172 protein-coding genes, 2 tRNA genes, 1 rRNA gene, 1 other RNA gene, 5 pseudogenes and 1 riboswitch (1 of these 182 only partly in view) are annotated in these 207,873 nt (G+C 71.1%); of the genes and pseudogenes, 99 read left to right on the top strand and 82 right to left on the bottom strand.

All coding sequences use genetic code 11. The features are described 5' to 3' along the window. Positions 1-162 precede the first annotated feature (162 nt). Positions 163-279, top strand: a 5S ribosomal RNA gene (gene rrf / locus ACYVMZ_RS06280). A gap of 91 nt (positions 280-370) precedes the next feature. Here rrf and ACYVMZ_RS06275 read toward each other — a convergent pair. Genes ACYVMZ_RS06275 through ACYVMZ_RS06255 form a run of 5 tightly spaced genes read right to left on the bottom strand, consistent with a single transcriptional unit; the run spans position 371 to position 5,999 of the window. Continuing rightward, positions 371-1,681: a DUF58 domain-containing protein gene (locus ACYVMZ_RS06275; RefSeq protein ID WP_461076239.1), complete on the bottom strand. Its 1,311-nt coding sequence runs from the start codon at positions 1,679-1,681 to the stop codon at positions 371-373. After that, positions 1,681-2,670 (bottom strand): AAA family ATPase, encoded by a 990-nt coding sequence (locus ACYVMZ_RS06270; protein WP_461076376.1) that lies wholly within the window; start codon positions 2,668-2,670, stop codon positions 1,681-1,683. Before ACYVMZ_RS06270 ends, ACYVMZ_RS06275 begins: the two co-directional genes overlap by 1 nt. Then, positions 2,670-3,863 carry a DUF4350 domain-containing protein gene (locus ACYVMZ_RS06265; protein WP_461076237.1) on the bottom strand — a complete coding sequence of 398 codons (1,194 nt, stop codon included), beginning with the start codon at positions 3,861-3,863 and terminating at the stop codon, positions 2,670-2,672. Before ACYVMZ_RS06265 ends, ACYVMZ_RS06270 begins: the two co-directional genes overlap by 1 nt. Beyond that, positions 3,860-4,642, bottom strand: a complete 783-nt coding sequence (locus ACYVMZ_RS06260) for a DUF4129 domain-containing protein (protein ID WP_461076235.1) — start codon at positions 4,640-4,642, stop codon at positions 3,860-3,862. The genes ACYVMZ_RS06265 and ACYVMZ_RS06260 overlap by 4 nt, the downstream gene beginning before the upstream one ends. 4 nt (positions 4,643-4,646) lie before the next feature. Next, positions 4,647-5,999 carry a DUF7544 domain-containing protein gene (locus ACYVMZ_RS06255; RefSeq protein WP_461076233.1) on the bottom strand — a complete coding sequence of 451 codons (1,353 nt, stop codon included), beginning with the start codon at positions 5,997-5,999 and terminating at the stop codon, positions 4,647-4,649. A 140-nt stretch (positions 6,000-6,139) separates the two neighbouring features. Between ACYVMZ_RS06255 and mtnA the strand changes: the two genes are divergently transcribed. From mtnA to ACYVMZ_RS06220, 7 genes are all read left to right on the top strand, one after another. After that, positions 6,140-7,288, top strand: a complete 1,149-nt coding sequence (gene mtnA, locus ACYVMZ_RS06250) for an S-methyl-5-thioribose-1-phosphate isomerase (RefSeq protein WP_461076231.1) — start codon at positions 6,140-6,142, stop codon at positions 7,286-7,288. A 142-nt stretch (positions 7,289-7,430) separates the two neighbouring features. Continuing rightward, entirely contained in the window at positions 7,431-8,120 is a 690-nt protein-coding gene (mtrA, locus tag ACYVMZ_RS06245; protein WP_003975799.1) for a two-component system response regulator MtrA, read from the top strand. Between the two features lies 1 nt (position 8,121). Next, a complete protein-coding gene (gene mtrB, locus ACYVMZ_RS06240) occupies positions 8,122-10,227 on the top strand; it encodes an MtrAB system histidine kinase MtrB (protein WP_461076228.1) in 2,106 nt (701 codons plus the stop codon). Continuing rightward, positions 10,217-12,049, top strand: coding sequence for an LpqB family beta-propeller domain-containing protein (locus ACYVMZ_RS06235; protein WP_461076226.1), 1,833 nt, complete (start codon positions 10,217-10,219; stop codon positions 12,047-12,049). The genes mtrB and ACYVMZ_RS06235 overlap by 11 nt, the downstream gene beginning before the upstream one ends. 264 nt (positions 12,050-12,313) lie before the next feature. Then, the gene (locus ACYVMZ_RS06230) at positions 12,314-13,330 is read left to right on the top strand and encodes a ComF family protein (protein ID WP_461076224.1); all 1,017 of its coding nucleotides are present in this window, start codon (positions 12,314-12,316) and stop codon (positions 13,328-13,330) included. A gap of 312 nt (positions 13,331-13,642) precedes the next feature. Continuing rightward, positions 13,643-14,335, top strand: a complete 693-nt coding sequence (gene hpf / locus ACYVMZ_RS06225) for a ribosome hibernation-promoting factor, HPF/YfiA family (RefSeq protein WP_461076222.1) — start codon at positions 13,643-13,645, stop codon at positions 14,333-14,335. Positions 14,336-14,541: 206 nt separating this feature from the next. Further along, positions 14,542-15,288 carry a response regulator gene (locus tag ACYVMZ_RS06220; RefSeq protein ID WP_461076220.1) on the top strand — a complete coding sequence of 249 codons (747 nt, stop codon included), beginning with the start codon at positions 14,542-14,544 and terminating at the stop codon, positions 15,286-15,288. A gap of 6 nt (positions 15,289-15,294) precedes the next feature. Here ACYVMZ_RS06220 and ACYVMZ_RS06215 read toward each other — a convergent pair whose 3' ends face one another. After that, positions 15,295-16,467 carry a winged helix-turn-helix domain-containing protein gene (locus ACYVMZ_RS06215; protein WP_461076218.1) on the bottom strand — a complete coding sequence of 391 codons (1,173 nt, stop codon included), beginning with the start codon at positions 16,465-16,467 and terminating at the stop codon, positions 15,295-15,297. 168 nt (positions 16,468-16,635) lie between these two features. After that, positions 16,636-17,129 (bottom strand): annotated as a pseudogene (locus ACYVMZ_RS06210) (GNAT family N-acetyltransferase). 289 nt (positions 17,130-17,418) lie between these two features. Here ACYVMZ_RS06210 and secA point away from each other — a divergent pair. Then, complete coding sequence (gene secA, locus ACYVMZ_RS06205; RefSeq protein ID WP_461076216.1) at positions 17,419-20,277, top strand: preprotein translocase subunit SecA; 2,859 nt, start codon at positions 17,419-17,421, stop codon at positions 20,275-20,277. Between the two features lie 81 nt (positions 20,278-20,358). Here secA and ACYVMZ_RS06200 read toward each other — a convergent pair whose 3' ends face one another. Then, positions 20,359-21,054, bottom strand: a complete 696-nt coding sequence (locus ACYVMZ_RS06200) for an Rv3235 family protein (RefSeq protein WP_461076214.1) — start codon at positions 21,052-21,054, stop codon at positions 20,359-20,361. 333 nt (positions 21,055-21,387) lie between these two features. Between ACYVMZ_RS06200 and ACYVMZ_RS06195 the strand changes: the two genes are divergently transcribed. Then, on the top strand, positions 21,388-21,903 hold the full coding sequence (locus ACYVMZ_RS06195) for a DUF6912 family protein (protein ID WP_461076212.1): 516 nt from the start codon (positions 21,388-21,390) through the stop codon (positions 21,901-21,903). A 77-nt stretch (positions 21,904-21,980) separates the two neighbouring features. After that, positions 21,981-22,649 (top strand): HAD family hydrolase, encoded by a 669-nt coding sequence (locus ACYVMZ_RS06190; protein ID WP_461076210.1) that lies wholly within the window; start codon positions 21,981-21,983, stop codon positions 22,647-22,649. 46 nt (positions 22,650-22,695) lie between these two features. On the opposite strand, the gene ACYVMZ_RS06185 is transcribed toward ACYVMZ_RS06190, so the two are convergent. Further along, positions 22,696-23,262 (bottom strand): DJ-1/PfpI family protein, encoded by a 567-nt coding sequence (locus tag ACYVMZ_RS06185; RefSeq protein WP_461076208.1) that lies wholly within the window; start codon positions 23,260-23,262, stop codon positions 22,696-22,698. 664 nt (positions 23,263-23,926) lie between these two features. Between ACYVMZ_RS06185 and ACYVMZ_RS06180 the strand changes: the two genes are divergently transcribed. The 3 genes from ACYVMZ_RS06180 to ACYVMZ_RS06170 all read left to right on the top strand — a co-directional run bounded on the left by ACYVMZ_RS06180 (position 23,927) and on the right by ACYVMZ_RS06170 (position 30,749). After that, positions 23,927-28,864: an NAD-glutamate dehydrogenase gene (locus ACYVMZ_RS06180; RefSeq protein WP_461076206.1), complete on the top strand. Its 4,938-nt coding sequence runs from the start codon at positions 23,927-23,929 to the stop codon at positions 28,862-28,864. 129 nt (positions 28,865-28,993) lie between these two features. Continuing rightward, a complete protein-coding gene (locus ACYVMZ_RS06175; protein WP_461076204.1) occupies positions 28,994-29,446 on the top strand; it encodes a GtrA family protein in 453 nt (150 codons plus the stop codon). Further along, the gene (locus ACYVMZ_RS06170) at positions 29,433-30,749 is read left to right on the top strand and encodes a hypothetical protein (protein ID WP_461076202.1); all 1,317 of its coding nucleotides are present in this window, start codon (positions 29,433-29,435) and stop codon (positions 30,747-30,749) included. The genes ACYVMZ_RS06175 and ACYVMZ_RS06170 overlap by 14 nt, the downstream gene beginning before the upstream one ends. On the opposite strand, the gene ACYVMZ_RS06165 is transcribed toward ACYVMZ_RS06170, so the two are convergent. From ACYVMZ_RS06165 to ACYVMZ_RS06150, 4 genes are all read right to left on the bottom strand, one after another. After that, positions 30,746-32,422: a glycosyltransferase family 2 protein gene (locus ACYVMZ_RS06165; RefSeq protein WP_461076200.1), complete on the bottom strand. Its 1,677-nt coding sequence runs from the start codon at positions 32,420-32,422 to the stop codon at positions 30,746-30,748. The two genes, ACYVMZ_RS06170 and ACYVMZ_RS06165, sit on opposite strands and share 4 nt — an antisense overlap. Next, positions 32,419-34,614, bottom strand: coding sequence for a CDP-glycerol glycerophosphotransferase family protein (locus ACYVMZ_RS06160; protein ID WP_461076198.1), 2,196 nt, complete (start codon positions 34,612-34,614; stop codon positions 32,419-32,421). The genes ACYVMZ_RS06165 and ACYVMZ_RS06160 overlap by 4 nt, the downstream gene beginning before the upstream one ends. 88 nt (positions 34,615-34,702) lie before the next feature. Then, the gene (locus tag ACYVMZ_RS06155; protein ID WP_461076374.1) at positions 34,703-35,599 is read right to left on the bottom strand and encodes an ABC transporter ATP-binding protein; all 897 of its coding nucleotides are present in this window, start codon (positions 35,597-35,599) and stop codon (positions 34,703-34,705) included. Between the two features lie 31 nt (positions 35,600-35,630). Further along, entirely contained in the window at positions 35,631-36,554 is a 924-nt protein-coding gene (locus ACYVMZ_RS06150; protein ID WP_461076196.1) for an ABC transporter permease, read from the bottom strand. A 182-nt stretch (positions 36,555-36,736) separates the two neighbouring features. On the opposite strand from ACYVMZ_RS06150, the gene ACYVMZ_RS06145 reads away from it, so the two are divergent. Next, positions 36,737-37,363, top strand: a complete 627-nt coding sequence (locus ACYVMZ_RS06145) for a TetR/AcrR family transcriptional regulator (RefSeq protein WP_461076194.1) — start codon at positions 36,737-36,739, stop codon at positions 37,361-37,363. 222 nt (positions 37,364-37,585) lie between these two features. Here the strand turns inward: ACYVMZ_RS06145 and ACYVMZ_RS06140 are convergent, their stop codons facing one another. The 4 genes from ACYVMZ_RS06140 to ACYVMZ_RS06125 form a co-directional block, all read right to left on the bottom strand. Further along, on the bottom strand, positions 37,586-38,014 hold the full coding sequence (locus ACYVMZ_RS06140) for a nuclear transport factor 2 family protein (RefSeq protein ID WP_461076192.1): 429 nt from the start codon (positions 38,012-38,014) through the stop codon (positions 37,586-37,588). 142 nt (positions 38,015-38,156) lie between these two features. Continuing rightward, positions 38,157-39,140, bottom strand: coding sequence for a UDP-glucose 4-epimerase GalE (galE, locus tag ACYVMZ_RS06135; RefSeq protein ID WP_461076190.1), 984 nt, complete (start codon positions 39,138-39,140; stop codon positions 38,157-38,159). 69 nt (positions 39,141-39,209) lie between these two features. Beyond that, entirely contained in the window at positions 39,210-40,814 is a 1,605-nt protein-coding gene (locus tag ACYVMZ_RS06130) for a glycosyltransferase family 2 protein (RefSeq protein WP_461076188.1), read from the bottom strand. A 56-nt stretch (positions 40,815-40,870) separates the two neighbouring features. Continuing rightward, positions 40,871-42,124, bottom strand: a complete 1,254-nt coding sequence (locus ACYVMZ_RS06125; protein ID WP_461076186.1) for a glycosyltransferase 87 family protein — start codon at positions 42,122-42,124, stop codon at positions 40,871-40,873. Positions 42,125-42,288: 164 nt separating this feature from the next. Here ACYVMZ_RS06125 and ACYVMZ_RS06120 point away from each other — a divergent pair, with 164 nt between their 5' ends. Then, on the top strand, positions 42,289-43,815 hold the full coding sequence (locus tag ACYVMZ_RS06120) for a glycosyltransferase family 39 protein (RefSeq protein ID WP_461076372.1): 1,527 nt from the start codon (positions 42,289-42,291) through the stop codon (positions 43,813-43,815). Here ACYVMZ_RS06120 and ACYVMZ_RS06115 read toward each other — a convergent pair. Continuing rightward, positions 43,763-44,263 carry a MarR family winged helix-turn-helix transcriptional regulator gene (locus tag ACYVMZ_RS06115; protein WP_461076184.1) on the bottom strand — a complete coding sequence of 167 codons (501 nt, stop codon included), beginning with the start codon at positions 44,261-44,263 and terminating at the stop codon, positions 43,763-43,765. The genes ACYVMZ_RS06120 and ACYVMZ_RS06115 overlap by 53 nt on opposite strands. Before the next feature lie 119 nt (positions 44,264-44,382). On the opposite strand from ACYVMZ_RS06115, the gene ACYVMZ_RS06110 reads away from it, so the two are divergent. Then, positions 44,383-44,796: an organic hydroperoxide resistance protein gene (locus ACYVMZ_RS06110; protein WP_461076182.1), complete on the top strand. Its 414-nt coding sequence runs from the start codon at positions 44,383-44,385 to the stop codon at positions 44,794-44,796. 9 nt (positions 44,797-44,805) lie between these two features. Here the strand turns inward: ACYVMZ_RS06110 and ACYVMZ_RS06105 are convergent, their stop codons facing one another. From ACYVMZ_RS06105 to ACYVMZ_RS06065, 9 genes are all read right to left on the bottom strand, one after another. After that, positions 44,806-46,398, bottom strand: a complete 1,593-nt coding sequence (locus ACYVMZ_RS06105) for a hypothetical protein (RefSeq protein WP_461076180.1) — start codon at positions 46,396-46,398, stop codon at positions 44,806-44,808. A gap of 175 nt (positions 46,399-46,573) precedes the next feature. Beyond that, entirely contained in the window at positions 46,574-48,367 is a 1,794-nt protein-coding gene (locus tag ACYVMZ_RS06100; RefSeq protein WP_461076178.1) for a hypothetical protein, read from the bottom strand. Next, positions 48,364-50,607: a bifunctional glycosyltransferase/CDP-glycerol:glycerophosphate glycerophosphotransferase gene (locus ACYVMZ_RS06095; protein WP_461076176.1), complete on the bottom strand. Its 2,244-nt coding sequence runs from the start codon at positions 50,605-50,607 to the stop codon at positions 48,364-48,366. Before ACYVMZ_RS06095 ends, ACYVMZ_RS06100 begins: the two co-directional genes overlap by 4 nt. A 6-nt stretch (positions 50,608-50,613) precedes the next feature. Beyond that, positions 50,614-52,812 carry a bifunctional glycosyltransferase/CDP-glycerol:glycerophosphate glycerophosphotransferase gene (locus tag ACYVMZ_RS06090; protein WP_461076174.1) on the bottom strand — a complete coding sequence of 733 codons (2,199 nt, stop codon included), beginning with the start codon at positions 52,810-52,812 and terminating at the stop codon, positions 50,614-50,616. A gap of 143 nt (positions 52,813-52,955) precedes the next feature. Next, positions 52,956-55,220: a bifunctional glycosyltransferase/CDP-glycerol:glycerophosphate glycerophosphotransferase gene (locus ACYVMZ_RS06085; RefSeq protein WP_461076172.1), complete on the bottom strand. Its 2,265-nt coding sequence runs from the start codon at positions 55,218-55,220 to the stop codon at positions 52,956-52,958. A 142-nt stretch (positions 55,221-55,362) separates the two neighbouring features. After that, positions 55,363-56,277, bottom strand: a complete 915-nt coding sequence (locus ACYVMZ_RS06080) for a carbohydrate ABC transporter permease (protein WP_461076170.1) — start codon at positions 56,275-56,277, stop codon at positions 55,363-55,365. Next, positions 56,274-57,620, bottom strand: coding sequence for a carbohydrate ABC transporter permease (locus ACYVMZ_RS06075; RefSeq protein ID WP_461076168.1), 1,347 nt, complete (start codon positions 57,618-57,620; stop codon positions 56,274-56,276). Before ACYVMZ_RS06075 ends, ACYVMZ_RS06080 begins: the two co-directional genes overlap by 4 nt. Positions 57,621-57,624: 4 nt before the next feature. Beyond that, on the bottom strand, positions 57,625-59,022 hold the full coding sequence (locus ACYVMZ_RS06070; protein ID WP_461076166.1) for an ABC transporter substrate-binding protein: 1,398 nt from the start codon (positions 59,020-59,022) through the stop codon (positions 57,625-57,627). Between the two features lie 182 nt (positions 59,023-59,204). Beyond that, positions 59,205-63,083 carry an FHA domain-containing protein gene (locus ACYVMZ_RS06065; protein ID WP_461076164.1) on the bottom strand — a complete coding sequence of 1,293 codons (3,879 nt, stop codon included), beginning with the start codon at positions 63,081-63,083 and terminating at the stop codon, positions 59,205-59,207. A gap of 376 nt (positions 63,084-63,459) precedes the next feature. Between ACYVMZ_RS06065 and ACYVMZ_RS06060 the strand changes: the two genes are divergently transcribed. From ACYVMZ_RS06060 to ACYVMZ_RS06045, 4 genes are all read left to right on the top strand, one after another. Further along, positions 63,460-65,142 (top strand): serine/threonine-protein kinase, encoded by a 1,683-nt coding sequence (locus ACYVMZ_RS06060; RefSeq protein ID WP_461076162.1) that lies wholly within the window; start codon positions 63,460-63,462, stop codon positions 65,140-65,142. 136 nt (positions 65,143-65,278) lie between these two features. Continuing rightward, positions 65,279-66,529 (top strand): serine/threonine-protein kinase, encoded by a 1,251-nt coding sequence (locus ACYVMZ_RS06055; RefSeq protein WP_461076160.1) that lies wholly within the window; start codon positions 65,279-65,281, stop codon positions 66,527-66,529. Positions 66,530-66,730: 201 nt separating this feature from the next. Beyond that, entirely contained in the window at positions 66,731-67,837 is a 1,107-nt protein-coding gene (prfB, locus tag ACYVMZ_RS06050; protein ID WP_461076158.1) for a peptide chain release factor 2, read from the top strand. 328 nt (positions 67,838-68,165) lie between these two features. Beyond that, positions 68,166-68,765: an LPXTG cell wall anchor domain-containing protein gene (locus ACYVMZ_RS06045; protein WP_461076156.1), complete on the top strand. Its 600-nt coding sequence runs from the start codon at positions 68,166-68,168 to the stop codon at positions 68,763-68,765. A gap of 93 nt (positions 68,766-68,858) precedes the next feature. Here ACYVMZ_RS06045 and ACYVMZ_RS06040 read toward each other — a convergent pair whose 3' ends face one another. Then, the gene (locus ACYVMZ_RS06040) at positions 68,859-69,050 is read right to left on the bottom strand and encodes a hypothetical protein (RefSeq protein ID WP_461076154.1); all 192 of its coding nucleotides are present in this window, start codon (positions 69,048-69,050) and stop codon (positions 68,859-68,861) included. 289 nt (positions 69,051-69,339) lie between these two features. Between ACYVMZ_RS06040 and ftsE the strand changes: the two genes are divergently transcribed. The 5 genes from ftsE to ssrA all read left to right on the top strand — a co-directional run bounded on the left by ftsE (position 69,340) and on the right by ssrA (position 73,361). Continuing rightward, entirely contained in the window at positions 69,340-70,029 is a 690-nt protein-coding gene (ftsE, locus tag ACYVMZ_RS06035; RefSeq protein WP_190202671.1) for a cell division ATP-binding protein FtsE, read from the top strand. Between the two features lie 36 nt (positions 70,030-70,065). Continuing rightward, complete coding sequence (gene ftsX / locus ACYVMZ_RS06030) at positions 70,066-70,983, top strand: permease-like cell division protein FtsX (protein ID WP_461076151.1); 918 nt, start codon at positions 70,066-70,068, stop codon at positions 70,981-70,983. 68 nt (positions 70,984-71,051) lie between these two features. Further along, a complete protein-coding gene (locus tag ACYVMZ_RS06025) occupies positions 71,052-72,221 on the top strand; it encodes a S41 family peptidase (RefSeq protein WP_461076149.1) in 1,170 nt (389 codons plus the stop codon). A gap of 68 nt (positions 72,222-72,289) precedes the next feature. Then, positions 72,290-72,769, top strand: coding sequence for an SsrA-binding protein SmpB (gene smpB / locus ACYVMZ_RS06020; RefSeq protein ID WP_461076147.1), 480 nt, complete (start codon positions 72,290-72,292; stop codon positions 72,767-72,769). A gap of 190 nt (positions 72,770-72,959) precedes the next feature. Then, positions 72,960-73,361, top strand: a transfer-messenger RNA (tmRNA) gene (gene ssrA / locus ACYVMZ_RS06015). A 52-nt stretch (positions 73,362-73,413) separates the two neighbouring features. Here ssrA and ACYVMZ_RS06010 read toward each other — a convergent pair. The 7 genes from ACYVMZ_RS06010 to ACYVMZ_RS05980 form a co-directional block, all read right to left on the bottom strand. Then, a complete protein-coding gene (locus ACYVMZ_RS06010; protein ID WP_461076145.1) occupies positions 73,414-76,335 on the bottom strand; it encodes a glycoside hydrolase family 3 protein in 2,922 nt (973 codons plus the stop codon). Positions 76,336-76,379: 44 nt separating this feature from the next. Beyond that, complete coding sequence (locus ACYVMZ_RS06005; protein WP_461076143.1) at positions 76,380-77,387, bottom strand: LacI family DNA-binding transcriptional regulator; 1,008 nt, start codon at positions 77,385-77,387, stop codon at positions 76,380-76,382. Then, the gene (gene yicI / locus ACYVMZ_RS06000; RefSeq protein ID WP_461076141.1) at positions 77,387-79,636 is read right to left on the bottom strand and encodes an alpha-xylosidase; all 2,250 of its coding nucleotides are present in this window, start codon (positions 79,634-79,636) and stop codon (positions 77,387-77,389) included. The genes ACYVMZ_RS06005 and yicI overlap by 1 nt, the downstream gene beginning before the upstream one ends. Before the next feature lie 12 nt (positions 79,637-79,648). Beyond that, positions 79,649-80,470, bottom strand: coding sequence for a carbohydrate ABC transporter permease (locus ACYVMZ_RS05995; RefSeq protein ID WP_461076139.1), 822 nt, complete (start codon positions 80,468-80,470; stop codon positions 79,649-79,651). After that, the gene (locus tag ACYVMZ_RS05990; protein WP_461076137.1) at positions 80,467-81,438 is read right to left on the bottom strand and encodes a carbohydrate ABC transporter permease; all 972 of its coding nucleotides are present in this window, start codon (positions 81,436-81,438) and stop codon (positions 80,467-80,469) included. The genes ACYVMZ_RS05995 and ACYVMZ_RS05990 overlap by 4 nt, the downstream gene beginning before the upstream one ends. Further along, positions 81,435-82,727 carry an ABC transporter substrate-binding protein gene (locus tag ACYVMZ_RS05985; protein ID WP_461076135.1) on the bottom strand — a complete coding sequence of 431 codons (1,293 nt, stop codon included), beginning with the start codon at positions 82,725-82,727 and terminating at the stop codon, positions 81,435-81,437. Before ACYVMZ_RS05985 ends, ACYVMZ_RS05990 begins: the two co-directional genes overlap by 4 nt. A gap of 151 nt (positions 82,728-82,878) precedes the next feature. Continuing rightward, positions 82,879-84,231 (bottom strand): MFS transporter, encoded by a 1,353-nt coding sequence (locus ACYVMZ_RS05980; protein WP_461076133.1) that lies wholly within the window; start codon positions 84,229-84,231, stop codon positions 82,879-82,881. Positions 84,232-84,314: 83 nt separating this feature from the next. On the opposite strand from ACYVMZ_RS05980, the gene ACYVMZ_RS05975 reads away from it, so the two are divergent. The 12 genes and pseudogenes from ACYVMZ_RS05975 (at position 84,315) to ACYVMZ_RS05920 (ending at position 100,532) form a co-directional block, all read left to right on the top strand. Then, the gene (locus ACYVMZ_RS05975) at positions 84,315-85,292 is read left to right on the top strand and encodes a LysR family transcriptional regulator (RefSeq protein WP_461076131.1); all 978 of its coding nucleotides are present in this window, start codon (positions 84,315-84,317) and stop codon (positions 85,290-85,292) included. Positions 85,293-85,507: 215 nt separating this feature from the next. Continuing rightward, positions 85,508-86,482, top strand: coding sequence for a hypothetical protein (locus ACYVMZ_RS05970; RefSeq protein ID WP_461076129.1), 975 nt, complete (start codon positions 85,508-85,510; stop codon positions 86,480-86,482). A gap of 53 nt (positions 86,483-86,535) precedes the next feature. Next, positions 86,536-88,736, top strand: a pseudogene (locus ACYVMZ_RS05965) (glycosyltransferase). Then, complete coding sequence (locus tag ACYVMZ_RS05960; RefSeq protein ID WP_461076127.1) at positions 88,733-90,028, top strand: acyltransferase family protein; 1,296 nt, start codon at positions 88,733-88,735, stop codon at positions 90,026-90,028. Before ACYVMZ_RS05965 ends, ACYVMZ_RS05960 begins: the two are co-directional and overlap by 4 nt. Positions 90,029-90,583: 555 nt before the next feature. After that, entirely contained in the window at positions 90,584-91,966 is a 1,383-nt protein-coding gene (locus ACYVMZ_RS05955; RefSeq protein ID WP_461076125.1) for a nitrate/nitrite transporter, read from the top strand. 152 nt (positions 91,967-92,118) lie between these two features. Continuing rightward, the gene (locus ACYVMZ_RS05950) at positions 92,119-93,270 is read left to right on the top strand and encodes a uroporphyrinogen-III synthase (RefSeq protein ID WP_461076123.1); all 1,152 of its coding nucleotides are present in this window, start codon (positions 92,119-92,121) and stop codon (positions 93,268-93,270) included. Between the two features lie 238 nt (positions 93,271-93,508). After that, complete coding sequence (locus ACYVMZ_RS05945; RefSeq protein ID WP_461076121.1) at positions 93,509-94,045, top strand: CGNR zinc finger domain-containing protein; 537 nt, start codon at positions 93,509-93,511, stop codon at positions 94,043-94,045. 267 nt (positions 94,046-94,312) lie between these two features. Beyond that, positions 94,313-94,834: a sigma-70 family RNA polymerase sigma factor gene (locus ACYVMZ_RS05940; RefSeq protein ID WP_010039908.1), complete on the top strand. Its 522-nt coding sequence runs from the start codon at positions 94,313-94,315 to the stop codon at positions 94,832-94,834. Further along, complete coding sequence (locus ACYVMZ_RS05935) at positions 94,834-95,661, top strand: anti-sigma factor family protein (protein WP_461076119.1); 828 nt, start codon at positions 94,834-94,836, stop codon at positions 95,659-95,661. The genes ACYVMZ_RS05940 and ACYVMZ_RS05935 overlap by 1 nt, the downstream gene beginning before the upstream one ends. Before the next feature lie 64 nt (positions 95,662-95,725). Next, on the top strand, positions 95,726-98,131 hold the full coding sequence (locus ACYVMZ_RS05930; RefSeq protein WP_461076117.1) for a HelD family protein: 2,406 nt from the start codon (positions 95,726-95,728) through the stop codon (positions 98,129-98,131). Positions 98,132-98,525: 394 nt separating this feature from the next. Continuing rightward, positions 98,526-99,950, top strand: a complete 1,425-nt coding sequence (locus ACYVMZ_RS05925; protein ID WP_461076115.1) for a malic enzyme-like NAD(P)-binding protein — start codon at positions 98,526-98,528, stop codon at positions 99,948-99,950. A gap of 300 nt (positions 99,951-100,250) precedes the next feature. Next, complete coding sequence (locus ACYVMZ_RS05920; RefSeq protein WP_003990598.1) at positions 100,251-100,532, top strand: HU family DNA-binding protein; 282 nt, start codon at positions 100,251-100,253, stop codon at positions 100,530-100,532. Positions 100,533-100,686: 154 nt separating this feature from the next. Here ACYVMZ_RS05920 and murA read toward each other — a convergent pair whose 3' ends face one another. Further along, positions 100,687-102,033 (bottom strand): UDP-N-acetylglucosamine 1-carboxyvinyltransferase, encoded by a 1,347-nt coding sequence (gene murA / locus ACYVMZ_RS05915; RefSeq protein WP_461076113.1) that lies wholly within the window; start codon positions 102,031-102,033, stop codon positions 100,687-100,689. Between the two features lie 253 nt (positions 102,034-102,286). On the opposite strand from murA, the gene ACYVMZ_RS05910 reads away from it, so the two are divergent. The 9 genes and pseudogenes from ACYVMZ_RS05910 to ACYVMZ_RS05870 all read left to right on the top strand — a co-directional run bounded on the left by ACYVMZ_RS05910 (position 102,287) and on the right by ACYVMZ_RS05870 (position 112,821). Further along, positions 102,287-102,859 (top strand): YqgE/AlgH family protein, encoded by a 573-nt coding sequence (locus ACYVMZ_RS05910; protein ID WP_461076111.1) that lies wholly within the window; start codon positions 102,287-102,289, stop codon positions 102,857-102,859. Positions 102,860-102,889: 30 nt separating this feature from the next. Beyond that, positions 102,890-103,171: a DUF3039 domain-containing protein gene (locus ACYVMZ_RS05905; RefSeq protein ID WP_461076109.1), complete on the top strand. Its 282-nt coding sequence runs from the start codon at positions 102,890-102,892 to the stop codon at positions 103,169-103,171. Between the two features lie 73 nt (positions 103,172-103,244). After that, positions 103,245-103,635 (top strand): annotated as a pseudogene (locus tag ACYVMZ_RS05900) (ABC transporter permease family protein); the annotation flags it as partial. 10 nt (positions 103,636-103,645) lie between these two features. Then, the gene (locus ACYVMZ_RS05895; protein WP_461076370.1) at positions 103,646-105,292 is read left to right on the top strand and encodes a beta-N-acetylhexosaminidase; all 1,647 of its coding nucleotides are present in this window, start codon (positions 103,646-103,648) and stop codon (positions 105,290-105,292) included. A 256-nt stretch (positions 105,293-105,548) separates the two neighbouring features. After that, complete coding sequence (locus ACYVMZ_RS05890; RefSeq protein ID WP_461076107.1) at positions 105,549-106,442, top strand: FAD binding domain-containing protein; 894 nt, start codon at positions 105,549-105,551, stop codon at positions 106,440-106,442. After that, positions 106,439-108,559 carry a (2Fe-2S)-binding protein gene (locus tag ACYVMZ_RS05885; protein ID WP_461076105.1) on the top strand — a complete coding sequence of 707 codons (2,121 nt, stop codon included), beginning with the start codon at positions 106,439-106,441 and terminating at the stop codon, positions 108,557-108,559. The genes ACYVMZ_RS05890 and ACYVMZ_RS05885 overlap by 4 nt, the downstream gene beginning before the upstream one ends. Continuing rightward, positions 108,556-110,877 (top strand): xanthine dehydrogenase family protein molybdopterin-binding subunit, encoded by a 2,322-nt coding sequence (locus ACYVMZ_RS05880; RefSeq protein WP_461076103.1) that lies wholly within the window; start codon positions 108,556-108,558, stop codon positions 110,875-110,877. Before ACYVMZ_RS05885 ends, ACYVMZ_RS05880 begins: the two co-directional genes overlap by 4 nt. A gap of 41 nt (positions 110,878-110,918) precedes the next feature. Further along, positions 110,919-111,446, top strand: coding sequence for an AAA family ATPase (locus ACYVMZ_RS05875; RefSeq protein ID WP_461076368.1), 528 nt, complete (start codon positions 110,919-110,921; stop codon positions 111,444-111,446). A 199-nt stretch (positions 111,447-111,645) separates the two neighbouring features. After that, a complete protein-coding gene (locus ACYVMZ_RS05870) occupies positions 111,646-112,821 on the top strand; it encodes an SUKH-4 family immunity protein (RefSeq protein WP_461076101.1) in 1,176 nt (391 codons plus the stop codon). 84 nt (positions 112,822-112,905) lie between these two features. Here the strand turns inward: ACYVMZ_RS05870 and ACYVMZ_RS05865 are convergent, their stop codons facing one another. Beyond that, a complete protein-coding gene (locus ACYVMZ_RS05865) occupies positions 112,906-114,156 on the bottom strand; it encodes a COG1361 family protein (protein WP_461076099.1) in 1,251 nt (416 codons plus the stop codon). Positions 114,157-114,286: 130 nt separating this feature from the next. Then, a tRNA-Cys gene (locus ACYVMZ_RS05860) sits at positions 114,287-114,361 on the bottom strand. Positions 114,362-114,555: 194 nt separating this feature from the next. Here ACYVMZ_RS05860 and ACYVMZ_RS05855 point away from each other — a divergent pair. From ACYVMZ_RS05855 to ACYVMZ_RS05840, 4 genes are all read left to right on the top strand, one after another. After that, positions 114,556-116,034 carry an MFS transporter gene (locus ACYVMZ_RS05855; RefSeq protein WP_461076097.1) on the top strand — a complete coding sequence of 493 codons (1,479 nt, stop codon included), beginning with the start codon at positions 114,556-114,558 and terminating at the stop codon, positions 116,032-116,034. Positions 116,035-116,259: 225 nt separating this feature from the next. Then, positions 116,260-118,056 (top strand): DEAD/DEAH box helicase, encoded by a 1,797-nt coding sequence (locus tag ACYVMZ_RS05850; protein ID WP_461076095.1) that lies wholly within the window; start codon positions 116,260-116,262, stop codon positions 118,054-118,056. Between the two features lie 327 nt (positions 118,057-118,383). Next, positions 118,384-119,025: an IclR family transcriptional regulator gene (locus ACYVMZ_RS05845; protein ID WP_461076093.1), complete on the top strand. Its 642-nt coding sequence runs from the start codon at positions 118,384-118,386 to the stop codon at positions 119,023-119,025. A gap of 76 nt (positions 119,026-119,101) precedes the next feature. Then, a complete protein-coding gene (locus ACYVMZ_RS05840) occupies positions 119,102-119,893 on the top strand; it encodes a S16 family serine protease (protein WP_461076091.1) in 792 nt (263 codons plus the stop codon). 75 nt (positions 119,894-119,968) lie between these two features. Here the strand turns inward: ACYVMZ_RS05840 and ACYVMZ_RS05835 are convergent, their stop codons facing one another. The 6 genes from ACYVMZ_RS05835 to ACYVMZ_RS05810 form a co-directional block, all read right to left on the bottom strand. Then, on the bottom strand, positions 119,969-120,094 hold the full coding sequence (locus ACYVMZ_RS05835) for a hypothetical protein (protein WP_461076089.1): 126 nt from the start codon (positions 120,092-120,094) through the stop codon (positions 119,969-119,971). Between the two features lie 13 nt (positions 120,095-120,107). Then, a complete protein-coding gene (locus ACYVMZ_RS05830; RefSeq protein ID WP_461076087.1) occupies positions 120,108-120,680 on the bottom strand; it encodes an ArsR/SmtB family transcription factor in 573 nt (190 codons plus the stop codon). A gap of 86 nt (positions 120,681-120,766) precedes the next feature. After that, on the bottom strand, positions 120,767-121,618 hold the full coding sequence (locus ACYVMZ_RS05825) for an ABC transporter permease (RefSeq protein ID WP_461076085.1): 852 nt from the start codon (positions 121,616-121,618) through the stop codon (positions 120,767-120,769). After that, positions 121,615-122,853, bottom strand: a complete 1,239-nt coding sequence (locus ACYVMZ_RS05820) for a betaine/proline/choline family ABC transporter ATP-binding protein (RefSeq protein ID WP_461076083.1) — start codon at positions 122,851-122,853, stop codon at positions 121,615-121,617. The genes ACYVMZ_RS05825 and ACYVMZ_RS05820 overlap by 4 nt, the downstream gene beginning before the upstream one ends. After that, the gene (locus tag ACYVMZ_RS05815; protein ID WP_461076366.1) at positions 122,846-123,493 is read right to left on the bottom strand and encodes an ABC transporter permease; all 648 of its coding nucleotides are present in this window, start codon (positions 123,491-123,493) and stop codon (positions 122,846-122,848) included. Before ACYVMZ_RS05815 ends, ACYVMZ_RS05820 begins: the two co-directional genes overlap by 8 nt. Positions 123,494-123,528: 35 nt before the next feature. Then, complete coding sequence (locus ACYVMZ_RS05810) at positions 123,529-124,005, bottom strand: Lrp/AsnC family transcriptional regulator (protein WP_461076081.1); 477 nt, start codon at positions 124,003-124,005, stop codon at positions 123,529-123,531. Between the two features lie 122 nt (positions 124,006-124,127). Here ACYVMZ_RS05810 and hppD point away from each other — a divergent pair, with 122 nt between their 5' ends. After that, positions 124,128-125,276, top strand: coding sequence for a 4-hydroxyphenylpyruvate dioxygenase (gene hppD, locus ACYVMZ_RS05805; RefSeq protein WP_461076079.1), 1,149 nt, complete (start codon positions 124,128-124,130; stop codon positions 125,274-125,276). A gap of 103 nt (positions 125,277-125,379) precedes the next feature. Here hppD and ACYVMZ_RS05800 read toward each other — a convergent pair whose 3' ends face one another. Continuing rightward, the gene (locus tag ACYVMZ_RS05800) at positions 125,380-126,876 is read right to left on the bottom strand and encodes a tetratricopeptide repeat protein (RefSeq protein WP_461076077.1); all 1,497 of its coding nucleotides are present in this window, start codon (positions 126,874-126,876) and stop codon (positions 125,380-125,382) included. A gap of 92 nt (positions 126,877-126,968) precedes the next feature. Here ACYVMZ_RS05800 and ACYVMZ_RS05795 point away from each other — a divergent pair, with 92 nt between their 5' ends. The 3 genes from ACYVMZ_RS05795 (at position 126,969) to ACYVMZ_RS05785 (ending at position 131,326) form a co-directional block, all read left to right on the top strand. Further along, on the top strand, positions 126,969-128,384 hold the full coding sequence (locus tag ACYVMZ_RS05795) for an FAD-binding oxidoreductase (protein WP_461076075.1): 1,416 nt from the start codon (positions 126,969-126,971) through the stop codon (positions 128,382-128,384). Between the two features lie 221 nt (positions 128,385-128,605). Continuing rightward, positions 128,606-130,561: an RDD family protein gene (locus ACYVMZ_RS05790; RefSeq protein WP_461076073.1), complete on the top strand. Its 1,956-nt coding sequence runs from the start codon at positions 128,606-128,608 to the stop codon at positions 130,559-130,561. Between the two features lie 102 nt (positions 130,562-130,663). Further along, on the top strand, positions 130,664-131,326 hold the full coding sequence (locus tag ACYVMZ_RS05785; protein WP_461076071.1) for an RDD family protein: 663 nt from the start codon (positions 130,664-130,666) through the stop codon (positions 131,324-131,326). A 95-nt stretch (positions 131,327-131,421) separates the two neighbouring features. Here ACYVMZ_RS05785 and ACYVMZ_RS05780 read toward each other — a convergent pair whose 3' ends face one another. Continuing rightward, a complete protein-coding gene (locus ACYVMZ_RS05780) occupies positions 131,422-131,697 on the bottom strand; it encodes a hypothetical protein (protein WP_461076069.1) in 276 nt (91 codons plus the stop codon). Between the two features lie 395 nt (positions 131,698-132,092). On the opposite strand from ACYVMZ_RS05780, the gene ACYVMZ_RS05775 reads away from it, so the two are divergent. Together ACYVMZ_RS05775 and ACYVMZ_RS05770 are read left to right on the top strand one after the other, a co-directional pair. Beyond that, the gene (locus ACYVMZ_RS05775; RefSeq protein WP_461076067.1) at positions 132,093-134,447 is read left to right on the top strand and encodes an immune inhibitor A domain-containing protein; all 2,355 of its coding nucleotides are present in this window, start codon (positions 132,093-132,095) and stop codon (positions 134,445-134,447) included. A 123-nt stretch (positions 134,448-134,570) separates the two neighbouring features. Then, on the top strand, positions 134,571-134,915 hold the full coding sequence (locus ACYVMZ_RS05770; protein ID WP_461076065.1) for a hypothetical protein: 345 nt from the start codon (positions 134,571-134,573) through the stop codon (positions 134,913-134,915). Between the two features lie 28 nt (positions 134,916-134,943). On the opposite strand, the gene ACYVMZ_RS05765 is transcribed toward ACYVMZ_RS05770, so the two are convergent. Together ACYVMZ_RS05765 and ACYVMZ_RS05760 are read right to left on the bottom strand one after the other, a co-directional pair. After that, the gene (locus ACYVMZ_RS05765; RefSeq protein ID WP_461076063.1) at positions 134,944-135,537 is read right to left on the bottom strand and encodes a nicotinamidase; all 594 of its coding nucleotides are present in this window, start codon (positions 135,535-135,537) and stop codon (positions 134,944-134,946) included. A gap of 127 nt (positions 135,538-135,664) precedes the next feature. After that, a complete protein-coding gene (locus ACYVMZ_RS05760; protein WP_461076060.1) occupies positions 135,665-137,011 on the bottom strand; it encodes a nicotinate phosphoribosyltransferase in 1,347 nt (448 codons plus the stop codon). A 179-nt stretch (positions 137,012-137,190) separates the two neighbouring features. Here ACYVMZ_RS05760 and clpS point away from each other — a divergent pair, with 179 nt between their 5' ends. The 7 genes from clpS to ACYVMZ_RS05725 all read left to right on the top strand — a co-directional run bounded on the left by clpS (position 137,191) and on the right by ACYVMZ_RS05725 (position 142,176). Next, a complete protein-coding gene (gene clpS, locus ACYVMZ_RS05755) occupies positions 137,191-137,508 on the top strand; it encodes an ATP-dependent Clp protease adapter ClpS (RefSeq protein ID WP_461076058.1) in 318 nt (105 codons plus the stop codon). A 12-nt stretch (positions 137,509-137,520) separates the two neighbouring features. Further along, positions 137,521-138,126 carry a DUF2017 domain-containing protein gene (locus tag ACYVMZ_RS05750; RefSeq protein ID WP_461076056.1) on the top strand — a complete coding sequence of 202 codons (606 nt, stop codon included), beginning with the start codon at positions 137,521-137,523 and terminating at the stop codon, positions 138,124-138,126. Positions 138,127-138,454: 328 nt separating this feature from the next. After that, positions 138,455-139,888, top strand: coding sequence for an amino acid permease (locus ACYVMZ_RS05745; RefSeq protein ID WP_461076054.1), 1,434 nt, complete (start codon positions 138,455-138,457; stop codon positions 139,886-139,888). A 175-nt stretch (positions 139,889-140,063) separates the two neighbouring features. Continuing rightward, complete coding sequence (locus ACYVMZ_RS05740) at positions 140,064-140,486, top strand: M67 family metallopeptidase (protein ID WP_461076052.1); 423 nt, start codon at positions 140,064-140,066, stop codon at positions 140,484-140,486. Positions 140,487-140,710: 224 nt separating this feature from the next. Then, positions 140,711-140,806, top strand: a complete 96-nt coding sequence (locus tag ACYVMZ_RS05735) for a putative leader peptide (RefSeq protein ID WP_316959376.1) — start codon at positions 140,711-140,713, stop codon at positions 140,804-140,806. A gap of 123 nt (positions 140,807-140,929) precedes the next feature. Beyond that, on the top strand, positions 140,930-141,208 hold the full coding sequence (locus ACYVMZ_RS05730) for a MoaD/ThiS family protein (RefSeq protein WP_365666880.1): 279 nt from the start codon (positions 140,930-140,932) through the stop codon (positions 141,206-141,208). Positions 141,209-141,225: 17 nt separating this feature from the next. Further along, positions 141,226-142,176 (top strand): PLP-dependent cysteine synthase family protein, encoded by a 951-nt coding sequence (locus ACYVMZ_RS05725; RefSeq protein ID WP_461076049.1) that lies wholly within the window; start codon positions 141,226-141,228, stop codon positions 142,174-142,176. Between the two features lie 144 nt (positions 142,177-142,320). Here the strand turns inward: ACYVMZ_RS05725 and ACYVMZ_RS05720 are convergent, their stop codons facing one another. Beyond that, entirely contained in the window at positions 142,321-142,776 is a 456-nt protein-coding gene (locus ACYVMZ_RS05720; protein ID WP_461076047.1) for a type II toxin-antitoxin system PemK/MazF family toxin, read from the bottom strand. Positions 142,777-142,990: 214 nt separating this feature from the next. Here ACYVMZ_RS05720 and ACYVMZ_RS05715 point away from each other — a divergent pair, with 214 nt between their 5' ends. Then, positions 142,991-143,743 (top strand): MBL fold metallo-hydrolase, encoded by a 753-nt coding sequence (locus tag ACYVMZ_RS05715; RefSeq protein WP_461076045.1) that lies wholly within the window; start codon positions 142,991-142,993, stop codon positions 143,741-143,743. Positions 143,744-143,807: 64 nt separating this feature from the next. Here the strand turns inward: ACYVMZ_RS05715 and ACYVMZ_RS05710 are convergent, their stop codons facing one another. Both ACYVMZ_RS05710 and ACYVMZ_RS05705 read right to left on the bottom strand, forming a co-directional pair. After that, positions 143,808-145,070 (bottom strand): PTS transporter subunit EIIC, encoded by a 1,263-nt coding sequence (locus ACYVMZ_RS05710; RefSeq protein WP_461076043.1) that lies wholly within the window; start codon positions 145,068-145,070, stop codon positions 143,808-143,810. A gap of 214 nt (positions 145,071-145,284) precedes the next feature. Beyond that, positions 145,285-145,480: pseudogene (locus ACYVMZ_RS05705) on the bottom strand (PTS transporter subunit EIIC); the annotation flags it as partial. Positions 145,481-145,667: 187 nt separating this feature from the next. Between ACYVMZ_RS05705 and ACYVMZ_RS05700 the strand changes: the two are divergent. The 4 genes from ACYVMZ_RS05700 (at position 145,668) to rdgB (ending at position 147,932) form a co-directional block, all read left to right on the top strand. After that, positions 145,668-145,901, top strand: coding sequence for a PTS glucose/sucrose transporter subunit IIB (locus tag ACYVMZ_RS05700; RefSeq protein ID WP_365825347.1), 234 nt, complete (start codon positions 145,668-145,670; stop codon positions 145,899-145,901). Between the two features lie 98 nt (positions 145,902-145,999). Further along, positions 146,000-146,737, top strand: coding sequence for a ribonuclease PH (gene rph, locus ACYVMZ_RS05695; RefSeq protein ID WP_461076040.1), 738 nt, complete (start codon positions 146,000-146,002; stop codon positions 146,735-146,737). A 159-nt stretch (positions 146,738-146,896) separates the two neighbouring features. Continuing rightward, on the top strand, positions 146,897-147,295 hold the full coding sequence (locus ACYVMZ_RS05690; protein WP_461076038.1) for a hypothetical protein: 399 nt from the start codon (positions 146,897-146,899) through the stop codon (positions 147,293-147,295). Between the two features lie 34 nt (positions 147,296-147,329). Next, positions 147,330-147,932, top strand: a complete 603-nt coding sequence (rdgB, locus tag ACYVMZ_RS05685; protein ID WP_461076036.1) for an RdgB/HAM1 family non-canonical purine NTP pyrophosphatase — start codon at positions 147,330-147,332, stop codon at positions 147,930-147,932. Positions 147,933-147,944: 12 nt separating this feature from the next. Here rdgB and ACYVMZ_RS05680 read toward each other — a convergent pair. Then, positions 147,945-148,031, bottom strand: a tRNA-Leu gene (locus tag ACYVMZ_RS05680). 39 nt (positions 148,032-148,070) lie between these two features. Beyond that, entirely contained in the window at positions 148,071-148,538 is a 468-nt protein-coding gene (gene bcp, locus ACYVMZ_RS05675; protein ID WP_461076034.1) for a thioredoxin-dependent thiol peroxidase, read from the bottom strand. Positions 148,539-148,632: 94 nt separating this feature from the next. On the opposite strand from bcp, the gene ACYVMZ_RS05670 reads away from it, so the two are divergent. The 3 genes from ACYVMZ_RS05670 to ACYVMZ_RS05660 all read left to right on the top strand — a co-directional run bounded on the left by ACYVMZ_RS05670 (position 148,633) and on the right by ACYVMZ_RS05660 (position 149,828). Beyond that, a complete protein-coding gene (locus tag ACYVMZ_RS05670) occupies positions 148,633-148,962 on the top strand; it encodes a DUF3618 domain-containing protein (protein WP_461076032.1) in 330 nt (109 codons plus the stop codon). A gap of 92 nt (positions 148,963-149,054) precedes the next feature. After that, entirely contained in the window at positions 149,055-149,357 is a 303-nt protein-coding gene (locus tag ACYVMZ_RS05665) for a GroES family chaperonin (protein ID WP_189941586.1), read from the top strand. Between the two features lie 56 nt (positions 149,358-149,413). Further along, a riboswitch (guanidine-III (ykkC-III) riboswitch) is annotated at positions 149,414-149,476 on the top strand. A 31-nt stretch (positions 149,477-149,507) separates the two neighbouring features. After that, on the top strand, positions 149,508-149,828 hold the full coding sequence (locus ACYVMZ_RS05660; protein WP_461076030.1) for a DMT family transporter: 321 nt from the start codon (positions 149,508-149,510) through the stop codon (positions 149,826-149,828). Between the two features lie 27 nt (positions 149,829-149,855). Here ACYVMZ_RS05660 and ACYVMZ_RS05655 read toward each other — a convergent pair whose 3' ends face one another. Continuing rightward, positions 149,856-152,243 (bottom strand): transglycosylase domain-containing protein, encoded by a 2,388-nt coding sequence (locus tag ACYVMZ_RS05655; protein ID WP_461076028.1) that lies wholly within the window; start codon positions 152,241-152,243, stop codon positions 149,856-149,858. Between the two features lie 203 nt (positions 152,244-152,446). On the opposite strand from ACYVMZ_RS05655, the gene ACYVMZ_RS05650 reads away from it, so the two are divergent. The 4 genes from ACYVMZ_RS05650 to ACYVMZ_RS05635 all read left to right on the top strand — a co-directional run bounded on the left by ACYVMZ_RS05650 (position 152,447) and on the right by ACYVMZ_RS05635 (position 155,969). Beyond that, a complete protein-coding gene (locus tag ACYVMZ_RS05650; protein ID WP_461076026.1) occupies positions 152,447-153,247 on the top strand; it encodes an ABC transporter permease in 801 nt (266 codons plus the stop codon). 100 nt (positions 153,248-153,347) lie between these two features. Beyond that, complete coding sequence (locus tag ACYVMZ_RS05645; protein ID WP_461076024.1) at positions 153,348-154,187, top strand: ABC transporter permease; 840 nt, start codon at positions 153,348-153,350, stop codon at positions 154,185-154,187. A 19-nt stretch (positions 154,188-154,206) separates the two neighbouring features. Further along, the gene (locus tag ACYVMZ_RS05640; protein WP_461076022.1) at positions 154,207-155,184 is read left to right on the top strand and encodes an ABC transporter ATP-binding protein; all 978 of its coding nucleotides are present in this window, start codon (positions 154,207-154,209) and stop codon (positions 155,182-155,184) included. 50 nt (positions 155,185-155,234) lie between these two features. Further along, on the top strand, positions 155,235-155,969 hold the full coding sequence (locus ACYVMZ_RS05635) for a DUF1707 SHOCT-like domain-containing protein (protein WP_461076020.1): 735 nt from the start codon (positions 155,235-155,237) through the stop codon (positions 155,967-155,969). Positions 155,970-156,199: 230 nt separating this feature from the next. Here ACYVMZ_RS05635 and ACYVMZ_RS05630 read toward each other — a convergent pair whose 3' ends face one another. After that, positions 156,200-157,534: an SGNH/GDSL hydrolase family protein gene (locus ACYVMZ_RS05630; RefSeq protein ID WP_461076018.1), complete on the bottom strand. Its 1,335-nt coding sequence runs from the start codon at positions 157,532-157,534 to the stop codon at positions 156,200-156,202. Positions 157,535-157,699: 165 nt separating this feature from the next. Here ACYVMZ_RS05630 and ACYVMZ_RS05625 point away from each other — a divergent pair, with 165 nt between their 5' ends. Further along, positions 157,700-159,076 (top strand): DUF445 domain-containing protein, encoded by a 1,377-nt coding sequence (locus tag ACYVMZ_RS05625; RefSeq protein ID WP_461076016.1) that lies wholly within the window; start codon positions 157,700-157,702, stop codon positions 159,074-159,076. A gap of 52 nt (positions 159,077-159,128) precedes the next feature. Next, on the top strand, positions 159,129-160,643 hold the full coding sequence (locus ACYVMZ_RS05620; protein ID WP_461076014.1) for an MFS transporter: 1,515 nt from the start codon (positions 159,129-159,131) through the stop codon (positions 160,641-160,643). Positions 160,644-160,732: 89 nt separating this feature from the next. On the opposite strand, the gene ACYVMZ_RS05615 is transcribed toward ACYVMZ_RS05620, so the two are convergent. Continuing rightward, the gene (locus tag ACYVMZ_RS05615; protein WP_461076363.1) at positions 160,733-162,136 is read right to left on the bottom strand and encodes an alginate lyase family protein; all 1,404 of its coding nucleotides are present in this window, start codon (positions 162,134-162,136) and stop codon (positions 160,733-160,735) included. Positions 162,137-162,477: 341 nt separating this feature from the next. Beyond that, entirely contained in the window at positions 162,478-162,810 is a 333-nt protein-coding gene (locus ACYVMZ_RS05610; RefSeq protein ID WP_461076012.1) for a hypothetical protein, read from the bottom strand. Between the two features lie 186 nt (positions 162,811-162,996). Here ACYVMZ_RS05610 and ACYVMZ_RS05605 point away from each other — a divergent pair, with 186 nt between their 5' ends. Beyond that, positions 162,997-163,416 carry an Hsp20/alpha crystallin family protein gene (locus ACYVMZ_RS05605; protein WP_461076010.1) on the top strand — a complete coding sequence of 140 codons (420 nt, stop codon included), beginning with the start codon at positions 162,997-162,999 and terminating at the stop codon, positions 163,414-163,416. 159 nt (positions 163,417-163,575) lie between these two features. Beyond that, entirely contained in the window at positions 163,576-164,127 is a 552-nt protein-coding gene (locus ACYVMZ_RS05600) for a DUF2267 domain-containing protein (protein ID WP_461076008.1), read from the top strand. A 786-nt stretch (positions 164,128-164,913) separates the two neighbouring features. On the opposite strand, the pseudogene ACYVMZ_RS05595 reads toward ACYVMZ_RS05600, so the two are convergent. The 8 genes and pseudogenes from ACYVMZ_RS05595 to ACYVMZ_RS05560 all read right to left on the bottom strand — a co-directional run. Further along, positions 164,914-165,461: pseudogene (locus tag ACYVMZ_RS05595) on the bottom strand (serine hydrolase domain-containing protein); the annotation flags it as partial. 366 nt (positions 165,462-165,827) lie between these two features. Beyond that, positions 165,828-166,610, bottom strand: a complete 783-nt coding sequence (locus ACYVMZ_RS05590) for a LuxR C-terminal-related transcriptional regulator (protein WP_461076006.1) — start codon at positions 166,608-166,610, stop codon at positions 165,828-165,830. Further along, positions 166,607-167,368, bottom strand: a complete 762-nt coding sequence (locus ACYVMZ_RS05585) for a class I SAM-dependent methyltransferase (protein ID WP_461076004.1) — start codon at positions 167,366-167,368, stop codon at positions 166,607-166,609. The genes ACYVMZ_RS05590 and ACYVMZ_RS05585 overlap by 4 nt, the downstream gene beginning before the upstream one ends. 680 nt (positions 167,369-168,048) lie before the next feature. Further along, a complete protein-coding gene (locus tag ACYVMZ_RS05580) occupies positions 168,049-168,798 on the bottom strand; it encodes a CPBP family glutamic-type intramembrane protease (RefSeq protein ID WP_461076002.1) in 750 nt (249 codons plus the stop codon). Then, positions 168,795-169,640 (bottom strand): SagB/ThcOx family dehydrogenase, encoded by an 846-nt coding sequence (locus ACYVMZ_RS05575; RefSeq protein ID WP_461076000.1) that lies wholly within the window; start codon positions 169,638-169,640, stop codon positions 168,795-168,797. Before ACYVMZ_RS05575 ends, ACYVMZ_RS05580 begins: the two co-directional genes overlap by 4 nt. Positions 169,641-169,653: 13 nt before the next feature. Further along, on the bottom strand, positions 169,654-171,057 hold the full coding sequence (locus ACYVMZ_RS05570) for a YcaO-like family protein (protein ID WP_461075998.1): 1,404 nt from the start codon (positions 171,055-171,057) through the stop codon (positions 169,654-169,656). Continuing rightward, a complete protein-coding gene (locus ACYVMZ_RS05565) occupies positions 171,054-172,103 on the bottom strand; it encodes a TOMM precursor leader peptide-binding protein (protein ID WP_461075996.1) in 1,050 nt (349 codons plus the stop codon). Before ACYVMZ_RS05565 ends, ACYVMZ_RS05570 begins: the two co-directional genes overlap by 4 nt. Beyond that, positions 172,100-172,933 (bottom strand): hypothetical protein, encoded by an 834-nt coding sequence (locus ACYVMZ_RS05560; RefSeq protein WP_461075994.1) that lies wholly within the window; start codon positions 172,931-172,933, stop codon positions 172,100-172,102. Before ACYVMZ_RS05560 ends, ACYVMZ_RS05565 begins: the two co-directional genes overlap by 4 nt. 313 nt (positions 172,934-173,246) lie before the next feature. On the opposite strand from ACYVMZ_RS05560, the gene ACYVMZ_RS05555 reads away from it, so the two are divergent. Both ACYVMZ_RS05555 and ACYVMZ_RS05550 read left to right on the top strand, forming a co-directional pair. Continuing rightward, positions 173,247-173,384: a hypothetical protein gene (locus ACYVMZ_RS05555; protein ID WP_461075992.1), complete on the top strand. Its 138-nt coding sequence runs from the start codon at positions 173,247-173,249 to the stop codon at positions 173,382-173,384. Positions 173,385-173,558: 174 nt separating this feature from the next. Further along, positions 173,559-174,401: an O-methyltransferase gene (locus ACYVMZ_RS05550; RefSeq protein ID WP_461075990.1), complete on the top strand. Its 843-nt coding sequence runs from the start codon at positions 173,559-173,561 to the stop codon at positions 174,399-174,401. 93 nt (positions 174,402-174,494) lie between these two features. Here ACYVMZ_RS05550 and ACYVMZ_RS05545 read toward each other — a convergent pair whose 3' ends face one another. After that, on the bottom strand, positions 174,495-175,109 hold the full coding sequence (locus ACYVMZ_RS05545) for a response regulator (protein ID WP_461075988.1): 615 nt from the start codon (positions 175,107-175,109) through the stop codon (positions 174,495-174,497). Positions 175,110-175,111: 2 nt separating this feature from the next. Continuing rightward, positions 175,112-176,161 (bottom strand): sensor histidine kinase, encoded by a 1,050-nt coding sequence (locus tag ACYVMZ_RS05540; RefSeq protein ID WP_461075986.1) that lies wholly within the window; start codon positions 176,159-176,161, stop codon positions 175,112-175,114. 333 nt (positions 176,162-176,494) lie between these two features. Here ACYVMZ_RS05540 and ACYVMZ_RS05535 point away from each other — a divergent pair, with 333 nt between their 5' ends. The 3 genes from ACYVMZ_RS05535 to ACYVMZ_RS05525 all read left to right on the top strand — a co-directional run bounded on the left by ACYVMZ_RS05535 (position 176,495) and on the right by ACYVMZ_RS05525 (position 178,535). Further along, a complete protein-coding gene (locus ACYVMZ_RS05535; RefSeq protein WP_461075984.1) occupies positions 176,495-177,436 on the top strand; it encodes an ABC transporter ATP-binding protein in 942 nt (313 codons plus the stop codon). A 53-nt stretch (positions 177,437-177,489) separates the two neighbouring features. Beyond that, positions 177,490-178,239, top strand: a complete 750-nt coding sequence (locus ACYVMZ_RS05530) for an ABC transporter permease (protein WP_461075982.1) — start codon at positions 177,490-177,492, stop codon at positions 178,237-178,239. A gap of 92 nt (positions 178,240-178,331) precedes the next feature. Beyond that, positions 178,332-178,535 (top strand): hypothetical protein, encoded by a 204-nt coding sequence (locus ACYVMZ_RS05525; RefSeq protein ID WP_461075980.1) that lies wholly within the window; start codon positions 178,332-178,334, stop codon positions 178,533-178,535. Between the two features lie 624 nt (positions 178,536-179,159). On the opposite strand, the gene ACYVMZ_RS05520 is transcribed toward ACYVMZ_RS05525, so the two are convergent. The 5 genes from ACYVMZ_RS05520 to ACYVMZ_RS05500 all read right to left on the bottom strand — a co-directional run bounded on the left by ACYVMZ_RS05520 (position 179,160) and on the right by ACYVMZ_RS05500 (position 182,908). Beyond that, on the bottom strand, positions 179,160-179,510 hold the full coding sequence (locus ACYVMZ_RS05520; protein ID WP_461075978.1) for a Scr1 family TA system antitoxin-like transcriptional regulator: 351 nt from the start codon (positions 179,508-179,510) through the stop codon (positions 179,160-179,162). Positions 179,511-179,919: 409 nt separating this feature from the next. Further along, entirely contained in the window at positions 179,920-181,119 is a 1,200-nt protein-coding gene (gene tgmC, locus ACYVMZ_RS05515; protein ID WP_461075976.1) for an ATP-grasp peptide maturase system methyltransferase, read from the bottom strand. Continuing rightward, positions 181,073-181,906 carry an ATP-grasp ribosomal peptide maturase gene (locus ACYVMZ_RS05510; protein WP_461075974.1) on the bottom strand — a complete coding sequence of 278 codons (834 nt, stop codon included), beginning with the start codon at positions 181,904-181,906 and terminating at the stop codon, positions 181,073-181,075. Before ACYVMZ_RS05510 ends, tgmC begins: the two co-directional genes overlap by 47 nt. Before the next feature lie 210 nt (positions 181,907-182,116). Then, the gene (locus ACYVMZ_RS05505; RefSeq protein ID WP_461076361.1) at positions 182,117-182,350 is read right to left on the bottom strand and encodes a putative ATP-grasp-modified RiPP; all 234 of its coding nucleotides are present in this window, start codon (positions 182,348-182,350) and stop codon (positions 182,117-182,119) included. Between the two features lie 39 nt (positions 182,351-182,389). Continuing rightward, positions 182,390-182,908: a hypothetical protein gene (locus ACYVMZ_RS05500; protein ID WP_461075972.1), complete on the bottom strand. Its 519-nt coding sequence runs from the start codon at positions 182,906-182,908 to the stop codon at positions 182,390-182,392. A gap of 200 nt (positions 182,909-183,108) precedes the next feature. On the opposite strand from ACYVMZ_RS05500, the gene ACYVMZ_RS05495 reads away from it, so the two are divergent. After that, positions 183,109-184,383 carry a transcriptional regulator gene (locus tag ACYVMZ_RS05495; protein WP_461075970.1) on the top strand — a complete coding sequence of 425 codons (1,275 nt, stop codon included), beginning with the start codon at positions 183,109-183,111 and terminating at the stop codon, positions 184,381-184,383. On the opposite strand, the gene ACYVMZ_RS05490 is transcribed toward ACYVMZ_RS05495, so the two are convergent. Together ACYVMZ_RS05490 and ACYVMZ_RS05485 are read right to left on the bottom strand one after the other, a co-directional pair. Further along, positions 184,364-185,026 carry an HAD family hydrolase gene (locus tag ACYVMZ_RS05490; RefSeq protein ID WP_461075968.1) on the bottom strand — a complete coding sequence of 221 codons (663 nt, stop codon included), beginning with the start codon at positions 185,024-185,026 and terminating at the stop codon, positions 184,364-184,366. The genes ACYVMZ_RS05495 and ACYVMZ_RS05490 overlap by 20 nt on opposite strands. 450 nt (positions 185,027-185,476) lie before the next feature. Continuing rightward, entirely contained in the window at positions 185,477-185,779 is a 303-nt protein-coding gene (locus tag ACYVMZ_RS05485; RefSeq protein ID WP_461075966.1) for a hypothetical protein, read from the bottom strand. A gap of 838 nt (positions 185,780-186,617) precedes the next feature. On the opposite strand from ACYVMZ_RS05485, the gene ACYVMZ_RS05480 reads away from it, so the two are divergent. The 4 genes from ACYVMZ_RS05480 to ACYVMZ_RS05465 all read left to right on the top strand — a co-directional run bounded on the left by ACYVMZ_RS05480 (position 186,618) and on the right by ACYVMZ_RS05465 (position 192,102). Then, complete coding sequence (locus ACYVMZ_RS05480) at positions 186,618-187,328, top strand: hypothetical protein (RefSeq protein WP_461075964.1); 711 nt, start codon at positions 186,618-186,620, stop codon at positions 187,326-187,328. Positions 187,329-187,353: 25 nt separating this feature from the next. After that, a complete protein-coding gene (locus ACYVMZ_RS05475) occupies positions 187,354-188,790 on the top strand; it encodes a ParB N-terminal domain-containing protein (protein ID WP_461075962.1) in 1,437 nt (478 codons plus the stop codon). Further along, complete coding sequence (locus tag ACYVMZ_RS05470) at positions 188,787-190,604, top strand: DEAD/DEAH box helicase (protein WP_461075960.1); 1,818 nt, start codon at positions 188,787-188,789, stop codon at positions 190,602-190,604. Before ACYVMZ_RS05475 ends, ACYVMZ_RS05470 begins: the two co-directional genes overlap by 4 nt. A gap of 148 nt (positions 190,605-190,752) precedes the next feature. After that, positions 190,753-192,102: a DNA cytosine methyltransferase gene (locus ACYVMZ_RS05465; RefSeq protein ID WP_461075957.1), complete on the top strand. Its 1,350-nt coding sequence runs from the start codon at positions 190,753-190,755 to the stop codon at positions 192,100-192,102. On the opposite strand, the gene ACYVMZ_RS05460 is transcribed toward ACYVMZ_RS05465, so the two are convergent. From ACYVMZ_RS05460 to ACYVMZ_RS05445, 4 genes are all read right to left on the bottom strand, one after another. After that, positions 192,034-192,495 (bottom strand): very short patch repair endonuclease, encoded by a 462-nt coding sequence (locus tag ACYVMZ_RS05460; protein ID WP_461075955.1) that lies wholly within the window; start codon positions 192,493-192,495, stop codon positions 192,034-192,036. The two genes, ACYVMZ_RS05465 and ACYVMZ_RS05460, sit on opposite strands and share 69 nt — an antisense overlap. Positions 192,496-192,891: 396 nt before the next feature. Then, the gene (locus ACYVMZ_RS05455) at positions 192,892-193,092 is read right to left on the bottom strand and encodes a DUF5988 family protein (RefSeq protein ID WP_461075953.1); all 201 of its coding nucleotides are present in this window, start codon (positions 193,090-193,092) and stop codon (positions 192,892-192,894) included. A 61-nt stretch (positions 193,093-193,153) separates the two neighbouring features. Continuing rightward, positions 193,154-194,170: an SEC-C domain-containing protein gene (locus ACYVMZ_RS05450; protein ID WP_461075951.1), complete on the bottom strand. Its 1,017-nt coding sequence runs from the start codon at positions 194,168-194,170 to the stop codon at positions 193,154-193,156. A gap of 123 nt (positions 194,171-194,293) precedes the next feature. Further along, a complete protein-coding gene (locus ACYVMZ_RS05445) occupies positions 194,294-195,769 on the bottom strand; it encodes a glycoside hydrolase (RefSeq protein ID WP_461075949.1) in 1,476 nt (491 codons plus the stop codon). Positions 195,770-196,024: 255 nt separating this feature from the next. On the opposite strand from ACYVMZ_RS05445, the gene ACYVMZ_RS05440 reads away from it, so the two are divergent. The 3 genes from ACYVMZ_RS05440 to ACYVMZ_RS05430 all read left to right on the top strand — a co-directional run bounded on the left by ACYVMZ_RS05440 (position 196,025) and on the right by ACYVMZ_RS05430 (position 198,156). Next, a complete protein-coding gene (locus ACYVMZ_RS05440; RefSeq protein ID WP_461075947.1) occupies positions 196,025-196,336 on the top strand; it encodes a DUF6412 domain-containing protein in 312 nt (103 codons plus the stop codon). Positions 196,337-196,425: 89 nt separating this feature from the next. Further along, a complete protein-coding gene (locus ACYVMZ_RS05435; protein WP_461076359.1) occupies positions 196,426-197,139 on the top strand; it encodes a YidC/Oxa1 family membrane protein insertase in 714 nt (237 codons plus the stop codon). Positions 197,140-197,298: 159 nt separating this feature from the next. Next, positions 197,299-198,156, top strand: coding sequence for a fumarylacetoacetate hydrolase family protein (locus tag ACYVMZ_RS05430; RefSeq protein ID WP_461075945.1), 858 nt, complete (start codon positions 197,299-197,301; stop codon positions 198,154-198,156). A gap of 91 nt (positions 198,157-198,247) precedes the next feature. Here the strand turns inward: ACYVMZ_RS05430 and ACYVMZ_RS05425 are convergent, their stop codons facing one another. The 3 genes from ACYVMZ_RS05425 to ACYVMZ_RS05415 form a co-directional block, all read right to left on the bottom strand. After that, the gene (locus ACYVMZ_RS05425; protein WP_461075943.1) at positions 198,248-199,114 is read right to left on the bottom strand and encodes an LLM class F420-dependent oxidoreductase; all 867 of its coding nucleotides are present in this window, start codon (positions 199,112-199,114) and stop codon (positions 198,248-198,250) included. Between the two features lie 117 nt (positions 199,115-199,231). Beyond that, positions 199,232-199,741, bottom strand: coding sequence for a heme-degrading domain-containing protein (locus ACYVMZ_RS05420; RefSeq protein ID WP_461075941.1), 510 nt, complete (start codon positions 199,739-199,741; stop codon positions 199,232-199,234). Then, positions 199,738-200,811, bottom strand: coding sequence for a Gfo/Idh/MocA family oxidoreductase (locus ACYVMZ_RS05415; protein WP_461075939.1), 1,074 nt, complete (start codon positions 200,809-200,811; stop codon positions 199,738-199,740). Before ACYVMZ_RS05415 ends, ACYVMZ_RS05420 begins: the two co-directional genes overlap by 4 nt. A gap of 95 nt (positions 200,812-200,906) precedes the next feature. On the opposite strand from ACYVMZ_RS05415, the gene ACYVMZ_RS05410 reads away from it, so the two are divergent. The 6 genes from ACYVMZ_RS05410 (at position 200,907) to ACYVMZ_RS05385 (ending at position 206,910) form a co-directional block, all read left to right on the top strand. Further along, positions 200,907-202,028: an ROK family transcriptional regulator gene (locus tag ACYVMZ_RS05410; RefSeq protein ID WP_461076357.1), complete on the top strand. Its 1,122-nt coding sequence runs from the start codon at positions 200,907-200,909 to the stop codon at positions 202,026-202,028. 358 nt (positions 202,029-202,386) lie between these two features. Then, positions 202,387-203,232 (top strand): LPXTG cell wall anchor domain-containing protein, encoded by an 846-nt coding sequence (locus tag ACYVMZ_RS05405; protein WP_461075937.1) that lies wholly within the window; start codon positions 202,387-202,389, stop codon positions 203,230-203,232. 106 nt (positions 203,233-203,338) lie between these two features. Beyond that, on the top strand, positions 203,339-204,118 hold the full coding sequence (locus ACYVMZ_RS05400; protein WP_461075935.1) for an HAD-IIA family hydrolase: 780 nt from the start codon (positions 203,339-203,341) through the stop codon (positions 204,116-204,118). A gap of 141 nt (positions 204,119-204,259) precedes the next feature. Beyond that, positions 204,260-204,781 carry a hypothetical protein gene (locus ACYVMZ_RS05395; RefSeq protein ID WP_461075933.1) on the top strand — a complete coding sequence of 174 codons (522 nt, stop codon included), beginning with the start codon at positions 204,260-204,262 and terminating at the stop codon, positions 204,779-204,781. 2 nt (positions 204,782-204,783) lie between these two features. Further along, the gene (locus ACYVMZ_RS05390; protein ID WP_461075931.1) at positions 204,784-205,449 is read left to right on the top strand and encodes a class F sortase; all 666 of its coding nucleotides are present in this window, start codon (positions 204,784-204,786) and stop codon (positions 205,447-205,449) included. A gap of 417 nt (positions 205,450-205,866) precedes the next feature. Next, entirely contained in the window at positions 205,867-206,910 is a 1,044-nt protein-coding gene (locus ACYVMZ_RS05385; RefSeq protein WP_461075929.1) for a glycoside hydrolase family 6 protein, read from the top strand. A 70-nt stretch (positions 206,911-206,980) separates the two neighbouring features. On the opposite strand, the gene glxA is transcribed toward ACYVMZ_RS05385, so the two are convergent. Then, a protein-coding gene (glxA, locus tag ACYVMZ_RS05380; protein WP_461075927.1) for a radical copper oxidase GlxA crosses the window boundary here: on the bottom strand, positions 206,981-207,873 show its 3' portion. It continues 1,048 nt past the right edge of the window; the window shows 893 of its 1,941 coding nt (coding positions 1,049-1,941); its start codon lies off the right edge, out of view; its stop codon occupies positions 206,981-206,983.

Below are 207,873 nucleotides of genomic sequence, written 5' to 3'. Positions count from 1 at the left end.
TGGGTTGATAGGCCGGATATGGAAGCATCGTAAGGTGTGGAGTTGACCGGTACTAATAGGCCGAGGGCTTGTCCATAGATGCTCGCGTCCACTGTGTTGGTTCTGAAACCACGAACAACCCCATGCCTGGTGGCGTGGTGCTGGTTGTCAGTTTCATAGTGTTTCGGTGGTCATAGCGTGAGGGAAACGCCCGGTTACATTCCGAACCCGGAAGCTAAGCCTTACAGCGCCGATGGTACTGCAGGGGGGACCCTGTGGGAGAGTAGGACGCCGCCGAACAATTCTTGAGAAAACCCCCGGCCGGGGATACCGGTTCGGGGGTTTTCTGCGTTTGTGGTATTCGGAAGGCCGTATGGCCCTCGCCGTTGAGTTACAGACGTCCCGCCGTCTTCAGAGCGAGGTATGCGTCGGCCAGTGCCGGTGCCAGTTCCTCCGGGGTCGCGTCCACGACCGTGACTCCGTGGCGGCGGAGTTGTTCCGCTGTGCGGTGGCGTTCGGTTTGGGCTTGTGCGGCGGCTGCGGCCTCGTACACGGCGTCGGTGTTGCCGCGTGCCTTCGCCATCTGTGAGACGTGGGGGTCTGCCACCGAGGCCAGCAGGACTGTGTGGCGCTGGGTGAGTTGAGTGAGGACGGGGAGGAGGCCCTCCTCGATGGGGGCCGTGTCGAGGGTCGTGAGCAGCACGATCAGGGAGCGGCGGGGGGCCGTACGGAGTGCTGTGGATGTGAGGCCGCGGGCGTCCGTTTCGACGAGTTCCGGTTCGAGCGTGGCCATGGCGTTGACCAGCGACGGGAGGACGTCGCCTGCCGCACGGCCCTGGACGAGGGCGCGGATGCGGCGGTCGTAGGCGAGGAGGTCGACGCGGTCGCCGGCGCGGGATGCGAGGGCCGCGAGGAGCAGGGCCGCGTCCATGGAGGCGTCGAGGCGGGGGGCATCGCCGACGCGGCCTGCGGAGGTGCGGCCGGTGTCGAGGACCAGGAGGATGTGGCGGTCGCGCTCGGGGCGCCAGGTGCGTACGGCGACGGACGACTGGCGGGCCGTGGCGCGCCAGTCGATCGATCGGGTGTCGTCGCCGGGAACGTACTCGCGCAGGCTGTCGAATTCCGTGCCCTCGCCGCGTGTGAGCAGGCTGGTGCGGCCGTCCAGTTCGCGCAGGCGGGCCAGCTTGGAGGGCAGGTGCTTGCGGCTGGTGAACGGGGGCAGGACGCGTACCGTCCAGGGGACCTTGTGAGTGCCCTGGCGCGAGAACAGGCCGAGCGGGCCGTACGAGCGGATGGTGACCCGGTCGGCCTGGTGGTCGCCTCGGCGGGTGGGGCGTAGGCGGGTCGTGACGCGTCGGCGTTCGCCGGGCGGGACGGTCACGCGGTGGCGGGAGGCCGTCGTTTCCGTGCCTTTTTGCCAGCTGCTGGGGGGCCAGGCGTCGCGCAGGTGGGCGCGGAGCGGGCGGCGGGACGGGTTGATGATCGTGAGGGTGACGTCCGCCGTGTCGCCGAGGCGTACGGAGGTGTCGCCGGAGCGGGTCAGGCCCAGGCGGCGTACGGGAGCCGCCAGGGCGAAGTCGCAGGCGCAGGCCACGGCCAGAGGGCCGTTGACCGCCAGCATGCCCGTCCAGCTGGGTTCCCAGATGCCGACGGGGAGGGAGCCTAGGGCCGCGAGGAGTGCGGCGCGTCCGGTGAGTGCCATCAGCGGGGGACGGGGACGTGGGTGAGGATCGCGTTGATGACGGAGTCGGCCGTCACGCCTTCCATTTCCGCTTCCGGGCGTAGCTGGACGCGGTGGCGGAGAGTGGGGAGGGCCAGGGCTTTGACGTCGTCGGGGATGACGTAGTCGCGGCCTGTCAGCCATGCCCATGCGCGGGAGGTGGCCAGGAGGGCCGTAGCGCCTCGCGGGGAGACGCCGAGGGTGAGGGAGGGCGACTCGCGGGTGGCTCGGCAGATGTCGACCACGTAGGCGGTGATCTCGGGGGAGATCGTCGTCTTGGCGACCGCGGTGCGGGCGGCCTCCAGGTCGGCCGCGTTCGCGACGGGGCGTACGCCGGCGGCGCGCAGGTCGCGCGGGTTGAAGCCCTCGGCATGGCGGGTGAGGACGTTGATCTCGTCTTCGCGGGAGGGGAGGGGGACGGTGAGTTTGAGGAGGAAGCGGTCCAGCTGGGCTTCGGGGAGGGGGTAGGTGCCCTCGTACTCGACCGGGTTCTGGGTCGCGACGACCAGGAACGGGTCGGGGAGCATGCGCGGGGTGCCGTCGACCGTGACCTGGCGTTCCTCCATGGCTTCCAGGAGGGACGACTGGGTCTTCGGGGGCGTGCGGTTGATCTCGTCGGCGAGGAGGAGGTTGGTGAAGACCGGGCCGGGCTGGAAGGAGAACTCGGCGGTGCGGGCGTCGTAGACCAGGGAGCCCGTCACGTCGCTCGGCATCAGGTCGGGGGTGAACTGGACGCGCTTGGTGTCGAGTTCCAGGGCGGCGGCCAGCGCGCGGACGAGGAGTGTCTTGGCGACGCCGGGGACGCCTTCGAGGAGGACGTGGCCGCGGCAGAGCAGGGCGACGACGAGGCCGGTCACGGCGGGATCCTGGCCGACCACGGCCTTGGCGATCTCGGCGCGCAGGGCCTCCAGGGCCGCTCGGGCGTTGCCCGGGTCCCCGGTCTGCCCGGCGTTGTCAGTGGTCGGGTCCATCATGGACGGCGTACCTCTCTTTCGAGGGCGTCGAGTCGGTCGGCGAGTGCGATGAGTGCTGCGTCGTCGCTGGGTGGCGGGCCGAAGAGGAGGGGGTGCAGGGACTGTCCGTCGCCGTGCAGGTGGGCGGACAGCGCGGGGAGCAGGGCCTCGGGCGCGTGCGCCTGGGCCACGGGGACGCCTACCAGGGGGGCGAGGCGGGTGCGAGCGGTGGAGCGAAGAGCGGCGGCGGCGCGGTCGCGGGCGTTCGCCTTGCGGTAGAGGCGGGCGCGGCCTTCGACGGTTTCGGAGGCGCGGATCGCGACGGGGAGTTTTTCGGGCACGAGGGGGCCGAGCCGGCGTGCCCGCCACAGGGCGGCCAGGGCTGCCGCGATGAACAGTTGCAGCGTGCCCCAGAGCCAGCCCGAGGGGATCAGGTCGAAGAAGCTGCGCTCGTCCTCTTCGAGGGCCGAGTCGTCGGAGAGCGAGGGGAGGTACCAGACCAGATGGGGGCGGGAGCCGAGGAGTTGGAGGGCGAGCGAGGCGTTGCCCTGCTCGTCGAGGCGGTCGTTGAGGAGGATGTCGGGCGCGCCGAGGACGACGGTGTCGCCGTCTCCGGAGGGGGCCGGGACGCGCAGCAGGGTGGCCAGGCGCTCGCTGGGGTAGCACTGGTCGGCGTCGAGGTGGGTGGTGGTGTAGCGGACGCCGCCGGTGTCGGCGGTGCCCGCGCGCCGGGCGGCGGGCAGGTCGCAGTCGGGGGAGAGCGTCGAGTCGAGGCTGGTGGCCGGGTCGGCGGTGACGCCGGGGGCGAGCCGTTCTACGGAGGCGCTGCCGGCGGCGACCAGGACGGTCCGGCCGCCGGAGTCGGCGAAACCGGCCTGGAGGCGGGTCTGTTGACTGGGGGTCAGGAGGTCGGGGACGGCGACCAGGAGGGTCGTGTCCGGGCCGGTCGCGGCGGCGGCCTCGTCCAGGGTGGTGACCACGCGCGTGTCCACGCCCCGGTCGGCGAGGAGTTCGGCGACGGCGCGGCTGCCGTAGGGGTCGGCCGAGCGCGGGTCGAGCTCGCCGTGCCGGGCGTCGGAGCGGATCACGGCGATCGCGACGGCCGCCGCGAGGAGCAGGACGACGGCGAGGGCGATGCCTCGGGCGCGGGTCCACACCTGGCGTGCGGTGGGCGAGGCCGAGGTGTTCGGGAGCGTGGCCTCGGTCGTCATCCGGCGGCTCCCTGGCGGGTGTTGGGGGCCGTGCTGGGGGTGCCGGCGCTGCTGCTCGCGAGCTGGGGCCTGGTGCGTTCCAGGTCGCTGTCCAGTTCGGCGATGCGGTGGTACGCCTGCTCGGTCGCCGCCCGGCCGCCGTACGTGACGTCGTCGAACTCCCGGGCCGCGGCGCGCAGTCGGTCGGTGTGGGCGGGCAGGGCCCGGCCGGCTTCCGCGGCTGCCTCGTCCGCGGTGCGGCCGGGGCGGATGTCGAGGAGGGCGCGTTCCTCCAGGGCACGGACGATGGCCCGTATGCGTTCCTGGACGGCCTGGTTCCAGTGGCCCTGGGCGGCGTGTGCCTCGGCGGCCGCGCGGTGTTCGGCGGCGCTGCGGGGGCGGTCGTCGAACAGGGCGGGTGCGGAGGTGGGCTGGCGGCGTGGGGTGCCCAGGCGCCACCACAGGGCACCGAGGACCGCGAGCACGGCGAGGATGATGACGACCAGGCCGAGCGTTCCGCCGGGGGCCGCCGTCGAGGCGGCGCTGAACAGCTTGCCGATCCAGTCCCAGAAGGCGTCCAGGGCACGCTGGAACAGGCTGGGGTCGCTCTCGTGGTACATCCGCTTGGACAGCTCGCGCTCTGCCGCCTCGCGCGCGGGGTCGCGCGGGATGGTGACGGGCGGTTCGTCGGCGGAGCGCGCTTGCGAGAGCACGGAGGTGTCGCCGGCGTGTTGCCATGCCCGTACGGCGGTGCCCGGCAGTCCGGACACCGCTGTGAGAACTCCCCCCAGCGTGCTCACCGCATCAGCTCCCCGGAGTGGCGCCGGGGGTGCCGGAGCCGTGGCCCTGGACACCGGCGGCGCGGGCCAGTTCGAGGTCGAGGGCCTCGCGGCGGATGCGCTGGTCGATGTAGAGGAGCACGGCGACGCCCGCCGTGATCGGGAAGGTGATCATGGAGCCGATCACCGAGCCGATCCCGCTGACGATGAGGAACGTCCAGCCGATGTCGGCGGCGCCGCTGAGGAAACCGGAGACGCCGTCGCCGCTGAGGGCGGCGGCGAGGAAGGTGAACGGGATGACGATGATCGACGCGACGACGTTGGCGATGATCGTGGCGAGCAGCTGAATGCCGAAGACCCGCCACCAGGAGCCGCGGACCAGCTTCGCGGAGCGGCTCATCGCCTTCACGATGCCCTGCTTCTCCAGCATCAGCGCGGGCGAGGACAGCGAGAAGCGGATCATCAGCCACAGCGCGACGACGCCGGCGCCGAGGATGCCCAGGACGGTGAGTGCGACACCGGCGCCGCCCCCGCCCGCGACGGTCACGAGGATGCCGGGCAGGGAGCCCGCGGCGACGATGCCGGCGGTGATGAGCAGCAGCAGGCAGATCAGCCCGAACAGCTTTACGACCTGCGGCCGGGCGTCGCGCCAGGCCTCGCCGAGGGTCACCGACCTGCCGAGCACCGCGCGGCTGGTGACGGTCGTGAGCAGGGCCGTCGCCATGACCGTGCCGACCAGGGAGATCAGGAAGACGACACCGGAGTTAAGCAGCGCGTCGCCCATGGCGCGGCTCAGCTCGTCGAGGGTGGCGCTCGGGTCGTCGACGGCTTCGGAGCTGGTGTTGTCCAGGACCAGGCCCTGGAACAGGACGACGACGATCTCGGTGAGGACGGCGACGGTCAGCGAGATGCCGAGGACCGTGCGCCAGTAGGTGCGCATGGTGGACACGGCGCCGTCGAGTATTTCGCCGACGCCGAGCGGGCGGAGGGGGATCACGCCGGGCTTGGCCGCGGGCGGGGGGCCGCCCCAGCCGCTTCCCCAGGCGCCGTAGCCGCCGGGGCCGCCAGGGCCGCCGTAGCCGCCGGGGCCGGCAGGGGGCTGTGTGCCCCAGCCCGGGCCGGGCGGTGGGGGCGGGGGAGCCTGGCCCGGGCCGGTCGGGCCGGCGGGGCCGGTGGGCGCCGACCACTGGCCGGGTGGCGGCTGCTCCTTGGACCACTTCGGGCCGGGGCCCTGCGGGGGTTGGCCCGGCTGGTCCGGCTGGTCCGCGGGCTGTGCGGGGCCCGGGCGGTCGGCGGGCTCTGCAGGGCCGGACGCGCCCGGCTCCTGCCCTTCGGACGGGGCGGATCCGGGCGAGGCCCAGCCCGGAGTGTCGTTCATCGTCGCTCCTTCACGGTGCCCGTCCGCGGTCGCGGCGGCAGCTTGGCAGCCATCGTGCCATGGGGTGGTCATCGAGGGACCTGGCACGGTAGGGGCTGCATACCTTCAATTGTCCGCGGAAAAAGGGGCAGACTGACCGCATGGCTGATCAGTACGCGCACAGTGGCGAGGACATGCGGCCGACCGAGACCCCGGCGATCCGCTGGGAAGAGCCACCCGAAGGCCCCGTCCTGGTTCTCCTCGACCAGACGAGGCTGCCGGCCGAGGAGGTTGAACTCGTCTGTACGGATGCGCCCGCGCTGGTGGAGGCGATCCGGTCGCTCGCCGTGCGCGGGGCGCCCCTGCTCGGCATTGCGGGGGCGTACGGCGTCGCGCTCGCCGCCGCGCGCGGCTTCGACGTGGACGAGGCCGCGAACGCGCTGGCGAGTGCCCGGCCGACCGCGGTGAACCTCGCCGTCGGGGTGCGCCGCGCCCACTCCGCCTACCATGCCGCGCTCGCCAAGAGCGGCACTCCCCGGCAGGCGGCGGGGGCCGCGCTGGCGGCGGCGCGGCAGCTGCACCGTGAGGACGCCGAGGCCAGTGCCCGGATGGCCGAGCACGGGCTGGCGCTGCTGGACGAGCTGCTGCCCGGTGGCGGGCACCGAATCCTCACACACTGCAACACCGGGGCGCTGGTGTCGGGTGGGGAGGGCACGGCGTTCGCCGTGGCGCTCGCCGCGCACCGGGCCGGGCGGCTGCGCCGGCTGTGGGTGGACGAGACGCGTCCACTGCTGCAGGGCGCTCGTCTCACGGCGTACGAGGCGGCCCGCAGAGGCATGGCGTACACGCTGCTCACCGACAACGCGGCGGGGTCGCTGTTCGCGGCCGGTGAGGTGGACGCGGTGCTGATCGGGGCGGACCGGATCGCGGCCGACGGCTCGGTGGCGAACAAGGTGGGGAGCTATCCGCTCGCGGTGCTCGCGCGCTACCACCATGTGCCGTTCATCGTGGTGGCGCCGGTGACGACGGTGGATCCGGACACGCCGGACGGGGCGTCCATCGAGGTGGAACAGCGGCCCGGTCACGAGGTGACCGAGGTGACGGCGCCTCAGGTGCCCGTGGCCGGTGCGGAGGCGGGCGGCGGGATTCCGGTCGCGCCGCTGGGGACCCAGGCGTACAACCCCGCGTTCGACGTGACCCCGCCCGAACTGGTCACGGCGATCGTCACCGAGGAGGGCGCCGTGTCGCCGGTGACCGCCGAGGCGCTGGCCGAGCTGTGTGCCCGGTCACGTCATGTGACGACCGGTTGACGGGGCGGCGTCGGCCGGGACCGACGAGGACGGACCTTCCCGACGGCCACGGGCGAGGGCAGACAGTAGCGACGTCGTACGACTATCGTCACTGGCCGGTGACGTACCTCACCACTGCCTTCGCCACCGTTATGAGAATGGGATGATGTCGTTTATGAAGGGACGAGTCCTTGTCGTCGACGACGACACCGCACTGGCCGAGATGCTCGGCATCGTGCTGCGTGGTGAAGGTTTCGAGCCGTCTTTCGTAGCCGACGGCGACAAGGCGCTGGCCGCTTTCCGTGAGACCAAGCCCGACCTGGTGCTGCTCGATCTGATGCTGCCGGGCCGGGACGGTATCGAGGTGTGCCGCCTGATCAGGGCGGAGTCCGGGGTGCCGATCGTGATGCTCACGGCCAAGAGCGACACCGTCGATGTCGTCGTGGGCCTCGAGTCGGGGGCCGACGACTACATCGTCAAGCCGTTCAAGCCGAAGGAGCTGGTCGCGCGTATCCGGGCGCGGCTGCGCAGGTCGGAGGAGCCGGCGCCGGAGCAGCTCGCCATCGGCGACCTCGTCATCGACGTGGCCGGTCACTCCGTGAAGCGGGACGGGCAGTCGATCGCGCTGACGCCGCTGGAGTTCGACCTGCTGGTCGCGCTCGCGCGCAAGCCGTGGCAGGTGTTCACGCGTGAGGTATTGCTGGAGCAGGTGTGGGGCTACCGCCACGCGGCGGACACCCGCCTGGTCAACGTGCATGTGCAGCGGCTGCGTTCCAAGGTCGAGAAGGACCCGGAGAAGCCCGAGATCGTGGTGACCGTCCGTGGTGTCGGTTACAAGGCAGGACCGAGCTGACGTGTCCGGGGACAGTGCCGCTTCGGCGCCCGGCCGGTCCGGGGCCCGCGAGGAGCGGCCTGTCGGCCGGAAGACGCCGGGTTCCCGTTGGAAACGCCTCCTGGAGAGCGGGCTGCTCCAGGGCGGCGTCCAGGGCAGCCCGGTCATCCGCCTGTTCGTCCGCTGGGTGCGCCGGCCGCTGCTGCCCGTCATGCGGCTGTGGCGGCGCAACATCCAGCTCAAGGTCGTCGTCACGACGCTGCTGATGTCGCTGGGCGTGGTCCTGCTGCTCGGCTTCGTCGTCATCGGGCAGATGCGCAACGGCCTGCTGGAGGCCAAGGTGAAGGCGTCCCAGAGTCAGGCCACCGGCGGGTTCGCGGCGGCCAAGCAGCAGGCCGAGGAGGCGGCGAGCGGGACCGGCGACGACGGCACCACGGTGGACGGCCGGTCCGCCCAGAACGTCATCCAGTGGATGAGCGATCTCGTGGAGTCGCTCTCCAGCGGCGGTCAGGGCGCCTTCGACGTGGTGACCCTGCCCCCGGGCGACGACAGCGGCGGCGGGCGCGGACCGCGTGCCTCCGGATACGTCGATCCGTCGGCCAGCGTGCCCGAGGACCTGCGCGCGCAGGTGAACCACAGCACCACGGCGGCCCAGAGCTACACGCGCATCGTCTACAGCAACGGCAAGGACTCCCAGCCGGGCCTGGTCATCGGCAAGCAGGTCAACGACCCGAACGGCGACCCGTACGAGCTGTACTACCTCTTCCCGCTCACCCAGGAGGAGAAGTCGCTGAGCCTGGTCAAGGGCACGCTCGCGACCGCCGGGCTCTTCGTCGTCGTGCTTCTCGGGGCGATCGCGTGGCTGGTCGTGCGGCAGGTCGTCACGCCGGTGCGGATGGCGGCCGGGATCGCCGAGCGGCTGTCCGCCGGCAAGCTGCAGGAACGTATGAAGGTCACCGGTGAGGACGACATCGCGCGGCTCGGCGAGGCCTTCAACAAGATGGCGCAGAACCTCCAGCAGAAGATCAGCCAGCTGGAGGACCTGTCGCGGATGCAGCGGCGGTTCGTGTCGGACGTGTCGCACGAGCTGCGTACGCCGCTGACGACCGTACGGATGGCCGCAGACGTCATCCACGAGGCGCGCGAGGACTTCGACCCGGTGACCGCGCGGTCGGCGGAGCTGCTCGCCGACCAGCTCGACCGGTTCGAGTCGCTGCTCGCGGACCTGCTGGAGATCAGCCGTTTCGACGCCGGCGCGGCAGCCCTGGAGGCGGAGCCGATCGACCTCAGGGACGTCGTACGGCGGGTGGTCAGCGGGGCGGAGCCGCTCGCCGAGCGGAAGGGCACGCAGATCAAGATCGTGGGCGACCAGCAGCCGATCGTCGCGGAGGCCGACGCCCGGCGCGTGGAGCGGATCCTGCGGAACCTGGTCGTCAACGCCGTCGAGCACGGCGAGGGCAAGGACGTCGTCGTCAAGCTCGCCGCGGCCGGCGGCGCGGTCGCCGTCGCGGTGCGCGACTACGGCGTCGGGCTCAAGCCCGGCGAGGCGACCCGTGTCTTCAGCCGCTTCTGGCGGGCCGACCCGGCACGCGCGCGTACCACCGGTGGTACGGGACTCGGGCTGTCCATCGCCCTGGAGGACGCGCGGCTGCACGGCGGCTGGCTCCAGGCGTGGGGCGAGCCGGGCGGCGGCTCGCAGTTCCGGCTGACGCTGCCCAGGACCGCGGACGAGCCGCTGCGGGGCTCCCCGATACCGCTGGAGCCCAAGGACTCGCGGCGCAACCGCGGCCTCGAGGACGCCGGTCTGCCGCGCGGCGGCCGGGAGAAGACCGCCACGGTGCCGGCGCAGCAGACGGCGGGGAACGTGTCCGCGATACCGGCCCGGGATCCGATGGCCCCGCGGCTGGCGTCCCCGGCTCCCACGGCCGACCCGACGGCACTGCCCGGCAACGGAGCGCGCGTGGTGCCGCGGCCCGCATCCGGCCCGCGACGGCAGGACGATCCGCCTGCCGAGCAGGCCCGGGACGAGGCCGCGAGCGGCTCGGAGGCCGCCGCCCCGCAGGGGGCGCGGGGGGAGACCGAGCAGGGGGACGTGAACAGGCAAGGGGAGGCAACGCGTGGGCGCTGACCGCGAGGGGGCGCGTCGACGGACACCGGCGCGCGCGGTGGCGTACGGCGCCTGTGGTGTCGTACTGCTGGCCGGGTGCGCCTCGATGCCCGACAGCGGGGATCTGCGGGGCGTCGAGTCCACGCCCAGGCAGGACACGCAGGTGCGGGTGTTCGCCATGCCGCCGGGGGACGACGCCCGGCCCCAGGCGATCGTCCAGGGCTTCCTGGAGGCACTGACCAGCGACGATCCGCAGTACAAGACGGCGCGCCAGTATCTGACGGACGCCGCTGCCAGGACCTGGCGGCCGGAGCTGTCCACCACGGTGCTGATGGACGGGCCGGACGCGAAGGCGGACAGTCCGGTGACCCGTGAGGACGCCCGCGAGTTCTCGTTCACGCTGGAGGGCACCAAGGTCGCCACGGTGGACGCGCAGCAGTCGTACCAGCCCGCCACAGGTGATTACAGCAGCACCGTGCACCTCACGAAGGACCAGAAGAGCGGGCAGTGGCGGATCGACACGCTGCCGCAGGGTGTCGTCATGGGCCGGACGGACTTCCAGCGCAACTACATGTCCGTCAACAAGTACTACTTCGCCTCGAACACCGCGGCGGGCGGGGGGATCGCGCAGCCCACGGCGGTCGCCGATCCCGTCTACGTGCGCCAGCGCGTCGACCCCATGACGCAGGTGGTGCGCTCCCTGCTGAGCGGGCCCACGAGGCGGCTCGGGCCCGTGGTCAGGTCGAGCTTCCCCACCGGTACGGCGCTGCAGAAGGACGTCACCTCGCTGACGCCCGACGACCGGAGCAAGCTGACCGTGCCGCTCAACGACAAGGCCGCCGAGGTCGGCACCGACCGGTGCGAGGAGATGGCGGCGCAGCTGCTGTTCACGCTGCGGAATCTCACGCCCGCGGTGGAGGAGGTAGAGCTGCGGGCGGGCGGAGCGCAGCTGTGCACGCTCCACGAGGCCCGGGCCGACACGGTGGCCTCCCGCGGTTCGCTGCAGTACCCCGACTACCTGTACTGGATCGACGCCAAGCACCGGCTCGTGCGGATCCCGGCGGGCAGCAACGTCACGCGGCCGGACCCGGTGCCGGGGGCGCTGGGTGAGGGCCAGACGCAGCTGCGGTCGGTGGCCGTCTCGCGCGACGAGCACACCGCGGCCGCGGTGACCCTCGACGGCAAGACGCTGTACGTCGGCTCGTTGGTGTCGGGCGCTTCGATCGGGGAGCCCCTGCTCAGCAGCCGGGGCAAGACCGAGGCCGACCGGCTGTCGGCGCCGAGCTGGGACGCGCACGGCGACCTGTGGGTGGCCGACCGCAATCCCGACGACCCTCGGCTGCTTCTGCTGGAGCAGGGCAGGAAAGAGCCGCTGGAGGTGCGGACACCGGGTCTGCAGGGGCGGGTCCAGGCCGTGCGGGTGGCCGCCGACGGGGTGCGGATCGCGCTCGTCGTGGAGAAGGACGGCCAAAGCTCCCTGGTCGTCGGACTGATCGAGCGGGCGAAGGAGCCGGACGGGCGGCCAGCGGTCTCCGTGGTCGAACCGCGCTCCGCCACGCCGGAGTTGGAGCAGGTCACCGCCATGTCGTGGGCCGGTGACAGCCGGCTCGTGGTGGTCGGGCGCGAGCACGGGGGCGTGGAGCAGATGCGGTATGTCCAGGTCGACGGCTCCACCCCGGACGTGCCGGCGCCGGCGGCCCTGACCGGCGTGAAGGAGGTCACCGCCTCCGGTGACGACCGGCTGCCGCTGGTGGCGTACTCGGTGGACGGGATCGTACGGCTGCCGTCCGGGGCGCAGTGGCAGAAGGTCACGGAGGGGACGGCGCCGGTCTATCCGGAGTAGGGGCGCCTTCGGTGCTCGCAGATGCGGAGATGAAAAGCGCCTTGGGTGCTCGGGGACGAGGAGCGCCTTCGGTGGTCGGGAAGCGGCTGCTTTCGTCGGGGTAAGGCTCCGGCGGGAGTGGCCGCTTGTGTGGGGTGGCTTCCTGTGTTCGCGGGCCGGGGCTCACTCGTGTGGGGGGCGGGTGGGTGGCTGGTGGGGGGAGTTGTCCACAGGCGGTTGTCCACGGGGGTGGTCGGGCGGGCCCGACGTGGGCACAGTGGAGACATGCGGGGGTGGTGGCAGGACCTCACCGACCTGGTGCTGCCGGCCGAGTGCGGAGGCTGCGGCAGGCCTCGTACGGTGCTCTGCCCGGAGTGCCGTGCCGTCCTGAGCGGAGCCGCACCGCGCCGGGTGCGACCGGTGCCGGAGCCGTGCGGGCTGCCGGCGGTGTACGCGGCGGCTCGGTACGCGGACGAGACGCGTGCGGCGCTGCTGGCCCACAAGGAACGGGGCGCGCTGGCCCTGTCCGGGCCCCTCGGGGCGGCACTGGCGGGAGCGGTGCGGGCGGGGCTTCGGGGGGAGGGCGGTGAAGAGCGCGTGGCGGCCCGAGGAGCTCGCGTGCGGGCCGGAGGGCCTGTTCCCGGGCACGGAGGGGTTGGTTTCTCGAGCGGTGGGGCGCCCGTGCTGCTCGTTCCCGTGCCGTCCGCGCGGCGGGTCGTACGGGCGCGCGGGCACGATCCGGCGCGGCGGATCGCCCTCGCGGCGGCGGGTGATCTGCGGCGGAGCGGGACGCCCGCGCGGGTCCTCGCCGTGCTGCGGCAGCGGCGGGCCGTGGCCGACCAGTCGGGGCTCAACTCCCGTCAGCGGCTGGCCAATCTCGCGGGCGCGCTTGCCGTGGCTCCCGGCGGGGCCCGGCTGCTGCTCGGCGGCCGGGTGGTGCTCGTGGACGACCTGATGACCACGGGAGCCTCCCTGGCGGAGGCGGCGCGCGCCGTACGGGCGGCGCTGCGGCAGGAGGCGCAGGTGGGCGCACACCGGCGGGCGGCGGGGCGGCCTGCGGCGGTGTCCGGCGCGGGCGGGGCGGGGCCGGTTTCGAACGGTTCGGCGGCTGATCCCGTGTACCTGGGTGAGACATGGGAAGGGAGAGAGGAACGAAGGATCGGATCAACGCGAGAGAGGGCGGCCCGACGGCCCGGCCGGCCGGGAATGGCGGGCGCGTACGGCGCCGACGGCGTCCGTGACGTGATCTGCGCGGCTGTGGTCGCGGCATCACCGGACGCTTTCGAAATAAACCGGAACTGACTGAGAACTTGCGTCGTTGCAGGTTATGAGAGGGCCAATTCACCGGAACGGAGGTACGCCGCAGTAGAGGGTGACGACATCCGTCCGGGCGAGATATGTTCGGTTGTGAGGGAAAGCCGCAGGCCACACCTCTCATATCGGAATGCCGTGCTGCGGGTTTTTCGTAATCACCCGCGCCGGTGGAGTGGAGATCTCGCCCACGGGGGAGGAGGTGGAAGTCACCGAGTCCGAGGTTCCGGGACTCACCGGAACCTGGTGCAAAAGGGAGATGCTCCGCCACCGATGCGGAGTGATCCGGGAACGGAGTTCTGCGTGGACATCGTCGTCAAGGGCCGCAAGACCGAGGTGCCCGAGCGGTTCCGGAAGCACGTGGCCGAGAAGCTGAAGCTGGAGAAGATCCAGAAGCTCGATGGCAAGGTGATCAGCCTCGACGTCGAGGTGTCCAAGGAGCCCAACCCCCGACAGGCCGACCGCTCAGACCGGGTGGAGATCACGCTCCGCTCTCGCGGTCCGGTGATCCGGGCGGAGGCAGCGGCGAGCGATCCGTACGCGGCGCTCGACCTGGCGGCGGAAAAGCTGGAAGCACGGCTGCGCAGGCAACACGACAAGCGGTTCTCGCGCCGAGGCGCGCGCCGGATTTCGGCTGCGGAGGTCCCCGACCACGTTCCGGGCGCCGCGACGCTCAACGGGACCGGTGCCGCCGTCCAGCCGGAGGAGCCAGAGCCCGTGCCCACCAAGAAGATCGGCTCGCTGGAGATCCAGGGTGACGGACCCATCGTCGTCCGCGAGAAGACCCACGTCGCCGCCCCCATGACCCTCGACCAGGCGCTCTACGAGATGGAGCTGGTCGGGCACGACTTCTATCTGTTCGTCGACTCCGAGACCAAGGAACCGAGCGTCGTCTACCGACGCCACGCCTACGACTACGGCGTGATCCACCTCAGGACGGACACGATGGTCACCCATGCGCACTCTCCCGAGGCGGGCGGTGCGCTCGGCGGCTGACCGTGCCGGGTGACAGCTGAGCCAGTGCCCCTGGAGCGCTCGTGTGCGCCCCCAGGGGCACCGGTGTGCGACCACTTCGCGCCCCACACTGTCGCCACGGTGCCGTCCGGGCATGAAATCATGGCCGCAACGGCTCAACCGGTGGGTCGTTGCCTTGGGTTGGCGATGGCTCGGGACCACAGGCCACAGCCTCAGGGGGAGGAACGATGGCGGACAGCTTCGGACCGATGCGTGACGGGGATGCCGACGACGGCGTCGTCGGCATGGGCCCGGAGGCGGGCACTCCACGCAAGGAGCCGATCAGAGTCCTTGTCGTGGACGACCACGCCCTCTTCCGCCGTGGCCTGGAGATCGTGCTCGCGGCCGAGGAGGACATCCAGGTCGTCGGTGAGGCGGGCGACGGTGCCGAGGCCGTGGAGAAGGCCGCCGACCTGCTGCCCGACATCGTCCTGATGGACGTACGGATGCCCAAGCGGGGCGGGATCGAGGCGTGCACCTCCATCAAGGAGGTGGCACCCAGCGCGAAGATCATCATGCTGACGATCAGCGACGAGGAAGCCGACCTGTACGACGCGATCAAGGCGGGGGCCACCGGATATCTCCTGAAGGAAATCTCCACCGACGAGGTGGCCACCGCCATTCGTGCGGTGGCCGACGGGCAGTCGCAGATCAGTCCGTCCATGGCGTCGAAACTGCTCACCGAGTTCAAGTCGATGATCCAGAAGACCGACGAGCGCCGTCTGGTGCCCGCGCCGCGGCTGACGGACCGTGAGCTGGAGGTCCTCAAACTGGTCGCCACGGGGATGAACAACCGGGATATCGCCAAGGAGTTGTTCATCTCCGAGAACACCGTGAAGAACCACGTGCGCAACATCCTGGAGAAGCTGCAGCTGCACTCCAGGATGGAGGCGGTGGTCTACGCGATGCGGGAGAAGATCCTCGAGATCCGGTGACCTGGCTCAGGCCAGTGCGCGGGCGAGCTCCCGCGTGAGGGGCTCGCGGAGTCCGGGCACGTCGACGCGCTCCACGCGTACGTCCGTGCAGTCCACCCAGCTCGCCGCCTCGATGAGGGCCTGGGCCACCGCCGGGACCGCCTTCGGGCCGTCCAGCGTGACCTGCTTGGCCACCAGCGTGCGGCCCTCGCGGGCCGGGTCGACGCGCCCGACGAGGTGGCCGCCGGCGAGGACCGGCATCGCGAAGTAGCCGTGGACCCGCTTCTGTTTGGGGACGTAGGCCTCCAGGCGGTGGGTGAAGCCGAAGATCCGCTCCGTGCGCGCGCGTTCCCAGATCAGGGAGTCGAAGGGGGACAGCAGCGTCGTACGGTGACGGCCGCGCGGGGGTGTTTCCAGGGCGGCCGGGTCGGCCCAGGCCGGCTTGCCCCAGCCCTCGACCGTGACCGGGACCAGGCCCGAGTCGGCGATCACCGCGTCGACCTGTTCGCCCCTGAGGCGGTGGTAGTCGGCGATGTCCGCGCGCGTGCCGACGCCCAGGGCCTCGCCCGCCAGGCGGACCAGGCGGCGCAGGCACTCGGTGTCGTCCAGCTCGTCGTGCAACAGCGCCTGGGGGACCGCGCGTTCGGCCAGGTCGTACACCCGCTTCCAGCCGCGTCGTTCGACGCACACCACCTCGCCGTACATCAGGGCGCGTTCGACGGCGACCTTCGTGCCCGACCAGTCCCACCAGTCGTTCGTCTTCTTCGCGCCGCCCAGCTCCGTGGCCGTGAGCGGGCCTTCGGTGCGGAGCTGCTTGATGACCTGGTCGTAGGCGCCGTCCGGGAGCTCGTGGTTCCAGTGCGGGCGGTTGCGGTAGGCGCGGCGGCGGAAGGCGAAGTGGGGCCACTCCTCGATGGGGAGGATGCAGGCGGCGTGCGACCAGTACTCGAAGGCGTGCGTGTCCTTCCAGTAGGCGTTCTCCACTGTTGTGCGGCCTACCGCGCCGAGGCGGGCGTACGGGACGAGTTCGTGGGAGCGGGCGAGGACGGAGATCGTGTCGAGCTGTATCGCGCCCAGGTGGCGGAGGACTCCTCGGACGCCCGAGCGGCGGTCGGGGGCGCCGAGGAAACCTTGGGCCCGCAGGGCGATGCGGCGGGCCTCGTTTGCGGAGAGCTCTGCGGTGGGGCGCGGGGTCGTCATGGGTCCGCACGATAGGGGGTGGGACTGACAGTGGGTGGGTGAGCTGGGGTTGGTGCGTGGTGCGTGGTGCGTGCTGCGTGGTCTGGTGCTGGGTGTGAGGGCTGGTGCGGGGTGGGGCGTGCAGCCCGGCGTAGCCAGGTCGGCACGAACCCCCGCGGGTTGCGGGGGTCAGCGTGCGGGAGTCGGCAGGTACGGTGCCGTCGACGGCAGGCCCAAGTCCGACGGCAGCAGGGAACCCACCCAGCAGTCCCTCAGTACTCCCTTGTTGTTGATCGCGGAGCGCAACGTGCCCTCGATGGTGAAGTTAAGGCCCAGCGGCAGGCCGTGAGCGCCGCCTCGGTGAGGTAGCCGTTGCCGCGGTGTTCCTTCGCGGCCCAGAAGCCGATCTCCGCGACGCCCAGGGAGCGCATCGTCAGGCCGAGCATGCCCGCCAGGTCGCCGGAGGGGAGGAAGACGCCGAAGGTGAACATCGAGTCGTCCGCCCAGCCGTCGGGGACCAGCTGTGCCGTGAAGCTCTGCGCGTGCTCGAGGAGGTAGGGCGAGGGGATCGTGGTCCAGCGCTGGATGTCGGGGTCCTGGCAGGCTGCGTAGACGGTCTCGGTGTCCTGCGGGCCGACCGTGCGCAGCACGAGGCGGTCCGTGGTGAGTGTGACGGGGTCCATCGGCCGATTGTGCTGGGGGCCGCGGAAAGGGCGCCATTCATTTGCCGCGCGTGCCGTGCGTGAGCGGGTGATCACGGATCGCGCAATTCGCCGAGGGGATGCGGCACCATCCGAGGGGGCCGGACGTTGTCCCCTTTGAAGCAGATGTGAAACAGAAAAAGGCGGCGGACGGTCGCCGTGACGGCAGGCCCTCCCGGCATGGCGGGGTCCTCGCATACGATGGCCGTTGCTCAGTGAGTCAAGTGGTAACCGACCGTCCCAGGCCCGACCGGCAAGGAGACCAACCCCCGTGTCCGTCCTCTCGAAGATCATGCGTGCAGGCGAAGGCAAGATCCTGCGCAAGCTGCACCGCATCGCGGACCAGGTCAACTCCATCGAAGAGGACTTTGTCGACCTCTCCGACGCCGAGCTGCGGGCCCTCACCGATGAGTACAAGGAGCGGATCGCCGACGCCCTGGCCGCGGAGCCCGACGAGTCCAAGCACGACGAGGTCATCGACAAGGCCCTCGACGACCTGCTGCCCGAGGCGTTCGCGACCGTCCGCGAGGCCGCCAAGCGCGTCCTCGGCCAGCGGCACTACGACGTCCAGCTGATGGGCGGCGCCGCCCTGCACATGGGCTACGTCGCCGAGATGAAGACCGGTGAGGGCAAGACCCTGGTCGGCACCCTGCCCGCCTATCTCAACGCGCTGTCCGGCAGAGGCGTCCACATCATCACGGTCAACGACTACCTGGCCGAGCGCGACTCCGAGATGATGGGCCGCGTCCACCGGTTCCTGGGGCTGAGCGTCGGCTGCATCCTCGCCAACATGACGCCGGCCCAGCGCCGCGAGATGTACGCGTGCGACATCACGTACGGCACGAACAACGAGTTCGGCTTCGACTACCTGCGCGACAACATGGCGTGGTCCAAGGACGAACTCGTCCAGCGCGGCCACAACTTCGCCATCGTCGACGAGGTCGACTCCATCCTCATCGACGAGGCCCGTACGCCGCTGATCATCTCCGGCCCGGCCGACCAGGCCACCAAGTGGTACGGCGACTTCGCCAAGCTGGTCCAGCGGCTGAAGCGGGGCGAGCCCGGCAACCCGCTCAAGGGCATCGAGGAGACCGGCGACTACGACGTCGACGAGAAGAAGCGCACGGTCGCCATCCACGAGTCCGGTGTCCAGAAGGTCGAGGACTGGCTGGGCATCGACAACCTCTACGAGTCGGTGAACACCCCGCTCGTGGGCTACCTGAACAACGCCATCAAGGCCAAGGAGCTCTTCAAGAAGGACAAGGACTACGTCGTCATCGACGGCGAGGTCATGATCGTCGACGAGCACACCGGCCGTATCCTCGCCGGCCGCCGCTACAACGAGGGCATGCATCAGGCGATCGAGGCGAAGGAAGGGGTGGAGATCAAGGACGAGAACCAGACGCTCGCCACGATCACCCTCCAGAACTTCTTCCGCCTCTACAAGAAGCTCTCCGGCATGACCGGTACGGCGATGACCGAGGCCGCCGAGTTCCACCAGATCTACAAGCTCGGCGTGGTCCCGATCCCGACGAACAAGCCGATGATCCGCCAGGACCAGTCGGACCTGATCTACCGCACCGAGGTCGCCAAGTTCGAGGCGGTCGTCGACGACATCGAGGAGAAGCACCGCAAGGGGCAGCCGATCCTCGTCGGCACGACGTCCGTCGAGAAGTCGGAGTACCTCTCGCAGCAGCTGAGCAAGCGCGGTATCCAGCACGAGGTGCTGAACGCGAAGCAGCACGACCGTGAGGCGCAGATCGTCGCCCAGGCCGGCCGCAAGGGCGCCGTGACGGTGGCCACGAACATGGCCGGTCGTGGTACGGACATCAAGCTCGGCGGCAACCCCGAGGACCTGGCCGAGGCGGAGCTGCGCCAGCGCGGCCTCGACCCCGAGGAGCACATCGAGGAGTGGGCGCACGCCCTGCCCGAGGCGCTCAAGCGGGCCGAGAAGGCGGTGCAGGCCGAGAAGGAGGAGGTCGAGAAGCTCGGCGGCCTCTACGTGCTCGGTACCGAGCGGCACGAGTCGCGGCGCATCGACAACCAGCTGCGTGGTCGTTCCGGCCGTCAGGGCGACCCGGGTGAGTCCCGCTTCTACCTCTCGCTCGGTGACGACCTGATGCGGCTGTTCAAGGCGCAGATGGTCGAGCGCGTGATGTCGATGGCGAACGTCCCGGACGACGTGCCGATCGAGAACAAGATGGTCACGCGCGCGATCGCCTCCGCCCAGTCGCAGGTCGAGCAGCAGAACTTCGAGACCCGCAAGAACGTCCTGAAGTACGACGAGGTCCTCAACCGCCAGCGCGAGGTCATCTACGGCGAGCGGCGCCGCGTCCTGGAGGGCGAGGACCTGCACGAGCAGATCCAGCACTTCATGGACGACACCATCGACGCCTACGTCCAGGCCGAGACCGCCGAGGGCTTCCCCGAGGACTGGGACCTCGACCGGCTGTGGGGCGCCTTCAAGCAGCTCTACCCGTGCAAGGTCACCATCGAGGAGCTGGAGGAGGCGGCCGGCGACCGGGCCGGTCTGACCGCCGAGTTCATCGCCGACTCCATCAAGGACGACATCCACGAGCAGTACGCGGCGCGCGAGGCGCAGCTCGGCTCCGAGATCATGCGTGAGCTGGAGCGCCGGGTCGTGCTGTCGGTCCTGGACCGCAAGTGGCGCGAGCACCTCTACGAGATGGACTACCTCCAGGAGGGCATCGGCCTGCGCGCCATGGCGCAGAAGGACCCGCTGGTCGAGTATCAGCGCGAGGGCTTCGACATGTTCCAGGCCATGATGGAGGGCATCAAGGAGGAGTCCGTCGGCTACCTGTTCAACCTGGAGGTCCAGGTCGAGCAGCAGGTCGAGGAGGTCCCGGTCGAGGATGCCAAGCCGGAGCTGACCAAGCAGGACGCGGTGCCCGCGCAGGCGAGCGGGTCACGTCCGGAGATCCGTGCCAAGGGGCTCGACGCCCCGCAGCGGCGGAACCTGCACCTGACCGCGCCGACCGTGGACGGCGAGGGCGGCGTCATCGAGCGCGAGTTCTCCACCGACGAGGAGCCCGTGCGCTCCCCGGCCGACGGCCTCACGCGCGCGGAGCGCCGCAAGCAGCAGAAGGGCGGGCGGCGCCGCAAGAAGTGACGGTGTCCGCGACGCCGTAGCGGTGTGAAGGGCCGGGGCACTGCGACGTGCCCCGGCCCTTCGGCATGCCTGGACCCCGCCTCAGTCGCCTGCTGCGCGCCGCATGCGAGGGCCGCCCAGTTCCACCGCCGTGCAGCGCCAGCGCAGGTCCCGGCCCTGTTCCAGGCGGAAGGCCATGGCACGCAGCTGGTCACCGGCGCCGATCCGGGCGAAGGCCTCGATGGCACCGGGGCGGGGCTCGAAGTAGCCGATGTCGCGGACGACGGGACGGGTGCCGCGGGCGCGCAGGGGGCTGCGCTCGGCGAGCCAGGCGAGTTCGTCGTAGGCGCGGGCCGCGGTGTGCCGGAGCATCGCGTGGACGGGGCGCTGGCCGCTCAGGACGGCGAGGAGGAGCTCCGCGAAGACGTCGGTGGGGAGGGGGTGGGGGATCGACCTGCGCGGGGGCTGAGCGGGGGATGCCGGGGTGGTTCGGTCAGGGCCGCCCGGGGCGGTCCCGCTGGGACCGATCGGCGCGGTCCGGTCGGGAGCGGCTGGGGACGGGGAGATGGCCGGGCGGGCGGTCGTGCGTGTCGGGGCCGTCGGTGGGCGGGTGTCGGTGGGCCTCGTGCGCGGGGCGGTGCCGCGTGGGGCACCGGGCGGGCGGCCGTCGCCCGACGTCGTGCGGGCCGCTCCGGCGCCCGGCGTGCGCGGTGGGGTGCCGCCGGGGCGGCGGAGGTCGCGGCGGCTCGGCGGGTGGGTGCCCGCAAGACGCTGAGCCCTGGTCATGACCTTGTGCATGTGGGGGTCCCCGTTCGACGAGCCCAGGTGATACCGGGCAGTAACTTCGCGGTTGGGGATCTTGTACGGGGTTGTGGAGGGCGGTGGCAAGGAAGGCGCGATCCGGGCAGGGGCCTGGCGGAGTTCACCTATCCGGGTGACCGAAGGGTCGCGGGAGCCCTGGCTGACAGGGGTGTACCGGGTGAGTTCCGGGGCCGGAGGTGGACGCGTACGGACGTCCGGGCAGGGGCCCGAAAGGGGACGCCCGCACGTATCCTGAAGGCCCTCGGGCGGGGCGGGAGCCGCCCCCACCGGGTCTTCAGCCGGAGCCTCCGACGACGAAAGCGGCCGACCATGCGCGTCTACGTCCCCCTGACCCTCTCCGGTCTCGCCGAGGCGTACAAGACGGGTGAGCTGGGGGCCGGGCAGCTCGTCGCGTACGCGGTGACGCCCGCGCTGCGCGAGTGGTACCTCTCCGACGACATCGAGGAGCTGGAGTACGCCGCGCTGGGCCGGGCCGCGCTGGCCTCGCTGCGGCTGCTGGCGGCGGACCCCGCGGCGCCGCGGCGCCGGGTCGTGGTCGCCGTCGACGTACCCGACCGCGCGGCGAGCGCGGACCCGGACCGGGGGCTGGATCCGGCCAAGCTCGGCGAGGTGCGGGTCGCCGGGACCGTACCGCTGGCCAAGGCGGCGTCGGTGCACGTGGACGCGGCGGACGCGGAGGCGGACGTGACGGCGGCCGCGGAGGCGTTGGAGGCGGCGGACGGCGGGGACGACGACGCGCAGTTCGTCGTGGACGGGGCCGAGGACCACGAGCTGCTGTGGTACGCCACGCAGGAGATCCCGAACCTGGTGGGGCTCGGGCAGTGAGCCCGGCGGCCCGGCTCCGCGTGCGCGCTGAGCTGCGGGCCTCTTGATTGTCAGTGGTGGTGGGTACGGTCTTGGGCATGGGGAAGCTGACTGGGGCGCACATCGTCTGGGACTGGAACGGGACGCTCTTCCACGACATCGACGCGATCATCGGGGCGACGAACGCGGCGTTCGCCGAGCTCGGCCTGCGGCCGCTCACGCTGGAGCAGTACCGGGAGCTGTACTGCGTGCCGGTGCCGAAGTTCTACGAGCGGCTGATGGGGCGGCTGCCGACCGATGCCGAGTGGGAGCTCATGGACGACATCTTCCACCGGTACTACGCCGAGCACCGGGTGACCTGCGGGCTCACCGAGGGCGCGACGGAGCTGCTCACGGAGTGGCGGTCGGCGGGGCGCAGCCAGTCGATCCTCAGCATGTACGTGCATGACGAGCTCGTCCCGCTGGTACGGGGCTTCGGGATCGAGGCGCACTTCATACGCGTCGACGGGCGGACCGGGCCGTCCGGGGGCAGCAAGGCCGAGCACATGGTGCGGCACTTCGGGGCGCTCACCGGCGTGGACCCGGAGCGCACGGTGGTGATCGGGGACGCCGCCGACGACGCGGTGGCCGCGCGGTACGTCGGGGCGCGGGCCGTGCTGTACACCGGCGGGTCGCACAGCCGGGCCAGTCTCGAAGCGGTGGGGGTGCCGGTGGTGGACACGTTGGAGGACGCGGTCGCGGAGGCGGAGCGGCTGGCGGCGGCCTGAGCGGTGCGGCGCCCCCGCACGGGGAGCGCCGCGTCCGGGTTGAGCGTCAGGTCACCGGCGCCTTCGCGCGCAGCACCGTCAGGAACTCGCGCATCCAGCTCGGGTGGTCCGGCCAGGCGCGGGAGGAGACCAGGGTGCCGTCGACCACCGCCTCGGCGTCCTGGAAGTCCGCGCCGGCGGCCTGCATGTCGATTTCCAGGGCGGGGTACGCCGTGACGCGGCGGCCGCGGAGACCGTCGACGGCGGCGGTGAGCAGGGGGCCGTGGCAGATCTGGGCGACCGGTTTGTCGGCGTCGAAGAAGGACTTGAGGATCTTGCGGAGTTCGGGGTCGTTGCGGAGGTACTCGGGTGCGCGGCCGCCGGGGATCACCACGGCGGCGTAGTCGCCGGGGTCGACCTCGGAGAAGGCGAGGTCGGCGGGCCAGGTGTAGCCGGGCTTCTCGGTGTAGGTGTCGAAACCTGGTTCGAAGTCGTGGACGACGAACTGGAGCTTCTTGCGGGTGGGGGCGGCGATGTGGACGTCGTAGCCCTCTTCGCGGAGGCGTTGGTAGGGGTACAGGACTTCGAGGGATTCTGCCGCGTCGCCGGTGAGGATGAGGATTTTTGCGGTCATGTCGGCACCGTGCCTCGGGATGGCCGTCGTGCCAAGGGGGCGGACAGGGCGTGTCCGCGGGGGTCGGCAGGCCTCCCGCGGACCGAGGGCTGGGACGCTCTCAGCGAACCGCGGACTCGGACGCCTCCAGCGGACCGCCGGACTCGGACGCCCCCAGCGGACCGCCCGGCAGCCGGAGCGCCCCGCAGTCGGATCGCCCCCGGCAACGGCACCGCAACCCTCGGCAACCCCACCGCACTGTGCAGAACGTCAAACTTCCACCCTCGGTTTTGTACACATACGGCTCATGACGAGCCCCCTGTAAGGAGCGATAGCCTGGGTGGCGTGATCAGCGCGATAGCTCGCGGGGACTTCACTGTCCCTGCCCCGCGCCCGGAGAGCACGGACGACATCCGTGACCGGGCGGCGGTCGCTGGTCTTCGCGGGCGGGACGGGGCATTGAGGGTTCCCGGTACGCCGAGCACTCCTCGGGGTGAGGCGTCGCAGAGAGCAGCCTCACACCCGACGGGCAGCTCGAAAATGGCTCAGACACCCCCGCTCTTCTCACCTTGCGGCATAGCGTCGGAACAGACCGGACACCCCGCGTCACGGCGTGACGTCGTAAGCGCAGAGACCGTACTTCCTTCTACGTCACGCAACGGCGCGCGACAGGAGCCAGAGGACAATGCAGACCAAGCTGGACGAAGCCAAGGCCGAGCTGCTCGAGAGGGCCGCCCGGGTAGCTGAGAACAGCCCGGTCGGGGGGCACCTACCGACCGGGACGACGAGCGAGGGCACTCCGGAGACCCCGGACAGCGAGTCCGTCCTCGCGTTCCTCCAGCGCTACTACCTGCACACCGCCCCGGAGGACCTCACCGACCGTGACCCGGTCGATGTCTTCGGAGCCGCTGTCTCGCACTACCGGCTGGCCGAGAACCGCCCCCAGGGCACGGCCAACGTGCGGGTCCACACACCCACGGTGGAAGAGAACGGGTGGACCTGCAGCCACTCCGTGGTCGAGGTCGTCACCGACGACATGCCCTTCCTCGTCGACTCCGTGACGAACGAGCTGACGCGGCAGGGGCGCGGGATCCACGTCGTCATCCACCCGCAGTTCGTCGTGCGGCGCGACGTCACCGGCCGGCTGATCGAGGTGCTGCCCACCCGGCCCACCGGTGAGCTCCCGCACGACGCGCACGTCGAGTCCTGGATCCACGTGGAGATCGACCGCGAGACCGACCGCGGCGACCTCAAGCAGATCACCGCCGACCTGCTGCGCGTGCTGTCCGACGTCCGCGAGGCCGTCGAGGACTGGGGCAAGATGCGGGACACGGCCATCCGGCTGGCGGAGGGGCTGCCGGACGAGCCCACCCCCGCCGACCTGCCCGGACCGCAGGTCGAGGAGGCCCGCGAGCTGCTGCGCTGGCTCGCCGACGACCACTTCACCTTCCTCGGCTACCGCGAGTACCAGCTGCGCGACGACGACTCGCTGGCCGCCGTCCCCGGCACCGGCCTCGGCATACTGCGCTCCGACCCGCACCACGCCGAGGACGAGAAGCACCCCGTCAGCCCGTCCTTCGAGCGGCTGCCCGCCGACGCCCGCGCCAAGGCGCGCGAGCACAAGCTGCTCGTGCTGACCAAGGCCAACAGCCGGGCGACCGTGCACCGGCCGTCGTACCTGGACTACATCGGCGTCAAGAAGTTCGACGCGGACGGCAATGTCGTCGGCGAGCGGCGCTTCCTGGGACTGTTCTCGTCCGCCGCCTACACCGAGTCCGTGCGGCGGGTTCCGGTCATCCGGCGCAAGGTCGAGGAGGTCCTGGAGCGCGCCGGGTTCTCGCCCAACAGCCACGACGGGCGCGACCTGCTGCAGATCCTGGAGACGTACCCGCGCGACGAGCTGTTCCAGACGCCCGCCGACGAACTCCAGTCCATCGTCACGTCCGTGCTGTACCTGCAGGAGCGGCGCCGACTGCGCCTCTACCTGCGCCAGGACGAGTACGGGCGCTACTACTCGGCCCTCGTCTACCTCCCGCGCGACCGCTACACCACCGGCGTACGCCTGCGGATCATCGACATCCTCAAGGAGGAACTCGGCGGCACCAGCGTCGACTTCACGGCCTGGAACACCGAGTCGATCCTCTCCCGGCTGCACTTCGTGGTCCGCGTCCCGCAGGGCACCGAGCTGCCGCACCTGACCGACCTCGACAAGGAGCGCATCGAGGCCCGCCTGGTGGAGGCGGCCCGCTCCTGGGCGGACGGCTTCGCCGAGGCGCTCAACGCCGAGCTCGGCGAGGAGCGCACGGCCGAGCTGCTGCGCCGGTACGGCAACGCCTTCCCCGAGGGCTACAAGGCCGACCACTCCCCGCGCGCCGCGGTCGCCGACCTCGTCCACCTCGAACAGCTCGACGAGGAGCGGAACTTCGCGCTCAGCCTGTACGAGCCGGTGGGCGCCACGCCCGAGGAGCGCCGGTTCAAGATCTACCGCCGGGGCGACGCCATCTCCCTGTCGGCCGTGCTGCCGGTCCTCAACCGGCTCGGCGTCGAGGTCGTCGACGAGCGGCCCTACGAGCTGCGCTGCGCGGACCGCAGGGTCGCGTGGATCTACGACTTCGGTCTGCGCATGCCGGCCCCCAAGGGCGGCGCGGCCTCCTTCGGCGACGACGCCCGCGAGCGGTTCCAGGACGCCTTCGCCGCCACCTGGACCGGCAAGGCGGAGAACGACGGCTTCAACGCGCTCGTGCTGAGCGCCGGGCTGACCTGGCGGCAGGCGATGGTACTGCGCGCGTACGCCAAGTACCTGCGCCAGGCGGGGTCGACCTTCAGCCAGGACTACATGGAGGACACCCTCCGCAACAACGTCCACACCACCCGCCTGCTCGTCTCCCTGTTCGAGGCGCGGATGTCGCCGGACCGGCAGCGCGCCGGGTACGAGATCGTCGACGCCCTGCTGGAGGAGGTCGACGCGGCCCTCGACCAGGTGGCCTCGCTCGACGAGGACCGGATCCTCCGGTCCTTCCTCACCGTCATCAAGGCGACGCTGCGCACGAACTTCTTCCAGGAGGCCGCGGGCGGCAAGCCGCACGACTACGTCTCCATGAAGTTCGACCCGCAGGCCATCCCGGACCTGCCGGCACCGCGCCCGGCGTTCGAGATCTGGGTGTACTCGCCGCGCGTCGAGGGCGTGCACCTGCGCTTCGGCAAGGTCGCCCGAGGGGGCTTGCGCTGGTCGGACCGCCGTGAGGACTTCCGCACCGAGATCCTCGGCCTGGTCAAGGCGCAGATGGTGAAGAACACCGTCATCGTGCCGGTCGGCGCGAAGGGCGGCTTCGTCGCAAAGCAGCTGCCGGACCCGAGCGTCGACCGGGACGCGTGGATGGCCGAGGGCATCGCCTGCTACAAGACCTTCATCTCGGCGCTGCTCGACATCACCGACAACATGGTGGCCGGGGAGGTCGTCCCGCCCGCCGACGTCGTACGGCACGACGAGGACGACACCTACCTGGTCGTCGCCGCCGACAAGGGCACCGCGACCTTCTCCGACATCGCCAACGAGGTCGCCGAGAAGTACAACTTCTGGCTCGGTGATGCCTTCGCCTCCGGCGGCTCGGCCGGCTACGACCACAAGGGCATGGGCATCACCGCCCGCGGCGCCTGGGAGTCCGTCAAGCGGCACTTCCGGGAGCTGGGCGTGGACACGCAGAGCGAGGACTTCACGGTCGTCGGCATCGGCGACATGTCCGGTGACGTGTTCGGCAACGGCATGCTGCTCAGTGAGCACATCCGCCTGGTCGCCGCCTTCGACCACCGGCACATCTTCGTCGACCCGAACCCGGACGCGGCCGTCTCCTACGCCGAGCGCCGCCGCCTGTTCGAGCTGCCGCGCTCGTCCTGGGAGGACTACAACAAGGAGCTGCTGTCGCCGGGCGGCGGCGTGTTCCCGCGGACCGCGAAGTCGATCCCGGTCAACGCGCACATCCGCGAGGCCCTCGGCATCGAGGGCAAGGTCACCAAGATGACCCCGGCCGACCTGATGAAGGCCATCCTCAAGGCGCCGGTGGACCTGCTGTGGAACGGCGGCATCGGTACATACGTCAAGGCCTCCACCGAGTCCCACGCGGACGTCGGCGACAAGGCCAACGACGCCATCCGCGTCGACGGCGGGGACCTGCGCGTCAAGGTCGTCGGCGAGGGCGGCAACCTGGGCCTGACCCAGCTCGGCCGGATCGAGTTCGCCCTGCACGGCGGCCGGATCAACACCGACGCCATCGACAACAGCGCGGGCGTGGACACCTCCGACCACGAGGTGAACATCAAGATCCTGCTCAACGGCCTGGTCGCGGACGGCGACATGACCGTCAAGCAGCGCAACAAGCTGCTCGCCGAGATGACCGACGAGGTCGGCCGCCTGGTGCTGCGCAACAACTACGCGCAGAACACGGCGATCGCCAACGCGCTCGCCCAGTCCAAGGACATGCTCCACGCCCAGCAGCGCTACATGAAGCACCTGGTGCGCGAGGGCCACCTCGACCGGGCGCTGGAGTTCCTGCCCACCGACCGCCAGATCCGCGAGCGGCTCGCCTCCGGCCAGGGCCTGACCGGCCCGGAGACGGCGGTCCTGCTGGCCTACACCAAGATCACGGTCGCCGAGGAGCTGCTGCACACCTCGCTGCCCGACGACCCGTACCTCAAGGGCCTGCTGCACACGTATTTCCCCACCGCGCTGCGCGAGCAGTTCCCCGACCGCATCGACACCCACCCGCTGCGCCGCGAGATCACCACGACCGTCCTGGTCAACGACACGGTCAACACGGGCGGTACGACGTACCTGCACCGGCTGCGCGAGGAGACCGGTGCCTCGCTGGAGGAGATCGTCCGGGCGCAGACCGTGGCCCGCGCGATCTTCCGCTCGGCCGTCGTGTGGGACGGGGTCGAGGCCCTCGACAACAAGGTCGAGGCCGCCGTGCAGACCCGTATCCGGCTGCACTCCCGCCGCCTGGTGGAGCGCGGCACGCGCTGGCTGCTCAACAACCGGCCGCAGCCGCTCCAGCTCGCCGAGACGGTGGACTTCTTCTCCGACCGTGTCGAGCAGGTCTGGGCCCAGCTGCCGAAGCTGCTGCGCGGCGCGGACCTGGAGTGGTACCAGAAGATCTTCGACGAGCTGACCGGCGTCGGCGTCCCGGACGAACTGGCCACCCGCGTGGCCGGGTTCTCCTCCGCCTTCCCGACGCTCGACATCGTCTCGGTGGCCGACCGCATGGGCAGGGAGCCGCTGGACGTCGCCGAGGTCTACTACGACCTCGCCGACCGGCTGCGCATCACCCAGCTCATGGACCGCATCATCGAGCTGCCCCGCGCCGACCGCTGGCAGTCCATGGCCCGCGCGGCGATCCGCGAGGACCTGTACGCGGCCCACGCGGCGCTCACGGCCGACGTCCTGGCGGTGGGCAACGGCTCGTCGACGCCGGAGCAGCGCTACGAGGCGTGGGAGCAGAAGAACGCGGCGATCCTCGGCCGGGCGCGCACCACGCTGGAGGAGATCCAGAGCTCGGACTCGTTCGACCTGGCCAACCTGTCGGTGGCGATGCGCACGATGCGCACGCTGCTGCGGACGCACTCGTAAGGGCGGTACGAGCATGAAGGCGCCCCGGGCCGTGATCGCCCGGGGCGCCTTCGTGTCGTGCGGGCCTTCTTGGCGTGCCTTAGGGGGTTTCGAGTGGAGGACTTACCGATTCCGGCTAAGGCTTACTAGGTGACTGTCAACCTGTCCGAGCAGCCGGTGGCCGCTCCTGCCCGGCCCGTGAAGCGTGTCGTCCTGGAAGTCGTGAACTTCGGGATCGTCGGCGGCAGCGGCGTCGCGGTCAATTTCCTGGTCTTCAACGTGCTGCTGCACGGCCTGGCCTGGCCCGCCATGGTGGCGACGGTGCTGGCCAGCGTCGTGGCGATGGGCACGAACTACCTGGGCTTCCGCTATTACACCTACCGCGACCGGGCCGCGCGCACCCGGCGCCAGGTCCTGCTGTTCTTCGTCTTCAGCGGACTCGGCGTCGTCATGGAGAGCGGCCTGTTCTACCTCGGATATCACGGCCTCGGACTGCACGGACCCGTCGAGTCGAACGCCGTGAAGGCCCTGTCGATCGTCCTCGCCTCCGTCTTCCGTTTCCTCGTCTACCGCACGTGGGTGTTCCGGCATGCCGAGCGCTGAGACGCGTGGCCGGCTGCCGCGGGCGCTCCCGGCGTTCGTCGCGGTGGCCTTCGTACTGCTGCACGTCTTCGGTTACCCGGCCACCCGCTTCTCCAACGACTCCTACCGCTACGCCCGCGAGGCGTACGAGTTCCTCGGCGACTCCCCGCGCGAGGCGACACGCAAGGCCGTCGCCGCCTACTGCGCGGACACGGCCAGGCTGGTCCACCGCAACCGCATGCTCGACCAGCTGGAGTTCCGCGCGCCGGGCCGCGAGGCGGAGTACGCGGCGCGGTGCGAGAAGAAGTACGCGGACGGGCTCACGCCCACCGACCCGCGCTACGAGAGGATCTTCGACACCCGGCCCGGATACCCGCTGATCGCCGCCCCGTTCGTGGCGCTGCTCGGCGCCAAGCCCGGACTCACGCTGGTCGCGCTCGCCTTCACCACCCTCGCCGGCTACCTCGTGTACGTGCTGCTGCGGGCACTGCGCGCGCCGCCTCCCGCCGCCGTACTCGGCCAGATCCTCTGCTACGTGACGCCCCTCGCCGCCTGGGGCGGTCGGCCCCTCACCGAGGGCCCGGCCCTCGCGCTGATGACCGCGCTGCTGCTGGCCTCCGTGTGGCTGCTGCGGCGCCGGGTGCTGCCCGGGGCGCTGCTGTTCACCACGGCCCTGGCATACGGACTTGCCGTCAAGTACGCGAGCTTCCTGATGGCGGCCCCCCTCCTGGCGGCCGCCGCGTGCGCCTCGCTGCTCTTCGTCCGCCGCACCCGGCACCGCGGCACGTGGTGGCTGGCCGGGCTCTCGGCGGGCGGCACACTCACCGCGCTGGTCCTGAGCAAGGCGCTGGGCCTGCCCGGCATGACCGACTCCCTGCAGGACACCTTCACCCTGCACTGGACCCGGCCCGAGATCGCCGACCCGTGGCCTGCCCTCGTCCGCCTGAACCACCAGTACTGGTGGCAGTGGCTCCAGAAGGAGGCCTTGGCGCCTGCGCTGCTCTTTCTGCTGGTGGTGGGCGTGTGGGGCGTGTGGAAGCGTTCGGTGCCGGTGGCGATGTGCGTGATCGCCGTGGGGCTCGTCGGTTTCGCGACGACGGTGGCGCATCCGGTCGCGAGGGAGCAGGACCGGTTGTACGTCCTGGTGTGGCTGATCCCCGTGATCGGTGTGCCGCTGGCGCTGGAGCGGGTGTGGCGTGGGGCCCCTGGGTTGCGGGATGACGTGGCTGAGGCGGGGGTGGCTGCGCAACCCGGCGCCGCGGCCCGACTTCCCTCGAGCAGGGAGGACCCCCATCACCCCGGCGGCACGACTGCCCGCAGCTAGGCCCGCAACGCGCTCGCCACCAACCGTGCCGCCCGCTTCACCTTCGGACGAGCCACCTGTCGTACCAGCGGTCGTACGAGCCTCGCCGTCACCCCCACCGGTTCCCACCGGATCTGGAGGCGGCCCGGGCCGTGGCCCTCCGGTTCGACGGTCAGGCGGTGGGGGGACATGCCGCCGTGGTAGGCGACGTGGGCGCTCAGGGACGGGAAGGCGAGGGGGGCGAGCAGCAGGCCCGTGTTGACCTGACCCCGGTGTTCCAGCCGCAGCAGGGGGTGGCGTACGCCGGCGAAGCCGTGGACCGGTACCGGAGCCGTCGCCAGGTCGAGGTGGACCTGGCCCTCGAACACGCCCGGGCGGATGGGGGAGAGGCGGAAGGGGATCCTCAGGCGGCGTCGGCCGGGGGTCAGCAGCAGCGTTGCGCGCTGGCAGCCGACGGGGAGGCGCAGGCCGGGGTCGTACGTGCGGACGGTCAGGTCGACCGAGGCGCCCGGCCCCCGCGTGAGCTCCGTGATCTCGTGCCGGAACTGGGCGCTGAAGAACGGGCGGGTGTCCAGCTCCAGGTCGGAGAGGTCCAGTTCGCGGCGGGCCTCGGCCGACTCCGGGATCCGGTCGCCCCAGTAGATCCGGCCCTCCGCGTCGGTGGTGACCTCCCGCGGCGCGACGCCGTGGCCGAGGCCGCGGGCCGCCAGCCGGGCGTCCGGCAGGCGGCGGTCGCGGACCAGTTGGAGGACGACGCGTTCGGCGCGCGGGAGGCGGGCGTAGGCGCCGGGGGCCAGGGTCGCCAGGTAGGGGTTGACCAGGTCCGCGAAGGACGCCAGCCACTCCTCGTCCCGGAACGGCAGGTCCCCGGCGTACATGCGGAAGTCGTGCTTGAGGAACTTGTGGTCCTTGTCCTCGCGCAGCGACTCGTGCCCGCTGTCGGCCAGGAAGGCGTCGATGAGGTGCTGGACGTGGATGCGGTCGCGGACGTTGGTGAGTTTGTGCCGCTGGTTGGATATCGAGGCCGCGTCGGAGGAGGCGTACGGGGCCACGTACCAGCGGTACACCGGCTCAGGGATGATCGTGAACGTCTTGGCCAGGCAGTACGCCTGCGCCGAGAACAGCTGGTCCTCGTAGTGGATGCCCTCGGGGAAGCGCAGCTCGTGCCGGTCGAGGAAGGCGCGGGCGTACATCTTGCTGGTCGCCAGGTGCTCGAAGAACAGGCGGGGATCGGCCTGGATGCCGTCGAGTGTGCGGCGCTCGGCCACCAGGTGCGGCATCCACGTCGAGCGGCGCCCGCTGTCCACCCGGATCCGCTCCACCGCGCCCATCGCGAAGTCGATCTCGCGCTCGCGGTGGGCGGCCAGCAGCAACGCGACGGCGTCGTCGGGGAGTTCGTCGTCGCTGTCGAGGAACATCAGGTACGGGGCCCGGGCGGTTTCCAGACCGCGGTTGCGCGGTGCGCTGCATCCGCCGCTGTTTTGCTCCAGGCGGACCACGCGGATACGGGGGTCCTGTGCCGCCAACCGCCGTGCCACCGCCGGGGTGTCGTCCGTGGAGTGGTCGTCGCTGATGATGATTTCTAGGTTGGCGTGGGTCTGGCGGCGGACCGACTCGACGGCCCGCGGGAGGCGCTCGGCGTCGTTGTGGACGATCACCGTCACCGTGACATCGGGCGCTTCGGGGCTGCTCATGCGGTCGCCTCCTGCGGGCTCGGGGCCGGGGCGCGTTCCTCGATCGGCAGGACCGGCGGCAGTTGCTCCTCGTCCTGGCCGAGGAAGACCCGGCGTACGACGCGTTCGGCGGCGCGTCCGTCGTCGTACTCGCAGAACCGCCGCCGGAAGGCGGCCCGCGCCTTCGCCGCGCCCTCGTCGCGCCAGGCGTCGGTGGTGAGGATCTCCGTCAGCTCCTCCTGGGTGCGGGCCACCGCGCCCGGAGGCTCCGCCATCAGGTCAAAGTAGACGCCGCGGGTGGTGCGGTACGTCTCCCAGTCGTCGGCGTGGACGACGATCGGGCGGTCGAGGTTGGCGTAGTCGAACATGATCGAGGAGTAGTCCGTGACCAGGGCGTCCGCCGCCAGGCACAGGTCCTCGACCGGGTCGTAGGGGGAGACGTCGATGATGCGGCCGGTGCGGCGCAGGCCTGTGAGCGGGGAGACCGTGCGGTCGTAGAAGTAGTGGCCGCGGACCAGGAGCACCGTGTCCTCGCCGAGGCGGTCGGCGAGGGCGGCGAGGTCCAGGCGCGGGGTCCAGCCGGCCTCGTAGTCGCGGTGCGTGGGCGCGTAGAGGATCGCCCGGCGGCCCGGGGCGATGCCGAGGCGGTCGCGCACGGCGCGGATGTGCTCGGCGCTGGCCGTGTAGTAGACGTCGTTGCGCGGATAGCCGTGGTCGAGGGAGACGTAGCGGGACGGGTACGCCCGCTCCCACATGCGGGTGGTGTGGCTGTTGGAGGAGACGCTGTAGTCCCATTTGTCGATGCGCTCCAGCAGAGCCCGGAAGTCCAGGCCCTGAGCGGCGGCCGGGAACTGCATCTGGTCCAGGCCCATGCGCTTGAGGGGGGTGCCGTGGTGGGTCTGGACGTGGATCGCGTCGGGGCGTTTGATCACCTCGTTGGGGAAGTTGACGTTGTTGACCAGGTACTTGGCGGTCGCCAGCACCTCCCAGTAGCGGCGGCTGCCGGGCACGACGTGGTCCGTGCCGGGCGGGAGGAGGGCCGCGTTGTTCGCCGTCACGACCCACACCGGGTGGATCTGCGGGGCGAGTTCGGCGAGCTTGGCGGCGATCGCGGCCGGGTTGCAGGCCACGCCCCGGTTCCAGTAGGCGGCGAAGACGGCCAGGTGGGGGTTGACCGGGCGGCCGAGCGCCCTGCGGTACTGGTGGTCGCGGAGTTTCGCCCCGACCTGGCGTTTACGGGTCCGCAGCGCCGACTTGGCGGCCCGGCGGGTGCGGTTGGCGGCCTGGAAGGCGCGGTATTTGGTGTAGGCGCCCTCTTCGAGGAGGGAGCGGCGGACGCCTTCGAGGCCGACGGGGCGGAGGTGGCCCTCGGGGCGGCGGCGCAGGGCCGCCAGGGAGGCCCGGCGGAAGAACTCGCGCGCGACCTCCTCCGGCATGTCGCCGCGCGCGAAGGTGCGCAGACAGTCGCGGACCATGACGTCGTAGAGCACGGCGTGCGCGGCCGGGCGGTCCCGGGTGAGGTCCAGGAGTGTCTCGTAGCGGTCGACGAGGGCGTAGCGCTGCTCGGCGGTGACCGGCGGGAGGCTCGCGCGGCGCAGTCGGCGGTCCTCGTAGGCGACGTGGGGCAGGCAGGCGACCCGGTCGGCGAGCAGCAGGGCGGCGTACGCGGCGAACGGCTCGTCGTCCGTGGTCAGCCGCTCCTGGTGCGCCCGCCAGAAGCCGGTGCGTATCGCGCGGGTGCCGAGCAGCGGGGTCAGGCGCAGCAGGCGCGCGCAGTCGTCGAGGGCGAGGTCGGCGCGGCCCGCGCGGGCGAGGAGGGGGCCGTCGGGGGAGGGCAGGCCGGAGGTGTGCCAGGTGCTGCGGACGTGGTCCAGCAGCAGGACGTCCACCGTATCGGGGAGTTCGGCGGTGCGCTCGGCGATGGTGCGCGGGGCGCCGGCGGGCAGCCCGTCCTTGGCGTGCACGAAGTGCAGCCACCGTCCGTCGGCTCGCGCGGCCCCCGCCGCCCGGGCCGCCGCGTCGCCCGTGCCGTCCGGCAGGGGCAGCACCTGGAAGTCGGGAGCGTGCCGCTCGGCGGTCTCCCGAGCCCAGTCGCCGACCGCCGCCACGATCACCTCGGCGTCCGGGAGCGGGCGGGCGGCGAGGGAGTCGAGGAGTTCCGTCAGGTGGTCCTGCGTGTTCGGCCCGTGGACGATGACGCTGAGCTCGGGCATCGCGGGGACTCCTTCATCTCGTCACTCCAGACCCGCCTATCCGGTCATAGTGACACCAATGCGATGAACGGGCCGACCGGAGTGCGCCTCACGAGGGAAGAGGCACCTTGCTCCCGTCGGGTTCCCTGTGCGCCGGTTTGGGAGCCGGAGGCTTCGGCCTGGATTTCGGCTTGGCGGACTTGTCCCCGGTGAACGCCTCGTACTCCTTGAGGACCTCCTCCGTCGGCCCGTCCATGCGCAGCTCGCCGCGCTCCAGCCACAGCACCCGGTCGCAGGTGTCGCGGATCGACTTGTTGTTGTGGCTGACCAGGAAGACCGTGCCCGCGTGCTTGCGCAGCTCGCGGATGCGGTCCTCGGAGCGCTTCTGGAAGGAGCGGTCGCCGGTGGCGAGGGCCTCGTCGATGAGCAGGACGTCGTGGTCCTTGGCGGCGGCGATGGAGAAGCGCAGCCGGGCGGCCATGCCGGAGGAGTACGTGCGCATCGGCAGCGTGATGAAGTCGCCCTTCTCGTTGATGCCGGAGAAGTCGACGATCTCCTGGTAGCGCTCCCTGATCTGCTCCCGGGACATGCCCATCGCGAGACCGCCGAGGTGGACGTTGCGCTCGCCGGTCAGGTCGCTCATCAGGGCCGCGTTCACGCCGAGCAGGGACGGCTGGCCGCCCGTGTAGATACGGCCGTTCTCGACGGGGAGCAGTCCGGCGACGGCCTTCAGCAGGGTCGACTTGCCGGAGCCGTTGGTGCCGATCAGCCCGATGGCCTCGCCCCTGTACGCGACGAAGGACACGTTCCTCACGGCGTGCACCCGCCGCACACCGGCCGCCTGCTCGGTCTGCCTGCGGCGCAGGATGCGGTTGAGGGCGGCGGTCGCGGAGCCGCGTCCGGCGCCGGTGCCGTTGACCCGGTAGACGATGTCGACGCCGTCGGCGATGACGGTGGGGACCCTGCCGTTGTTTTCCGTGGTCGCAGTGTTCTCAGGGGTCCGGATGTTTTCGCCGGTCTCGGCGTTCTCAGCGTTCTCAGCCACGGCCGTAGGTCTCCTCAGCCTTCCAGAAGTAGATGAACCCGCCGACGCCGGCGAGCAGCGCCCAGCCGGTGGCGATCGCCCACACGTGGGCCGGGAGCTGGCTCGCGTGGAAGCTGTCGATCAGGGCGAAGCGCATCAGGTCGATGTAGACCGCGGCCGGGTTGGCCTGCAGCGCGGGGCCGACCCAGGACGGCAGACCGTCGTGCCGGCTGAGCAGGTGGTCGATGCTCCACATCACGCCCGAGACGTACATCCAGGTGCGCAGCAGGAAGGGCATCAGCTGGGCGATGTCCGGGGTCTTCGCGCCCAGCCGGGCCATGACCATCGAGACGCCCGCGTTGAAGGTGAACTGCAGCACCAGCGCCGGGATCGCCAGCACCCAGGACGCCGCCGGCGGCACGCCGAACGCGAGCAGGATGACGACCAGGGCGGCCATCGAGAACAGCAGCTGCTGGAGCTGCTGGAGGCAGAACGACAGCGGCAGCGCGGCGCGCGGGAAGTGCAGGGCCCTGACCAGGCCGAGGTTGCCGGAGATGGCGCGGGTGCCCGCCATGATCGAGCTCTGCGTGAACGTCCACACGAAGACGCCCGTGACCAGGAAGGGGACGTAATCCGGCACGCCCTTCTTGGTCTGCAGCAGCACGCCGAAGATGAAGTAGTACACCGCCGCGTTCAGCAACGGCGTCATCACCTGCCAGACCTGGCCGAGCTTCGCCTGGCTGTACTGGGCGGTGAGCTTGGCGGTGGCGAACGCGGTGATGAAGTGGCGGCGCGCCCACAGCTGGCGGACGTACGCGGGCAGTGAGGGGCGGGCGCCGCTGACCGTCAGGCCGTGGCGGGCGGCGAGGGCCGCGAGGTCGTCGTCGGCCGGGACCGGTACCGGCGTCGGGGGCGGTGTGTGGAGGACCTGGCTCACATCCGCTGCTTTCGTTCGGGGGAGGGGGGTGCGCGGCTTTCCGCGTCCGTCGCCCGGCGTTTCCTTACGTGACTCTTCACGTCCTCTTACGTCGGGACGGGACCGTATCGTCGCAACGCGAGCGTAGGCCGATCGGACGTCGGAACGCAACCGTTTCGTCGCTACGCCCTATGCTGGTCGGCATGACGACGAACGCCGACGAGCCCCAGCCGCGTCCGCGCCGCCGGGCCCCCGCGGGGGCGGCCGTGCTGCGGGAGGATGTGACGGAGGCCATCCGGGCGGCCGTCTTCGAGGAGCTCGCGGCCGTCGGCTACGCGCGGATGTCGATCGAAGGGATCGCGCGCCGGGCGGGCGTCGGCAAGACCGCGGTGTACCGGCGCTGGCGTTCCAAGCTGCACCTGGTCCTGGACATCGTCTCGGCGCTCGCCGTGCAGGGCCTGCCGGCGCCGGACACCGGCTCCCTGGAGGGCGACCTGCGGCTGCTGTACGAGGTGACCTCCCGCGCCCTGCGCCACCCCGTGGCCTCGCAGATCATCCCGGACCTCCAGGCGGAGGCGGCCCGCAACCCCGAGATCGCCGAGGCGCTGCAGAAGGCCCTCAGGGAAGGGCAGGACGGGGTCGCGAGCGGCATCGTGACGGCGGCGGAGCGACGCGGTGAGGTTCGTGCGGGCCTCGACCACGACCTGGCCCTCGACCTGATCTCGGGGCCCCTGTACTGGCGCTCGGTGGTGATCCGCAGCCCGAAGCTGCCGAAGGGGTATCTGGCGGCGCTGGCCCGGGCCACGGCGGGGGCGCTGAAGGCGTTGTGAGGCGGGGTGGGTGCGCGGCCCGGTGCGGCGGGGTGCCTCCCCCGCTCCCGCCTTCACGAGAGCGGAGGTCCTGAGCAAGCGGTCGGCACACGGAGGGGCGGCCCTGACGAGACCGGCGGCCACCGGCGCCGGAGCCCGGCGCGCCGGGCCGGAGGGCGGCCCCTGGCGAGACCGGCGGTCACCGACGCCGGAGCCCGGCGCACCGGTGGCCGCCGGCCGGAGTTACAGGTTGTCTCCCCAGCCGCCCTGGATCATGGTCTGGAAAGCCCACTTCCCGTCCCGCTTGAGCAGGATGTCGGCGTACCGGAGCTGCTGGGAGTGGCCGTCCACGGTCATGGTCGAGTCCGTGAAGACCACGGCCATCGAGGCGGACAGGAATACCGGGGTCCGGGTGGACTCGAAGGTGATGTCCTGGCTTCCCTCGCCCATCACCTGGGTCATGGTCGCGACGAACTGGTCCCGGCCCCACTGCGCCGATCGACCGTCGCCCGCGGAGTCGTCGCTCACGAGGTTGAGCGGGAACACCGCCATGTCCGCCATGCGCTCGACATCGCGCTTGGCGCTCGCCGCGTCGTAGTCCGCGAACCAGGCGTCCAGGCTCGCGCGGTCTTCGGCGGTCGGGGTGTAGCCGGTGTCGGGCAGGAAGGTCATGCGGGCTCCTTCGGGACGGTGCGGGAGGCGGATCCGCCAACTAGTCAAGTTTGCCTAGTTGGCTGCCGAGGGAGCAATACCTCTCCCTGTCGCTGGTCAAACTTGATCAGTGTGGATCCTGGCTGTGATGCGGGTCACGCGGCTACTGGCCGCGGGCCGCCTCCGGATGCAGGCGCACCCAGCCCTCCCACGCCGAGGTGATCATGTCCTGGACGTCGTGGCGAGCCTTCCAGCCCAGTTCGGCGGCGGCGCGGTCGGCTGAGGCGACGACGCGGGGCGGGTCGCCGGGACGGCGTGGGGTGACCGTGGGCGGGCGGTCGTAGCCGGTGATCGCGTTGATGTGGTCGATCATCTCGCGGACGGAGACGCCCTCGCCCCGGCCGATGTTGAGGGTCAGGTCGCGGCCGGGGGACACCCGCAGCGCGCGGGCCGCCGCGACGTGGGCCTCCGCCAGGTCCACGACGTGGATGTAGTCGCGGACGCAGGTGCCGTCGGGGGTCGGGTAGTCGTCGCCGAAGATCCGCGGAGCGGCGTTCTCCGTCAGCTTCTCGAAGACCATCGGGATGAGGTTGAAGACGCCGACGTCCGCCAGCTCGGGGCGTGCGGCGCCCGCCACGTTGAAGTAGCGCAGGGACGCCGTGGACAGGCCGGCCGCCCGGCCCGTCGCCCGCACCAGCCACTCGCCGGCCAGTTTCGTCTCCCCGTACGGCGACATCGGCGCGCACGGCGTCTCCTCGGTCACCAGGTCCACGTCCGGCATGCCGTACACCGCCGCCGAGGAGGAGAAGACGAAGGACGGCACGTTCGCCGCCGTCACCGCCTCCAGCAGGACGCGCAGGCCCTCGACGTTCTCCCGGTAGTAGTGCAGCGGCAGGTCCACCGACTCGCCCACCTGCTTCTTCGCCGCCAGGTGGACGACTCCGGTGACGCCGTGGTCGGCGAGGGCGCGCGCGACCCGGTCGCCGTCCAGGGTCGAGCCCACCACCAGCGGCACTCCGTCGGGCACGCGCTCGGCGATGCCGGTGGACAGGTCGTCGTACACCACCGCCCGTTCCCCCGCCTCCGTCATCGCCCGGACGACGTGCGCCCCGATGTAGCCGGCGCCGCCGGTGATCAACCAGGTCATGTGCGGCCGTCCCCTCGTCAGTTGGCCCGGTGGGTGGTGCGTGTACGTGGTGCCGGTGTGGCCCGGCTATCAGTGAAGCAGGCGCCGCAGTCTTCCGCGTACGACCGACATCACGCCGCGTACGCCGGGCGCCACGCGCAGTGCCAGCGCGCCGGAGTGCGTGGCGTAGGGCTGTACGAGGACCACTCCGTGCCGGGCGCTGGGGACGGCGTGGCGGCGCAGCAGACCGGCGCCCGTCAGCGCGTGCGCCGTGAGCTCGCGGCTCGTGCCGTCGCGGAAGCGGACGCGCAGGCGCAGATCCCAGGTGCCCGCGCCGTACCGGGCCAGGTCCGCGAGGTCCACGGTCGTCTCGGCCGACCAGGTGCCGGCCGTCCGCGTGAGCGCGGTCGTACGGCGTGTCCCCGTCCGGCCGTCCTCCCGTCGCCGCCACTCCACCTCCAGCGCCTCCGGGCCCGCCGCCTCCAGCCGGCCGTACAGCTCGTGCAGGCGCAGCCGCAGGCGGGTGCCACGCGCGCGTGGGCGCAGTTCCGCGTCGACGGCGAGGGGGAGCAGGTGGACGGGGCGGGTCAGCAGGGGGTCCAGGGCGATCTGGGGCAGGTCGCCCGACCAGACGGGTGTGCCGTCCGCGGTGCGCGTGTAGGGCGGCAGCAGGCGGGCCGGGCGGGCCGCCAGCTCCCGCAGGCGGGGCAGGTCGCGCGGCTCGGGGGAGGCCAGGACGACCCGCCCGATCAGGCGGCCGGGCGCGGTCGGGTTGCGCGCCCAGTCGGCCGCGTCGTACTCCGCGAGGTGCGTCCGCGTGAGCTCCCACCATGCGCGCCGGTAGTGCGCGTCGCGCAGGCCCAGCTCGCGCACGTACATGCGCAGGTCGTGGTCGAGGAACTTGGCGCGGGCCGCCCGCGCGAGCTCCTTGTGCCCGGCACCCAGCAGGATCTCGTACGCCAGCCGGCACGCGTACGTGCGCGCCCGCCAGTTCCCGACGCCCGCGCGGTCCAGTGAGATCGACAGCCGCTCGGCGGACCGGCGTACGTGCCACACGTACACCCGGTCGGGGACGAGCGCGATGCGCGGGCCGGCGGCCAGCACGCGCGCGGTGAAGACGACGTCCTCGTAGCGGAAGCGGCCCTCGGGGAAGCGGATGCCGTGCTCGCGCAGGAAGCCGGTGCGGTAGAGCTTGTTGACGCAGAGCGTGTCGTGCACCAGGCGCGGGCGCAGAGCCGGGTGGGCGATGACGGCGTGCTCCGCGTACAGGCGCTCCTCCCACGGCACTTCGCGTCCCGAGGGCAGCTCCCGGCGCACACACAGTCCGCCCGCCACCTCCGCCCCCTCCCGCTCGGCCGCCGCGAGCAGCGCGTCCACCGCGCCGGGCGGGAGCACGTCGTCGCTGTCGAGGAACATCACGTACGGCGAGGTCACCGCGTCGAGTCCGGTGTTGCGCGGGCTGCCGCAGCCGCCGCTGTTGATCCGGCGCCGGACCACCTTCAGGCGCGGCTCGGTCGCGGCGAGGCGGGTGAGCAGTTCGGCGCTGCCGTCGGTCGAGCAGTCGTCGACGGCGACGACCTCGCGCACGGCGGGACCCTGCGCGAGCGCCGAGCGCACGGCGTCCGTCACATGGGTGGCGTCGTCGTAGCCGATGACGACGACGGCGACGGCGACCTGGGGAGGGGGAGCGTTCATGGGCGTCCCTGTGCCGGATGCGCGGAAGTGGTCACGAGCGTGCGTGATTGAACCCGTTACGTGGTGCTTGGTACCCCTTGGTGAAGACGGTCCACACCGGACCCCGGTTCACTTTCGGCTGCCGCTTTTCCCCGCCGGGGTCTGCTCGACCGCCACAGGCGGACGAAGGACAGCACGGCGGCCGTGGCCAGCAGCCCGTTGCGGACGAGCATCAGCGCGCAGCCCGTCCAGGTGGAATTCCGGACCTCGTCGTACAGCACGGGGTACGCCACGGCGGTGACCGCCGTCGCCGCCACGATCAGCACCGCCACCGGGCGCTGCACGGTGTGCCGGGAGGCCAGGCACACCGCGGCCAGGCCCAGCAGCCAGATCATGTACTGCGGACTGATCACCCGGCTGGTGACGGTGAACAGCAGCACCGCGCTCAGCGCCGCGTCGTACGGCGTCGCCGGCGTCCAGCGCCGCGCCCGGAGCCGCCACAGCGCCAGCAGCGCGAAGGCGGCCACGGTGAGCCCGAGAGAGAAGTCCGCGACGGTCCGTACGTGAGGTCCGGTGAACTCCAGCGCCCCGTACTGGTAGCGGACCGTCCCGGGCCAGCCGGCGCGCGTGGCGAAGGAGAGCACCGTTCCGCCGAGCGACTCGATCTGCACGCCCCGGTCGCCCTGCTGCCGCAGGAAGGCGAGCGGGTTCCTGAACGCGGTCGCGAGCAGCAGGAAGGACAGGGCCCCGGTCGCGGCCGCCCACGTCCACGCCGAACGCGTCGCCCGCCCCCTCGGCGTGCCCAGCAGCACCAGTGCGGGCCACACCTTGACGAGCGCGCCCAGCGCCGCGAAGACGCCACCCGCGCGCGGGGAACGCGACAACGTCAACAGGGAGATGACGGCCAGCGCGGTGACCTGCGTGTCGTACCGGACGAGCGGGATGTGCAGCAGCAGCGGGAGGCCGCCCGTCCACAGGGCGGCGCCGCGCAGGCTGTGCCCGGGGCGGGTGCCCGCGCGGGCGAGCGCCGCGGTGATCGCCGCGTCGGCGACGAGCGCGAGCACCACGAACGCCTGGAAGTACGTCAGCCACGGCAGCAGCGCGGGCGACAGCAGCACCGAGCCGGCGCCCGGCGGGTACTGCCAGCGCGGGTCGTGCGCCGGGAAGGCGCTGTGCATCAGGACGCCGTACCAGTGGTGGTAGAGGTGCCACACCTCGCGCGCGGCGGCGCCCCCGCCCAGCAGGGGCAGCCCGCTGTACGCGAGCAGGACCAGCATCGCGGCGCGGGTGGCGAGCCAGGCGGCGGTGAGGGTGAGGAAGCGACGTCTCATCACCGCGGATCGTAAGCCGGGCGAATGGCATGAAAGTGCTAACACACCATCAATCATCGATAAAGGCTCGCAGGCGGCGCAGAATCGCGCTCGTGGTGAGCGGAGAGGCGAGGAGGGCCGACCGGGTCCACGGCGCGGTGGCCGTGGCGGTGCCCGTGACCGGGATGCTCGCGATCGGGCTGTGGGGCCTGGACCGCGGCGGCATGTGGGGCGACGAGAGCGTCACGTTCCAGGTCGCGCGACGGACGGTGCCGCAGATCTGGCGGCTGGTGCAGAGCGTGGACGCCGTGCACGGCCTGTACTACCTGCTCATGCACGCCGTCCTCGCCGTCCATCCCGGCGAGGTCGTCCTGCGCCTGCCCTCGGTGTGCGCGGCGGCGGCGACGGCCGGCCTGGTCGCGGCCCTCGGCGTACGCCTGGCGGGGCCACGGGTGGGCCTGTGGGCCGGTCTGCTCTACGCGGTCACGCCGATGACCGGCCACTACGCGCAGGAGGGCCGCTCGTACGCGCTCGTCGCGGCGGGGGTGGCGGGGGCGACGCTGCTGCTGGTGAGGGCGGTGGACGGGCGGGCGGGGCGGTGGTGGCCGTACGGGCTGGTCCTCGCCGTGACCTGTCTGCTGCACGAACTGGCCGTGCTGGTGGTCTGCGCGCACGCGGTGACGCTGGGGCTGGCGCGGGTGCGCAGGGACGTGTGGTGGGGGTGGGGGCGCGCGGTCGGCGCGGTGGCCGTCGTCCTGCTGCCCCTGGTGTGGGTGTCCATGGGGCAGTCGGGGCAGGTGGGGTGGCTGGTGGCGCCAGGGTGGGAGCGGGTCGAGGGACTGGCGCGGAACGTCGCCGTCGGCCCGCGGGGCGCGGTGTTCTGGGCGTCCGTCCTGCTGCTGGTGGCGGGACTGGGGGCGCGGCGGCCGGCGATGGTCGCGTTCCCGCTCTTGGTGGTGCCGCCGGGGATCTTGATGGTGGTCTCACAGGTCCGGCCGCTGTACCACGACCGGTACGTGCTGTACGCGCTGGCGGGGGCGCCGCTGCTGGTGGCTGCCGGGGCGGACCGGTTGGCGGGGGCCGTGGGGCGGCTGCGGTTCGGCGGGCGGCGGGCGCACGGCCGCGTGTACCGGGTCGTCGTCGGTCTCGGCGGCGTCCTGGCCGTCACGCTCGCCTTCCTCAAGCACGTCCCCCTGCACCGCCACGACCGGTCCCCGGACCACCGCCCCGACAACCTCGCCGTCGTCGCCTCGCTCGCCGCGCGCCAGATCCGCCCCGGCGATCCGGTGCTGTTCCTGCCGTCGGTCGGGCGGCTCGCGGCGCTGGCGTATCCGAAGGGGTTCCGGCGGACCTGGGACATCGCGCTCGGCGAGCCCGGTCCCCGCTCCGGGACGCTGTGGGGCCGCGAGGCCACGCCCCAGGAGCTTCGGCACCGGCTCGCCTCGGTGGACCGCGTCTGGGTCGTCGCCGAGCCGTACGCGCTGCGCCCCGGCTGGCAGCCCCGCGACCCGACCGAGCGCGCCAAACTCACGGTCCTCGAGGAGCAGTTCACCCCCCGTGAGGAGCACGTCCGTCACGGCGTGGTCCTCCGCCTCTACGTCCGCCGCACGGCTCCGGGCAACCCGCTGTCGCCGGCCACGAGCAACCCCGTGTCCCCGCCTACGAGCAGCCCGGCGTCTCCGACAGCGCGGCCGCGTCCAGTGCGGTGGTGAGTTCGTCGAGGCGGGTGCGCAGGGCGCGGATCTCGTCGGTGTCGAACCCGGTCGCGGCGGCGATCCGGCGCGGCACCTCGAGCGCCCGCTCGCGCAGCGCGGCGCCCTCCTCGGTCGGCCCCACCTCCACCGAGCGCTCGTCGCGGGCGCTGCGCTCCCGCCGCACCAGGCCGGCCGACTCCAGCCGCTTGAGCAGCGGGGAGAGCGTGCCGGAGTCGAGGCGCAGGTGCTCGCCGAGCTTCTTCACGGGCATGGCGCCGTGCTCCCAGAGCACCAGCATCACCAGGTACTGCGGGTAGGTGAGCCCGAGGTCCTTCAGGAGCACGCGGTAGACGCCGTTGAAGGCGCGCGACGCCGCGTGCAGGGAGAAACAGATCTGCTGGTCGAGGTGGAGCCAGTCCTCGGCCGGCCGGTTCCGGTCGGGGGCGGGGGTCCGCGGCGTGTTCATGCCTCCAGGATAGCTCTTGCCCGCCATTTGATTGCGCACAATTTGATTGTGTGCTCTACTTAGGGTGTCGGCGGCCGGAGCAGGCCGCCGGAACGTGACTCGAGAGGGATGGTCTCCACATGGACGCGCTCTACACCGCTGTCGCCACCGCCACCCACGGCCGTGACGGCCGTGCCTACACCTCGGACGGAAAGCTGGACGTGCAGCTCGCCCCTCCGGTGGAGCTCGGCGGCAACGGCCAGGGCACCAACCCGGAGCAGCTCTTCGCCGCCGGTTACGCCGCCTGCTTCGCCAGCGCCCTCGCGCTGGTCGGCCGCCAGGCCAAGGTGGACGTCAGCGACGCCGCCGTCACCGGCGAGGTCGGCATAGGCAAGCAGGGCGAGGGCTTCGGCCTCGCCGTCACCCTCCGCATCGAGCTGCCGGAGTCCGTGGACGAGGCGACCGGCCGCAAGCTGGTCGAGCAGGCCCACCAGGTCTGCCCGTACTCCAACGCCACTCGCGGCAACATCGACGTCGACCTCGTCATCGAGTAAGAGCCGGCATCACCCGCCGACCCGCGCCAGCACCTCCCCCGTCCGCCTGCTCCACGCCACCACCACGGCCTCCTCGGGCACCGGGGTCCAGCGCGTCAGCAGCAGCCAGCGCACGTGGTAGCGGCGGACGATCGCGGCACGCTCGGCGCGGGTCGAGCCGGGGGCCAGATAGGCGCGGACGTCGGCGGCCCGGCGTTTGCGCGCCCGCTCGTCCAGGGCGGGGTCGGGCCAGATGGGCGCGGCGAGGTTCGGCCCGTACCCGGCGATGACGTGACTGGCGAAGTACCCGTCGGTGATCACCACCTCGCCCGGCCCGATGTGCCGCGCCGCCCACTCGTACGTCGGCCAGCGCGTCGGCTGCGTGAACCCCACCGGATCCACCGAGCGCGGTACGACCGCCCCGGCGTGCACGGTGAAGAACCCGATGCCCGCCCCGACAACCGCCACCGTGCCCAGCATCCGCCTCGGCCACCTCCACGGCCGGGGCGCCGCCAGCTCCACCGCCAGGGCGAACTGCAGCGGCACCAGCGCCGCCCACAGGGCCCTGCCGTACGTGTAGTGCCCGCTCACCCAGCCGTACGCCAGCACCAGGCACTCCAGCACGAACATCAGCACCAGCGGGTCACGCGCCGAGCGCCGGGCGCGCAGCCACAGCGCGGGGGCGCCGGCGAGCAGGGCCAGCCAGGAGTTCTGGAGCATCGCCTCGTACAGCCGGCGGTGCATCGCGTCCATGCCGGTGTCGCCCACCAGCGACAGCACGTCGTAGTACGGCCACGTGAGGGCGACCGCCGCGGTCGCCGCCCCCGCGAGCGCCCAGCGGCCGACGACCGGCCGGCGCCACCCGCGCTGCACCGCCGCCACGATCGCCACCGCCCCGATCAGCGCCGGAGCGGCCGTCACCGGATGGGTGAGCAGGATCAGGCCGTACAGCGCGCCGAGCCCGGCGTACCCCCACCGGCTCCCGAGCCCGCTGGGACCGACGAACCGGACGGCCCGCCCACCGGCACGCGCGCGCGTGCGGACCGGGTTGCCGCCACGCGCGCGCGTGTACGTCAGCGCCCACGCCCAGAACGTCAGCCCGATCGCGAACGCGGACGGATAGCCCAGGTTCGACGTCATCGCCATCAGCCCGAGGTAGCCGCTCCACTTGATCCGCGCGGTGCCCCACAACACCGTCATGAACAGCAGCGCCAGGACCGGCGCCCACCGGCGGCTGGTGAGGACCCGCACGAAACGGCCGATCCCCGTCAGCAGCACGACCAGGTGCACCGGCCCGGCCAGCCTGACGACCTCCCAGCCGGACAGCCCCGTCAGCCGCGCGAGGACGCCCTGGGCGACGGCGTACGGCCCGTAGTACGGGCTGCCCGCGCCCGGCAGGTCGGCCATGGTGTGGGCCGGGTGGAGCAGGTCGGCCTTGAGGCGTTCGACGACCGCCGCGTGCTGCCCGGCGTCGCAGCACAGCGGGATCCGCCAGTACGCCAGCGTCATCACCACCCAGAACAGGCCACCGAAGACCTGGTAGGGCGTGGGGCGCCACGTACGGCCGCCGCGCAGCGCCGTCGCGCCGTGAAGGGTCCGCCGGATGAGGAGTCCGGCTCTCATCGGAGTGCGGGACGGGGAAGGATCGGAAGGGTCTGGGCCATGGGCCGAATGTTCCCGAGGGCGGCAACGGCATGACGCCCGTCACTTCATCGAGTGACATCGCGGGTGGACGAGTGTCGCGGGTGGACGAGTCCCATCGAGGGTGGACGAGTGACATCGCGGGAGGACGACCGCGTCACTTCCCGCAGAGCTCGCGCTCCGCGGCCACCGGTGGGCGGGGGAAGCGGAACTGGGTGCGTTCGACGGCACCCGTCAGGTTCCGCCAGAACCGCTCGGGGGTGAGCGGTGCGCGCACCGACTCCCTCAACTCGGCCAGCCGACCGCACTGCAGCGCCGCGCGGGCCGCCGAGATCGCCTCGTGCGAGGTCTGGGCCCTGGCCAGGTCGGCATCGGACGGGCGCCGCACCGCCCATTCCGCGAAGACCCAGTGGTTGCGCAGGAACTTCTCGTGACCGGGCCAGCTCCACCGCTCCAGCTCCAGATGCGCGCCGATGGGGCTGGCCAGCCCCCAGGCGTCGTTGACGTAGGCGTCGAGCGGCGCCGCCGCCCCGGTGACACCGAGATGACGTCCGACCATCACCACGTGGTAGGGCGAGTCGGCACGCATCGGCGCGGCGTGCAGCCGGCGCTTGGCGTCGAAGTACAGCAGCGTGGGCCGGGGCCCGTGCACGGCCTCGTCCAGCATGCCGCGCGCCTCGGGCAGGGCCGGCCAGTTGTCCACCCAGGTCGCGGTGCGCACCGGGTTGTGGTCGCCGAGCCCTTCCACGTCGGAGCTGCGCACGTTGAACGACATCGGTGTGCTGCGCACGTCGAACGGTGCCCTCAGCGGGCTCACCGTCGCACACAGCCACACCGCCAGCAGGGCGCTCGCGACCGCGGTCGCCCGGGTCGCCGGGACGACCAGCACCGGCAGGAGCAGCAGCAGGAGGGCGGGCAGGATCATGCGCGCGTGCATGTAGTCACCGCCGACGCGCACCACGTAACCCGCCAGCAGCAGGCCCGCGGCGAACGGCGCCAGCAGCACCGCCAGCGGGGCTCGCTCCGGATCCCCGGCCTGCCGCTGCCCCCGGGTGCGCCGCACCACGAGGGCGGCCACCGCGCCGAGCACGACGAGCGCGGGCCACATCCAGTACGGGCCGAGCGTCTCCTGCACGTACGCGGCGCCCCGGCGCCAGTTGCTCGCGCCCGCCTCCTTCGCGATGCCCGGCAGCGGCACCAGGACCCCGTAGTAGCCCGCGCGGAAGATCTCGTACGCGAGGGGGAGTGCCCCCGCCGCGCCCAGCATCCCCGCACCGCCCCGCAGGGAGGGGCGCAGCAGCCACCACTGGGCGGCCAGGAAGCAGACCGTGACGACCGTCAGGTCCGGGCGCACCAGCGGACCCAGCCCGCACACGAAGGCGGCTCCGTACGCCGCGCGCGCCCGCTGCCCGCGCCGGGTGCGCGCGAGCAGCCACCACGACAGGCCCGTCCAGAAGGTGCCCAGGCCGCTCTCCAGGCCCGAGGTCATGTACGACCAGAACGGCGGCACGGCCAGCAGCACGAACACGCCCGCCGGGAGAAGCAGCCGGGCACCGCGGTACAGGCGGCAGGCGGCGTGCAGGGCGAGCGCGAAACCGGCGGTGCTCAGCAACAGCCCGAGCCCGACCGCGAGGAACGCGGGATCCTCACCGGTGACCCAGGTGACCAGCGCCAGCAGCCACTGCCACAGCGTGCCCGTCGAACTCTCCGCCCGCTCCCCGACGTTGAACACCGGCCCGTTGCCCGCCAGGATCTGCCGCACCGGACGCAGATAGATCAGCCCGTCGTCGCAGATCCAGCGCCGCCGGTAGCCCAGCGCGAACAGCGCCGCGGTGGGCACGGCGACCAGCGCCGTGCTCCACAGCCGCGCGGGCCGTCGCACGGCAAGCGGCGCCGGCAGCCGCGTCCGGGGCGTGCGCCGGCCGGGCAGGGAGGTGGTGGGTGTGGTCATCGCTCGATCAGCGCCTCGGGCCGGGTGGGGACGGCGGGGGCCGGGCGGGCCGCGGGCAGCAGCGCGCCGTCTGCGTCCCGTTCCCCGAGCATCAGGAGGCGTACGACCCGCTCGGCCGCCCGCCCGTCGTCGAACTCGCAGAACCGGTCCCGGAAGCCGGACCTGAGCCCCGCCGCCTCCTCGTCCCGCCACGCCCCCGAGGCGAACAGCCACGCCAGCTCCCGGTAGGAGCGCGAGACATGGCCCGGCGGCTCGGCGGTGATGTCGAAGTAGGCGCCCCGGCTGGCCGCGTACGCGCCCCAGTCGTCGGCGTGCACGACGATCGGCCGGTCCAGGTTGGCGTAGTCGAACATCAGGGCCGAGTAGTCGGTGACCAGCACATCGGAGGCGAGCATCACGTCCTCCACGTGTGGCTCGTCGGTCGCGTCGATCAGCACGCCCCGGGCGTGCAGGTCCGCCAGGCCCAGGCCGCGTGCCGTGCCGGCCGCGAGCGACGGGTGCAGCCGGACCACGAGGGTGTGGTCCTCGCCCAGGTCCGCGGCGAACCGGGCCAGGTCGAGGCGGTCGACGTGGCCGCCGCGCCGGTAGTCGCGCAGGGTCGGCGCGTACAGCACGACCGTGCGGCCGTCGGGGATGCCGAGCCGGGCGCGGACCTCCGCACCGGCGCCCGGGCCCGCGTTGACCAGGACGTCGTTGCGGGGGCTGCCGGTGCGCAGGGACGTGAAGTGGCACGGATAGGCGCGGTCCCAGACCAGCTCGGAGTGGCGGTTGGCGACCAGGCTGTAGTCCCAGCGGTCGGCGCGGCGCAGCATCTGCGGCACGTCGAAGCCGTGCCGGGCGCCCGGCTTGGTCAGCAGGTCGGCGCCCATGTACTTCAGCGGGGTGCCCCGGTGGGTGTGGACGTGGACGCTGCCGGGGCGTTTGACCAGGGTGCCGGGCCAGTTGACGTTGTTCACCCAGTACGTGGCCCGCGCCATCACCGCGTAGTAGCGCCGTGAACCCGGCGTCACGTGGTCGATGCCGGGCGGCAGCGCGTCCACCGCGTCCTCCCGGACCACCCACACCCCGTGGATGTGCGGGGCGAGTTCGCGGGCCTTGGCGTGGATCGCGGCCGGGTCACCGGACACGCCCTGGTGGTGGGTCGCCGAGTACACGGCCAGGTTCGGGTCGAGCGGGCGCTTGAGCTGGGCCGCGTAACAGGCCCGCCGGGCCTGTTGCCCCGCCACCCGCGTCGCCCGCCGCTTACCGCCCGCGGCCACCCTGCGCACCCCGCGCAGACCGCGCAGCACCGCGTACGAGGCATAGGGCGCCGACGCCAGCAGCCGCATCTCGGTGCCGCGCTCGTCGTCCGGCGGGGTGAAGCCCGCCGGGAGGTGACGGCGGTGGAAGGCGCGGATCTCCCGGTAGAAGGCGGGGCGGTCCGCGGGGGCCACGCGGTCCTCACGGGCCAGCACGAACAGCATGTGGTCCAGCGCCCGCTCGAACAGCAGAGGCCGCGCCCACGCCAGGTCCGGCCGCCCTTCGAGGAACGAGAACAGGCCCTCGTACTGCGGGAAGATGTCGAAGTGCCGCCGCCCCGGCGTCTTGGTGATCGCGCCCTGCCGGCGCTGCCGGTACTCCACCCCGATCCGCGGCAGACAGGCGATGCGGTCCGCCAGCACCATCGACCGGTAGGTGACGGGCGCGTCCTCGTACAGGCCGGGGGCGTACCTCAGGCCGTGCTCCAGGAAGAAGGACCGCCGGTACGCCTTGTTCCACGCCACCAGGAACAGCTGCAGGTACTGCGGGCTCTCGCGGATGCTGAACGTGTCCGTGCCCGCGGCGGCCAGCAGGTCGGCCGTCACACTGCGCCCGCCCCGCCCCCACCAGTGGGTGCGCACATGGTCGAAGACCACGATGTCCGGCTCACCGGTCGTCTTCAGACGCTCCGCGACGGCGGCCAGCAGGCCCGGCGTGTAGTGGTCGTCGCTGTCGAGGAACAGGACGTAGTCGCCGCTCGCCTCCTCCAGGCCCGCGTTGCGGGCCCGTCCGAGGCCGACGTTCTCCGGCAGGTGCAGCACCCGCACCCGCGCATCGCGCGCGGCGTACTGGTCGAGGATCGCACCGCAGCCGTCCGGGGAGCAGTCGTCGACGGCGATCACCTCGAAGTCGCCGTACGACTGCCCGAGCACCGAGTCGAGGCACTCGCGCAGATAGCCCTGCACCTTGAAGACGGGGACGATGACGCTGAAGCGGGGCACGGGGGTTCAGCTCCTCACGAGGGCGGGTGCCGGGGCCGGGGTGCGTTCGGCGAGCGGGATCACGGGCGGAATCGACTGGGGCGGCTCGCCCAGCAGCACCCGGCGTACGACGCGTTCGGCGGCCCGCCCGTCGTCGAACTGGCAGAACCGCTCCCGGAAGGCGGCGCGCAGGGCGGTCGCGGAGCCGTCCGCGTACGAGCCGTCGCGGAAGACGGCCGCCAGTTCCCCGGGCGTACGGGCCACCCGGCCCGGCGGGGCCGCCATCAGGTCGAAGTAGACGCCCCGGGTCTCCCGGTACACGTCCCAGTCGTCCGCGTACACGACGATCGGCCGGTCCAGGTTGGCGTAGTCGAACATGATGGACGAGTAGTCGGTGATCAGCGCGTCGGCGGCCAGGCACACGTCCTCGGAGGAGCGGTGCCGGGTGACGTCGATGATCCGGCCGCCGCTGCGCGCGGAGCCCTGGTCGTAGAAGTAGTGGGCGCGCAGCAGCACGACGTACTCGTCACCGATCGCCTCGCACAGCTCCTCCAGATCCAGGCGGGAGTCGAAGCCGGTGGCGTAGTCCCGGTGCGTGGGCGCGTACAGAAGGGCTTTCCTGCCCTCGGGCACGCCCAGTTCACGGCGGATGCGGGCCACGTCCTCGGCGGTCGCCGTGTAGTAGACGTCGTTGCGCGGATAGCCGTACTCGAGGGCCTCGTGCGAGCTGGGGAACGCCCGCTCCCACATCTGCGTGGAGTGCCGGTTGGAGGAGAGGTTGTAGTCCCAGCGGTCCACCCGGGACAGCAGCTTGGCGAAGCTGCCGGTCGCGGCGGCCACCACCGGGTACGTCGCCTGGTCGACGCCCATCGTCTTCAGCGGGGTGCCGTGCTGGGTCTGCAGGTGCACGCTGCCGGGGCGTTTGACGACGGCGTTCGCGAAGTTGGCGTTGTTGACGAGGTACTTGGCGCGGGCGAGAACGTCCCAGTACTTGCGGCTGCCGATGACCGCGTACTCGACGTCCTTCGGCATGCTGTCCACCGCGTCCGCCTCCACCAGGAACACCGAGCGCAGGTGCGGGGCGAGTTCGCGGGCCTTGGCGTGGATCGCGGCCGGGTTGCAGGCGTAGCCGCGGCCCCAGTACGCGCAGTAGACGGCGAGCCGCGAGTCGAGGGGGCGGCGCAGGCAGAGGCGGTAGCGCAGGCGGGTGCGCAGCGCCCGGAGGCGGGGTGCCCGGTCCATGGCCTTCGCCGCCGCCTGATTGGCGGCGCGCAGCGCCCGGAACGTCGTGTACGCCCCGGCCGCCAGCAGCCGGTGCTGCACGCCGAGGCGGCCAGCCGGGGCCTGGAAGCCGGCCGGGCGGTGGCGGCGGTACAGCGCGCCCGCCCGGCGGAAGAAGGCGCGGTGCCCGCCCGGCAGCCGCCGGGGGTGCGCGGCCGTCTTCAGGACCACGGCGAAGAGCTGCTCGAACAGGGGCGCCGACCGCTCGGCCGGCAGCCCCTGCTCGGCGGCGTGCGTCAGAACCAGGTCGGCCTGGCGCAGCAGGTCCATGTGGTGCTCTCCCGGCAGGTTGAGCCGGTTGCCCTGCCGCCGCAGCAGATGCCGTACGACGACCGAGCACAGCACCGCCACCCGCTCCGCCCGCAGGGCGGCCAGGGCGCCCCAGCCGATGTCCGTGTAGTGGCCGTCGGGGAAGGTCAGCTGCCGCTGGACGACGAAGGCACGGCGGTAGGCGGCGCTCCACGCCGGCAGGTGCACGCCGGTGAGATGCGGGGCCTCACCGGGGGTGAAGGCCCCGGTGGGCGCCTTCGCCAGCAGGGGGGCGGCCGGATTCGTCGGCTCGCCCTCCCACCAGGGAGTGCGCTCGTGCTCGAAGTACACCAGGTCGACGTCGCCCGTCTCCGCCAGCCGGGCGGCCAGCGCCGCCAGGGCCCCAGGGACGAGGGCGTCGTCACCGTCCAGGAACAGCACATACCCGCCCGTGGCCGCCCTCAGCCCGGCGTTGCGCGCCCCGGCCAGACCGGCCGACGGCGGCGAGTGCACGGGCGCCACCCGGGAGTCCCGCTCGGCGTACCCGGCGGCGACGTCCGCCCCCGGGGAGCCGGGCGCGTCGCACACCGGGATCAGCTCGAAGTCGCCGAAGGACTGGGCGAGGACCGAGTCCAGCGCCTGGGGCAGCCGGCCGGCGACCCCATGGGACGGGACGATGATGCTGAAGCGGGGCATTCTGCTCTCTCTGTTGTCGTCCTGGTGCTCTCAAGCCGTGGGGCGGCGGCCGGGCCGCCCCGTCGGCCGCCAGGTGGGCGGCCGGGTCGGGGTGGGCCGCGACGAGCTGGGGCGCATACGAACTCCCGGAGTGCGAACGGCGGTCAGAGGGGGTCGGTGACGCCGAGGGGACCGGCGGACTGCTGCGGCACGGTGGCGAGCGGGGAGTGCTCCGCCGAGGCGCGGGGCGACGGCACCGGGCGGCGCTCCTCGAGCGGCACGACCGGCGGGACGTCCCGCTCCCCGAGCACGACATGGCGGACGACGCGCTCGGCGGCGTGCCCGTCGTCGTACGGGCAGAACCGCTCGCGGAACTGCGAGCGCAGCTGGGTGGAGCGCGAGCCGCGCCAGTGGCCGGTGGCGAAGATGTCGATCAGCTCGTCCTCGCTGCGGGCGACCGCGCCCGGCGGGAAGGCCCGCAGGTCGAAGTAGGTGCCGCGGGCCGCCTCGAACGCCTCCCAGTCGTCGGCGTGGAGCACGATCGGCCGGTCGAGGTTGGCGTAGTCGAACATCAGCGACGAGTAGTCGGTGACCAAGGCGTCCGAGACCAGGCACAGCGACTCCACGCTCGGATGGTCGCTGACGTCGACGACCCGGCCCGAGGTGGTGGCGAGCGGGCCGCCGTGCCGGTGGTGGGCGCGGGCCAGGACCACGAAGCGTGGGCCCAGGCGGCGCACCACGCGCTCCAGGTCCAGGGCGTGGCGCTGGGTGCGGCGGTAGTCGCGGTGGGTCGGCGCGTACAGGATCACCACCGCGCCCTCCGGGATGTCGAGCGACTCCCGCAGCAGGGCCACGTCCTCGCGGGTCGCCGTCTGGAACACGTCGTTGCGGGGACAGCCGTACTCCAGCGTGGTGTAGCGGCCCGGGTAGACCCGCTCCCAGGTCAGGGTGGAGTGGCGGTTGGCGGACAGGACGTAGTCCCAGGTGTCGACGGTGCGCAGGAGCTTCGCGAAGTCCGTGTCCCGGGCCGCCGCCGGGCGCTCCTGAAGGTCGAGGCCCATGTGCTTGAGCGGGGTGCCGTGCTGGGTCTGGACGAGGATCTGGCCGGGGCGTTTGACCAGGCGGGGGTCGAAGTCGGTGTTGTTCACCAGGTACTTGGAGCGGGCGAGCGCCGTCCAGTAGGCGGCCGTGCCGGGGACCAGGCGGCGGGGCCCCGGCGGGATGGTGTGGTGGTGCTCGGCGTGCGCGACCCACGCCGTGCGGATGTGCGGGACGAAGGTGCGGAACGCCTTCTCCAGCGCGCCCGGGTTGCAGCCGTGGCCCCGGCCCCCGTACGCGGCGAAGACGGCACGGTCGGCGCGCAGGGGCAGGCACCTCTGGAGGCGGTAGTGCAGCTTCAGCAGGGCGCAGCGGGCGCCCCGGAGGAGCCGTCGGGCGGATCTGGCCGTCCTGCGGTGCAGGGCCGACGCCAGCCGGAGGGCCGCGTAGGTGCGGCGCAGGCCGCAGCGGATCAGGGCGTGGTGGATCCGGGCGCGCAGGGGGGCGGGGACGCCCGGGGCGCGGTAGCGGCGGCAGTGGGCGCGGGCCCGGCGCAGGAACTCCGCCCGCAGGCCGCGCGGCAGCCGCTCCCGGCGGGCGTACACCGCCGCCAGGTGATCGACCATGCGGCGGAACAACACCGGCCGCCAACGGGCCAGTTCGGGCTTCCCCTCCAGGAACGCGAAGACCCGGTCGTACTGGTCGAAGACGTCGAAGTGCCGCTCGCTGGTGGTGCGCAGGATGCTGCCCTGCCGGCGCTGCCGGTAGTGCACGCACACCCGGTCGAGGGTCGCGATCGACTCCGCCGTCATCAGCACCGGGTACGTCCACGGCGTGTCCTCGTAGTAGCCGGGCGGGAAGGTGAAGCCCTTCTCCTCGACGAACTCCCGCCGGTACGCCTTGTTCCAGGCGACCATGAGCAGCCGCAGCAGCCCCGGCCGGTCCTCCAGGCGGAACGGAGCCGGGCCCCGCTCGGTGAGCTGCGCGGCGGCCTGGTTGCGGACCGCCTCACCCGACCAGAAGGTGCGCGCGTAGTCGTAGACCAGGACGTCCGGCTCGCCGGTCTCCTTCAGTCGGTCGGCGATGGAGCGCAGCGCGTCCGGTGTGAGCGTGTCGTCGCTGTCGAGGAAGAGCAGGTAGTCGCCCGTGGCCCGCTCCATGCCGACGTTGCGGGCGGGACCGAGCCCGACGTTCTGAGGCAGGTGGACCGCCCGCACACGCGCGTCGCGGGCGGCGAACTCGTCGATGATCGCGCCGCAGGCGTCCGGCGAGCGGTCGTCGACGGCGATCAGTTCGAGATCGGGATACGACTGGTTGAGCACCGATTCCAAACACTCGTGCAGGTACGCCTGAACCTGATACGCGGGGACAATGACACTGAACCTGGGCAAGGGGCATCCATCGGTCGGCGCGGGCGTTCGGCCCGGGAACGGCCGATGGGCCGTCTCGGTTACGGCGGCTGCTGCATACGGGGGAACGTCAAGGGGGCGGGCTCCTCCTGGGCCCGCCCCCTCAATCCGCTTGCCGTACGGGCTACTTCACCGCGCCCGCCATCACACCGGACACGAACTGCCGCTGGAACGCGAAGAACACGGCCAGCGGGATCACCATCGAGATGAACGCGCCGGGCGCCAGCACGTCGATGTTGTTGCCGAACTGCCGTACCTGCGTCTGCAGCGCGACCGTGATCGGCTGGCTCCCGGAGTCCGTGAAGATCAGCGCGACCAGCATGTCGTTCCACACCCACAGGAACTGGAAGATGCCGAGCGAGGCGATCGCCGGCCCGCCCAGCGGCATCACGACCCGCAGGAACAGGCGCAGTTCACCGGCCCCGTCCAGGCGTGCCGCCTCCAGCAGCTCCTTCGGGATCTCCGCGAAGAAGTTCCGCAGCAGGAACACCGCGAAGGGCAGACCGAAGCCGACGTGGAAGAGGATCACGCCGATCAGGGAGCCGAAGATGCCGATCTTGCCGAAGAGTTCGGCGATCGGAATCAGCGCCACCTGCACCGGCACCACCAGCAGGCCGACCACACCCAGGAACCACCAGTCCCGGCCCGGGAACTCCATCCACGCGAAGGCGTAGCCCGCCAGCGAGCCGATCACCACGACCAGGACCGTCGCCGGGACGGTGATGTACACCGTGTTCAGCAGGGAGCCGGTGATGTCGTCGTTCTCCAGCAGCGTCTGGTACGCGTTGAAGGTGAGTTGGGAGGGCTCGGTGAGGACGTTCCACCAGCCGTCGGCCGCCATGTCCTCCGGCGTGCGCAGACTGGCCAGCAGCAGGCCGATCGTCGGGACCAGCCAGAACAGGCCGACGACGATGAGGAACACCCGCACCAGACCGCCGCTGACCCCCTCGGCGAGCCGGGAGCCCAGCGACCGCCTGGGCTTGACGGTGGTGACGGGCGGCGGGGCCGCCTTCGTGAGACCTGCGGCGTCCGCGGTCATCGCCGCACCTCCCGCCTGAGCCGACGCACGTTGAACCACATCACCGGGATCACGAGCAGCAGCAGGAACACCGCGATCGCGCTCGCGATGCCCGGCTGGTCCTCGGAGAAGCCCTTGCGGTACAGCTCCAGGGCGAGGACGTTCGCGTCGTCCTGGGAGGAGCCCGGGGCGATGATGAAGACCAGGTCGAAGATCTTCAGCACGTTGATCATCAGGGTGACGGTGACGACCGCGAGGACGGGCGCCAGCAGCGGCACCGTGACCCGTCTGAACACCTGCCACTCGGTCGCACCGTCGACCCGGGCGGCCTCCAGCAGCTCCCGGGGCACGCCCGCGAGCCCGGCCGCGATCAGCACCATCGCGAAGCCCGCCCACATCCAGATGTACGCGCCGATGATCGCGGGCGTGACCAGGGACGGGCCGAGCCAGTCCAGGCCGTTGTACGCCTCCTTGAAGTTGCTTGCCGGCAGCCTGAGTTGGGCGCCGTCGGCCTTCGAGGACAGGGTGAACGTGCCGTCGTCGCCGGCCGTGGCCGTCTCCACGACCCTGCCGTCCTTGACGGCCTCGATCTTCATGCCGGCGTAGCCCAGTTCGGACGCGTCGACGCGGTTGAGCGCGCCGACGCCCTTGCCGCGCGTGAAGTCCTGCCACGCCGTGCCGGTGATCTTGTCCGGCTCGGGCTTCGCCGCGACGGCGTTCTTCGCGTCGCCGGGCATCTGGTCGGGGGCCACGCCGACCATGGGCAGGGCCACGACCTGCCCGGTGCGGACCGGCTCCTTGGTGATGAAGGCGCCCCCGCCGGCCCCCTGGAGCGGCGACTCCCGGCCCGGGTGGGCCTTCGGGAACGCCGACGCCTGGGCGAAGGTGTCGTGGACGCCCACCCACACCGCGTTCGCGACGCCCTTCTCCGGGTCCTGGTCGTACACCAGGCGGAAGATGATGCCCGCCGCGAGCATCGAGATCGCCATCGGCATGAAGACGACCAGCTTGAACGCCGTTCCCCAGCGCACCCGTTCGGTCAGCACCGCGAAGATCAGACCGAGCGCGGTCGCGACCGTCGGCGCGAACACCACCCAGATCACGTTGTTCTTCAGGGCGGTGCGGATGCCCTCGTCGGTGAAGAGGGCCTGGTAGTTGTCGAATCCGGCGAGGCCGTCGCCGGACTGGTCGTAGAAGCTGCGGACGACCGAGTACCCGATCGGGTACACCACGAGCGCGCCGAGCAGCACGAGAGCGGGCAGCAGGAACAGCGCCGCCACGGTCTTGCGGGTGCCCGTCACACTCCTGCGCGACTTGGGAACGGCAGGGGGCGTGGGGCCCCCTGCCGCTGCGGCCGACGTCATCCCGTCAGCCTCCGTACGCGGCGGCCGCGTCGGCCTCCAGCTTCCGCTGCGTGCCCGCGACGTCCTGCGGGTTCTTCAGGAAGTCCTGCAGCGCCTTCCACTCGCCCTTGCCGGGCGTGCCGCCGAAGGCCTGCGGGGCCTGGTCGGACATGTCGAAGCGGAAGTCGTCACCGGCGTCGATCAGGGCCTTGGCGATTCTGCGCTGCACGTCGTTCGGGTACGCGGAGTTCTCCACGTTCTTGTTGGGCGAGAGGTAGCCGCCCAGCTTGGCCTGGATGGTCGCCGCGTCCGGGGAGGCGAGGAACGTGACCAGCGCCTGCGCCGCCTTGGAGTCCTTGAGGATCACCGCCGCGTCACCACCGGTGACCACGGGCGCGGTGTCGCCGACCGCCGGGAACGGGAACACCTTCGCGTCCGTGCCGACCTTCGCCTCGGTCTCACCGATGTTGACCTGCACGAAGTCGCCCTCGAACACCATGCCCGCCTTGGGCTGGTCGCCGCCGGTGAAGGTCTGCGTCACGGAGGCCGGGAACTCGGTCTGCAGCGCTCCATTCGCGCCGCCCGCGATGTAGTCCTTCTTGCCCCAGATCTCGGCCAGCGTGGTCAGCGCGTCCTTCACGGACGGGTCCGTCCACTTGATCTCGTGCTTGGCCAGCTGGTCGTACTTCTCCGGGCCCGCCTGGGAGAGGTAGACGTTCTCGAACCAGTCGGTCAGCGTCCAGCCGTCGGCGCCGCCGACGGAGAACGGGGTGACACCGGAGTCGTAGACCGTCTGCGCGGTGGTGAGCAGCTCGTCCCAGGTCTTGGGCTCGTTCGCGCCGGCGTTCTCGAAGACCTGAGCGTTGTACCAGATCAGCGACTTGTTGGCGGCCTTGTAGTAGACGCCGTACTGCTTGCCGTCGACCTTGCCGATGTCCTGCCAGCCCTGCGAGTAGTTCTGGGCGAGCTGCTGCTGGGCCTCGGCGCCCAGCGGCTTGGCCCAGTTCCTGTCCACGGCCTGCTTGATCGCGCCCGGCTGCGGGAGCAGCGCGACGTCCGGCGGCTGGCCGCCCGCGATCTTCGAACCGAGGAAGTTGATGATCGGGTCCTGGGCGGGGACGAAGGTCACCTTCGCGCCCGTCCGCTTCTCGAACTCGGCGAGGACCTTCTTGAAGTTGGCCTGCTCGGCGCCGGTCCACACGGCGGCGACCTCGAGGCTCTGACCGTTCAGCTTGGGAAGGGTGACGGTGGTGCCGGTCTCCTGGGTGCCGCCGCCCGTGTCATTGCCGCCGCCCTCGTCATCGCCTCCACAGGCGGTGAGCGAGAACGCGAGCGCGCCCGCCACGAGGGCGGCTGCGGCTCTGCCCGCCGTGGAGCGCTTGGGAGACCTGCGTGTCCGGATGGTGCTGCTCGTGCTGCGCATCACTGCCCCGTTCTTCGTTCCTCGTCGAACGTCGAGCGCTGTCCCGTGCGGTCTGGTCTACGCCCGGGGGGTCGGGGGCGGCAAGAGCGCGTCGCCTGTCAAGGCACGGATCGTGACCGCGTCGTGACTCGTCAGGCCGGGGGAGGCCGTGGCCGAGCCACCCCCGGCCCCAGTTTCCGGCACTACAGCAACGACGGCACCCTGACCGCCGCGACCTCACGCGCCGCCCGCTCCAGCGCACTGGCGAGCAGCGCCAGGTCCGTCGGCCCGTTGCCGAGCTCCCGCACCGGGCGCCGGGTCGGCGGGTCACCCATGCGGTGCCACTCCAACGGCACCACCGTGGGGCGCAGGGTCGCCGTCCGGGGGATACGGCCGGTGACCCGACCGCCCTGGAACGCGGTGGCCCGCCCGTCCGCGCAGGTCAGACGCCCGCGCCCCGGCGCCGGTTCGTCCGGGCCCGGCGTCGGCGCGTCCAGGGCGACGCGCAGGGCGGCCCGCCGCGCCGGTTCGGTCTGCGCCGTACGGGCGCACGGCCCGGTGGCGGCCACCAGGTGCACGCCCAGCCGCTCACCCTCCCGGGCCACGGCCTCCAGCGCCCGCATCACCGAACCGGCCGCGGGCCGTCCGGGTGAGCCGAGCGCGGGGGAGACCAGCGCGTCCAGGTCGTCCACGACCACGACGAGCCGGGGCAGCGGGGGTGCCGCCTCGGTCCGCCGACGGGCCGCGCCCGGCCGCAGCCGGATCGTCGAACTGGGCGGAGTGTCCAGGTCGCCGGTGGATTCGGTCGCCGCGGTGGCGCCGCGTGCCGCCGCCGTGCGCTGGGCGACCATCCGGCCCGACAGCTCACGGCCGGTGTGCCACTCGGCGAAGTCCGACCGGCCCAGCAGCTCGGCGCGCCGCTTCAGCTCGGCGCTCAGCGACTGGGCGAACTCCCGCATGCGAACCGGGTCGTTGGCGGTGAGGTGGGTGGTGACGTGCGGCACGTCCGTGCACACGCGCAGGCCCTCGCCGTGCCCGCCGCCCGCGCCGGTGCCGCCGCGGCCGTCCACCAGCACGATGCCGAGCCGGTCCGGACGCTCGGCCGCCGCCAGCGACGCGACGATCGCCCGCAGCAGCTCCGTGCGGCCGCTGCCCGCCGGTCCCTCGACCAGCAGGTGCGGTCCGTCGGCCGCGAGGTCCACGCCGACCGGCCCGCGCGGCCCGGCACCCAGCACGGCGCACACCCGCCCGCCGAGCGCCTCCGGGTCGTCGGCCGCGTCCGCCCAGCGCGCCATCAGCGACGCCGGGGTGGCCCGGGCCAGCCCCAGCTCGTCCAGCAGCCGGGCCGCCTGGGGCAGCGGCGCGGACACGCGCGGGTGCCGCTCACCGGCGGTGCCGTCCGGGCGCAACGGGGCCAGTGCCCGGGCGAACCGCTCCGCCCAGGGCAGCGAGACGGCGTCGACGGTGGCGATGGTGCCGTGGTTGATGGGGCCGGGCGCGGTGTCCACGGGGGTGGTGGCGGAGGGCGCCGGGCCGGTGCGGGCCACGCGCATCAGCCGTACGGCTGTCGCCACGTCGCCGCTGAGCAGGGCGACGGCACCGCACTCCCGGAACGCCGGTGACACCGCGCAGGCCGCCTCGTACGTCTCCGTCACCGGTGACACCGGGGAGGCGGCGGCCGTCTCGGCGAGGCACACCACGTGGATCCCCGCCCGCGGCCCCTCCAGGGCCAGCCGGGCCAACGCCTCGCGTACGGCGGCGCCGCCGGGGTCCCCGTCCACGACGACCACGGTGTACGGCCCCGCGAAACCGCCCGCCTCGTCGGCACCGTCGTCGTCCCGGGCCCAGGAGGGGCGCCGGGCGGCGGGGGCCGGCCGGGCTCCCGTACCGGCCGCCGCCGAGAGGTCCTCCAGGCGGCGCAGGAGCTCGTCCGTGCGGGCCGTGGCCTGTTCGCGGTCGTAGGCGAGGAGGAGACGACAGTCCTGGCCGTGCCCCGGGCGGACGTGCGGCAGCCAGCCCAGCCAGGACCACTCGGCGGTGCGCTCCTCCAGGGGCCGGGAGCGGTCCGCGCTGAGCAGGACGATCTCCAGGGTGTCGGGGGAGTGCAGCGCGGCGAGCTGCGCCAGCACCGCCCGGGCCAGCCCGGCGAGCCGGGCGCGCGGACCGGCCAGGCCCAGCGCTCCGACCTCGCGCAGCCCGGCGGTCACCGGCACCGCGGGCAGCAGGCCCGAGCCGTCCGGCGCCGCCCGGTCCGCCGTACCGAGCCGCACCGCGAGGGCCTCCGGATGCCCCGGCCCGCGCTCCCACAGCCGCGGCCCCGGGCCCAGCGCCGTCAGCAGCAGCGTGGCCGGATCCGGCCAGGTCTCCCGCACCGGCGTCGCGACGGCCGGGGGCCGTACCGCCGCACCTGCCGACTCCGCGTCGTAGGCCGCCCCGCGCTCGGCCGCCGCGCCCTGTTCCCCGCGCCCCCCGGCCAGCCGCCGCGCCCACGCGGTGATCCCGCCACGCCGACGGACGCCCTGAGGCGGGTCGGTGCCGCGCAGGGGGGTGCCTTTGCGGCCGCTGTCGCGGTCGGACGGGCTGTCCGGGACTGCCGCCGAGGAGACCGCGCCGCCGACGGGGAAGCCGTCGCCGGTGGGGGTGCGGGGCGCCGGAATGTCCGGGTGGTGTGTGGGACCGCCGGTTGCCGGCCCGGGGGGAGTGCCGCCGGGGGCCGGCGTGCCCAGGGGCGAGCTGCCGGGGGCCGCCTGGGCGGCCGGGGGCCCGGAGACCGTCGCACCCGGGCGGGTGCTGCCGGGGGCCGCCGTACGAGAACCCGTCCCGTTCGCCGCACCGGCGTGCGGAGCCTGGCCGCGGTGCGCGGCCGGGCCGTCCGCCGTGCCCCTGCCGTCGACGGTGCCGCCGGGGCCGGCCACCCCGGACCGCCCCGCGTGCGTGTCCGCGTCACCGGCCCTCGCCCGCGACGCACCGCTCCCCAGCGGGTCCGGAGCCATGGGCCCGGCGCCGGCCGTATACGCCGTGTCCCCGGGGAAACCGGTGCGCGAAGGGGCGCCCTCGGCCCCCGTACGCGCCCCGGCCTCGGCAGAACCCGTACGCGCCCCGGCCTCGGCAGAACCCGTACGCGCCCCGGCCTCGGCAGAACCCGTACGCGCCCCGCCCTCGGCAGAACCCGTACGCGAGCCACCCGGGGCGGACGCCGTACGCGACGCCCCGGCGCTCTCGCTCGTACCCCGGCCCCGGCTCTCGAGCCGCGGTGCCCGGCCCTGCTCCGGCACCGAGCAAGGCTCCCCCGCACCGTGTCCCTGGGCGCCCGGGGCGCTGCCGGGGGTGGCCCGGCCTGCCGAGCCGTGGGCGTGGTGCGTGGCGGCGAGGGGGCCGGTGGGGGCGGGGGCCGGGTCGCCTCCGGCGGGCCCCGGCACACGTACGTGCCCCTCTCCGTCCGGGGCCGTCTCCACCCGGGCCCCCGGGCCCCCGGCCGGGGCCAGCCGCAGCGCGGACTCGCCGATGCGCAGCAGCGCGCCCGGTGGGAAGCGGACCGGGCGGGGTCCTATGCGCCGGCCGTCCAGCGTCGTGCCGTTGGTGGAGTCGAGGTCGGCGACCGAGACGCGGCCGTCGGCGGCGACGGTCACCGCGCAGTGCAGCCGGGAGACGTCCGGGTCGTCGAGCGGGACGTCGGCGTCGGCGGAGCGGCCGATACGGATCTCGCCGCCGTGCAGCAGATGCACCCCGCCCGCGTCGGGACCGGCGACGACCTGCAGCTGGGCCGGGGCGTCGTCGAGCTCGGGATGCGGCTCCGGCTCGCCCGGGGCGCCCACGGACAGCACGGCACCGTCGGTCAGCGGGGGCTCGCCGAGCGTGCAGCGCTGGGCGTCGAGGCGCTGGTCCCCGGCGTACAGCACGACCGCGCCCGAGCCGGTCTCGCGGCCGGTGCCCCCCTCGCCGGCGACCGCCGAGGCCAGCGCGGACGCCACCGCTGCCAGGGCCGTGCCGGCGGGCGCCGTGACCAGCACGTCGCAGCTCGCGGCGCCCCGTTCGGAGGAAGGCGGGCCCAGCGGGTCTACGACGGTCAGCCGGATCTGCATCGCCGTCAGCGGTCCCTTCTGCGCGGGCGCGGCGTCCCCCCACCCCGCACAAGCACGTCGGCCAGTACTGCAGGCATCCTCGCACCTGCCACTGACAACACGCCCGTCACTCGGTGACAAGTGATCTTGATTGGTCGGCTCTGCCCGCAAAAGTGCCTGACAGATGACACAGCGGCGACCGCTTGAGATCGGTCACGTCTCGGTCCCGTCGGCTTTCGGCAACCTGGAGACCGAGGCGAGCGTCTTTCCTTCGAACGTATGCGGCAACGGCTACGTAAGACCCACAGAAAGACGGCAGTCCGGTCCTCGGCACGCGGCACTACAGTGGGTCGGAACACAGGCAGACAGGCAAGGCAAGCAGCAGGGAGCGCGTGACGTGCGGCCAGTCGGCAGCAAGTACCTGCTCGAGGAGCCGCTCGGACGCGGCGCCACGGGCACCGTCTGGCGAGCCCGCCAGCGGGAGACCGCGGGCGCCGAGGCGGCCGTGCCCGGACAGCCCGGCGAGACCGTGGCGATCAAGGTCCTCAAGGAGGAGCTCGCGAGCGACGCCGACGTCGTGATGCGCTTCCTGCGGGAGCGCTCCGTCCTGCTGCGGCTCACCCACCCCAACATCGTCCGGGTCCGCGACCTGGTCGTCGAGGGCGATCTGCTGGCGCTGGTCATGGACCTCGTCGAGGGCCCTGACCTGCACCGCTACCTGCGCGAGAACGGCCCCTTCACGCCGGTGGCCGCCGCGCTGCTCACCGCCCAGATCGCCGACGCGCTCGCCGCCAGCCACGCCGACGGCGTCGTGCACCGCGACCTGAAGCCAGCCAACGTCCTGCTGAAGCAGGACGGCGGCCAGATGCACCCGATGCTGACCGACTTCGGCATCGCCCGCCTGGCCGACTCCCCGGGCCTGACCCGCACCCACGAGTTCGTCGGCACGCCCGCGTACGTCGCGCCCGAGTCGGCCGAAGGCCGCCCGCAGACCTCCGCGGTCGACATCTACGGCGCGGGCATCCTGCTCTACGAGCTGGTCACCGGCCGCCCGCCCTTCTCCGGCGGTTCGGCCCTCGAAGTCCTGCACCAGCACCTGAGCGCCGAACCGCGCCGCCCCTCCACCGTCCCCGACCCGCTCTGGACGGTCATCGAGCGCTGCCTGCGCAAGAACCCCGACGAGCGGCCCAGCGCCGAGAACCTCGCGCGCGGCCTGCGGGTCGTCGCCGAGGGCATCGGCGTGCACGCGAACTCCGCGCAGATCGCCGCCGCCGAGAACGTCGGCGCCCTCCTCGTGCCCGACCCGGCGCCCGCGCCCGTCCCGGGCACGCCGGGCGCCTCCGGTGACGCCGACCCGACACAGGTGCTGCCGCACGGCGCCGGCTCGTACGACCCGAACGGCGCGACCAGCGTCCTGCCGCACACCGGCGGCCCCGCCGGCGCCGCCGACCCCACCGCCGTCCTGCCGAACCGCGGCGCGGCCGACCCGACGGCCGTCATGCCGCCGGTACCGCCAGGACAGCCCGGTCAGCCGGGGCAGCAGGAGCCGCACCCCTGGCAGAACCAGCTGCGGGCCGCCCGCGACCGCAACGAGCAGACGCAGGTCCAGTACCTCGACCCGGGCGAGGACCCCCTGCGCCGCCGCCCCCAGCGGCAGGTCGCCCGGCCCCAGCAGCAGCCGCGCCAGCCGCAGCAGCGGCGTCAGCAGCCCCCGCCCGGCCCCGGGTACGGGCATCCGCAGCAGCACCAGCCGCAGCCGTACGCGCCGCCGCGACCCCAGCAGCCGCAGCCCCAGCGGTACGCCCCGCCCGCCCCGCCGGAGCCCCAGCGGCCCGCGCGTGAGCCCCGGCAGCGGCGTGAGCGCAGCCCCAACCGGATGCGGATCCCCGGCCTCGGCTGCCTGAAGGGATGCCTGTTCACGCTCGTCATCCTGTTCGTCGCGAGCTGGCTGATCTGGGAGCTGAGCCCGCTGCAGGAGTGGATCGGCACGGGCAAGGGCTACTGGGACCAGCTCAGCGACTGGTTCGGCGACGTCTCCCGCTGGCTCGAGCAGGTGGGCGGGAACTCGGGCACCAGCTGACCCGCCGACCGCCGGCCGACGGCCGTGGCTGGTTTGGGGATTTGTCGACACCTGGCGGGTGATTTCCGCCTCCGCGGTGAAGGTTGGCTCATCGGACGCGTAGTTTTAGCGACAACACGCGTCGGTAGGAGCAGCCTTGGCACGGAAGATCGGCAGCCGGTACACCGCCCACCAGATCCTCGGGCGGGGCAGCGCCGGCACGGTGTGGCTGGGCGAGGGGCCGGAGGGTCCCGTCGCCATCAAGCTGCTGCGCGAGGATCTCGCGTCCGATGAGGAACTCGTCGGCCGCTTCGTGCAGGAGCGGACGGCCCTGCTCGGCCTGGAGCACCCCAACGTCGTCTCCGTGCGCGACCTCGTGGTCGACGGCAACGACCTGGCGCTGGTCATGGACCTCGTCCGTGGCACGGATCTGCGGACGAGGCTGGAGCGGGAGCGGCGGCTCGCGCCCGAGGCCGCCGTCGCGATCGTCGCGGACGTCGCGGACGGGCTGGCGGCGGCGCACGCCGCCGGGGTCGTGCACCGGGACGTCAAGCCGGAGAACGTCCTGCTCGACATGCAGGGCCCCCTGGGCCCGGGCGGCTCCCACCGGGCGCTGCTGACGGACTTCGGTGTGGCGAAACTCATCGACACCCCGCGCCGGACCCGTGCGACGAAGATCATCGGCACGCCGGACTACCTGGCCCCGGAGATCGTGGAGGGCCTGCCGCCACGGGCGTCGGTCGACATCTACGCGCTCGCCACGGTCCTGTACGAGCTGCTGGCGGGCTTCACGCCGTTCGGCGGCGGCCACCCCGGCGCGGTCCTGCGCCGGCACGTCACCGAGACGGTCGTCCCCCTCCCCGGCATCCCGGACGAACTGTGGCAGCTGCTCGTGCAGTGCCTGGCGAAGGCCCCGGCCTCCCGGCTGCGGGCCTCCGAGCTGGCCGCGCGGCTGCGGGAACTGCTGCCCATGCTGGCGGGGATCCCGCCGCTGGACGTGGACGAGCCGGACGCGGAGGCGGCGGAGGAGACCGCCCAGGAGGAGACGCCCACCGGCGGCCCGGCACCGGCCGCGCAGCCGGCGCGGCGACGCGGGGCGGTACCGCTGGTGCCGGGGGCGAAACCGGCCGACTCCAACCGGGACACCCATACGTCGATGCGGGTACCGGGGCCCGACGAGCTGGCCGGGGGCGCGCGGGGCACCGCCCGGGCACCCCGCGCGGCGGGCGCGCCCCGACCGGGCTCGGCACGGAACCGGGCGGTGGCCCGCAGGCGGCGGATGGCGCTGGGGGCGGGGGCGGTGGCCCTGGCCGCGGCGGTCGGCGTCGGTGCGTGGCTGGCGACGTCCGGGGACGACGCGGGTGCGACACCCCAGGACACGAAGAACTCGGCTCCGGCATCCCCCTGACCTCGTCCCACCCACCAGCCCGAGGCGGTCGGCCGGGACCCTCACCCGGCGTCACCCACCCTGCACCCCTCCAGCCCTTCCTCCCTGCCCTCATCCCGAGCCCGGGGGCGGAGCCCGGTGAGCCCCGTGCCCACGCCGGGCGGTACCGCCGCAGGCGCTCACCCGGCGTGGGCCGCTTGGCGGAGCCGTTACGCTGGAGGCGTGGCAGTCGTCGATGTATCCGAAGAGCTCAAGTCCCTCTCCTCGACCATGGAGTCGATCGAGGCCGTTCTGGACCTCGACAAGATGAGGGCAGACATCGCCGTGCTCGAGGAGCAGGCGGCCGCGCCGTCCCTGTGGGACAACCCGGACGAGGCGCAGAAGATCACCAGCAAGCTCTCCCACCTCCAGGCCGAGGTCAGGAAGGCGGAGGCGCTGCGCGGGCGGATCGACGATCTCGCCGTGTTGTTCGAGATGGCCGAGGAGGAGAACGACCCGGACACCCGTGCCGAGGCCGAGACCGAGCTCACCGCCGTGAAGAAGGCGCTCGACGAGATGGAGGTGCGCACCCTCCTCTCCGGTGAGTACGACGCCCGTGAGGCGCTCGTGAACATCCGTGCCGAGGCCGGTGGCGTCGACGCCGCCGACTTCGCCGAGAAGCTCCAGCGGATGTACCTGCGGTGGGCCGAGCGGCACGGCTACAAGACCGAGGTCTACGAGACGTCGTACGCCGAAGAGGCCGGCATCAAGTCGACCACCTTCGCCGTTCAGGTGCCCTACGCCTACGGGACCCTGTCCGTCGAGCAGGGCACGCACCGGCTCGTGCGCATCTCGCCCTTCGACAACCAGGGGCGCCGCCAGACCTCCTTCGCCGGTGTCGAGGTGCTTCCCGTCGTCGAGCAGTCCGACCACGTCGACATCGACGAGAGCGACCTGCGGATCGACGTCTACCGGTCCTCCGGCCCCGGCGGTCAGGGCGTGAACACCACCGACTCCGCCGTGCGGATCACCCACATCCCCACCGGCATCGTCGTCTCCTGCCAGAACGAGCGGTCCCAGATCCAGAACAAGGCCACCGCCATGAACGTCCTCCAGGCCAAGCTGCTGGAGCGGCGCCGCCAGGAGGAGCAGGCCAAGATGGACGCCCTCAAGGGCGACGGCGGCAACTCCTGGGGCAACCAGATGCGTTCGTACGTGCTGCACCCGTACCAGATGGTCAAGGACCTGCGCACCGAGCACGAAGTCGGCAATCCCGAGGCCGTGTTCAACGGTGAGATCGACGGCTTCCTCGAGGCCGGAATTCGCTGGCGCAAGCAGCAGGAGAAGTAACGGGAAGCGCGAACAGCGCTTTGTCGACAAGGCAACTGCCGCCTTCCGGGCGGCAGTTGCCTTTTGTGTCTCGGCACCGGGCCTGGTTACGGCCCAGATGTCTGGGTTTTACATCACACTCACAGGTGCCAAGTTTCCGTAAAGCACGCGTACGTGGACATCGCGTACGCAACGGCCTTGACGATGCTTTGAAAAATCGGAAGGGTGAGGGTGGCATGCGTTATCTCTGGGGCGCATGTGAACCGGGGGGCTTCACGCAGCTACCTCCGTCGATCACGGCCCCGAGCGCCGCCTCACTGACGATTCAGCTACTGGGGGTAGCAACCACATGACCAAGAAGACGCGGATCCGCGTCGCACGTATCGCGGCCGGCGCCGTGATCGCGGCCGGTGCCTCGCTGACCGCCGCGGGTGCGGCATCCGCCCAGGAGGCCGAGGACTGCCTCCTGGGCATCCTGTGCGCCGACGAGTCGCCGGCTCCGACCGACCCGCCCACCGAGCTCCCCACCGACCCGCCCACCGAGCTCCCCACCGACACGCCGACGGTTGAGCCGCCCACCGATGAGCCGACCGAGCCCACGGAGGAGCCCACCGAGCCCACCGAGGACCCGGTTCCGCCCACCGAGCCGACCGACCCGGGCAACGGGAACGGCAACGGTAACGGCGGCGGGAACGGTGGCGGCAACGCCGCCGACCCCGACGGCGGCTCCGGCGACTCCGCCCAGCAGGAGGGCTCCTCGGCCCTCACCGACACCGGCTCGGACAGCACCCCGGCGCCGTCCGCCCAGGGCAGCGGCGAGGAGCTCGCCGAGACCGGTGCCGCGCAGACCACGTTCCTGCTGGTCGGCGCCGCCACGATGATCGCCGGCGGTATCGGCTTCCGTGTGCTGCCGCGCATGATGAGCGGCCGCGGCGGGGCTGCTGCCTGAGGGTAGCCGTCCGCGTACGTCCCGTGCACGGCGAGGGGCCCGGAGCGTATCGCTCCGGGCCCCTTCTCGTGGCCTTGTCCAGGCCGTACGGCCTCAGGCAGTCTGGTGCGCCAGTAGCGCCAGCGCCGCGATCAGCACCACCAGCAGTGCGATCAGCGTCATCGGGTTGAGTCCCGCGAAGAAGTTCTCCTGCTGCAGCCGCTCGCGGTTCGCACGGCACACGGGGCACCGGCCCTCGCTCACGGGCGCCGCGCAGTTCGCGCACACCAACCGGTCGTACGTCATGCGCTTCGCCCTCCTCGCACCGGTTCCATGTATCCCAACGCTCACGGCCACGCGAACGTTCCCCCTCCACTGTGCCAGGTTCCTCCGAAGGGCGCGCGGGCCGCTACCAGAGGAGTGGTGTCCGTGGGTTTCGCGGCTGCGTCGCCTGTGGTTGCCCGCCCAGTTCACCGCGCCCTCGCGTTGGCACAAAACGGCACATCCTCGGCGCAACCCCAACCGGTGACTGCGGTCCCCTACCCGGTTCGCGTATGGTCACGCTCATCTACCCCCGGCTACCCGTGGTGCATCCGTGATCCGATTCGACAACGTCTCCAAGGTCTACCCCAAGCAGAACCGCCCCGCCCTCAGGGATGTCTCCCTGGAGGTCGAGAAGGGCGAGTTCGTGTTCCTCGTGGGGTCCTCCGGCTCCGGAAAGTCCACCTTCCTGCGGCTGATCCTCCGCGAGGAGCGGGCCAGCCACGGGCAGGTGCACGTCCTGGGCAAGGACCTCGCGCGCCTCTCCAACTGGAAGGTGCCGCACATGCGCCGCCAGCTGGGGACGGTGTTCCAGGACTTCCGTCTTTTGCCGAACAAGACGGTCGCCGAGAACGTCGCCTTCGCGCAGGAGGTCATCGGCAAGTCGCGCGGCGAGATCCGCAAGTCCGTCCCCCAGGTGCTCGACCTCGTCGGGCTCGGCGGGAAGGAGGACCGGATGCCCGGTGAGCTGTCCGGCGGTGAGCAGCAGCGCGTTGCCATCGCGCGGGCGTTCGTCAACCGGCCCAAACTGCTCATCGCCGACGAGCCCACCGGCAACCTCGACCCGCAGACCTCCGTCGGCATCATGAAGTTGCTCGACCGGATCAACCGGACCGGCACGACCGTGGTGATGGCGACGCACGACCAGAACATCGTGGACCAGATGCGCAAGCGCGTCATCGAGCTGGAGAAGGGCCGCCTCGTCCGTGACCAGGCCCGCGGCGTCTACGGCTACCAGCACTGACAGCACCGAGTTCCGGAAAGGCCTGAAGAACACGCCATGCGCGCCCAGTTCGTCCTGTCGGAGATCGGTGTCGGTCTCCGCCGCAATCTGACGATGACCTTCGCGGTCATCGTCTCCGTCGCCCTGTCGCTCGCCCTGTTCGGCGGGTCGCTCCTGATGAGCGACCAGGTCAACACCATGAAGGGCTACTGGTACGACAAGGTCAACGTCTCGATCTTCCTCTGCAACAAGTCCGACGCCGAGTCCGACCCCAACTGCGCCAAGGGCGCGGTCACCGACGACCAGAAGAAGCAGATCCTCGCGGACCTGAAGAAGATGGACGTCGTCCAGCAGGTCACGTACGAGTCGCAGGACCAGGCGTACAAGCACTACAAGGAGCAGTTCGGGGACTCCCCGCTGGCGGCCTCCCTGACGCCGGACCAGATGCAGCAGTCGTACCGCATCAAGCTGAAGGACCCGGAGAAGTACCAGGTCATCGCCACCGCCTTCAACGGCCGGGACGGCGTGCAGTCCGTGCAGGACCAGAAGGGCATCCTGGACAACCTCTTCAAGCTGCTGAACGGCATGAACTGGGCCGCGCGGGCGGTGATGGCGCTGATGCTGGTCGTCGCGCTGATGCTGATCGTCAACACCGTGCGCGTCTCGGCGTTCAGCCGCCGGCGTGAGACCGGGATCATGCGCCTGGTGGGCGCCTCGGGCTTCTACATCCAGGCGCCGTTCATCGCGGAGGCCGCGGTCGCCGGGCTCATCGGCGGCACCCTCGCGTGCGCCTTCCTGCTGATCGCCCGGTACTTCCTCATCGACCACGGGCTGGCCCTGGCCGACCAGCTGACACTGATCAACTTCATCGGCTGGGACGCCGTCCTGACGAAGCTGCCGCTCATCCTCGCGACGAGCCTGCTGATGCCCGCGTTGGCCGCGTTCTTCGCGCTGCGCAAGTACTTGAAGGTGTGACGCATACCAAGAGGGGCCGTGGGGCCAACGTGCCGTACGGCCCCTTGCGTTGTCCTAGACTCACCGGCATGTCAGGTCGTGACCTGTTCTGTCAGCCCCGTCGCATTCGCCGCGGGGCCGCCCTGACATTGGTGTTCGCGAGCGTGCTCGTCGCCGGTGCCGCCACGGGTTCCCTTCCCGAGGCCGACCGGAAGGCCGTGGCGGACGAGGCCCGTTCGGCCACTCCCGCCGGGCACCACGCGGACGTCGCCAGGGCGGCCGAGGAGGCCATGGCCGACGGCAAGTCCCCCATGAAGGCCGCGCAGCGCGCCGTCAGCCGCAGCGGGGACCGGTGGGGCGCCGTCTACTCCCCGGGCGAGTACGAGGAGTTCGAGGAGGCCCTCGACGGCCGGTACACCGGCGTCGGCCTGTGGGCGCGGCGCGAGGGCGACGGCCGTATCGAGGTGACGAAGGTGCGGGCCGGGTCGCCCGCGGCCGCCGCCGGGATCCGCGTGGGCGACCGGCTGCGCAGCGTCGACGGACACGAGGTCGACGGGCGGCCCGTCACCGAGGTCGTCTCGTTGCTGCGCGGCGACGCGACCGACGCGCCCGCCGGTACGACCGTCCGCCTCGGCCTGGAGCGCGGCACGCGCGCGTGGACCGAAACACTGCGCCGGGCCCGTCTGTCCACGGAGTCGGTCACGGTTCGAGAACTCGCCGGCGGTGTCACCGTCATCAAGGTCGACGCCTTCACCAAGGGCACCGGCGACCAGGTCCGCACCGCCGTACGGCGGGCCCCGGCCGGCGCCGGGATCGTCCTCGACCTGCGCGGCAACTCCGGCGGCCTGGTCGCCGAGGCCGTCACCGCCGCCTCCGCCTTCCTCGACGGCGGCCTGGTCGCCACGTACGACGTCGAGGGCGAGCAGCAGGCCCTGCACGCCGAGACCGGCGGCGACACCTCCAGACCCCTGGTCGCGCTCGTCGACGGAGGGACGATGAGCGCGGCCGAGCTGCTCACCGGCGCCCTGCAGGACCGCGGCCGCGCGGTCGTCGTGGGCTCCCGCACCTTCGGCAAGGGCTCGGTCCAGATGCCGAGCCGGCTGCCCGACGGCTCCGTCGCCGAGCTGACCGTCGGGCACTACCGCACCCCCTCCGGCCGCGGCGTCGACGGCCGCGGCATCACGCCCGACCTGGAGGCGGACGAGGGGGCCCTGCGGCAGGCCGAGACGGTTCTGAGCGGTCTCGGGGAGCCCCGCTAGCGGCCGCGGGGAGCCCGCGGTAATCGACTTCCCGTACAGCCCCTCCGTAGTGCGAAAATGGGCGCACTATGGCTAAGGAAAAAGGGCGCAAGCTGATCGCGCAGAACAAGAAGGCGCGGCACGACTACCACATCATCGACACCTACGAGGCCGGTCTCGTCCTCACGGGCACCGAGGTGAAGTCGCTGCGCCAGGGCCGGGCGTCGCTGGTCGACGGCTTCGTGCAGATGGACGGGCACGAGGCATGGCTGCACAACGTGCACGTGCCGGAGTACACCCAGGGCACCTGGACCAACCACAGCGCCCGCCGCAAGCGGAAGCTGCTGCTGCACCGCCACGAGATCGAGAAGCTGGAGTCCAAGTCCCAGGAGACGGGTCACACGATCGTGCCCCTCTCGCTGTACTTCAAGGACGGCCGCGCCAAGATCGAGATCGCGCTGGCGAAGGGCAAGAAGGAGTACGACAAGCGGCAGACGCTCCGCGAGAAGCAGGACCGGCGTGAGGCCGAGCGGGTGATCTCGGCGGTGCGGCGGCAGCAGCGCGCGTGATCCGCGTCACGCTCGGTGACCGGGAATGCTCCGCCGCCGGGCGGCGTTGAACCCGGTGCCACGGCGGGGTGACCGCCGGGAATCCGGTGGCATCGACGGACGTCGGTCACGTACGATGGCACCTGCACCGTCGGCACACGGCCGGTGCGCGAGCACCTCACAGCGGGTGCGCACCTTGAGAAATCAACATGGGGATGATCGGTTTCGACAGCGGATGTCGAAGCAGGGGAAGCGTGTCGAGGAAGCGGCCATGATCTCGTAAACCACAGGCCGAAAAAATAACTGCCAATTCCAAGGCAAAGCTCTCCCAGGGCGAGCTCGCCCTCGCTGCCTGATCTAAGGCCGCGAGCGCAGCTCCCCTACTAAAGGGAGTGTCAGTCCGGGGGTGTTCCCGACCCGGGTCCTGGCATCATTCAGGGAACTAAACCTCTAGACCCGGTCACGGGGTCTGGAGGGAAATCACACAGTGACTGGGCCCGTCGGAGACTTGTCCGCGTGATCTCCGGGGCCGAGAAAAGCGCAGCGGACTGCACACGGAGAAGCCCTGGTTCTGCACCGTTGGACGCGGGTTCGATTCCCGCCATCTCCACAATCTCCATGTGACGAGGGCCCGGTGGTTTCAGCCACCGGGCCCTCGTCGTGTGTCAGCGCAGGGTGAAGGCCGACAGGCGCAGACCGCCGCTCAGCACCAGGTACACGTCCGTTCGGCCCCTCGCCGCCGCCGCCGCCGACAGGCCGGCCGTCACCGTCTCGTACGTGTACGGCGACGAGGTTCCGGCGAAGCGTGCCGTCCCGGCGAGCGGGCCGTCCGGCGCGCCGAGGCGTACCTCGACCGTGCCGGGCGCCCCGGCGACGCGTGCGCTGAACGCCAAGGCGCCTCGGCCCAGCCCGGCGTCCGCGAACTTCAGCCACGCGCCGTCGGCGGACGCGGCCACCGCCGTGCCGCGTACCTTCGACTCGTCGACCAGACGGACGGCGTCGTAGTCGTCGAAGTTCTCGGCACGGGTGGTCCTCGACAGGTCCCGGGGCGGGATCGTCTCACCGCGTACCGGCCAGGCGGTGCGGGTGCGGATGTCGGCCGAGGACGCGCCCACCAGCACGTCGTACGTGCCCGTCTCCACGACCCACTTCGAACGGGTCACGTCCCAGTGGGCGAGGTCCTTCTCACTCACCCTCAGGTGGACCGTCTTCGTCTCGCCCGGCTGCAGCGCCACCCGCTGGAACGCCTTCAGCTGCTTCAGCGGCTGCTTGTCGCGCGACTGCCGTTGCCGCACGTACAGCTGCACCACCTCGTCGCCGGCCCGGGTGCCGGTGTTGGTGACCGGCACCTCGTATCCGTCGCCCACGCGTTTCAGAGCGCCGTAGCGGAACGTCGTGTACGACAGGCCGTGGCCGAAGGGGTACAGCGGGCGGCCCCGGAAGTACTGGTAGGTGCGGTCGGACTTGATGATGTCGTAGTCGAGGATCGACGGGAGGTCGGACTCGGAGCGGTACCAGGTCTGGGTGAGGCGGCCGGCGGGGTTCACCTCGCCGAACAGGACGTCGGCGAGCGCGTTGCCCGTCTCCTGGCCCGCGTGGGACGTCCACAGCACGGCCGGGACCTTCTTCTGGAGGGCGCTGAGCGTGGTGGGGTAGCTGTTCTCGACCACCACGACCGTGTTCGGGTTCGCCCTGCGCACCGCCTTCACCAGCGCCTCCTGCGCCGGCGCCAGGCCCATGTCCTCACGGTCGTCCGTCTCCCGGCCGTTGATCGCGGGCATCGAGCCGACCACCACCACGGCCGTGTCCTTGCCCCGCACCGCCGCCACGGCCTCCTCGACGCCGCTGCGGACGATCTCCTTGGCGTAGTGGGCGGCCCGCTCCTTCGCCACCAGGCCGAGGGTGCCGTCCGCGCCGGTCGGGCCGAGGTAGACCGGGTTGGACCACCAGGGTTCCCGGGTCTCGTAGCCGGCGTAGCGGAGCACGTACGTGCCGTCCGCCTGCCGCTCCGGCACGAACTGCTGCTGGACGAACCAGCCGCTCGGCTGGGTCTGGTCGTTGACGAAGTTCGACCAGTTGTAGCCGACGTACTTGCCGTTGGCGGCCGAGCGGAGGGTGACGATGCCCGCGCCCCAGTCGAAGATGTCGAACTGTGTGCTGACACCTGAGGCCGAGCTCTCCTTCAGCGGCTCGCCGTCGGCGTCCGTGCCCGCCGTGACGTACTTGCCGGTCGCCGTGTTGCGCAAGGCGATCCGGTCCACGCCCTCGCTGCTCGCGACCGGGGTGCCGAGCTTCGCCTCGATGCCCTCGGCGGGCGTGACGGCGTACGGGAGTGTGCCCGAGTACCAGTCGGTGTAGAGGGTGTCGGCGAGGGGGCCTACGACCGCCGCCTTCGCGGACTTGTGCAGTGGCAGCGCGCCGCCCGCGTTCTTCAGCAGCACCGCGCCCTCGGCCGCCGCCGTGCGGGCCAGCTTCCGATGGGCCGGGCTGTTGACGACCGACTTGCCGATCGAGCCGTATCTGCCGCCGCCCGGGTCGAACTCGCCGAGGCGGACGCGGATGGAGAGGATGTGGGAGACCGCCGTGTCGACGTCCGATTCCTTCAGCAGGCCTTGCCGCAGAGCCGAGTTGACGGCGTCGATCGTCGGTCCCGGGTCGTCGTTGTTGTCCGTGAAGCTGTCGATGCCGGCCTTCAGGGCGGCCGCGTCGCCCTCGGCGAGGGTGGGGTAGTACTTCTGGTCGCCGGGGATGTTGCCCGGCGCGAAGGCGTCGGTGACGTTCAGCAGGTCCCGGTCGGTCCAGGTCCGTACGACGTCGTTCAGGTCGGGACTGACCGTTGCCGGGCGGCCGTTGACCAGGTTGTAGGAGGTCATCACTCCTGTGGCCGCGTCCGCCTCGATGGCCGGTTTGAACGCCGCCTCCTCGTACTCGTGCTTCACGCGCGGGCGCAGGTCGGAGGAGGTGGTGGTGCGGTTCACCTCGTTGTTGTTGGCGAGGTAGTGCTTGATGGTGGGAGCCGTCTTGAGGTGGTCCGGGTCGCCGCCGGTCAGGCCCTCGCCGTAGGCCGTGGCCAGCGCGCCGGTCAGCTTCGGGTCCTCGCTGTAGCCCTCCTCGTTGCGGCCCCAGCGCGGGTCGCGCAGCACGTTCACCACGGGGGCCCACACGTTCAGGCCCCAGCCGGCCGGGCGTTCCCGCTGGAAGCCGCGTACCTCGTCGCCGACCGCCGAGCCGACCCGCTCCATCAGCTTCGGGTCCCAGGTGGAGGCCAGGCCGATGGCCTGCGGGAAGACGGTGGCCTCGCCGAGCCAGGCCACGCCGTGCAGGGCCTCCTGCCCGGTGCGGAAGGGCCGGATGCCGAGGCGGGGGATGGCGGGCTGGTACTGGTGGAGGAGGGAGACCTTCTCGTCGAGGGTGAGGCGGCCGAGCAGGTCGTCGACCCGCCGGTCGACGGAGAGCTTCGGGTTACGGAAGGGGAGGGTGTCCTCCGCCTGCGCGGGGACGGTGGCGCCGAGGCCCGCTACGAGCGCCAACGCCAGGACCAGGGTCGTTCTCGTTCTCGTTCTCCGGCTTCTTCGCTTGCCCTTCATGCCACGGCTCCTTCGGGTAGGGCCTTACCAGGTCGTGTGGGACGTCAGGCCGTGCGCGGTGCCGTACTCGCCCGCTCGGTCAGCCGAGGCGGCAGCAGCGTGGCCTCCGGTGCGGACTTGCCGCCCAGCTTGTGCATCAGCAGCTCCACCGCCCGCGCGCCCACCTCGGCGGACGGCAGGGCGATCGAGGTGACCGGGACGCGGGCCGACGCGGCGAGTTCGTCGGGGCAGACGGCGACGACGGACAGGTCGCCGGGCACCCGCAGCCCGAGCTGCTCGAAGGCGTCGATCAGCGGCTCCAGTAAGGGTTCGTTGTGGACCACGACTCCGGTCAACGCCGGTTGCTCGCGCAGCAGCTGCTCGGCGATCCGCCGGGCGGCGCCGGGGCCGGTCTCGCACGGGTGCACGGCGGAGGCGAGCCGGTGCCGGTCGGCGGCCGCGGTGAAGCCCTGCACGAGCCGCTGCGCGAACGCGGTCTGCCGGACGTACACCTCCGGCGGCGAGCCCACCAGTGCCACCACCCGGTGCCCGAGCCGCACCAGATGCTCCACGCACGCCTCGCCCGCCGCCTTGAAGTCGAGGTCGATGCAGGTCAGCCCGTCCGGTTCGGCCGGGAAGCCGATCAGCACCGACGGCCGGTCCAGCGAGCGCAGCAGCGGCAGCCGGGGGTCCTGGAGCTGGACGTCCATCACGATCAGGGCGTCCACCATCGCCGTGTCCGCGACCCTGCGCAGCCCCTCCTCGCCCTCCTCCTGGGTGAGCAGCAGCACGTCGTGGTCGTGGGCGCGGGCCGTGGTGACGGCCGCGACCGCGAACTGCATCACCACCGGTACGTGGATCCCGGCCCGCAGTGGAATCACCAGGGCGAGCACGTTGGACTTGCTGCTGGCCAGGGCCCGGGCGCCGGCGTGCGGGCGGTAGCCCAGCTCGCGGATGGCCGTCTCGACGCGGCGCCGGGTCTCCTCGGAGATCGGGCGCTTGCCGCTCAGCGCGTAGGACACGGTGCTGGGGGAGACCCCGGCGTGCCGTGCCACGTCCGTGATCTTCACCATCAGCCCAGCTCCAGCGTCAGGAACCCGGTCCCCGTCTGCGCCCGCACCTCGCGCTCTCCGGAGGCCAGTCCCCAGGGCGCCGCCGGGTCGCTGCAGGACGCCCGCAGGGTGTCGCCTTCGCGTACGACGGTGAAGGTCACGTCCCCGACCGGCACCGTCACCTGGTCGCCCCGCTTCAGGCCGTACGCCCGCAGGGTCACCCCGTCGGCATGGTCGTAGTCGGGCCGGTCGTCCACCGCGCCCACCGGGATCACCGCGCCCGGCCGGACCAGCAGCGGCACGCTCAGGAAGTCGTGCTGCTCGCGCACCCAGCGCGGCCCGGTCACCGTCCGGCCGGTCAGGAAGTGCGTCCAGGTGCCCTCGGGCACGTAGTACGAGACGTCCCCCTCGTCGGAGAACACCGGCGCCACCAGCAGGTCCGGCCCGAGCATGTACTGCCGCTCCAGGTGGGCGCAGCCCGGGTCGTCCGGGAACTCCAGCACCATCGCCCGCATCATCGGCACGCCCTCGGCGTGGGCGGTGCGGGCGGCCTCGTACAGGTAGGGCATGAGCCGCAGCTTCAGTCGGGTGAACAGCCGCAGGACGTCCACGGCCTCCTCGTCGAACAGCCACGGGACGCGGTAGGAGGAGCTGCCGTGCAGGCGGCTGTGCGAGGACAGCAGGCCGAAGGCGATCCACCGCTTGAACAGCGCGGGCGTCGGCGTGCCCTCGAAGCCGCCGATGTCGTGGCTCCAGTAGCCGAAACCGGACAGACCGAGCGACAGGCCACCCCTCAGCGACTCGGCCATCGACTCGTACGTGGCCTCGCAGTCGCCGCCCCAGTGCACCGGGAACTTCTGGCTGCCGGCCGTCGCCGACCGCGCGAACACGACGGCCTCCTCCTCGCCGCGGTGCTTGCGCAGCACGTCGAAGACGGTGCGGTTGTACAGGTACGTGTAGTAGTTGTGCATGCGCTCCGGGTCCGAGCCGTCGGACCAGGCCACGTCGACCGGCACCCGCTCGCCGAAGTCCGTCTTGAAGCAGTCGACGCCCTGCGCGAGCAGCGCCTCCAGCTTGGAGGCGTACCAGTCACGGGCCGCCTGGCTGGTGAAGTCGACCAGTGCCATGCCGGGCTGCCACAGGTCCCACTGCCAGACACTGCCGTCCGGCCGCTTCAGCAGATGCCCGAGCGCCTTGCCCTCGGCGAACAGCGGGGAGCGCTGGGCGATGTACGGGTTGATCCACACGCACACCCGCAGGCCCCGCGCGTGCAGCCGCGCCAGCATGCCCTCCGGGTCGGGGAAGACCCGCGGGTCCCACTGGAAGTCGCACCAGTTGAACTCGCGCATCCAGAAACAGTCGAAGTGGAAGACGGACAGGGGCAGTTCGCGCTCCCGCATGCCCTCGATGAAGGAGGTGACCGTCTCCTCGTCGTAGGAGGTGGTGAAGGACGTCGACAGCCACAGGCCGAACGACCAGGGCGGCGGGAGCGCAGGACGCCCGGTGAGCTCGGTGTACTTCCGCAGGATCTCCTTCGGGCTCGGCCCGTAGATGACGTAGTACGTCAACTGCTGTGTCTCGGCGCTGAACTGGACCCGCGAGACGACCTCCGAGCCGACCTCGAAGGACACCTTGCCCGGGTGGTCGACGAAGACGCCGTAGCCCGCGTCCGTCAGGTAGAACGGGACGTTCTTGTAGGCCTGCTCGGTGGCCGTGCCGCCGTCGGCGTTCCAGATGTCGACGACCTGGCCGTTCTTGACCAGCGGGCCGAAGCGTTCACCGAGGCCGTAGACGGACGTGCCGACGCCCAGGTTGAGCTGCTCGCGCAGGTAGTGCCCGCCGGACGCCTCCCGCATGATGCCCATGCCCTTGATGGAGCTGGAGGTGAGGGTGCGGCCGTGGGCGAGGAAGTCGACGTGCCAGGAGCCGGTGCGGGCCACCCGCACCGACAGCGCGCCGGACGTCAGGGTCGCGTGCTCGTCGTCGTACGCCACCTGCGCCGGGACGTCCTGCGTGGCGACCTCGAACTCCGGTCCGCGCGGCTGCTCGCCGTCGAAGTGGGTGAAGGTGACGCCGATGACGTCGGGCATCGGGGCGTGCGCGCTGATCGTCACGACCGGTCCCTTCAGCAGGTCGCCGCGGTGGCGGATGGGCTGGGTCGGCGCGTGGATCTCCAGCGCGCCGTCCTGCGCGGTGACGTCGAGGACTTCGACCGGATAGGCCGCGGTGATGCCCTCGCGCAGCAGCCAGTAACCGTCGGTGAACTTCATGTGGGGGGTTCCTTACTTCACGGCACCTGCGGCGATGCCGCGGGTGAGGGTCCGCTGGAAGACGAGGAAGAACACGATCGCGGGGAGCACGCCGAGCAGGGCGGCCGCGTTGGTCATGGTGGCGTCCATCAGGCGCTGGCCCTGGAGGACGCCGAGCGCCACCGACACCGTCTGGTTGTCGTTGGAGATCAGCATGACCAGGGGGAGCAGGAACTCGTTCCAGGTCCAGATGAAGAAGAAGACCAGCAGCACGCCGAGGGTGGGGCGGCTGACGGGGACGACGATCCGCCACAGGACCTGCCACTTGTCGGCACCGTCGATGCGGGCGGCCTCGATGATCTCGCGCGGGAACTGGCCCAGCACGGACGACAGCAGATACGTGCCGAAGGCCGCCTGGATCACCGTGAACACGATGATCACGCTGAGCCGGGTGTCGTAGAGGCCGACCTCCTTGCTCAGGTAGTAGATCGGGTAGACCAGCGCCTCCTGCGGAAGCATGTTGGCCAGCACGAAGAACGCGAGCACCCAGGTTCGGCCCTTGACGCGGCCGATGCCGATCGCGTACGCGTTGAGGACGGACAGAGCCGCCGCGAAGATCGCCACCGCGCCGCTGGTCAGGAGCGAGTTCAGCAGCTTCTGGCCGTAGTCGACGCGTTCCCAGAAGTCCTTCAGGCCGTCCAGGTAGAGGCCGTCGGGCAGGCTCAGTGGGCCGCTCTGGGCGTATTCGGCCGGGGACTTGACCGCGTTGACCGCCACGATGAGGAACGGGACGACCATGAAGAGCGCGGCGATGCACAGGGCTGCCAGCACCGGGTAGCGGCGTACGGCGGTCATGCGCGGGTCCCCTCCTCCGCGTCCTCGGCCCGGGTCTGGAGCTTCAGCCCGACCAGGGAGAGGGCGAGGATGATCACGGTCAGCACGGTGGAGATCGCGGCGCCGTAGCCGACCTGGGTCTTCTCGAAGAACGTGGTGAAGGAGAAGTAGGAAGGCACGTTGGTGGCGCCGCCCGGGCCGCCCTTCGTCAGCACGTACACCGCGCCGAACACCTTGAGCGCGGCGATCGTGCACCAGGTGAGCACGACGTACGTCTCCGGGCGGATCTGCGGCAGCGTGATGTGCCAGAAGCGGCGCCACCAGCCGGCGCCGTCCAACTCGGCCGCCTCGTACAGCTGCGGGTCGACGCGTTGCAGGCCCGCCATGAACACCACCAGCGGGAAGCCGATCTGGACCCAGACCATGACGCCCATGACGCTGTAGAGGGCGAGGTCGGGGTCGCCGAGCCAGTCCTGTTGCCAGGAGTCCAGGCCGATGGCCTTCAGGAGTTCGTTGAGGGAGCCGTTGTCGGGGGCGAGGATCCAGCTCCAGACGATGCCGGCGACCGCGATCGGAAGCACCTGGGGGAGGTAGAAGCAGGCCCGCAGCACGGCGGCCGTCTTCGAGCCGAAGTGCTTGCCGACGTAGTCGAACAGGGCGGCGGCCAGGACCAGGCCGATCGCCGTCGGCACGAGCGCCATCGCCACGACCATGAACAGGCTGTGCCGGAACGACGCCCAGAACTCGCTGTCGTCCACCAGCTCGCGGTAATTGGCCAGGCCCGACCAGCTCGGGCTGCCCACGCCCTGCCAGTCGGTGAAGCTCACGCCCGTGTTCATCAGGAACGGCAGGACGATGACGGCGAGGAAGGCCAGGACGCCGGGGAGCAGGAACAGGGCGTAGGAGTCGCGGGGGCGGCGGCGCGGGGGGCCGGCATGGGCCTGCTTGCCGGTCACCCGCCCGCCCCGCTTGTCGACGGCGACCGTCATCGCTTCGGTGCGCCCTTGTCGTACGCCTCCTGCAACGCGTCCAGGTACTCGTCCGGTCGCGCGCTGCCCGTGATCAGCTTCTGCGTCTCGGAGACGAGGACGTCGTAGAAGCCGGGGACCGGCCAGTCGGGGTAGAAGGCCAGACCGTCCCTCTGGGAGAGCGTGTTGAAGTTCGCGATGAGGGTCTTGGCCCGCGGGTCGGTGATGGCGTTCGGGTCGGCCGCGACCGGGACGCCGCCCTTGTCGCCGAGCAGGTTCTGGATCTTCTTCGACATGGTGATGTCGATGAAGTCGTAGGCGAGCTCCTTGTTCTTGGCGCCCTTCGGGACGACCCAGAGGTTGCCGCCGGAGCCCAGGGTCAGGTTCGAGTCGGGCCACAGGAAGGTGCCCCAGTCGAACTTCGCCTCCGCCGCGACCCGGCCGAACCACCAGCTGCCGGAGAACATGATGGGTGCCTTGCCCTGCATGAAGGAGACGCCGGCGTCCTCCGCCTTGGTGCTCGACGAGGTCTTGGCGATGTAGCCCTTCTTCACCCAGTCGGCGAAGGTCTCGGCGCCGTACGTCCAGGCCGCGTCGTGGAAGTCGGTCTTGCCCTTGTACAGCTCGTAGGCGTCGACCCAGGAGCGGTCCGCCTTCGACAGGGCCAGCTGGTACAGGTACTGCTGGGCCATGTACTCGGCACCCGCGTTGGCCAGCGGGGTGACGCCCGCGTCGACGAACTTGCCCATCGCGGCGGTCAGTTCGCCCAGCGTCTTCGGCTCGGCGATGCCGTGCTTCTTGAACAGGTCCTTGTTGTAGTAGACCAGCGTGTACTCGGCGTAGTTGGGCACGCCGTACCACTTGCCGGAGCCCATGACCCCGTTGGTGTCGTACACGCTGGTGGTGCGCACACCGGCGCTGAGCTTCTTGTCCCAGCCGCGCTTCGTGGCCTCGGCCGTGAGGTCGGTGAGCAGGCCCTGCTTGGAGAGCAGGCCCGCCGTGGCGTTGCCCTTGTTGTACTCCATGAGGTCCGGGGCGTCGCCGGAGTTGAGGACCATGGGCGCGGTCTTCTGGATCTGTTCGAAGCCCTTCTCCTCGAACTCGACCTTCACGCCCGGGTGCGTCTTCTCGAACTCCTTGATGGCCTCGTTCCAGGCGGCGCCCATCGCGCTGTCCGGGCCCTCGTAGTGCCAGAGCTTCAGGGTCTTGCCGTCGGAGGAGCCGCTGTCCGAGTCACCGCAGGAGGTCACCAGCAGTGATCCGGCCAGGACCACCGCCGTCGCCACCACACGCCGTCGTGCCGTCAACATCCCGTGCCTCCAGGGGAGCCGGATGGGTGGGTCGCAGCGCCGCGCGGGTCGTCGAATCGTTCGATACGGCGGCGTCGAAGCGCTTCGACGGGCGAAGGTATGTGCGAGCTTCCAGGGCGTCAATGGGATACGCAGAAATTGACGAAACGGGTTACGCGGGCTTGGTGAAGCGATTCGACGACCCGAACAGAACGAGGGAGATCGTCAGGGCCACGGCGGCGGCCGTCACCGGCACCCCGTACCCGGCCGTCGCCGAGGCGTGCTCCACCGTCCAGCCGCCGATCGCGCTGCCGCAGGCGATGCCGCCGAGCAGGCCCGTCACGGCCAGGGTCATGCCCTCGTTCAGACGGCCCTCCGGGGTGCTCCGCTGGACCAGGGTCATGGTGGTGACCATGGTCGGGGCGGTCGCCATCCCGGCGACCAGCAGCGCGCCGGCGAGGAGCGGGAGCGAGCCGGTCAGGGCCGTCGCGAGCAGCGGCAGCGTCAGCAGGGCCGTCATCGCGGCCACGCACCACGGCAGGCGGGCCCGCGCGGACCCGGCCGGCCGCAGCGCCCCGTACACCAGGCCGGCCGCGCATGAGCCGGCCGCCTGGAGGGCGAGCACGGCACCGGCCGCCGCCTTGTGACCCTGTGCGTCCGCGAACGCGATCGTGACGACCTCCGTCGCCCCGAACACCGCGCCCATCGCCAGGCACACGGCCAGCAGCGGCGGGATGCCGGGCGCCCGCAACGGTGAGCCGGCCGTCGTCGTACCTCCCCGGGGCGGCGGCTCGGTCGAGCGCTGCGCGGCGAACAGCAGGACGCCCGACATCAGCAGCACCGCGCCGGCCAGCGTGCCCGCCTCCGGGAAGAACGTGCCGCACAGGAAGGCCGCGAGCACCGGCCCGAGCATGAAGCACAGCTCGTCCGCGGCCTGCTCGAAGGAGTTCGCGGTGTGCAGGGCCTTCGGGTCGCCTTTCAGCAGGTGGGCCCAGCGGGCGCGGGACATGCCGCCGGTGTTCGGGGTCGTCGCGGTGGCGGCGTACGCGGCGAAGAGGGTCCAGTCGGGGGCGCCGTGGCGCACGCACAGCAGCAGGGCGAGGGAGCCGAGGACGGCGATCGCCGTGGCGGGCACGGCGATCCGGGCCTGGCCGTACCGGTCGACGAGCCGCGCGGTCCACGGCGCGACCACCGCGGTCGCCGCCAGCCCGGTCGCCGTGACGGCGCCGGCGAGGGCGTACGAGCCCCGCGCCCCGGCGATCATGATGATCGCGCTCACGCTGAACATGCCCATCGGAAGGCGGGCTATCAGATTCCCGGCCGTGAAGGCGCGGGCGCCGGGCAGCGCGAAGAGACGGCGGTAGGGGCCGGGCGGGCGGCGACGGCGGGTGCGGGTGCCGGTTCGGGTCCGGGTGCGGGGGCGGAAGTCGGCGGCGACGAGGGTGTCGGCGGTGACCGTGAGCAACAGGGCGTCCTGGGACGGTGGTTGCTTGGCAGACGGGTGCTTGGAAGGCGGTTGCGGCATGCGTCCACCGTCACCCCGAGTGGATCAAGGGGTCCAACACCTACTCCTTACCGATTCACGCACTCCCGTTGTAAGTTCGCCGGATGCCCGGCACACCCGCGATACACGCCCACCTCGACCCCCGCCTCCTGCGCGCCTTCGTCACCGTCGCCGAGGAGCTGCACTTCACCCGCGCTGCCGCGCGCCTGTACGTCGCCCAGCAGGCGCTCAGCCGGGACGTACGGCGCCTGGAACGGGAGCTGGGCGCCGAGCTGTTCGTACGGACCACCCGGCAGGTGACGCTGACCGCCGACGGCGAGCGGCTGCTGCCGTACGCCCGCCGGGTGCTCCAGGCGCAGGACGAGCTGCTCGCCGCCTTCGGGCAGGCCCGGCCGCTGCTGGTGGACCTCATCTCGCCGGGCCTGGTCACCCCGCGCCGCGTGCTGCACCGGGCCCGCGAACTCGCTCCCGAGCACGAGCTGATGGCCCGCTTCGAGAGCGGTCTGACCGGGGCGGCGGGCGAGGTGCTGGCGGGCCGGCTGGACGCGTCGTTCGGGCGGTTCGCCGGGCTGGCCCCGGCGCTGCGGGCGGGTCTGGACCACCAGCCCGTGCGCTACGAACCGATGGCCGTCGTACTGCCCGAGGACCACCGGCTGGCGGCGCTGCCGGAGGTCCCGCTCGCCGCGCTGGCCGGTGAGGCCGTGTACGCGGGCGCCGGGAACCCGCGCACCCCGGAGTGGACCGACCTGGCGCGGCTGCTGTTCGAGGGGCGGGGCATCGAGGTCGCGGCGCCCGCCCCGCTGGCCGTCGGGGACGAGGAGTTCCAGCGGCTCATGGCGAGGACCCGGAACCCGGTTCTGGCCGTGGTGGGCTTCCCGCCCCTGCCCGCCACCGTGCTGCGGCCCCTGGTCGACCCCGTCCCGCTGTCCCCGGTGTCACTGGTGTGGCGCAAGGGGCTGACGCATCCCGCGTTCGACGCGCTTCGACGGGCGGCGGCCGAGCTCGCGGCCGAGCAGGGCTGGCTGCGGCGTCCCGCCGAGGGATGGGTTCCGGCCATTGATGAGGCCTTCATGTCGTCTTGATAGCACCTTTTGTCGCTTTGCTGTCCGCAAGTTGTCTCACTGGCTGACAGGAACCAACACGCCGCTTACACACAACCTCCGCATGCGCTACATTCGGCCGTCCCAGCAAAGGTGTGATAAACGGGGCGTTTGAATCGGGTGGGGGCCCGGTTCGGCGACAGCACTCGGGTCGCGTCCGCGCCCGTGGACGGCCCCGTGGGGGGAAGTGCGTGCGCGTGAAAAGTTGGCGAGAAGACGCCCAACCGGTATGGCCCGAGGCCGCGTCCGCGACCAAGGAGATACCGGCCGGCAACGAGGACCGGGACCGGAGGGTCACGCAGGTCTTCCCGGAGGGCGTCACCGGTGAGGCGCGGCTGCTGCGGGGGATTCCGCGGCAGAGCGGGGGTGGGGCCGACACGGATGTCGTCTCCTCCGGGTCCTCTGCGTCCGATGGATCCTCCGCTGCGGCCTCCTCCGCGTCCGTCGTCCGCGACCCCTGGCAGCAGGAACCCGACGCCGCCGGAGGCACCCACGACCCGCACGAGGTGACCGTCCAGCTCGACGCCGTGCAGGTCGGCGAGGGAGGCGTGCGGCAGGCGCAGGGCGCGCCGGGCCGGGCGCACGACGGCTCCTCCGACGGCCCCGTCTTCGTCGACGCGTCCGGTCGCCGCAGCCGCCGGTTGCGCCGTATCGGCATGATCGTCGGCCTGGCCTGCGCGGGCTACGCCGCCGTCATCGCCGTCACCGTGCTGTCGGGCAACTCCGACGCGCCCTGGCTGCCCGTACCGGGCCAGCGGGACGAGCAGCCCGCCGGCCAGGTCGACACCTCGCCGGAGCCCGCCGAGCCGGCGCCGGCCACGGACACCGGTGCGGCCGTGCCGGGCAGCGCGCCCACGACCGACCAGGTCACGGCGCCGTCCCCGGACGTCAGCGCGCCCGCTCCGGGCCCCACCTCCCGGCCCGAGCGGCCGGACACCTCCGCCGAACCGAAGCCGACCCCGACCCGGACGACCCCGAAGCCGGGCCCCGGCGTGGTCGAGCCCACCCCGACGCAGCCGACGGACGTGCCGACCACGCCGGCTCCCGACCCGACCCCGACGGACGAGCCCACGCCCGACCCGACCGACACCGCGGGCAGCGGCGACGGCGGCACCGGCACGGTCGCCGATGGTCAGGCCGCCCCGCAGCCCATCGCCGAGAGCCCCGCCTGACAGCCGGACCCGCTCTCGCCGCCCCTCGCACCACCCCTGGAGCGCGTCCTCTGATGGCCTTCCGCACCCGCCGACCCGGGCCCGCGACCGGAGCCCGTGACGGCTCCCGGCGTCGCCGCCTGCCGCTGCGCCTGCTGCTGCCGGTGCTCGTCCTGGTCGCCCTGATGGCGATGCTGATGCTGCGCGGATTCGTGCACAGCGAGATCCTGGCCGACCACCGGGTCGGGCCGCCCGCCGCCACCGACCAGGTGCCGCGGAAGATCCTCGAGGGCGGCCCGGTCATCGACACCCGCGGCGGCCGTACCGAGACCCTGCGCATACCGGACCACCGCCTCGTCCTCACCTTCGACGACGGCCCGGATCCGACCTGGACGCCGAAGGTCCTGGACGTCCTGGAGAAGCACGACGCGCACGCGGTGTTCTTCGTCACCGGCACCATGGCCTCGCGCCACCCGGACCTGGTCAGGCGCATGGTCGACGAGGGCCACGAGATCGGCCTGCACACCTTCAACCACCCGGACCTGTCCTACCAGTCGAAGAAGCGCATCGACTGGGAGCTGTCCCAGAACCAGCTCGCGCTCTCGGGCGCGGCCGGCATCCGCACCTCGCTCTTCCGGCCGCCGTACTCGTCCTTCTCCTCCGCCATGGACAACCGGACCTGGCCGGTGACCGAGTACATCGGCAGCCACGGCTACCTCACCGTCGTCAACAACACCGACAGCGAGGACTGGCGCAGGCCCGGTGTCGAGGAGATCATCCGCAAGGCCACCCCGAAGGGCGGCAAGGGCGCGATCGTCCTGATGCACGACTCCGGCGGCGACCGCTCCCAGACGGTCGCGGCGCTGGACCGGATGCTGCCGGACCTGCGGGAGCAGGGCTACGAGTTCGCCAACCTCACCGAGGCACTTCACGCCCCGAGCGCGCACACCCGGGTCACGGGCCTGGAGCTGTGGAAGGGCAAGGCGTGGATCGTCCTGGTCCAGGCCGCGGAGCACATCACCGACGGTCTGGTCGTCGGCCTCGCGGTCGTCGGCACGCTCGTCATCGCCCGTTTCGTGCTCATGCTGCTGCTCTCCGGGGCGCACGCACGCCGGGTGCGCCGCCGCGACTTCAGCTGGGGGCCGCCGGTCACCGAACCGGTGTCGGTGCTGGTCCCGGCGTACAACGAGGCCAAGTGCATCGAGAACACGGTCCGTTCCCTCGCGGCGAGCGACCACCCCGTCGAGGTCCTCGTCATCGACGACGGCTCCACCGACGGCACGGCCCGGATCGTCGAGGCGATGGGCCTGCCAACGTCCGGGTGATCCGCCAGCTCAACGCGGGCAAGCCGGCCGCGCTGAACCGGGGTGTGGCCAACGCCCGCCACGACCTGATCGTGATGATGGACGGCGACACGGTCTTCGAGCCTTCCACCGTGCGGGAGTTGGTGCAGCCGTTCGCCGACCCGCGCGTGGGCGCGGTCGCGGGCAACGCCAAGGTCGGCAACCGCGACAGCCTCATCGGCGCCTGGCAGCACATCGAGTACGTGATGGGCTTCAACCTCGACCGCCGCATGTACGACATGCTGCGCTGTATGCCGACGATCCCCGGCGCGGTCGGCGCGTTCCGCCGCTCCGCCCTGGAACGGGTCGGCGGCATGAGCGACGACACTCTCGCCGAGGACACCGACATCACCATGGCCCTGCACCGGGACGGCTGGCGCGTGGTGTACGCGGAGAACGCGCGCGCCTGGACCGAGGCCCCCGAGACGGTCCAGCAACTGTGGTCCCAGCGCTACCGCTGGTCGTACGGCACCATGCAGGCGATCTGGAAACACCGCCGGGCGCTGGTCGAACGGGGCCCGTCCGGCCGCTTCGGCCGGGTCGGCCTGCCCCTGGTGTCCCTGTTCATGGTGCTGGCCCCGCTCCTGGCCCCCCTGATCGACGTCTTCCTCCTCTACGGGCTCGTCTTCGGCCCGACCCAGAAGACCGTCACGGCCTGGCTGGGCGTCCTGGCGATCCAGGCGGTCTGCGCGGCGTACGCCTTCCGCCTGGACCGCGAACGCATGACCCACCTGATCTCCCTGCCGCTGCAACAGCTCCTCTACCGCCAGCTGATGTACGTCGTGCTGCTCCAGTCCTGGATCACCGCCCTCACCGGTGGCCGCCTGCGCTGGCAGAAGCTGCGTCGCACCGGCGTCGTGGACGCACCCGGCGGCGGCGCGGTGCCGCGCCCGCGGACGGGTGACAGCGCGGATCGGAGGCCGGTGGCATGACGCACGGACATCCCACCGGGCCGGAGCCGAGGACGGATACGGATACGGAGGCCACACCGTCGTACGGCATCCCGCGGCCGCGGACGCGGACGCCGGAACCGGCACCCGCCCCCGGCCCGGCGGCGCGGAAGCCGGACCGCGACCGCTACCTGGACCTGCTGCGCTCCATCGCCCTGGTCCGTGTCGTCGTCTACCACCTCTTCGGCTGGGCGTGGCTGACGGTGCTGTTCCCGTCGATGGGCGTGATGTTCGCGCTGGCGGGTGCCCTGATGGCACGCTCGCTGAACCGCCCGGCGTGGAGTGTGATCAGGGGCCGGATCCGCCGCCTGCTGCCCCCGTTGTGGGCGTTCAGCGCGGTGGTGCCGGCCCTGATGTTCGCGGACGGATGGAACCCGGCGAAGCAACCCGAGGACGGCGGGACTTGGGGCCTCCTGGAACTGGTCAACTACATCGTCCCGATCGGCGCCCCGCCCTTCCCCTGGCACATCGGCTCCACGTCGGGCCTGGTGGAGGACACCTGGGCGGTGCAGGCGGCCGGCCCGCTGTGGTACCTGCGCGCGTACCTGTGGTTCGTCGTGGCGTCCCCGCTCCTGCTGTGGGCGTTCCGCAGGGCCCCGTGGCCGACGCTGCTGGCACCCCTGGCCCTGACGGCGGTCGTCGGAACGGGCCTGGTGACCATCCCCGGAGAAACCGGCAACGCGGTGACGGACTTCGCGGTCTACGGCGGCTGCTGGCTCCTGGGCTTCGCCCACCACGAGGGCCTGCTCCAGCGGATCCCCCGCTACGTCGCCGTCTCCGGCGCCTCCCTGCTGATGGCCTTCGGCCTGTGGTGGGCCTCGAACCACCTGGGCCCCGACGGCTGGGACCTGAACGACATCCCGCCGGCCCAGGCGACCTGGTCCTTCGGCTTCGTGGCGATCCTGCTCCGGTACTCGCCGTCCTGGCAGACCCTGCCCGGCCGCCTGTCCCGCTGGGACAAGCTGGTCACCCTCTCCAACCACCGCGCGGTCACGATCTACCTGTGGCACAACATGCTGATCATGGCCACGGTCCCGATCCTGGACCTGCTGTACGAGCTGCCGTTCATGGGGAGCGAGGACGCGGTGGCCGCCCTGGACGCCACGTACATGGTGTGGATGTTCGTCCTGGTGTGGCCCCTGATCGGACTGACGATCGTCGCGGTCGGCTGGATCGAGGACGTGGCGGCGCAGCGGAAGCCGCGGCTGTGGCCGAACGGGGTACGGCGTGGGCGACGGGGAGCTGGTGCGACGGGGACCCGGCGAAGGGTGTGACGCGGGGCGACGCCCGTGTGGCTGTCGGCCGAACGCAGCGGGAAGCCACCCTGATTCCCTTACGCGGGGTCCGCAGGAGGACAGCCGGACCCGCCGATCGCTGTTCTGCCTGACAGGACAGCAGGCGCCGGGGCCGTACGCCCGGCCCCAGCCGACGGGCGGCCCGTACGCCCAGCCCCAGCCCACGGGCCCCATGCGCCGCCCCGGCCGACGGGCCCGTACACCGCCCGGCCCCCGCCCACCCCGTACCCTTCTCAGCAGCCCCCCGCCCAGACCCCGGGCCCCTACGCCGCCCCGCCCCAGGCCCCGGCCCTCACGTCCAGCCCCAGCCGTACCCCCGCCAGAACCCCCACTGGCAGCCCCCACGGTCCTGACCGAGCACCGGCCCAGCACCGTCACCCGCCCGGAACCTCTCATCCCGCCCCTGCCCGAGGTGAGAGCAAAGTTCCTTTCCGGTCACCCGGTGCCACAGACAGGAAACGCGCCCTCCCTACCTTCGGGACTCATCACCGCTCAGCACCGAACCACCCGAGCCCCGAGCACCGTGGAGGCGTCATGACAGCCCCGAGCACAGCCCCCGCACCCCCGAGCAGGGGCGGTCGCTGGATCCAGCACTGGGATCCGGAGGACGAGACCTTCTGGAAGGAGACCGGAGAGAAGGTCGCCCGGCGCAATCTGATCTTCTCGGTGCTGTCCGAGCACATCGGGTTCTCGGTCTGGACCATGTGGTCCGTGCTGGTGCTCTTCATGGGCCCGGAGTACGGGCTGACCCCGGCCGACAAGTTCATGCTGACGTCGGTGGTCACGCTCGTCGGCGCCGTCGTCCGCGTCCCCTACACCTTCGCCGTCGCGCTCTTCGGCGGGCGGAACTGGACGGTCATCTCGGCCGGCATGCTCCTCATCCCGTCCGTCGCCGCGTTCATGGTGATGGAGCCCGGCACCTCCTTCACCACCTTCCTGCTCGTCGGCCTGCTCGCCGGCGTCGGCGGCGGCAACTTCGCCTCCTCCATGACCAACATCAACGCCTTCTTCCCGCTCAGGAAGAAGGGATGGGCCCTCGGGCTCAACGCCGGTGGCGGCAACATCGGTGTCCCGGTCATCCAGCTCGTGGCGCTCGCGATCATCGGTGCCAGCGGGGGTCCGCGGGTGCTGCTCGGGATCTACATCCCGCTCATCGTGGTGGCCGCCGTCCTCGCCGCGCTCTTCATGGACAACATCGAGAACGTGAAGAACGACACCGGCGCCGCCAAGGACGCCGCGAAGGACGCCCACACCTGGATCATGTCCTTCCTCTACATCGGCACCTTCGGGTCGTTCATCGGCTACAGCTTCGCCTTCGGCCAGGTGCTGACCAACCAGTTCGGCCGCACCCCGCTGCAGGCCGCGGGCGTCACCTTCATCGGCCCGTTGCTCGGCTCGCTGATCCGGCCGCTCGGCGGCTGGCTGGCCGACCGCTACGGCGGCGCGAAGATCACCCTCTACAACTACGTCGCCATGGGGGCCGCGACCTCGGTGCTCATCGCCGCCTCCATGCAGAAGTCGCTCGTGCTGTTCACCGTCGCCTTCGTGGTGCTCTTCGTGCTCACCGGGCTCGGCAACGGCTCGACCTTCAAGATGATCCCCGGCATCTTCCAGGCCAAGGCCCACGCCAAGGGGCTCACCGGTGAAGCCGCGGCCTCCTACGGGCGACGGCTGTCCGGCGCCTCCATGGGCCTCATCGGCGCCGTCGGCGCGCTCGGCGGTGTCGGGATCAACCTCGCCTTCCGGCAGTCGTTCCTCTCCTACGGCTCCGGCACCGGCGCGTTCGTCGCCTTCCTCGCCTACTACGGCGCCTGCTTCGCCGTGACCTGGGCCGTATACCTTCGCCGCTCGGCCACCCGGAGCCAGGTCGTGGCCAGCGCCGACACGAAGCCGCAGCTCAACTACGCCGAGGTGTGACGTAACACCGTCGACATCAAGCCGAACCGAGCCTGTCACGAGCCGTTGACAGGCTCGGTCGGCATGCAGGCAGGGCCATCAGGTACCGCAGTGACATGCAGTACCGCCGGTACTCCACGCAGGTACGACGACTCGAGTGCGGGACGAGAGCCATGTACGAGCAAGAACAGCGACCAGAACACGGCCCCCTCGCGGGGTTCACCGTGGGCGTGACCGCCGCCCGCCGGGCCGACGAGCTGGGGGCACTGCTCCAGCGGCGCGGCGCCGCCGTCCTGCATGCCCCCGCCCTGCGCATCGTGCCGCTCGCCGACGACAGTGAGCTGCTCGCCGCCACCAAGGAGATCATCGAGCAGCTGCCGGACATCGTCGTGGCCACGACCGCGATCGGCTTCCGGGGCTGGGTCGAGGCCGCCGACGGCTGGGGCCTCGGCGAGGAGCTGCTGTCCCGGCTGCGCGGGGTGCGGATCCTGGCGCGCGGGCCCAAGGTCAAGGGCGCGATCCGGGCCGCCGGGCTGACGGAGGAGTGGTCGCCGTCGTCGGAGTCCATGGCCGAGGTGCTCGACCGGATGCTGGAGGAGGGCGTCGAGGGCCGCCGTATCGCCATCCAGCTGCACGGCGAGCCGCTGCCCGGCTTCGTCGAGGCGCTGCGGGAGGGCGGCGCCGAGGTCGTCGGGGTGCCCGTCTACCGGTGGATGCCGCCGGAGGACATCGGGCCCGTCGACCGGCTCCTGGACGCCACCGTCTCCCGCGGCCTGGACGCGCTGACCTTCACCAGCGCGCCCGCCGCCGCCTCCCTGCTGTCGCGGGCCGAGGAGCGCGGGCTGCTGCCCGAGGTGCTCGCCGCCCTCAGCCACGACGTGCTGTCCGCCTGCGTCGGCCCGGTCACCGCGCTGCCGTTGCAGGCCCACGGCATCGACACGGTCCAGCCCGAACGCTTCCGGCTCGGCCCGCTCGTCCAGCTGCTGTGCCAGGAACTGCCCGCCCGGGCGCGGTCCCTGCCGATCGCCGGGCACCGGGTGGAGATCCGCGGGCACGCGGTGCTGGTGGACGGCGAGCTCAAGCCGGTGCCGCCCGCCGGGATGTCCCTGCTGCGCGCCCTGTCCCGGCGGCCCGGCTGGGTGGTCGCCCGCGCCGAACTGCTGCGCGCGCTGCCGGGCGCGGGGCGCGACGAGCACGCGGTGGAGACCGCGATGGCCAGGCTGCGTACGGCCCTCGGGGCACCGAAGTTGATCCAGACAGTGGTCAAGCGCGGCTACCGGCTGGCCCTGGACCCGGCGGCCGACTCGAAGTACGCCGACGCCTGACGACCGCCGCGGTCTGACTCCCCGTCAGTGGGTGGGGGCCCTGGACGCCCAATGCAGTTGCCTTTGACCCCCTGGGCCGGAACGCGCGGTCGCATACGCGTGCGTCCAGGAGCAGGCGTGCGAGGGGTTCCGGGCGCGCACGTGGGCAGGCACTGTGGGAGGGAACGCTTCCTCAGCCCCTCACTGGCATCTCACCGACCCCCTCCCGACCGGGGTAACCCTAGGCGGTGACAGGCACATGGCACTGGGTACGGCCACGGCCCCGTACGAGCTGCGCTTCGACGCCGGGCGGATCTGTCTGGATCTCCTCGCGACCACACACCCCGTCGAACGGCTCGACTCCATCGAGGCACTGCGCGTCTGGATCACCGGCTCCGGCCTCGTCCCCGCGGACACCCCGCTGGCCCACGCCGACGCCTCCTGGCCGGTCGCCTTCCGCGAACTGCGCGGCCAGGCCGACCGGTTGATACGCGGCTGGCTGTCGCCCGGAGCACGGCCGTACGACCTCGCGCTGACCCGCGTCAACGACCTCGCCCGCACCCCGCCCCCGGCCCCGCGCGCGATCCGCGCCCAAGACGGGGCCCTCGTACGGACGTTGGACGGCCCGCCCGCCTGCGCGGCCCTGCTCGCCGCCGTCGCCCGGGACGCCGTCGACCTGCTCACCGACCCCGTCGCCCGGGCGGGTCTGCGCCAGTGCGCGGGCGACAACTGCCCGATCGTGTACCTGGACACGTCCCGGGGACGCCGGAGGCGCTGGTGCTCCAGCGAGGTCTGATGCCGTTTACCTACGGTCCCGTAGGGGCAGCCGCCGTGATCTTGCCTGCCGTGTCGGAAATGTAAAGATCGCGCGGTGGGAATGTGCTCCCATGTCCCGCTCGTCACGTCACCCCGGAGAAAACTGTCACCTCACATTGAACACTCAACGCGCCCTCTGCGTACGGGTGGACGAGCGACCGACTGGGGGAACCCCCGGACACCGGAGGTGGGCGTGCGCAAGGATTCCGTCGTGGCCAATGAACGAGCACCGAGGGCCCGACATCGCATGTCCCAGCCCTCGGAACCCGACGAGGAGCTGATGCGTGCGCTGTATCGCGAACACGCCGGACCCCTGCTGGCCTACGTGCTGCGGCTGGTCGCCGGAGACCGGCAGCGCGCCGAGGACGTCGTGCAGGAGACGCTCATCCGTGCCTGGAAGAACGCCGGTCAGCTCAATCGGGCGACCGGTTCGGTACGCCCCTGGCTGGTGACGGTCGCCCGGCGCATCGTCATCGACGGCCACCGCAGCCGGCAGGCCCGGCCGCAGGAGGTCGATCCGTCGCCGCTGGAGGTCATCCCCGCGGAGGACGAGATCGACAAGGCGCTGTGGCTGATGACGCTGTCGGACGCACTCGACGACCTGACCCCGGCCCACCGGGAGGTGCTCGTCGAGACGTACTTCAAGGGGCGTACCGTCAATGAGGCGGCCGAGACCCTGGGCATACCGAGCGGAACCGTCCGCTCCAGGGTGTTCTACGCCCTGCGTTCGATGAAGCTGGCACTGGAGGAGCGGGGGGTGACGGCGTGATGAGCGGGTACGGGGGATATCAGGGATTCGGAACGGGCGGTACGGGTATGTCTGGTCCCATGCAGGGATCACCGGTGCCGAACGAGCATGAGACCGTCGGCGCCTACGCACTCGGCATTCTCGACGACGCCGAAGCAACCGCTTTCGAGGCCCACCTCGCGACCTGCGAGTGGTGCGCCCAGCAGCTGGACGAGCTCGCCGGGATGGAGCCGATGCTGGCCGCGCTCGCGGACCTGCCCGGCGCCGGCACCCCCTCGATCGGCGAGTCGCTGTCCGCGAAGCCCAGCCCGCGCCTGGTGGAGAAGCTCGTCGACGAGGTCGCCGAGCGCCGCGCCCAGAAGCGCCGCCGCAGCTTCTACATGGTGGCCGCCGCGGCCGCGATGATCATCGGCGGCCCGTTCGTCGCGGTGGCGACCAGCGGCGGCGACGACGGAGGCACCAGGGAGAACCGGCCGCTCGCGTCGAGCCCCGCCAAGGAGGCCTTCGAGGGCATCTCCGACAAGATCACGGCCACGGACCCGACCACCAAGGTCTCCGCGACCGTCGCCCTGCAGAAGAAGGACTGGGGCACCGGCGCGATCCTGGAGCTCAAGAACCTCAAGGGCCCGCTGAAGTGCGCCCTGATCGCGGTGGGCAAGAACGGCGAACGCGAGACGCTGACCTCCTGGTCCGTCCCGAACTGGGGCTACGGCATCCCGAACGCCAAGACCGAGCAGGCCAGGGAGCCGCTGTACGTCCAGGGCGGTGCCGCGTTCGAGCCCAACGACATCGATCACTTCGAGATCGTGAGCTTCGACGGGAAGAAGCTCGTCGAGGTCGACGCGTAGCTTCCCGCCCGGGGCCCCCTTCGCGTACGGTTGACGGCTGCCCAGCACGTCAGAAGGGGGCCCGGTGGCCGCTCAGGCTCAACAGGAATCCGCGGTCGACTCGGTTCGCGATGCCGTATCCGACTCGGTACGGGACCGAGAGATCAGCGTCGAACAAGAACACCTGGACCGGGTGTACCGCCGCCTCGAGGAGAAGATCCATGAGGCCGAGTTCCTCATGCACGACGCGGCCCAGCGCGGCCAGGTCGGCACCCCCGGCGCGCTCGCCGAGCGGGACGCGCAGGTCTTCCGGGCGGGAATCCACCTCAGTCGGCTGAACAACGAGTTCGAGGACTTCCTCTTCGGCCGCATCGACCTGCTGCCCGGCAAGGACGGGAAGAAGGGGCCCGACGGGGCGTACACCGCGGTCGAGCCGGCGGAGGGCGCCGTACGCCCGGACAACACCGCCGACATCGCCGAAACCCTGCACATCGGCCGCATCGGCGTCCTCGACGAGGACTACGCCCCGCTGGTCATCGACTGGCGGGCCCCCGCCGCCGCCCCCTTCTACCGCTCCACCCCGGTCGACCCCGGACGGGTCGTGCGCCGGCGCGTCATCCGCTCCAAGGGGCGCAGGGTGCTGAGCGTCGAGGACGACCTGATGCGCCCCGAGCTGAAGGCCTACCTCCACGGCCACGAACTGCCCGTCATCGGCGACGGCGCCCTGATGGCCGCGCTCGGGCAGGCCCGCAGCCACACCATGCGGGACATCGTGGCCTCCATCCAGGCCGAGCAGGACCTGGTGATCCGCGCCCCCGCCGCCTCGGTGACGTATGTCGAGGGCGGCCCCGGCACCGGCAAGACGGCCGTCGCGCTGCACCGGGCGGCGTACCTCCTCTACCAGGACCGGCGCCGGTACGCGGGCGGCATCCTGATCGTCTCGCCGACCCCGCTGCTGGTGGCGTACACCGAGGGCGTGCTGCCCTCCCTCGGCGAGGAGGGCCAGGTCGCCATCCGCGCCATCGGCTCGCTGGTCGAGGGCGCCGAGGCGACGTTGTACGACTCTCCGGCCGTGGCCCGTGCCAAGGGCTCCTCCCGGATGCTCAAGGTGCTGCGGAAGGCCGCGCGCGGCGCGCTGGAGCTGAACGATTCACCGGCCCGGCTGCGGGTCGTCGCCTTCGGCCGCCGCCTGGAACTGGACGCCGAGGACCTGGACCGGATCCGCCGCGCCGCCCTCGGCGGCACCGCCCCCGTCAACCTCCTGCGCCCCCGCGCCCGCAAGCTGCTCCTGGACGCCCTGTGGGAGAAGTCGGGCGCGGCCGGCCGGCACACCGACCCCGAGCTCGCCGCCGAGCTGCGCTCCTCCTTCGACGAGGACATCACCTCCGAGGACGACTTCATCGCCTTCCTCGACGGCTGGTGGCCGGAGCTGACCCCGCAGAGCGTGCTGCGGGCCATGGCCGACGAGCGGCGCCTGGGCCGCTGGGCCCGCCGGATCCTCAACCCCGGTGAGATCCGCAAGGTGGCCCGCTCCCTGAAGCGGGACGGTCACTCCGTGCACGACATCGCGATGCTGGACGAGCTGCAGGCCGTCCTCGGCGCCCCGGCCCGCCCCCGGAAGAAGCGCGAGCTCGACCCCCTCGACCAGCTCACCGGCCTGGAGGAGCTGATGCCGGTGCGCGAGGAGTCGCAGCGCGAGCGGGCCGAGCGCCTTGCGCAGGAGCGCATCGAGTACGCCCACGTCATCGTCGACGAGGCCCAGGACCTCACGCCGATGCAGTGGCGCATGGTCGGCCGGCGCGGCCGGCACGCCACGTGGACGGTCGTCGGCGACCCGGCCCAGTCCTCCTGGTCCGACCCCGACGAGGCGGCCCAGGCCCGCGACGAGGCCCTCGGCACCCGCCCGCGCCGTCGCTTCCAGCTCACCGTGAACTACCGCAACCCCGCGGAGATCGCCGAGCTGGCGTCGAAGGTGCTCACCCTGGCCATGCCCGGCTCCGAGGCGCCGAAGGCGGTGCGCTCCACCGGCGTGCGCCCGCGTTTCGTGGCAACGAAGAGTTCTGCGGCAGCGAGGAGTTCTGCGGCAGCGAACAGTTCTGTGACAGCGAACAGTTCTGTGACAACGAACAAGGGCCACAGCACGGTCGTACGGGATTCGCTCGCCGAGACCGTGCGGGCGGAGGCCGAGCGGCTCCTGGAGCAGGTGGACGGCACGGTCGGCGTGGTCGTCGCCATGCAGCGCCGCGAGGAGGCGAGGCGCTGGCTCGCCGGGCTCGGCGACCGGGTGGTGGCGCTCGGAAGCCTGGAGGCGAAGGGGCTGGAGTACGACGCGACGGTCGTCGTGTCGCCCGCGGAGATCGCCGACGAGTCACCGGCCGGCCTGCGCGTGCTCTACGTCGCCCTGACCCGGGCCACCCAGCAGCTGACGGTGGTGTCGGGAGAGCGGGACGAGCCGGACGCGAGCGGCGTCCCGGACCTCCTGAGGGACTGAACGTTAACTTTCGGTACGGGAATGGGCTTACGGGATCTGTTTGTTAGCCTGGTTGTGGCACCGGCCCGATCCAAGCCCCCGGGCCCAACCTTCGTCGCTACGAGCGACCACTTGCCGCGAGGCGAGCATGGCGGGTCGGTGTCACTGAACGAGAAAGAAGAGGCCCACGTCACCCCGTGACGTGGGCCTCTTTCCTTGCCCGGCCGCCTGCGGCCTCTTGGCGACTCCCGATCGTCTCTCGTATGGTGGAAGTTATTTTCCGAAAGTGGCGCCTTTACCCGGCCTGTGCGCGAACAAAACGTTCGCAATCCAGGGCGGCTACCGCGTACTCAGGGGTAGGTGCGACGATCGGACGGCACAACGCAGCGACAGGTGAAAGCAGAGGAAGTCGGCCATGGCAACGGCGCCCAGCGTCTCCTACTCGATGACCATCCGGCTGGAGGTGCCCGCGAGCGGAACCGCCGTCTCGCAGCTCACCACCGCCGTGGAGTCCTCCGGAGGCTCGGTGACCGGCCTCGACGTCACCGCGTCCGGACACGAGAAGCTCCGGATCGACGTCACGATCGCGGCCACCTCGACCGCGCACGCGGACGAGATCGTGGAGAAGCTCCGCGGCATCGAGGGCGTCACGCTGGGCAAGGTCTCGGACCGTACGTTCCTCATGCACCTCGGCGGCAAGATCGAGATGGCGTCGAAGCACCCCATCCGCAACCGTGACGACCTGTCCATGGTCTACACGCCGGGTGTGGCCCGCGTCTGCATGGCCATCGCCGAGAACCCCGAGGACGCCCGCCGCCTGACCATCAAGCGCAACTCCGTCGCGGTCGTGACGGACGGCTCCGCCGTGCTGGGCCTGGGCAACATCGGCCCGAAGGCCGCCCTGCCGGTCATGGAGGGCAAGGCGGCCCTGTTCAAGCGGTTCGCCGGCATCGACGCCTGGCCGATCTGCCTCGACACCCAGGACACCGACGCGATCGTCGAGATCGTCAAGGCGATCGCCCCCGGCTTCGCCGGCATCAACCTCGAGGACATCTCCGCCCCCCGCTGCTTCGAGATCGAGGCGCGGCTGCGCGAGGCCCTCGACATCCCCGTCTTCCACGACGACCAGCACGGCACCGCGATCGTGGTCCTCGCCGCTCTCACGAACGCGCTTCGCGTCGTGGGCAAGGCGATCGAGGACGTGCGGGTCGTCATGTCCGGCGCCGGCGCGGCCGGTACGGCCATCCTCAAACTGCTGCTCGCCGCGGGCGTGAAGAACGCCGTCGTCGCCGACATCCAGGGCGTCGTGCACGCCGGCCGCGAGGACCTGGTCGACGCCGCCCCCGGGTCGGCGCTGCGCTGGATCGCCGACAACACCAACCCCGAGGGCCTGACGGGCACGCTGAAGGAGGCCGTGCGCGGCGCCGACGTCTTCATCGGCGTCTCGGCTCCCAACGTCCTGGACGGCGAGGACGTGGCCGCCATGGCGGAGGGCGCCATCGTGTTCGCGCTCGCCAACCCGGACCCCGAGGTGGACCCGGCAATCGCCCGTCAGACGGCGGCAGTTGTGGCCACCGGCCGCTCCGACTTCCCGAACCAGATCAACAACGTGCTGGTCTTCCCGGGTGTGTTCCGCGGCCTGCTGGACGCCCAGTCCCGCACGGTCAACACGGAGATGATGCTCGCGGCCGCGAAGGCGCTGGCGGACGTGGTGACCGAGGACGAGCTGAACCCGAACTACATCGTCCCGAGCGTCTTCAACGACAAGGTCGCGGGCGCGGTGGCCGGTGCGGTGCGGGAGGCCGCCAAGGCGGCGGGGGCGTCGGCGACCCACTTGTAGGCGCCCGGCGACGGTTGTGAGGATTGCCACGCCTGGCCGGGAGACGGCGCGTCGGGGAACCGTCCTGTCGGCACCGCCCTCTATCGTGTCGGCCAGGCTCAGGCCCTCTTTTCGTGTGACTCCCAAGGGTGTTCTCACGACTCCTGCGGGTGCCGGATTGGCTTTCCCGCCGCAGGTAGAGGCAGGATGCGTCCCTGGGCGCGAGGGTCTGACGACGGACCCGGGTCCGGGGACTCACCGAGGACCCTGGCAGCATCGGCTTCGACGCCTCAACGGCAAGATGAACACGGGAGTAACAACATGAACCGCAGTGAGCTGGTGGCCGCGCTGGCCGACCGCGCCGAGGTGACCCGCAAGGACGCCGACGCCGTGCTGGCCGCGTTCGCCGACGTCGTCGGCGACATCGTCTCCAAGGGGGACGAGAAGGTCACCATCCCCGGCTTCCTGACCTTCGAGCGCACCCACCGTGCCGCTCGCACCGCGCGCAACCCGCAGACCGGTGAGCCCATCCAGATCCCGGCCGGCTACAGCGTGAAGGTCTCCGCGGGCTCCAAGCTCAAGGAAGCCGCCAAGGGTAAGTAAGCGCGTAAGCGCCGCGCCGGGTCAGCGCCGTGGGCGGCTGCGGGTCCGTTGTGGCTTGTCGCGCAGTTCTCCGCGCCCCTCAGGGCGCTGCACCAACGCCGATGGGGCGGTCACCCGGGTCCGGGTGACCGCCCCATCGGCGTATCCGAGACTTCTAGCCGAGCGCCTTGCCCGGCAGCTCGACCTTCGCGCCCAGCTCCATGAGCTTCTCCATGAAGTTCTCGTAGCCCCGGTTGATGAGGCCGATGCCGTGCACGCGGGACGTGCCCTGGGCCGCCAGGGCCGCGATGAGGTACGAGAAGCCGCCGCGCAGGTCGGGGATGACCAGGTCGGCGCCCTGGAGCTTGGTGGGGCCCGACACGACGGCCGAGTGCAGGAAGTTGCGCTGGCCGAAGCGGCAGTCGGAGCCGCCCAGGCACTCGCGGTAGAGCTGGATGTGGGCGCCCATCTGGTTCAGCGCGGAGGTGAAGCCCAGGCGGGACTCGTAGACCGTCTCGTGGATGATGGACAGGCCCGTGGCCTGCGTGAGGGCCACCACCAGGGGCTGCTGCCAGTCGGTCTGGAAGCCGGGGTGGACGTCCGTCTCCAGGGCGATGGACTTCAGGTGGCCGCCGGGGTGCCAGAAGCGGATGCCCTCGTCGTCGATCCGGAACGCGCCGCCCACCTTCCTGTAGGTGTTCAGGAACGTCATCATCGAGCGCTGCTGGGCGCCGCGGACGTAGATGTCGCCCTCGGTCGCCAGCGCCGCGGACGCCCAGGACGCGGCCTCCAGGCGGTCCGGGAGGGCGCGGTGGTTGTAGCCGCCGAGCCTGTCCACACCGGTGACGCGGATGGTGCGGTCGGTGTCCATCGCGATGATGGCGCCCATCTTCTGCAGGACGCAGATCAGGTCCTCGATCTCCGGCTCCACGGCCGCGTTCGAGAGCTCGGTCACGCCCTCCGCGAGGACGGCGGTCAGCAGCACCTGCTCGGTCGCGCCGACGGACGGGTACGGCAGCCGGATCTTCGTGCCGCGCAGCCGCTGCGGCGCCTCCAGGTACTGCCCGTCCGCGCGCTTCTCGATCTTCGCGCCGAACTGCCGCAGCACGTCGAAGTGGAAGTCGATGGGCCGGCCGCCGATGTCGCAGCCGCCGAGGCCCGGGATGAACGCGTGCCCGAGACGGTGCAGCAGCGGGCCGCAGAACAGGATCGGGATGCGCGAAGAGCCCGCGTGGGCATCGATGTCGGCGACGTTCGCGCTCTCGACGCGGGTGGGGTCGAGCACCAGTTCGCCGGGCTCCTCGCCCGGGCGGACCGACACGCCGTGCAGCTGCAGCAGACCGCGGACGACGCGCACGTCGCGGATGTCCGGAACGTTGCGCAGCCGACTTGGCTCACTGCCCAACAGGGCGGCGACCATGGCCTTCGGCACGAGGTTCTTCGCACCGCGGACACGGATCTCGCCCTCCAGCGGGGTTCCGCCGTGGACAAGCAGTACGTCATCAGAGCCGTTGACGGTCATGAATCTCGCGTTCCGTGGAGTGGGGCAGGGGCCGAAGAGACAGAGTAATGGCCGCCGACCCCCCTCAAGTAAGCCCGAGGACGGCCCGGGATCGTCATAGCTGTGTCACAACACGAACCGTTCCACGCCGGGCACATGGGGTCACGACCGCCGTGGTGCGCGACGGGTGCCACGCGCGTGCTCCGACCTGCGCGCACTTCCGTACCCCGGATTGCCTCCCCACGGGGCGGGAAGATGCGGGATCATGTCTGGCATGACCGAGGTGTCCTCGCTCACAGGGCGGCTGCTCGTGGCCACGCCCGCCCTGGCGGACCCGAACTTCGACCGCGCGGTGGTGCTCCTTCTCGACCACGACGAGGAGGGCTCCCTCGGTGTCGTCCTCAACCGTCCGACCCCGGTGGGCGTGGGCGACATCCTGGAGGGCTGGGCGGACCTCGCCGGGGAACCCGGCGTCGTCTTCCAGGGCGGCCCGGTGTCACTGGACTCGGCCCTCGGGGTCGCCGTGGTCCCCGGCGGAGCGTCCGGGCAGAGCGCCCCGATCGGCTGGCGCCGGGTGCACGGCGCGATCGGTCTGGTCGACCTGGAGGCCCCGCCGGAGCTGCTGGCCTCCGCCCTCGGCTCCTTGCGGATCTTCGCCGGATACGCCGGCTGGGGCCCCGGCCAGCTGGAGGACGAGCTGGTGGACGGGGCCTGGTACGTCGTCGAGTCGGAGCCCGGCGACGTCTCCTCCCCGGCCCCGGAGAGACTCTGGCGGGAGGTGCTGCGCCGCCAGCGCAACGAGCTGGCGATGGTGGCGACGTACCCGGACGACCCTTCACTCAACTGATCCGTGTGAGCTTCAGTACCCTTGGCTGTTATGAGCACTCTTGAGCCCGAGCGCGGGACTGGTACGGGGACCCTCGTTGAGCCGACGCCGCAGACCTCCCACGGTGACGGTGACCACGAGCGCTTCGCCCACTACGTCCAGAAGGACAAGATCATGGCGAGCGCCCTCGACGGCACCCCCGTCGTGGCGCTGTGCGGCAAGGTCTGGGTGCCGGGCCGCGACCCGAAGAAGTACCCCGTGTGTCCCATGTGCAAGGAGATCTACGACTCCATGGGCGCCGGCGGCGACGACCAGGGCAAGGGCGACAAGTAGCCGTACCGGTCGCTGAGGCGTAGGGCCTCCAGGGTGCGTTTTGCGTGCCCTGGGGGTCTTTGTGCTGTTCGCCGAATTCGGCCGTTGCTTCCTCAACAGGCCTGTCGTCGCGGGCTGCGTCGTGATCGCTTCGGCCTTGATCGCTTTTCTCGCCGCGACCGCCGTGACGCGATTCCGGTTCCGCTTCCGGACCGCCTTGCTGATGTCATGAAAGCCGTTTCGGAGGCCCTGGCGGAGCCCGACTACATCGACGGGGCGAGCCGCGCGCGATTCATGTGGCAGGTCCTGACTCCGCCTGGAACGACTTCCTGTTCGCCAAGTCGTTCCTCATCATCGACACCTCCCAGCCGGCCCTGCCGATGGCCCTGCTGGTGTTCTGCAAGCCGGACGATCCGGTGCTGGTCTTCTTCGTACCCGTACAGCGACGGCTGGTCTCGGGACTGGGCGGAGCGGTAAAGGACTGACGTGACTGACGTGATTTCGCCGCCGGAACTCGTTCCGGCGCCCCGCGCCATCGAGGGGCCCGTGCGCCGCGGTGTCCTGCTCACCGAGGACACCACCCTGTGGGCCGCGCCCGGCACCGGCAGCACCGAACGCTGGCTGCGCACCACGCTCGGCCCCGCCCTGGGGCTGCCGCTTCGGCCCGGGCCCGAGGACGCCCGTGACAGCGTGCGGCTGCGCCTCGACGGCAGCCTGGAGCCCGAGGCGTACCGGCTCGCCGTCATCGCCGACCGAGGCATCGAGATCACCGGCGGCAGCGCGGCCGGCGTCTTCTGGGGCGCCCAGACGCTGCGTCAGCTGCTCGGACCGGACGCCTTCCGGAAGGCGCCCGTACGACCCGGTGCCGAGCGCGGAATCCCGCACCAGATCATCGAAGACGGCCCCCGCTTCCGCTGGCGCGGTCTCATGCTCGACGTCGCCCGGCACTTCATGCCCAAGGACGGTGTTCTGCGCTACCTGGACCTGATGGCGGCGCACAAACTCAACGTCTTCCACTTCCATCTGACGGACGACCAGGGCTGGCGCATCGAGATCGAGCAGTACCCGCGGCTGACGGAGGTCGGCTCCTGGCGGGCGCGCACGAAAATCGGCCACCGGGCCTCACCGCTGTGGGACGAGAAGCCGCACGGCGGCTACTACACCCAGGACGACATCCGCGAGATCGTCGCGTACGCCGCCGAGCGGCATATCACCGTCGTCCCCGAAATCGACGTGCCGGGCCACTCGCAGGCCGCCATCGCCGCGTATCCGGAACTCGGCAACACCGACGTCATCACCGCATCCATCGAAGGGAACACCGCCCTCACCGTCTGGGACACCTGGGGGATCAATCCGAACGTACTCGCCCCCACTGACAACACCCTGCGCTTCTACGAGGGCGTGTTCGAGGAAGTGCTCGGCCTCTTCCCCTCCGAGTTCATTCACGTCGGCGGCGACGAATGCCCCAAGGACCAGTGGAAGCGGTCCGAGGCCGCCCAGGCGCGCATCAGGGAACTCGGGCTCAAGGACGAGGACGAGCTCCAGGCCTGGTTCATCGGCCACTTCGGCCGGTGGCTCGCCGCGCGCGGGCGCCGGCTCATCGGCTGGGACGAGATCCTGGACGGCGGACTCGCGGCCGGGGCGGCCGTGTCCTCCTGGCGCGGCTACGCGGGCGGGATCGCCGCCGCGCGGGCCGGGCACGACGTCGTCATGTGCCCCGAGCAGCAGGTGTACCTGGACCACCGTCAGGACGCGGGCGCCGACGAGCCGGTACCGATCGGGTACGTGCGCACCCTGGAGGACGTCTTCCGGTTCGAGCCCGTGCCGCCGGAGTTGACGCCCGAGGAGGTCCGGCACGTGCTGGGCACGCAGGCCAACGTGTGGACCGAGGTGATGGAGGACCACGCGCGCGTGGACTACCAGGTCTTCCCCCGGCTCGCCGCCTTCGCCGAGGTGGCCTGGAGCGACCTGCCCACCCCGGCGCAGCGGGACTTCGCCGGCTTCGAGCGGCGGATGGCCGCCCATTACCGGCGACTTGACGCCCTGGGTGTCGCCTACCGGCCGCCCACCGGGCCGTTGCCCTGGCAGAAGCGGCCGGGCGTCCTGGGGCGCCCGATCGACGGTCCGCCCCCCAGGCGTTAGCACACGTGCGGACGCACGTCCGAACACGTCACGGAAAAAGCACGCAAGGGTCACCGAAGAGTGCCAATTCGATCGCACCGGTGAAGGCGTGCGAAAACGGACCATCTCCCCGGTGAGGTGGGCGAATGCCCCCTAGCGGACCCGTGTCCTCGGCGCTTGCGAAGATGTGCCAGAGTTGCCACGTCCGCCCTGTCAGCACGTACCGTACGGCAGCACAGGCGGGACCAGGTGGGGCAGCGGGAAGGGGCAAGCCGGTTTGACCACGCACGCACCGCAGGCGGCGCAGGCCGTCACGCTGCCCACGACGCTGGACGAGGCCGTGGCGGCACTGGCCGCCACGCCCGCCGCCGTGCCCGTCGCGGGCGGCACCGACCTGATGGCCGCCGTCAACTCCGGGCAGCTCAGGCCCGCCGCCCTGGTGGGTCTCGGCCGCATCAGCGAGATCCGCGGCTGGCAGTACCAGGACGGTCACGCGCTGCTCGGCGCCGGCCTCACGCACGCGCGCATGGGGCGCCCCGACTTCGCCGCCCTCATCCCGGCGCTCGCCGCCGCCGCGCGCGCCGCGGGCCCGCCGCACATCCGCAACGCGGGCACCCTGGGCGGCAACATCGCCACGGCGGCCCCCACCGGGGACGCCCTGCCGGTCCTGGCCGCCCTGGAGGCGACGCTGATCATCGCGGGCCCGGGCGGAGCCCGCCGGGAGATCCCCGTGTCGCACCTGCTGGCCGGGATGGACATGCTGCGCGCCGGTGAACTCATCGGCTACGTGCGCGTGCCGCTGCTGCACGCCCCGCAGGTCTTCGTGAAGGCCACCGGCCGCACCGGTCCGGGGCGCGCGATCGCGTCGGTGGCCCTGGTCCTCGACCCCGCGCGCCGGGGCGTGCGCTGCGCGGTCGGCGCCATAGCGCCGATGCCGCTGCGGCCCCTGGAGGCCGAGCACTGGGTCGCCCAGCTCATCGACTGGGACAACAACCGCGCGATCGTGCCGGAGGCGCTGGGCGCCTTCGGAGAGTACGTCGCCGCGGCCTGCATCCCCGACCCGGCCCCGGCCGAGGACGGCTCCGTGCAACAGCTTCCGCCCGCCGTACTGCACCTGCGGCGCACCGTCGCCGCGCTGGCCCGACGAGCACTGGGGAGGGCGCTGTCGTGACCGACGACCAGCACGGAGAGGGCACGCCTCAGGGCGGCGGGCGCTGGGACCCGCTGCCCCAGGGCGACTACGACGACGGCGCCACCGCCTTCGTCCAGCTCCCCGAGGGAGGCGTCGACGCCCTGCTGGCCGGCGCCGACAGCCCCCTCGCCGCGCCCGGCCACGGCTACGTGCCGCCGCAGATAACGGTCGCCCCCGCCACCACCGCCGGCACCGACCCCGCCGCCACCGGCACCTGGGCGGTGCCCGGCGCGCCCGTCGACGGTGCCCAGTGGCACGACCCGCACGCGGGCCACCACCAGCACGGCGGTGACCTCTCGCACCTTCAGCACGGTGACGATCCCTCGCACCACCAGCACGGTGGTGAGGCCGGTCACCACCAGCACGGCGGTGAGGCCGGTCACCACCAGCACGACCCCGGCGCCGGATCCCAGTACCACGACACCAACGCGGGGGCGCAGCAGCACACCCCGCACGACCGGTTCGCGTACCACCCCGGGGCCACGGGACAGTGGAACTTCGAGGAGACCCAGGCCGCGGAGGCCGCCTCGGCCGCACCCGGGCACGACGTCACGGGGCAGTGGTCGATCCCCGTCGCCGGGGGCGATCTCCCGGACGAGTCGGGCGAGTTCACGACCTCCGCGCTGGTCGAGCAGTGGGGCGGCACCCCGCCGGCCACGCTGCCGGGCGGCGCGTCAGCCCCCTGGGCGACGCAGTCCGTGGGGCAGCCGTGGGGGCCGATGGCACCTCCCGAGCAGGCGGGTGCCGGACACCCGCCCCAGCAGACGGGTGCGGGGCACGGGCACGACCAGGCCGGGGCCGCGGGCCAGGCGCCGGAGCAGCCCGCCGGGCACCCGCACGGGGAGCCCGTCCCGGACGGGCCCGCGGCCCAGCAGCCGTCGGCCGAGCAGCCGTCGGCCGGCCACGCGCCGGAGGCGTCCGGCGATCCCGGCCACGCGCCGGAGGAGTCCGGCGATCCCGGCCACGCGCCGGAGGAGTCCGGGGTTTCCGGTCACGCGCCCGAGCAGTCCGCCTCCGCCGACCACCAGTCGCGCACAGAGCCGTACGAGGCGACCGCCCCGCACGCCGGGACGGAGCCCGTCGAGCAGGCCGCCGCCGAGACGCCCGCGGAATCCGCTCCGGAGGCCCCACAGCCCGCCCAGGACGCCTCACAGTCCGCTCCCGGGCGCGGTGAGGCAAACGAGGCGGCCGAGGACGCCCAGAGGGCCCCAGCGGCCGCCGACGGGCCCGCCGAGCCGCACGGCGACTCCGTTCCGGACGCCGCGACGGACGCGGAACCGGGGCCGGAGGCCGCCGACGCCGAGCGCCCGGACGCGCCCGACGCGCCGGAGAACGCCCAGGGGCCGGCCCAGGAGGCCACGGACGCACCGGACGCACCGGATGCCGGGGACGCCTCCGACGCCCAGGCCACCGCAGCGCACGACTCGGCGGCCCCGCCGCAGGACCCGCCCCCCGCGCCCCCGCGCGAGGAGCACCCCCTCGCCTCGTACGTGCTGCGCGTCAACGGCACCGACCGCCCCGTCACCGACGCCTGGATCGGCGAGTCGCTGCTGTACGTGCTGCGTGAGCGCCTCGGCCTCGCGGGAGCCAAGGACGGCTGCTCGCAGGGCGAGTGCGGGGCGTGCAACGTGCAGGTCGACGGACGGCTCGTCGCCTCCTGCCTGGTCCCGGCCGCCACCGCGGCCGGCAGCGAGGTCCGGACCGTCGAGGGCCTGGCCGTCGACGGGCAGCCGTCGGACGTGCAGCGGGCGCTCGCCCGGTGCGGCGCGGTGCAGTGCGGTTTCTGCGTGCCCGGCATGGCGATGACCGTGCACGACCTCCTGGAGGGCAACCCGGCCCCGACCGAGCTGGAGACCCGCCAGGCCCTGTGCGGCAACCTGTGCCGCTGCTCCGGCTACCGGGGCGTCGTCCGGGCCGTCCAGGAGGTCGTCGCCGAACGCGAGGCGCACACCACCGCCGACGACGCCGAGCCGGACGCCGACGAACCCCGTATCCCTCACCAGGCGGGCCCGGGAGCCGGCGGCATCCACCCCGAGGGGTTCTCGCCCCCCGGACCGCATGACCAGCCCTACGGCCAGGACGGAGGCCACGCGTGAGCAACGAAGCAGCCACCGCGCAGGCCGCGCAGCCCGCGGAGGCCGCCCCCGCGCCCGCCCCCGAACCGATTCCGCACGGCCTCGGCGCCTCCCTCCCGGCCGCCGACGCGCGCGCGAAGACCGAGGGCACCTTCCCCTACGCCGCCGACCTGTGGGCCGAGGGCCTGCTGTGGGGCGCGGTGCTGCGCTCGCCGCACGCGCGTGCGCGCATCCTGTCCATCGACACCTCCCACGCGCGCGAGATGCCCGGCGTACGGGCCGTCGTCACGCACGAGGACGTCCCCGGCAGCCCGCTGCACGGCCGCGGCACGGCCGACCGCCCGGTCTTCGCCTCCGACGTCGTACGCCACCACGGCGAGCCCATCGCGGCCGTGGCCGCCGACCACCCCGACACGGCCCGCATGGCCGCCGCCGCCGTCATCGTCGAGTACGAGGTGCTCGACCCGGTGACCGACCCGGAGCAGGCCTTCGAGGCCGAGCCGCTGCACCCCGACGGCAACCTGATCCGGCACATCCCGCTGCGCCACGGCGACCCGGAGGCGCACGGCGAGGTCGTCGTCGAGGGCCTGTACCGCATCGGCCGCCAGGACCCCGCCCCCATCGGCGCGGAGGCGGGCCTGGCCGTGCCGCGCCCCGACGGCGGCGTCGAGCTGTACCTGGCCTCCACCGACCCGCACACCGACCGAGACACGGCCGCCGCCTGCTACGGCCTGGAACCCGAACGGGTGAAGATCGTCGTCACGGGCGTCCCCGGGGCCACCGCCGACCGCGAGGACCAGAGCTTCCAGCTGCCGCTCGGCCTGCTCGCCCTGAAGACCGGCTGCCCGGTGAAACTCACCGCCACGCGCGAGGAATCCTTCCTGGGCCACGCCCACCGGCACCCCACCCTGCTGCGCTACCGCCACCACGCCGACACCGAGGGAAAGCTGGTCAAGGTCGAGGCGCAGATCCTGCTCGACGCGGGCGCGTACGCCGACACCTCCTCGGACGCCCTGGCCGCCGCGGTCGCCTTCGCCTGCGGCCCGTACGTCGTCCCGAACGCCTTCATCGAGGGCTGGGCCGTACGCACCAACAACCCGCCCTCCGGCCACGTACGCGGCGAGGGCGCCATGCAGGTGTGCGCCGCCTACGAGGCGCAGATGGACAAGCTGGCGAAGAAGCTCGGCCTCGACCCGGCGGAGGTGCGCCTGCGGAACGTCATGGCCACGGGGGATGTGCTGCCCACCGGCCAGACGGTGACGTGCCCGGCACCGGTCGCGGAGCTCCTGCAGGCCGTACGGGACCACCCCCTGCCCCCGCTGCCCAAGGACACCCCCGAGGAGGAGTGGCTGCTGCCCGGCGGCCCCGAGGGCGCCGGTGAACCGGGCGCGGTGCGCCGGGGCGTGGGCTACGGCCTGGGCATGGTGCACATGCTCGGCGCGGAGGGCGCGGACGAGGTGTCCACGGCGACCGTGAAGGTGCAGGGCGGCGTGGCGACCGTGCTGTGCGCGGCCGTCGAGACCGGCCAGGGCTTCACCACCCTCGCCCGGCAGATCGTGCAGGAGACCCTCGGCATCGACGAGGTGCACGTGGCGCCGGTGGACACCGACCAGCCCCCGGCCGGCGCGGGCTGCCGCGGCCGGCACACCTGGGTGTCGGGCGGTGCCGTGGAGCGCGCGGCCAAGATGGTCCGCACCCAGGTCCTGCAGCCCCTGGCGCACAAGTTCGGCATGTCCACCGAGCTCCTCCAGATCACCGACGGCAAGATCACCTCGTACGACGGCGTGCTCTCCACGACCGTCACCGAGGCGATGGAGGGCAAGGAGCTGTGGGCCACCGCCCAGTGCCGCCCGCACCCGACGGAACCCCTGAACGAGTCCGGGCAGGGCGACGCCTTCGTGGGGATGTCCTTCTGCGCGATCCGTGCGGTGGTGGACGTCGACATCGAGCTCGGCTCGGTACGGGTCGTGGAGCTGGCCGTCGCCCAGGACGTGGGGCGGGTGCTGAACCCGGCCCAGCTGGCCGCCCGGATCGAGGCCGGGGTGACGCAGGGCGTGGGCATCGCGCTCACCGAGAACCTGCGCACCCCGCGCGGGCTGATCCGCCACCCCGACCTGACGGGATACGCGCTGCCGACCGCCCTGGACGCGCCCGACATCCGGATCGTGAAGCTGGTCGAGGAGCGGGACGTGGTGGCGCCCTTCGGGGCGAAGGCGGTCAGCGCGGTGCCGGTGGTCACGTCCCCGGCGGCCATCGCCTCCGCCGTACGCGCCGCCACGGGCCGCCCCGTGAACCGGCTGCCGATCCGGCCGCAGGCCGCGGTGGTCACGGGTCAGTGAGCGGGCGCGCCCTGGGCGCCCACGGCGCCCCGGATGTCCTGATGGGCGGGGTCGTGCTCATCACCGGTGTGATGGCGGCCGGGAAATCGACGGTCGCGCAGGCGCTGGCGGAGCGGCTGCCGCGGGCCGCGCACGTCCGCGGGGACGTCTTCCGGCGCATGATCGTCTCCGGGCGGGAGGAGTACGTTCCCGGCGCGGGCGGCGAGGGGGAGGCCCAACTCAGGCTGCGGTACCGGCTGTCGGCGGCGACGGCGGACGCGTACGCCGAGGCCGGGTTCACGGCGGTTGTGCAGGACGTGGTGCTCGGCGAGGAGCTGGCGGCATACGTGCGGCTGGTGCGCACCCGCCCGCTGCACGTGGTCGTGCTGGCGCCCGGCCCGGCCGCGGTGGCGACGCGCGAGGCCGGGCGGGAGAAGACGGGCTACGGGGCCTGGACCGTCGAGGAACTCGACGGCGTGCTGCGGACCGGGACCCCGCGGATCGGCCTGTGGCTGGACACGTCCGAGCTGACGGTGGAGGAGACCGTGGAGGCGATTCTGGCCGGGAGGCAACGGGCCAGGGTGGTTTGAGCGTCTCGTGGTGTGGGGGCGCTGGGCTGAGCCGAGCGGTCTCGGATCCGGGGGCGTTGTCAGTGGTGGCGCGTAGTGTTCTGGGCAGTGGGGGACGGCTGCCGGACCCGGAGGACGGGCGGGCCTGTCCTGCCCGGGGCGGGGCCTTCCTGCCCGGGCTCTCAAGCACGGGACTTGAACACGTAAGCGCGGGGGAACCATGAGCACGACCGACGCCGGCACGGCGACGATCACGCTGACCGATGCCGAACTGGATCCGTACGTCACGCACACGCCGACGCGCCGCTGGCTGACCGGCCCCGGACTGCCCGGCGACAGCGGCCTGGTGAGCTTCGCGGAGCTGCGCCGGGAGGGCCTGCGGACCGTGGCGGACTCGACCGGCGACCCGGAGGGCCGGCTGGCCGCGGAACTGCGGGACCAGCTGGTCATAGGGGGACTGCTGGACCCGGCCGGACTGGAGGCGGAGTCGGTCCTGCTCGACGGCGCGACGGGCGAGGTCTCGACGACGTACTTCTTCCACGACCGCCCCGACCTGATGGACCGCCGCCCGCTCGCCCCGTCCCTGCTGACGCTGGTGCGGTTCGCCACGGCGACGGACGAACTGGCCGGACTGCGCGGCCAGTTCGCGGCCTACGCGGACCGCTTCGGGACCAAGGCGGTGGCCGAGGCGTCGCGGCAGCTCCTCGCGCTGTTCGAGGAGGGCACGGACGGTGAGGTGCCGCCGTTCTGGAAGATGGCGGCCCTGATCCGCCCCCTCGCCCTGGTGGCCGGCCCCGGTACGAAGTCGGGACTGGCCCTGGACCTTCCGGTGCGCCTGCTGGACCAGGAGTTCGGGCAGGGCCGCATGGCCCGCTTCGAGGACGTCGACTTCCCCGCGACACTCACGCACGAGCCGACCCGCCGCTTCCTGCGCGAGACGGGCCTGCCGGAGGACGGCTTCCTCTTCCACCTGGACCCGGACGTACCGCTGCGCACGCTGGCGGAGTACTACGAGGACGAACGCCCCGGCGCGTTCCCGGCCGATCGACTCCCGGCCCGCGCCGACCACTTGATACGCCTGGGCCACCTGGTCGAGGACAACAGCCTGGTCGTCGACGGCACCACGGGCGCCATCCTCAACTGGAGCGAGCCCGAGGCCGCCCTCCACCCGCTGAACACGGACATCTCGACCCTCGCCTTCACCCTCTGGCTGCTGCACCGCGAGCACGCGATCGACGAGGAGTCCGGCCACGCGCTGACGACCGACACGTACGACCAGCTCGCGATGACGATGCTCCAGGTCCTGTCCGCCATCGACCCGACCGGCACCACGACCGACACGGGCCGGCACTACTGGACCGAGCTGTTCCAGGACGAGGCGGGCGGGGTGCTGTGAAGCGACGGCCTGGGCTGCCGCGCTCCGGGCCTTGATCGGGGGGCCCGGGCGCGGCTGCCGTAGGGCTGTGCGAGGTGCGGGGCTTCAGGAGGACGTGACGCCCGCACGGCGGCGCCGTACGGCCAGGACCAGCAGACCGCCGAGCGCGGCGGCGGCAGCCGCGGCACCTGCCAGGAGCGGGGTGCCGTCGGAGCCCGCGCTCGCCAGATTGCCGCTGACGGAGCCATTGCCGGAGTCCCCTGCCGGGGCACCCGCCGACCCCGGGCCCGTGGTGCCCGAGCCGCCTGCGGCCTGACCCTGCGGGTCGTTCCCGCCCGTGCCGGCCCCGCCGTCTCCTGAGCCGCCGCCTGCGGATCCGCCGCCGGTGCTGGTGCCGCCCGAAGGGCTCGGGCCGGGACCGGGTTCGTTGTCGCTCGGCAGGTCGATGCTGATCTCGGCCGTGTTGTTGGCGGGGTTCTCGTCGTACTTCGGGGCGATGTCGTACACGGAGGACGCCCTGACCGCGCCCTTGGTGTCCTGCGCGGTGTCCTCGACCTTCAGCAGGAACGTGAAGTCGAGGGACTGACCGACCTCGAGGACACCGCCGGCGGGCAGGCAGACGTACTGGGGCTTGCCCGGTGCCGAGGGCCCGGTCGGACCGTCGATCCCGAACGGCAGGCACTGCTTGGGCACTTCGACGGCGACGGTGCCGGGCGGGATCCGCACGAACAGGCCCGGGGCGTCGTCGCTCTCCTGCTGCTGGACCCAGCCGGGTCCGTCGTTGCGCAGCGTCGCGGTGACCGACTGCCTGCCGCCGGGCAGCGCCTCGGTCTCCTCACCGACCGCGACGAGGTCGGCCGAGCTGTCGGCGGTCAGGGTCATGCGCCGGTAGCTGTCGTCGAACCCCTCACCCGGGGCCTCACCGGTGGGACCGGTGCCGTACTCGACGGCCTCCATCAGCGCCTTCGGCAGCGCCTTGAACCGAACGGGCGTGGTGACGGAGGCGCCGGGCTCGACCACCATGTCCAGTTCGCACAGCGCCTGCCTGACCTGGTTGTCGAGGGTCGAATAGGTGCAGCCCTCGACAGGCTCGGTGAAGTCGAGCCCCCGGGTCAGCCGCACCCGGAAGGTGACACCGTCCGCGGCGGCCGTGCCCTTGTTGGTGAGCGTGACGGACTCCTCGTACACCTCACCGGGCTGCAAAGCGGTGCGCGGCAGAGCCGAGATCACCAGAGCGGGCCCGCCTTCCTCGGCATACGCCACGGGCGCGGCAACTGCGGGAACGGCAGCGGCGATCGCGGCAGCGGCCACGACGGCTGCGGAGCGGCGGAGGTGGGGGCGGCTGTGCTGGCGCAACGGTGGGTCTCCTCGTCGGAACAGGAAGCACGGCGACCGGGTGTTGGCCACCCGGTCATGTCCTGGACACCTGGAGAGCGTTGGGGGTTGTGCTCTTCCTCCCGGCTGCCTGCCGCCCCCACCAAGGCGTTGGAGGCCGTGGCGGGAATCGAACCCGCGTTACTCGCTTTGCAGGCGAGCCCCTCAACCACTCGGGCACACGGCCGTGTGCGGACTTCGTGTCATGACCGTAGGCCGCTCCCGACCCTGCACTCAAGGAAACCCGGGGCCCTGCAACGCGACTGCCATACGCCGTTCATGAATGGGCGCGCTCGACGCTCGGTCGTACGACCAAGGTCCCAGGCCCGGACCGACTCTCGACAGGGGTCAAGGCGGCCCGTGGCCCTTACTCTGGCGGGCATGACCGCCCCGGACCCGCGCGACACCGATGTCGCAGACACGGCAGAGGCCGTAGAGACCAAGGACACTCCCGACCTGCCCTCGGCCGCCGAGCGGGACCAGAGGACCGTGCTGAGTCGGTCGTACCGGGCACTGAGCATCGGGATCGTCTCCGTCGTGCTGCTGATCGCCTTCGAGGCGACGGCGGTGGGGACGGCGATGCCGGTCGCGGCGCGGGAGCTGGACGGGGTGTCGCTGTACGCGTTCGCGTTCTCGGGGTACTTCACGACGAGCCTGTTCGGGATGGTGCTCGCGGGGCAGTGGTCGGACCGGCGGGGGCCGCTGGGGGCGCTGACGACGGGGATCGCCTCCTTCGCGGCCGGGCTGCTGTTGTCGGGGACGGCCGGGGTGATGTGGGTGTTCATCCTCGGTCGGGCCGTGCAGGGGTTCGGCGGCGGGCTGGTGATCGTCGCGTTGTATGTCGTGGTCGGGCGGGCGTATCCGGAGCGGTTGCGGCCGGCGATCATGGCGGCGTTCGCGGCGGGCTGGGTCGTTCCCTCGATCGTCGGGCCGCTGGCGGCGGGTGCGGTGACCGAGCAGCTGGGCTGGCGGTGGGTGTTCGTCGGGATCCCGGTGCTCGTCGTCCTCCCGCTGGCGCTCGCGCTGCCGCAGATCCGGCGCCGGGCCGCGGGGCCCGCGGACGGCACCGAGGAGTCCGCATCCTTCGACCGCCACCGCATCCGGCTGGCGCTGGGTATCTCCCTGGGCGCCGGGCTGCTCCAGTACGCCGCCCAGGATCTGAGATGGGCCTCGCTCCTCCCCGGTGCGGCGGGCGTGGCGCTGCTCGTCCCGGCCGTGCTCGGGCTGCTGCCGCGCGGCACGTACCGGGCGGCCCGCGGGCTCCCGTCGGTCGTGCTGCTGCGCGGGGTCGCCGCGGGGTCGTTCATCGCCGCGGAGTCCTTCGTGCCGCTGATGCTGGTCACGCAGCGCGGGCTGTCCCCGACGCTGGCCGGGTTCTCGCTCGCGGCGGGCGGCGGGACGTGGGCGCTGGGTTCGTGGGTGCAGTCCCGGGCGCGGGTCGAGCCGTACCGGGAGCGGCTGATGACCGTCGGGATGCTGTTGGTGGCGGCGGCCATCGCCACGGCGCCGAGTGTGCTGATCGACGCCGTGCCGGCCTGGATGGTGGCGGTCGCCTGGGCGTTCGGCTGCTTCGGCATGGGGCTCGTCATCTCCTCCACGAGCGTGCTCCTGCTGCACCTGTCCGCCCCCGAGGAGGCCGGCACCAACTCCGCCGCGCTCCAAATCTCGGACGGCCTGTCCAACGTCCTGCTGCTGGCCGTGGGCGGCGCCGCCTTCGCGGCCCTGGGCGGCGGCACGGTCACGCACACAGCCAGCGAGGCCTCCGGCTCCCATCCGGCTGCATTCGCCGCCGTGTTCCTGCCGATGGCGGGCGTGGCGCTGCTGGGGGCCTGGGTGACGACGCGGCTGCGGGAGCGGTGAGGCGTGAACCGGTGGTCTGGTCGTCGACGTGGCGTCCGGAGCGGAGAGTGATGTCCCGGGATCGCGCAGCGACTGAGGCGGTTGTGACGTCGGTCCCACCCTCGGGCGACCCGGCGCAGTCCGCGCGTTGACACCGCCGGGCCGCCGGTAGGGTGGCCCGGTTGTCATACGTAGCCGAGCCGTCAGGCTCTCTCGACCGAGCCGCCCGACCCATACACGGAGACCGTGACTACCACCGCCAGCTCCTCCCACTCGCACCACCTCTCCCCGGCGTTCCCCGGCCGCGCCCCCTGGGGCACCGCCAGCAAGCTGCGTGCCTGGCAGCAGGGGGCGATGGAGAAGTACATCCAGGAGCAGCCACGCGACTTCCTTGCGGTCGCCACCCCCGGCGCCGGTAAGACGACCTTCGCGCTGACCCTGGCCTCCTGGCTGCTGCACCACCATGTCGTGCAGCAGGTGACCGTGGTCGCGCCCACCGAGCACCTGAAGAAGCAGTGGGCGGAGGCGGCCGCGCGGATAGGGATCAAGCTGGATCCCGAGTACAGCGCGGGGCCGCTCGGCAAGGAGTACCACGGGGTCGCGGTCACGTACGCGGGTGTGGGCGTGCGGCCCATGCTGCACCGCAACCGCGTCGAGCAGCGCAAGACCCTCGTCATCCTCGACGAGATCCATCATGCCGGTGACAGCAAGTCCTGGGGTGAGGCCTGCCTCGAGGCCTTCGAGCCCGCCACGCGCCGTCTCGCCCTCACCGGTACGCCGTTCCGGTCCGACACCAATCCCATCCCCTTCGTGACGTACGAGGAGGGGCCGGACGGGATCCGGCGCTCCGCGGCCGACTACACGTACGGATACGGGTCGGCGCTGGCCGACGGGGTCGTGCGGCCGGTCATCTTCCTCTCCTACAGCGGCAACATGCGCTGGCGGACCAAGGCCGGTGATGAGATCGAGGCCCGGCTCGGCGAGCCCATGACCAAGGACGCCATCAGCCAGGCCTGGCGTACGGCCCTGGATCCGCGCGGCGACTGGATGCCCGCCGTGCTGCGCGCCGCCGACCAGCGGCTGACCGAGGTCCGGAAGGCGATCCCGGACGCGGGCGCGCTCGTCATCGCCTCCGACCAGGAGTCGGCGCGTGCGTACGCCAAGCTCATCCGGGAGATCACGGGGCACAAGGCGACCCTCGTGCTGTCCGACGACGCCGGCGCGTCCGCGAGGATCGACGAGTTCAGCAACAGCGACGACCGGTGGATGGTCGCCGTCCGCATGGTGTCCGAGGGCGTCGACGTGCCCCGGCTCGCGGTCGGGGTGTACGCGACGACGATCTCGACGCCGTTGTTCTTCGCGCAGGCCGTGGGGCGTTTCGTACGGTCCCGCAGGCGTGGCGAGACGGCCTCCGTCTTCCTGCCGACCGTGCCCGACCTGCTCTCCTTCGCAGGCGAGATGGAGCGCGAGCGCGACCACGTCCTCGACAAGCCGAAGAAGGGCGGCGAGGAGGACCCGTACGCCGAGGAGGAGAAGCTCCTCAAGGAGGCGGAGCAGCAGAAGGACGAGGACACCGGCGAGCAGGACATGCTGCCCTTCGAGGCGCTGGAGTCCGACGCGGTCTTCGACCGGGTCATGTACAACGGCGCCGAGTTCGGCATGCAGGCCCACCCGGGGAGTGAAGAGGAGCAGGACTACCTCGGCATCCCGGGGCTGCTGGAGCCCGAGCAGGTGCAACTGCTGCTGCAGAAGCGGCAGGCCCGGCAGATCGCGCACAGCCGCAAGAAGCCGGACGACGAGGCCGACCTGCTCGAACTGCCCGCCGAGCGGCGGCCGGTGGTCACGCACAAGGAGCTGATGGAGCTGCGGCGGCAGCTCAACACGATGGTCGGCGCGTACGTCCACCAGAGCGGCAAGCCCCATGGAGTGATCCACACGGAACTGCGGCGCGTGTGCGGGGGGCCGCCCGCCGCCGAGGCCACGGCGGGGCAGCTGCGGCAGCGGATCGCCAAGGTGCAGGAGTGGGCCACCCGCATGCGGTGACGCCGCGGCGCCTCGGCGGGGGGCCGGGCAGGTCGGCGTACGCCCGCGCACGTATGAGGCACGTATCAGGACAAAAGGAAGTACTTCATCCTGGCCATTGCCCGGATTCTGGACGGAGCCTTCCGCTGAGCGAACCGGCTCGCTACTGTCCCGCTACGCACACGCCCCGTGGCAGCGCCGCCGCGGAGCGCAGCCGTGAAGCGACTGAGCCCGGGACAAGGCCGGGCCGCCGGCCGATCGGCGGCCTCTGATGCGCGTCACGGACGGGACTCGGTGACGCATCCGCCGCGAGGGGGCCGCCGACCTCACCACTAAGGAGTGGGCGTCGTGACCGCGGAGACCTCCCAGACGCTCGACAGAGGGCTGCGTGTCCTCAAGCTGCTGGCCGATACGGACCATGGCCTGACCGTCACCGAGCTGTCCCACAAGCTGGGCGTGAACCGGACCGTCGTGTACCGGTTGCTCGCCACGCTGGAGCAGCACGCCCTCGTACGCCGTGACCTGGGCGGGCGTGCCCGGGTCGGGCTCGGGGTGCTGGGTCTGGGGCGCCAGGTGCATCCGCTGGTGCGGGAGGCGGCGATGCCGGCGCTCAGGTCGCTGGCCGAGGACATCGGGGCGACGGCGCATCTGACGCTGGTGGACGGCGCCGAGGCGCTGGCCGTGGCCGTGGTCGAACCGACGTGGACGGACTATCACGTGGCCTACCGGGCCGGGTTCCGGCATCCGCTGGACCGGGGCGCGGCGGGCAAGGCCATCCTCGCGGCACGGCAGCAGCCGACGGGGGACCCGGGTTACACGCTGACGCACGGCGAGCTGGAGGCGGGGGCGTGCGGGGCGGCGGCGCCGTTGCTGGGGCTCACCGGCATCGAGGGCAGCGTCGGGGTCGTGATGCTGGCGGACGTGGTGCCGGAGCGGGTGGGGCCCCGGGTGGTCGAAGCGGCGCGGGAGGTCGCGGAGGCGTTGCGCTGACGTGGGCGGAACCGCGTAAGGTCCTGCGGCCCGACCACCACCTGGCCGGATCCGGCGCCCGCGTTAGATTGATGCCGTGCTCTCTCGTCTCACGCGCCCCCAGGCCCTCGCCGTCTGTGCCCTGCCCGTCGCGGCCCTGCTGGCCACCGCGGCGTTCGCGCCGTTGCCGTTCTCGGTGGCGCAGCCGGGGCAGACGACGGACGTGCTCGGGAAGGACAAGGGCGCGCCGGTGATCACGATCTCGGGTGCGCCGATGCGGGAGACGAGCGGGCAGCTGCGGATGACGACGATCGTCGCGACCGCCCCGGACGCCCGCGTGACGCTCCCGGACGCCATCGACAACTGGTTCCGCACCGACCGGGCGGTCATGCCCCGCGACTCGGTCTACCCGAGCGGCGACAGCGTCAAGGAGATCCAGCGGCACAACGCGGAACAGATGAAGGAGTCCCAGGACGCGGCGACCCGGGCCGCGCTGGGCTACCTCGACCTCGACGACAAGAACGTCAAGGTCAGCCTGAAACTCGCCGACGTAGGCGGCCCCAGCGCCGGTCTGCTGTTCTCCCTCGGCATCATCGACAAACTGCGCGGCGACGGCAGCGGCGGCGACCTCACGGGCGGCCGCGTCATCGCCGGCACGGGCACGATCACCGCGGACGGCGCGGTCGGCGCGGTCGGCGGCGTGTCCCTGAAGACCCAGGCCGCCCATCGCGACGGGGCGACCGTCTTCCTCGTACCGAAGGCGGAGTGCTCGGACGCGGAGGCGGCGCTGCCGAAAGGGCTGCGGCTGATTCCGGTGACGACCCTGAAGGGCGCGGTGAGCGCGCTGGTGGCGCTGGAGACCGGGAAGGGCTCCGTTCCGAGCTGCTAGGGCCCTTCTGCCCTAGGGGGCGGCCGCGGCCGGCCGGGGCGTGGTGGCGAGGCGCAGGCCGAGTTCTACGAGGGTCTAGCCGAGGCGGGTGCGCAGGCGCGGCAGGCGCCTGACGCCCCCGGTTCGGCGGTGTGCCGCGGCCCGGGCCTGAAGTTCGGCGGCGCGGGCGTGGTGCAGGGCGAGATGGATCTCGGGCTGCATCGGGTGTGGCCTTTCACTCGGTCGGGCTGGGGAAGACGTGCGTGTGGACGCGGACGGTCTCCGCACCCGGGGCGTCCTCGGGCTGGAGCCGGTAGCTCTGGACCAGCTCGTGCATCTTCTCGACGAGTTCGCGGGCGCGGTCGGGCGTGAGCCGCAGCGTGAAGTCGCTCATGTCGCTCGCGTCGTCCCACTCGGGGGAGCTGTCGCCCAGGCTGCCCAGCCACGTCGCGAGTTCGAGGGTGTGGTGGTTCGCGACCTCCTGACGAAACAGGGTGGCGGCCCCGCGCACGCCGGGATCGGGGTTCCTGAGCAGCGCGGAGTCGAACTCGACGCCCATGTGCACCGCCTGCCACCAGCGTTCCCGCCCCTTGCCGTGCTCCGGGGCGTCCTCGATGAAGCCGTGTGCGGCGAGCTGACGCAGGTGATAGCTGGTCGCTCCGCTGGACTCGCCCAGCTTCTCGGCGAGTTGGGACGCGGTGGCGGGGCCGCCGCGCCGCAGTGCGACCACCAGCCGCATCCGCAGCGGATGGGCCAGTCCGCGCAGGGAACGGGCGTCGAGTACGCGGATGCTCTGTTCCTCGGGCATGCATGCAAAGGTAGCGTTGCAAAGAAGGCTTTGCAACGAGTCCTTTGGAAGTGCTGGTCCTCCTCCCTCTCCTTTGCCCCCCTCCCTCACCCCTCCCTGACGAACCCCTCCTCCACTGTCCCCTCCTCCACCGCCGTCACCGAGGCCACCCGCTCCGACGCCAACCCCCGCGGGCGCAAGAGCAGTTCGGCCACTGAGGCCAGCCAGTCCACCAGCAGGGCGAGGGCGACCGTGAGGATGGAGCCGAGCATCAGCACCGGCATCCGCTGGTGGGTGATCCCGGTGGTGATCAGCACGCCCAGGCCGCCGCCCCCGCCGAAGGCCGCCAGGGTCGCCGTACCGACATTGAGCACCAACGCCGTACGCACACCCGCGAGGACGACCGGGACCGCCAGCGGCAACTCCACCCGTGCCAGCACCCCGAGCGGGGACATGCCGATCCCGCGCGCCACCTCCAGCAACGTCGGGTCGTTCGCCTTCAGGCCCGCGATCGTGTTCGACAGCACCGGCAGGACGGCGTAGACGATCATGCCGGTCAGGGCGGCCCCGCGGCCGAGGCCCAGCCAGATGACGAGCAGGGCCAGCAGGCCGATCGCCGGGGTCGCCTGGCCCGTGTCGGCGAGCGCCATGGCCACCGGGGCGGCCTTCCGGAACGCCCGGCGGGTCAGCAGGACGCCCAGCGGGATCGCGATGATCAGCACGAAGAAGGTGGAGATCACCGTCAACTCGATGTGCTGCCACAGCGCCTCGGTGACCCGGCCGTCCGACAGGGCGCTCTGGGAGACCGCGTCCAGGTCGGCCTGCCGGAACCACAGCCAGGTCGCGAGCAGGACCGCGACCAGCAGTGTCGGGAGGAGGGTCAGCTTCCGCCAGCCGACCTGCCGGGCCGTGGGCCGCACCGGAGCCCGGGGCTCCGCGGCGGCCTCCAGCGTGGTCACGCCGTCCGCTCCCCTCCGACGCCCTCCTGCTCGGCATGCGTCCGCGCGGCCCGCGGCTCCTCCGGTTCGTGCTGGTGCTCCCTCGCGTCGAGCCGGTCGGCCACCAGCAGCCGGTGCACGGAGTCGATGAGCGTCTCCCTGTCGACGACGCCGGTGTACTGGCCGAACCGCCCGGTCACCGCGACCCGCCCGGCGCTGTCGGTGAGCACCGCCTCCAGCGCGTCCCGCAGCGTCGCGTCCCGGGTCACCGTGTCGTACACCGGTGTGCCCGCCCGCGCCAGCGAACCCCGGGCCCGCATCAGGTCACCGCGCCGGAGCCACCTGTACGGCCGCCCGCGCCTGTCGAGGAGCAGGATCTCGTTCGTGCCGCTCGCCCGCAGCCGGTTGAAGACGCTCTGCAGCGGGTCGTCCACGGTCACCGTCGGGTAGTCGGCGATCTCCACGTCCCGTACGCGGGTGAGGTTCAGCCGTTTCAGTGCCGCCCCGGCGCCCACGAACCCGGACACGAAGTCGTCCGCCGGGTTGGTCAGAATCGCCTCCGGAGTGTCGAACTGGGCGATGCGGGAGCGTTCGCGCAGCACGGCGATCCGGTCGCCGAGCTTGATCGCCTCGTCGAAGTCGCGGGTGACGAAGACGATCGTCTTGCGCAGCTCGTGCCGCAACCGGATCAGCTCGTCCTGGAGGTGGCCGCGGGTGAGGGGATCCACCGCCCCGAACGGCTCGTCCATCAGCAGCACGGGCGGATCCGCGGCGAGCGCCCGCGCCACGCCCACGCGCTGCTGCTGCCCGCCGGAGAGCTGTCGCGGGTAACGGCCGTGGAACTCGCCGGGGTCGAGGCCGACCAGGTCCAGCAGCTCCTCGACCCGCGCCCGGATCCGGGACTTCGGCCAGCCGCACATCCTCGGGACGAGGGCGATGTTCTGGGCGACCGTCATGTGCGGGAACAGGCCGGCGGACCGGATCGCGTACCCGATCCTGCGGCGCAGTTTCACCGGGTCCAGGTCGGTGACGTCCTCGCCGCCGATGCGGATCCGCCCGCCGGTCGGCTCGATCAGCCGGTTGATCATCTTGAGCGTGGTGGACTTCCCGCACCCGGAGGGGCCGACGAAGACGACCGTCTCGCCCGCCTCGATCTCCATGGAGACGTTGTCGACGGAGGGGCCGGGGTTGCCCGGGTACCGCTTGGTGAGGTTCTCCAGCTCGACGGCGGCCCCGCCTTCGGATGCTTCAGGCACGGATCCCCCCGGCCATGGTCAGCCGCCCGATCAGGACGTACGCGGCATCGAACAGCAGCGCCAGGACGACGATCCCGAGCGTGCCCGCGAGCACCTGGTTGAGCGCGTTCGCGCTGCCCGGCGAGGCCAGCCCGCGGAAGACGACGTGGCCGAGGCCGGGGCCGGAGGCGTACGCCGCGATGGCCGCGATGCCCATCAGCATCCGCGTCGAGACCCGGATCCCGGCCAGGATCGGCGGCCAGGCCAGCGGCAGCTCCACCCGCAGCAGCCGGGCCGGACGCGACATGCCGATGCCTTTGGCCGCGTCCACCAGCGACGGGTCGACGCCGCGCAGCCCGACGATCGCGTTGCGCACGACCGGCAGCAGCCCGTACAGCGTCAGCGCCGCCACCGTCGGCGCCACGCCCAGCCCCACGACCGGGATGAGCAGACCGATCATGGCCAGCGCCGGGACGGTCAGGATCGTCGAGGCGGCCGTCGTGGCCAGGGTGCCCGCCCACGCACTGCGATACGTGACGACACCGATCAACACTCCCAGCACGGTCGCCACGACCACGCACGGGAAGACGGCGCCGGCGTGCCGGCAGGCGTCGGTGAGCAGCTGCTGGTGCCGGTCGCCCAGGTACTCCCAGAAGTCCACGCCGCTCACCCCATGACTGCCGCTCACCCCATGACTCAGCTCTCCGGGTGCTCCGCGGCCTGCTCCACCAGCGGGATGATCCGCAGCGGAACGGGGTTCTCCATGACGATCGCCGTGGAGGCCCGGACGATGCCATCAAAACCGACGACCAGGTCGATCACCCGCTGGAGATCGGCGTTCGAACGGGCCACCAGCCGGCACAGCATGTCGCCGGTGCCGGTGGTGGTGTGCAGCTCCAGCACCTCCGGCACGGTCGCCAAGTGCGCCCGTACGTCGGCCCCTTGACCCTGCCGGATCTGCAGCGTGGCGAACGCGGTGACCGGATAGCCGAGGGCCGCCGGATCCACCTCGGGCCCGAACCCGCGGATGACTCCGTTCGACTGAAGCCGGTCCAGCCGCGCCTGCGCGGTGCCCCGGGCGACCCCCAGCCGCCGGGACATCTCCAGCACCCCGATCCGCGGCTCCCGCGCCAGCAGCACGATGATCCGGCCGTCCAGATGATCGATCGCCACAGCAGCCTCCGAGGTGGTCATCCTGTACTGAAAGTCCGCCGGTTCCCGCATTCCGCTGAACAGATTGCCCAGTGAACAGGCAAACTATTGCGCACCTTGCGAGGTGGAGCCAGGCTGCCGTTATGACGCAGACCACACACCACACTCCCGACACGACCGCCCGGCAGGCCGACCCCTTCCCGGTCAAGGGAATGGACGCGGTCGTCTTCGCCGTGGGCAACGCCAAACAGGCGGCGCACTACTACTCGACCGCCTTCGGCATGAAGCTGGTCGCCTACTCCGGACCGGAGCACGGCAGCCGCGAGACCGCGAGCTACGTGCTGGAGAACGGCTCCGCCCGCTTCGTCCTCACCTCGGTGATCAAGCCCGCCACCGACTGGGGCCGCTTCCTCGCCCGGCACGTGGCCGAGCACGGCGACGGCGTCATCGACCTCGCCATCGAGGTCCCCGACGCGCGCGCCGCGTACACGTACGCGATCGAGCACGGCGCCCGCCCGGTCGCCGAGCCGTACGAGCTGAAGGACGAGCACGGCACGGTCGTCCTCGCCGCGATCGCCACCTACGGCGAGACCCGCCACACCCTGGTCGAGCGCACGGGCTACGACGGCCCGTACCTCCCCGGGTACGTCGCCGCCGACCCGATCGTCGAACCGCCCGCCCACCGCACCTTCCAGGCCATCGACCACTGCGTCGGCAACGTCGAACTCGGCCGGATGAACGAGTGGGTCGGCTTCTACAACAAGGTCATGGGCTTCACGAACATGAAGGAGTTCGTGGGCGACGACATCGCCACCGAGTACAGCGCGCTGATGTCGAAGGTGGTGGCCGACGGCACGCTCAAGGTCAAGTTCCCGATCAACGAGCCCGCCATCGCCAAGAAGAAGTCCCAGATCGACGAGTACCTGGAGTTCTACGGCGGCGCGGGCGTGCAGCACATCGCGCTCAACACCAACGACATCGTGCGGACGGTCCGCACGATGCGCGCGGCCGGCGTGCAGTTCCTGGACACGCCCGACTCGTACTACGACACCCTCGGCGAGTGGGTCGGCGAGACCCGGGTGCCGATCGACACCCTGCGCGAGCTGAAGATCCTCGCCGACCGCGACGAGGACGGCTACCTGCTGCAGATCTTCACCAAGCCGGTCCAGGACCGCCCGACCGTCTTCTTCGAACTCATCGAACGGCACGGCTCGATGGGCTTCGGCAAGGGCAACTTCAAGGCGCTGTTCGAGGCGATCGAGCGGGAGCAGGCCCGGCGCGGCAACCTGTGAGCCGGCGACCGCCCGGTTGAGTTCCTCCCGTCGTGCGGGTGCCACGGGGGCACCCGCACGCCACTCAGGCCGCGCTGTGCCTCACGACTGCCTCACGACTGCCTCACGACTCGGCCGTGAACTCCGGAGTCACGTCCACCGGCGGCTCGCCCAGCTCCGCCAGCGCCTCGCGGGCCTGCCGCACCCGCGCCGGCGAGAAGTACGGGTTGATCCGCAGGGCCTCCTGAAGATGCCGCCGCGCCGCCCCGTACCGCTCCAGCTCCCGCTCGATCATGCCCCGGTGGAACGTGTACAGCGCACTGCGCACGCCGCCCCCGCGCTCCGGGTCCGTCGCCCGCACCGCGAACCGCAGCGCCTCCTCGTGGTACCCGGCCCGGTGCAGCGCCCACCCCAGCGCGTCGGCCACCGCGGTCCCCGGCCGGCGCCGCCACTCGGCCCGCAGCAGCCGCACCGCGACCTCCGGGTCCCCGTGGTCCGCCTCGAACTGCCCGAGCACCAGATCCTCGTCGGCCCCGCCCGCGGCGGCCTCCCGCACCCGCTCGCGCAGCAGGTCGTACTGGACCTGGGCCGCCTGCGGCAGCTCCAGATGCTCGTACAACTCGCCCAGTTCCAGGGCGTACTCCGGCCGGGGCTGTTTGGCGAGGGCCACCCGGTACGCGTTCAGCGCCTCCGTCGTCCGCCCCAGCGCCGCCAGCGCCCGCCCCTGCCCGGCCTGCGCGGCCCGCTGGTCCGGGTCGAGACGCACCGCCTCCTGGAAGTGCCGCAGCGCGGCCTCCCGGTCCCCGCGCTCCCAGGCGAGCTGCCCGGCCCGCTCCAGGTACGCCGCCCGCTCGGCCGGTGCCTGCGCCCCGGCCGCCGCGTCGGACAACGCAGCCGCCGCGTCCTCCCGCCAGCCCCGGTCCCGGTAGACGGCCGCGGCCCGCGCCATGACGGCCGGCCCGGAGTGCAGCTGCATCAGCCGGTCCAGCATCCGGCCGGCCGCCTCGTGGTCGCCGAGCCCGGTGCAGGCGTCGATCAGCAGCGGATACGTCGTCCACCGCTTCGGCGCCTGCTTCAGCGCCGCCTCCCCCCACGTGCGCGCCTCGGCGAAGTCCCGGCGCGCGTTCGCCAGCGCGGCCAGCCCCGCCAGCGCCTCCGTATTGCGTGTCCCGCGCACCTTCAGCGAGGTCCGCAGCGCCTTCTCGGCGCGCGGGTAGTAGCGCGCGTCCGCCAGCCGCCGCCCCTGCTCCACGTACGCCGTCCCGAGCACCGCCCAGGACCGCGCGTCCCTCGGATGGGCCCGCAGGTGCCGCTCCCGCTGGTCGATCAGCATCGCCAGGTCCGGCAGCGCGGCCGGCACCCTGGTGGTGACCGCCCTCAGCGCCTGCGCCCGCAGCGCCTGCGCCCCCGGGGCCGGCGACGGTGGGGACGGCGTCCGTTCCCACGGCGGCAGCGCCAGCACCCCGCCGAGCACGGCACACCCGGCGGCGACGCCGATCAGCACCCGCCGACGGACCGGCGACCGCCGCACGGCTTCCCGCTCCGTGGCCTCCGCGGCCTCCACGGCTTCCCGCTCCGTGGCCTCCGCGGCCTCCATGGCTTCCTTCTCCGTGGCCTCCATGACGCTCACTGTGCGTCAGTACGACGAGCACACCTCGGCATACGGCGGCCGCCGTACACGGGGTTCACACCGATGGCCCCCGGTGCGACGCTGTGATCATGAGCCGTATCGAAGCGCGTCGCGATGAAGACACCGTAGAGACCGGCACCCTCGTCGACCGGCTGCGCGGCGGCCTGCCCGCCGAGGCGCTCCTCACCGACCCCGATGTCACGGCCTCCTACGCCCACGACATGGCGAGCTTCTGCCCGGCCGGCACCCCGGCCGTGGTGGTCCTGCCCCGCACGGTCGAACAGGTCCAGCACGTGATGCGGACCGCCACCGAGCTGCGCGTCCCGGTCGTCCCGCAGGGCGCCCGCACCGGCCTGTCCGGCGCCGCCAACGCCTCCGACGGCTGCATCGTGCTGTCCCTGACCAAGATGGACCGCATCCTGGAGGTCGACCCGGTCGACCGCATCGCCGTCGTCGAGCCGGGCGTCATCAACGCCACCCTCTCCCGCGCGGTCGGCGAACACGGCCTGTACTACCCGCCGGACCCCTCCAGCTGGGAGATGTGCACCATCGGCGGCAACATCGGCACCGCGTCGGGCGGCCTGTGCTGCGTGAAGTACGGGGTGACGGCCGAGTACGTCCTCGGCCTGGACGTCGTCCTGGCCGACGGACGGCTCATGTCCACCGGCCGCCGCACCGCGAAGGGCGTCGCCGGGTACGACCTGACCCGCCTGTTCGTCGGCTCCGAGGGCTCGCTCGGCATCGTCGTACGGGCCGTCCTCGCGCTGCGGCCCAAGCCGCCCGAGCAGCTCGTGCTGGCGGCCGAGTTCGCCTCCGGGGCCGCCGCCTGCGACGCCGTGTGCCGGATCATGGCGGGAGGGCACGTCCCGTCACTCCTCGAACTCATGGACCGTACGACGGTCAAAGCCGTCAACGACCTGGCCCACATGGGCCTCCCGGAGAGCACGGAGGCCCTGTTGCTGGCGGCCTTCGACACCACCGACCCGGCCGCCGACCTCGCCGCCGTCGGCGCGCTGTGCGAGGCCGCCGGCGCCACGCAGGTCGTCCCGGCCGACGACCCCGCAGAGTCCGAACTGCTGCTCCAGGCACGCCGGTTGTCGCTCACCGCGCTGGAGGCGGTCAAGGGCGTGACGATGATCGACGACGTGTGCGTGCCGCGCTCCCGGCTCGGCGAGATGCTCGAAGGGGTCGAGCGGATCGCCGAGAAGTACCGGCTCACCATCGGCGTCGTCGCCCACGCGGGCGACGGCAACACCCACCCGACGGTCTGCTTCGACGCGACGGACCCCGACGAGTCCCGGCGCGCCCGCGAGTCCTTCGACGAGATCATGGCCCTCGGCCTGGAACTCGGCGGCACCATCACCGGCGAACACGGCGTGGGCGTACTCAAGAAGGAGTGGCTGGCGCGCGAGATCGGCCCGGTGGGGGTGGAGATGCAGCGGGCGATCAAGCAGGTCTTCGACCCGCTGGGCATCCTGAACCCGGGCAAACTGTTCTGACCCGCGCTCCCGCACGGCCCGAGGGCCGGTACGGGAGGAGGGAGCGGGGTCCGCCGTAAGCATGACGCGGGTTCACGGACGCTTTTTCCAAGGGCGCGCGCGGGGTTACCACATCGGTGTTCGAAAGGGGTGGGTCCGGCGGGACGGGCGGTGGGGGTTGCGCTCGTCTGATAGATGTGGAGGCCCCCATTACACCCCCGAGCAGATACGGGACGACGGACATGAGCGCCCCAACCCCGGCCCCCGGTGACGACAGGCCCCGCGAAGGGTACTACCCGGACCCGTCCATTCCTGGATATGTCCGGTACTGGAACGGTGCCGCCTGGGTACCGGGCACCAGCCGACCGGCGCCCAAGGACGGCGAGACGCCGGCACCGCCCCCCGGCGTGCGCCCGGCGCAGCCCTCCTCCGCTGCCGCCGTCGCTTCCGCCTCCGCCTCCGTCGAGGAGACCGGCCCGCACTTCTTCGACGAGGACCCGGTCGAGGAGCCCGCTCCGGCCGAGTCCCAGCACGGCAGCCGGCCCGAACCCGGCTCCGCCTGGGGCGCCGACCGCTCCCGCCAGTCCGGCTTCGGCGGCGATCAGGACCGCCGGGTGTCCTGGGGTGCACCGCAGGGCGCCCAGAGCGCCGACCCGCGGGTGCCGCACGCGGGCGACGGCCCCGCCCAGCCCGACGGCGCGTCCGCCCGCACGGACGGTACGGCGTCGATGCCGCCCACCGACTCCGCGCCGGGCGGCGCCGCCTCCGGCAGCACGTTCGTGTTCCGCAGGCCGACGGCGGCGTCCGGGGGAGGAGCCTCCGCCTCCGGCGCGTCCGGAACCCCGGGTGGTCAGGGTGGTCCGGGTGGTTCCGGTGGCCCCCTCGCCGACGAGGGCACCATGACCTTCCGCGCGCTCTCCCCGCGCGCGGGACAGCAGGGCGGGGTGGCCGGGGCCCGGCCCGGCGACACGGGTGCGTCCGGTGGGGCCGACGGCGCACGGACGGGTGCGGGAACGGGTGCCTCCGGCAGCGGTCCGGCCGCTTCCGGCTTCGGCACCCCGGGCCGGCCGGGAACGGCCGCCTCGGGCGGTGGCTCGGCGCCGGCCCCTGCTTCCCAGGCCGGGAGGGCGGCTTCTCCCGCTGGTTCGTCGTCGTCCGGTTTCGGTACGCCGGGTCAGGGCGGGCCGGCCGGGTCCGCCGCCGGTCCGGCGGCCTCCGGGTTCGGCGCTCCGGGTCAGCCGGGGGCGGCCCCTGCCGCCCAGGCCGGCCGGACGGTGGCCGCCGCCGGTTCGTCGTCGGCCGGTTCTGGAACCCCGGGTCAGCCGGGAACGGCCGCCTCCGGCGCCGGTACGCAGCCGCACGCCGGCCCCGGCGGGTCCTCCGGCGCGGCGGAGCGCCCCGGCTTCGGTGCCGGGAAGGCCGCCGCCGCCCGGGCCGCCGCGGCGCAGGCGGGAGCCGGAGCCCCCGCGGCCACGGCCACGCCGACGGCCCTGTCCGGGCCGCAGCAGGCGCCCGCCCCGGCCGTCCCCGCGCAGTCCGCCGACCCTCGGGCAGCCGCCTCGGCCGCCCCTCTGACCAGCGGCCCGGGCGGCGGCCAGTCCTCCTGGGCGCAGCAGGTGCACCGGCTCGCCGGGGCGGGTGGCGACGAGCAGCCCGTCGCGCCCTGGAAGCCGCCGGTCGAGGACGTGTTCCAGGCCGCCGCCCGGCGCCAGGCGTCGGCCCGCCCCGCCGGGCTCGGCAGGCGGCTGGCCGCCCGGCTGCTGGACACCCTCGTCCTCGCGGGCGTCACGTCCGTGGCCGCCGTACCCCTCGGCATCAAGGCGATCGACCACATCAACGAGAAGATCGACGCGGCCAAGCTCTCCGGCCAGACCGTCACGGTCTGGCTGCTCGACGGCACGACGTCGGTGTACCTCGGCATCGTCCTGGCCGTCCTGCTGCTCGCCGGCGTCGTCTACGAGGTGCTGCCCACCGCCAAGTGGGGCCGCACCCTGGGCAAGAAGCTGCTGGGTCTTGAGGTGCGGGACATCGAGGCCCACGAGGCCCCGGAGTTCGGCGCGGCCCTGCGCCGCTGGCTGGTCTACAGCGTCCCCGGGCTGCTCGTCGTCGGTGTCGTCGGTGTCCTGTGGTGCCTGTTCGACAAGCCGTGGCGCCAGTGCTGGCACGACAAGGCCGCCCACACGTTCGTCGCGGGCTGAGAGCGCACGGCGAGCAAACCGAGGGTCGGTACCGGCTGATCGGGTCCCCCGGACGGCCCCACGCCGGATGCGGAGCCGCAGGGTTCGCGGTCAACTCGGGCCATGAGCACCGAACCGCCCCCCGACTCCGGCCGGCCGCCGGAAGACGACCCGTTCAAAAAGCAGCCCCCGCCCGGCGAGGGGGCGGGCTCGCCCTACGGTGCCCAGCCCCCGCCGCAGCAGGGCGGCGGCCCCTACGGAGGCGGCCCCTACGGCGGTGACCCGTACGGGGGCGGCCCGTACGGCGGCGGTTCCCAGCCCACCGATCCGCTGGCCGGCATCCCCCCGCTCGCCGACAGCGGCAAGCGCACGCTCGCCCGCATCCTCGACATGATCCTCGTGGGTGCCGTCGTGGTCCTGCTCACCTGGGCCTTCGGCGTCAACGAGTACGACGTCGACGACGACCGGTTCGAGGCGGCCAGTTCCCTCGGCCAGTCCCTGGTGGCCGCCGTCCTGTACATCGCCTACGACACCTTCATGACGGCCCGGTCGGGGCAGACCCTCGGCAAGAAGTGGCTGAAGATGCGGGTGGCCAACCTCGACAACGGTGCCACGCCCTCGGTGCAGACCGCGCTGATGCGCGCGGCGGTGCTGTGGCTGCCGTTCGCGTTCTGCTGCGCCTGTATCTGGACCGCGATCTCGGGCGGGTGGAGCTACTTCGACAAGCCCTACAAGCAGGGCCTGCACGACAAGGCGGCCAAAACGGTCGTGGTCAGCACCGGTTGACGACAGGCGGCGGTGCCTTCGTCAGGCGGGCGTGCCGTCGTCACGCGGCAGTGTCCTCCTCGGGCGGAGGCCCTTCGCCAGGCGGAAGCCTTCGTTCAGGAAGCGGCCCGCTGGTGCACGGGCTCGCGCACCGGCTCGGCGCGCACCGAGGCCCGCAGCGGCTCCTGGGGCGCGGGCTGCTCCACCGCGGCGGCGCGCGGCTTCGGCAGCGGAACCGTCAGGGCGACCAGCAGCCCGAGGGCGAGCGCCGCGAGGGCGACGAGCGCGATCCCCACACCCGAACTCGTCTGCGACAGCAGCAGCATGGCGAGGGCCGAGAAGATCACCGTGCACGAACCGTAGGCGAGCTGTGCGACAGTCGGACGGGGCATGTCGTGTCCTCGAGGTGGGGGTCCACGGGGGTGTCGGCCTGGTTTTCCGCCGATTTCCGGGCGTTCCGCCAAGCGACTCTAACCGCCAGCGTGCCCGAGGGGAACGAACGGTAAGCGTGACCTAACCAACAGTGCCGGTGCACGGGGGGCGCACGGAGTCATGGCGTCCACGAAGTGGACGGTCATACGCGCCTGTTGGGGACGGACCGGGTGTTCGTAAACCGGACATCGACTCCGCATAGTGCACTTGTCCTGCTCAAGTCAAGGTCTGTCTTTTCTCGTTAACCTCTAGTCGAATGTCGTCACTTGACTACACGCGTTGATCACGCGCGCGCGGGCCTTCCACGACCAGGACCCCTTCCTTCCGCGCGCACGGACGCGGGGGAGGATCTCAAGTGACCAGTAGACCCTGGACGTTCAGAGCCGCCGCCATCGGTGTGGCGCTCGCGGCGGCCACCGCCGGCCTGTCGGCGCTCACCGTGGCCCAGGCCGCCGACCCGGCCGACACGTCCGCCACCGTGGACCGGCGCGACCCGGCGGACCACGACCACGCCGAGCACGACCTCGACGGCCCGCTCTCCAAGACCCAGGAGGCCCAGCGCGAGGAGGCCCTGAACCAGGTCATATCCGGCGATGCCACGGTCAGCAACTGGGAGGGCTCGAAGGTCGTCCGGCTCAAGAGCAAGAAGGGCGACCCCAAGTACGTCGAACTCGGACGGGAGAAGACCGACAAGATCTTCACGATCCTGGTCGAGTTCGGCGACCAGATCGACAGCCGCTACGGCGGCACCCCCGGCCCGCTGCACAACCAGATAGCCCAGCCGGACCGCGGCAAGGACAACTCGACGGCCTGGCAGGCGGACTACAACCGCGAGCACTACGAGGACCTCTACTTCGGCACCGGCAAGGGTGTCGAGTCGATGAAGAAGTACTACGAGAAGCAGTCCTCGGGCCGCTACTCGATCGAGGGCGAGGTCTCGGACTGGGTCAAGGTCCCCTACAACGAGGCCCGTTACGGCAACAACGCGTGCGGCGAGACGAACTGCGCGAGCGTGTGGAACGTCGTCAGCGACGGTCTGAACGCGTGGGTCTCCCAGCAGAAGGCAGCTGGGAAGACCGACGCCGAGATCAAGGCGGACGTGGCGGAGTTCGACCAGTGGGACCGCTACGACTTCGACGGCGACGGCGACTTCAACGAGCGCGACGGCTACATCGACCACTTCCAGATCGTGCACGCCGGTGAGGACGAGTCCGCGGGCGGCGGCGCGCAGGGCACCGACGCCATCTGGGCGCACCGCTGGTACGCGTTCGGCACCGACGCCGGCGCCACCGGCCCGGAGAACAACAGGCTGGGCGGCGCGCAGATCGGCTCCACCGGTGTCTGGGTCGGCGACTACACCATCCAGCCGGAGAACGGCGGACTCGGCGTCTTCGCCCACGAGTACGGCCACGACCTCGGCCTGCCGGACCACTACGACACCGCGGGCGGCGAGAACTCCACCGGCTTCTGGACCCTGATGTCCTCCGGCTCCTGGCTCGGCACCGGCAAGGGCGAGATCGGCGACCTGCCCGGCGACATGACCGCCTGGGACAAGCTCCAGCTGGGCTGGCTGAACTACGACACGGCCAAGGCCGCGACGAAGTCGAAGCACAAGCTGGGCGTCGCCGAGTACAACACGAAGAACAAGCAGGCGCTCGTGGTGGAGCTGCCCGAGAAGGCGGTGACCACCGAGATCGTCGCCCCGGCCGAGGGCCGGACGCAGTGGTGGAGCGGCAGCGGCGACAACCTCAAGAACACGCTGACCCGTTCCGTCGACCTGACCGGCAAGGCGTCGGCGGCGCTGACCCTCGACGGCTGGTACGAGATCGAGTCGGGTTACGACTACCTCTACACCGAGGTCTCCACCGACGGCGGCGCCAACTGGACCGCCCTGGACGGCACGGTGGACGGTCAGCCGATCGCGCGCGACGGCAGTGGCAAGCCCGCGCTGACCGGCGCGTCGGCCGCGTACCAGAAGCTCGCCTACTCCCTGGACGCCTACGCGGGCAAGAAGATCGACCTGCGTTTCCGCTACCAGACCGACGGCGGCGTGGCCCTCAAGGGCTTCGCGGCCGACCGGATCGCGGTGACGGCGGACGGCACGGCGCTGTTCACGGACAACGCCGAGACCGCGGACGCGGCCTGGACGGCGAACGGCTTCTCCCGCATGGGCGCGTCCTTCACCAAGGACTACGCGCAGTACTACCTCGCCGAGAACCGGCAGTACGTGTCGTACGACAAGACCCTCAAGACCGGCCCGTACAACTTCGGCTTCGCGCCGGAGCGTCCGGACTGGGTGGAGCACTACCCGTACCAGAACGGCCTGCTGATCTGGAAGTGGGACACCTCCCAGAAGGACAACAACACCAGCCAGCACCCCGGCACCGGCCTGGTCCTCCCGGTCGACTCCCACCCGGCCCCGCTGAAGTGGTCCGACGGCACGCTGATGCGCAACCGCATCCAGGCCTACGACTCGCCCTTCAGCCTGTACCGCACGGACGGCATCACGCTGCACAAGGCGGGCGTCGCGATCAGGATCCCGTCGTCGAAGGGGGTGCCGGTCTTCAACGACCACACCAGCACCTACTACGACGAGACGAACAGGACCGCGGGCGTCAAGATCACTGACACCAACACCAAGATTAAGATCGTCAAGGAGGCCAAGAACGGCTCGACGATCTCGCTCCAGGTCGGCCCCGCAGTGCAGTAACGCAGAGTTTTCGCAGGTCAGACGGTATTCGGCGGCAACCCACTGGCGGGTTGCCGCCGATCCGTGTTTAGGTGCGTCCTGTGGCTCTCTTATTGACACCGAAGATCACGGGGGTGTGACCGCATGGCCGCAGGAGGTTTCTGCAAGCTACCGAACGGCACGGTGGTGGTGGCGTTGAACCTGCCCAGCCCCGCCGCCGACGGCCCCGGCTGCGTACGCGTCCTCGTGCATGCGGTGAACCGGGCGCGCGCCCTGACCAGGCTGCGCAACCTGGGCATGCGGTCGGTCTACCTGCGGGGCAACGCCGCCCCGCCGACGCCCGACGAGATCACGGCGGTCCTGCACCACCCGGACGGCCTGATATGGCGCACGGCCCCCGACAACGGTGTCGCGACCAGCCCGGACCTGGTCCAGGAGCTGTGGCGTCCGATCAGGGCCCTGCTGAGGCGGCCGACGCCGCAGCCGTAGGGCGCGAGGAGCGGGCCGTCAGCCGTGGTCAGCCGCCGGAGACGACCGGCTTCCCGGACAGCTCGACGCCCGCCTCCCGCAGCTCCTCGAGCGCCCGCTCGGTGGTCTGCGGCGCCACCCCGGCGGTCAGATCCAGCAGGACCTGGGTGCGGAAGCCTTCCTGCACGGCGTCCAGCGCGGTGGCCCTGACGCAGTGGTCCGTGGCGATCCCCACCACGTCCACCTCGTCGATCTCCCGGGCCCTGAGCCAGTCGGCCAGCTTCACCCCGTTCTCGTCGACCCCCTCGAACCCGCTGTACGCCGCCGCGTACGCCCCCTTGTCGAACACGGCGTCGATCGCGCCGGAGGCGACGGCCGGGGCGAAGTTCGGGTGGAATCCGACGCCCTCCGTTCCCGCGACGCAGTGCGCGGGCCAGGAGTGGACGAAGTCCGGGTTGTCGGCGAAGTGGCCGCCGGGCGCGATGTGGTGGTCACGGGTGGCCACGACATGGCGGTAGCCGGCGGGCGCCTGCCCGATCAGCTCGGTGATGGCGGCGGCCACGTCGGCACCGCCGGCCACCGGGAGGCTGCCCCCTTCGCAGAAGTCGTTCTGCACGTCTACGACGATCAAGGCGCGGCGCATGGTCGGTGTCCTTCGACTATGGGGTCGGGGTTCAGGGGTGCGGGCCCGGCCGGTGAACCTCCGAGCCTATTGAGTCGGGGTGCGCTCCGGGAGGGGGCCTGCGGGGCGTACGGCTGCTCACCCGCAGTTAGTTACCCGACCGCCCGTGGACGTACTCCGTCGGAATGACGGGTTCCCCGCGCGAGAGCTGCGTAGCGGACAGCGGCAGATCGGCGCGGGCGGCCACGTGCCGCTCCCGGGCCGCGTCCAGCGGCTCCCGGGCGACGACCTCGCCGCCCTTGATCAGCTCGACCAGGAGCTGCCGGTCCGCCAGCTCGGCCGGCACCGGCCCGGTGCCGATCACCTCGGCCTCGGCGATCCCGTCCTCGTCCAGCCGCCGCGCCGCCCACTTGCGGCCGCCGACGGAGGTCTTGCCGCCGGTGGATTTCTTCGCCACCGGCACCAGCGGCGCCCTGGGGTCGGCGGACTCGGCGCGCGCGACCAGCTTGTACACCATCGAGCTGGTCGGATGCCCGGACCCGGTCACCAGCTGCGTACCGACGCCGTACGCGTCCACGGGCGCCGCCGCCAGCGAGGCGATGGCGTACTCGTCCAGGTCCGAGGTCACGATGATCTTCGTGTCCCGCGCGCCGAGCTCGTCCAGCTGCTGCCGCACCCGGTGCGCCACCAGCAGCAGGTCCCCGGAGTCGATCCGTACGGCGCCCAGCTCGGTTCCGGCGACCTCCACGGCCGTACGGACCGCCTCGGCGACGTCGTACGTGTCGACCAGCAGCGTCGTGCCCCGGCCCAGCGTGTCCACCTGGGCCTGGAAGGCGTCCCGCTCGCTGTCGTGCAGCAGGGTGAAGGCGTGGGCGGAGGTGCCCACGGTCGGGATGTTGTAGCGGAAGCCGGCGGCCAGGTCGGAGGTGGAGGTGAAGCCGCCGACGTACGCGGCCCGGGACGCGGCCACCGCGGCCAGCTCGTGGGTGCGCCGGGCACCCATCTCGATCAGCGGGCGGTCACCGGCCGCGGAGGACATCCGGGAGGCCGCCGCGGCGATCGCCGAGTCGTGGTTGAGGATCGACAGGATCACGGTCTCCAGCAGCACGCACTCGGCGAAGGTGCCCTCGACCCGCATGATCGGCGAGCCCGGGAAGTACACCTCGCCCTCCGGGTAGCCCCAGACGTCCCCGCTGAAGCGGTAGGAGGCCAGCCACTGAAGGGTCTCCTCGTCGACGATCTTCCGCTCGCGCAGGAAGCCCAGGACACCCGAGTCGAAGCGGAAGTTCTCCACCGCGTCCAGCACCCGCCCGGTGCCCCCCACGACGCCGTAGCGGCGCCCGTCCGGCAGCCGCCGGGTGAAGACCTCGAAGACGCTCCGCCGCCCGGCCGTGCCCGCCTTCAGGGCGGCCTGCACCATCGTCAGCTCGTACTGGTCCGTGAAGAGCGCCGTCGAGGGAACGTCCACCGGCAGCCCAAGGTCCGCCACGCCCACCAAAGCTCACCTCGCCATATCTCGCCGGGTACCCCACCTCGGCCGGGGGTCCGGGGGTCGTCCCCCGGGGGATGCAGCATGGCAGACGATCGTACCCCCATTTCGTCAGTCTGACGATTGTGGTCGGATTCCCGCTGGGGCGGGGCCCGTTTGTGCGACTACCCCCCTCCGGTGGCAGCATGGGCCATGTGACGTCACCCGCTCCCGTAGAGATCGAACGCACCGAGTCGGCGGAGGAGGCCTTCGCCGTACCCGAGCCGGACGTCCCCTGGGTCACGATCGTCCACAACGACCCGGTCAACCTCATGAGCTACGTGACGTACGTCTTCCAGACGTACTTCGGCTACTCCAAGGACAAGGCCACCAAGCTCATGCTCGATGTCCACCACAAGGGCCGGGCGGTCGTCTCCAGCGGCAGTCGCGAGGAGATGGAACGCGACGTGCAGGCGATGCACGGCTACGGTCTGTGGGCCACCCTCCAGCAGGACCGGAAGTAGCGAACTCCCTTCATGCCAGGACACTTCGAACCGCTCCCCGGCGGCGGCGCGGCCGTCGCCCTCGACGACGTCGAGATCTCCATCATCCGGTCGCTGGCCGTGCAGCTCCTGGAGCTCATCGGCCCCGGCCCCGCCGAGGACGCGCAGGCCGACCCGCTCGCCGAGCTCTTCTCCGAGGGCCCGAGCGAACCGCCCTCCGACCCGGTCCTCAAAAGACTCTTCCCCGACGCCTACAGCGACCCCGAGCAGGCCGCCGCCTCGCCCCAGGACGCCGAGGAGCGGCGGGCCTACTCCGCCGAGTTCCGCCGCTACACCGAGAACGACCTGCGCGCCGGGAAACGCGACAACGCCCTGGCGGTGATCCGCTCCCTGGACGCGCTCGCCTCGGCCGGCGCGGGCGGCGCGGTGCTCAAGCTGTCGCCGGAGGAGTCCAAGCGGTGGCTGGGCGCCCTCAACGACCTGCGCCTGGCGATCGGCTCCCGGCTGGAGATCACCGACGAGGACGACACCGACCTGCTCTACCGGCTCCCGGACGAGGACCCGCGCAAGCCGATGGTGATGGCGTATCTGTGGCTGGGCGGACTCCAGGAGACGCTCGTCGGCACCCTTATGCCATGAGGTGCGTGAGTTGTGGGGATTTCGTGTCCGCTCAGCGGACGCTCAAATCCGCATAACGATCGCGTCACCGTGACGGCCCCTTAGCGCCTTCGGTGTGCCCTTTGTCCGCCTCTCTCTGTGTGCTGCGCCACATCGCGCCCCGGTGATCATCGTTGCGGACGTGGTAAATCTTCACGACCGCCCGGCGAACACCACCCGTATGTTCGGCGGGTGCGCCATGTGGCCGACAGATCGTCGGTCAGGCACCGCTCCATCTATCCGGGGGGATCGCGACCCGATCCGAGGCCGACTCCAGGCCCGGGTCGGCATGGAGAAAGGCGCACCACACATGACCTCAGCGCAGGTCGGCAAGGACGGTAGGACGACGGCCCCCGAAGAGGGGTACGAACGCGGGCTCGGCAGCCGTCAGGTCCAGATGATCGCCATCGGTGGCGCCATCGGCGTCGGCCTGTTCCTGGGCGCCGGTGCGAACATCGCCAAGGCCGGTCCCAGCCTCATCCTGATGTACGCCCTCGCCGGCGTGATCATCTTCTTCATCATGCGGGCCCTGGGCGAGTTGCTGCTCTACCGCCCCGTCTCGGGCTCCTTCGCCGAGTACTCGCGCGAGTTCCTCGGCCCGTTCTTCGGCTACTTCACCGGCTGGACGTACTGGCTGATGTGGGTGGTCACCGGCATGGCCGAGCTCACGGCCGCCGCGATCTACGTCAACTACTGGTTCCCGGAGATCCCGCAGTGGGTCACTGCCCTGGTCTTCCTGGTCGTCCTCTTCGCGGCCAACCTGATCTCGGTGAAGCTGTTCGGCGAGATCGAGTTCTGGTTCTCGATGGTCAAGGTCACCGCCATCATCGGCATGATCGTGATCGGCCTGGGCGTGCTCACCTTCGGCTTCAGCGCCGCCGGTGACACCGCCGCCGTCTCCAACCTCTGGGCCTACGACGGCTTCTTCCCCAAGGGCATCGGCTCGTCCCTGATGACCCTGCAGGGCGTCATGTTCGCCTACCTCGCCGTCGAGCTGGTCGGTGTCACGGCCGGCGAGTCCGAGAACCCGGAGAAGACCCTCCCCAAGGCGATCAACACCCTGCCCTGGCGCATCGCGCTGTTCTACGTCGGTGCCCTCACCGTCATCCTGTGCGTGGTGAAGTGGACCGAGTTCGCCGGGGGCGCCAGCCCCTTCGTGAAGGCCTTCGCGGTCATCGGCATCCCGGCCGGCGCCGGCATCGTCAACTTCGTCGTGCTGACCGCGGCGCTGTCGTCCTGCAACTCCGGCATGTACTCCACGGGCCGCATGCTGCGCACCCTCGCCGACAACGGCGAGGCCCCGGGAGTCTTCCAGCGGCTGTCGTCCACCAAGACCCCGGCGCTCGGCATCGCGACCTCGGTGGTGTTCATGGGCATCGGCGTGGTCCTGAACTACGTCGTCCCGGAGAAGGCCTTCGGCTACGTCACCTCCGTCGCCACCGGCGCCGGCATCTGGACCTGGCTGATGATCCTGGTCAGCCACGTCCTCTACCGCCGCCAGGTGGTCGCGGGCCGGCTGCCCGCCTCCTCCTTCCCGGCGCCGGGCGGCTCGGTGTGCTCGTACATCGCCATCGCGTTCCTGCTCTTCGTCACCGTCCTGATCGCGATCGACACGGACGCCCGGATCAGCCTGTACGTGATGGCCGGCTGGTCGGCCGCCCTGGCCATCGGCTGGGCCGTGCTCAAGAGCCGCAACCCCGAGGTCACCCAGCGCCGGGACCCGGAGCTGGAGAAGGTCGGCTGACCTTCCTCCCCGAGGGCGGCCGTACCTCCCGAGGACTGCCGTACCTTCCCCAGGACGTCCAGGCGCACGGGATTCTCGTGGTATCCCGTGCGTCTGCCGCTCAGGACGTCCGGCATGTGGGCCGTTCCGTACCATCCCTCGGTACGGAACGGCCCTTCTGCTTATCCTGACCAGCATGCTGACCATCACCCAGGCCCTCTACGACCAGATAGTCGCCCACGCCCGCAAGGACCACCCCGACGAGGCGTGCGGCGTGGTCGCGGGACCGGTGGGCTCCGGCCGCCCCGAGCGGTTCATCCCGATGCTGAACGCGGCCCGCTCGCCCACGTTCTACGAGTTCGACTCGCAGGACCTGCTCCGCCTCTACCGAGAGATGGACGACAACGACGAGGAGCCGGTGATCATCTACCACTCCCACACGGCGACCGAGGCGTACCCGTCCCGCACCGACATCTCGTACGCCAACGAGCCCGGCGCCCACTACGTCCTGGTGTCCACGGCGGACACGGACGGAGCCGGCGAGTTCCAGTTCCGCTCCTTCCGGATCGTGGCGGGCGAGGTCACGGAGGAGGAGGTCAAGGTCGTCGAGGCGTACTGACCGCTCCGCGCGGACCGAGGGGGCAGCTGCTCGCCGGGGCGCGGCACCCGGGCGGTGCTGCCCTTCCCCGACGAGCCGAACGGCCACGCCGGCCCGGCGAGTTCCCCGGCGGAGTCCGCCTGACCTGCGCCGCTGAGCTGGTCCGTCTCGCCATCCGGCCAAAAACTGTCCGGCATGCGATATCACACTCCGGACCCCCGATCGGGAATCGATACGATGAGCCCATGGTTTTCCACGACGTGAGCGAGAAGACGCCGGGCATGCTGCTCGTGGCGCGGCTGCACGTCGACCTGTGCAGGCTTGCCAGCGCCATCTGTTGACGCTGCCCTGCCGCCGTACGGCCCGTGAGCCGCGGCGCCCGCTCCACCTGCGTACGACCACGCACCCTCGCGCCGCCGCGCGCCCACCGACCCGACGAAACCTTCCGACAGGAGCCCGCAACCATGGCCATCGAGGTCCGCATCCCGACCATCCTCCGCCAGTACACCGACGGCCAGAAGGCGGTGGAGGGCACCGGGGACACCCTCGCCGAGCTCTTCGCCGACCTCGAGACCCGGCACGCGGGCATCCAGGCCCGCATCGTGGACGGTGACCAGCTGCGCCGCTTCGTCAACGTCTACCTGAACGACGAGGACGTCCGTTTCCTCGACGGCATCAACACCAAGCTGTCCGACGGCGACAACGTCACGATCCTGCCGGCCGTGGCCGGCGGCATGGCCTGACAGGCTGCTGATCCTCGATGCGCTACGACTCCCCGCTGGCCGCGGTAGGCAACACCCCCCTGGTGCGCCTGCCGCGGCTGTCGCCGTCCGCCGACGTCCGCATCTGGGCGAAGCTGGAGGACCGCAACCCGACGGGTTCGGTCAAGGACCGCCCGGCCCTGCACATGATCGAACAGGCGGAGAAGGACGGCCGCCTGACCCCCGGCTGCACGATCCTGGAGCCGACCTCCGGCAACACCGGCATCTCCCTCGCCATGGCGGCCAAGCTCAAGGGCTACCGCATGGTGTGCGTGATGCCCGAGAACACCTCGCAGGAGCGCCGGGACCTGCTCGGCATGTGGGGCGCGGAGATCATCTCGTCCCCCGCGGCAGGAGGCTCCAACACGGCCGTGCGCGTGGCCAAGGAGCTGGCGGCCGAGCACCCGGACTGGGTGATGCTCTACCAGTACGGCAACCCGGACAACGCGGGCGCCCACTACGCCACCACCGGCCCGGAGATCCTCGCCGACCTCCCCTCCGTCACCCACTTCGTGGCGGGCCTGGGGACGACGGGGACCTTGATGGGCGTCGGCCGCTACCTCCGCGAACACAAACCGGATGTGAAGATCGTCGCGGCCGAACCCCGCTACGACGACCTGGTCTACGGCCTGCGCAACCTCGACGAGGGCTTCGTCCCCGAGCTGTACGACGCCTCCGTGCTGACCACCCGGTACTCGGTCGGCTCGGCGGACGCCGTGACCCGCACCCGCGAGCTGCTCCAGCAGGAGGGCATCTTCGCGGGCGTCTCCACGGGAGCGGCCCTGCACGCCGCGATCGGCGTCGGCAGGAAGGCGCTCCAGGCCGGCGAACAGGCCGACATCGTCTTCATCGTGGCCGACGGCGGCTGGAAGTACCTCTCGACCGGTGTCTACACGGCCGCGACGACGGAGGAGGCCATCGAGACGCTGCAGGGGCAACTCTGGGCGTGAGCGGGACCTGATGACCTGATGGCCGCATGAGGGAGGGACCGGAGCCCGGGCTCCGGTCCCTTTGTCGTGCGATCGGGTCCGACTGTCGTGCGAACGGGGCCGATGTCGTGCGAAGGGGTCCGACTGTCGTGTGAAGGAGCCCGTTCACCCCGCCAGGTACCGCACCTGGTCCCACAGCACCGGGTCCACCACCCCCACCCGGCGCCGGAACCCCCACACCGGCACCTCACGCAGCTCGTCCGTCTCCAGGAAGCTCGCCCGCCCCTGCGCGTCCCCCACCGCCCCCGGCGGCAGCGGAATCACCCCGGCCCGCTCGTCCCGGAACCGTGTCGTGATCTTCGCGACGGTCGCCCGCTCGCCGCGCACCGCCAGCACCAGACAGGGCCGGTCCTTCGCCCGCCCGCCCTCGTCCTCGTGGGGAACGTCCGCCCACCAGATCTCCGCCGGTTGCGGCCACCCGGTCCCCGGGGCGGGCTCGCGCCCCAGCATCCGCGCCCGCCCCTCCAGCGACCGCCGTCCCCGGCCCCACCCGTCGACGAGCGTGGCGACGAGCGCGAGGAGCACCACCGCCGCCAGCGCCAACCACCAGGACGTGTCCATACCGACGACGGTACCGGCGCACAGTCGCGCCCGCGCGCCCTCTCACGGGTCCCACACGCCCCGCTTCCATCCGAACCGGTGACACCACAGGTGAGTTCGCCCACAACGGCGCCTGGTCGAGGAGCGACCAAAGGTTTTGCGCCTTACGCTCGACGCACCGCACGACCCCCGACGCCCCTCTCAGACATTTCCCGCCAGCGGAGGTTTCTGCTTCATGAAGCTCACCGTCGTCGGCTGCTCGGGGTCGTTCCCGTCCGCGGAATCGGCCTGCTCGAGCTACCTCGTCGAGGCCGACGGCTTCCGGCTGCTCCTCGACATGGGCAACGGCGCCCTTGGCGAGCTGCAGCGCCACTGCGGTCTCTACGACCTCGACGCGATCTTCCTCAGCCATCTGCACGCCGATCACTGCATCGACATGTGCGCGTACTTCGTGGCGCGCTACTACCGGCACGACGGCGGCCGCTGCGCTCCGCTCCCCGTCTTCGGACCCGAGGGCACCGAGCACCGGCTGACCACCGCCTACGCCGACACCCCCTCGGCCTCCTCCATGAGCGAGGTCTTCGACTTCCACACGGTCAAGCCGGGCACCTTCGAGATCGGCCCGTTCACCGTGCACACCGAGCGTGTGGCGCACCCCGTCGAGGCGTACGGCATCCGCATCGAGCACGGCGGGAAGGTGCTGACGTACTCCGGCGACACGGGCGTCAGCCCGGCGCTGGACGAACTCGCCCGGGACGCCGACCTGTTCCTGTGCGAGGCCGCGTTCACGCACGGCAAGGAGGACATCCCCGACCTGCACCTCAACGGCCGCGAGGCGGGCGAGACGGCGGCCCGGGCCCATGCCCGGCGCCTGGTCCTCACCCACATCCCCCCGTGGACCGACCCCCAGATCAACCTCGCCGACGCCCGCGCGGTCTACCACGGCCCGGTGGAGCTGGCGGCGCCGCGACAGACGTACGAGATCTAGAGCCCGGACAGAGCAGTGGGCCACGGGCGGCACCGCCCGTGGCCCACGGCACATCTCACGAGGCCTACTTGGCCTCCGCCTTCTGCAGTTCCGCCAGTTCCTCGTCGGACTCGCGGCCCGGCGTCGGCAGGTTGAACTTAGTGATCGCGAAGCGGAAGACCACGTAGTAGACCGCCGCGAAGCACAGGCCGACCAGGGCCAGGCCCCACGGGTTGGTCGCGATGCCGAGGTTCAGGAAGAAGTCGACCGCGCCGGCCGAGAAGCCGAAGCCGTCCTTCATGCCGAGCGCCCAGGTCAGGGCCATCGACACACCGGTCAGCACCGCGTGGATCGCGTACAGCACCGGGGCGATGAACATGAACGTGAACTCGATCGGCTCGGTGACGCCCGTGACGAACGAGGTCAGCGCGAGGGAGAACATCATGCCGCCGACGACCTTGCGGCGCTCGGGGCGGGCGCAGTGCACGATGGCCAGGCAGGCGGCCGGCAGCGCGAACATCATGATCGGGAAGAAGCCGGTCATGAACTGTCCGGCGGTCGGGTCACCGGCCAGGAAGCGGGCGATGTCACCGCTCTTGCCCTCGTACTCGCCGGCCTGGAACCAGGGGAAGGAGTTCAGCAGGTGGTGCATGCCGATCGGGATCAGCGCCCGGTTGGCGACACCGAAGATGCCCGCGCCGACGGCGCCCGAGCCGACCAGCCACTCACCGAAGTTGTGCAGGCCCGTGCCGAGGACCGGCCAGATGTAGCCGAACACGATGCCGATGACCAGGCCCGCGAAGGCCGACAGGATCGGCACCAGACGGCGGCCGCCGAAGAAGCCCGCCCAGTCCGGCAGCTTGGTCCGGTAGAAGCGCTGGTAGAGCAGGGCGACCACGAGGCCCATCACCACACCGCCGAGGACCTTGGCGTCCACCGGGGCGTCCACCATGACGACCTTGCCGTCGACGACCTCGGCGACCTTCGGCAGGTTCTTGTCGGTGAAGGTGGCGAGGACGTTCTTGAAGACCAGGTAGCCGACCACGGCGGCGAGCGCGGTGGAGCCGTCGGACTTCTTCGCGAAGCCGATGGCGATGCCGACTGCGAAGAGCAGGGGCATGTTGTCGAGGATCGCGTTGCCGCCCGCCGTCATGAAGCCGGCGATCTTGGTGATGAACTCCGGGAACGAGTCACGCCCCAGCATGTCGGCGTTGCCGAGGCGGACCAGGAGCGCCGCCGCGGGCAGCACGGCGACCGGCAGCATTAGGCTGCGGCCGATGCGCTGCAGGACCGCCATGAGGCCGGCGCCCTTCTTCTGCGCGGCGGGCGCCGCGCTGGCCGTGGACATCAACTTCCTCCAGTGGGCAAGGCGCCGCCCGGGGGACAGGAGTGGGACGGCGGCGTCTCAGGGGGCGCGGCCTGTCACCCGGCCGCATGGTCTACACCACTGAGTGGTGTAGACCATGTGTAGCACGATGAAGGGGAGATAAGGAACCCGCGATTCCCGTGACCGCGCCGCCGCCCTGCGTCACACCTTCGTGACACCGGAAGGCCGCTTAAGAGAAGACCGCTTCATGCGCGACAGCAAAGCACAGGCCGATCGGATGATCGCCCAGGGTCCAGTCGATGACGTAGTCGATCAACCCCGCCGAGAAGCTGAACCCGTCGTGCACGCCCAGCCTCCGTCACCGCCATCGGCACACCCGTCAGCACCGCGTGCACCGCGTGCAGCGCCGGCCCGATGAACAGGAACAGGTGTCGGTCTCCCTTTGTCGGTCTCCTTTGCCGGTCCCCTTTGTCGGGAGACAGGCTTGTGGTGTAGACCAGTCGACGGACGGTTCCGCTGTCGTGACGCCATCATTCGGTACGTACGACATGACCGCTCGCAAAGATGGGACAACTGTGGGTTACTGCGACAAAGCGGTTCGGATCAGGGAGAACGAACATGGCCAGCAAGGCTGAGAAGATCGTTGCCGGGCTCGGCGGCATCGACAACATCGAAGAGGTCGAGGGCTGCATCACGCGCCTGCGCACCGAGGTCGTGGACCCCGGCAAGGTCGACGAGGCCGCCCTGAAGGCCGCGGGCGCGCACGGCGTCGTCAAGATGGGCAGCGCGATCCAGGTCGTCATCGGTACCGACGCCGACCCGATCGCGGCGGAGATCGAAGACATGATGTGAAGCGCGGGGACCATCCCCGGCTTCACCCCTGAGGGCCCCCGGCGGCCCCTCCCCACCGCGGGAGGGGCCCCTTCCGTATATACGGCTAGGCTCAACGCATGTCTCGAATCGACGGCCGCACCCCCGAACAGCTCCGCCCGGTCACCATCGAACGCGGCTGGAGCAAGCACGCCGAGGGCTCCGTCCTCGTCTCCTTCGGCGACACGAAGGTCCTCTGCACCGCCTCCGTCACCGAAGGCGTCCCGCGCTGGCGCAAGGGCAGCGGCGAGGGCTGGGTCACCGCGGAGTACGCGATGCTGCCCCGCGCCACCAACACCCGCGGCGACCGCGAGTCCGTCAAGGGCAAGATCGGCGGCCGGACCCACGAAATCAGCCGCCTCATCGGCCGCTCCCTGCGCGCGGTCATCGACTACAAGGCGCTCGGCGAGACCACCATCGTCCTCGACTGCGACGTCCTCCAGGCCGACGGCGGCACCCGCACCGCCGCCATCACCGGCGCGTACGTCGCCCTCGCCGACGCCGTCGGCTGGGCCCAGGCCAAGAAGCTGATCAAGCCCGGCCGCCAGCCCATCACGGGCACGGTCAGCGCGGTCTCGGTCGGCATCGTCGGCGGTGTCCCCCTCCTCGACCTCTGCTACGAGGAGGACGTCAAGGCCGACACCGACATGAACGTCGTCTGCACCGGCGACGGCCGCTTCGTCGAGGTCCAGGGCACCGCCGAGGCCGAGCCCTTCGCCCGCGAGGAACTCAACGCCCTGCTCGACCTGGCCGTCGCCGGCTGCACGGAACTGGCCACCCTCCAGCGCAAGGCGCTTGATACCGTCCTGCAACGGTAAAGAAGGCGAAGGAAGGTAAAGGGCGCGCCAAAGGCAGCCGGCCGGCGGGGGCAACCGCGCCGGGCGCCGTCGCGTCTGAAGAAGTACGGGCGCACGGCTCATCCCTGTGCGCCCGGCCAGCGACAAGGGCCCAGCGCCCATCGGAGGAGGGACCGTTCCATGGCCGCGAGCCGCCGACGCCGCACCGCAGCCGTCGCCGCCACCCTGGCGGCGGTCGCGCTGACCGCCGGACTGACCACCGGCTGCGACGCCGTCGACAAGGCGCTGGACTGCGTCCAGACCGCCGACGCCATCGCCGACAGCGTCACGGACCTCCAGCAGGCCGTGGAGAACGCCGCCAACGACCCGGCGCAGCTCGACGAGTCCCTCGACTCCATCGACAAGAACCTGGACAAGATCGGCGACAAGACCGACAACACCGACGTTGACAAGGCGGTGGACAACCTCGGTCAGGCCGTCGACAACGTCCGTACGGCGATCAAGAACGGCGACGAGACGCCCGACATCAGCCCGGTCACGGACGCGGCCGGCGAACTGACCAAGGTCTGCACGCCGTAACGGCCGGTCCCGGCCCCCGGCGATACTGGGGGCCATGACCCGCTTGATCCTCGCCACCCGCAACGCCGGAAAGATCACCGAGCTGAAGGCGATCCTCGCCGAGGCCGGCCTGCCCCACGACCTCGTCGGCGCCGACGCCTACCCCGACGTCCCCGACGTCAAGGAAACAGGCGTGACCTTCGCCGAGAACGCCCTCCTGAAGGCCCACGCCTTGGCCCGGGCCACCGGCCTGCCCGCCGTCGCCGACGACTCCGGACTGTGCGTCGACGTCCTCGGCGGCGCCCCCGGCATCTTCTCCGCCCGCTGGTCCGGCCGCCACGGCGACGACCAGGCCAACCTGGAACTCCTGCTCGCCCAGCTCTCGGACATCGCCGACGAACACCGAGGCGCCCACTTCGCCTGCGCGGCGGCCCTCGCCCTGCCCGACGGCACGGAGCGGGTGGTCGAGGGGCAGCTGCGGGGCGTACTACGTCGCGAGCCGGTCGGCACGAACGGCTTCGGCTACGACCCGATCCTCCAGCCCGAGGGCGAGACACGGACCTGCGCCGAGCTGAGCCCCGAGGAGAAGAACGCGATCAGCCATCGGGGGAAGGCGTTCCGGGCGCTCGTCCCGGTGGTGCGGGACCTGCTCGGCTGAAGCGCTGAGGACTGGTGCGGCCGGAGGGACTCGAACCCTCACGGGAGTTACCCCACTGGGACCTAAACCCAGCGTGACTGCCAATTCCACCACGGCCGCCCGACACTGCCCGGCCATGCTACTGGTCGGGCGGCGTCCTCAGATGCCCAGATCCTTGATGATCTTGGCCACGTGGCCGGTCGCCTTGACGTTGTACAGGGCCCGCTCGACCTTGCCCGCCTCGTCGACGATCACCGTGGAGCGGATCACGCCGACGACCGTCTTGCCGTACAGCTTCTTCTCGCCGAAGGCGCCGTAGGCCTCCAGGACCTTCTTGTCGGGGTCGGCGAGCAGGGTGACCTTGAGGGACTCCTTGTCGCGGAACTTGGCGAGTTTCTCCGGCTTGTCGGGGGAGATGCCGACGACCTCGTAGCCGGCGCCGGCCAGCAGCTCCAGGTTGTCCGTGAAGTCGCAGGCCTGCTTGGTGCAGCCAGGGGTGAGGGCGGCGGGGTAGAAGTAGACGATGACCTTGCGGCCCTGGTAGTCCGACAGGGACACCTCGGTGCCGTCGGCGTCGGGCAGGGTGAAGGCGGGGGCAACATCCCCCGGCTGGAGTCGCTCGCTCATCGGACCAGCGTAACCGGGGGTCCTGACAGTGCGGTGCGGCAAGGAGCTGACAGACTGTCCGACAACAGGCACAACGGACTTCGGAGGCGACACGGTGGCGGACACGGCGGACACCAGAACCCCGGCGCAGATCGAGGCGGACATCAGGCGCCGCCGAGCGGTGCTGGCCGAGACGCTCGACGAGATCGGGGTGCGGGTGCACCCGAAGACGATCGTGGGCGACGCCAAGGCCAAGGTCGTCTCGAATGTCGATCACACCCTTGGGCGGGCCTACGTCCAGGCCAACCGCATGGTGAGCGAGGTGAAGGCACAGTTCGTCGACGAGCAGGGCGCGCCCCGGCTGGAGCGGGTCGTGCCCGCGGCGCTCCTGGTCGTCGGGGTCGTCGGGCTGCTCACCCTGAGCACCCGGCGGCGCAAGGGCTGACCCGCCCGCGTACGTTTGCGGCGAAGACAGGTAGGTTTCAGGGCGTGAGCGCCAACAGAAACGACACCCATCACGACAAGCTGCCCATCCGGATGCTGCACGACCGCGTCCTCGTGCGCCAGGACACCAGCGAGGGCGAGCGGCGTTCCGGCGGCGGCATTCTGATCCCCGCCACGGCGGCGGTCGGCCGTCGGCTGGCCTGGGCCGAGGTCGTCGCGGTGGGGCAGAACGTACGGACGGTGGAGCCGGGCGACCGGGTGCTGTTCGACCCGGAGGACCGGGCCGAGGTCGAGGTGCGGGGCATCGCGTACGTGCTGATGCGCGAGCGCGATCTGCACGCCGTCGCCGCGGACCGGTTCGAGGGCTCCGAGGACTCCACCGGCCTGTACCTGTAGATCGACGGTCGAGGGGGCCGGTGACCATCGTCACCGGCCCCCTTTCCCGTCCCTTTTGCTACCTTCGAAGGAACCCGACGAGACGCGCCGTACCGGGGTGAAGGCAAGGACGACGCACCACCGTCAGTTCGTCTTCACGGAGGTGCCGTCATGGCCTGGGTCCTGCTCGTCGTCGCCGGTCTGCTGGAGGTCGGCTGGTCGATCGGCATGAAGTACACCGACGGTTTCACCCGGCCGCTGCCCAGCGTGCTCACCGGCGCCGGCATCGTCGCGAGCATGCTGCTGCTGTCCCACGCCGCCCGAACCCTGCCCATCGGCACCGCCTACGGCGTGTGGGTCGGGATCGGGGCGGCCGGGGCGGCGGTGCTCGGCATGGTGGTGCTGGGGGAGCCGGTGACCGCCGCCCGGATCTTCTTCGTGTGCCTGCTGCTGGTCGCCGTGGTGGGGCTGAAGGCGACCTCCGGTCACTGACCGGTCAGCGGTGCGTCACCCGCCGCGTCACTCCCGGCGGGCCGTCTGCGGGGCCACCCCCGCCGTCGTACCCCCGGTCGACCCGCCCGGCGGGCCTCCCGTGGTGCCGCCGTCGGTGGTGTCGCCGCCGCCCGACGTGTCGCCGGTGTCGCCGCCGCCCGTCGTCGTCCCGCCGTCGGTCGTGGGGGTGCCGCCGGTCGTGCCGGTCGTGGTGCCGCCGTCGGTCTGACCGCCGGTGGTCGGACCCGGCGTCTGCCGGTCCGGCGAGCTCGGGGTCTGGGCCGGCGTCTGGCTTCCGGTCTCCTGCCCGCCGGTCGTCGTGCCGCCGTCGGTCCCGTCGGTGGTGGGGTCGGTCGGGGGCGGGGTGCTGGGCGCCTGCGTCTGGTCGGCGCCCGCCTGGAGCTGGAGGTCGAAGTCGGTGACCGGCTCGCCCTCGAGGGCGTCCCGGGTGAACTGGCCCCAGATCTCGGCGGGTGCCCCGCCGCCGTTGACGCGGTCCAGGCCCATCGCGCCGTACAGTGGCTTCTGCGCGGCCGTGACCGGGTCCTGGCCCATGACGGCGACCACCGTGGCGAGCTCGGGCGTGTAGCCGGCGAACCAGGCGGCCTTGTCCTCCTCCGCCGTGCCGGTCTTGCCCGCCGCCGGGCGGCCCGCGGCCTGGGCGGCGGTGGCGGTGCCGTTCTGGACCACGCTCTGCAGCACGGAGGTCGTGGTGTCGGCGGCCTCGCGGCTGACGGCCTGCCGGGTCCGCCGCTCGGGCAGCTCGACCGGCGTGCCCTCCTTGGTGACCTTCTCGACCATCGTGTACGTGCCGTGCTTGCCGTGGTTGGCGAGCGTGGCGTACGCCTCCGCCATGTCCAGGACGCTGGCGGTGGCCACGCCGAGCGCGATGGACGGGGACGGGGTCAGCTCGGGAGTGGTCTCGGGCAGGCCCAGGTCGATCGCGGTGCGCATGACCTTGTCGGAGCCCACGTCCACGGCCATCTGCGCGTACACCGAGTTGACGGACTTGTCCGTCGCCTCGCGGACCGTGATGTCCCCGTAGGAGCGCTGGTCCTCGTTCTCGGGGTCGTACGTGCCGCCGCTCCAGCCCTGCACCGGCCGCTTGTTGGTGCCGTCGTAGATCGTGTTCGGGGTGATCACGCGGCCGTCCTGCGTCTGCGAGTGGTTCTCGACGGCCGCGGTGAACACGAACGGCTTGAAGGTGGAGCCGACCTGGAAGTCCCGGCGGGTGGCGTTGGGGGTGTACTGCTTGACGTAGTCGATGCCGTTGTACATCGCCACGACCTTGCCGGTCTTGGGGTCGACGGAGGCGCCGCCCGCGCGGACGTACGTGTCCACCTTGCGGTTCTTCCTGTCGAGCTTGTCCATCAGCTTGTCGTTGACGGCGTTGACGAAGGCGTCCTGCTTGCTCTTTTGCAGGGTGGTGGTGATGCGGTAGCCGCCCGCGTCGAGCGAGTCCTTGTCGACGATCTTGTTCTGGACGAGGTAGTCCTCGACGATGCGGACGATGTAGCCGCGCTGCCCGGACATGCCGGTGGAGCCGGCGGACTCCTTCGGCACCGGGAACTTCATGCCGGCCCGCTTCGACTCGCTGAGCCAGCCCTTCTTCACCATGCCGTCCAGGACGTAGTTCCAGCGGGCCTCGACGGCCCTGCGGTTCTCCGGGTGGACGACGACGTCGTACTCGCTGGGCGCGTTGACCAGCGCGGCCAGGTAGGCGGCGCGGGCCGGGTCGAGGTCGGCGGCGTCCATGCCGTAGTAGGCCTGCGCGGCGGCCTGGATGCCGTAGGCGTTGCGGCCGAAGAAGCTGGTGTTGAGGTAGCCCTCGAGGATCTCGTCCTTGGTCTTCTCGCGGTCCAGCTTGATCGAGATGAAGAACTCCTTCACCTTGCGGGTGACGGTCTGCTCCTGGCGCAGGTAGTAGTTCTTCACGTACTGCTGGGTGATCGTGGAGCCGGACTGCTTGCCCTTGCCGGTGGCGGTGTTCCAGGCGGCGCGCAGCATCGCCTTGGGGTCGACGGCGGACTCGGTGTAGAAGTCGCGGTCCTCCGCGGCCAGGATCGCGTGCTGGGCGTCCTTGGAGATCTGGGCGAGGGTGACGTTCTCCCGGTTGACCTCGCCGTCGCGGGCGATGACGGAGCCGTCCGCGTACAGGTAGACGTTCGCCTGCTTGGTGGCGAGCGCGTTCGCGGGCGGGATCTTCACCAGCGAGTAGCCGAGGAAGAACCCGCCGACCATCAGCAGGGCGACGACGACGGTGGTGCCCAGCACCATCCGCCAGGTCGGGATCAGCCGGCGCCAGCCGGCGCGCCCGGGTTTCCCGTTGCTCGGACCCCCCGGGGCGTCGGCCGCACGCGGCTCTCTCTGTGCCCAGCCCGGGTTCGGCTGCTGCGGCTGCGGCTCGTCGCTCATCTCGTGCACGGACTCCTGTTTCGCGTCGTACGTTCCCGTACGCCCTCGTACGCCTTCTGCGCCCCCTGTGAAGACTCTCGCACCGTGCGTTCCGTTCCCGACGACCGGCACACCCGGGAAAATCCGTGGCAGACCCTGTCATCCGCGGACTAGGCTCCTGCGCTTCGGTGCCGGTGGACGCCGACGGATGGAGGGCTGTGGGTGTGGGCTCGGGACGGTTGTACGCGGCCGTCGCGGCGGGGGGCTTCAGACGGTACGCGACGTATCGGGCGGCCACGGTCGCCGGGGTGTTCACCAACACCGTCTTCGGCCTGATCCTCGTCTACACGTACCAGGCGCTGTGGGACGAAAGACCGCAGCTCGGGGGGTACGACCAGGCGCAGGCCGTCACCTATGTGTGGATCGGGCAGGCGCTGTTCAAGACGCTGGGCATCAGCGGGGGCGGCTTCGAGGACGAACTGATGGAGCGCATCCGTACGGGTGATGTCGCGACCGACCTGTACCGGCCCGCCGATCTGCAACTGTGGTGGATGGCGACCGACGGGGGCCGGGCCCTGTTCGAGCTGTTCGGCCGCGGCGTGGTGCCCTTCGTGTTCGGTGCGCTGTTCTTCGAGCTGGCGCTGCCCGGCGACGTGCTGACATGGGTGGCGTTCGCGGTGGCCGTGACGCTGGCCTGGGTGGTGGGCTTCGCCATCCGGTTCCTGGTGGCGCTGTCGGCGTTCTGGCTGATCGACGGCACCGGGGTGGTGCAGATGTCCTGGCTGGTGGGGTGGTTCTGCTCGGGGATGCTGCTGCCGCTGAACGTCTTCCCGGGCGCCCTCGGCGAGGTCGTACGGGCCCTGCCCTGGTCGTCGATCCTGCAGGCGCCCGCCGACGTGCTGCTCGGCGAGGCCGATCCGCTGGGCACGTACGCCTTCCAGGCGGCCTGGGCGGTGGCACTGCTGGCGGCCGGGCGGGCCCTGCAGTCCGTGGCGACGCGGCGGGTGGTGGTCCAGGGTGGGTGAGACGGGGGCTGTGCGGGAGGGCGGTCGCGTGGGGGAGCCCGGCCGTGCGGGGGAGTCCGGCCGTGTGGGGGAGGACGCACGTGGGCCGGAGTCCGGCCGTGTGGGGGAGGACGCACGTGGGCCGGAGTTCGGTCGTGTGCGGGAGGGCCTGCGCGCCTACGGCCTGATCGTCGCGATGTGGATCCGTTCCACGATGGCCTACCGCGCTTCCTTCGTCATGACCACGTTCGGGAACTTCGCCGCGACCGCGCTCGACTTCGTCGCGGTCCTGGTGATGTTCTCCAGCGTCGACGCGCTCGGCGGCTACTCCCTGCCCGAGATCGCCTTCCTGTACGGCCTGTCCAGCGTCGCCTTCGGCCTCGCCGATCTGGCGATCGGCTCGATGGACCGGCTGGGCCGCCGGGTGCGCGACGGCACGCTGGACACGCTGCTGGTGCGCCCGGCGCCGGTGCTCGCGCAGGTCGCCGCCGACCGGTTCGGGCTGCGCCGCCTGGGCCGGGTCACACAGGGGGCGCTGGTGCTGGGCTACGCACTGACGTCGCTGGACATCGCCTGGACCCCGCAGAAGCTGCTGCTCATGCCGGTGATGGTGCTCAGCGGCGGGGCGATCTTCTGCGCGGTGTTCGTGGCGGGCGCGGCCTTCCAGTTCGTGGCGCAGGACGCGGCGGAGGTGCAGAACGCGTTCACGTACGGGGGCACGACGCTGCTGCAGTACCCGCCGACGGTGTTCGCGCAGGAGCTGGTGCGCGGGGTGACGTTCGTGCTGCCGCTGGCCTTCGTCAACTGGGTGCCCGCGAGTCATGTGCTGGGGCGGCCGTATCCGCTGCGGCTGCCGGAGTGGGTGGCGTTCACGCCGCCGCTGGTGGCGGCCGTGTGCTGCGCGCTGGCGGGGGTGGCGTGGCGGGCGGGGCTTCGGTCGTATCGGAGTACGGGGAGTTAGGGGCTGGTGATCGGCTGTGGTGACGGCTGTGGACGAGGACTTCATCGCGCTCGACCGTGTCGAGAAGGTCTTCGACGTACGCAAGAAGACCGGGTTCCTGAAACGGGAACGGCGGCAGGTGCGGGCGGTGGACTCGATCTCCTTCCGCGTGGCGCGCGGTGAGATGGTCGGCTACATCGGCCCCAACGGTGCCGGCAAGTCGACGACGATCAAGATGCTGACCGGCATCCTGACGCCGAGCGGCGGCCGGGTGCGGGTGGCCGGCATCGACCCGTCCCGCGAGCGGACGCGTCTGGCGCGGCGTATCGGGGTGGTGTTCGGGCAGCGGACGACGCTGTGGTGGGACCTGCCGCTGATCGACTCCTACCGGCTGATGCACCGTATGTACCGCATCCCTGACGCCCGTTACCGGGAGAACCTCGACCTGCTCGTCGAACTCCTCGAACTCGGCGACCTGCTGGACGTGCCGGTACGGCAACTCTCGCTCGGCCAGCGGATGCGCGGCGACATCGCGGCGGCCCTGCTGCACGACCCGGAGGTGCTGTACCTGGACGAGCCGACCATCGGCCTGGACGTCGTCTCCAAGGCCAAGGTGCGCCGGTTCCTGCGGGAGCTGAACACCGAGCGCGGCACGACGGTGCTGCTGACCACGCACGACCTGCAGGACATCGAGCAGTTGTGCTCCCGGGTAATGGTCATCGACCACGGGCGCCTGATGTACGACGGTCCGCTCACCGGGCTGCACGAGGCCGGGGAGAGCGAGCGGACCCTGGTGGTGGACCTGGAGCGGGAACTGCCGCCGATCGACGCGCCGGCGCCCGCGCGGGTGGTACGGGTGGAGGGGCCGCGCCAGTGGCTGGCGTTCCCGGCGTCCCAGTCGGCGGCGCCGCTGGTGGCGCGGATCGCGGCGGAGTATCCGCTGGTGGATCTGTCGGTGCGGGAGCCGGACATCGAGGCGGTGATCGCGGAGATGTACGCGGGCCGGGCGACGACATAGTGCCGGGCGACCGCATAGTGCCCGGCGGCCGGAGCTCGTAGGCTGCTGTCATGACCGAGGAAGCTCCTGAGTTCCGCGCATCCGACGCCGATCGTGAACGCGTCGCCGAGGTCCTGCGGGACGCCCTCGCCGAGGGGCGGCTCGACATGGCGGAGTTCGAGGAGCGGCTGGACGCGACGTTCAAGGCGCGGACCTACGGGGAGTTGGCGCCGATCACCCGGGACCTGCCGGGCGGGACCGCCCCGGCCGTGCCGGCTGTGTCGCTGAGCAAGGAGCCCGCGGAGCACCGGGATTGGGCGGGGCGGATCGTGGGCGGCGAGGGGTCCTCGGCGGGGGCCGTCGCCGTGATGGCGGGCTTCCAGCGCAAGGGGCACTGGACGGTGCCGAGGAAGTTCACCTGCTTCGCCTTCTGGGGAGGTGGGGAGCTCGATCTGCGCGAGGCACTGTTCGTGGACCGCGAGGTCGAGATCAACTGCGTGGCGATCATGGGCGGGGTGCAGATCATCGTGCCGCCCGGGGTCGAGGTCGTCGTGCGGGGCATCGGGATCATGGGCGGCTTCGACCACAGCGAGGACGGGGTGCCCGGGGATCCCGGGGCGCCTCGCGTGATCGTGACGGGTTTCGCCTTCTGGGGCGGTGTCGGTGTGGAGCGGAAGCTGCCACGGGCGCAGCGGAAGCGGCTGCGGGAGGAACGGCGGCGGGAACTGGGCGGCTCGCACCGGGACCTTCTGGGAGGCCTGCACGACATGCATCGGCGGGAGCGGCGGGGGGACGCCGAGTACTGAGCCTCGCCGGCGGTGTGCCCGGCGTTGGGGTTGGGGCTGGGGCTGCTGTCGGTTGTGCGCAGCCCGGCGCTGCGGGGCCCCCCAAAGCTCTCGGCTTCGCTCGAGCAGGGGGACACCTATCGCCCACCCGTGCCGCCCTGGGCGGGACGATGCCCGAGGATCGCGCGCAGCGCGCGACGCGCACGAGCGCTCGCGGGCTGTGCCCGCGAGCGCTCGTGGATGGGGCGCCCCTACAGCTCTGCCGGAGCCGATCCCTTCAGGCTCTCCAGGTCGAACGCCTCCGCCATCCGCGCGTACCCCTTGTCGCTCGGGTGAAGGTGATCGCCCGAGTCGTAGTCGGCGCGGAGCCTGCGCGGGTCGTACGGATCGCGCAGGGCCCTGTCGAAGTCGGCCACCGCGTCGAAGACGCGTCCCGCGCGGATCTCGGCGTTGATGGTCTGCCGTACGGACTCGCGGGCGTCGGTGTAGCCGCGGTGCCCGCCGAACGGCATCAGGGTCGCGCCGACGACCTTCAGGCCGCGGGCGTGGGCCTGGTCGACGAGGGTGCGCAGGCCGTCGAGGATCTGGTGCGGGTCGGCGAGGTTCTGGTTGCGCAGGATGTCGTTGACGCCGAGGTCGATGACGACGACCCGGACGTTCGTCCGGCCGAGCACGTCACGGCCGAAGCGGTTCAGGCCGCTGGGGTTGTCGGCGGGGCGGCCCAGCCCGTCGGTGAGCACGCGGTTGCCGCTGATGCCCTGGTTGACGACGCTGTAGCGGGGCACGTCCCGGCCGGCCTCGACCGCCTCGCGCAGCCGGTCCGAAAGGACGTCGGTCCAGCGGCGGTTGGCGCCCTGGGTGGAGGTGATGCCGTCGGTGAGCGAGTCGCCGAGGACGACGACCGTGCCGTCGGACTCGTTGCTCAGCACGTCCACCGCCGTCAGATACCGCCAGTACGGGGTCTGTTCGGTGTACGCGGCCGCGGTCACGTCCTCGGTGCGGTCGCCCTGGGCGACGTAGGACACCTGGCGCGCGTGCGGGTGGTAGGTGACCGGGCCGGACGGGGTGGGGGAGTAGGTGGTGACCAGGATGTCGCTGTCGTGCGGCACGTTGACGCGCACGGCGTCGCTCATCACCTGCCCGCCGGCCGGGATGACGACCGTCGGGTTGCCGCTGAAGGTGAGCCGCCGCATGGTCTCCGCGAGCGCGGCCGGGGTGCCGCTGCCCGCGGCGACGGCCAGGGAGGCGTGCGTGATGGTCAGTGGTGACTGGCCGTAGAGATTGGACAACGTGATGCGGGCACTCGTACCACCGACGCTGGTGTGCACGACGTTGCGCACCGAGCGGCCCGCCACGCCGGTCATCTCGGTGCCGGGCTCGGCTCCGGCCGGGGAGGTCGACCAGGCGCCGACCCAGGTGCCGGTGGAGGCGGGGGCGGCGGAGTTGTGGGGGCGAGGCCCCTCGGCCTGCGCGGTGCCGTACTTCGTACCGTCGTCGGTCGCCACTCCGACGTATATGGCGGCGGAAAGGGCCACGATCGCTGCGACGATCGCGGCGAGCAGGGCGTATCCACGACCCCGGGTCATGCTGTTCAGTTCTCCTCGAGCGATGGGAGCCCGAGGCTCCGATCTTATGAGCCCATGATGCGTCATGGGTCGGGGTGAAGCTGACAGGACCCCGCCGCTTTCCCCCCTCCGGACAGACGCCGGGAACTCCTGTTTCGTTCCGGGAGTCGGTCAGGAAGGGACAATGTGTGCGGGATCACCGAACGGGTGGAGCGTATGGAGCGGACAAAAGCGGTAGAAACGGGCGTCGGCGGGCCCGGGGAGCAGCATGCCCGCCCCCGCCCCGCCACGAACCGCGCGATGACGACCTTCAGCCCGGCGGACGAGGAGAAGCAGCGCGGCGTGCGCCGGATGAAACTCACCGCCACCGGGATGCTGCTGTTCGTGGCCGTGGTCTACGTCCTCGCCAAGTGGGCACAGAACTCGGGCGCCGGCCCCTGGGCGGGCTATGTCGCCGCGGCCGCCGAGGCCGGCATGGTCGGCGCGCTCGCCGACTGGTTCGCGGTCACGGCCCTCTTCCGCCACCCCCTGGGCATCCCCATCCCGCACACGGCGATCATCCCCACGAAGAAGGACCAGCTCGGCGTCTCGCTCGGCGAGTTCGTCGGCGAGAACTTCCTCTCCGAGGACGTCGTACGGCAGCGGCTGCGCGCCGTCGGCATAGGGAGCCGGCTGGGTGCCTGGCTGGCGGTGCCCGAGCACGCCGACCGGGTGACGGCGGAGCTGTCGACGGCCCTGCGCGGCGCCCTGACGGTGCTGCGCGACTCCGACGTCCAGGCGGTGGTCGGCGAGGCGATCACGCGGCGTGCGAACGCCCAGGAGATCGGGCCCGGCATCGGCAAGATGCTGGAGAAGGTCGTCGCCGACGGCGGCCACAAACGGGTCGTCGACCTGATCGTGACCCGCGCGCACGACTGGCTGGTGCTGCACCGCGACGAGGTCATGGACGCCGTGGAGGGCGGCGCCCCCGGCTGGACCCCGCGCTTCGTCGACCGGAAGGTCGGTGAGCGGGTCTACAAGGAGCTGCTGCGCTTCGCCATCGAGATGCGCGACATGCCCACCCACCCGGCGCGCGGCGCCCTGGACCGCTTCCTCACCGACTTCGCCTCCGACCTGCAGTCCGACACCGACACGCGCGCGCGTGTCGAGCGGCTCAAGGGCGAGGTGCTGGGCCGCGGCGAGGTCCAGGACCTGATCGCCTCCGCCTGGACCGCCGTACGCTCCATGATCGTCTCGGCGGCGGAGGACGAACGCAGCGAGCTGCGGCTGCGCGTACGGGCCTCGCTGCTGTCGCTGGGCGCCCGCATGGCGACCGACGCCAGGGTGCAGGGCAAGGTCGACCGGTGGGTGGAGGACGCCGCGGTCTACGTGGTGACCACGTACCGCAAGGAGATCACCTCCCTGATCACGGACACGGTGGCGAGCTGGGACGCCGAGCACACGACGAAGAAGATCGAGGCGAACATCGGCCGCGACCTGCAGTTCATCCGGATCAACGGCACGGTGGTCGGCTCGCTGGCGGGGCTGCTGATCTACACGGTGTCGCGGGCGCTGGGGGCGTAAGGGGCACGGCGCAGGGCACTCGCCCGGGGTTCGCTCGCTGAGGAGGGAGCCCATGACGACCGCGCAGGCCGAGACCGGCCGCACCGTGACCACCAGCATCCCCGCCCGTCTCGACCGCCTCCCGTGGTCGCGCTGGCACTGGACGATCGTGATCGGTCTCGGCACCGTGTGGATCCTCGACGGCCTCGAAGTCACGGTCGTCGGCAACATCGCGAGCCGCCTGTCGGAGCCCGGCAGCGGCCTGCCCATCACCTCCGGCGAGGTCACCGGCCTCGCCGCCGCCCTGTACGTCGCCGGGGCCTGCTCGGGCGCCCTGTTCTGGGGCCGCCTGACCGACACATGGGGGCGTAAAAAACTCTTCATGATCACCCTCGCCGTCTACCTCGGCGCGACGGCCCTGACGGCGATCTCCTTCGACACCTGGTGGTTCTTCCTCTTCCGGTTCCTGACCGGCTTCGGCATCGGCGGCGAGTACGCGGCCATCAACTCCGCGATCGACGAGCTGATCCCGGCGGAGTACCGCGGCCGCGTCGACCTGATGATCAACGGCAGCTTCTGGCTGGGCGCGATCGGCGGCTCGCTGCTGTCGATCGTCGCGCTGAACACCGCGATCCTGCCCATGGACGTCGGCTGGCGCCTGACGTTCGCGCTCGGCGCCGTCCTCTCCCTGGTGATCCTGCTCGTACGGCGCCACGTCCCGGAGAGCCCGCGCTGGCTGCTGATCCACGGCCGCGACGACGAGGCGGAACGCATCGTGTCCTCCATCGAACGCCAGGTGGAGGCCGAGAAGGGCGAGCCGCTGCCGCGCCCCGAGGGCGAGATCACCATCCACCAGCGCCGCAGCGTCACCTTCCTGGAGATCGCCCGCACGGTCTTCTCGAAGTACCGCAAGCGGGCCACGCTGGGCTTCGCCCTCTTCATCGGCCAGGCGTTCCTGTACAACGCCATCACCTTCGGCTTCGGCGCGATCCTGACGACGTTCTTCGACGTCCCCACCGGCAACACCGGCTACTACTTCGCCGTCATCGCGCTCGGCAACTTCATGGGCCCGCTGCTGCTGGGCAAGCTGTTCGACACGGTGGGCCGCCGGGTGATGATCTCGGGCACCTACCTGCTGTCGGGTCTGCTCCTCTTCGGCACCGCCTGGCTCTTCGGCCGCGGCGCCCTGACCGCCACCACCCTGACGGCGTGCTGGTGCGCGGTGCTGTTCTTCGCCTCGGCCGGCGCGAGCAGTGCCTACCTGACCGTCTCCGAGATTTTCCCCATGGAGACCCGCGCGATGTCCATCGCCTTCTTCTACGCCCTCGGCACCGCCGCCGGCGGCATCAGCGGCCCCCTGCTCTTCGCCGAACTCACCGGCACGGGCAAGGTCGGCGACACGGTCCTCGCCTTCCAGATCGGCGCGGCCCTGATGTGCGCGGCGGGCCTGGTGGCGGCGGCCCTCGCGGTACGGGCGGAACGCCGCTCCCTGGAGGACATCGCCCAGCCGCTGTCGGCGGTGGCCTCGGCGACGAAGGGCCGGGCGGCGACGGGGCAGGGCAGCCGGTCGCGGTCGGCTACGGCGTAGTGAGGCCGGCTGCCGGCAGGGGGATGCGCCGGGTCGCGCACCCCACCTGCCGGCAGCCGACCGACGGTGCCGAGCAAGCACCCGTACGGCTACACCCTCCCGCCGCCGACCCGACCCCTGCGACGCAGCAGAAGCAACCCACCCGCGACGGCGCCGATCCCCACCGCGGCCGTCCACCCGACCACGTCGTCGGACCCGGTGGCAGCCAGGTCACGCCCGGCACGGGCCGAGGCCGTAACACCCGTCTGCGGCCGGGGATCGCGGGGCTCAGCAGCCGCCCCACCGCCGGAGGCACCCCCCGCCCGATCCCGAGTGAAGGCCAACGTCCCGAACCCCAACTGGTCGAACCCCCCACTGTTGGGCCCGTAGTCCCCACCCCCGCCCTCAGGCGCGGCCTTCGCCGCGGCACGGGTGACATACGACGCCGACAGCCCCCGCCGCTTGGTGTAGTGGTTGGCGATCATCGCCCAGATCGGCCGCGTCATGGCGGGATCCACACCGGCGGCGCCGGTGGCCGTCTCGGTCCCCGACCAGCCGTTGATCGCCCCCTTCCGGCGTGTGTTGGCGGTGTACGGCACATCCCCGCCCAGGCTCCACCTGGCCACGTACTGCGCGCCTTTGAGGAAACGGTTGTCGTCGTAGCCGTACAGGTCGATCCCCTGGTTCCAGGCCATCTCGCAGACCGTGCCCATGAGCCCGACCCCGAGCAGCGCGTGCCCCTGGTCGCGCCCGGCCTCGACCCACTCGGCGAGCCCGTCGTCGTGCACGACGGGGATGGCGTGCTTGATCGAGCCCATGCCGTCGCCGTGCTTGAAGTACTCCACGGCACGCTCCACCTTCGCCCGGTCGTCGCAGAAGATGCCGGTGGCGAGCACGCAGGCGATCGCGGTCAGGTCCCAGTTGGGCCAGTAGTTGGTGGGGTAGGCGCCGTTGTGGCGGGCGAGGAAGTCCTCGCTGAGCGGGTGGAAGACGTCGACGAGCATCTCCTGGAACCGTTCGAGCGCGAAGTCCTCGTGCTCGCGGACGAGTTCGGCGGCGTTGGCGAACTGGTAGCCGTACAGCCCCGCGGCCAGGAACCGGTCGGCGCTGCCCTCCAGCCGGGTCAGCCGCGCCGACCAGGCGTTGAGGATCGCGACGGCGGTGTCGGCGTGCGCGGCCTCGCCGCTGACGTGGTAGCGCAGGGCGTTCTGGTAGGCGGCGTGGATGTCGTTGTAGAGGATCGCGTAGTTCTGCGGGCTGCCCGCCCCTCGGTAGACGACGGACTGCGGGTTCGGCTGCCAGCCGCTCTGCGCATGCCGGTTGGCGGTCAGCTTGGCGTACCCGGCGGTGTACGGCTCGGCGCCCGCCTTCACCTTCGCGGCCATACGGTCCAGGTCGGCGCGGGTGTGCAGCAGCCCGGGGTGGGCGTAGGCGGCACCGGCGGCGACCGCGGGGGCGGCGGGCGCCGTACCGAGGGCGACGGCCCCGGCCGCCGCGCCCGTGGCCTTCAGCATGCTCCGGCGGCTGATCTGTCGTGTCACGTGCTTCGTACCTCAACGTCGTGAGTCGCGTGCGTGCGGTGGGGGACGGTGAGGAGACGAACCGGGCCGGTGGGCGATAACAGAAAGTCCGGCAGCAGTGAGCCGGCGGCGCCCAGGTCGCACGGACGCCTTGGGAGGGGTATGGTGATCTACGTCCGGCCGGGCCAACTCCCAACGGCCGGTCATGCGTTGGTGGTCCAAGGAAAGACGCCCCGCTTCCTGCGGGGAGATGCAGGTGCAAGGCCTGCCCGGCGCTCGGCGAAGACCCCGGTCCTGCTGTGTCAGGGCCGGGGTCTTCTGTGCGTCCCCTCGTTTCAGCCCCGCCGGTCCGCCACCGCCCACGACGCCAGCGCCACGGCCCCCGCCACCCCGAACACGGCAGGCCAGGCCCCCACCTTCTTGGCCAGCGGATGGGACCCGGCGAAAGCGGCGACGTACGCGGCCGTCAGCGCCCCGGCCGCCTTCCCGCCGGCCCGCTGCCGCCACTGCCGCGCGGCCGCCGCCCCGGCCACCGCGAGAACGGCCCCGCCCAGCTGCCGCTTCCGCGTCCAGCGCGCCACGCCGTATCCGCCGACGAGCCCGCTCGCGGCGACCACCGCACTGGGAACCTTCACACCGGGAACCTTCACACCGGGAACCTTCGCCATACCTGCCTCCTGCCTCCTGCCACTGCCACTGCCACTGCCACTGCCACTGCCGCGCCGACTCTGACGCCACCGAGGCTAACCCCGCGAACCTGAGTCGAGGCTTGTCAAGTTTCCTCCCCGGAGCTATATAAGAAGAAGGCCGTAGGGCATCGCATGGAGAGCGCCTGAGGAGAGGAGTGAACTGTGATGCTCATGCGTACGGACCCGTTCCGCGATCTCGACCGACTCGCGCAGCAGGTCTTCGGCTCCACTCGCCCGTCCGCGATGGCGATGGACGCCTACCGGTCAGGGGACGAGTTCGTCGTACATTTCGACCTGCCCGGTATCGACCCCGAGTCGATCGAACTGGACGTCGAGCGCAACGTCCTGAACGTGCGCGCCGAGCGCAAGTCCCCCGCCCCCGAGGGAGCGGAGCTGGTGGTCGCCGAGCGCCTCACCGGCACCTTCACCCGCCAGCTGTTCCTGGGTGACACCCTCGACACGGAGCGCATCGAGGCCGCGTACGACGCCGGCGTCCTGACGCTGCGCATCCCGGTGGCCGAGCAGGCCAAGCCGCGCCGTATCCAGATCACCGGCGGAGACAGCCGCAAGCAGCTCAACACCTGATCAGATCCCAGGAGAAGCGTCCCGCGGGCACCCGTCCGCGGGACGCGGTCACCCATGCCCGACGCGTCCCGCAGGGGCGACAGGCCACCCGCCTGGCGGAGAGACGGCCATCGAGGACCGCCCGCAGCGCGACGGAGGACCCGGAGGAGGAGCCCGTACATGAGCGTGACGACGGTGCCCAGCGTGACGACGACGCCGGAGACCGCCACCACGGAGACGTCCCCCAGCCCGAGGGCCGTGATCCCCGCCCCGGCCCGCGCCCGGGGCGGGGATCACGCCCCGGCCCGCATCCGGCACACCCGCGACGACGACACCCGCTGGGGCGAACTGGTCGACGCGGTACAGGAGTCGGGCCAGTACCCGACGCGGTCGGAGGCCGAACGCGTCACCCGCATCGTCCTGTCCGCCCTCGGCGGCCACGTGATCGGCGACGAACGGGTCGACCTGGCCCAGGCCCTGCCCGAGCAGGCGGCCCGCGTGGTCGCCTCCCAGATCCCGGCCACCCGGCAGCTGACCGCCGCGGAGTTCGTCGACTCGGTCGCCGCCCGCATCGAGGGAGCCACTTCCGCCACGGCCCGCTGGGACGTCAGCTCGGTCCTGAGCGTCCTGCCGAACCTGGTCGGCGACGACCTCGTGACCCGCATCCTGGCGCAGCTTCCTCCGGGGTACGCCCTGCTGTTCGGCCGGGCGGACCTGAGCCCGGCGCCGTAGGGCACGGGCGGCGCGTACGGCACCGACGTAGGCGCCTACGACGTGCACGTACGGCACTCACGACGTGCACTTACGGCATCTACGGCAGCTACGGCATCTACGGTACCTAGGCATCTACGGCACCTACGCACCGACGACGACGATCCCCGGCCGCCGCCGGCCCGCAGTCCGCCGGCGGCGGCCGGTCAGCGAGATCCCGGAAGAGGTCCTCGCACAGGGTCAGGAAGCCACCGAGCAGTGGCTGCACAAGCGCCTCGGCGACACGGCCGGCGAGGGACGCATCCAGCTGATGAAGTTCAACGCCGGCGGCTGCGCACGGGGCATCCTAAGGCCGGTGGTTCGGGGCAGGTTCGGTACTGCTGGCACTCCTCGTCGGCGCCACCGCCATGACCGGCGCCGGACGCCTTCCCGCTCGCCCTGGTCGCGGCCTTCGCGGTGCGCAGGCTCACCGAGAGACACGGCCACAAGACCATGGCACGAGCCTCGGGGCTGGTCGTCGCCCCCGCACTGCTCGGCGCCGTGATGTCGGCCGCCGGGTGACAGCCGCCCCCGATGCGGGGGCACACACCCGGGAACGGGCCGTCGGCCACCACTTCACGTCTCCGACGGCCCGCTCGGCTGCCTTCTCCCGACGGCTGCCCGAACAGGACACCTGAGGTTTCGGCCCGAAGACCGGGTGAGCCTGGGCTCCCGGCCCCAGTCTCGATCAGTTACGCCAGCGACCTTCGCACTGCGTCGACCAGTGAGGTCGCACGCAGGTCATCGGGGCCTCCGATGATGGGGTTCCGCGAACGCCCTGTTGCTGAACGAGTTCGGGGCCCGCCAGGCGGCGACCAGTTCGCGGAGTTCCTCGGGGACCGACTCAGGAGGAGCGGTGGTGAAGTCGATGTCCGGCTGCTGGTACACCATCCGGCTGACCCGGGCACGTTCACTCGCCGGCAGGCCGATGAAGAAGTCCAGCCCCAGTGGGGCGGCGATCTCGTCGGCAGAAAGCGGCCCGGCGTGCGGCCGGACACCCGGCGGATCACCTCACCGACCAACCAGCCCCAGGTCCTGCCGTGATATCCGTGCGCGCTTCCCGGAGCCCACAGTGGACGCCGAGCAGCCAGCGCGGCCACCATCGGCTGCCAGGCCAGCGCCTCGGCCAGTGGCACCGGCTGGTCGAGCGCGACCAGAACGGTTTGGTGGGACAACAGCCAGCGCACCGTAATGTCCGCCTTGTCGTTCGCGGCGAACTCCGGCCAGTACTCGGCCACTGGTGTGTCCAGACCCAGCGCGCCGCGCTGCGCCAGCAGATGTGCCGCGGTCGCGGTCGCACCCTTTGTTGCCGGGTAACCAGGTAGGCGCGCGGCGACATGCCCTCCGCTGCTGCTATGGCGGCCAGCCGGTCGCGGGCTTCCTCGGGAATACGGACATTGGCGTCGGCCGTCCTCGGGCTCCCTCCGCACGCGCAGGGTACGAGTGCGTACCCGTACCCATGCGATTCCGGGCGCCGAGTTCAGTTTCGAGGCTTGTGCGGCTGAACCAGTGCAATGCGCGACCAGCGATGATCCTCGATCTCAGGGCAAGCAACACCCGGAATGCCGGTCGGAGCAGTGCCCGGCGCTCAGGTCCAATGGAAGCAGAGATCCGGCCGGTCCTGCGGATAGAGGCCGGCACCGGAGCAGCTCGCTCGCAGGTCCGCTGGCAGCGCCGGTACGTCAGTGCTCGCCCAGGTGCGCTGGAGCCGGTGGTGGGCGGCTGGCTTCCCGTTCTGTACCCCCGTGCCTCCCTCGGCGGAGAACCTTGATCGCGTCACCTCCGGACGGTGGCTGGACACTGTCGGTGTTCGGACCTTCCTTCGGGGCCAGCATGCCTTTGGATATGGCAAGGGCAACGGCGGACGCGCGGTCAGTGGCCTGGAGCTTGTGAAACACCCGCCGCATATGAGTTTTGACCGTGGCTTCGGAGACGTGCAGGGACTGCGCAATGCGGGGGTTCGACTGGCCGCGCGCCACCAGGGCGAGGACTTCTCGTTCTCGCCGGGACAACGCCGGAGGGGCGGTAGGCGCGATGACCTCGGAGACGAGGTGGGGGAGAGTGCGCGGCGAGACCGGGACCGCGCCACGAACGGCCTGGTGGACGCCGGTCACGATCTCGTCGGTGGGGCAGTCCTTGAGGAGAAAACCGCGGGCTCCCGCTTTGAGGGCGGTGACGACGTGCTCCGGTTCCTCGGCGAAGGCGATGACGGCTGCCTTGCTTCCCTGGTGCCGCAGCGCGTCGATGAGATCGGGGACGGGCGACCCTTCGTTGGCCGTACCCAGTTCGACGATCGCGGCGTCGGGTTCGGACCGCATGATGTCGGTCAGGCCGTCGGCGACCGAGAACGCGGTGGCCACCACGGTCATGTCCGGCTGAGAATTGACCACTGCGGACAGACCGGCGACGGTGACCGGACGAGAAGCGATGACAGCAACTTTGATCCGGCTGTGCGCCAGGCTCATCGCGTGCCCTTGTCGTGGCGGATCACCATGTGCGCGACGGTGTGCATCTGTTCACCGGAGCCCGGGCGGGTGCCTGAGGAAGCGAGCAGTCCACTGATCCGGGGTGCGCGGGTCCAGATTCTTCGGGCCGCCGGGGAGCCGGGATCGTGACCGCCGAGACCGCCGCGGCGGACCTCGGCGTGCATGCCGGGCACACGACGCTCGACCTCGTTGCCCAACGCGCTGAGTTCGGCCAGGGACAGGGACGCGGCAAGCTGGGAACGCAGATACGCTCGCTCTGAGGCGTCCCTGGCACCCAGCGCCACTGGAACGGATCGGCCGTCCCAGTCGTCGGGGCGGAGCAGGTCGACGACGTAGCAGTGTCCATGGGGATGCAGCATCTCGGCCAACGCACGCAGGACGGTGAAGGGATCCCGCATCAGTCCCAGACACAGGTGGACCAGGACAAGGTCGAATCGTCCCAGGCGACCGGCCGCGGCACCCGCGAGGTCCTCGGCAGCCATGGTGTGCACCTGGATGTCGGGGCTGGGCCCGAAAAGGCGTCGGGCGGAGCTTACTGCGGCCTCGCTGGGGTCGATGCCCACAAGGCCGGCCCCGGGAACATGAGCGCGGATGTGTGCGAGTGTTGCCCCGGTGCCACAGCCGACGTCGAGGACTCGGGAGGGCGGCTGCTCCGCCAGGACCAGTCCCACCTCGGCACACAGGGCGCGGGACAGGCTCGTCTCCCGGTCGTCGTAGCGCGTGCTTACATCGCGCATGGACGGGTCTTCGAACCATTCCCTTGCCTGAGCCCGCAGCGGTTCACTGGCACGTAATGCCTGAAGAACAGAGCTCGGTTCGTTGATGTCGGACTCCTCAGGATCCAGAAGGACAGGGCGCGAAGGGCCCCGCTCGCAGCGCGGGGATCCGGCGTACGGCAGGGACCGCCCTTGAGGCTGCGGCTGCACAGTGGACCGGAGGGGCATCGCCGCACAGCGCAGTGCGGGGGTGAGGCGTGGTTCCCCTCGGGGACAGCGGTCACCGCCCTGTCGGCACAGCCCGTTCATCCGTACGACCAGCTCCCCCCCGTTCCAGCCCATGCGGGGGGTGTGCTCAGGAAGCCGGCCACCGAAGGATCTGCCCGCCGGTGCGCTTGCCGTCTCCCCCTGCACGCTCGCTAGCTCTACCCCCGCCATTCGGGCATCCCGATGGCCGCCGCTCCGCCCTGCGGCCCTGCTTTTCCTCCCCGTGTTCCATGTGGTCGTCATGGATGCGCTTCCCCGGGTCAGGGGGGCATGGGGACGCGACCGACCGGCAGGAGAGGGTTGCCCCCGTCATGCCTGGAGCTCATGATATTCGTCCGTTTGTCTGACGAGCGGATGGTCATCGCCGAAATACGGTCATTCCTTCTTGGCCTTCCGGCTTGTTCTGCCCGGTTCACGCGGTTGTTCCGCACGGGTCAGTCCCACGCGGTCGGCTCGGGCAGGCGTGGCACCTCCCGCACGGGCAGCTCCGCGCTCGTCGTCTTACGCGGAGCAGTGGTGAAGCACGCCAGGACCGTGTTGTGGGCGGTGTGCGCGAACACAGCGGCCATCACTCCGCCCAGGGATCCGGCCGCGGTGAACAGCAGTGCGGCCACGGCGAGGTACGGCAGGGAGCGCCACCCCGTCTGCGGCGGGTGCAGTAGGCAGAAGCCGGTCAGGCTGAGCGCGGCCGCCAGTGCGGGCGGCGCACCTACCGCGACCAGCGACACCGGGCAGGCCAGGCGCCAGAGCACTTCCTCCGCGGCCGCACAGCCCACCAGGTGCGCGGCGTTCGCCATCCGGCCGGGGCGGCCCGTGCCCGGGCGGGCCGCACGGCGGCGCAAGGCTCGCCCGCTGCACTGGGCGGCCACCCAGGGCAGCGCGGCCCCGGCCGCAACTGCCCCCAGCGCCACGGCCGGCCCCCAGGGCAGCGCGGCCGCAAGGGGATGGGGCCACAGCGTGACCGCCATGGGGGCCGTCTCCCCGGAAGCGCTGGTCAGCGGCGTCGTTCCCGCAGCGGCTGCGGCCGCCGCGCAGAGCGCAAGCAGCATCGTGACCCTGTCGTAGCGCCGCAGCCCGTTGGAGGAACGGCGCAGCCGGAGCACCCAGGGCATGACGGCATGCGCGGTGACGGCGCCGATCGCCAGGATGTCCGCAGCCGTGCCTGCAGTCAGGCCGGCCGTCATCGCTTCGGCGGTTCCGGTGTGCCGTCATCGGCGGGCGGACCGACGAGAGTGACGTACATCGGCGCCTCGTTGACTCCGTCGTAGTCCATGTCGACGGTGAAATCGTCGTCGAGGAACCCACCGATCGGCCGGCAGGCGAGTCCGTAACCGGTAGCGAGGAGCAGCAGATTCTGCTCCAGGTGGCCGGCTTCCAGGAGGCAGAAGCGCAGTGCCCGCTGGCCGTACTTGAACCGGGAGCGCCAGAAGGAGGCCCCGATGACGAGCATCGCCGCCGCGTCGCGTGCCATCTCGGGCTGCAAGGTGGCCAGATGGAGGGTTTCGTGGTCCACATCCCGCGCCCGGGTGAGCGCGTGGCGGAAGGGGTCGTAGTGGTGCAGACCCGGCTGCAGGCCCTCGACGCGCTGGGCGATCACATAGAGGTCGAGTGGATAGAGGGCGCCTCCGGAGGGGACGGGACGGCGGGGCCATCCCTGCACCAAGCGCACCCGGTACGAGTGCTGCAGCATCCCGGAGAGGACCGGCAGCGTGAGTTCGCCGCGGCCGAAGTTCTCCGCGCTGCGCCGGGCGTTGATCACGTCGGTCAGGCAGGCGTCCAAGGGCGCCGGGCCGGGCAGCGGGATGAGGGGGCGGCTGGGGTTGAGGCGGGCGGCGCGCTGGGTCAGCAGCCGCAGTTCCTCGGACTTGTCGAGGGCGATTCCACCGGGGACGTCCCAGCTCAGGGCCCGAAGATGGAGTTTGGAGGCTTCGAAGTAGTTCTCCATGGGGTCGTCGAGCGGTGGCGACGAGTCGCCGTAGACGGCATCGATGAGGTTCGCCCCGTGCAGGTTCTCGGTCTCGGGCATGGCGGTCTCCGGCTCACGGGTAGGGGTGCGGGAACGGGTTGAGTTCCGCGTCGGTCAGCGGCTTTTCGAGCAGACCCAGTTCCACGGGCCGGGTGCGCAGCCGCGGCGGTCCGATGAAGCGCGTCCTGAAGGCGGAGTCGAGCGGCACCAGGGCGGGTGCGAAGACGCGGGCCACCACGAGGCCGGCGTCGTACACGTCGGGGCTCGTGGCGTCGGCAAGGTAGACGTCGACGCCCTGGCTGTGGAGTCGCTGGAGCACGGCGCGCGCCAGGGCCCGCGGCCGGTGGTCGGGCAGTACGGGGAGGTCGGCCACGGACACCCGCGCGGCGCTTGCGTCAAGGAACTCCGTCTCGTGCTCGAGGCCGGGGCCCGCGTAGAGGCGTACGTGGTCGTCGAAGCGGTGGACCTCGGCCGCGAAGTCGGTGTCCGGGGGGAGCAGGTTGCCCTCGCGCTGTTCGGCGCGCATCCACACCCGCGTCTGGAATGCCTCGATGACCGACTTGACGATGGCTCGCTGCGGGGTGGCGGCCGCGGCGCCGCCCACCGCGAGCGGGCTGATGTCGCCGACCCGGTTGCGTACGACGGTCAGGACGGCCGGTACGCCGCTGAAACGGCTCAGGTCGACCAGGGAGACGTCGAGGCCGGCTGGTCGGACATGCCGGTCGAAGAACGCCTTGACCTCCGGGTCGCTGTCGGGATCGATGAGCGGCATGCTCAGACGGTTGTGCCACACCGTGCTGAAGCCGTCGCGTTCGATGAGTTCGAGCAGGCCCGAGCAGAGCGCCTCGTCCCAGGTGCAGCCGGCAGCCAGGCCGTTGCTGGTGCTGTTGGAGATGCGCTCGGCGGTCTCGCGGTGCGGTCCGGACAGGAACACCAGGACGGCCGGGAGCCACGCGGATGTGCCATCGCGAAGATCGGTCCCGCGCACCCAGCTGATCCGGGTGTCCTCGGTGAAGCGGGTGAAGGGGAACTCGGGGTCGGCGTACTGGGCCTCGGTGAACAGCGTCAGCTGCCGCGGGGATACCGCCCGTTCGCCACGTGCGTTCAGCTCGGTCCAGGTGGCCTGGACCATGGCCTGCTCCCACCAGTAGACGGCGCTGTAGCGCTCGACCGCCTCGCCGATCGCCGACAGGGTCGCGGACCGCTCGTCCAGAGCACCGCCGCCTGCGGCCTGGGCACAGGGTTCGCCCACGAGGTGCTCGGACTGGCACGCACGGGCGCCGACGGCGAAGGCAAAGGCGTCGTCGATGTCGTGCATCTGCCGGTAGAGCCGGGTAGCGACGCCGACGACCTCGGACAGCAGCGGTTTCAGCAGGCGCTCGGCCTCGGCGGCCGTGGTCCACTCAGGGCCTTCGCCCGTCGGTAGTCCGTCCTGCACCGGAGCGGCTACGCCGTGGTGCTGTGTCGTGGTGGTCACCTGGGCTGCCCTCCGTCCGCGTCGTCGTGGCGGTGCAGGGGTACGCCCGCGTCGGGGTGGAACCAGATCATCGGGTAGCCGCGGTCGCGGGCCGGTGAGCACGCCGGGCATCGCGGCACCCGGAACAGGCGGTGGGAGTCGAGCCGGAGCCCGGTGGATGTCATCTCCAGGGTGTGCAGTCCTCCGGGGGCGGCCAGACCAGCATTGGTGTCGGTCAGCCCGAACCACTCCACGACCCGCTCGACGACCAGCCCGACCTGCATGGTGGTCAGCCCAGGCCACAGGGCCGCCCGCTCCCCGGAGCTGCGCACGGGACGGGCGGCAAGGATGTCCTCGACCAGTGCGCGGTCAGGGAACGCTGCGGCGCGGCGCAGCCGGTAGCAGGCGAAGCAGGCCGACTCCGCCGGCAGCGTCCACGGCCCCACCAGGGCGCGCCGTCCGTCGAAGGGGATGACGGGGAGCCAGGTGCGTCCGTTCTTGAGCGCCGCGGTGTTCCACTCGTCCAGCAGCGGGTCGCTGTCGGACTCCGCGATCACGATCACGACGTCTCGGATCGGGTCGGAGGTCTGCGGGATCGCGGCGGGGCCCGACGCGGCCTGGGCGATCACTCCGGCATCGTGCAGCGCAGTCAGCACCTGCTCGGCGAGCAGGCCGCTCCCGAGCACGGTGGCCGTGCGCTGGTCGAGGCGCTCCTGCACGGTGCTGAGGGGAACTTTGCGCAGTACCCGCAGCCACATGCCGACGGCTGCGGGCGAGACGGACCGCAGGTCCTCGGCGGCCTCGTCGCGCTGGAGCAGCCCGGCTTCGGTCATCTGGGTCAGTACGGATTCCAGAGCCAGCTTGCGGGCTTCGTCGACGTCGGAGCCGAGCTCGAGGGTTCGCCTGCCGTCGGAGAGGACCGTCAGCAGGGCTTCGGTGAAGGCCGGGAGTCGTCCTCCGGACAGGCGCGCGACATGGTCTCCGTGCCTGATCAGCACGGCGTCCTCGGTCACTTCGACTTTCATGCCGGGGTTCACGGCAACGGCTATGCCGTCCTTGGCGCTCACGAGCGGTTTCCCTTCGTCGCGGAGGTCAGCTGGTCGTCATTGCAGGGCCCGGTGACGGCGGCCGCGGCGTACGCGATGCAGGCGTCCAGCGGGCGGGGGGTTCGGTGCAGGGCCTTTTCGACGAGCGGGCTGGCGGGGTGCCCGGCGCCGGCCCATTGCTGGTGGCCGGGAACCCGCAGGGCCATGTCCAGGTCCCAGCCGACGCTGCTGCACAGCGCACTGACGAGCTGGTCCGCTTCGAGCGGGTGGTATTCGGCGCGGACGTTCAAGGCCCCGGCCAGCCGACCGACGACCCTGGTGAGGGAGGCGGTCTCGTGACCCGTGAGTTCGTACACCCGGCCGCCTCGCCGTGCGGGCTCGGCGGCCAGCAGAGCCACGACATCGACGAGGTCGTCGAGGGCCAGCCATGGCACAGGGCCGTCGGTGAAGCAGCCGTAGACCGTGGAGAAGTCCGATATCTGGCGGGCGACCTGGACGAGGTCGACGTCCATAGGTGCGCAGCGCAGGACGCAGTGGTCCGCGCGGGCCCGCGTCGCCGTGCGCTCGGCACGGGCGACCTCGGAGAGGTAGGGATTGGTGTCCGTGATCCGGTCGGCACCGATCGCGGACACGACAACCAGCGGCAGGGACGGTGGTAACGGGTAGCGGCACGCCTCGGCGTGGGCGGTGGGGGTCAGGGAGGCCACGTCGACCAGTGCGCAGGCGGCTTCGGCCGGGTCGGTCACCGGTTCCACCCGGGGGGAGGCGGCCAGCGCGGTGCGCAACGCCGGCCTGCCGCCGATGAACAACAGCTGCAGCGGAGCTGGGGTTCCAGCGGTGTCTGTAGGCATGAAGGCGATTGTGCTGCGGCGTCCGCTCGGGCGAAGAGACCTGATCTACTGAATTCGTGTGTCCGCCGACCAGACGACATCGGCTTCATCCGGGGCTACGCCGGTACGCCTCCGGATGAGGTACGAAGAACTCGAGACAGCTGTGTCCGGCGAGGATGACCGGGTCTGCGGGGCGACGCGGAGCACGGTGTCCTCCCGCTGGGGGACACCGACAATCATCCGCGGGTCCCCCTTGAGCCCGGTCGGCGGCACAAACGATGCTGCTGTCACGGCAGTTCCTGCCGACGATCCCGACCCAGTTGAGGGGGAAATCATGAGCGACATCCTGGAGATGGCCGAGAGCGTGGAAGCGGTCGAGCTGTCCTTCCACGGCGAGGAGTCGAGCTACTTCGAGCCGACGGCCGCGCGCTGCAGCTCGTCCAGCACCTGCACCTGCTGCTGCACCGGCTGATTCGCCTCCGTCCGCCGGCCCGGTCCGGTCGTCCACGCCGGGCCGGGTCGGCGGGCATCCGCGCTTCCTGCGGCAATCCTGTGCTGCAGGCGGTCGGCCACCGGGCATCGCATGACACAGGCGCCGCCGCGCCGCACGACCGTACCGCCGTTCCCGAGAGGTGAGGATGCGCCAGTGACCGAGACATCCACCGTGTGGCCGCACTCCGCAGTCACGGGCCTGCGGCCCGGCCTGATCGAGCTCAAGATAACCCGGACCAGCCCCGGCTATCTGGCCCGGCTTCACCCGGATCTGCGGGACTTTGTCATACGCCGCCTCCTCGACGACGCGACCGACGACTTCGAGACCCTGCATGCGGTAGCGGAGCGCGGAGTGGCCGGCGGCCGACGGCCCGGGATGGCCGGGGACCTTTCGGGAGCCGCGCACCGCGACGACAGCCAGCTGCTGATCGCGGGACAGCAGGTCATGCAGAGCTGGGAGCGCCCCCTGATGGCCGAACTGAGCAGACTTGCCGCGTCGTCCCACGGCCATGTCCTCGAAGTGGGCTTCGGCATGGGGATCTCCGCCTCCATCCTTCAAGACGAGGGTGTCGCCTCGCACACCATCATCGAGGCAAATCCCGAGGTGGCACGTGCTGCACGGGCCTGGGCCGACCGCCGGCCGACCCGGACGCATGTCGTCGAGGGCCGCTGGCAGGACGTCATCGACTCGCTCGGGACATTCGACGGCATCCTCTTCGACACTTATCCCGCCGACGAGCGCGAGTACGAGCAGTACGTCGTCCGCGATGCCGCCTATGTCGAACACTTCCTCCCGGCGGCTGCAGACCACCTGGGCCCCGGCGGCACATTGAGCTACTACACCATGGAGATCGACTCGCTCAGCCGCCGCCATCAGCGGGCCCTGCTACGCCACTTCAGCAGTTTCAGCGTCGGTGTCGTCGCCGGTCTTGAGCCGCCCGCCGACTGCACGTACTGGTGGGCGGACTCCATGGCCACCGTGGCAGCGATCCGGTAGGCGGGACCAGGCCTCCAGTACGGCGCACCAAGGCCCGTACGGCCGGGCCGCCTCCCGCCGTGGACCGGCCGGCCGTCCACGGCGGCCGCTGACTCACTCCGGCAGCGTGAGCACTCCGGACGACAGCGCTGCCATGACCGCGCCAGTACGGTCCGATACTCCGAGTTTGCGGAAGGCGCTGAGCAGATGCGTCTTCACCGTGGCCTCCCCGATGCCGAGGTGGCGGGCGATACGGGCGTTGGTCCGTCCCTGCGCCACGAGGACGAGGATCTCGTGTTCGCGCGGTGTCAGCGGCGATGCCGGTGCGCCGGTGCGCCGTCGCGCCATCTGCAAGGAGACGGCGGGCGTGATGACGGATCGTCCCGCCGCAGCCGAGCGAACCGCGGTCACGAGCTCCGCCGTGGAGGTCGATTTCAGCAGATACCCGATGGCTCCGGCCTCGATAGCCCCGACGATGGACTGGTCGTTGTCGTACGTCGTCAGCACCACGACGCGGCACTCCGGCAGCAGCGAACAGATCCGTCGGGTCGCGGCGATTCCACCGCCACCGGGCATCCGCAGATCCATCAGGACGACGTCGGGGCGCAGCGCCGTCGTGGCGCTCACCGCGGAGGAGCCGTCCTCGGCCTGCGCCACGACCTCGATGCCGGACTCCAACGACAGCAGGGCCACGATCCCCTGGCGAACTACGGTGTGGTCATCCGCCACGATCACCCGGATCGGTCGGGCAAGCTCACCGTCACCGTCGTTCCCCGTCCTGGGCTGGTGCACAGCCGTACCTCTCCTCCCGCCTCGGCAATCCGGTCCCGCATCCCGGTGATGCCCACACCGCTGCCGGACAGCGCAGCCTCGTCGAAGCCCATACCGTCGTCCTCGACGGTCAGGACCACCTGGCCGGGACGGTAGTCCAAAGTGAGCTCGACCGCGGCGGCCCGGGCGTGCTTGCGTATGTTGGCGATGCACTCCTGAGCGGCCCGCAGGAGAGTCACCTCCTGCCGGGTGGGCAACGGCCGCGGTGCGCCGCGCACCCGGAAGCGGGCCTCGTACCCCCAAGAGCCCTCCACGAGACGTTCGAGCGCCAGCTGCAGTGTCGACTCCAGGCCCTCCGTCACGCCCTCCATCACCAGGGCCCGGGCCTGCCGGTGGTTGTCCTCTGCGGTGCCGTGGGCCAGCCGGATGTGATGCAGGGCCTTCTCGGGGTTGGTGCCCCACTCGGCCTCGGCGGCCTCCAGCAGCATGCGGATGCTGCTGAACCCCTGCGTGAGCGTGTCGTGGATCTCCCGTGCCAGGCGCTGCCGCTCCGCCAGAACCCCGTTGCGGTGCCCGGCCTCCACCAGCGCTTCCTGCGCCCGCTCCAACTGGTCCAGCAGCTCCTTGCGTTCGTGGGACTCGACCACGATACGGGCGATCCACCAGCCCAGAGCGTGGCTGTATCCGGCGGCGGCGAGGGCCAGCACCAGCCGGGGGCCCACCGCGAGCCCGGGCGCGGAGAGCAGGATGGCCGTACCCCCGCAGACCGCGAAGAGCGCCGAGCCCGCGTGGGCGACCTTCTTGCGGGCCGTCGAGTACAGCAGCAGCGACACGGGCGCGGTACCCAGCCAGACGACGGGTGCCGTCACCAGAGCGGCACACCACAGAGCGATCAGGACGACGGCCGCGCGTTCGGCCCCGGGCTCCTCGTTTCCTGGACCGCCCCTCACCAGGCACCGAGCCAGAAGCGCGTGCCACACCAGCGCCGTCGCCAGAACGGCGGCGGCCACACAAGTACGCACCGCACTGGAGGGCGGGAAGGCCGCCAGAGCGCCGGCGGACAGGGCAGCGGAGCACACCCACAGCACGGCCCACAGAGCAGGGCGGAACTGCCACACATCCGGCCCGACCGATGACGACGATGTGCCGGACGCCCCTGTCACTGACGCTCCTCACCCCTCTGGCTCGTGGCGGCACACCTGTGAAGGCACACCCGTCCGGTGGTACGGCCATGTCCGGCCATTATCCGCGCGGAGGCCGCCTGCGCCTCCACCGATCGGTGGAGGGGGCCTCAACCGTGCGTCGGTGCCGACGAGCTGCGGCTCCAGGCCAGTCTGGTCGGCATGGCGGAGGAATGGGCTTCCCACGAAACGGTGGTGCGCGCGGACGACGTCGGCCTGTCGTCGGCAGGCGTCACCGTGCTGTCCGATGTCTCGCTGACGGTGGCCAGGGGACAGGTGGTGGCGCTGCTGGGCCCGAACGGCGCCGGCAAGACCTCGCTCGTCGAGTGTCTGGAGGGCTTCCAGCGTCCGCAGAGCGGACGGATCGAGGTGCTGGGCCGAGATCCCTGGCGGGCTCCTGGCTGGTGGCGTGGGCGCATCGGCGCGGTGCTGCAGGACTGCCGTATCGAGACCGAGCTGACGGTGGGCGAGTACACCGAGATGACCCGCTCCTACTACCCCGACCCGACGTCGGCGGAGGAACTGCTGTCCGCGGTGGGGCTGGAGGATCTGTGGGGCCGGCGGGTCTCGAAGCTGTCCGGCGGGGAGCGCAGGCGCCTCGACATCGCCCTGGCACTTGCCGGCCGGCCCGAGCTGGTCTTCCTCGACGAGCCGACGACAGGGCTCGACGCCCAGGCGCGCCGCGGTCTCTGGGATGTCCTGCGCTCCCTGCGCGCCGAGGGGACGTCAATGCTCCTGACGACCCATCTCCTGGAGGAGGTGGAGGCCCTCGCGGACCGGGTGGTGATCCTGGTACGAGGGCGGGTGCAGCGCGAGGGAACCATCGCCGAGCTGCGCGAAGGCGGCGGGCTGCCCACCCGTATCTCCTTCCTCGCACCAGAGTTGGCGCAGCGGACCCGGCCGGACGCGCTGGGCGACGCCCAGTATGACGAGACGACCGGTCGCTGGACCGTGGTGACCGAGGACCCCATGGGGGACATGCGGCGACTGTCTGCGGCGGCGGCCCAGGAGGACTTCACCCTGGTGGACGTGACGGTGCGCACACCCACCTTCGAAGACATCTACCTGGAACTGCTGAACAACCTGAAGGTGGCCCACCGATGAGCCCCGACATCCGAACCGGTACCCGCCGTGGCGGGGGCCCCGATACCGGCCGAGTGCCCGGTATCGTACGCACCTTCGTCCGCCAGCTTCCCTACGATCTCCTGGCGCAGGTCCGCAATCCCGCAGCGGCCTTCTTCTCGCTCGGGCTGCCCCTCATCTTCCTCATCACCTTCACGCTGATCGGCGCCGACGGGGACGAAGCGGCCCTCTACTACGCCCCGGCCACGATGGCCATCGCCGTCATCAGCGGCACCCTGACCAACATCGCGATCACGCTGGTGTATCTACGGGAGTACGGCCTGCTCAAGCGGCTCCAACTGCTGCCGGTCAACCGTTCGGCGCTGCTCGGAAGCCGGGTCACCGCTTCCGGCGTGCTGTCGCTCGGCGGAGTCGTCCTCCTCGGCGTGTACGCCGCCGCCGTCCACGGGGTAGTCCCGAAACAGCCCCTGACGGTCGCGGCTGCCGTACTGCTGTTCCTGCTGACGGGCAGCGCCCTGGGCCTCGCCCTGACCGTGGTGATCCCCGGGGAGAACGCGGCCGGACCCATCGCCAACGCCGTGGCGCTTCCACTGCTGATGCTGTCCGGGGGGTTCTTCCCACTGGACCCCTCACCCGACTGGGTCCGCACACTGGCGTCCTTCCTGCCCTTCGGTTCCGCGCTCGACGCTGCCGCGGCGGGTTACGAAGGCTCGGCGGCAGTCGGCGACCTCGGCGCGGCCGCGCTCGCCAGCTGCGCCTGGACCGCAGCGGCCTGCGTCCTTGTCGCCCTGCGCTTCCGCTGGGTTCCGCGCCGCCGACGATGACGCGAAGCGACCACCGCGCACCGATGAAGGCCGCTCGCCGCGAGGGAACCAGCGTTCCCGAACCGTACGGAAACGGAGTGTGAGGAGTCCCGATGTCGCAGAAGAAGCAAGACCAGTCGTCAGTGTCCGTCAAAGAGGCCAGCTTCGCCGCAGCGATCGCACTGCCGATGAGCCTCCTCGGCGGGTGGGCCGCCTATGGGTACTCCGGGAGCATCGGGGTGGCGGTGGTCGCGACGGCGGTAGGGGTGGCCATCGGCCTGGCGATCTTTTTGATCATCGCTCGCTCCGGCAGCTGACGGAGCACTCGACGCCGGGCGACCGGCGCACGGCCAGGCGGCCCGGTGTTGCCACCGCCTGCCTCCCCATCGGCACTGATCAACTCAGCCTTGAGGGCAACGTGGTCCGCAGTCGGCCAGCGCCGATGCATCGGGGGCCCTGATCGTGATCGAGGAGACAGGCCTAGGGCTCCGGGACCCATTACCGGCGCCTGGCCGACGCGCTCCTCGGCAGCCGGGCCCCGCAGGAGGCACAGAGGCGAATGCGGGCCACGCCTTCAGGGTCGCTCGCCGGGGCATCTCCCTCGGGTCGTGCTGTCGGAACTCGTGAACAATCCGATCCCGCCGCAGCGCCCGGATGCCTGCCGTACTGCTGTGGAAGTGCTGTCCCTTCTCATGGACAGAGCCAGCCTCAGAGGGACTACGAGCCCCGCTCTCGTACCGAGGGCACTTGGATTCGTGCCAGCCTGCAAGCGTGGCCAACGCCAACGTCGTCAGCCCGGCGTCGAGCCGGATTTCGCGCAGGCGTTGGCGACGTTGGAGCTGGGCTGACGCCCTCAGCAGAGCCGGTTGGCGTCAGTCGTGCGCCAGGACTCCAGCGCCTTGGTGATCAGACTCTTGGCGGTGTTCCCGTAACAGGCGGCGTTACTTAGGGCGGCGAATGCTTACTGATGATCTTCGCGTGGTGTCGCGCTGGTGCCGCAGCTCAGGCGCGCTGTCGTCGGCGACATCACGCGGCGACATCCAGTAGGTGTGCAGGGCGAGTTCGCCCGGGTCCGTGATGTCCACGCCGGTGGAGACGAGGTCGTAATGCGCCCGGCCACCGTCGTACATGTTGAAGCTGGGCATAGGGACTATGTCCACCTCAGCGGTGGCAGGGAGCACGCCGAGGGTGAGCGACGGAAGGTCGACATCGCGCAGGAGGCGTTCCAGCTGACCGCGTATCACCTCCGGCCCTCCGACGTTGGTGTACAGCGCTTGTTCCCCGAGAATCACGTCGTAGTGATGCTCGCCCTCGCACAGACGCGCCGGCGCTCCATCCGCTTGGCTACACCCGCCGGCACGTCACCCGGGACACCTAGGAACTCGACAACCCGGCGAAGGATTACGGTCGCGGATGCCTCGGTCTTGAGCGTGCCCCAGATCATGGCCGGGACGTACGCCTTACCGTGCCGCGTCTGTTGGTACCAGTCGATCACCTCGTTCTGGATGTCCTCCGTGCCGGTGGACAGTCGCTGTTGCTACGTGCCAGGTCGGCCCAGAGCATGGCTGCCCTTCGTCGAGGCACAGCACTCCCTGGCCGCGGTTCCGTTGGCGGCGCCATCCGGCGACGTGCGCGCCGGGTCGCGTCGCCAATTCGGCTACTCGACAAGACACGCCAGTGCCGGCTTGCCCGTGCCCTCCGTCAGGGGCTGGGCAGCGGCAGACCGGGCATCCGCGGGTGCCGCAAGTGCTGCCCGCCGTCGTACACGTGGAGCGTGAACGTCTGCGGACCTGGCCGATCGGCAGCGTCGAAGGCATCCAGGACCTCCTCGATCCGCTCCCACAGCTTCACCGGGCCACCTTCGCGAACCTCCCAGGCTCCCTCGTTTGGGGTCAGCGTGGCCGCAGAGCCGGTGACGACGTCGATGAGGTGCATGACTCCGTCGATGGTGACCAGCTGGGCGTCCGGCACCGCGCTTTGAGCGAGGAAGCGCAGGTGAAACGCATCCTCGGTCGCAGCCGTGATCCGTTCGGGGCTGTGCCGGACCGACCGGGGCTCCTCGGGCAGACCTGCGGCCCAGTCGGCCGGATTGCCGAACGCCGGTGCCGCGTGCGTCCGGGCGGACATGAAGGAGATCGTGCCGGGCAGCAGGGCTCCCTCGGCCGTCCCGTCCTCGGCGACGGTGAGCAGGACTCGGGCGTGTCCGTAGAGCCAGCCCGACAGGGGCAGCAGGATCTTCCCGCCCGGACGGGTCTGGGCGAGCAGCGCGGGCGGCACCCCGCGGAACGAGCAGGCGGCAACGATGCGGTCGTACCAGGCCTCGGGCCAATACCCGTACAGGCCGTCCGCCACGGCCATTGTCGGGAAGTACCCGCAGCCGTGCAGGACGTTCGCAGCCGCGCTCAGCCGATGCGGGTCGACTTCGATGCTGGTGACGTGTGACGAGCCAAGGCGTTCGCAGGCGAGTGCGGTGGAGTAGCCGGTCCCGGTTCCGATCTCCAATACCGTGTGCCCCTCCGTGATATCGGCGTCGGCCCACATACGTACGACGAGCGAGGGCAGCGTGGAGGACGAGGTGGGAGCCCCGCCGTGCCGGACGACCGGACGTTTCCAGTCGGGCTCGTTCCCGTCGAACTGCGTGATCAGTGTGGTGTCCGAGTACGCCGAGGCCAGCCACCGGCCGTAGTCGAGCTCGGCGGTGACCGGCTCCCACACGGTCAGCCCCTGCTCGTTGCGCTCGTCGGCGGGCAGGTAGAAGCCGGGCACGAAGGGGTGCCGTGGCACCCTTTCCACCGCCGCCCGCCAGGCCGGGTCCTCCAGGACTCCCTCTTCGACGAGGACACTCGCCATGGCCTCACGCAGTCGAGCCGCGTCGGTCTCGGGATCGGCGGGCATCGTCACGGCCTGCCGCCTCCTTTCCGCTCATGTTGTCGGGTCCGCTCAAGATGTCGGCGAACGCCTCGGTGATGGCGTGCGCGTCGGGGAGCCAGCCCCACTGCCCGTTCGGGTTGCACTCGATCGCCCACCACTCCTCGGGATCGTCACCGTCTCCGGTGAGAGCGAAGTCGAAGCAGCCGAAGACCAGGCCGAACGAGTCCAAGTAGCTGTGCAGTGCCGTCTGGATGACGGAGGGGACGGTGATGGGACTGTGCACCAGTTCGTCCCAGTCACCCCGGCGCCAGTCCAGAGCGGCGTCCGGGGCGGTGATCCGCTGAGCGAAGACCCGCCGGCCGACCACGGTGACTCGTACGTCGCCGGTCTTGGGGATCTCGGCCTGGAACAGGTGCGCGGTCACCGTGAGCCCGTCATCAAAGGTGCCGGGGTCGATTCGCTGTGCCCAGATTGCCCCGGCTCGGCCGTCCTCACCACGGGGCAGGCCACGGAAGGACTTGTAGACGACGTGCCCGTGGCCGGCCGCGAACTCGCGTGCCTCTTCCACGCAGTTGGTGACCAAAGTCGGTGGAATCCGTAACCCCAGCTCCGCGAACCTCCTGAGCTGAGTCGGCTTGAAGTCCGCGCGGGCCACCGCGGACGGGTGGTTGACGTACCGGGCCTGGGACAGGCTGTGCAGGACGCCGCCGAGCCCGTGCCTCGCCTCGGCGGCCGCGAAATCCCGTTCCTGCCGGGAAAGGTGCTTGAACCGGGCGGCATACGGGGGTGGGGCGGCGCCAGTAGACCGCCGCCACATCCGCGAGTTCGACCTCCCGGCTCGCCGTACGCAGCCGCCCGCCCCACGCCGGGCCGTCCGGCCCGAGACCGAACCCGAAGACCAGCTCGGGCCCGACGTCGGCAGGGTCGACGCGTACCACGGGAACCTCACGCTCGTTGAGAGCGACGATGACCCTGTCGGCGGTGACGTCTTCCAGTGAGGTGACGACCAGGACGGTGTTCGTCATGGTCAGTCCGACTCGTAGTCGGTCGTCACGTCGTCCTGAGTCTGCGGCTGCGGTTGCTCCCCGTCCCCGCCACCGGAGACCGAAGCCGTACCGGTCGTCCTCGACGTGCCGTGTTTGCCCATCTCCAGCACACGGCCGATGGCATCGGTGTAAAGGGCGGTCTGCGTGGCCCCGTCCAACACCACCGAGGCGTACGACGGCGGGCTGATCGGCAGTCGGTCCGTCACCAACCGCATCGCCCACGGCACCTGAGCGGTCACGGTCGCCATGCGCGCTCACCCCTCCCTCTCGACGCCGTACGAGCAGACCTCGCCCTCCACGGCCAGTCGGGCCCGGCCGCCTTCGACCAGGGCGACGATCGACCGCGGTGCACACAAGTCGCCCTCGTACCGTGGCGGCACCACCCAGTACGTGCCCGGCGGCTGCTGCCGGTCGATGCGCGGCACACCCAGGTAGGTGCCGCGCCCCAGACAGGTCGCGATGTCGCCGTACGCCCACACGAGTCCCGCGTGCGCCTCGATCAGGGCGTAATAGGTTCCACCCGCCACCCGACGGTCATGGATGACCGACCCTCCCAGTAACTCGCCCAGTGCGACCGCGACTTCGTCCCGGTCCTTGGACCGAACAGCTGCATGGACGACTTCGGACGGCATGCGCACCGTCGCGAAGCGCCCGCCGAGTGGCAGAAGGGCGACGCCCTGTGCCGCCCACTCCCTGCGGACCTGCTCCGGCGCCGGATGGGATCGAGCCAGCCACTCGGCGATCGCTCTTTCCAGGGCCTGTTGCGTGTACACAGCCTGCTCCTTCGTTGCCCGACGCGGTTGGTACGGCACACAGAGTCCACGAATCGTCGCTCTCATTCGAGGACTTCGAAGGGCCTTCAAGCGGACGTGCGGAGGGCTCTGATAACCCCCTAGGGAGGAGAACCCGCACCAGAGCGGACCTCTTGTGGAAGGGTGGGTTGAAGCAGTTGTCGACAGGAGGAGGTGGCCCCGTGCCAAGGCCCACAGGCAACGTCCGACTCAAAGCAGCTCGCGTGGCCGCGGGCTTCAACTCACAGCAGGACCTGGCCGACGCCCTCACCGAGCACGCCAGGCGCATGGGGATCCGGGGGCTGTCGATTGGTGTACGGCAGGTCCGCCGCTGGGAGTCGGACAATCCACCGTGGCCTCAACCGGACTGCCAGCGCGTCCTCGTCCACCTGCTCGGACAGAGCATGGAGTCGCTGGGCTTCACACCCCCATGGGGATCCGACGGCCCGGCGTCGAACCCCACTCGACGCACACTGGTCGTCGGCGGCCCGGCCGCCCTTGGCCTGGCGATGGGTTCGCAACGAGCCATCGCCTCCCCACAACCAGTCACCGCCGGCGCGGACTTCGAGGCGGTCACCCGCTCCCACCGTCGTCTCTACTGGTCTGTCGCACCGACCACACTGCACCCTGCCGTCCTGGCACACGCGACGCTGGGCTGTGCCCTGCTCCCGGAGACGGCGGACAGCACGCGGCGCACCATCGCTGCCGCACTGGCGGAGACCTATCTCCTCGCGGGCCGGATCGAGTTCTTCGACCTCAGGGAGCCGACCACCGCGCACGACACACTCCTCCTGGCCCTTCAAGCCGCGGGGGAGGCCGACGACGCTCTCCTGGGTTCGGCGATCATCGCGCACATGGCGTTCATCCCTGGCTGGGCGGGCGACCATGAGGGAGCCCAGGAACGCATGATCGCGGCACGCACCTATGCCCGCCGCGCCCCGGCCTCCGCCGAGTTCCTCGCATGGCTGGACGCCGTGGAGGCCGAATGCGAGACCAGGTGCGGCGACACCCGCACCGCGCTGCACCTGATCGGCCACGCCGAGGACATCCTGGACAACGGGAACGAGCATCCCTCACCGGAGTGGATGGACTGGTTCTCCCCGGCCAGACTCGCGGCTTTCAAGGGCAACACCCAACTGCTCGCCGGCCACCTCCCACAGGCCCGCGACGCACTACTCGGGGCACTGGAGGCCCTTTCTCCTGGCGAGGAGAAGCAGCGCACGGTCGTGTACGGCGACCTGGCTGCCGTCGAGGCGGCGTCCGGAAATCCGGAGAAGGCATGTGAGTACGCGGGCATGGCCCTCGACCAACTGGCCATCACCTGGTACGCCACCGGCATGGACCGCGTGCGCGAGGTCCGCCGCGCTCTGGCTCCCTACCAGCACGAGCGCTGTGTCCGCGGCCTCGACGACCGCCTGTACGACTGGTCGACGACGCTCAGCGCGCTGAGCCGTTGAACTCCCGCACGCGATCAAAGAGTTCGTCGAGGCCCTCGACACGGAAGGTCGGCAGCTCGCGGGCCTCGGCGCTGTTCCACTGAATGGTGGCCCACGGCCCACGATGCACGAGCGCGGTGTGCATACCCGCCTCGCGGGCCGGCCGGATGTCGTTGTCACACCGATCGCCGACGTACAGGATCTCGCCCACCTCGAAGGGCACGGCCGCGGCGACTCGCTTGAAGAACTCGGGGTCGGGCTTGCTGGCACCCCAGTCGTCCGACGTCCCGATCATGTCGACGTCGGCGGAGAACAGTTCCCGCAGGATGCGCCCTGCCCGGACGGTCTGGTTCCCGGCGATGCCGAGCCAGAGTCCGTCGGCACGCAGCCGCCCCAGCGCTGGACGCACGTCTGGGTACAGGTCCTCTTCCCCGAAGGTCTCCGGCTGTCCAGCGGCTGCTCGCCTCTCCCGTTCCGCGTAGAGATCGAAGCCGGGCCGGAACTCCTGGAAGGTCTCCCGGTAGTCCCGCCCTTGGGCGATGACGGCGCCGAACATCGCGTGGAAGGTGTGCCGTGGGATGCCCAGCCAGTCGGCCCAGGTGCTGTACTCCCGGGTCTCGTCAACCAGGCACTCACCGACGTCGAAGACGACTGCGCGAATCATGGGGGCAGGGTATCTAGCTGATGGGCAAGCCGCCCTGGGCTACCGTACCTATAAAGCGACGCCAAGCTAGTCTCCGCCGAGACGACGGCCCCCTTGTGCGCTTGGAGTCGCGTATGAGCACGCTATGGGCGACGGAGGCAGAGGACTGGGGACGCTCCTGACAGCTGTCGGCAAGGTTGTCCGGTTTGAAATCCCCGTCCGCGCGGAAGGCACCTGCCGGTGAACCGAGCGTGCGGCCGAAGCGCTGGAGCACTACCAGGCCATGCGAGGAGGCGCGGCCCGCATGGCCGAGCCCAGCTTGCGTGTCTGGAGTAATCGGCCGTGGAGTTGATTGCTGACCTTCTCCACTGGACCGCTGCAGACGGCCGTGACCCGGACGGCATCCTCGATCGTGCCCAGATGCACTGCGACGCCGAAGCGCGCGCAGCCTGGAAGCAGATTCGCCGGCGGTTACATCAGCGCGGCGCGCAGCAGCGCGCCGGCATCATCAAAAGCGCCGTGTTCATGAAGCGTCAGGGCTGCATGCAGGATGTCCTGAGCGTATTGATCGCGGCCGTAGATGTGGATCCAGTTGTCGGCCAGCTGATCGGCTTGCTGCTGCCTGAGCAGGAGCAAAAGCGTGGCTGTCTCCCGTGGACTGAGCGCTTCCGTGGTCTGGCGCAGCAGGGCGAACGCCTCGTCGCGCTTGCCGCCCCTGTGCAGCCTGCCGACTCGGTTCGCCAGCTGACGCGCCGCAGCGACATCGTTCTGCATCCGCTGCCGGTCCCCCCTCCGTCGGGGGACCGGCAGCGGAGCAGACGATGCCCGGGCAGCCAAACGTGCTTGCAAGCCGGCCTTGGCTGCCTTGAGTTCCGCGATAGTTGCCCTCTGGTTGGTGACCTCGTAACGCAGCGAGTCCCGCTCTGTGGCTGCATCCCTTAGTGCCGCGCACTGGGCCTCCGTCTCCTGGAGTTGCTGCTTGAGTGCGTCAACCTGTGCCGCGAGTTCGACACAGCTAAGGCACCTCTCGGATTCCGCTTCGCTGTGCAGCGCCCTCAGCTCATCAAGGCTGACTCCGACGCGGTCCTCACCGCCTGCGTCGGTGCATGCCTTCTTGTAGAAGTCCTCAACGAGTGTTAGAGCCGGTACAGACTGCCCGCTGAGGAATCTGGACAGGGAGCTCTCGCTGCACCCCAAATGGTGGGCTGCCAGCGCCTGAGTTACTCGCTTTTCAGGGGATCTGTCCGGAACTAGGTGACGGCAGAGTTCTTGAAGGGCTCCTGCCAGGGCTCGCTTGCCCGGCGGAACGTCACTGCGGAAGACCTTGTCTATCCAAGGCCATCTGGCAGACCCGCCTTGTGTCGTGTTCATGGCATTCCCTTCCAGGGGTTCAAGCTGCGCGCGCACAGGTCCCGCAATTGTGCACTAGCCGACCGGAGTTGAGCTTCTTGCGATTCTTCCAGCAAGTGTTCTGGCCCTGGACTTTCGTTCGGAGGTGATGTCGACTGGATGAACCGCCCGAGGAAAGCGGGGCGCAGAACCACGTGTGCGCTGTTTGTTGTGCTTCGCGTGTGGTGATGCGGTATGTCTGCAAGATGACCGGAGGGGATAGATGACGCTGCCGTCGTGGCGGGACAAGAACCTGGGAAGCATGGCGCGGGCTGCCCTGTGGCTGTTGGCTGAAGTGGGCGAGGGGGAGACGTTCACGAAGACCAAGCTGCGCGAGGCATTCCCTGACGTAGCGCAGATCGACAGGCGGCTTCGGGACCTGCGAGGTTACGGCTGGCGGATCGACACGAGCCGTGAGGACCCTGGCCTGAAGCAGCAGGAGCAGCGGTTCGTGACCCGGGGAGCCGAAGTGTGGATCCCCGGCAAGGCGAAGGCTCCCAAGCACAAGAACAGCCTTACTGCCACGCAGCGTCAGAAGATCCTCCACGGGGACAACTACCTCTGCCGGACCTGCGGTATTGCGGCTGGCGAAGAGTACGGGGACAGCCTTGAGCAGGCGCAGTTGAACGTTGCCCGTCGTAAGGTTGTGCTTCCTGACGGGGCGGAGGAGTACCAGTTCATCACTGAGTGCAAGAGGTGCGGTGCGGGGGGCGCCGACCGCGTAGTTGACCAGGGAGCCGTCCTGGAGATGGTGGAGGCTCTGTCTTCCATGGAGCGGCAGACGCTCGCCGGCTGGATCGCCGCTGACCAGCGTACTTTGACCCCGCTCGACAGGCTCTGGGGGCTTCTCCGGGCTCTTCCGGAGGACTCCCGTAAGACCGTCGCTGAGGCGCTCGAGGAGATGGACCTCGACGACTCGGACATGGACGACTAGGCGCAGTACGAGACGGAGAAGAAGGATGCTGCGGGAGTACCCGCCGCCGCCTCGCGCGGCCGAGTTCACTGAACTGATCAAGAAGAAGCTCAAGGAGGTCAAAGCCGCCGGCGGCACCAGGGAGACAGTCACGGTCGACTGGAACGGGCAGCAGGCTCACGTGGAGGTCATCGACCTCCCGCTCAGCGGGCTCTACTTCAACCCAGGAACGCACAGGATCCGGGCCCAGCGCAGCCATAACCCGGCTCGCGACGAGGCTTTGGACAGGGACCCCTGGAGTGATGAGAGCCAGGACTATTTGAGGACCCTCCTCCAGGCTTCCCCTACCGATCCGGACCTGAGGGACAAGGACTTTGACAAGCTGAAGGAGAGCTTGGACCAGTTCGGGCAGAACGATCCGGGACTAGTCACTCATCACGGTGTACTTGTCAACGGAAACACGCGCGCCGCTGCGCTACGGGAACTTGGTGTGCAGTCGATGCGTGTCGGCGTACTGCCGGAGTGGTTCTCTTGGGCGGACATCAACGCCGTCGAACTGTCCCTTCAGCTGCGCAAGGACCATCGTCGCGACTACTCGTACATCAACCGGCTCCTGGCGATGGAGGAGCAGGCTGCGCTGGGGCGTACCCCGGAGCAGATCGCCAAGGAATTCAGGATCCACGTGAAGACCTACTACCAGGAACGGTGGATCCTGAGCACGATCCAGGAGCTGATTGACCGCAGCAAGAGTGGAGGCGGAGTAGCGCTGCGGCTGGTCGACTGGGAGGGCGCCCAGGAACGTCTCAAGGAGCTGCACCGCCTGTACGTGAAGCTGGAGGCCGTTGACCGCGACCAGGCGGAGATTCTTAAGGAGTGGCGACTGGCCGCGATCCTTCTCGACTTCTCCAAGACTGATGTCCGCCACATCGACGAGGAATTCCTGAAGGAGGGCTACCTGGGGCAAGCTCTGCCTTCCACTCTTGCCAAAGGCGGAGCCAAGGCGACTGAGCCGGAATCGGTGTCCATTCCGGGGTTGGGCCTGGAAGTCCCTGCGGCTTCGTCTCGCGTCGCGGAGGCCCGGTTCCTGAATGATCAGATCCTTCGGGCTGCTGCCGCGGTGCGGAACGGCGGAGCGGAGCTGCTCGACAGCGACAGGGAGCAGAACCAGGCACTGCTCGACGACGCCAAGAATGCGTTCGACGAGGCGATTGAGAATGCCGGCCGCAATGCCCGTCTGCGCAAGCGCAAGCAAATGGCCCCAGCCCGTCTCGCCGATGCGTGTGCGGACATCGACCAGTGCGTAATGGATCTTGTGCAAGCACGTGCTTCCCGGAGCCTGGATGAAGAGGCATTCGATGAGGCCGTACTCAAGCTGCGGGCCAGCCTGCGGAAGCTCGCACAGCAAGCTGGCCGTGGTCTGCCCAATCCAGGAGACGGAGTCACGTGGCTGATCGAGGCTGTGGCCACGGAGGGCTCTCAGTGACAGACAGCGCAACCACCACGTCGCTGCACCTTGGGTTCGACGAGACACGCACCCGGGTCGTCCTGAGGACTACCGATCAGTACCGTCAGGACCTTGTGCAGCTGGCCGCCCGTTTCCGCACGGGCGGCCAGCTGGGCCCACTCAGTGCGTCAGTCGCGCTCGATGAATTGCTGGCGGACCTCAGTGTTCTGAGCGGCTGGCCTCATCACGCAGGCGTTGAGTGGGCGCCGGAGCTACGGGATCTAGTGGCCGGCGTCGTGCAAGACGCGAACACCGTCAAGGACAGACTTGTTGGCCGTGAGCCGCTGGGTGAGCTCACTCCCGATGACGTGCCGAAACTGGTCGGAGATGCATGGGAGGCGGAGCTGAGCGAATTCCAGCGGCGTGACATCGCCAAGCTCCTCTCGCTCCAGCACGGTGCCAATTTCAGTGTTCCTGGCGCCGGAAAGACACGTGTTGCCCTTGCGGTGTACGCCGCCCAGAAGGCTCAGGGCAAAGTGAGTCGAGTCCTCGTGGTCTGCCCTAAGTCGGCATACGAGTCTTGGCGTTATGAAACCGCCGTTTGCTTCAGATACCCGTTGCGTACGCATGTTCTCGACGGCTCGATGGATCAATGGGCTGAAGTACTGATCGTCAACTACGAACGGCTGGATCGCTCGCTGCCTACCCTCGCTAACTGGCTCAAGGCTGCTCCGTCGATGCTCATCCTTGATGAGGCACACAGGATGAAGCTCGGTGCCCGAGGCACATACGGCGCTGCCTGCATGGCGCTTGGCCCACTGGCAAGGAGACGGCTGATCCTGACCGGTACGCCGGCGCCCAACGGATCGAAGGACCTGGAGAACCTGCTGGGCTTCGTCTGGCCTGGACACGGGCAGCGGACGGTTGCTCAGGCCGTTGCTGGGGGTGATCTTGCTTACGCAAGCTCCGTTCTGAGGCCCTTGTTCACCCGGACGACCAAGCAGGAACTCGGGCTCCCTCCGGTGCGGATGAGGGTTCGGTATGTGGACATGCCTGAGCTGCACAGTGAGATCTACAACTCACTCATGGGCGGCATGGGCAGTGGGGCTGCACGGGAAGACCTCAGCTCGCTGGGCAGAACAGCGTTGCGGCTGCTGATGGCAGCTACGAGTCCCGCACTGCTGCTGGAAGGGGCCAGTAGGTACGACCCTTTGGTGTATCAGTTGCCTCCTCTGGAGGTTCCGGAAGGGAGCTCACTCTACGCGCTCTTGCAGAACCTGCCGGATTATGAGCTGTCGCCCAAGTACAAAGAGGCGGTGGCGATCGTGGCGGAGAATGCTCAGCAGGGACGCAAGACCCTGGTCTGGACGACATTCGTCCGTAGCCTGACGACGTTGGAGCGGATGTTTGAGAAGTACAGTCCGGCAGTCGTCTACGGCGGCACGCCGGACCGCGACGAGCAGCTACGGCGGTTCCGTGAGGATCCAAGCTGCATGGTGCTGATCTCCAACCCGGCAACACTGGGCGAGGGAATCAGCCTGCATCACGTCTGTCATGACGCCCTATACATCGATCGTGACTTCATGGCAGGCCGGTTCCTGCAGAGCCTTGATCGGATTCATCGCCTTGGTCTCGCACCGGGCACGGAGACCAGGGTCACAGTGCTGGCTGCCCGAAGGACCATCGATGAGGTAGTTGAGGTGCGTCTCGATCAGAAGCTGGAGTTCATGGGCAGGGTTCTCGATGACCCCACGGTGCAGCAGCTGGCTGACCTGCAAGAAGAACCGTCCGTAGCGGCAGGACTCGCGCCGGGTGACATCGAGGCCTTGCTGCGGCACATGCGGAGCAGCTAGCTTCGGGAGACTCCGCTTCCCAACTGGCGTCCAGCCTTGCCGGGAAGGCGACAGTGAATGGGAGACTCTTGGTGTCAGTGGGACAGTACATGATTGCTGTCTCAGCAAGCACCGACGCACGTTATGAGTCACCCCAGGAGGAGCGCCCATGCGCGCCAGCGGCCAGAAGCGCCCGCAGTTCGCCTCGCCACTGACCTCGATCGAGATCTGTGCGGGGGCCGGCGGGCAAGCCGTTGGCTTGCACAACGCCGGCTTCGATCACCTGGCCCTTGTTGAGTGGGACCACCACGCCGTGCAAACTCTTCGGGCAAATGTTGGCGGTTGGCCTGGCTGGAGTGAAGAGCGCGCTCATAGCCTGGAGCCAATGGACGTCAAGAAGTTTCTTGGTTCAGAGGAAGAAACTAGCCTCGGCCTTAAGAAAGGGGAGCTTGATCTGCTCGCCGGCGGTGTTCCATGCCCCCCGTTCTCTTTGGCTGGAAAGCGGCTGGGGCGGGATGATGACCGGGATCTCTTTCCAGACGCCTTGAGGATTATCCGCGCTTTGCTGCCTAAGGCCATAATGATCGAAAATGTGCGTGGAATCCTTGAGCCTCCAGAGGTTTTCATCGAGTATCGGGCTCATATTCTGAAACAGCTGCGCAAGGCGGGTTACGCGGTTCCTGAAATCGACGAGAGCTTGCTGCCGTCGAGTCAGGATGTAGCTATGAGGAAGGTCTGGCGTCGACTAGATGCTAGAGACTTCGGAGTCCCGCAATTGCGGCCGCGGGCCATTCTGGTGGCTATCCATAAAGATTTTCTGCCGGGTGATGGTTCAGGATTCATCTGGCCGAAGAGTCTTATTGGAGAAGAAGTCACAGTAGTTGATCAGCTCAAGGAGAGCATGCGGAGGCGCTGCGAGGATTTCTGGGACAAGAATAAGTGGGGGCAGCCTGCAAAGCCTGACGAGCGCACTGGCAGGGACGTTTACTACGACTGGCTCGAAGCCGCTGAGAAGGCTGCGGCCGCCGGAAAGTGTGTGGCTCCGACCCTCGTCGGTGGGTCGCGAAAGCATGGCGGGGCTGACTTGGGTCCCACCAGGGCTAAGAAGGCATGGAAGGCCATGGGTATTGACGCGATGGGGGTTGCTAACGATCGCGAGGACTGTGACCCGGAGCGAGATCTCTTCAGGGATGCCGGACCTATGCTGACCGTGGAACAGGCCGCCATGATCCAGGGCTTCCCTGGTGGCTGGAAGTTTCAGGGGAGAAAGACGGCTCGGTACCGGCAGGTAGGAAATGCTTTTCCGCCCCCCGTTGCAGAGGCCGTCGGGCGGGCTATTGCGGCTGTCCTGCGCCCCGAGCATCGGGATGAACTGCTCAGGGGGTACGTGATGGATTCCGGAAAGTCCCCTTCTAGCGAATCGGTCTCCGAGCAGATGGAACTTCCGATGTCAGGGACGCCGGGATTTCGGGCGGCGCGCGAGGACTACCTCGGTGATCTTGTGCGCACAGGAAACTGAAGGTTCATGCTCCCAGAAGCGGAGTACGAGCCACCCGGCTTCCGTGAGTTGCTTGTCGGTGTCACGGTCACGCTGAACATTGCGTAGAACTTTTTCCGACCAATACCCGGAGTTTGTTTTAGGGGGGACGTAATGTTCGGGACACCCGTGCCAGTAGCAGCCGTCGATGAATACGGCAACCTTCGCTGAACGAAATACCATGTCTGCCGTTCGGCGAAGGTCTGGCAGAGGCCGTGCTGCGATGCGGTAGCGCAGACCCTGGGCGTGGACGAGCCGTCGGATCAGCTTCTCGGGCTTTGTGTCGCGGCTGCGAATCGCTTGCATGTTGCGACGGCGGGCTGCGGACGAGGCCCAGGAACCTTCTGGCGGCTCCCACTCAGGAACTTCGGACACACCGCAGAGGGTAGTCCGGTACGCAGCCGGTAGGCACCGGTGCCCGTCCTAAGTCGATCACCTGACATGGGCTGGTCGGCGTGACCGTTCGTTGCGAGGTTGCCGTTGGGCCGCCCGCTTCTCGGCCAGTGTCGTGCTTCCGCGGTCCGCGTCAAGGGCGCTCCGCTACGCTCCGCGTCGGCTTCGCCGATGGCCCTCCGGGCCACCCCTGACCCGGACCGCTCCAGCACGGGGAAGAAGCGGGCGTGCGGCCCGGGAAAGCGGGGAACCATACGTCGGCGGGCGCCGCGGGTCAGTGTTCAGTTCCCGGCGGAGACGGGACGCGTCAGCATTTCGGGGCACGCCGGGCGGATTTGGCGGCTATCGGCTCGTAGGCCGTCACGCCATCCGCAGGAGCTACTCGGCAACCTCCGTCCGCTCCCACCACCGATACACGGTCACCTGTCCCTCCTCCGTCTCCTCGTGTCGCGTCGTGACCTTGTAGTGCTCATAGCCGCCGCGGTGCGGAATCTTCAGTTCCTGGCCGGGAGGGGTGATCGGGACGATCTTGCCTGCCAGGTCGTCCGGGCCGCCGTCCAGGAGTGCTTTGGTGGTCATAGGTCCAGTTTTGTTACGAAGGTGGCTGGCGCATCTTGAGGCCACCGCAGACCTACTCCGGTCAGGCCGCGTTCCCGTGGCAGTCCTCATAGGCCCGCCCCGACCCACACCAACACCCAGCACCCCGCTGCGGCGGCCAAGCCACAGCCCGCCCCCGAGCCGCCAAGGTCGTCGCGTACTGCGGCAGCAGCGTCGTGTCGTCCGGCGAAGACCCCTCCGACGCCGCGAACGCCTCGTACGACGGGACCGTGCCCGTCACGATCCCGAGGTTCGGCGTCCCGGAAGCCGCCAGCTCCCGCAGCGCCGCCTCTATCGTCGCCAGGTGTGCCTCATGGGAGGGGTACTCCGAGGTCAGCGACGGATACGCCGCCACCAGCTCCGCCAGCTCCCCCGCCGACCAGTGCAGCATTGCCACCGGGAACGGGCGGGACAGCGCCTCCCGGTACGCGCCCAGCTCGGCCCGCAGGCGGAAGATCTCCGCCTCCAGTTCCGCCGGGTTCTCCGAGCCCAGGGACCAGACCCTCTTCGGATCGTGCAACTCGTCCAGGGAGACCGGCAGGGAATGGGCGGAATCCGCCACCGCGTCCCACTCGTCGTGGGCCATGCCCAGCATCCTGCGCACCCGGTGGCGGCCGAACAGCAACGGATGCGTGGAGTACGCGGGCTCCGGGACGTCCGTCAGGAGCAGCTGCACCGCCTCCGTGAACGTCTCGTGCGCCGCTTCCAGCTCGTCGTGGGATTCCAGGGCCTCGGCGGCGATCACCCAGGGGGCGGGGTCCCGGGGGGACGCCGTGCGGATTCCCTCGATGATCGCTCTGGCCTCGGCCTCGTGGCCGTACTCCCAGAGGTTCGAGGCCTTGAGCGCCCGTACCAGATGCGGGTTCTCCAGGCCGTCGGAGGAGGCCAGCAGGCGGTCGTAGAGCGCGGACGCGGCGGGGCGGTCGCCGGACAGTTCCAGGTGGGCCGCGGCCCGCAGCAGCAGGGCCTCGGCGTCCTCGGGATACAGGCCGGCGGTCCGCTCCAGGCGTGCCGCTTCGGCGGTGTGGTCGACGTTTTCGGCGGGCGTGTCGGGGCGCATGGGGGACACCGTACTGCCGGTGAGTGACAAGAGTGAGATATCTGCAGGCCAGGTCCCCATTCGCCTACCGAGCTCTTACACCGCCACCCGCCGGTCTCTTACACCGCCACCCCGCCCATGCTCTTACACCGCCACCCCGTCGATCTGCAGCGTCTGCACCGACTTCGCCGCGAACGGCACGCTGACCGACTTGCCGCTCAGGCGGATGTCCGAGCGGGCCGTGTAGAGGTCACCGCCGCCCGTCGTCACCGTGTTCCAGCGGGGGACCAGGCCGCCCGAGCCGCCCGTCACCGTGGTGAACCGGGAGAGGTCGAAGGTCAGGGTCTGGGGCGAGGTCGAGGTGTTCGCCGCCACGATCACCAGGCGGCGCGCCGTCCGGTCCAGGGCCGCCACCGCGTAGCTCACGCCCGTGTCGAGGATCGTCATGCCGGGGCGGATGTGGCGGCTGAACTGGGCCATCACGTAGTACTTCGTCTGGATCGCACCGGGCTGGAGCGTGTTCGGGTCGTACGCGATCATCGCCCAGCCCGAGGACGGGTCCATGACCTGCCAGTAGCACCAGGCCGTGGGGTGCAGCCAGCGGAAGTCGTACAGCAGGTTGCTCGCCATGGTCATGCCGGTGCCGTCGCTGTCGCCCGTCTCCGAGTTCCACAGGACCTTGCGGGAGGTCGTCACGACGTCCGTGTAGAGCAGGTCCCGGCGGCCGCCCGAGCCCTGGTAGCCGTGTACGTTCACTTGGTTCACCAGGGATTTCGTCGACGACCCGAACGAATTCCACGTCGTGCGTGCCAGGTCGTAGCTCGTCTCGTCCGATGCCGAGATACGGATGCCCGTCAGGCCGCGCTTGTCCAGTTCGCTGCGCATGTACGGCAGTACGGCCGCCTGGACCGTGGCGTCCATGTGGCAGCCCTCCTGGGTGCCCGTGGCCGTCCACCAGGTGGAGCTCGGCTCGTTGAAGGGGTCGACCGTCGCGAAGTTCACGCCCCAGTTGGTGCGCGCGTACAGCGCCACCGCCGCCAGGTGGGAGGCGTGCTGGCGGTAGTTCCAGGACTGGAGGTTGTTGCCGCCGTTCGCGGCGCCCGACGGGTTGTGGTTGAGGCACATCCACCACATGGGCGAGTTCGCGAACAGCTCGCTCACAGCGCCTCGCTGCGTCGCCTTCACCAGCATCGCGCGCTGGGCGGCGTCCGCCGTCCACTTCCAGGCCGACGACGCCGGGTCCTCGTTGCGCCAGTCCTGCCAGAAGCCCTCGATCTGCTTGAAACGGGGGATGTTGGGGGAGGCCACCATGCTCGCGCCCTCGACGGTGTTCCAGCTGCACGCGCCGAGGTTGTAGCGGGCGATGTTCAGGCCCAGGCCGGGGAGCGATCTGCCGTTGTACGTCACCGACTTGGTGGTGAAGAACAGGTCGGCGAAGTCGTCCCGGGCGCCGAAGACGTTGGCCCACCAGGCCAGCGAGGTGCCCCAGCCCTCCCAGGTGCCGTACGTCGTCGAGGGGTTGACGGCGATCGTGGCGTCCGCGTGGGCGGTGCCGGTCGCCAGGGCGCTGCCGAGGACGGTGCCGCCCGCGGCCGCGAGCAGGGTCCTGCGTCGGATCATGGTTGTGCCGCCTCTCCGTCCGCACGCCCAACTGGCCTATGAAGAGGCTCAGTTGGGGTGTGTGACTCATCACCCCCCGCGTGTCACCACGAAGCATCGGGTGTGGCCGGTGAGGTTGTCGAGAGGCGTGACAGCGCTTTCTGCCTTATTTCTCCAAGGGTTGGGAGAAGGGGTCGGCCGACTGCCGGGGGAAGCGGGCCGATCCTGTATAACCGACAGCAGGGCAAACGCACGTACGAGAGGGAGGGGCCGCCGATGGTGCGCAGCTGGGCCAACCCGCGTCCCGCTCTCGCGCTGCTGTTCCTCCTCCTCGAGGTGGCCCTGCTGGACACCGGCAGCCTCTCCGCCACCGTCGCCCTCGCCGCGACCGCCGCGGCCTCCTCCGCGCTCGCCGTGTGCGCGCTCATCGCCGCGCGCTGTGTGCCCACCGTGCCGCCCACCGTGGTGCGTACGGCCATCCGCGACCGGGACCGGCGTACGGCCTTCCTGCCGCAACGCGACCCCGACGCCAGGGGGCGCACCCGGCCCCGCGCACCTGGACACGCCCTCCCGGCGACCGTCGCGTAGGGCAACCGCACACACAGAGGTCACCCCACGCGGGTCGTCATGCCGTCATGACCGACGTCCGGCACGACGAGACCCCGGAGGGCTCACCCATGTCCGTCTTCGCATCCCTGGTCGAGCAACTGGCCGACCTCCTCCAGCCGCTGTTCGGCGCCTCCGCGGCCGCCGCCGCGATCGTCCTGTTCACCGCGTTCGTACGACTCCTCGTCCACCCGCTGTCCCGGGCCGCCGCGCGCGGGCAGAAGGCGCGGGCCGAGCTGCAGCCGAAGATCGCCGAGCTGCGCAGGAAGCACGGGAAGAACCCCGAGAAGCTCCAGAAGGCCGTGCTCGAACTGCACGCCGAGGAGAAGGTGTCGCCGCTGTCCGGCTGCCTGCCGAGCCTGTGCCAGGTGCCCGCGTTCTTCCTGCTGTACCACCTGTTCTCCAGCGAGACGATCGGCGGACGGGCCAACGAACTGCTCACGCACCAGCTGTTCGCCGCGCCGCTCGGCGGGCGGTGGGCCGACGCGCTCGGCGACGGCGGTCTCTTCGGGGGCGCCGGGCTCGTCTACGCCGGGGTGTTCGTCCTCGTCGCGGCCGTCGCCGTCTTCAGCTACCGCCGTACGAAGCTGATGATGGCCGCGAACCCGGTCGTGCCGACCGGGGACGGGGAGCAGGTGCCGGGGCTGGGGGCGGTGACCAAGGTGATGCCGTTCATGTCCTTCTTCACGCTCGTCACCGTGGCCGTGGTGCCGCTGGCCGCCGCGCTGTACGTGGTGACCAGTACGACGTGGAGCGCCGTGGAGCGGGCCGCCCTCTACCGGTAGGGGACGGTCCACCGGTAGGGGACGGTCCAGTCCGTGAACGGGGTATTGCGGACCGGACACCGACCTTGGAGGATCGACCAGTCCTCCGATGGCTGTGCCGCCCGCCGCACCCGGGCCGCAGAGGTCGGCGGGCGCCCGCGATCGAGGGAGATTGTGATCATGAAGCTGCTGCGAGTCGGTACGGCCGGATCGGAACGGCCCGCGCTGCTCGACGCCGAGGGGACCCTGCGGGACCTGTCGGGTGTCGTGCCGGACATCGACGGGGCGCTCCTCGCCGACGATGCGGCGCTCGAGCGGGTCCGGGTCGCCGCCGACGCCGGTGAGCTGCCCGCCCTGGACGCCACCGGGCTGCGGGTCGGGCCGCCGCTGGCCCGGATCGGCAAGATCGTCTGCATCGGGCTGAACTACCACGACCACGCGCGCGAGACGGGTGCCGAGCCGCCCGCCGAGCCGGTCGTGTTCATGAAGGCGCCGGACACGGTCGTCGGGCCGAACGACACCGTGCTCGTGCCCCGCGGGTCCGCCAAGACCGACTGGGAGGTGGAGCTGGCGGTCGTCATCGGGCGTACGGCTCGGTATCTCGGGTCGGCGGAGGAAGGGCTCGCGCACGTCGCGGGGTACGCGGTGGCGCACGACGTCTCCGAGCGGGAGTTCCAGATCGAGCGGGGCGGGACCTGGGACAAGGGGAAGAACTGCGAGACGTTCAATCCGCTGGGGCCCTGGCTGGTGACGGCGGATGAGATCGCCGATCCGCAGGACCTCTCGCTCAAGCTGTGGGTCAACGGGGAGTTGAAGCAGGACGGGACGACGGCGGAGCAGATCTTTCCGGTGGGGGAGGTCGTGCGGTACGTCAGTCAGTTCATGACGCTGTATCCCGGTGATGTCATCAATACGGGGACGCCGGCGGGGGTTGCTTTGGGGCAGCCTGAGCCGAAGCCGTTCCTCAGGGCCGGGGACGTGGTCGAGCTGGAGATCGAAGGTCTGGGCAGGCAGCGGCAGCAGTTCAAGGACGCGTAGGCGCTCCGCTGGGAAAGCCGGGGAACTGCGGTGCGTCGTCGGCCGCGGGTGGTTCGTGGCCGGTCGCGCAGTTCCCCGCGCCCCCTTAGTCCTAGGCCAACAGTTCCGCCAGTCGGCGCCATGCCTCCCTCGGCAGGGCGTCGCGTGGGCCGTCGTCCACCACCTGGAGGGCCACGTGGTCCGCGCCCGCCGCGTGGAACGCGTTGATCCGCTCGCGGATGCGGTCGTCCTCGCCCCACGCGAACAACGCGTCGACCAGGCGGTCGCTGCCGCCGTCGGCCAGGTCGTCCTCGGTGAAGCCGTGCCGGAGGAAGTTGTTGGTGTAGTTCGGCAGGGCGAGGTAGAAGGAGAGGAACTCGCGGGCGAGCGCGCGGGCCCGGGCCGGGTCCGTCTCCAGGACGACCGCCAGCTCGGGGGCCAGCAGCGGGGCCGCGCCGAGGGTTTCGCGGGCGTGGGCGGTGTGCTCCGGCGTCACCAGGTACGGGATCGAGCCCGCCGCCCGGTCGCGGGTCAGCCGCAGACTCTTCGGGCCGAGGGCGGCGATGACCCGGCGGTCCGCGGGCATCCCGGCGGCGTCCAGGGCGTCGAGGTAGGCGACCAGGGCCGAGTAGGGGCGGCGGTACTGGTCGGCGAGCTTGGCGTGGCTGACGCCGAGGCCGAGCACGAAGCGGCCGGGGTGGACCGACTCCAGCTCGGTGAAGCTCGCGGCGGCGGCGTCCGCGTCGTGTTCCCAGATGCTCTGGATGCTGGTGCCGACGGTGACCTTCGCGGTCGCCTCGATGAGCGGTATGGCGTGGCGGGCGGCGGTGTTGCCGCCCAGCCAGAGGGCGCCGTACCCGAGCTCCTCCAACTCGGCGGCGGCCTCGGCGCGTTCGTTGCGCCGGGCCGGGTCCTCCGAGCGCAGGCCGGCACTCCAGACGCCGTACCGGCCGATCGCTTCCTTCAAGGGGGTGGTCATCGGTTGGGATCCCTCCGGACGGGTGCTGTGCGTGGTGATCACGCGTACAGCAAGTGCCAACCGGAGGGGACCCGTTGATAATTCCGCGATGATTCCGCGCGCGTCCTGCTGGGAGCCCTACTGGCCCAGCCCCAGGAACTCCTCCAGTGCCTCCACCACGAACCGGTGGTCCTGGAGCTGCGGCAGCCCGGACACCGTCACCGTGCCGATCACGCCCACGCCCTCGACGTTGATGGGGAAGGAACCGCCGTGCGCCGCGTACGTGTCGGGGTCGAGCCGGGAGGACTCCTCGAACGTCGTGCCCTTGGCGCGGAAGCGGGCGCCCACCAGGTAGGACGCGCTGCCGTAGCGCTCCACGACCCGGCGCTTGCGGGCGATCCAGGCGTCGTTGTCGGGGGTGGAGCCGGGCAGCGCGGCATGGAAGAGCTGCTGGCCGGCGCGGTGGATGTCGATGGCGACGGGGGCCTGCCGCTGCCGGGCCAGTTCGACGAGGAGCGAGCCGAGCGCCCAGGCGTCGTCGTAGGTGAACTGGCGGAAGATCAGGCGTCGTTCCTGCGCCTCCAACTCCTCCAGGGTCGGGGTGAGTTCCGGGTGGAACTTCGGAGTGATCTCCTGGTTGTGCTTCACAGCGTCACCGCCACCTTCTCGCGGGCCGAACGACGGGCCGCCTCCAGTACGTCCAGGGCGGCGGCCGCCTCCAGCGCGGTCACCGGGTTGGGGCCGCCCTCCAGCAGGGCCTTCGCCACCGCCGCATAGTAGGCGGGGTAGTCGCCCGGCAGGGTCGGTTCGACACGGCCGCCGCCGGTCACCGGGGATTCGCCGGAGCCGACCCGGCCCCACAGCTCCTCGGGCTCCACGCCCCAGTCGGCGTCGGTGCCGGGGCGTCGGCCCTCGCGCAGGGCCGCCTCCTGCGGGTCGAGGCCGTACTTCACATAGCCCGCCCTGGAGCCCAGTACGCGGAAGCGGGGGCCGAGTTGGGCGGTCGTCGCGGAGACGTACAGATGCGAGCGCACGCCGCTCGCGTGGGTGAGGGCGATGAAGGTGTCGTCGTCCGTCTCGGCGCCCGGGCGGCGGATGTCCGACTCGGCGTACACGGTGGTCGCCGGGCCGAAGAGGACCAGGGCCTGGTCGACGACATGGCTGCCGAGGTCGTACAGCAGACCTCCGATCTCTGCCGGGTCGCCGGACTCCCGCCAGCCGCCCTTGGGCCGCGGCCGCCAGCGCTCGAAGCGGGACTCGAAACGCCAGACGTCGCCCAGCTCCCCCTCCCCGAGCAGCTTGCGCAGGGTGAGGAAGTCGTTGTCCCAGCGGCGGTTCTGGAAGACGGAGAGGAGCAGGCCCTGCTGCTGGGCCAGGGCCGCCAGTTCGCGCGCCTCGGCCGCCGTGCCGGCGATCGGCTTGTCGATGACGACCGGCAGGCCGGCCTTCAGGGCCGTCGTCGCGAGCGGGACGTGCGTCTTGTTCGGGGACGCGATGACGATCAGGTCCAGCTCGGCGGCCCGCTCGAACAGCTCGTCCGGCGTCGCGGCGACCCGTACGCCCGGGTGCTCGGAGCGGGCCTGCTGCTGCCGTTCGGGGTTCGAGGTGACCACCGTGTCGAGGGCGAGGCCCTCGGTGGTGGCGATCAGCGGGGCGTGGAAGACGGAGCCGGCCAGGCCGTAGCCGACGAGACCTACGCGGAGGGGGGTGCCAGTCATGCGTCCTACTTTCGCAACGCTGTTGCCAAAGTGCAAGCGCCGGGGAGAATGGTGGCGTGAACAGGACGAAGGGCGGGCCGGGCGTGGTGGGTGGCATGCGGGCGAGCGCGGGCGGGGCGAATCTGCTCGCCCTGCGCAGCCACAACACCGCGCTGGTGCTCGACCTGCTGCGCACGGCGGGCGCCGACGGCATCAGCCGCCTCGAACTCGCCGAGCGGACCGGGCTGACCCCGCAGGCCGTCAGCAAGATCACGGCCCGGCTGCGGGAGGAGGGCCTCGCGGCGGAGGCGGGGCGGCGGGCGTCGACCGGGGGCAAGCCGCGCACGGTGCTGCGGCTGGTGCCGGAGGCCGGGCACGCGGTGGGAGTGCATCTGGACCGGGACGAGCTGCGGGCCGTGCTGGTGGATCTCAAGGGCGCCGTGGTCGGGGAGCGGCGGGCGGCGCTGGATCTCGGGGCGGGGGCGACGTCCGTGCCGGCGGCGGTGGCGGTGGTTGTGGAGGGCGTGGTGGCCGAGGCGCTGCCGGTGACCTCCGGACCGCTGCCGCCCGCCCGAGCCGGTTCCCTGCTCGGCGTCGGCGTCGCGCTGCCGGGGCCGCTCGATCACGCCCGGGGCGTGCTGCACCGGGTCACCGGCTTCCCCGAGTGGGACGGCTTTCCGCTGCGGGACGCGCTGGCGAGGCGGCTCGGTGTGCCGGTGGTGATCGACAAGGACACCAACGCAGCCGCGCTGGGGCTGGCGGTCGGGGGTGAGCGCGGCTCCTTCGCCTACCTGCATCTCGGTACGGGGCTCGGGGCCGGGCTCGTGATCGGGGGGACCCTGCACCGGGGCGCGCGGACCGGGGCGGGGGAGTTCGGGCACCAGGTGATCCAGCTGGACGGGCCGCCGTGCACGTGCGGGGACCGCGGGTGCATCGAGGCGCTGTGCCTGGCGGCCGTGGCGCGCGGGGACACCGAGGAGGCGGCGCGGGTCCTCGGTGCGGGCGCGGCGAACCTGGTCGCGCTGCTCGACATCGACGTCGTCCTGCTGGGCGGCCGTACGGTGACCGCGGCGCCGGAGGTGTTCGTACGGGGGGTCGGTGCGGTGCTGGGGGCACGGGCCCGGCGCACGGGGGAGGAGGCCGTGCCCGTACGGGTGGCCTCCGGCGGCGGGAGGGGCGTCGCGGTGGGGGCGGCTCAGCTGGTGCTGGGGCCGGTGTTCGGGCGCGGGGACGGGTGAGGCGTGGAGACCGGTTGAGGTCGGGGCCGGTGGGGCGTGGAGGCCGGGTGAGGTCGGGGCCGGTGGGGCGTGGAGGCCGGGTGAGGTCGGGGGCGGGTGGGGCGTGGAGGCCGGTTGAGGTCGGGGACGGGTGAGGCATGGAGGCCGGTTGAGGTCGGGGACGGTTGAGGGGCGGAGGCCGGTTGAGGTCGGGGGCGGGTGAGGCGTGGAGGTCGGCCTCTCGCGGGCCGGGCCCACGCGCGCGAAGGCACTGCTGCGACGCCGGGGACTGTCTGCCGATCGGGCGGACTCGCACCGCCGTTCGGGGGGCCGCTCGCAGCGGTGCCGCTTCTCGCCCGCCCCCGTCCGGCAGACTCACGTGTCCATGCGACTCTGCACGCCCGCTTCCCTCTGCCTGGCGGCGGCAGCCGCCCTGTTCCCCGCCGCGACCCCGGCTCACGCCGATCCCCGACCTCCCGCCTGCGCCGCCTCCGACCACCGGACGTTCCCCGTCACCACCCGCCTCCACGGCGGCCCCGACAGGTACACGGCCGGGGGCGGTTTCGGCACCTGGTACATCGACCTGACCAACACCACCGACCGGCCCTGCACCGGCATCCACCCCGTCGTCGTGCTCGTCGACGACAAGCGGGCGCTGAAGCCGTCGCAGCCCCAGCTGGAGTTCTTCGTGGGGGCACGGCCCCACCCCGTCCGTTTCGAGGCGACCGACGAGGACGAGCTCGTCGGGGTCCTCGCCGACGAACAGGGTGAACCGAGTGAACAGGAAGGAGAGGGCGCCTTCCGCGGGTTCACCGTCGCCCCCGGCCGGACCCTCACCGTGAAGGTGCGCCTCGCGGTCACCTCGGACGCCGTGCCGAACGACGTCACCGCCAAGGCAGCCGTCGTACAACGACGCGACGACGACGGCGAGTGGGTCGGCGAGTCGAACGACTACCGGTTCGCCATCGACAGCGCACCCGAGCCCGGCACGCGCGGCGAACCCCCCGCCGAGTCCGCCGAGTCCGCCGAGTCCAGCGAGCCCAACGTCTCCACCGAGCCCAACGCCTCCGCCGCTCCCGACGCCTCCGCCGGCCCGCCCACCAGCCGCCTCCCCCTCGCCGACGAGCTCGCCCGGACCGGAACCACCGGCGCCGCCGTCGCCGTGGCCGCCGCCCTGCTGCTCGCCGCAGGCGGCGCCGTACTGCTGGCGCGCCGCCGCCGCTGAAGCCGTCCCGCCTGTCGGGATGCCGGAAACGGGCCATTCCCTCAAGATCCGGCCACTGTTTAGGCTGGGGCGCACGCTGGACCGCGTACGGCAGGAGATCCCTCACATGGCAGACCGCAAGCCCATCGAGTCGTGGCTCACCGACATGGACGGTGTGCTCATCCACGAGGGCGTACCGATCCCCGGCGCCGACGCCTTCCTCAAGAAGCTGCGTGAGTCCGGAAGGCCCTTCCTGGTCCTCACCAACAACTCGATCTACACCCCGCGCGACCTGCACGCCCGGCTGCGCCGCATGGGCCTGGAGGTGGAGATCGAGAACATCTGGACCTCCGCGCTCGCCACCGCCAAGTTCCTGGACGACCAGCGCCCTAACGGTTCGGCGTACGTCATCGGCGAGGCGGGCCTGACCACCGCGCTGCACGACATCGGCTACATCCTCACCGACCACGAGCCGGACTACGTCGTCCTCGGCGAGACCCGGACCTACTCCTTCGAGGCCATGACGAAGGCGGTCCGGCTGATCAACGGCGGTGCCCGTTTCATCTGCACCAACCCCGACGAGACCGGCCCCTCGGCCGAGGGCCCGCTCCCGGCGACCGGCGCGGTGGCCGCGCTGATCACCAAGGCGACCGGCAAGCAGCCGTACTTCGCGGGCAAGCCCAACCCCCTGATGATGCGGACCGGGCTCAACGCCATCGGGGCGCATTCCGAGACCAGCGCGATGATCGGCGACCGGATGGACACCGACGTGCTGGCCGGCATCGAGGCGGGCATGCAGACGTTCCTGGTCCTCACCGGGCTGACCCGGCCCGAGCAGGTCGAGAACTTCCCGTACCGGCCGTCGCAGGTCGTGGACTCCATCGCGGACCTCGTCGACAGGATCTGACACCGGCAGCGGTGACGCCCTTCGCCGCTTCAGACACCGGCCCGCTCAAACCCGCCACCACTCGTTCGGAGCATCCCGGCCCTTCCCGAGGATGCGGGCCGGGTCCCCGCGGGGGAGGCTCCAGGTAACTGGAGGTACACGATGGGTTCACTGCGAGTCACTCTCTGTACGGGCCTCCTGGCCGCCGTCGCTCTCACGCCGACGGCGTACGCGGCGGACGGAGGGGGCGTCTCCGTGACCCCGGCGGCCCCCGCCCCCGGCACCGACGTCACGCTCCGGGTGTCCGACTGCGCCGAGAAGACGGCCTTGGCCGTCTCGACGGCGTTCGTCGCCGACGTACGGCTCACCGCCACCGACGGCACACTCGTCGGCGAGACCCGCGTCCGCTCCACGCTCACCGCTGGGGCGTACGCGGTGAAGGTCACCTGCGGCGCCGCCGACCGCACCGGCACGATCACCGTCGGGAAACCCGGGTCGCGGCCGTCCGCCCCCGCCTCACCGATCGCCCCCGTCGACGCGGGCGGCGGCGGTACCGCCCACCTCGCCGCCTCGGACGCCCGTGAGACCGGTCCCGGCACGGCCCAGGCGGTGACCGGCCTGGTCCTCGTGGGCGTCGCCGCGGTGGCCGTGGTGCGCGCCCGGCGCAGTCGCGGAGCGAGTTGACCATGTCCGACCAGGAACACCACTCCGGTACCGGACGCTTGGTGACCGGCCTGGCCTGGGCGGTGCTGCTGCTCGGGCTGTGGCTGTGGGGGCGCGAGGTGACCGACGTACGACCGGGCGCGACCGGGCCGACCACCGGCGACATGGCGGCGGTCGGACGGCCGCCCGACGTCGAACTGCCGCCCGCCCACCGGCCGTTGGGCGACGCGCTGCCGCAGCGCCTGGACATCCCCGGCCTCGGCGTCCAGGCCCCGGTCGTGGCCCGTGGCCTGGACGCCAGCGGCGCGCTCGACCCGCCGCCCTTCGACCAGGCCGGTGTCGTGGCCTGGTACGCGGACGGGGTGAAGCCGGGCGCGGCCGGGACCGCCCTGATGGTGGGTCATGTCGACACCGAGACCCGGCCCGCGGTCTTCTACAAGATCAGCGCCATGCGGCCCGGGCAGAAGATCCGGGTGGTCCGCGACGACGCCAGGATCGCCGAGTTCACCGTCGACGACGTCCAGGTCTTCAGCCGCGACCGCTTCGACGCCCACCAGGCCTACGGGCCGCGCCACACCGGCCGGGCCGAGCTGCGGCTGGTCACCTGCGGCGGCACCTTCGACAAGGAGACCCGCAGCTACACGGCGAACGTGATCGTCTCGGCATACCTCACGGGGACCGGCCTCTAAGGCCTGCTCCGGCGGCAGGTCCCGCCCACCTGGCCCGGTCTGCGGCCCGCTCCCCCGGAAGCCGCAGACCGGGCCGGTCCTCGACCGCGCGCACGGGCCGCGGGAGTAGCCCGGCGAGCCGCGCGGGAGGCTGCGGAGGCCACGGTGGTGATCCCTGGCCGGGGCCGGCGTCGGCTGAGAAGACTCTAGGACGGAAGGGCGCCGACGGCCCAGGTTTTGCCGCACGCCAGGTCCCGGTCCGGTGGCGCTGCGTTATCCGGCCAGGCCGTACGAGGTCCGGCGGGGGTGGAACGATCCCGCACCCCGGGGGCTGTAACAGCTCTCGGACAAGGAACCGTCGACCTCGTGTGCGGAGCGGGACGTATGCCAGGATTGAGCCTCGGAACGGTGCGCCCAAAGGGCCCAAGGGGGAGTTGGATGTACGGCAGCAGGGGGGTCGGGGCGTTCGTCGGAAGGCGGGCGTCCGCGGTGGTGCTGGGGGCGGCACTGCTGGTCACGGGGTGTTCGGGCTCCGATGGCGGGGACGATCCGGAGGGCGGGGCGAGCGCCGGAGCGGGCGCGGGGATCACGCAGCAGCCCAAGGAGGCCGCCCCGTTCTGGGTGAACCCGGACGGTACGGCCGCCCGGCAGGTGGCCGCGCTGGAGAAGGCCGGCAAGAAGGAGGACGCCGAGCTGGTCCGGAAGATCGCCGAGCAGCCGGTCGGCGAGTGGATCAGCCCGGACAATCCGGAGCAGCAGGCGCGCGGTTTCACGGAGGCCGCGGAGAAGGCGGGCCGTACGGCGCTGCTGGTGCTCTACAACATCCCGCACCGCGACTGCGGCCAGTACTCGCAGGGAGGCGCCGCCGACGGCAACGCCTACCGGGCCTTCGTCGACGCGGTGGCCAAGGGCATCGGGGACCGTTCCGCGACGGTCATCCTGGAGCCGGACGCGGTGCTGCACCTGGTGGACAACTGCACGCCGGAGCAGTACCACGAGGAGCGCTACGACCTCCTCAAGGGCGCCGTCGCCAAGCTCACGGCCCTGAAGAACACCAAGGTCTACCTGGACGCGGGCAACGCCGGCTGGGGCAAGCCCGACCAGATCTTCGAGCCGCTGAAGCGGGCGGGCATCGACCAGGCCGACGGCTTCTCGGTCAACGTCTCGAACTTCTACACCACCGAGGACTCCATCGCGTACGGCAAGCAGCTGTCCGCGAAGGTCGGCGGCAAGCACTTCGTCATCGACACCAGCCGCAACGGCAACGGCCCCTACACCGAGGGCGATCCGGGCGAGCGCTGGTGCAACCCGCCGGGGCGTGCCCTGGGCGAGACCCCGACGGTGAAGACCGCCGACCCGCTGGTCGACGCGTACCTGTGGGTGAAGCGGCCCGGGGAGTCGGACGGCGAGTGCAAGGGCGGCCCCAAGGCCGGGCAGTGGTGGGCGGACTACGCACTCGAGCTTGCCAAGGCCGGCACGTAGTACTTCCCCGTACAGAACGTGGGGGCGCCCTCCGTGACCGAGGGCGCCCCCACGTGCGTAGCAGTACTGCTTAAGGGACCTTGACCCACTGGGCCTTGCTCGGCACGCCCTGGCCGTCCGTCACGAACAGCATGTACCAGCCCGGCTGGACCAGGTTCCGGTTCTTCGGCACGGTCACCGTCAGCTTGTCGCCGCCCGTCTCGAAGTCCAGCGCGATCGAGCGCTGGTCGACGTCCGTGACGTGCGTGGAGGCGCTGGGCCGGATCAGCCGGACCTTCTTGACCGACTCGGCCTGCTTCGAGGTGAACGTGGCGGTCTCGCCGCGCGCGATGGTCTGCGGGCCGCCCGACAGCTCCGGCCGCCCACCGTCCTGGTACAGGTACGGCGGCGTGTAGATCTCGATGCGCTGCTCGAACTTGCCCGGCTTGGTGTTGGCCTTGTCGGCGAACAGCGAGTCCGAACCGAAGAACATCACGCGCCCGTCGGGCAGCAGGATGGAACCCGAGTGGTAGTTGCGGCCCACCAGCGGGTCGGCGACCCGCTCGAACGCGTCCTTCTCCGTGTCGTAGAGCCGCGCCTGCAGGATGTTGGAATCGCCGCGGCCCCGATAGTCCTCCGAACCGCCGGAGACCAGCACGCTGTCGTCGGGCAGGATCGAGGCCTGCGGGTAGCGGGTGCCCTTCTCCAGTGACGGGCCGTCCACGAAGCGCGGGTCGTCGGCCTTCAGGTCGACCAGCCTCGTCTTCTTGCTGGACAGCTTGGACTCGCCGACCCCGCCGCCGCCGATCACCATGTACTTCTCGTCCTGCGCCGGCGGCAGCAGCACGGTGTTGGACGTCTCCATCAGCTTCGGGTCGCTCAGGCCGGGGACCTTGGTGAACTTGTTGGTCTCCACGTCCCAGACGCCCGGCTCACGGCCCACGTTGTCCGGTCCGTAGCCCGCGTTCGAACCCGAGTAGAAGA

This window comes from Streptomyces deserti (assembly GCF_054782695.1).
This window is presented reverse-complemented; position numbering and strand designations above follow the sequence as displayed.

Excerpts from the sequence above, each read along its gene's own strand:
- rdgB (WP_461076036.1), top strand. The coding sequence starts at position 147,330 with ATGACCCGCTTGATCCTCGCCACCCGCAACGCCGGAAAGATCACCGAG.
- ACYVMZ_RS05875 (WP_461076368.1), top strand. The coding sequence starts at position 110,919 with ATGGGCGGGGTCGTGCTCATCACCGGTGTGATGGCGGCCGGGAAATCG.
- ACYVMZ_RS05480 (WP_461075964.1), top strand. The coding sequence starts at position 186,618 with ATGACGCTGCCGTCGTGGCGGGACAAGAACCTGGGAAGCATGGCGCGG.
- ACYVMZ_RS05430 (WP_461075945.1), top strand. The coding sequence starts at position 197,299 with ATGAAGCTGCTGCGAGTCGGTACGGCCGGATCGGAACGGCCCGCGCTG.
- ACYVMZ_RS05510 (WP_461075974.1), bottom strand. The coding sequence starts at position 181,906 with ATGTGGCGGCGGTCTACTGGCGCCGCCCCACCCCCGTATGCCGCCCGG.
- ACYVMZ_RS05905 (WP_461076109.1), top strand. The coding sequence starts at position 102,890 with ATGAGCACTCTTGAGCCCGAGCGCGGGACTGGTACGGGGACCCTCGTT.
- ACYVMZ_RS05925 (WP_461076115.1), top strand. The coding sequence starts at position 98,526 with ATGGCAACGGCGCCCAGCGTCTCCTACTCGATGACCATCCGGCTGGAG.
- ACYVMZ_RS05535 (WP_461075984.1), top strand. The coding sequence starts at position 176,495 with ATGGCGGAGGAATGGGCTTCCCACGAAACGGTGGTGCGCGCGGACGAC.
- ACYVMZ_RS05445 (WP_461075949.1), bottom strand. The coding sequence starts at position 195,769 with ATGATCCGACGCAGGACCCTGCTCGCGGCCGCGGGCGGCACCGTCCTC.
- ACYVMZ_RS06270 (WP_461076376.1), bottom strand. The coding sequence starts at position 2,670 with ATGGACCCGACCACTGACAACGCCGGGCAGACCGGGGACCCGGGCAAC.
- ACYVMZ_RS06145 (WP_461076194.1), top strand. The coding sequence starts at position 36,737 with ATGACGACGAACGCCGACGAGCCCCAGCCGCGTCCGCGCCGCCGGGCC.
- ACYVMZ_RS05415 (WP_461075939.1), bottom strand. The coding sequence starts at position 200,811 with ATGACTGGCACCCCCCTCCGCGTAGGTCTCGTCGGCTACGGCCTGGCC.
- ACYVMZ_RS05505 (WP_461076361.1), bottom strand. The coding sequence starts at position 182,350 with ATGCGGTTGGTGACGGACCGACTGCCGATCAGCCCGCCGTCGTACGCC.
- ACYVMZ_RS05575 (WP_461076000.1), bottom strand. The coding sequence starts at position 169,640 with ATGCCCGAGACCGAGAACCTGCACGGGGCGAACCTCATCGATGCCGTC.
- hppD (WP_461076079.1), top strand. The coding sequence starts at position 124,128 with ATGACGCAGACCACACACCACACTCCCGACACGACCGCCCGGCAGGCC.
- ACYVMZ_RS05635 (WP_461076020.1), top strand. The coding sequence starts at position 155,235 with ATGACCGAGGAAGCTCCTGAGTTCCGCGCATCCGACGCCGATCGTGAA.
- ACYVMZ_RS06040 (WP_461076154.1), bottom strand. The coding sequence starts at position 69,050 with ATGACGTACGACCGGTTGGTGTGCGCGAACTGCGCGGCGCCCGTGAGC.
- ACYVMZ_RS05525 (WP_461075980.1), top strand. The coding sequence starts at position 178,332 with ATGTCGCAGAAGAAGCAAGACCAGTCGTCAGTGTCCGTCAAAGAGGCC.
- ACYVMZ_RS05655 (WP_461076028.1), bottom strand. The coding sequence starts at position 152,243 with ATGAGCGACGAGCCGCAGCCGCAGCAGCCGAACCCGGGCTGGGCACAG.
- ACYVMZ_RS05960 (WP_461076127.1), top strand. The coding sequence starts at position 88,733 with ATGACGCACGGACATCCCACCGGGCCGGAGCCGAGGACGGATACGGAT.
- ACYVMZ_RS05745 (WP_461076054.1), top strand. The coding sequence starts at position 138,455 with ATGACCTCAGCGCAGGTCGGCAAGGACGGTAGGACGACGGCCCCCGAA.
- ACYVMZ_RS05945 (WP_461076121.1), top strand. The coding sequence starts at position 93,509 with ATGGCACTGGGTACGGCCACGGCCCCGTACGAGCTGCGCTTCGACGCC.
- smpB (WP_461076147.1), top strand. The coding sequence starts at position 72,290 with ATGGCTAAGGAAAAAGGGCGCAAGCTGATCGCGCAGAACAAGAAGGCG.
- ACYVMZ_RS06065 (WP_461076164.1), bottom strand. The coding sequence starts at position 63,083 with ATGCAGATCCGGCTGACCGTCGTAGACCCGCTGGGCCCGCCTTCCTCC.
- yicI (WP_461076141.1), bottom strand. The coding sequence starts at position 79,636 with ATGAAGTTCACCGACGGTTACTGGCTGCTGCGCGAGGGCATCACCGCG.
- ACYVMZ_RS05765 (WP_461076063.1), bottom strand. The coding sequence starts at position 135,537 with ATGCGCCGCGCCTTGATCGTCGTAGACGTGCAGAACGACTTCTGCGAA.
- ACYVMZ_RS06180 (WP_461076206.1), top strand. The coding sequence starts at position 23,927 with ATGCAGACCAAGCTGGACGAAGCCAAGGCCGAGCTGCTCGAGAGGGCC.
- ACYVMZ_RS05690 (WP_461076038.1), top strand. The coding sequence starts at position 146,897 with ATGGCCGCGAGCCGCCGACGCCGCACCGCAGCCGTCGCCGCCACCCTG.
- ACYVMZ_RS05985 (WP_461076135.1), bottom strand. The coding sequence starts at position 82,727 with ATGTTGACGGCACGACGGCGTGTGGTGGCGACGGCGGTGGTCCTGGCC.
- ACYVMZ_RS05995 (WP_461076139.1), bottom strand. The coding sequence starts at position 80,470 with ATGACCGCCGTACGCCGCTACCCGGTGCTGGCAGCCCTGTGCATCGCC.
- galE (WP_461076190.1), bottom strand. The coding sequence starts at position 39,140 with ATGACCTGGTTGATCACCGGCGGCGCCGGCTACATCGGGGCGCACGTC.
- ACYVMZ_RS05440 (WP_461075947.1), top strand. The coding sequence starts at position 196,025 with ATGGTGCGCAGCTGGGCCAACCCGCGTCCCGCTCTCGCGCTGCTGTTC.
- ACYVMZ_RS05700 (WP_365825347.1), top strand. The coding sequence starts at position 145,668 with ATGGCCAGCAAGGCTGAGAAGATCGTTGCCGGGCTCGGCGGCATCGAC.
- ACYVMZ_RS05725 (WP_461076049.1), top strand. The coding sequence starts at position 141,226 with ATGCGCTACGACTCCCCGCTGGCCGCGGTAGGCAACACCCCCCTGGTG.
- ACYVMZ_RS05780 (WP_461076069.1), bottom strand. The coding sequence starts at position 131,697 with ATGCCCCGTCCGACTGTCGCACAGCTCGCCTACGGTTCGTGCACGGTG.
- ACYVMZ_RS05770 (WP_461076065.1), top strand. The coding sequence starts at position 134,571 with ATGGCCGCAGGAGGTTTCTGCAAGCTACCGAACGGCACGGTGGTGGTG.
- ACYVMZ_RS06190 (WP_461076210.1), top strand. The coding sequence starts at position 21,981 with ATGGGGAAGCTGACTGGGGCGCACATCGTCTGGGACTGGAACGGGACG.
- ACYVMZ_RS06045 (WP_461076156.1), top strand. The coding sequence starts at position 68,166 with ATGACCAAGAAGACGCGGATCCGCGTCGCACGTATCGCGGCCGGCGCC.
- ACYVMZ_RS05800 (WP_461076077.1), bottom strand. The coding sequence starts at position 126,876 with ATGGAGGCCACGGAGAAGGAAGCCATGGAGGCCGCGGAGGCCACGGAG.
- ACYVMZ_RS05975 (WP_461076131.1), top strand. The coding sequence starts at position 84,315 with ATGCCCGGCACACCCGCGATACACGCCCACCTCGACCCCCGCCTCCTG.
- ACYVMZ_RS06115 (WP_461076184.1), bottom strand. The coding sequence starts at position 44,263 with ATGAACACGCCGCGGACCCCCGCCCCCGACCGGAACCGGCCGGCCGAG.
- ACYVMZ_RS05990 (WP_461076137.1), bottom strand. The coding sequence starts at position 81,438 with ATGACGGTCGCCGTCGACAAGCGGGGCGGGCGGGTGACCGGCAAGCAG.
- ACYVMZ_RS06185 (WP_461076208.1), bottom strand. The coding sequence starts at position 23,262 with ATGACCGCAAAAATCCTCATCCTCACCGGCGACGCGGCAGAATCCCTC.
- ftsX (WP_461076151.1), top strand. The coding sequence starts at position 70,066 with ATGCGCGCCCAGTTCGTCCTGTCGGAGATCGGTGTCGGTCTCCGCCGC.
- ACYVMZ_RS05400 (WP_461075935.1), top strand. The coding sequence starts at position 203,339 with ATGGCAGACCGCAAGCCCATCGAGTCGTGGCTCACCGACATGGACGGT.
- ACYVMZ_RS05950 (WP_461076123.1), top strand. The coding sequence starts at position 92,119 with ATGTACGAGCAAGAACAGCGACCAGAACACGGCCCCCTCGCGGGGTTC.
- ACYVMZ_RS05730 (WP_365666880.1), top strand. The coding sequence starts at position 140,930 with ATGGCCATCGAGGTCCGCATCCCGACCATCCTCCGCCAGTACACCGAC.
- ACYVMZ_RS05585 (WP_461076004.1), bottom strand. The coding sequence starts at position 167,368 with ATGCGCGATGTAAGCACGCGCTACGACGACCGGGAGACGAGCCTGTCC.
- rph (WP_461076040.1), top strand. The coding sequence starts at position 146,000 with ATGTCTCGAATCGACGGCCGCACCCCCGAACAGCTCCGCCCGGTCACC.
- ACYVMZ_RS05785 (WP_461076071.1), top strand. The coding sequence starts at position 130,664 with ATGAGCACCGAACCGCCCCCCGACTCCGGCCGGCCGCCGGAAGACGAC.
- ACYVMZ_RS06195 (WP_461076212.1), top strand. The coding sequence starts at position 21,388 with ATGCGCGTCTACGTCCCCCTGACCCTCTCCGGTCTCGCCGAGGCGTAC.
- ACYVMZ_RS06200 (WP_461076214.1), bottom strand. The coding sequence starts at position 21,054 with ATGCACAAGGTCATGACCAGGGCTCAGCGTCTTGCGGGCACCCACCCG.
- ACYVMZ_RS05630 (WP_461076018.1), bottom strand. The coding sequence starts at position 157,534 with ATGACCCGGGGTCGTGGATACGCCCTGCTCGCCGCGATCGTCGCAGCG.
- ACYVMZ_RS06255 (WP_461076233.1), bottom strand. The coding sequence starts at position 5,999 with ATGAACGACACTCCGGGCTGGGCCTCGCCCGGATCCGCCCCGTCCGAA.
- ACYVMZ_RS05980 (WP_461076133.1), bottom strand. The coding sequence starts at position 84,231 with ATGCCGCAACCGCCTTCCAAGCACCCGTCTGCCAAGCAACCACCGTCC.
- ACYVMZ_RS05830 (WP_461076087.1), bottom strand. The coding sequence starts at position 120,680 with ATGCCCGAGGAACAGAGCATCCGCGTACTCGACGCCCGTTCCCTGCGC.
- mtnA (WP_461076231.1), top strand. The coding sequence starts at position 6,140 with ATGGCTGATCAGTACGCGCACAGTGGCGAGGACATGCGGCCGACCGAG.
- ACYVMZ_RS05660 (WP_461076030.1), top strand. The coding sequence starts at position 149,508 with ATGGCCTGGGTCCTGCTCGTCGTCGCCGGTCTGCTGGAGGTCGGCTGG.
- ACYVMZ_RS05605 (WP_461076010.1), top strand. The coding sequence starts at position 162,997 with ATGCTCATGCGTACGGACCCGTTCCGCGATCTCGACCGACTCGCGCAG.
- bcp (WP_461076034.1), bottom strand. The coding sequence starts at position 148,538 with ATGAGCGAGCGACTCCAGCCGGGGGATGTTGCCCCCGCCTTCACCCTG.
- ACYVMZ_RS05555 (WP_461075992.1), top strand. The coding sequence starts at position 173,247 with ATGAGCGACATCCTGGAGATGGCCGAGAGCGTGGAAGCGGTCGAGCTG.
- ACYVMZ_RS05485 (WP_461075966.1), bottom strand. The coding sequence starts at position 185,779 with ATGCAGAACGATGTCGCTGCGGCGCGTCAGCTGGCGAACCGAGTCGGC.
- ACYVMZ_RS06105 (WP_461076180.1), bottom strand. The coding sequence starts at position 46,398 with ATGAGAGCCGGACTCCTCATCCGGCGGACCCTTCACGGCGCGACGGCG.
- ACYVMZ_RS06130 (WP_461076188.1), bottom strand. The coding sequence starts at position 40,814 with ATGAACGCTCCCCCTCCCCAGGTCGCCGTCGCCGTCGTCGTCATCGGC.
- ACYVMZ_RS05835 (WP_461076089.1), bottom strand. The coding sequence starts at position 120,094 with ATGCAGCCCGAGATCCATCTCGCCCTGCACCACGCCCGCGCCGCCGAA.
- ACYVMZ_RS05750 (WP_461076056.1), top strand. The coding sequence starts at position 137,521 with ATGCCAGGACACTTCGAACCGCTCCCCGGCGGCGGCGCGGCCGTCGCC.
- ACYVMZ_RS05790 (WP_461076073.1), top strand. The coding sequence starts at position 128,606 with ATGAGCGCCCCAACCCCGGCCCCCGGTGACGACAGGCCCCGCGAAGGG.
- ACYVMZ_RS05715 (WP_461076045.1), top strand. The coding sequence starts at position 142,991 with ATGAAGCTCACCGTCGTCGGCTGCTCGGGGTCGTTCCCGTCCGCGGAA.
- ACYVMZ_RS05590 (WP_461076006.1), bottom strand. The coding sequence starts at position 166,610 with ATGAGCCTGGCGCACAGCCGGATCAAAGTTGCTGTCATCGCTTCTCGT.
- ACYVMZ_RS05450 (WP_461075951.1), bottom strand. The coding sequence starts at position 194,170 with ATGCGCCCCGACACGCCCGCCGAAAACGTCGACCACACCGCCGAAGCG.
- mtrA (WP_003975799.1), top strand. The coding sequence starts at position 7,431 with ATGATGTCGTTTATGAAGGGACGAGTCCTTGTCGTCGACGACGACACC.
- murA (WP_461076113.1), bottom strand. The coding sequence starts at position 102,033 with ATGACCGTCAACGGCTCTGATGACGTACTGCTTGTCCACGGCGGAACC.
- ACYVMZ_RS05920 (WP_003990598.1), top strand. The coding sequence starts at position 100,251 with ATGAACCGCAGTGAGCTGGTGGCCGCGCTGGCCGACCGCGCCGAGGTG.
- ACYVMZ_RS05425 (WP_461075943.1), bottom strand. The coding sequence starts at position 199,114 with ATGACCACCCCCTTGAAGGAAGCGATCGGCCGGTACGGCGTCTGGAGT.
- ACYVMZ_RS05710 (WP_461076043.1), bottom strand. The coding sequence starts at position 145,070 with ATGTCCACGGCCAGCGCGGCGCCCGCCGCGCAGAAGAAGGGCGCCGGC.
- ACYVMZ_RS06010 (WP_461076145.1), bottom strand. The coding sequence starts at position 76,335 with ATGAAGGGCAAGCGAAGAAGCCGGAGAACGAGAACGAGAACGACCCTG.
- ACYVMZ_RS06230 (WP_461076224.1), top strand. The coding sequence starts at position 12,314 with ATGCGGGGGTGGTGGCAGGACCTCACCGACCTGGTGCTGCCGGCCGAG.
- ACYVMZ_RS06125 (WP_461076186.1), bottom strand. The coding sequence starts at position 42,124 with ATGAGACGTCGCTTCCTCACCCTCACCGCCGCCTGGCTCGCCACCCGC.
- ACYVMZ_RS06110 (WP_461076182.1), top strand. The coding sequence starts at position 44,383 with ATGGACGCGCTCTACACCGCTGTCGCCACCGCCACCCACGGCCGTGAC.
- ACYVMZ_RS05385 (WP_461075929.1), top strand. The coding sequence starts at position 205,867 with ATGTACGGCAGCAGGGGGGTCGGGGCGTTCGTCGGAAGGCGGGCGTCC.
- ACYVMZ_RS06120 (WP_461076372.1), top strand. The coding sequence starts at position 42,289 with ATGCTCGCGATCGGGCTGTGGGGCCTGGACCGCGGCGGCATGTGGGGC.
- ACYVMZ_RS05615 (WP_461076363.1), bottom strand. The coding sequence starts at position 162,136 with ATGCTGAAGGCCACGGGCGCGGCGGCCGGGGCCGTCGCCCTCGGTACG.
- ACYVMZ_RS05740 (WP_461076052.1), top strand. The coding sequence starts at position 140,064 with ATGCTGACCATCACCCAGGCCCTCTACGACCAGATAGTCGCCCACGCC.
- ACYVMZ_RS05435 (WP_461076359.1), top strand. The coding sequence starts at position 196,426 with ATGTCCGTCTTCGCATCCCTGGTCGAGCAACTGGCCGACCTCCTCCAG.
- ACYVMZ_RS05560 (WP_461075994.1), bottom strand. The coding sequence starts at position 172,933 with ATGCCTACAGACACCGCTGGAACCCCAGCTCCGCTGCAGCTGTTGTTC.
- ACYVMZ_RS06025 (WP_461076149.1), top strand. The coding sequence starts at position 71,052 with ATGTCAGGTCGTGACCTGTTCTGTCAGCCCCGTCGCATTCGCCGCGGG.
- ACYVMZ_RS05410 (WP_461076357.1), top strand. The coding sequence starts at position 200,907 with ATGCGGGCGAGCGCGGGCGGGGCGAATCTGCTCGCCCTGCGCAGCCAC.
- ACYVMZ_RS05735 (WP_316959376.1), top strand. The coding sequence starts at position 140,711 with ATGGTTTTCCACGACGTGAGCGAGAAGACGCCGGGCATGCTGCTCGTG.
- ACYVMZ_RS05720 (WP_461076047.1), bottom strand. The coding sequence starts at position 142,776 with ATGGACACGTCCTGGTGGTTGGCGCTGGCGGCGGTGGTGCTCCTCGCG.
- ACYVMZ_RS06220 (WP_461076220.1), top strand. The coding sequence starts at position 14,542 with ATGGCGGACAGCTTCGGACCGATGCGTGACGGGGATGCCGACGACGGC.
- ACYVMZ_RS05600 (WP_461076008.1), top strand. The coding sequence starts at position 163,576 with ATGAGCGTGACGACGGTGCCCAGCGTGACGACGACGCCGGAGACCGCC.
- ACYVMZ_RS05910 (WP_461076111.1), top strand. The coding sequence starts at position 102,287 with ATGACCGAGGTGTCCTCGCTCACAGGGCGGCTGCTCGTGGCCACGCCC.
- ACYVMZ_RS05870 (WP_461076101.1), top strand. The coding sequence starts at position 111,646 with ATGAGCACGACCGACGCCGGCACGGCGACGATCACGCTGACCGATGCC.
- ACYVMZ_RS06170 (WP_461076202.1), top strand. The coding sequence starts at position 29,433 with ATGCCGAGCGCTGAGACGCGTGGCCGGCTGCCGCGGGCGCTCCCGGCG.
- ACYVMZ_RS05620 (WP_461076014.1), top strand. The coding sequence starts at position 159,129 with ATGACGACCGCGCAGGCCGAGACCGGCCGCACCGTGACCACCAGCATC.
- ACYVMZ_RS06140 (WP_461076192.1), bottom strand. The coding sequence starts at position 38,014 with ATGACCTTCCTGCCCGACACCGGCTACACCCCGACCGCCGAAGACCGC.
- ACYVMZ_RS05955 (WP_461076125.1), top strand. The coding sequence starts at position 90,584 with ATGACAGCCCCGAGCACAGCCCCCGCACCCCCGAGCAGGGGCGGTCGC.
- ACYVMZ_RS05455 (WP_461075953.1), bottom strand. The coding sequence starts at position 193,092 with ATGACCACCAAAGCACTCCTGGACGGCGGCCCGGACGACCTGGCAGGC.
- ACYVMZ_RS06005 (WP_461076143.1), bottom strand. The coding sequence starts at position 77,387 with ATGGTGAAGATCACGGACGTGGCACGGCACGCCGGGGTCTCCCCCAGC.
- ACYVMZ_RS05465 (WP_461075957.1), top strand. The coding sequence starts at position 190,753 with ATGCGCGCCAGCGGCCAGAAGCGCCCGCAGTTCGCCTCGCCACTGACC.
- ACYVMZ_RS06275 (WP_461076239.1), bottom strand. The coding sequence starts at position 1,681 with ATGGCACTCACCGGACGCGCCGCACTCCTCGCGGCCCTAGGCTCCCTC.
- ACYVMZ_RS06265 (WP_461076237.1), bottom strand. The coding sequence starts at position 3,863 with ATGACGACCGAGGCCACGCTCCCGAACACCTCGGCCTCGCCCACCGCA.
- ACYVMZ_RS05665 (WP_189941586.1), top strand. The coding sequence starts at position 149,055 with ATGCTGCACGACCGCGTCCTCGTGCGCCAGGACACCAGCGAGGGCGAG.
- ACYVMZ_RS05610 (WP_461076012.1), bottom strand. The coding sequence starts at position 162,810 with ATGGCGAAGGTTCCCGGTGTGAAGGTTCCCGGTGTGAAGGTTCCCAGT.
- ACYVMZ_RS06165 (WP_461076200.1), bottom strand. The coding sequence starts at position 32,422 with ATGAGCAGCCCCGAAGCGCCCGATGTCACGGTGACGGTGATCGTCCAC.
- ACYVMZ_RS06100 (WP_461076178.1), bottom strand. The coding sequence starts at position 48,367 with ATGACCACACCCACCACCTCCCTGCCCGGCCGGCGCACGCCCCGGACG.
- ACYVMZ_RS06075 (WP_461076168.1), bottom strand. The coding sequence starts at position 57,620 with ATGACGTCGGCCGCAGCGGCAGGGGGCCCCACGCCCCCTGCCGTTCCC.
- ACYVMZ_RS06080 (WP_461076170.1), bottom strand. The coding sequence starts at position 56,277 with ATGACCGCGGACGCCGCAGGTCTCACGAAGGCGGCCCCGCCGCCCGTC.
- clpS (WP_461076058.1), top strand. The coding sequence starts at position 137,191 with ATGGGCCATGTGACGTCACCCGCTCCCGTAGAGATCGAACGCACCGAG.
- ACYVMZ_RS06160 (WP_461076198.1), bottom strand. The coding sequence starts at position 34,614 with ATGCCCGAGCTCAGCGTCATCGTCCACGGGCCGAACACGCAGGACCAC.
- ACYVMZ_RS05935 (WP_461076119.1), top strand. The coding sequence starts at position 94,834 with ATGAGCGGGTACGGGGGATATCAGGGATTCGGAACGGGCGGTACGGGT.
- ACYVMZ_RS05395 (WP_461075933.1), top strand. The coding sequence starts at position 204,260 with ATGGGTTCACTGCGAGTCACTCTCTGTACGGGCCTCCTGGCCGCCGTC.
- ACYVMZ_RS05390 (WP_461075931.1), top strand. The coding sequence starts at position 204,784 with ATGTCCGACCAGGAACACCACTCCGGTACCGGACGCTTGGTGACCGGC.
- ACYVMZ_RS06215 (WP_461076218.1), bottom strand. The coding sequence starts at position 16,467 with ATGACGACCCCGCGCCCCACCGCAGAGCTCTCCGCAAACGAGGCCCGC.
- ACYVMZ_RS05855 (WP_461076097.1), top strand. The coding sequence starts at position 114,556 with ATGACCGCCCCGGACCCGCGCGACACCGATGTCGCAGACACGGCAGAG.
- ACYVMZ_RS05940 (WP_010039908.1), top strand. The coding sequence starts at position 94,313 with ATGTCCCAGCCCTCGGAACCCGACGAGGAGCTGATGCGTGCGCTGTAT.
- ACYVMZ_RS05580 (WP_461076002.1), bottom strand. The coding sequence starts at position 168,798 with ATGACGGCCGGCCTGACTGCAGGCACGGCTGCGGACATCCTGGCGATC.
- ACYVMZ_RS06070 (WP_461076166.1), bottom strand. The coding sequence starts at position 59,022 with ATGCGCAGCACGAGCAGCACCATCCGGACACGCAGGTCTCCCAAGCGC.
- ACYVMZ_RS06090 (WP_461076174.1), bottom strand. The coding sequence starts at position 52,812 with ATGCCCCGCTTCAGCATCATCGTCCCGTCCCATGGGGTCGCCGGCCGG.
- ACYVMZ_RS05475 (WP_461075962.1), top strand. The coding sequence starts at position 187,354 with ATGCTGCGGGAGTACCCGCCGCCGCCTCGCGCGGCCGAGTTCACTGAA.
- ACYVMZ_RS05490 (WP_461075968.1), bottom strand. The coding sequence starts at position 185,026 with ATGATTCGCGCAGTCGTCTTCGACGTCGGTGAGTGCCTGGTTGACGAG.